Below are 230,686 nucleotides of genomic sequence, written 5' to 3'. Positions count from 1 at the left end.
GATGTCGATGAGGGTGACCGGCAGGCCCGCATGGATGAACGCCAGGGCAATGCCCTCGCCCATCCGGCCGGCGCCGACCACGCTGACATGGGGCAGCGCAGCGTTCATCAGTTGCAGCCCTCGGTCAGCAGTTCGGTCATCTGTGCCCGACTCAGCTTGGCCAGCCCGAGGTTTTCCAGGGTGCGGCCCTCGGCGTAGAGATCACGCTCGGCCACCACCGAGGCAATGCTCAGCAAGCCCTGCGCCACCGGGGTTGGCACTCCGGCCCAGCGGCCGACGGAAACCAGCAAGGACAGGCCCAGACGGGTGTCTTCGAGCATGTAGCGATGCGTCTGCAGGTCGATGTCCTCGCGCCAGTCGCCGCTGTCGGTCAGCTTGCCATGGGCACCGCGACCGTACATCCACTCGTCGCCTGCGGTGGTGTTGTAGTGATCGGCCAAGGGAAAGTGCGGCGCGCCGTAGGTCAGTGCTTCGCGCACGGCCATACGCTCGGCATCGAGCTGGTTGGTCACACGGCGAATCGACGGCTGGGTGCCTTCGTTGTGAATGTCCCAGGCCTCGAAATGCTCCAGGGGACCTGCGTTCATCATGATCAACGGCGGATGGATGATGGGACCTGCGTTCATCAACGCACCGCTCAGGGCGTCCTCAATCGGTTCGACGCTCGGATAGGCCTCGCGCAATACCGCAAAGGCGTGCCCGGACAGTTTGCTGGGGAACACGCCGGTCGGCAGGCGGGTGGCGTAGCCGCTGATCACCAGGTCACTGGCGCCATGCTTGCGGACCAGGTACGGCAGCGTACCGGTTTCGGCAAAGGCGACCTTGCTCTGGTTGCCCGCATCGGCCATGGCCTTGGCGAACACGTAGCTGCCGAACGTGCCCGGCGGCAGGAACACCACCTGACCGTCGTGCAAGTGCGGCGCGACGTGCTTGGCCAACTCTTCGTGGGACGTCGACGGCAACGGGATGATGACCAGTTGCGCATCACCGAGGGCTTCGGCCAGGTCGTCGGTCAACGACAGCTTGTCGCCCTGCCGGCCGACGGACAACTGACGAGTGCCCCGGTAGTCCCTGATGGTCAGGCTACCGATGGCCAGCAGCTCCTTGAGCGCTGCCGAATCACGACGCCACAAGCGCGTCGAATGCCCCTTTTCCGCCATTTCGACAGCCGCCGCGTAACAGCCGTGTCCACCACCCAGCACCGTAATATTCATCGAGTTGCTCCTCTTGTAAGAGACTCGATGCTATCGGGCCGTACCGCCACGGACTTATCCGATTGCGCAGCCGACTGACGGATTACGCAGGCGTCTCAATGTCTGTGTCGGCGCAGAGTGTCCGACGGCAGGCAACCATAGCGTTGCCGATAAGCACTGGAAAAATGCCCGAAGCTGTTGATGCCGTGACGCAACAGGATATCGGTGACGGTTTCACCGTCCCTGCCCTGCTTCAGCGAGTCGTGGATCACCGCCAGGCGACGGTCACGGATGTACTCGACCGGTGCCTGCTGGAGAAACTGCTTGAAGCCGTTCTGCAAGGTGCGCACAGAAACGCCACAGAGCTCGCTCAGGGTCGCGAGGCTGATCGGTTCGTCGAGGTGCGCCTCGATGTAGTCACGCGCCTTCTTCACGTGGTGCGGCAGCGGCGCGCGCGAATCGACCCGGAGGTCGGCGGAGTAGTTGTGCGGCAACTGCGTCAGCAGCAGCTGCATCAAATATTCGGACAGGCCGCTGGCGATGTGCGTACCGTCGACGCCACTGCCGTAAAGCCGGCAGATGTAATCCAGGGTGTGATAGAGGCTGACGACGCCGGCGCCCAGATGATCGACGCTGACATCAAAGATCACCGACTGCCGCAGGCTGCGTCCGAGCAGGCGTTGCAGTTGAGTCTCCAGGGCATCGCGGTCGACGCGCAGGATCAGATTGCGGCATTCGCCATCGGTGACAATGCGGCTTTGCGCGAACGGCGAAGACACGCTCAGATAACCCGACTGCATCACCGCGCGGCGCCGCCCGTGGGCCACTTCGCAGTGCCCCTGCAAGGTAATGCGAAACAGGTACTGATCGGCAATGTCGCCGATGGTGATCTCTACCGGCGCGCCATAGCGCAAGTCGAGCAGCGCCGAATCGCCGAAAAATACGCCGTTGAGCCGGGTGTATATCGGCTCGTCACGCAGCACATTGAAGGTGTGCGGGCACAGGTAATGGCTGACCTTGTCCTTGATCTCACGGTAATCGGTGGAGCTGAGCAGGCTGTGCCGTTCCAGCAGATGTACATCATTCAACATCAACGGTTCTCCGGACTGAAGCGTCTTGGCCCCACTCCCTGTAAAAGGAGCGAGGCCGAGACGCCGATCATGGACGATGACCCATCATGCCCGGGTCGGGTATTCCCGAGCATAGCTTTCGCGAAAACGCCGGCAACCACGCCACAGCAACAGCACGGTCAATGCCGACGCACCGGCAATCACCAGCGACATCGACGAGCCGACCGCCGCGGGCGATCCGAAGTAGCGGTCGGTCAACAGCGCCACCAGCGTGGTTCCCAGGCCCAACCCCAGCAGATTGCTGATCAGTAGAAACACCGCCGAGACCTGTGCGCGCACCTGATTGGGCGCGAGGATCTGCATCGCCGCCGTGGACGCGGGCATCGGGAACGAGGCGAAGAACATCGCCGGCACCAACAGGGTCACCGACAGCCACAGTTGATCGGCTTGCGGGAACAACACGGCCGGCACCGCCATGCCGAGGGCACCGATGACGCCGGTGCGCATGGCGGCGTCCTGATGACCTTTTTTCGCCAGATAGTCGGTGAGCCAGCCACCGCACAGCACCCCGGCAGTGTTGGCCAGCAACAGCACGGTGCCGAGCATGTAGCCCGCCTCCATCGGCGACAGGCCGAACTTGCGGATGTACAGCGCCGGGCTCCAGCTCATCATGCAGAACAGGGCCATGGCGTAGAACGAAAAGCCCAGGTAATGGCAGGTGAACGTGCCACGGTGACGCCCGAGGAAGCGCAGGCCATCGGTCAGCGCCACCTTCTTCGCCCGGCCCTGCGCATCGACCTGCAGGCCTTTGCGCGCCGGGTCGCGCACGGTGAGCCAGATCAGCAGGCCGACCAGGATGCCCGGCAGCCCGACAATGAAGAACGCCAGCTGCCAGGCCTTCATCGCCCCGAGAAAGGCGACCTCGATGGTGTTCATGTCCTTGAGCATCGCGATCACATAACCGCCCACCAGGAAGGCCAGCCCGCCGCCCACGAACGAGCCTATCGAGTACACGCCCACCGCGCGGCCGAGTTTCTCCTTGGGGAACATGTCGCTGAACATCGAGTACGCCGAGGGCGACAGGGCCGCTTCGCCGACACCGACGCCAATGCGCGCGAGGAACATGTGCAGGAAGCTCTTGCTCATGCCGCACGCGGCAGTCGCCAGGCTCCAGAACACGATGCCGACGGCGATGATCTTCGGCCGGGAGAAACGGTCGGCCAGGTAGGCGATGGGCATGCCCATGAAGGCGTAGAACAACGAAAACGCCAGCCCGTGCAGCAAGCTGAATTGGGTATCGCTGATCTGCAAGTCGGCTTTGATCGGCTCGATCATCAGCGCCAGGATCTGCCGATCGACGAATGAAAAGATGTAGGCGATCATGCACAGGCCCACCACGTACCACTCGTAGACGTAGGTCTTGTTCTTCTGCAGGACCGCGTTATCGACCTGAATATTCACTAGTGTTTGCTCCTTTTGGAATCCGCTCATGCGCGCAGCGCGCCGGGTGACGGTGCACAAGACACCGACTGGGAAGTTGCGGGGCAGATGTAAAGGACGATGGGTTCGAACATGGTCAGACCTCTTATTGTTATGGGGGGAAACTCACCTACCAGAACTTCCAGGTGTAGGTGGTGGCGACACGGAATTCGTTGTAGTCGTAGCCGTACTTCTGCTTCACATCGATGTTGCGCAGGTCCAGCCCCAAGCCTTGCAGCGCCCCGCTCTGCACCACGTAGTTGAGCCCCAGATAGCGTTCGCTTTCCTGGTTGTCGCTCAGGTTGGCGCCACGGTCCCATTGGGTACCCTTGGTGTAGCGGGTGTAGAACTTCAGCCCCGGCATTCCCATCCCGGCAAAGTCATAGCCGTAGCGCGCCGACCAGGACCTTTCACCCGGGCGGACAAACCCCAGGGACGACCAGTGCACCAGGTAAGGTTGCGGGATATAGCCGTTCATTGTGGGGAACACACTGTCACCGAGCATGCGCTGGTAACTGACGCCAACCATGTGCGCGCCCTTGAGCAAGGTGAACAAGGCACCGTAGGCACGGTTGTCGATCTCACCGTTCAACGCGTTGCCATCTTCATTGTTATTGAAGTAGCGCAAGTCGGTTTTGAGTTTGTAGCCGTTGCCCAAATCAGCCATGTGCATCAGGCCAACGTAATGCTGCTGATAAATATCGTGCAGCACGCCATAGAAGTAGCTGGCTTGCAGGTTTTTGCTGATGTCGTACGTGGCGCCGCCGAAGTCCAGGCCGTCACTGTCGATATTATCGGTGGAGCCATACTTGTACAGCTTCTCGTGATTGGAAGACTCGCGTGTCACGGCAGACCAGAAACGCCCACCGGTCAGCGTCAACCCATCGATCTCTTTGGACTCAACCACGGCTCCCTGATAGATAGTGTCCAACTGCCGACTGGGGTCATCGAATGCCACCGGCAACTGTGGGCGAAGATCACCGACCTTCAACTCGGTCTTGCTGTAGCGCATCTTGAACGTTGCACCGGCGCGACTGTAGTCATCGGCGGTTTGCCCATCGCGGACGCTGTACGGCAGCGAACCGTCATTGCCCGCCGAGTCCAGGCGCACGGCGTATTGCGCATCCACATCAAGGCCGATGGCCAAGGCGGTGTCGGTGTAACCGGAGGTGAACTGCGCATCGAAACCCTGCGACCAACTGTGCACTTCAGAGTCCGGCGCCTGGGTGTTGGTGTAGTTACGGTGCAAGTAGAAGTTACGCGTATCCACTTTGAAGTGACTGTCATCAATCACATCGGCATGGGCCGCCACTGGCGAACAGATCATCCCCAACACGCTGGCCATACCGAGCCCACGGCAAGATTGCTTTACCTGATACATCCAACATCTCCACATCTGTCAGTGCCGGGCACTGTATTTATAGGAGCAGCATCACCACTGAAAACCGCCAGGGTGCTCGTCAGAGCAACCGTTCACGCGCGCGACGCGCCGGTCGACGGTTCACAAGTTGACGGCTGGGAAGTTGCGGGGCAGATGCGAAGGACAAAGGGTTCGAGCATGGTCAGGCCTCTTATTGTTATGGGGTAAAACGCCACGCAGACTCAATGGAACAGTCCGCCACGGCGACACGCCTCTTGTCTGCTCAAGGTAAGCCAGTAGACGCTGCGCCGGTATCAAGACGAACAGCATCTGAAAGGGGGAAATCTCCAACGCGACTAAAGGTTTCCCTTAGTCGCGTTTATCCCGATCTGATCGTTTTCAAGAAAGTGGATAAGGTCCAGCACGCTTCTGACGCGCAGCTTTTGGGCAGGCCGTTCGCGCCCCTGTAGCAGCTGGCGAAGCCTGCGTCCGGCTGCTACAGGGATCGTGTGTTGGTTTAACTGATGGGTGTCTGCACAATCATTCGGCGATCTTGATGACCACTTTCCCGAACGCGCCCTTGGCGAGATATTCGTAGGCTTCACGGGCTTTTTCGAACGGGTAGACCGCGCGGAGCGACGGCGCCGTGAGTGCGGTAATGGGCAATGTGGTGTGGCAGGCTTCGGCATCATTCAAGCGCCGGGTATTGCCGTCGCCCGATACCTGAGCAGCGGCGCCCTAGGTGCCCTCTTACTTGATCCGATAATGGAACGTATTGCGCACGGCCGGCACTGCAACGGCTTGGCCGTCGACGATTCGCGGTTGGTAACGGAAGGTGTTGGCGGCGGCCAGCGATGGACGAATAAACAGCGGGTGGCAGCCTTCGAGCACTCTCGGGTTTTCGACGTTGCCTTGTGGGTTGACGGTGTATTCCACAGAGCAATCACCCTCAATGTTTTTGTCCAGCGCTCGCTGCGGATAGTCCGGCGCTTCCTTGCTCAGGGGCAAGTACTGACGACTGTCGGCAGCGGTCTGGGCGGCCAGTTGGCGCGCGCGTTCTGCCGCCAGCCTGGCCTGCTCGGCGCGTTGCGCTTGCTGTGCTTGTTGCTGGGCGAGTTGCTGTTGCTCGGCCTCTCGGTTGAGTCGTTGCGTCTCCAGTCGCTCGGCTTGCTGCTCGCGTTTTTTATCCTCGACCCGTTTGCGCGCCAAGGCGGCCTGTTCGAGTTTCTTTTGTACCTGAAGCTGCGGATCGACCGCCGGTTTGATCGACTCGACGGGGGCGGCAGCAACGGGCTCGGGAGGTGCTGGCGGCGCTGATGCCGGTGCGGGTTCGGGGGCCTGCGGCTGAGCGGCGGGTGGCAGCATCACCAACTGGGTTCTCAACACCGTCGGTTGCGTGGCTGGCGTTGTTTGCGGCGACCAGCCATTTACCAAGAGGGCCAGGACGATGACATGCAGCGCCACGGCCAGGCCCGCCGCCAGACTGTTGTGCCAGAACCCGCTGCGAACACTGCGCTGCAACGTCAGGGTCGGAGTGTGCATGATCATCGCCGTCATTGCGGGGCCTCGGTCACCAGCCCGAGGTTGCTGACCCCGCCCTGCTGCAACGCCGCCATCGCCGCGACCACGCGGCCATAACCGGCGTCGTTGTCGGCGCGGATGAAGACTTGCGTGTCATGCCGCTCACTCACAATCTGCGTGACCTTCGCCCGCATGTCGTCGAGCGTCACCGCGCTGTCAGTCTGGTGCCGGGTGTCGAGTTCACCGCCGAGGTTCCAGTAGTAACCGCCCTCGGCCTTCACCGACAGGGTCAGGATTTGCTGGCGCGTGTCCGTGGCCAGGGCTTCACTGGCCACCTTGGGCAGGTCGATCTTCACCCCCTGAGTCAGCATCGGTGCGGTAACCATGAAGATCACCAGCAGCACCAACATCACGTCGATGTACGGCACCACGTTCATTTCGGCCTTGGGCCCGTGCTTGCGTTGCGGTCTGACCAGCATCTTCACTCTCCTCTCAGGCTGCGGCGGCCAGGTTCAACGGCTTGCCGTGCAACGTGCGATGCAGGCGCACTTGCAGCTCATTGCCGAAGGCGTAGTAACGGGTGAGCAAGGTCTGGCTGCGCGAGGAAAAACGGTTGTAGGCAATCACCGCGGGTATCGCCGCAAACAGGCCGATGGCCGTGGCGATCAGCGCTTCGGCGATGCCCGGCGCCACGGTCGACAGCGTGGCCTGCTGCACCTGAGACAGGCCGAGAAACGAATTCATGATCCCCCAAACGGTGCCGAACAGGCCGATGTAAGGGCTGACCGAACCGACGGTCGCGAGGAACTGCAAGCCTTTCTCCAACTGCACTTCCTGCTCGCTGATGGCGACGTACAACGCGCGCTCCACCCCTTCGAGCACCACGTCGGCGGCATTGCCGGTGTGCTGATGCAGATGATTGAACTCGTGAAGCCCGGCGTGAAAGATCGGTTCGACGCCGCTCTCGCTGTCAGTTGTTTCCCGGTACAGCGGCAGCAGGTCCGAGGCGCTGCGAAAACGTTGCACAAACCCGTTCATCTGCCGTTCGCGCTGTTGCAATACGCGACTGCGCTGGATGATCAGGTACCAACTGAGCAACGAGGCCAGCAACAGGGTGAGCATGACCGCTTTGACCAACAGGCTGGCGTCGCTGATCAGCCCCCAGATCGTCATGTGTTCGAGCGTGGCCTGCATGGTGAAACTCCTTGTCTGATGCCCTCTGACCGCCGATGCGCGACGGCCGTTGAGCTATTCGATGGAAAACGGATGACGCGTTGATGACAGTTCGGGTCAAGGCAACTTCAGGGCCTGGGTGACGTCGGCCCACGGCACAAATTTGAAGTTCTGCGTCTGCTCGGGCATGCGTTTGCGGCCGTCCTGCACCACCAGCAGGCCTTGGCTCCAGGGCCCGCCGAGGTTCACCGAGGTGACTTCCAGGCCGTCGGTTTCTGACGCGCCGTCGATACCAAGTTCGGCGTTCAGGCCAACGCGAAAGGCGCCGCGCGCAGCGAACGGTGGCTCGGCATCCAGCACCAGGTAGCTGTCGTTGCCTTGGCTGGAAATCACCAGGTAGTCGTGAGCCGCGCTTTGATAGAGCGCCAGCCCTTCCACGTCAGCCTGCAGGTGCGGTCCGACCTTGATCACGCTGCTCAACGTCGCCGGTTGATCGGCGCGGGCATCCACCGCCCAGACGCCGACGTCTTCTTCACCGAGAAACAGCCGTTGGCGCTGGTCGTCGGCCACGCACCCTTCGGGTTGGCTATCGACCTTGAACTGGCGCACCAACTCACCGTGCACCGCGCCGTTCGGCGCGCTCAGGCGGTATTGCAGGAAGGTGCCGTCCTTGTCGTTGGCAATGGCGTAGAGCTCGCCACTCGCCGGCTGAAACAGGCAGATGCCGTAGATGTCCTTGAGCGGCGTGGGAATCTCGCCGGCTTCGCGCAGCTCGCCGCTGCTACGGTCGATGCTGAACAGGCTGAGGCTGTTGCGATCGCGATTGCTCGCGACGGCGAGGTCGACCGTCTGCTGGCCGAGTTTGAAATTCGCTCGCACGTCGACGTTGTTCAGGCGCCCGACCGGCAGGTCCTGCAGCAACTTGCCCTGCAGGTCGTACGCCAGCAGCCCCTGTTTTTTATTGGTGCCCAGTACGCGGCTCAGCGACGGTTGCTGCGGGTGAATCCAGATCGCCGGATCGTCCGCCGCATCGCCCTGACGCCCGACCGGATCACTCTGGCTCAGCGCCTTTACGTTTGGCAGCACGGGCGCCAACGGCACCGGCGTGGGCTGCCAGTCGAGTTCGCCTTGATACAGTCGGCCGTCGTCATCGTCACGCAGGAGTATTTGCAGGCCTTTATCGGTTGGACGCAGGGCGAGGTTTTCCGGCTCCTTCAAGCCTGACAGCGCCAGGGTTGCCTGAGCGGACCAGCGTTCGTCTTGCTGCTGATAGAGGTGCAATTGCGCGGCTTTCGGGTCGAGCGCGACGACGCCACCCGGCACCAACGCCAGGGCGCCGGCGGTTTTTTTGATCTCGCCGAACGGTTCACGCAGGGCCACCGGGCTGCGCGTGACATCGGCTTCCGGGTGCGCCGGGTAAGCCCACCAACCGACGTTTTCCTCGTTGACCACCAACTGATTGGCACCATCGTCGACCTGACAATCCGTGGCCGAAGGCGGCAGCGGCAGACCGCGCACACGTTGCGGCTGCGGGTTGAGCGTCGCGCCATTGCCCACCAGCCATTGCTCGCCCTTGCCCTCCTCGCCCACCAGGAACAGGAACAGGTTGCGGGCTTCGTCGCGGTACAGGCACAGACCGTTGACCGGGTAATCCCGCGTCGGCAGGTACACCGGCTGACCCCACGTGCGCTTGCCTGGATCGAGGCTGACCAGCAGCGCTTGCTGACGACTGTTGTCGAGGCTCGCGACCACCACCTGTTGGCCGGCGGCGCGGCTGTCCACACCATTGAACGAGCCCTTCAAGCGCGCCAGTTCCTTGCCTTGCGCATCCAGCAAGAGCAAGCCATCACGCTCGCTGGCGGCCAGGCGGTCGCCGTCGGCGCTGGCGGGCAGAAACGCCACGGCATCGACCGACAGGTTCGCGGCCCAGGGCTTGAGAGACAGGGTCGGCACGGCCGCCAACACCTGGCCGGCGGTCAGGCAAATCAGTGCAGCCAACACGTGGCGCGTGGGTAGAAACGAAATACTCATGAACAGGCAAAGTCCTTGTCGTGGGGCAGCGGCATCGGGGCTTAGAAGTGGGTGAAGGTCAGGCCGACTTTGTAGGTCGGGCCGTATTCTTCGTACTGGCCGTTGTAGGAACGGTGGCCGGTGTAGACGAAATACGGCTCGTCGGTGAGGTTCTGCGCCTCGAAGCTGACCTGCAGGTTTTTGCTCAGCGAGTAACGCGCGCTGAAGTCGACAAAGGTCTGGGCGTCGACGTGCAGGTCGTGGGCCTTGTCGTCGATCGAGGCCAACTCAAAGAGGTAGTCCGACTTGTAGTTGGCCGACAGGCGCAGGCTCAGCTTGTCGTCTTCCCAACCGAGCATCAGGTTGCCGACCGTGTCGGACTGATTGGGCAAATCGATGCTGCGCTTGCGGTTGGTGCCACTGGCAGCGTCGAAGCCTTTGATCTCGGCATCCGAGCGGCTGAAGGTCGTGTTGGCGCCAATCAGCAGGCCATTCCAGGGCGCGGGCAGCCAGTCGAATTTCTGCGAGTACGCCAGTTCCAGGCCATACAGCTTGGCGCTGTCGCCGTTGGCGAACGTGTGGGCTTCGGTGAAATCGACCCAGGCGCCGGTGCCGGCGAGGTCCGTGTTGTAGACGAAATTCTTGATGTCTTTATAGAACACGAACGCCGAGACAGTGCCGGCATGGCCCATGTAGTGCTCGATGCCGAGGTCGAGGTTGCTCGATTCCAGCGGCTTGAGGTCCGGGTTGCCGAACGTCGCTTCGTCATCGTCGATGACAAACCCCGGCGCCAGTTGGCCGAAGGTCGGACGCACCACGGACTTGGTCCAGGCCGCGCGAACCTGTGTGTTCTTGTCCAGCTGATAGCGCGCATGCAGCCCCGGCAACCAGTGGTGATAACGGCGTTTGGTCTCGGTGGACTGGAACTCGCCATCGGTGACGCCGGTGCCCTTGGCTTCGAACTCGGTGCCCTCGTAGCGCAGGCCGGCGATGAAGCGCCAGTCGTCAATATCCAGGGTGTTCATCAGGTAGCCGGCGTTGATGTCCTCGCTGATCTTGAAGTCGTTGACCCGCGATTCGGTTTCGTCAAAGAAGTCCGCTTGATTGAGGCCGCCGATCAACTGCTTGACCGCACTGCCACTGATACCCGGCCCGAACTGGCCGAGACGGTAGTCGACGTTGCCCTTCTTGAACTGCGTCAGATTGAGTTGCTCATCACTGAACCCCAGGTCGTCGAAGTCTTCATAGACCCAGGCGTCGAGGTTGTTGTCCTTGTTGCGCCGGCTGACCTTGCCGCCAAACTTGACCTGTGACGCGTAGCCTTTGAAGTCGTAATCGCGAGCGAGGTCCAGGCGCAGGTTTTTCTCGGTGTCGGTGGTTTTCTGTTGTTCCCAGTCGACTTTGTCGAGGCTGAAATTGCTCGGGTCGTAAAAGCCCTGGCCAACGATCGGGCGTGGCTTGTCGTTGTCGTAGAAACCGCTGTCGGCGAAGTCATCAATACCGGCGAATTCGGCATTGGCGATGTGGCCCGGACTGTCTTCGCTGGAGCGGCTGTAACCGGCCTGGCCGCTGAGGGTCCAGAGGCCGAACATACGCTCGCCGCCGAGAACGTAGGACTGGATTTCCTGGGTCTCTTCGCGTTGCTTGAGTTTGCGCGAACCTTCGGCATCGCCCAGTTCGCCCGCAGCCTGCGGATCGGCGAATTCAAAGCTAGTGGAATTGCGCGTTTCGCTGTCCTTGTAGCGGCTGTAGAGCGTGCGCAGGTAATAGCTGCTGAGGTCATCGGGCTTGTAATCGAAGTTCAGGCCACCGCCGGCGCGTTCGCGGCTGATGTCGTAGTCCCGTTGCTCGAACTCCTCGAGTTTGGCGCCCTGCTGGAAATCCCAGGCACCGCCGGTTTCGACGTTGTCCGAACCGAAGTCGCGCTTCTGCCAGCTCAGCGCGGCGGCGACACCGAAGTTGTCGATGCCGTCGCCGAGGCTGAAACGGTCACTGACCGCGCCGGAAAACTTCGGGCTGGTCTGGTGGGTGTTCTGGTCATAGCTGGCCTCGCTGCTGCCGGTGTAGAACAGCCCCGTGTGATCGAAGGCCGAGAGGCTTTGCACATCCACGGTGCCGCCCAGCGAGTTGGCGTCCATGTCCGGGGTCAGGGTCTTGATTACCGACAAGGATTGCACCAGTTCCGCCGGCAACACATCGAGGGCCACGGCGCGGCGTTCGCTTTCCGGCGACGGCACCAGCGTGCCATTGATGGTCACGCTGTTGAGGTCCGGCCCCAGGCCGCGCACGCTGACAAACCGCCCTTCGCCCTGGTCACGCTCGACGCCGACGCCCGGTAACCGCTGCACCGCTTCGGCGACGTTTTCGTCCGGCAGTTGAGCCACGCCGTCGGCATGCACCACGCTCTTGATGCTGTCGGAGTTGCGCTGTTCCTTCAGCGCCAGATCGATGCTCGCCGCCTGCCCGACCACTTCGACGTGTTCAGTGTTCGGTGCGGTCTCGGCGGCGCTCAGGCGTTCGCTGGCCATCGCCATGGCCAAGGCGGTGAGCGTAAAGCTGACGATCCCGGCGGTACTGCTGCGCTGGTACATGGTGGTCCTCCCCAGAGTCCGATAACGCCAGGCAAGTGGCCCGGCAACTGGGAGGGCACGCTAGGGTCGGGGGATGACAGTCCTGTGACACCGGTGGGCAGGGAGCGCTTTAAACCGGGGTTTTGCCGGGATTACAACGCAAACTGAGCTGATTTGACCCATCACCAGCCATTACGCCTTCCCTGTAGCAGCTGCCGAAGGCTGCGTTCGGCAGTTGCTACCAGGGTGCGGAGCGGTTTTCGGGATGTTGGTGGATAAAAAGCTGCGCAGAGCCGTGAGCTGATTCGACCTCACAGCCCAGTCACCCCGCTGTCACAAACATCTGCTGTGCTGACTCGCAATACCTCTTCGCCAAAGGATCACGGCCATGTTCTCAGTGCTAAAACCCCATCGTTGGAAACTCGCTTTGCTGCTGTTGGCGGCGAACATGGGGTTGCTGTTGCACCTGGCCTGCGGTGAGCTGAAAAGCATCAGCGAATGGGTCTGGCTGGACATCGTCGGTGAAGGCGGTTCTGCGCTACTCGCGCTGGTCTGGCTGGGGCTGGTGCTCAAGAGTCGTCCGGCCGGACGCGTTACCAATTACCTGGCGCTGGGCTTGAGCTGCATCTTTTTCTCCTGGTGGATCGACAGCCTCGACGAGTTCATCCGCCTGCCCGACAGCATCACCTGGGACCACTGGCTGGAGTCCGGGCCGATGCCGGTGGGCATGATTCTGCTGACCCTCGGCATCTATCACTGGCACCGCGAACAACTGGCGATCAGCGCGCAAATGGAGAAACGCGAAAAGCTTTTTCGCGAACATCGGCTGTTCGACAAACTCACGCCATTAGGCGGCGCCGATTACCTCAAGCGCCAGTTGATCACCAGCCTCGAAGACAGCCAAGGCCAGGCGCAACCCTTGTCATTGCTGGTGCTGGATGTCGATAACTTCGCGGCGATCAATCAGGCCTTCGGGCATGCCGAAGGCGATGCCGTGTTGCAGGCGCTCAGTCATTTGCTGCTGCTCAACCTGCGCCGTCAGGACCTGCTCTGCCGACTGGCCGGCGACCGATTCGTGGTGTTGCTGCCCAACACCGGCGAGAGCCAGGCACGCTTGCTGGCGCTGGAACTGCAACAGGCCGTTCAGGGCCTGGCCCACAAAACCCGACAACACGGCGAGCGCATTCACCTGTCCGCCGCCACTGCGGTGGTCATGGCCGTGGATGAGGCGCCGGATGCCCTGCTCAAACGCCTCAACCTGGCACTGGCCCGGGCCAAACAGCCCTTGGCAAAAACGGCCTGAGGCCCGCTCATGACCCTGAAAAACACCTGGTTCGAAACCGACAGCCGTTTCATTCCCGGGCATTACCAACCCGCGACCCTGATTGATCTGGCGCTGTCCCGAGACATTGACAGCCATCGCCTGCTGCGCGGGACCGGACTGTTTCATGAGGACATCCTGGCCGGCCAGACGCGTCTGAGTCCGCAGCAGTTTCTCGGGTTGATCGGCAACAGCCGGCGTTTGCTGGATGCCGACGACAGCAGTTTTTTGTTCGGCCAACGCCTGCTGCCGGGGCATTACGGCCCCGCCAGCCACGCCCTGCGCCACGCGCAAAACCTGCACCAGGCCCTCGACACCCTGGTGCAACAACAGGCGCTGCTCAGCCCGCTGGCCACGCCGCGCCTGGTGCTGGATGAAAAACACGCCTACTTCTACTGGCTGGACAGCTGCGGCGCGGGCGAGCAATGGCGTTTTTTGCTGGAGGCCAGCATGACTTCGATTGTGGCCATGAGCCGCTCACAGAGCGGCCAGCGCCTGCCGTGGGAATGCAGCTTCAGCCATGCCGAACCGCGTTATGTCGAGCAGTACTGGGTGCATCTGGGCGAGCACACACAGTTCAAACGCCCGCTCGACCTGATGCGCATCCCCCGGGAATTTCTCGCTCAATCCTGGCCCGACGCCTCGGCCACCGCGGGCCAGGTCGCCCGTCAGGAAGCTCACCGACAAATCGAACAACTGGGTTTTGCCTCAAGCTTCATCGATTGCGTTTATCGCTACCTGCAAACCCATGTGCGCCAAGCCCCCAACCTCGAACAGGCCGCCCAGGCCTTCGCCATGAGCCCGGCCACGCTCAAGCGCAAACTGCAAAAACACGACACAGGCTTTCAACAACAGGTGGATCTGGTGCGCAAACACGTGGCGCTTTACCTGTATCAGATCAAGGGATTCAGTAACGAAGAAGTGGCGGACTACCTGCGATTCAACGATGCGGCCAACTTCCGGCGCTCCTTCAAGCGCTGGACCGGCAGCACGCCCAACCTGATCCGCGAGCTGTTCAATACCGGTTGAAGTCGGATTTTTGTGTGGGCGATAACTCAGGAACCGATGGAAGATCTCGACTCAAGGAATCCGCCAAACATCGCTCTTCTGATCGCAGTCACTGCCGGGAATAGACTGCGACATCCATTGATTGAAAAGAGAAAACTGTATAGCAAGCTTAGCTTTTTAACCAAATGTACTCGATATCCAGACAGTGTTCCTTGAGCTTGTCGATATCGACTACTTCAAGGCCTCTCCGGCAGAGGCGTTGGACCGTTTAATGCCCGATGAACCGTTGCAACGTCCATCATAAGAGCGGGGATAGTGCCCTGCTCCATTGCCCACCTCCAGGCCGTAAGTTATAGCGTTGTAATGTCAGGATGCCAGACTCCTTAACAAGCCCCACTAATGGGGATTGGTCTCAGGATTATCTCACCGGAGCACGACTATAAATATTTTAAAAAGTTTTAACCGTTCGCCGGAAAAATAATAGCGAGAAAAAACAATTAGTTAGAGTACGAGGTATTCACTATTGGATAAAAGGCATGCTTTTTGACAGGGAACGTTTGACAGGCCGCCAAGAGTGGTCGATAACTAAACCGGTCTATCTGAACAGGCAACGAGTGCACATTGCTCGTTGAGCGCTGTTCTTCAGACAACTTGTGAACAACTTGTTTTTTTAACGGCCTTTGGTACGGACCGTGCGGTAGCTTTGCCTAAAGCAAAGTGATCGATGGTTATACCCGACACGCTGTCAGATATAACGGAATTCATTGTTCCATGTTTCACCCACTTAACACCTGATTCAACTATGAAACACATTGACGCAACCGCTTTAAAACAATAATGCGCTTGGCTTTATCACTTTCTGGATCCAATTAATCCTCTGCCTGCTTAAACTTTCGAAACTTACGGAGTTTACCAGCATGCCAGCAATCAGCACCGACCGATGCAGTTGGTACCTTCTGCAATGCAAGCCTCACCAGGATGAACGTGCTCACGTCAACCTGGTGCAACAGAACTATGTCGTGTTTCACCCTCAATTCGTGAATGAGCGCGTGATTCGCGGCAAAGCACACAGGGTGCGAGAATCTCTGTTTCCAGGGTATCTGTTCATCCATCTTGGCGGTAACGACAACTGGGCGCCCATTCGGTCCACGCGTGGCGTCAGTCGTATTGTCGAATTCAATCATGGTCCTGCGACGGTGTCCGAGAACATCATCGAGCATCTGCGTGCGCGCTGTATCGAGTCATCGGAATCGCCCATCGATGAGCCCCTCAAGCCCGGTGAACACTTGCGCATCATTGGAGGGCCCTTGTCGACACTGGAGGGTATTTTCGTCTCTGCGCAAGGGACTGAGCGCGTCATGATCCTGCTACAGTTTCTGAATCGCGAACACGCTGTCTGTGTGCCATTGAGCAATCTCGAACGTCAGCAATCTTCATTGCAAACCAATATCTAATCATCTGACTGATGCTTTTGCCCCGGGAGCTATAGATATGGCCTTGATGTCACGCTGCCCTATTGCACTGATCATGGCCTCTTTATACCCGGGGGTGGCCTGGAGCATTGACCCCCAGCCTATCGATGTTTATGGGTTCGATTTCGTGCCGACTTTCATGCTGACGGAAAGCCATGACGATAACTTCCGGGAACTGGAGCACAACGTTCAGTCCTCGATGATCACCAAACTGGCGCCCTCCTTCGCACTCAAGGCCGAAGATCGCAACAGCGCCACCCGACTGATCTGGCAGCCCACCCGCTACATCTATCACAGCGAGTCGGATGCCTCGTACACATCGCAACGCGTGCTGGCGGACAGCATCATGGAGTTCACCGACCGACATCGTCTGGAGCTCGACGCTGAATACCGCAAGTACGAGCGTACGGAATCGACAGCGGTCGAAGGCGTCAATGACAAGATCAACAATAAACGGGTGGGCGGCCTCTACACCTATGGCGCCAAAAGCGCTGACAACCAACTGGCTTTCGGTGCCAATTACGCGCAACTGCGCTACGACAACGCCGACGGCATCAACGACGACAAAGAACGTAATACCACCGGCATGACCTCCACCTGGTATCACCGTGTCGGCAGCAACACGCGCAGCCTGCTGGAGTACGACCACACGATTTTTGACTACAAGCAATCCGACAGTTTGCGCAGTAGTAAATCTGATGCGGTGCTCGCCGGTGCCGTGTGGGATGTCACCGCACGTACGACCGGTAAAGTGCGCATCGGTTATGAACGAAAGAACTTCGATAACAGCGAATCCAAAGACCTCAACAACCCCACCTGGCAGGTGGATCTGCAGTGGAAACCACGAACTTACTCCACGTTTACCTTCCTGGCCCGCCAAGCCCTGGCCGAGGGCGACGATGGCGCCGATGCCGTGAAGTCGACCTTCACTCAGGTCGGTTGGCGCCATGGCTGGACCGAACGCATCACCACGGTGGCAAAGGCCGGGCTCGGTCGTTATGTCTACGAAGGCCAGAGCCGCACGGACAACTTCCAGGATTACAACCTGGCGGTGATCTACGCGATGCGTCGGTGGCTGGATATCGAGCTCGGCTATCGCTACCGCGACAACGACTCCGATGCCGACAATGAAAGTTTCACCCGCAACGTTTTCCAGATCAGCTTCAACGTAAGCCTTTAGCAAGAGGGTTTCGATATGAACGCACACACTCTTGGCTTGTTGTTCACACTGGCGTTTATACCCGATACGTATGCAGCAGACCCCGGCACCCAATACAAACTGGCCGCTGGCGATGTCTTGCGCATCATCGTGTTTGGTGAGCCGGAGCTGAGCATGAAAAAGATCCGCCTCAGCGATGCCGGCACCTTTTCCTACCCGTTTCTGGGAGAGATTTCCGCCAAGGGACTCACCCCCAACCAGGTCGAAAAGATCATCGTCGACGGACTTAAACAAGGCTACCTGATCGACCCCAAAGTCAGCCTGAGCCAGATCGAATACCGTTCGTTCTACATCAATGGCGAAGTGCAAAAACCCGGCAGCTATCCCTTCGTGCCCGGCCTGACACTGGAGAAAGCCATCGCCTTGGGCGGTGGCCTGACCGAGCGAGCCTCGATCAAACGCGTGACCATCGTTCGCGGCGATGGCGGCCCGACCCTGACCGATACCGTCACACGAACCACCACGATTGCCCCCGGCGACACCATTTCCATTGCACAAGGGTTTTTCTGATCATGGACAACAGCCCTAGCACCTACGTCGAACGTCCTCTGCAAACGCATGTGCATCAGCCGTACAGCGAAGACAAGGACACCATTGACCTGCTTAAACTCTGGAGGGTGATCTGGCGCGCGAAATGGAACATCGGGTGGATGGTCCTGCTGTGCTGCGTACTGGCGGCCGTTGCCGTTTCGGCCATAACGCCGCAATACATCGGCAGCACCACGTTGCTGTTCAACGATAAGACACCGCCGCTGATGTCTTTCCAGCAAGTCAAGGATTCGGGCAGCAACGCCACCGAATACTTGCAGACACAACAAGCACTCCTGCAATCGCGGGACCTTGCCGAACGCGCAGTGACCAAACTGGGTCTGACGACTAACCCGATCACCGACCCGCGCCAGCAACCGGCGCCCTGGTTCACGCCGCGCAAGTGGCTGGCAGACCTTGACGATTACCTTGGCCTTGACCTTGATCAATGGCTCCCGGGTCTGCCGCTGTTGTCGCCGGTGAAAGAGGCGCCGACTGAAGAAGACGTCTTCAATCAGGTCACGCAGAACCTGATGCTGCACACCAGCGTCAAGTTTGTCGGCAAGAGCCAATTGCTCGAAATCGAGGTGGAGCTTCCGGACCCGGCGCTGGCGGCAGCGGCGGCCAACGCCTTGGCCCAGGGCTTTACCGACAGCCAACTGGACACCAGCGAAAAGTCCTCGCAGAACACCACCGCGTGGATGAACACACGACTGATCAAACTGCGCGACAACCTGCGCGTGGCCGAGAAAAAACTACAGGGCTACCGGGAAGAGCAAGGCCTGGTCGACGTTGGAGGCGTCGCCACCATCAGCGCCAACGAACTGGAAATGACCGGCAATCGCATGGTCGACGCCCGTCGTAACCGCGCTGAAGCCGAGAGCCAGTACCGGCAGGCGAAGTCCCTGAGCAATGGCGATCTGAGCCGGCTTTCCAGCGTGCCTGCGGTCTTGAGTAACCCATTGGTCCAACAATTTCAGGCGGACCTGGCCAAGGCCCAGGCCAAGGTTGATGAACTGGCGGGGCGCTATGGTCCCAAACATCCCAGCCTGATTTCCGCGCAGTCCGAATTGCGCGCAGCCACCACCAGCCTGCAACTGCAGGTGCAGCAAGTGGTGGCCGGTATTGAAAGGCAATACCAACTCGCCTCGGCCAGTGAAGCCTCGTTGCGCCAATCGTTCAACAACAACAAGGCGCAGATCCAGGACATTGCGCGCAAAGAGTTCCAGTTGCGCGAGTTCCAGCGTGAGGTCGACAGCACTCGCGCGCTGTATGAAACCTTCGTCACCCGCTTGAAAGAAACGGCGGCGACCGCCGACATGGACTCGACCAAAGTGCGCATCGTCGACCCCGCCATTGTCCCGACTGAAGCAAGCAAGCCGCGTAAAACATTGATTGTGGCGATCGTCGGGTTGATCGCTGCGGTCATCGGCGTAGCGTTGGCATTGCTCTTCGACAGCCTGAGCAACACCTTCAAAACCGACGAGACGATCGAAAGCGCGCTGAATATTCCTCTGCTCAGCGTCGTACCGTTAGTGAGGAAGAAAAGCCGGCGGCAATTGGCGCGCTTGTTCGAAGACAACGACAACCCGCATTTTTCCGAGACCATTCGCAATCTGCGCACCTGGCTGATGTTGCAAAGCAGTGATATGCCGTCGCAGGTGGTCCTGGTGACGTCGACCGTTGCCGGAGAGGGCAAAAGCACCATTGCCAACAACCTGGCCAGTTCGCTCTCGTCGCTGGAACGTGTGCTGCTGATCGACGCCGACATGCGCCAGCCAACCCTTTCGCTGAACTTCGATTTTCCGCCTGACAGCCCGGGACTTGCCAATGTCATTGCCGGCACTGCCAGACTCGAAGACTGCATCGTGTCGGTGGGCAATCTGGACATGATACCGGCCGGGAAGGTCACGCCTCCTTCACTGGATCTGTTCGACGCGCCGCGCTTGCCTTCCCCTGCCGACCCGCTTAACCCGGCCCGTCAGCCTCCGCCGCAGGATCTGCTGAGTTCACCGCGCATGGCGCGCATGCTTGACGCGCTCAAGTCGCGTTACCGCCACATCATTATCGATTCACCACCCGCCGAAATGATCAGCGACGCGCTGTTGCTGGCTCAGCATTCGGATGCAGTGATCTACGTGGTCAAGGCCGACAGCACGCCGATCAGCCAAGTGCAAAGGGGCATTGCCATGTTGCAGCAGAGCCATGTATCGGTGTTTGGTACCGTGCTCAACCAGGTCGACCTGCGCAAGGCACGCAAGTACGGCTATCACCACTCCAAGACGCTTTATAACTACGACTTCGCGCCTCGGTAACGCCCCGCGCACCTGACTGTCGCTACACCTCTTTCTGCCATCACACCCTCACAACACGCTGCTTCACCTCTGCCGAGCCAGGGAAAAGCCTGCGGGAGCCACGCCGTGCCTGCCCGTTAGCGCTAATTCATAACGTCTGCCTTGAGGTCAAGCCCATGACACCGATCTATACCGCTCAGATGGCACACCGCCGAGGCCTGACGTTCTGGGGACAATGGCTGTGTGCGCTGACGCTGGTCACTTCGCTGCTGATGTTGCTCGTCTATTGGCGTGTCGGCACTCTGACCAGCGATTACCGCATCTTGATCATTCTGACTGTGCTCGGCTCCGTGCCGATTTACAGCGTGATGCAGGTCTATCACAAGCGCCATGGCCTGTTGGTCGGGCTCGCCAGGTTGCTGGCCGGTTGGTTGATTTTGCTGGCCGTGCTGGCGGCTATTGCCTTTATCACCCAGACCAGTGCGATTTACTCGCGCCAGGTGATGATGATCTGGGCAGTGCTGGGCTACGTGGTCCAAGCCATCAGTTTTCTGCCCCTGCATTACTTCGCCCGCCTGCACTCACGGATGGTCTGCAACGAGCGTCGCTCGGTGATCATCGGCACCTGCCCGACCGCCCATGAGCTGGCGAAAAAACTCTGCAGACCGAACCGTGCGCTGGTGCTGGGTTTTATTGCCGAAGCGGACAACAGTGGACCGGCCCCCAGCATCTTGCCGCTGCTCGGCCACCTCGACTCGATCCGCGAAATCATCACCCGCCTGGAAGTGCGCCGCGTCTACATCGTCCTGCCCATGGCGCATGCCTCAGTCATCGAAGCGTTGTACATCGATCTGCTGGACATGAACGTGGACGTGGTGTGGATCCCGGATTTCGGCAGCATGGTGCTGCTCAACCATTCGATCTCGGAAATCGAGCGCATGCCGGCCATTTACCTCAATGAAAGCCTGCTCAGCTCTCATCCCGCCAGCCTGTTTTGCAAAGACCTGCTGGAACGCAGCCTGGCCGCTATGGCGATCATTCTGCTCAGCCCGTTGCTGCTGGTGGTGGCGGCTGCCGTCAAGCTCAGTTCCTCCGGCCCGGTGCTGTTCAAGCAAAATCGACACGGTTGCAACGGTGAAGTGATCAACGTCTGGAAGTTTCGGTCGATGCGCCTCCACGACGACAGTGAAGTGCGCCAGGCCACGCGAGAAGACGATCGCGTCACACCGCTTGGGCGTTTCCTGCGCCGCAGTTCCATCGACGAGTTGCCACAGCTGTTCAACGTCCTGTTCGGCCAAATGGCCCTGGTCGGCCCGCGCCCGCATGCCGTCACCCACAACATTTACTACACCGGAAAAGTGCACGCCTACATGGCTCGCCATCGCCTCAAACCGGGCATTACCGGTTTGGCCCAGATCACCGGGCATCGCGGCGAAACCGAGACGGTAGAAAAGATGCAGTTGCGCGTCGCTCAGGACCTCCACTACATCAACCATTGGTCGCTGTGGCTCGACATCAAAATCCTGATCAAGACCCCCTTCACGTTGTTCTCGAAAAACATCTACTGACACCCCGCCCCATCGCTGATCACTGTCACGACGACCCGAGGGTTGACCATGAATGTGAGCGTATTCGGTATTGGTTATGTCGGCCTTGTCCAAGGCGCCGCACTGGCCGAGGTCGGCCACACTGTGCTGTGTGTCGATGTCGACGCTGCCAAGGTCGAGGCATTGAAGGAAGGCACGTTGCCCCTCTACGAGCCCGGCCTGAAAAGCCTCGTCCGCGATAATTACCAGAGTGGACGCCTGCGGTTCGACACGGACCTGGCCAGCGCGGTCCGCCACGGCGATGTGCTGTTGATTGCCGTCGGTACGCCGCCTGACGAAGACGGTTCGGCGGACCTCACCTACGTGTTGAGCGTGGCGCAAACCATCGCGCTGAACATGGACCGTCACCACGTCATCGTCGACAAATCCACCGTGCCGGTCGGCACCGGTGACTTGGTGCGGGCGCGCATCGAGCAGGTCCTGGCCGACAACGATCGCCGCGATCTCACGTTCGACGTGGTCTCCAATCCGGAATTTCTCAAGGAAGGCTGCGCAGTGGAAGACTGCATGCGCCCGGACCGGATCATCATCGGCACCGACAACCCGCGCGCCGAAGCGGTCATGCGCGAGCTGTACGAACCGTTCAATCGCAACCGCGAAAAAATCATCGTCATGGACGTTCGCAGCGCCGAGCTGACCAAGTACGCGGCTAACTGCATGCTGGCGACCAAGATCAGCTTCATGAACGAAATGGCCTGCCTCGCCGAAAAGCTGGGCGCCGATATCGAGAAGGTACGTCTTGGCATCGGCTCGGATCCGCGCATCGGTTATCAATTTATCTACCCGGGACTGGGCTACGGCGGTTCGTGCTTTCCCAAAGACGTGAGGGCGCTGATACAGGCCGCCAACCACGTCGATATCGATGCCCGGGTACTCAAGGCCGTCGAGTCACGTAACCACGAACAGAAAGCCAGCCTGTTCAACAAGATTTTCCAGCACTTCGACGGTGCCCTTCGCGGCAAGACCTTTGCCTTGTGGGGTTTGAGTTTCAAACCGAACACCGACGACATGCGCGAAGCCCCCAGCCGGGTCTTGATGGAAGCCTTGTGGCACGCCGGCGCCAGCGTCCAGGCGTTCGACCCGAAAGCCATGGAAGAGGCCCAGCGCCTTTATGGCTCGCGCGATGACCTGACCCTGGCGGGCACCAAGGAAGCGGCGCTGAAAAATGCCGACGCACTGGTCATCGTCACCGAGTGGCAATCCTTTCGCGCGCCGGACTTTGACCTGCTCAGGCGGCAGCTCAGGCAACCGCTGATTTTTGATGGACGCAATCTGTTCGATCCGCAGCGTATGAGCCAACGCGGCTTTACCTACCTCTCCGTGGGCCGGCGGACCCACTCGGTCCTCTGAAAGGTGTCGCGCCATGATCAGGCTGGAAATAGTCAGGCATTACTCACCGAAACTGCTGGATGCCAACCAGGCTTATTCCTTCATTAACTTCGCGTCCATCGGCAGTTTTTTCGAGCAGACGCCCAGCACCGTCGCCTATTTTTGCGACGGCATGCTGATGTCGGCGTTCATGTCTCGCGTGACGGGCCGAACGATCGGCCGGGTCAGCTTTGACTTCACGTCGATTGCTGACCTGGTACTCAGCGGCGCCGAGCAACAGGGCAAGCGCGTGTATTTCGTCGGCGCCCGGCAGGTTGAACTGGAGCAGTTCCTCAGCAAGATCAAGGCACGCTATCCGCGACTGAGCATCGCCGGCTCGCACAACGGCTACTTCGATGCGTCGCAGGCCGAGGGCATTCGGGCCGACATCTGCCGCAGCAAGGCGGACATCCTGATCGTGGGCCTGGGCGCCGGGCGACAAGAGCAGTTCGAGCAGGACACATTGCGCGCCGGGTTCGGCGGTGTCGCCTTCACGTGTGGCGGGTTCATTCGCCAGGAAGCCACGGCCACGCGAAATTACTACCCGGCATTGATCAATCGCCTGCATTTGCGCGCGTTTTATCGAATGTATCGCGAGCCCCATACGATCAAACGCTACCTCATCGACTACCCGAGCAACTTTCTGCACCTGTTAGCCATGCTCGCCCGGCACAAAGTCGCCATCAGCGTGGGGGAATGAAATGCACATCCTGTTTATCCTCAAGGATTTCAAGCCGGGCGGCGGTGTCGAGCGCGTCCAGCAACGGTTGTCCGAGCAATTTCTCAAGGACGGCCGGCGTGTGAGCTTCTTCGTCATGAATGGCGACAGGCCCGACACCGACGGTGTGCAACACCTCAACGGCGGCGGCAGCGGCATCGTCGGCCTGCTCAAGTCCATCGTTCTGTTGCGCCGGATCATTCGCCGTGAGGGCGTCACCCACCTCATCTCGGCCAAGGAGCAGGCCAATCTCTGCACCTGGTTCGCCACCTTGGGCAGCGCCTGCAAAGTCATCTATAGCCGCCACGCGACACTTGATTGCACTGAACAGAACACCGGCCCCTCCAGCCTGCGCCTGCTCTACTCCTTGTACCTCTGCGGCAATGGCAAGGTCGTGACGGTCTCCACGGCCCTGCGCCAGGCCTTGGTCGATTTAATGCCGTGGGGCCAGCGGCGCATCCGTTATTGCCCCAATGCCGTCGTCACCGACCAACTGCTGCAAGCCTCACAGGCGCCGCTGCTCGACGGATTGCCCAACGACTACTGGTTGAGCCTGGGCCGCTTGGTGGAACCCAAGGGTTTTCATCTGTTGCTCGATGCCTATGCCTTGGCGCTGCGCAGCGCAGCGTTGCCCGATCTGGTGATCGTCGGCGACGGCCCTTTGCTCGGCGCGCTGACCGCTCAGGCACAGCGCCTGGGCGTCGCGCATCGGGTGCATTTCACCGGTTTCCTGAGTAATCCCTATCCACTGCTCAGGCAGGCAAAGCTGTTCATTCTGAGTTCGGTGCAGGAAGGCATGCCGACCGTGCTGATCGAGGCACTGGCGCTGGGCACGCCCATATTGGCGTGCGACTGCGAGACCGGGCCCAGGGAATTGCTGGACAACGGTCGACTGGGCCAACTGGTCGCCGTCAACGACGTACCCGCGTTGGCGAGTGGAATGCTGCAAAGCCTGACGTCACAGGGTTACGCGGCGCCCAGCGGAAAAATGCTCACCGAGGCCATCCACCCGTATACCAGCCAGTACGCCGCGCAAGCGTACTACCAGGTATGGAACCAATGAAAAAGCTGCTGATTATCCTGCATGACCTCGGCGCGGGCGGGGCTGAAAAGATGATGGCGCGCCTCGCCGGCGCCCTGGTGGACGCCGGCAATGACGTGACATTGCTGATGCTCACCGGCGGCGGCATCAACGCGGCGCACCTCGACCCGCGCGTAAAGAAGGTTGAACTGCAAAGCCCGCGCAGCTCACGCGCGGTGCCGGCACTCGCACGATTTTTGCGGGCCAATCGCTTCGACGCCCAACTGGCTGCGCTCACTCACGTCAACGTGGTGGCGATCGCCGCCGCCGCGCTGTCCGGGACACTGGCGCGGCTGCACGTCAGCGAGCGCAACGCGTTTTCCCACGACAAGTACGTCAACCCCGACTTCAGGGTGCGGGTGGCGTACCGGGTGGCGCCGCTGCTGTATCGGCTGATTCCCAATCCGGTGATCTGCGTCTCGCGAGGCGTCGCCCAAGACCTGGTCGACACCACCATTGCGCGACATCGGGATGTGACCATTGCCGACAATCCGGTCCTCGACAACGACTTTCGCGACAAGACGCCCGGGCGGCCAAGTCACCGCTGGCTGCTGGAAAAGTCTTGCCCGGTGATTGTCGCCGTGGGTCGCCTGGCGCCGCAAAAAGGCTTCGACACCTTGCTCACCGCGTTCGCCGCGTTACCGGATCGCAGCGCCCGCTTGATCATCTTTGGCGAAGGCCCGCTCAGGGCTCGATTGCTTGACCAGGCACACAAGTTGGGCGTGGCTGAGCGGTTCGATCTGCCGGGCTATACCCGTGATCCCAGGGCAGAGGTCGCCGCGGCCAGTTGCTACGTGTTGTCGTCGCGTTTCGAGGGCAGTCCCAACGCGTTGGTGGAAGCCTTGTCCACCGGCACGCCGGTGGTGTCGACCCGATGCCCCCATGGCCCGCAAGACATCCTCATGGACGGCCTCGTCGCACCGCTGGTGGCCGTCGACGACCCGATCGCGCTGGCGCAGGCAATCGCCCTGCAACTGTCCACACCACGGGATTTACACCGCCAGGCCCGAATCGATGCCGCCGCCCGTTTCATCAATGCCAGCGCGGTGCAGACCTACCTCGCCGCGTTGCTCGGGAGTCCATCGCCATGAACACGCTGGAGATCAGGTATTCCACGTTACGCGACGCCTTCACCTTGTTCGGCGTGCTGTTCTACATCCAGGTGATTACGTTTTTCCTGGGGCTGGGCGGAACGGCGAATTTTGACGACATTGATAAGGACCTCGAAGGCAACGTGGCCAACCAGATATGCGGCCTGATTACCCTGCTGGTGCCGTTGTTTTTCTTCATCCGCAACAAGGTGTTCCTCAGCAAGAGCTTTTACCGGAACAACTTCTTTCTGCTGGTGTTCTTGTTCTGCGTGTTAGCGTCGATCGGCTGGTCGCACGACCCGATGTTAAGCCTCAAACGGTTTGTCGCGATGATCAGTGTGGTGTTTTTCGCCGGCTTCATCGCCTATAACTACAGCCTCGAAAAAATCACCTTCATGCTCGGCTGTGCCATCGGCGCGGCCGCACTCATCGGCTTGATACTCGCCGTGGTCATGCCCAACGTCGCCTTCATTGCCGGTGGCATTCGCGACGGCGCATTCAAGGGGATTTTCAGCGAGAAAAACGCCGGCGCACGGCTCAACGCAATCGCCATCCTGCTGTTGCTGCCGATGATTCGCCAGCGCAATCGCTGGGCCCTCTTCTGCTCGTTTTTTTCGCTGATCGCCGTTTTTCTCGCCCAGTCGGCGACCGGCGTGGCCTTGATCGTTTCCGGCACGGTGAGCTACTGGTATTTCCTGACCCTGATCCGCTTGCGCATGAACCGTTCGCAGTGGCTGTTCTTCGGTTGCACGCTGGTGTTCCTGCTGGTGTGCCTATTGGTCTACAACCACGTTGCGTTGCTGCTGGAGATGGCCGGGCGCGATCCGTCGCTGACGGACCGCACGATGATCTGGGAGTTGCTCGCACCCTTTGTCGACCAACAATGGCTCAAGGGGTACGGCTTCGGCGCCTTCTGGGCCAGTCCCGACGCCGATGTGTTCATCAGGCGTTGGGGTTACATCGGCAACGCCCACAGCGGCTACATGGAAACCCTGCTCAACGGCGGCATCGTCCAGTTGATTGCGCTGGCCTTGCTGATGGGCGAAGCGCTGTTCAAGCAATACCGCGCCGTGACGGCGAACCAGGCGGCACAGTTTCGCGCCAGCGCGCTGGTGATCATCGGCATGTTCGTTGTGACCAATTATGTGGCCTACGTGATCCCCAACTACCGCTCCGCCGAGTTTCTGGTGTTCTGCACCCTGGCCCTGTCCTTCCGGCATCACCACGTGACATTCCCTGAGTTGTCCCCTGCCCCGCAGCGTCAGCGTCCGTCTGGCAGGGCAACACCGCGCGACTCTGCCCAGGCGTAACAAAAGGAGAAATACCCGTGTCAGATCAAGCCCCCTCTCTACCGCATACCGTGTGCGTCGTGATCCCGATGTACAACGGCGCCGACAGCATCGAGCAAACACTGGCGTCGCTGGCCGAGCAAACCCGGCAGCCCGATCACGTCATCGTCATCGACGATGGTTCCACCGATGACGGACCACAACGGGTCAGAGACTTCGTCGCGCCATTTCGCCTGACGCTGTTGCACCAGGCCAACGAAGGCCAGGCCAGCGCCCGCAACCACGGCATGCGGCACTCTGAAGAAACGTTTGTGGCGATGCTCGATGCCGATGACCAATGGCGTCCGCGAAAGCTGGAGCTGCAACTGGCGCTATACGACGAACTCACTCGTCAGGGACGGCCGGTGGGGCTGATCGACTGCTATACGCAAGTCAATTACAGCGACGGCAGGCAGCAACTGGACAACCATCGCAAGAGCGGCCGGCATTTCTACGATTTCATTCACGCCAACGTCGTCAATGGCGTATCCACCGCGCTGGTCAAGCGCGACGTGATCATGCAACTCGGCGGCTTCGATGCCAGCCTGCGGTATTCCGAAGACCGCTACATGTGGACCCGGATCGCCGAACACTGGGAGGTCCATACGGTGCCGGAGGTGCTGCTGGAGCGCACGGTCAACGCCGGCAACATGACCGCAAACCCGAAAAAGTACTACCCGAACAAACTCAGGTTCATCGACGTGTACCTGGCCCGCTATGGCGAGCAGCTGAGCAAGCAGCAACGGATCGATTTCGTGCTGGGCAACCACACCGACTTTCTCAATGCGTTTTCCCGCAAAGGCGAGCATGCCGAGGTGATCGGCGTGTACCGCCGAATGCTCGATTGTTCCTGGCAAGCGCTGATCTTCGACAACGGCAAACCGACCTTGCGCTATCTCTATGCGTGCGCCCAGACATGGCGCAAGGCCGCTGCGTCCACCACCGCTCATTGAACCGGTATCCACCATGGCCAATCACCGTCTGGTGACATTGATCTGGATCTTCACCGAGAAATTCGGCCTGATTTTCCTGTCGATGATTACCTTTGTCGCGTATGCCCGGCTGCTGTCGCCCGCAGAGTTGGGCGTGGGCACGGTGATCATTGCGATCATCGAGTTGATCGGCCTGGTTTACTCATCGGTGCTGGAGGACCCGCTGGTACGACTTGAGCGGCTGGAGGACAAACACATCTCCACGGCCTTCTGGGCGGCGGTACTCGTCAGCCTGGCGTCCATCGTGGTCATCTCGGGCGCGGCGGTGCTGTACACGTCCGACCCGGTGCTGCAATGGATGACGGCGGTGGCCTCGGTGAAAATCCTGTTCACCATGATGGCGCGGGTCTATGTGGCAGAAATGCGCCGCAGCGGCAACTTCAGGGCCCTGGCGTCGCGCACGTTACTGGGCAAGGTGTGTGGTGGCGTCGGCGGTATCGCTGTCGCGCTGTGGGGCTTGGGGGCCTGGGCGGTCATCGCTCAGGCAGTGATCATGGAACTCGTCTCCATCATCGTGTTGATGCGCGCCGACCCGCGACGCATTGCTTTTCAGATTGACGGGCCGTTCTTGCGCGAACTGTTGAAAGCCGGCGCACCGGTGGCCATCAACGCGCTGAGCTCGCAAACGCTACAGCGCGGGGTCAACGTGGTCCTGGGTATGACGGCCGGCACCAACGCGGTGGGCATGTTCAACATGGCGATGCGCATCATCGACCTGCCGCGTACGGCGATCTATCACGGCCTGATCAGCTATGCGCTGCCGGCGTTCGCCCGGCGCAGCGCCGATCAATCACGGTTGCTCGCGATCATCAGCGATTCGACCGCCGTCAGTGGCTTCCTGCTGACGCCTCTGTTCATCGGCATCGCACTCACCGCGCACGACGTGATCCTGTTGATCTTCGGCGCCAAATGGGCCGAGGCCATTCCCCTGCTGCAAGTGCTTGCGTGCACGGCGGCCATCGGCAACACGGCCATGTACGCCACCACCGCCCTGGTCGCGGTCAATCGCAGCCACCTGACCATCAAGGCCGAAGTGGCAACCACGGTGCTGGCGCTGGCGCTGGTCTATAGCTTCGGCAGCCTTTATGGCGGCATGGCCGCGGCCCTCGCCCTGCTGGCGCGGATGCTGCTCATCACCCCGCTGCAAATCCGCGGACTCAACACGGCCATCGGTTACGGATGGCGGCGGTTTTTCGAATCCAATTATCGCAGCGTCGTCGCCTCGCTCGTGATGGCGGCGACCGTCATCGTGGCTTCCGGACAACTGGGCCTTCAAGGCTATCTGCACCTGATCTGCAACATCGGCATTGGCGCAATGACCTATGCCGTGGCCTACAGCGTATTGCACCCGCGCTGGCCGCAAGAATTCAAAACGGTTTTCACTGCTCGCTGAATCCAGTCCTGAGACAGGAATACCTACCATGCGCAAAACGACGTTGATTACGGGCGGGGCCGGCTACATCGGCTCCCATACTTCCCTGGCGCTCATCGACGCCGGCCACAACGTGCTGGTGCTCGACAACCTGTGCAACAGTTGTCGAGAGTGCATCGCGCGCCTTGAGTACCTGGCCCATACGCGGATCGATTTCATCAATGGCGATATTTGCGACTCGAGCTTGCTCGCCGACATTTTCAGCCGTTATGACATCGATACCGTGGTGCATTTTGCGAGTCTGAAATCCGTTGAGGAAAGCACGCGCAAGCCACTGGATTATTACACCAACAACGTCGGCGGGACGTTGAACCTGTGCCGGGCGATGGCGCATCACGGGGTGTTCAAACTGGTGTTCAGCTCCTCGGCGACGGTGTACGGCGACCCCGTGCAGACCCCGATCCTGGAAGACTTCGGCACCGGCAAACCGGCCAATCCCTACGGCCGCACCAAGCTCATGATCGAGGAGTTGCTCACCGACCTGTGCAACGCCGATCCCCGCTGGAGCATCGCGTTGTTGCGTTACTTCAACCCGATTGGTGCCCATGAAAGCGGGCTGATCGGAGAAGATCCCCACGGTCGCCCCAACAACCTGTTGCCGTGCCTGACGCAGGTCGCGATTGGGCGGCTTCCCGAACTCACGGTGTACGGCTGCGACTATCCCACCGTGGATGGGACTTGCGTACGCGACTACATTCACGTGGTCGACCTGGCCAACGGACACCTCAAGGCGTTGGAGGTGTTGCAGCACCACAACGGCATCCACTACTGGAACCTCGGCACCGGCATCGGCTACAGCGTGCTGCAGATCATCCACAGTTTCGAGGACATTACCGGCATCACCGTGCCCTACCGCTTTGCCCCGCGCCGGCTCGGTGACATTGCCAAATGCTGGGCCGACCCGAGCAAGGCCGGACGCGAGCTGGGGTGGAGCGCGCAACGCGGCCTGGAACAGATGATCATCGATACCTGGCGGTGGCAGTCGTGTAATCCGCTGGGGTATCAGTCTTCCTTCGAGACACCGGCGCTGATTGAAGTGAAATGATGCGGATGTTTAAAGAATGCCTGCTGGTAGTGCTGCTGTCGGTTTCGCTGGTTGGCAACGCCGCGCAAGCGCCCTCCCCCGTACCCACCAGCGGGCTGGTGCTGTGGCTGGACGCGGCCGATGCGTCAACCATGACCCTGGATGCGCAGGACCGTCTCCAGCGCTGGAGCGACAAATCCGCCAAGGCCAATGACGCCACGGTAGACGGTGCCGCCTCGCCGCCACAGCGGATAGCCAACGCCCTGAACGGTCATTCGGTCGTGCGTTTCAGTGGCGTTTCGGGGTTTCTCGGCAACACCCTCCGCACGGCCAAAGGCCCTGTGACGGTACTGATCGTGTCCCGTCGCTTGCCCGAACATGCGCCGGTCGATCCCTGGCAACGGTTGTTCAGTTCACGCCCGCAGACCGCCGACAACGATAACGTGTTGCCGAATTTCGCCATCAGCCTGCAACAGTCCGACGCCTACGCGCCGACCGTGTCCGTCCTTGAACTTCAAGACGTGCCGATTGGCCCCTATGCGGTCGGGCGCAACGTGGTTGGCAATGCCGAAAACTTCAAAGGCGATATCGCGGAGATACTGGTGTACGACCGCCCGTTTGCCTCCCTTGCGCAGCAACAAGCGGCGTATCAATACCTGGCGAACAAGTGGTCGGTGACCGTTCCCCGGCAAGCGGATACCTGGACCCGGGTCGGACCGCTGGGCAAGCTGCCGAAACCCGGCGACGCTGGCTTGCCCCTGTCCGATCAGGCCAATGCCGGCAATTGGGTATTCGACAGCAAACTGTCCGATGACTTCAATGGCGACGTTCTCGACTCTGTGCGCTGGCACGTCAACAATGCCCAGGGGAATGAATCCCTGGGCCGCAAACCGGCGCTGTTCAGGCCGGCCAATGCCTTCCTGGCCGATGGCAACCTGAACATTGTCTTTCGCAAGGAAACCTTGGAGCAGAAGTACGTCAAACTCGGTTTCAAGGACTACACCTCTGCCATGGTCCGTACCATTGATCGCAGCTTTTACGGGTATTACGAAGCACGTGCCAAACCCATGAACTCCGCAGGTTCCAGCGCATTCTGGCTCGCCTGGACGGGCATGGCGGACAACGCCACCGAAATCGACATCTTCGAAATCGGTGGCAAGACCAAAGACGGCGTCCATGACCGCAAATACAACATGAACGCCCACCTCTGGGCCACGCCGCAAAGCACCGAACATATTGCCAACGGCAGCGTGTGGATCAGCCCCTGGCGCCTGGCAGACGACTTTCATGTCTACGGCTTCGACTGGCAACCTGACACCCTGCGCTGGTACGTCGATGGCGTACTGGTCAGAGAATCGAAGAACACGCACTTCTTCTTCCCGATGCAGATCATCTTTGACAGTGAAGCCATGTGGAATTGGTTCGGCGTTGTCGACGACGCTGACCTGCCTTCCACCTTCAGCATCGACTACGTCAAGGTGTGGCAACGTAGTCAGTAGCCCTCACACCAAGCCTGGGTTGCTTCGCAGTTGCAGTAACGTCGGTCAGCCACTGCCGACAACCTATCTGACGCCATCGCTTCGCGGGCCTGCCTGGCCATCGAGCTGATACGACCTGTTATCCCGAAAGCGTGATTGCCGACGCAAAAGAAGGTATTGCACCTTCAATTGAAGTTCATGGGGCGCTACTGCTGCGATAGCGTTCGCCCCAGGCCAACTTTCATCGGCAGGGTGGTCAGTTTTAATCAGCGCAAGAATCTGGAGCGCATATGCATGATCAAGCGCCGGCTGAAAGAGTTGGATTTGCTGCGCTTTCTCGCTGCAATCGCGGTAGTGATTTTTCACTACGCGTTTCGCGGGTATGCACGGGGCGACATGTCCACAATGCCCTACCCCCTATTGGCCGAGCCTGCTAAATACGGGTACTTGGGGGTTGAGCTGTTTTTCATGATCAGCGGATTCGTCATTCTGATGACCGCGTCGAACAATAATCTCAAAGCGTTTTTCATATCCCGCGTCGTGCGCATCTGCCCGGCTTTCTGGGTGTGCTGCACCCTCACTTTTGTTATCACTCTGGCCATCGGCCAACCCAGGTACACGGCTGACTTTTATCAATACGTGATGAACATGATGTTCCTTAGCGACGTGCTGGGTGTGCTGCCGATAGACGGCGTTTACTGGTCTCTGTTTGCAGAAATTAAATTCTACCTAATGATCTCCATTCTGTTGGGCTTCAAACAAATAGAAAAAATAGAGACCTACCTCGTGGCCTGGCTGCTGATTTCTGCAGTATCAGAAGTCTTCGTTTTTGAAAAATTGCGCTGGGTATTAGTGACCGATTACGCGGCCTATTTCATAGCGGGTGCGACGTACTACGTGATATGGACCAAGGGATTCACTATCACGCGAGTGCTCCTGTTGTTGGGTGCATTGGTGTTAGCCGGCTACACCGCCATTGTCTGGGCCGAAGCGCTCGAAACCAAATATTCAACCGACTACAACAACCTGATCATCTGCAGCATGATCATCCTGTTCTTCATGATATTTCTTTTGATCGCAACGAATAAAACCGCAGCCATAGGCGCCTTGAACTGGACGGCATTAGGCGCGCTGACGTATCCACTTTATCTGTTACATCAAATGATCGGCTTCATGATCTTTAACATTGTTTATCCGGCGGTTAATCCGCACCTACTGCTATGGGGCACGGTCATCCTGATGATCGGTGGCTCTTATCTCATTCATAAAACAATAGAAGTCCCCATTGCCAGATCCATGAAAAAATTCCTGTCATTTTCCTTGATCCATGTCAGAGGCTGATGAGCCCTGGCAGAACGTCTCCTGCACGACAGCGCGTCACTGCGGTCAATCACGAGCGGCACGAACCTTTCCGCTGAAGAACAATTTGTCCGGACGACGGATCAAACACTTTGATCATCAGCGATCCGTCGGGATTCGCAGTGCAGGTACAGGACAAAGGCGAAACCCACACTCAATGATGTGGCGGAGCTCAAGTAGAGAAATCATGACTTACGTCCTCAAAGTCAGACTGATTTGATTTCTGCCTTTTAATAATAGCCAACCCACTGGATTTTGAAGGCCGCTCGCCCCTCGGATAGCGGCTTTTTTAGGGTTCAGTGCCCGCAACCGCAGGCTTGCCAGCCGCACGCGGGCCCGATTTGAAGCCATGCGCCCGGGCGCCCCAGACAATCGCAAATCCCACCCCCACCAACACCACCATTGCCCACGGAAAAGAGGCGACGCCGAAGCTGTCCAGCAACACGCCACCTAGCACTCCACTCCCCGCAATCGCACTGTTCCAGGCCACCACATTCAACGATAACGCCACATCCACGCCGTCCCCCGCCGCATCCGCCAGCGCCGTTTGCAGCAACGTCGCCGCCCCGCCAAAACTCAACCCCCAAACCGCCACGCCGATGAAGATCACCTCAGGCACACTGCCCAAAAAACCAAACGCCAGGCAAACCGCGGCAAATGTCGCCAGGCTCACCAACACAGTCTTGCGCAACAATGGCTCAACCCATTTGGCGGTCAGCCAAATCCCTACCAACGCTGCACTTCCAAATACCAGCAACACCAGGTCGACCCGATCCCCTAACCCAGCCGGGGCCACGAACGGTGCGATGTAGGTGTAGAGAATGTTGTGCGCCAGCATCCAGCTGATCACCACCGCCAACACAGGTCGCACGCCCGGCGTGGTCAGCACTGTGCGCAGCGCCATGCGCCGGTTTGCGGCCTGCGGAGGGTAGTCAGGGACTTTCACCAGCACCCAGGCAATCAGCACCAGTGTCAGGGCCGACATGATGCCAAAGGTGGTGCGCCACCCCACGAGACCGCCCAGCCACGTGCCGAGAGGTACGCCCAGAGACAAGGCAATTGGCGTGCCGACCATGGCCAGCGCCAGCGCCTTGCCTTGTTGATGGGGCGCAACCATTCGCCGGGCATAGCCGGCGAGCAGGCTCCAGGCCAATCCCGCCGCGACACCGGCGAAGAAGCGCGCCACCAGGGTCACGCCGTAGTGGGAGGACAGCGCGGTGATGGAGTTGAACAGCAAAAACCCGACGATCGTCAGCAGCAGCACATTACGGCGGCGCCAGCCGCGGGTGGCGATGGTCATGGGGATGACCGCCAGTACCGAACCCAACGCGTAGGCGGTGACCATCTGGCCGGCCATGGACGGGGAAATTGCCAGGCCGTCGCTGATCAGCGGCAACAGGCCCGCGGGCAATGTTTCGGTGACGATGCAGATGAAGCCGGTCATGGCGAGCGCGAGCAACGCGCCAATGGGCAGGCGGTCGGCGGCTGCCGATAAGGTGATTGAGGGTGTCACGGGCGACTCCTTGCGTGAGGATTTCAGACTTAAATACTGATCGATATAAATGTTGAGGGTCGACAGCGCTCGTTGTCAATGACTTATGTATCGACTAGTATTTATCTCGTCATCCAGAGGAGCCTTGAAATGGCGCAAATGGGCCGCCCCCGCACCTTCGACCGCGACCACGCCGTGGAACAGGCCTTGCACCTGTTTTGGCAACACGGCTATGACGCGACGTCTCTCGCTCAGTTGAAAGCCGGACTGGGTGGCGGAATCTCCGCGCCGAGTTTTTACGCGGCGTTCGGTTCCAAGGAAGCGTTGTTTGATGAGTGTGTGCAGCGTTACCTGGCCACCTTCGCCCAGGTCACCGAATGCCTGTGGGACGAGCGCCTGCCGCCACGCCAGGCCATCGAGACCGCGCTGCGCCAGTCTGCGCGCATGCAGTGTGAAGACGGTCATCCCAAGGGCTGCATGGTGGCCCTCGGCGTGATGAGCGCGCCGAGCCTGGAGAATGCGCGGGTGGTCGATGCCCTGACCCACTCTCGCGCCCGCACTCGCGCGGGGATACTGGCGTGTGTTGAACGGGGTGTCAGCGCCGGTCAGTTGCCGGGCGACATTCACGCGGCCGCGATGGCGACGGTGTTTGACAGTTTCCTGCAGGGTATTTCCATCCTCGCTCGGGATAACACGCCGCATGAGGTCATCGATGCGGCTATCACCCAGATACTGCTGACGTGGGACATAGCGGCCTCTACCGCGCCACGCGGCTCGGAGGGACAGTCACGGCCAACGTCTGGCGCATAATAGAGCACAGAAACCAAGCCTCAAATCACTGGCGTAAAGGACATGGCTATGACCGACCGCGCACGTTTGAATTACTTGAACGACACCCTTCTGGGCCCTATCGCTAAATCTATTGATTGCGACGTCATCATCACACCCATTACACCCGGAGCGTTCCAGGTGCAGGTGCGATCGCCGGTACCTGATGATCTGCACAAAGCTCATTCCCTGACCCTCTTCCTTGCGAACGGTGAGCGCTTGATCGGCACGGTAGCGAACGCTCGCAAGGCCGCTAACGGTGATCTGGAGTTTCAGATTGATGTATGACCCTTTCCGTCATATCGATTGAACGGTGAATGCCGCTTTCTGCAAACGTGGCACTAACGCGGGTTGGCCCACGCCCCCGAGACCAAAAGGGTCTAAAGCATCTGAGAGCACGGGTATACACTCGTTTGCGAGCCCCTAGCCAATGCATTAGGTCAAGCCCTATCAAGCGCGTACCTTCGCGACGCTTCCTCATTACTCTCTAGACAAAAGTCATTTGGCTGGCTCCCGTCGAGACAAGCCTCATGCTATCGACTTTAGAAATCCGCCATTTAGTGGAGCAGAGTTTCCTGCCCCTTCGTTGTGAATGCACCATCGATCCGGGAGACGCTATGACGGTACGGTTCTTCCAGGACGTTTCAAATCAAGAAGTGCTTGTTGTCACCGGTATCTCGGTGGCTCAACTGTGTAACGGGCGTGCCATCGAAAGCCTTGTCGCCGGGTTACGACAGGATCTTGAACTCGCCTCGACGACACCTGGTTACACGGTGAGTTACCCCGATTCGAGTTTGTCGCGTCGCAGATCGCTCAGGGATTGAAGGCCCAATCACACCCCTGTCATCGAACGGTCGGTCGGACTGAATTGACTTTATAGACAGAAATACAATCGCCGTAAGTTCTCGACGACCTCGATGGCCGGCATGGCGGTGTTCAGCGAGTTTGAAATGCCGTCGAGGTGGTTAAGCGCTTAACCACCTCGAAACCTCCCACGCAGCCCTAGATCAACGGCGAGCTGCTGACCACCCGTAGCGCCAACCCCTCAAACGCATCCAGCGTGATGGTGAACTCGCCTTCCGGCGTGAGATCACCTTCGACCCGCTCATTGATGATGTCGACCACCGGGCCCGGCGCGATATTGGGCAAGTGCAGCGTTTCGGTGATGGGTGTCGAGCCGAAGTTCAGCGCTGTGATTTGCGTGCCTTTGCCGGCCGGCAACTCATGCACCATGATCAGCAGCCCCGGATTCTGCACATCCGGCACCAGAATCTGGCGGCTGGCAGCGATGTCGTAGGAACGGCGCGCGGCAAGGATTTTCTTCAGCTGCGAGGCAAACGAGTCAGGGTCTTTCAACTGGCTGGTCAGGCTGCCGTACAAGGTTTTCGGGCGCGGCATCTGCCCCTCGGAAAGCTCCGCCTCGGGGTTGAGGTCCACCAGATCATAGGCGCCGCGATGAATCCAGCGCGTATCGCCGTCGAGCATCAAATGCGCGACCTGCTCTGCCGGCAACGGCAGTGCGCCCACCAGGTCCCAACCCGATAACGCGAACACGCCCGGCTGCATCGCGTTGTACATCACCAACAGCAAATGGACCTGGCGTATCTGCTGGATATCCGCCGGGGTAATCGCCTCAAGATCACGAATCCCCAGCGCAGCCGTAATGATGCTGGCGGTGGTACAGGACACGCCGTTGGTGACAAATTTAAGGTTGTAAGGCGCGTGCTCGCCGGCGAGGCGTTCATACATTTGTTCGCGAATGTGCTCGCGCAAGATGTTCCCTGGGAACGTCTGCCCCTGATAGAGGAACGTGTCATGGGCGTGCAGCGTCCAGAAATGCACCAGTTCCAGGGTCAGTTCGTCATGGTTCTGCAAGGCGTGGATCAGCGAACCCGGATCAATGCCGAGGTTATGCATCTGGCGCAGCATCAGCCGCAGGAATTCGGTATCGCCCATCAACAAGGCATGCTGGTAAGCGGGACGGGTGATGAAGTCATACGAGAGATCGGCCCCGCCGTGGGACATGGCGGCGATGTCATCAACGGTCAGGTTCAGTTCCTGAAAACTGAAACCGCCGGCCTTGCGAATCGCGCCGGCCAGCAACTGGTTACCGGTGATCGATAACGGATGGCTTTCCGACCAGGCGGTGCCGTCGAGCTTGCGCTCGACGCCGAGGAAGCCGTTGGCGTCCAGGCGCAGGATTTTTGCGCCCATGACGTCGATGGCGTGCAAGGCATCGCCGATGATCATCTGCTGCGCGGCGAAGGTCGGGTCCAGCCAGTTCAGCGAGGGCTGCCCTTCCTTGAAGTAATGCAGGTACACCCAGCGTCGCGGCTTGCCATCGACCCCCACGACAATCGGCGTGGCACTCCAGTCGGTTTCCTTGACCCCGGGCTCGAAGAAAATCACCCGTTGCAACTGGCCGACGATGTAATGCTTGTCGCGCAGAACGTCTACCTGCTGCGGGCTGAGGTTCTGCGCATCGCGCCCCTGGGCAATGTCGGGCAGCAGCGGCCAGTCCTCCTCGCGGATTTCCACCATGTGGTAGAGCCCCGGATAGTCTTCATACGCCATTTCGGCCAGGCGAAAGTCGGCGCCTTTGCCAGTGTGCGACGGGATCACATCATCGATGATCACCGCATTGTGCGCGGCGGCCATACGAGTCAGCGCCTGAAGCTGTGCCTCGGTGCCCAACTGTGGATCGATGTCGAAACTGATGCGGTCAAAGTTGCCGTCAATCGTGGGCGTGTGCCGGGTGCCTGAAAGACCGCCAGACCGTTTCAGCGGACCGTTGTGAATCCCCTGGATACCAATTCTGGACAGCGCGTGCCATAAGGTTTCGTCCCCCAAGGCCTCCAGCACCGTGCCATTTTCGCGGGTAACAATGGACGCCGGATAGGCGGTGAACCACACCGACGCCAGGGCCGACGCGTCACGAGGTCGGGTATGGGCGTAAGGCTGTTGCCACAATCGACCTTGCCCCGAGTAGAGCTTGGCCCGTTGTCTTGCAGCATGAAGCATCGATTGCTCGACCAGCCAGTCCACATGGTTTTTCTCAGCCGCCGTCATGAAAACAGTCACCTCCGGTCATGAAATAATCGATCACGGCAATCGCATCTGTAGCGTCACCAACAGCACCGCTCGTTTTCATATGAGGCCCGCAAGTGACATTCGTTGCATCGAATCCGCCAGGATCTCGGCGGTCTTGCTCGATGCGGCCTTGGCCGGAATGAACGCCGCTACTAAGGGTAAGCTCGCAAACACTCCAACACCACCTCCAGCGGATGACGCAGCTGCCTGTCGGCCAAGCGTTTCACCTGACTGCGGCAGGAATACCCCGTGGCGAGCGCCTCCCCCTTTTTATCCAGCGCGCCGGACCATGACTGCTCGAAAATGGTCCGCGAGGTGGCCTGGTTTCGCGATTCGTGGCCGTAGGTTCCAGACATGCCGCAGCAGCCGGTTGCCTCCGTCACCAGCGTGAGCCCTAGCCGGGCGAACACGGTTTGCCAGTGTGCCGAACTGGCCGGAACATTGGTTTTCTCGGTGCAGTGTGCCAACAAACGGAAGGTCTCGGTCGCGGTGTGCAGTTTTTCGGGCAACGCGTCGACGAGCCATTCCTGAGGCAGCAAGACCTTCGGGCAACCGTCGAGCCCCGGTACTTTCTGATATTCCTGGCGGTAGACCAGCGTCATCGCCGGGTCCAGCCCTACCAGCGCCACGCCGCAATCGGCGAGCGCCTTGAGCTGAGTGGCGTTGCGAATCGCTGCCTTGGCGAAGGCGCCCAGGAAACCCTGCACGTGCAACGGCTTGCCGTTGGCGCTGTAAGGCGCCAAAAACACCCGAAAGCCCAACTGATGCGCCAGCTCGATAAAGCTCGCCAGCAACGGGGTTTCGAAGTAACGGGTGAAGGCGTCCTGCACCAACACCACGCTGCGCTCACGTTGGGCCGCGGTCAGTTCGCGCAGGGTTGGCACGCTGGCGACCGCGACCTTGCAGCGGGTCAACGTGGCCTGCAAGTCATGGCGATGGATCAGCGGACTGTCGAGCATGCCGACCTGTCGCTCAAGCAGGCGGCTCACCCATTTCGAGCCCATCACCGCGTTGTACAAACCCGGCGCGCGGGCCATATAAGGAATGGTGAACTCCAGCGAGCCGATCAGGTAGTCACGTAGCGGGCGCTGATAGCGACCGTGGTACAGCTCGAGAAAACGCGAGCGGAACTCCGGGACATTGACCTTGACCGGGCATTGCCCCGCACAGGATTTACAGGCCAGGCAGCCGGCCATCGCGTCGTAGACTTCATGGGAAAAATCCGCCTCGCCACGTGAGCGCGCCAGGTTATTGCGCAAGCGTTCCGGCAACCCGCTCAGCCACGCCAACTTGCCCCGCGCTGCTTGCAATACATCGATATTGGCCGCGCCTTGCAGGCGCAACCATTCGCGTATCAACGACGCCCTGCCCTTCGGCGAATGCTGGCGTTCACGGGTGGCTTTCCACGACGGGCACATTGCATCGTTGGGGTCGTAATTGTAGCAAGCGCCGTTACCGTTGCAGTGCATCGCGGTGCCGAAGCTTTGCCAGACGCGCTCGTCGATTTGCCGATCCAGATCACCGCGCAGCGTGACTTCGTTGACCTTGAGCAAGCCTTGGACGGCCTCCGGCGGGGTGCAGATTTTGCCGGGGTTGAGCTGATTGTGCGGGTCGAACGCGCCCTTGAGCGACTGCAACGCCGGGTACAGCGCGCCAAAAAAATCGGGCACGTATTCCGAGCGCAAGCCCTTGCCGTGCTCGCCCCACAGCAGCCCGCCATAACGCCGGGTCAACTCGGCCACGGCATCGGAAATCGGCTTGACCAGCGCGGCCTGGGCCGGGTCTTTCATGTCCAGCGCCGGACGCACGTGCAACACGCCGGCATCGACGTGGCCGAACATGCCGTACGCCAGGTTATAGCTGTCCAGCAACGCACGGAACTCGGCGATGTAGTCGGCCAGTTTTTCCGGCGGCACGGCGGTGTCTTCAACAAAAGGCTGCGGGCGAATCTCGCCGTCGACGTTGCCCAGCAGCCCGACCGAACGCTTGCGCATGGTGTAGACACGGCTCACGGCTTCAGCCCCTTCGGCCAGCGTGTGACCGAGGCGCTGGATGGTTATGTCGGCCTGCTGATGCGCCACAAACGCCGCCACGCGCAGGCTCACTTCAGCCACGTCGTCGCCGCTGAACTCCACCAGATTGATCCCCAGCGTCGGGCGCCCGGCATCGCTCGGGAAATACTCGGCAACGCTGTGCCAGACGATGTCTTTCATCGCCAGCAGCAACACCTTGGAGTCCACGGTTTCGATGGACAACGGCTTGTGCGCCAATAACGCATTGGCGTCGCGCAGTGCATCCATGAAGCTGCCGTAACGCACGTTCACCAGTACCGAATACTTCGGGATTGGCAGCACGTTGAGTTTGGCTTCAACGAGGTAGCCCAACGAACCTTCCGCGCCGCACAGCACGCTGTTGAGGTTGAACCGGCCGTGCTGGTCGCGCAGGTGCGCCAGGTCGTAGCCGGTCAGGCAGCGATTGAGTTTAGGGAACACCGCTTCGATCAGCTCAGCCTGGGTTTCCTGAATGTGCCGCGCCACCCGGTACACCTCGCCGATCCGGCCGGGTTGCGCGCACGCGACGTCCAGTTCCGCGTCGAACAGCGGCTGGCTGTGCAGGCGCTCACCGCCGAGCAGTACGCTGTGCAATTCGAGAACGTGATCGCGGGTCTTGCCGTAGGTGCAGCTGCCCTGGCCACTGGCGTCGGTGTTGATCATGCCGCCGACGGTGGCGCGATTGGACGTCGACAACTCCGGGGCAAAAAACAACCCATGAGGCTTGAGCGCGGCATTGAGCTGGTCCTTCACCACGCCCGCCTGCACCCGCACCCAGCGCTCGGCGACGTTGATTTCGAGGATGTTGTTCATGTGCCGCGACAGGTCGACCACGATGCCGTCGGTCAATGACTGGCCGTTGGTGCCGGTGCCACCACCGCGCGGGGTCAGTTTGATCGGGCGAAAGCGCGGTTCGGCCATCACGGTTGCAATGCGCGCGACGTCGTCCGCGTCCAGCGGGAATACCGCCGCTTGCGGCAGACGCTGGTAAATCGAGTTGTCGGTCGCCAGCACGGTGCGGGTGGCGTAGTCGGCGCTGAGCTGGCCGCGAAAGCCGCTGGCACGCAGGGCTTGAAGGAATTCGGGGTAGTCTGCCGCGAGTGCAACGGTGGGCAACTGGGCGATCATCGCAGGCTGTTCTCTTGTCGGTCTAATCACGGGAAAATCAAAACACTTGTCGCCTGAGCATTAATAGGTCAGCCTCAGGTCGTCGGCTATGCCAATGATCCTGCAGGTTCTGGCGTGGGACAAACGGATAATCCTGCCGCTATCGATGACTTTTACGAATGAATTACCGCCACCTCACCCCTTCGATGTCGTTGCTGCTGGCCTTTGAAGCAGCCGCCCGACATGAGAGCTACACCCGCGCCGCGATGGAACTGTCGCTGACCCAAAGCGCCGTGAGCCGGCAGGTCCAGGCACTGGAGCAGCAACTCGGCCTGACGCTGTTTCGCCGTGAAGGCCGGCAAGTGCAATTGACCGATGTCGGTCGTCTGTATCAGCGGGAAATGAGTGAAGCGCTCGGACGCATCCGCAGCGCCACCTTGCAGGCGATGGCCTATCAGTCCGGCAGCGGCACCTTGCGCCTGGCCACCTTGCCGACTTTCGGCTCGAAGTGGTTATTACCGCGCCTGCATGACTTCTACAAAACCCATCCCGGCATGCTGGTGCACATCAACTCGCGGATCGACGCCATCGACTTCGAAACCAGCGGCATCGATGCCGCCATCGTCGTGGGCAGCGCCGACGTGCCGGGGTTGATCAGCCATCGCCTGCACACCGAAGAACTGATGGTGATCATTTCTCCAGAAGCCGCCCAGGCCCATGACGCATGGACTCCGGAACGCATCGGTGGCCAGACGCTGCTCAACGTCGCGAGCAACGCCAACGTCTGGGGCGAGTGGTTCAGCCACCACCGCCTGCCGCATAGAATGATGCGGCTGGGGCCGAGTTTCGAACTCACCTCGCATTTGATCCAGGCCGTCAGGGCCGGTATCGGCATCGGCCTGGTGCCGCGAATCCTGGTGGCCGACGAGCTGGCCAACGCCGAGCTGATCAGCCTCGATCAGCCCTTCGCCAGCCAGCGCAGTTACTACCTGACCTATCCGCCGCGCAACGAAATGCTGCCGTCGCTCGTCGCGTTCCGCACCTGGTTGCTGCAACAGATCTAACGATCAGCGCCCGAGGAATGCGTAACCAAAACCGACAATCTTGGCGTCTTCGCCGTAGCCGCCGAGGAACGAAACACCGACTGGCAGGTTGCCCTTGATGGTGCCGGCCGGAACGGTGATCTCGGGGAATCCGGTCGCGGAGGCAATGTACGACGAGGCGTAGGTATCGCCGGAGGAGCACACGTAACTGTCATCGGTCACGCCATGCACCACCGACGCCGGGCAGTTGATCGTCGCGAAGAACAGGCTGTCGACGTTGTTCTGCTTCATGATGCCCATCAGCTGCTGGCGCAACTGCGGGATCTTCCGCGAGAGGATCGAGATGTACTGCGGCGAATCGGTACTGGTGGCATTCGCTACCGTTTCCAGTCCGGCCAGGCGCGCCGGGTTCATGCCATGCGAGCCGTTTTGCGCCTGATTTTTCTTGGCCATCGCTCCACAGGGTTTCAAAGGCTTTTGGCAGTTCGATGGAAACGACATGCGCACCGCGTGCGTCGAGGGTGTCTTGCGCGGCTTTAAAGACCGCGTCCACCTCCGGGTTGGCGCCTTTGAAGTTAGTGATCACCCCAATGGTTTTGCCTTGCAGCGAGGTACGGCTCAGGGCGGTTTCGAACTGTATTTTGTCCGCGGCAATATCCAGGGTCGCCGGATCGGGGGTCCATCGCGCGCCAGCTCGCTCCCACATCGGGCGTTAAGCGCTGCAAGAATGCATAACATGCTGCACTATCACAGCACGGGTTAGCGTTCAGGCCCTTGAACCTCAATGTTTACCAGCCGATGAGTTGGCATGCGATATGCCGCCTGCTTCAAAAGCCTGAATGTTTTTAATCAGGTGCCCATAAGCCAAATCGAGCCGATCAATCGATGGATACCCTGAATTTACTGGTCAACAAAATCCAGCCCCTTTCAAGCACCGTGAACGCTGACGGGCAACTCGTCAGCCTGTCCGCCAGCCTGAGCGATCAATTGGGTTATGCGCCAGAAGAACTGCTCAATCAGCCGATTGAACGTATCTACAGTGTCGAGTCGGTGCGGGCCTTGCAGTTGCTGTTCGCCAATCCTCCTGCGGATGAGCAGATCCACAGCCTGGAGCTGACGCTGATTCGCCATAACGGCGGTCTGCTGCCCGTCGTCGCCAGCGGCCTGCTGGAATGGCGCTCGGTGCAACCGGCGCGCCTGCACTTGCTGAAAATTGCGCTGGGATCGCTGGGCCATCGGCTGCGGGAAATGCACAACGCCAATGAAGTCATGAGCCAGATGCTGCAGAGCGCCAAGGTGGCCTACTGGTGCATAGAGTTCGCCGAGGCGGTGGACATCAACACGTCGCCCGATGAAATCGTCCGCCAGGTCTTCGAAAACGACTCGCACTGGCGGCTGTGCAATCGGGCCATGGCCGACGTCTATGAGATGCCGTCGGATGTCGATTTCAACCAGCAACCGGTTCGTCTGTACTGGCCTCGCAGCCCGGCCAACGAGGAGTTTGTGCGGCGCCTGATCGAAGCCGGTTTCAGCGTCGACTGCGCGCTCTCAGTGGACCGTCGTCACGATGGCTCTCCGGCCTACGTCGAGAACGATGTCCGCGCGACCATCGTCAACGGCCATCTGTTGCGCATGTGGGGCAGCATTCGCGACGTCAGCCAGGAATTGCGCATGCAGCACGACGCCGAGCAGCGCATCGATGCCTTGCGCCGGGTCTTCGATGCGGTGCCGGACGCGGTGCTGGTGATCGACGAACACCTGCAACCCCAATGGCGCAACGCAGCCTTCGAAGAGACGTTTGGCATTACCCATGGCGCCGGCATCGCTCGATTGCTGCTGGATAACGCCCTGCCCGAGCGCACTTGGCACAGCTTGCCGTTGCCTGATCTGAGCGGGCGAGACTTGAACTTCAATGTGCATTGTTCGCGCATCCTGATTCGCGAAGGCGTGGCCTGGCGAGTCGCGGTGTTTCGTGAAAGCCAGGGCGTACGCCGTGCGCAAGAGTTGCACCCATGAACGAAAAGAACCTGCCACCCACGCTGCAGATGGGTATGCGTTCATCGGTCAATGTCAGCAGCGAGGTGCTCGGCGCCTTGCTGGAAACACCTTCACTGCACGCCTTGCTCGACAGCTTCAGCGAAGCACTGATCGTGACCGACGGTGAAGGCCGGGTGCGCTTTCTCAATCTGGCCGCCGAGCGCGTTAATCGACTGTCCAAACAGCAAGCCGTCGGCCTGTCCGACCAAGAGTTTTACCAACGCTCGGCATTGAATTACGACGACTTGATCACGGCGTTGAACCGAGGCGGCAACAGCGCCTTGACCCGCTCACGGGAAGGTCGGGTTCTACTCAGCAGCACCCACGCCATCCCCACGGGCGCCTACGAAAAACCGTTCAGGATGCTGACCCAGAAAGACTTCGACGGCAGTCAGCCGCAGCGTCGAGCGTCGCTAGGCAACCGGCCCGTGGAGCCGCAAGGCCTGCGCGATCCACAGGACAGCGCCCTGCATCTGTCACCTCAACTCTCGAGCATCGCCGACACCGGCGTGCGCGCCTTTCGACGTCGCGCGCGGTTGTTGTTGCTGGGCGAGCCGGGCGTCGGCAAGACCGCCATTGCACGGCATATCCACCGTGCAGCCGGCTGGGGTGATCGGCCTTTTATTCACGTTAACTGCGGGAGCATTCCGGAGAGCCTGTTCGAGTCCGAGATGTTCGGCTATGAACGCGGCGCCTTTACCGGTGCATTGCAGGGCGGCAAGCAAGGCTACATTGAGGCCGCTTCGGGCGGGACCTTGTTCCTCGATGAGATCGGCGAAATCCCCCTGCATGTCCAGGCCAAACTGCTGAAATTCCTTGAGGACAGTACGATCCAGTCGGTCGGTTCGCCGCTGAGTAAAACGGTTCAGGTACAAGTGATTGCGGCCACCAACAAGGACCTGCGTCACCTGGTGAGCCTGGGTGAGTTTCGCGCCGACCTCTACTACCGCCTGGCCGTCCTGCCGGTAGAAATTCCGCCGTTGCGCCAGCACCGGGATGACTTGCCGTTTCTGATCGACATTCTGTTGAGCCGCATCAACGGTGATCGCGAGCCCTCCCTGAGTCTGTCTGCCGGTTGCCGGCAGCGGCTGATGAGCTATAGCTATCCGGGCAATATCCGCGAGCTGGTGAACATCTTTGAACGGCTGGCGGTACTCGCCGACGATGAAGCGCAGGAACACCATCTACCGGCTGAATTGCTCGAGCCGGTGCGCCCTCAGGAACGTTTGAAAACCAAGGTTGCGGACGAAGAACCGGAGGACGATCCAGAGCGCAATCTCAAGCTTCAAGTCCAGCACTTCGAACGCCAGGTCATCCTCCGGGCCGTGCACCTGTGCGGCAGCAAACGCAAGGCAGCGCAGCACCTGGGTATCGACATCGGTACGCTGATCCGCAAACTGCAACGCGACTGAATCTCCCCCGACACAGGGATGTGTCCAACGCCCCTTCTTTTTCGCCCAAGGCGCTGCAAAAACGCATACAGCCGTGGCCATTCCTGCCTGCGCCTCACTCCCACAAAACCATAAAAACCTTTAGATTCAATGGCTTAATAATCTGGCACGACCTGTGCTCCTGCTATCTGCACCCCACCATCATTGGGCTTTGCATCAGGGCCGGCTTCCATCAGCCGAGCCGGTAGCCAGGAGGAATAATAAAAATGTTGATCACCGGGATCAAAAGCCGACCGGTCTATGACCAGTTGCAACCGCTACCAGGAGGCCTTCGGCACATCATTGCCGGGCAAGGCAGCGGCGGTCGCGCCATGCTGCGCTTGTTGGGCGATATGGCAGGGCTGGATCGACCGATCACCTTGCTGTACTCCCAAGAGTCGTTTTCCGGCCAGGACTACTTGGCCCAATTGCAGCAGCACCGCGAACACTCACTGCATGTGCATGCGTCCAACCAGGCGCTGATCGACGAACTCAAGACGCTGCTCGGTGAAGCGCGTATGGGCACTCGTCTTTACCTCGCCGGTTCTGAAAGTTTCCTGGGCAGTGCCATGCAAGTGGCCACGCATTTCGACCTGAATCGCGACGAAGTGCTGCGCGAACACTCCGGGACGTTGGTCCGCCGAGTCTGGTGCGTGCATTGCGACACCTACACCGAAAATGTCACCCAACGCGTTTACGACTGCCCCGGTTGCGGTTTGACGCTGGTGGTGCGCGATCACTACTCCCGGCGACTGGCGGCTTTTCAGGCAGTCAAGGCCGATGCCGAAGTCCCGGGTGAATTGCCCGAAGCCGAGGAGCTCGACACATGAGCCAGAACAATGGGACGTTGAATCTGCGCGTGGCCCGAATCGAATCGGTCACCCCGGAAATCAAACGCTTCACCCTGGTGTCGCCGACCGGCGCACATTTGCCGGCGTTCTCCGGTGGCAGCCACGTCGTGGTGCTGATCGGCAATCAACACAACACCTTGCGCAACCCTTACTCGCTGTTGAGTTCACCCTACGACACCAGCAGCTATCAGATCGCCGTGCGCCGGGTTGAAAGCGGTCGCGGCGGTTCCGTGTCGCTGCACGACAACGTCGTAGAAGGCGATCTGATCGAGGTCACGCCACCGGTCAATCTGTTCCCGCTGATCAAACAGGCACGCCTGCACTTGTTCATCGCCGGCGGCGTCGGCATCACGCCGGTGATTTCCCAACTGGAAGAACTGCGGCTGAGCAAGGTGCCCTTTGAACTGCATTACGCGGTTCGCGGCGAAGCGCACGCGCAGCTTGGCAAAGAGTTGCAAGCCACCTACGGCGAGCAGGTCCACCTGTACCGCAAAGGCATCGAGTCGCGCATGGACATAGGCCGGATCCTCGCGGACCGCCCGCTGGGCAGCCACGTGTATGCGTGCGGTCCGGACAGCATGATCGACGCCACCCTGGCCTGTGCCCGCGATCTTGGCTGGACCGACAGCCATGTGCACTTCGAGCGTTTCCTTGAACAAAGCAGCGGCGGCGAAGCCTTCAGTTTCACCCTCGGCCGCAGTGGCGCAACCATCGAAGTCTCGCCCGACCAGACCATGCTCGAAGCGGTGGAAGCCGCCGGGTACAGCATGCCTTACCTGTGTCGTGGCGGCGCCTGTGGTCACTGCGAAACCGAGGTATTGGAACTCGACGGCGAGCTGCTGCACACCGATGACTGGCTGTCCGATGAAGACAAAACCAGCCGCAAGAAAATCATGCCCTGCGTATCCCGCGCCAAATGCAATCGCCTGGTCATCGACCTCTGATCGACGGAGACATAACAATGAATATCCAATTCAATCCCGACGAAACCTACCGCGACGACTACACCTTCGCCAACCGTCCGGAAACCATCGCGCGGGCGCCCTTCCCGTTCCCTGATGACGACTACATGTATTCGATGAACCTCGAGCCGCATGTCTCAGTCGGCGACGGTGCGTTTCGTGCCGCCTTTGATATCGATGAGCACTACATCAGCGAGTGCCGGGACCGTGCGATCACCCTGGAAAAAGATCCCGGCATGCACTACGTCTCGGCCCCGCACATGATGGAGGCGCAATGGGATTTGCTTGAGTTGATCATGGAGTCCTACGCCCGGGATTATCCGCAGTACTTCAGCCTGGCGCGTGAAGGTCGGCAGTGGCATTGGACCAACCGTCTGCTGGACATCGACGACCACTTTACCTTCGGCGATCCGACCACCCTGCCCTATGAGCCCATGGAGTATGTGACCCGTCAGGCGCAGGGCGATTGGGTGCTGCAAGAAGAACGTGACGGCACGCTGTACTGGGGGGCAGGGATCGCAACCCAGCGCGCCGATTATTCCTTGCGTTTCAACCTCGGCATGAGCTGGGAAGAGTTCCACGGGCCGGTGCCGTTGGTGAAGGAAATCGGCATGCTCGACCGCGCCCTGAAGTTTCTGCTGCGCCTGCGCACAGGCCATCCGGTGCGTCGTCTGAACTGGTCGTTGACCGTCAACCCGCGCCTCGAAGTGTCGGCCGAAAGCCTGCCGGAATGGGCACCGGACCGCACCATCGTGACCGCGGAAAACGCCGGCAAACTGGTCTACCTGCGTATCGAGTTGCAGCCGTTGCATCGCTTGCCGCGCAGTAACGCCATCGTCTTCCCGATTCGCACTTACTTGCTCAGCCTCGAAGACATCGCCACCAACCCGGCGTGGGCCCGACGCATGCATCGGGTCCTGCGGGATCTGAACCAGCAACTGGTCGACTACAAGGGCTTCAGCCGCTACCGCGATGCGGCCGTCGAGTGGCTCTCCCAATACGACGACGGGCGTGACGCCGAGACCAAAAAACAGGCTTGAAAATGCGGGCCCACTGCGCCACAGGACGTAGCAGCTGGCGAAGCCTGCGTTCGGCCGCGAAGCGATCGTGAAATCAGACGATGCGGTGTTTCATGAGCACCCTGCACCCAGGTTTTACGACCGCTTCGCGGCCGAACGCAGCCTTCGGCAGCGGCTACAGGTGCGAGGCCTGAACAAAACAACAAGCTCAAACGAGCAATGGCGGGACAACCCGCCAGTACTGCAAATCAACTGCCATTGATAATGAGGAAATAAAATGAGTGGCTTACCCAACGCGCGTGCAAGCGTCGCCGATCAGGACGCGGAACAACTCCGCGCCCTCGGCTACAGTTCGGATTTCAATCGCAGCATGAGTCTGTGGGAGAACTTTTCCCTGGGCTTCACTTACCTGTCGCCGGTCGTCGGTGTCTACACCCTGTTTGGTTTGTGCCTGGCCGCCGGCGGCCCGCCAATGTTCTGGTCGTACCTGCTGATCGGTGCCGGCCAACTGCTGGTGTGCCTGATCTTCGGTGAAATCGTTTCGCAATTCCCGATTTCCGGCGGTGTCTATCCGTGGGCTCGCCGTTTGGTCGGCAAGCGCTGGGCGTGGATGGTCGGCTGGGTCTATGCGTGGGCCTTGTGTGCAACCATCGCTGGCGTAGCCGTCGGTGCCGGGCCCTATCTGGCGATTATGCTGGGCTTCAATCCGGGTCCCGAGGCCAATATCTATATTGCCCTGTCGATCATCCTGCTCTCGACCTGCCTGAATCTGGTGGGCACCAAGCTGCTGGCACGCGTCGCCATGTTCGGCTTTCTCTGCGAGTTGGTCGGGGCGATTCTCGTCGGTGGCTACTTGCTGATTTTCGAGCGTCATCAGCCGTTCAGCGTGCTGTTCGACACCTTCAACCTTGAAGTCAATGGCTCGTACTTGCCGGCGTTCCTCGCGGCGTCCCTGGCAGGTCTGTTCCAGTACTACGGCTTTGAGGCTTGCGGCGATGTCGCCGAAGAAACCCCGAACCCAGGCAAGCGCATTCCCAAAGCCATGCGCATGACGATCTACATCGGCGGTGCCGCGGCGATGTTCGCTTGCCTGGCGCTGATTCTTTCGGTGCCGGACATGGCCAAGGTATTGGCCGGTGAAGACACCGATCCGGTGGCCACTATCCTGGCCAACGCCTTTGGCCCGGTCGGTTCGCGGCTGGTCATGGCGGTGGTAATGGTGTCGTTTATCTCTTGCGTCTTGAGTCTGCAGGCAGCGGCCAGCCGTCTGTTGTTCGCTTATGCCCGTGACGAAATGATCGTTGGCAGTTCGCTGCTCAAGCGCCTCTCGGGCAACCATGTGCCGTCGTTCGCCTTGCTGATCAGCGGGCTGGTGCCCGCAGCGATTGTCTGCCTGGGCATGTTCATGGCCGATGCCGTGGCGACCATCGTCGGCTTCGCGGCGATTGGTATCTACGTCGCGTTCCAGTTGATCGTCGTCGCGGCCTTGATCGCTCGCGCCAAGGGCTGGCGCCCGAATGGTCAATTCACCCTCGGCGCCTGGGGCCTTTGGGTAAACCTGGCAGCCTTGGTGTATGGCGTGTGCGCCATCGTCAACATGGTCTGGCCGCGTTCGCCGGACGCGCCGTGGTACATCAATTATTCGATGATCCTGACCACGCTGGTAGTGATGGGCGCCGGCCTGGTGTACATGCTGCTCGGCAAGCCTTACGACAAAGGCACGGCGCCGGCCGGTGATGCCTGGAAGTTCTCCAAACCGCTTGCCAAACCCGCTGGTGTTTCCGGCGCATCGGCCAGCCGAACCTCGATCTGATAACAACCATCCCTGTAGGAGCGAGGCTTGCCCGCGATGGGGGCGTCACATTTAACGATGATGTTGACTGATCCACCGCTATCGCGGGCAAGCCCGCTCCCACAGGTTTTTCGGTTCCGACAGAAAAATAAAAGCTGCAATGAGGACAATGCCATGCAAACCAAACTCTTGATCAACGGCCAACTGATCGACGGCGACGGCCCCGCCCAACCGGTGTTCAACCCGGCCCTCGGCCGCGTGTTGATCGAAATCAACGAAGCCAGTGAAGCCCAGGTCGATGCCGCCGTGCGGGCTGCCGATGCGGCGTTCGACAGCTGGTCGCAAACCCCACCGAAAGAGCGCTCGCTGTTGCTGCTCAAACTCGCCGACGCCATCGAAGCCCACGGTGAAGAGCTGGCCAAACTGGAATCGGACAACTGCGGCAAACCCTTCAGCGCCGCACTCAATGACGAAATCCCGGCGATTGCCGACGTGTTCCGCTTCTTCGCCGGTGCCAGCCGGTGCATGAGCGGTTCGGCCGGCGGTGAATACCTGGCCGGCCACACCTCGATGATCCGCCGCGACCCGGTCGGCGTGATCGCCTCCATCGCGCCGTGGAACTACCCGCTGATGATGGTCGCCTGGAAAATTGCCCCGGCCCTCGCCGCCGGGAATACCGTGGTGCTCAAGCCGTCGGAACAAACCCCGCTGACCGCCCTGCGCCTGGCCGAACTGGCGTCGGAGATTTTCCCGGCCGGCGTGCTCAACCTGGTGTTCGGCCGTGGTCCTACGGTCGGCAGCCCGCTGGTCACGCACCCGAAAGTGCGCATGGTGTCGCTGACCGGCTCGATCGCCACCGGCTCGAACATCATTTCCAGCACCGCCGACAGCGTCAAACGCATGCACATGGAACTGGGTGGCAAGGCCCCGGTGATCATCTTCGACGACGCCGACATCGAGGCGGCCGTGGAAGGCATTCGCACCTTCGGTTTCTACAACGCCGGCCAGGACTGCACGGCTGCTTGCCGCATCTACGCCCAGGCCGGCATCTACGAAAAATTCGTCGAAAAGCTCGGCGAAGCGGTCAGCAGCATCAAGTACGGTTTGCAGGATGATCCATCGACCGAACTGGGGCCGTTGATCACCGCACAACATCGCGACCGCGTCGCCGGGTTCGTCGAACGTGCCGTGGCGCAGCCGCATATCCGTTTGATCACCGGTGGCAAGACGGTCGAGGGCAATGGCTTCTTCTTCGAGCCGACGGTGTTGGCCGACGCGCAACAGGACGACGAAATCGTCCGTCGCGAAGTGTTCGGGCCGGTGGTGTCGGTGACTCAATTCACCGATGAAGCCCAGGTACTGGGCTGGGCCAACGATTCGGACTATGGGCTGGCGTCATCGGTCTGGACCGCGGACGTCGGTCGCGCGCATCGCCTTTCAGCGCGGTTGCAGTACGGCTGCACGTGGGTGAATACCCACTTCATGCTGGTCAGCGAAATGCCCCATGGCGGTCAGAAATTGTCCGGTTATGGCAAGGACATGTCCATGTATGGGTTGGAGGACTACACCGTCGTACGGCATGTGATGTTCAAGCATTAAAAGCTTCGCGGGCAAGCCTTGCGCCTACAGACCGTGAGCCGTGTCGCCTTCCGCGCGGCTCTTGACTGAACCACCTGCGACCGCTTTTGCCGTCAGGATCGAAGCGCGTGTTGTACGGCTGATACCTTGCCATCGCGCAGTTCAAGAATCTGGTCTGCAATGCGGATCATGGCCGGGCGATGGGACACCGCGATGATGGTGATTTCAGGGGTCAGGCTTTTCAGCGCCTGGCATATGGCAGCCTCCGACTCCGGATCAAGCGCGCTGGTGGCTTCGTCGAGGATCAGCAGCCTTGGACGATGAGCCAGGGCACGGGCGATGACGATACGCTGCCTTTGCCCACCGGACAGCTTGGCACCGCGTTCACCGACGATGGCGTGCAACCCGTCGGGACTCTCTTGCACGAACTGCCAGGCCCCGGCTTGACGCAGCGCGCGCTCCGCATCGACGGCCGTCAGGGCCTTGTCTCCCAAGGTCACGTTGGCCAGGATGCTGTCGTGCAGCAGTAAGGTTTCCTGGGTGACATAACCGATCAAGCGTCGCCACTTTCGCCTGTCCAGGTCCTGGAGTTCGATGTCATCTACCCAGATGCGTCCGGACTGCGGGATGAGCAGCGAACAAAGAAGGTCGAGGACGGTGGTCTTGCCTGAGCCCGAAGGGCCGATCAGGCTGGTAAAAGAACCGACCGGAAAGCGCATCGATACGTTTTTCAAAACCTGCCGGTCGCCGTAACCAAACTGGATATTGTCGAAAACGATCTGCCGCTTCAAGGTGGGTGCGCCGGTCCCGCCGATGGGCTCGGCATCGGCAATGGCACAGTCGATCGACTCGTTGATGGCCCAGTAGGCGCTCTCTTGCGCGGCCATCCGGTGATAGCGTTGCTGGGCCTTGTGCAGCAATCCCAGCATGCGCACGACCACGAAGATCAACACCATCACCGAAGACAGCGGCAGTCCGCCCAGCACATACCCCATGTATAAACCCGCTGCTGCCAGGACCGCCAGCATGGGTTCCTGCAACGCCCTCAACGTTTCCCGGCTCATGACTTCGCGTTCCATTGCCGTGTTGAGCTCGCCGGCGTGATGGCGCAGCAATGAATCGGCGATGTCTTCACGGGCCATGGCTTTCAGCGGTTTCACCGAGCCTAGCGTATCGGTCAGTTGGACCAGCAGCTCGCGCATCAGCCTGGTCTGGCTTTTGCCGGCACGCCGCGATGCCTTTACCAGGCCTCGCAAGACCGAGAGCAGCGCAAAGCCGACCAGCAGCGAAATGATCGCAGCCTGCCAGGAGACGACGAGCGCGATGGCGGCATAAGCGGCGGCCTGAATGCCCAACGCGAGCATATTGGCGGCGTGCTCGTAGGCCGTGGAAGCACGATAGGCTTCGGTGGCGACGGCGTTGGCCAGCGCCCCGGCGGGTTGGCGCAGGTAATACTCCCAGCGGCTCCCCAGCAACGCTTTGATCAGGTCGACGCGCAGGTCGGTTGCCACGTGCGCCACGGTATAGCCGACCTGCCGATTGCCCAGCAATATCAACAGGTTGCTGAGTGTCAGGCCCACGACAATGACCACCAGCATGGTTGCAATGGTTGGCTGCAGGCCTATCGAGACCATAATCTCGAAGACATGGGTTGCCAGCCGCGAATGGGGCTGGTCTTCAAGCATCACCGATATCAGCGGAAGCATGGTGGTCAAGCTGACACTCTCAACCAGCCCCGCCAACAGAAGACTCAGCAGCATCAAAACAGTACGGCCCGGATAGGAGCGGCCAAAGGCAAAAATAATCCCCATGAATGTCGTTCGCTATGCAATGGGTAAAGAGTCGCTCCCCGTCATCCTGAGACAACGATCAAGTGCCTGCTGCAGCGATGCCCATCGGCCCGCGCAATGAAGCGAAGGCCTCGATGATATGGTCTATCTGTTCATGGCTATGGGCGGCGCTGACGCTGCAACGCACCAGCGTGACTGCGCCGGGCGTCGCTGGCGGAAGTACAAGATTGACGTAGACGCCCTTGCCGATCAGCGCTTGCCACATTGCCATGCCTTCCTGAGGCGACTGCAGCATCACCGGAATAATCGGGCTGGCTTGTGGCCCGACCCGGTAGCCAGCGCCTGCCAACCCCTGATAAAGCCGTCGCGCGTTCGACCACAACTGACGCCGCAATTCGGGGCGCGCCCGGATGGCCGCCAGCGCCGACCTTACCGAAGCAATCGCCGAGGGAGACGGCGAGGCGGTGAAAATATACGGCCGGCTGGCGTAGCGAAGCAGGTCCATTTGCGGGTCGTGACAGGCGGCGAATCCTCCCAATGCGCCCAGGCTCTTGCTGAACGTGCCCAACAGAATGTCCACTTCCGGCTCCACGCCCAACGCTTCGGCAAGCCCCCGGCCATTAGCCCCCAGGACGCCAAAGGAATGCGCTTCGTCAACCAGCAGATAGCCGCCGAGCCGGCGCTTGATGTCGACGATTTCCCTGAGCGGCGCCTGGTCGCCCATCATGCTGTAGATGCCTTCCACCAGGATGATGGCTTCTCGAGCGCGTTCGCCGAGCCGCAGCATGCGTCGTTCAAGGTCAGCGGCATCGTTATGGCGAAAGCGGATCACTTCTGCGCCGCCCAGCTTGCAGGCGTCGTAAATGCTCGCGTGACAGTCGGCGTCAAGCAGCACCACTTCACGCGGCCCGGCCAGCGTGCCGATGACGCCCAGGTTGGCGACATAGCCCGTCGAGAACACAATCACCGAAGGTCGGCCGAGAAAGTCGGCCAGTTCCGCCTCCAGCGCGACGTGCCCGGCGTAGCTGCCGTTGGCCATGCGCGAGCCGGTGGTACCGGTTCCTTCGAACTCCAGAGAGCGCTGCGCCGCCTTGATACTCGTGGGGTCGAAGGTGAGCCCAAGGTAATTGTTGGTGCCGGCAAGAATCACTTTCCTGCCCTGAATGCAGCCCTCGGTCGGCGAATACATCTCATCGATACGCGTACCGAAAGGCAAGAGTGGCGAGTCCCCGAGACTGGCGCGCTCGGCTGCCAACTTACCGAACTTGTCAAACAGTCCCATCTTCGTGCTCCATCAGGCCAACAATCGCCTGGGCCAACTGCGCAGAGGTCCGTACATCCATCAGGATATTGAGAGGGATCGAAATGTCGAACTCGTCTTCCAGTTCCATCACGAGGTCCATCATCTTCATCGACTCCAACCCGAGGTCCAGGACAAGGTCAGTATTGGGACCGATTGGCGTCTCGGAAGGCACCAGTTGCCCGATGAACTGCATCACCCTCTCGAGTATCACCTCTTGCGAGATCATTACGGAGTCTCCTTGAGTTCGGCGGCTTGTCGCCGGTTTAGAACAGATGATCCTGCAAGGCCTGGCGCAACAAAATCCGCGGTTCCCAGCCTAGCGCCGCACTGATGCGGGCATTGCTGCAGGTCCAGTCGCGATGCAGCAGTTCGTTGACTTTGCCGGGGGTCAGCATGGGCGCGCGCCGAGTGAAATGAGACAGCGCCAGGTTCGCCCGTGCGAGCCCCTTCAATAATGTGGCCGGAACGGGAGCTTGCCGTACCGGTCCGTGGCGTACTTCTGAAGCGATGCTGGCCAGGCTTGCCCAGCTGTAGCCCTGCGCCCGACCGTCGCACAACTCAAAGGTCTGCGCGTGCATGACAGGGGCATCCAGCCACTGCATGACGGCCTCGACCAGATCGTACACATGGAGAAAGCTGAGCAATGCATGGCCTGGTCCGAGGGTGACCAGCCACCCGCGCAGTAGCCAATCGAACAACGGACGCAACTCTCGGTCGCCCGGCCCATACACGGCGGTAGGCCGGAAAATACTGACGGCGATCGCTCCCGCCGCGGCGGTGACTTGCCGTTCGCCTTCGAATTTTGAGGCGGCGTACCAGGACAACGTCGGATGTCGCGCGGCCAGTGAAGACATCAGCAGAAAACGCTCGCAACTGCCGCTGCGCCGTGCCGCGTCCATCAAGCGCTTGCTCCCCTGCACGTTGACCGAGTCAAAGTCTCGGGCGTCCCGGCCCCTGACCCTTCCCGCGCAATGGATGACCACGTGCGCGCCCTGGGTAAGCTTGACGAGGGCCTGCTCATCTTCAAGTGTGCCCCTGATCCATTGGGTGCCATCCGCGCCCGTTCCGCTCTTGTCGCGACCCAAGGCACGCAGTTCCACCCCGCAGGTGGCAAGCTGTTGACGCAAGACGCTGCCGATGAAGCCGGTCGCGCCGGTGAGCGAAACAACGCGTGCGCTCACGCCCCCCCCAGGGCCAGATAAGAAGAATCGGCCTTGTCCTGGGCCACGAATCGCTCAAGGGCTTCGGCACGGGAAGGCTTGCCCGATGAAGTGCGTGGCAGAGAGTGAGGCGGTACAAGGTGCACGTTGGCAGTGAGCCCGAACTCGCTGGTGATCTTCGCCACCAGGGTATGGATCAGGTGTTCGCGATGCTCCAACTCACGGAGGCGGCATTGAACCTGGACCACGACCTGCGGCTCGTCATCGCTCGGAACGACAAACACGATGGCATCACCCGGCCTCAATTCCGGCTCGGACTCCACCAGGAATTCAATATCCTGCGGCCAGATATTCCGACCGCGAACAATCAGCAAATCCTTGCGCCGGCCCGTGATATGGATGTCACCTTGGGACAGATAGCCCAGGTCACCGGTGTCCAGCCAGTCGCCGTGCAACGCCAGCGGCGTGCTCACCGGGTCCTTGAAATAACCCGACATCAGGCTGGGACCCTGCACGAATATCCGCCCTATTTCACGTTCGGCAACGACTAGCCCGGCCGCATTGCGGACCTCTACGCGATGGCCTGGCAGAGGGGCGCCACAGTTAGTAAAGACGCAGCTGCCCGGATCTTCCGCGCTGCAGGCCACGGCCATGGATTGATACTCCAGCATCTGGCGATCGACATGGTCCACCAGGACCCCCGACCCGCGGCGGGCGAAACTGACGGCCAGTGTGCTTTCCGCCAGGCCGTAGCAGGGCATGAAAGCGAGCGGGTCGAATCCGCAGTCGAGGAAACGATCCGCGAAACGGCTCAAGACCGACGCCCGAATCGGTTCCGCCCCGATCCCTGCGACACGCCAACTGGACAGATCCAGTGCAGCCTTTTCCGGGTCCCGGACGCGCCGGGTACAGAGGTCATAGCCAAACGGCGGAGCCACCGAAACAGTCGCCCGGTTCTGGCTGATCAGTTTGAGCCATTGTCCAGGCCGGGTGGCGAAATCCTGGGTGCGCAGGTAGTCGACAGACAGTTGCGCCGCCATGGGTGCCAGGACAAAACCCACCAGCCCCATGTCGTGATAAAACGGCAGCCAGGAAACGCACCGGTCGCCCGCGCGAACGCCGATACCGTCCACGACGATGCCGCGCAGGTTGGCCATCACCGCACGCTGGGTGATGATCACGCCCCGAGGAAAACGGGTACTCCCGGAGGTGTATTGCAGGTAGGCGACATCGTCCGGAAAAACGCTGGGAAGCGCCTGCTCCGCCGGCAAGGTACTCAGTTGCTCAAGGGTCCCGACGAACATTTTCGCGGTACTGCCCAGCGCCTCGCGGACAAAGGGAAGCCAGTCCTCCAGCCCGAGGACGGCGGCCGGCGCGCAGTTGGCGAGCAGCCCGCGCAATTTTTCCACATACGAACGATGGCTCCCCAGATTGGAAGGCACCAGAAGAGGCACCGCGATCAGGCCGGCGTATTCACAGGCAAAAAACGCCTCGACGAAGCTGGGGTCCGTATCGGCGATGAGCGCGACCCGGTCGCCTTTCTTCAACTTGAGACCCAGCAACCGTTTGGCTGTTGCGACAGCGTTACGCCGGAGCTCCCCGTACTGAACCGCCGCACTCAAGTGGCAATGCCGGTCGTAATAATTCATGCCGGTCTGGCCCAAGGCGGCATAATCGAGTGCTTCCACCAGCGTGGAAAAGTCAGCCAAACGATGATTTAGTTCATGTTTTGCGAGGGTCGAAGACATATAAAGATTAGCCATATTTTTAAGTCCAGATCAGGACCAGCCAAAGAGCGCTCAGTACAGCTGCGCCAACTTAATACGTACGGCCTCATTGCCTCCTATGTCTTCTCCGTCCATCGATGATTCTATGATTTGCGGGTCCTCAGACCGTTTGCTTTATCTCACCCCAGTAAATTCAAGGCCTAACGCAATACTAATCGGCATCCGGGTGTTCGCAAATTTTTTCCAAGGTGAGCGACGACTGGCTAGCTCACGACAGCCAAAGCAACTCATTCTCAACTGTGGCCCTTGTCGCGAAGTTCAGCGGGAATAACGACTTACGCCGCAAACGTGCGCCAACACCTGCGCAGCCCACGCCTTGGCCAATACTTCAGCTAGACTTTCGAAGCACTGTTCAAGCGGGACGAGTTCAACTTCCAGCGACTTGTGTGGCCAAACGATGAAGACTAACCAGCTGCCGATTATTACGCGCCCCGTCACCAACAGTTTGGATCTAAAAACCTTTATCAGCTTTCCCGGCACCCTTTATCGTAACGACCCTTGCTGGGTCGAACCCATTCATTCCGAACGCCTCGAACTTCTTTCGCCAAAGAATCCGGCGGCGGCTCATCTGACATGGCAGGCGTGGCTGGCGTGGTCGGGTACTGAAGTTGTGGGGCGTATAACGGCACAGATCGACACGCTTCATCGGCAATTGCACGGCAGTGATTCGGGGCACTTCGGGATGCTTGAAGCCGTGGACGACCCTGCCGTATTCGACAGCCTGTTCGCGGCGGCAGAGGCCTGGTTGCGGCAGCGAGGGGCTACCCGCATCACAGGTCCGTTCAACCTGACCATCAATCAGGAAAGCGGGCTGCTCGTGGAGGGGTTCGATACGCCCCCCAGCGCCATGATGGGACACGGCCAACCTTTTTATGATCACCGGCTCAAGGCACTCGGCTACGGGCAAGCCAAGGACCTGCTCGCCTACTGGATGCGCACCGACCAATTGCACTTTCCCCCGGTGTTGTCGGCCATGATGGCGCGTGAGCAAAAGCGTGTGGTGATCAGGCCCCTGGACCCTCGTCAGTTCCGGCGGGACATGGGTTTTCTGCGAGAAATCTTTAATGACGCCTGGCGCCACAACTGGGGCTTCGTGCCCTTTACCGAGAGCGAGTTTTTCAAGCTGGGCACTCATTTGAGGCTGCTGGTCCCCAAAGACCTGTTGTACATCGCAGAAGTCGAAGGCGATCCCTGTGCGTTTATCGTGGCCATGCCTAACATCAACGAGGCCATCGCCCCGCTCAAGGGGCGCTTGCTGCCCTTTGGCTGGCTGCGGCTGCTGTGGCGGCTACGCGTCAAAGGTACCCGCACGGCGCGGGTGCCGCTGATGGGCGTCAAGCAGAATTATCAGTTCAGTCGATTAGGCCCGACGCTCGCTCTACTCTTGATCGAAGCGCTCAAACCGCCCTTCATCAAGCGCGGCATCGAAGCCTTGGAAATGTCCTGGATCCTTGAATCGAATGCGGTCATGCGCAAGATTCTGGAGCGCATCGGTGCCCTGCCCTACAAGCGCTACCGGATCTATGAAAAGCACATTTGAGGGACCACGGTTCACTGCGCTGGTCCTGGCTGCGGACAGGGGCCCGGCCGATCCGGTGGCCGCGATGACCGGAGCGAGCTGCAAGGCACTGGTGCCGGTGGCAGGGGTTCCCATGGTCCGCCGCGTGGTCGAGGTGCTGGCGTCCAGCGACCGCATCGGCCAAATCGTACTGCTGGGGCCCGCGAGGCATTTGCTGGAGCGTGATGCTTCGGTAGCACATTTGCTCGACACGCCCGGCGTCAGTTGGCTGGAACCCGCCGGCTCTCCAAGCGCCAGCGCGGCGATGGGCCTGGCGCGCCAGCCCGCAGGCCAGCCCGTGCTGGTGACCACAGCGGATCACGCGCTGCTCAGCCGGGAAATGATCGACTATTTTCTTCAGCAGGCGACCGCAAGCGGCTGTGACATGGTCGTCGCAGTGACACCGCTTGATACGGTGCTGGCGCGTTTTCCGGGGACCCGCCGCACGGGGATTCGGCTCCGTGGCGGTCCGTACTGCGGCAGCAACCTGTTCGCTTTCATGACAGAAGATGCTCGACGCCTCGCCCGTTTCTGGCAGCGGGTCGAACAGGATCGCAAGCATCCCCGACGGGTCATCGCCGGTGCTCTGGGTCTTGCAGGAATACTGCGTTACGTGTCAGGTCGACTGACCCTGGAACAGGCGCTGCAACGAATGTCCGCCAAGTTGGGCATGAACATCGGCGCGGTGATCATGCCCTTCGCGGAGGCCGCTATCGATGTCGATTCGCCGCAGGATCATCAAACAGTGGAGAAGCTCCATGCCCAGAGAACCCAATCAATACCGCGCGACGCTTGATGGCTTGGGACGGCAAAGGTGCACCGGCGCTGGAGCGCATGGCGGTCGCTGCGAAAGATCAAGGCGCGTGGCATGTTCCTGATCGAACGTTATGTCATCGCCGAGACCGGGCGGCCGGTTCTGGTGATGGTCAGCATTTTGGTGTTCATCTTTGCCAGCTATTCGGCGGAGCGCTATCTCGCTGAAGCGGCCATGGGCACGCTCGGTTTGCCGGCGGTGCTGGACATGGTGTTTTACAAGGTCCTGATTGCCCTCGAAGTGCTGGTGCCCGTTGCGTTGTATGCCTCGGTGGCCATTGCGGTCGGACGCCTGTGTCATGATTCCGAAATCACCGCGATAGCGGCTTCGGGCGCCAGTCCACTGCGGATTTACCGGGCTATCCTGCTGCTGGCAGTGCCGGTCTCGCTGGCCGTGGCCATGCTTTCGCTCTACGGGCGGCCCTGGGCCTATACGCAGGCCTACGCCCTTGAACAGCAATCCAAAACCGACCTGGACGTCAATCATCTGCTGCCGCAACGGTTCAATCTGAACGACGATAACGGCAGGATGATCCTGGCCGAGCGGATCGACCGAAGCGACGGCAGGCTACACGATGTGCTGATCTATGACCCGGGTGCAAAAACCCGCGTATTCCGCGCGGATGAAGCCCGCATCCTCAACCCCGATCCAAACGATCCGATCGTTGAGCTCAAGCAAGGTCACTCCTATTGGCTCCAGCACAATGCAGCACGCGATATTTCAGAAACGTTTGCCACCCTGCGCCTTCATCTGCAACCCATTGAGCAGAGCGCGGAAGTCAAGCGCAAGGCTTCGTCCAGCAAAACGCTCAAGGCCTCCGACGCCCTCCAGGACCAGGCCGAATTACAATGGCGCGAGACCCGAGGCCTGAGCGCGACGGTGCTTGCACTGCTTGCCATCCCGTTGAGCCGCACCCGCCCCAGGCAAGGGCGATTCTCCACCCTGCTGCCGGTGACCGCCGTCTTCGCCCTGGTCTTCTATGCCGGGGACATCTGCAAGACAATGGTGGGTAACAACACACTGCCCTTGTTCCCGGGGATGTGGACAGTGCCGCTGCTGATGAGCGTGGTCCTGCTGGTGTTTATCGCTCGCGATCTAACCAGTTTCCGGTTCGGCTACCGATGAAAATCGTCGATCGCTACATTACCCGTCATGTGTTCTTCGGCTTCGCGGCAGCGGCGGCGCTGCTGCTGCCGCTGTTCACCACCCTCGATCTGGTGGGTGAACTGGACGACGTGACACCGGGCGGGTACCGGTTGGACCAGGCCATCGAAGTGGTATTGATGACGCTGCCACGCCGTGCGGTCGAACTGGGCCCGTTCATTGCGCTGCTTGGCGGCATTGCCGCGCTCGGTCAATTGTCGGCCACCCAGGAGCTGACCGTGCTGCGCGCCACCGGGCTGTCGATTGCGCGGATCGGCTGCACCGCGATGCTGGCCGGTCTCGTGCTGGCGTTGGCCTGGGGGGCGCTGGATGAATGGGTGGCCTCGCCACTGCAGCAAAATGGCCTGGAACTGCGGTCTGAAGCCATAGCGGCGGGCGCGAAGGCCAGCAACGATCAAGGCAGTCTATGGGCTCGACAGGACGATCAGGTTGTCCGCATCGGCAAGCTCGAGCACAAGCGCTTGCCCACGGACATTGAAATTTTCAGGTTCGCCAAAGACCGCTCCCTGTCTTCCTACACCTTTGCGCAAACGGCAGACATTCAGGACGCCGGCATGTGGCGCCTGAACAACGTCCAGGTGAAACGCTGGGACCAGGGCACTGAAACGGCGGAACAACTCGATCATCTTCCTTGGCATTCGATATTTGGCGGGTCACGATTGGGCGACATCACGCTGCCGACCGACAGCCTTTCCGCGCGCCAGCTGTACCGTTACGTCGAGTACCTCAAAGCCTCGGGCCAGCCTTGGGCGCAGTACGAAATGGCCATGTGGCAGAAGCTCGGGCGACCGATCCTGACCCTGGCGATGATACTGCTGGCGATCCCGTTTGCCGTATCACAACCCCGCTCGCCCGGCCTGGGTGCCCGGCTTGCCGTGGGTGCGCTGATCGGACTGCTGGTGTATGTCAGCAATCAAATCATTGTGAACCTTGGATTGCTGCTGAAGCTCAACACGTTAATCACCACCTTGGGCCCCGCGGTGGTCTTGCTGGGAGTGGCAATTGTCATCGTGGGTTACCTGGACCGGGGCCGTCGCTGAAACCGCACAGGCTTGTTCTACGGATGAGACGCTGCGGCCCTCCCTTTCAACCATCGGATTCGACGCAGGCATAACAATGAAAACACCTGTCTATCTGCTCCACAGTTGCCCGGTGCGGTTATGGAACCTGACGTCCAGGGAGCGCCTGGGCCGAATGCTGGCGAAGATACCCAACGCCCGCCTCTGCGACGCAGACGAACCATTGCCGGCGCAAGGTGAAGTCGTCTTGCTGCGCGAGGATTACCTTTACGATGACCGCGTGCTCCGGGGCCTGATGGACATGCACGAGGTCGCGTTAAAGGATCCCCGGACCGACACCCTCGTCGCCGTCCATGCCAGCGTCGATCGACTGGCGCACCAGGCCAGCCTGGACAGTGCGGCGGTCGCCGACTTGCGCACAGTGGTCCCCGACAGCGTGGCCACCTCGATACAGATTCAATTGCGCAAGTTCGATCCTCCGTGGGTCGCCCGCATAACGCCTGCCAACCAGGCGTACCTGAGCAAGTCATTGTTCAACGGCTCCTACAAAGGTGTGACCGACTTCATCACCCGGGGTATCTGGCCCATACCCGCCCACTGGGCCACGGTCTGGTGCGTGCGGTGGGGACTGAGCCCCAATCAGGTCACTGCGGCCAGCTATGTGCTGGCCATCGCGGCAGGCTTTCTGTTCTGGCATGGGCTGTTCGGTGCGGGACTGTTGGCCGGCTGGTTGATGACGTTTCTGGACACGGTCGATGGCAAACTGGCGCGCGTCACCGTGACGTCGACCCGCTTCGGCAACATTTTCGACCACGGCCTGGACCTGATTCACCCGCCGCTCTGGTATTTCGCGTGGGGGATCGGGCTTGAAGCGACCTGGCAGCTGGATGTTTCACTCAACCTTGTGCTCTGGTTGATGTTCGTGGGCTATGTCTCAGGTCGGCTGTGCGAAGGCGCCTTCAAGTTCGTCGCCCCCTTCTCACTGTTTCTCTGGCGCCCCTTCGATTCGATCAACAGGCTCGTCACGGCGCGGCGTAATCCCAACCTGCTGATTCTGACCTGGTCATGGGCGGTTGACGCCGATGACATGGGACTGGTTCTCGTGGCCGTGTGGACGTGCGTCTCGACGCTGATTCTGGGTGTGCGCACGGTTTCGGCCCTGCTGTTGAAGCGCCGCGGACACCCGGTGCAGCCCTGGCTTAGCCGGATCGACATGGCCACCGAGCGCGACCGTCTGATCGTCCGGCTGTTCGCGCCCCGCTCGGGTCTCAACGATGCATAGCGCCCCAGGTCGCTCGACAGGTCGCGAAGTGCCTGTGGCCCTGCTTGAACACATCAGGGCGCAGTGCTCGCTGCCGGTGCCCGATTCTCTGGATAGCCTCGTCCAGGTGTTGCGCACACGCCTGGGCGGTGCATTGGCGGCGCTGCTGTTCCACGGCTCATGCTTGCGCGATGGTGACCTCGGCGATGGCATGATCGACATGTATGTACTGGTCGACAGCTACGCTCACGCTCATCGAAAGCGCTCGGCACAGCTGTCCAATGCATGGCTGCCCCCCACCGTGTTCCTCGTCAGGGCCGAGGCGCCCGATGGACGAATATTGCAGGCCAAATGCGCCATCGTGTCGTTGCGGGATTTCGAGGCGGGTACGGATTCATGGTTCCAAAGCTATCTTTGGGCCCGTTTCGCCCAGCCGTCACGGCTGGTGTATTTCAAGGACCCCGCTACGCAGAACCGTATTTGTCTCGCATTGGCGCGCGCCGTGATCACGCTGATCAGCCGCTGTATCGCCATGCTCCCGGATCAATTCGACAGCTTTACCCTGTGGGAAAGGGCCCTGACGCTGGCGTATGGCGCTGAGTTGCGTCCCGAGTCGGTTGATCGCCCCGGGCAGTTGGTCCGGCATGACAGGACCTATTATTCGCGCATCACCCGCGCCGCCGCCCCTGCCGTGAAGCACCTTGCCTGTACGGGCGAAGAGGATCGCTATCGCAACCTGTGCCCGGCGCCTGTGCGCCGGCGCAATGCGCTGCTGTGGAAATTCAGGCGAGTACAGGGCAGGACCTTGAACGTGGCGCGGCTGGTCAAATCCTTCTACACCTTCGAAAACGGTGTCGACTACCTGATCTGGAAGCTGGAACGCCATCTGGATGAGCCCATCGTCGTGACCCAGCGGCTGCGCCGTTACCCGCTGGTGTTCGGCTGGCCGTTGCTCTGGCGACTGCTGAGAAGCCGTCGTCTACGCTGATGAAGTTGCACCTGAAATCGCCTCGTATAAAGGACACCTTGTGACCATGACTCAACTTCTGCATATCTCCGATACGCATTTCGGTACCGAGCAGACGCCGGTCATGCAAGCCTTGGAAGCGCACGTCATCGAGCATGGCGCCGACCTGGTCATACTGTCCGGTGATATCACACAACGGGCGAGAAATGCCCAGTACGCCGCAGCCCAGGCGTTCATCAACCGCCTCAAAAACCATGGTATTCCTCAGGTATTGGCGATACCCGGCAACCACGATATCCCCATGTTCAATCTGTTCGCGCGACTGTTTTCACCCTACGGGTACTACCGCAGGTACATCGACAGCAACCTCGCGCCGATTTTCGAGAACGACGATGCACTGATCATCGGGTTGAATACAACGCACCCCAAACGGCGAAAAGACGGCAAGGTCACTGAACGACAGATCGAGGAAGTGGCTGAGCGGTTGCAGAATTGCGACCCGAAAAAGCTGCGCATTGTCGTGGCTCACCAGCCGTTCGGCTCCATCGTCGCCTCGGACCTGCGCAACCTGCAGATTGGCGCAAGGGCCGCACTGGAGCGTTGGGCAGCCTCAGGCCTGGATCTGGTGATGGGCGGGCATATCCATCTCCCCTATGTGCTGCCACTCAGCACTCAATATGCCGGCCTGCCCAAGGAAATCTGGCTGGTGCAAGCGGGCACTACGCTCTCGTCACGGTTACGCGGCAGCATCCCCAACTCCTTCAACCGCCTCCATCTGGATCAACAGACAAGGCAGGTCACTGTCGAGCGCTGGGACTATGCGGCGTCCCACGCAACCTTTGTGCGCCACGCCAATTTTCATTGTGACTGTTCACGGCTTGCCATCGCGAAGCCGATTGGTTGAGCGGTTGTGGGTCGCAGGACTAGGTTTGTACATCTTTGCCCTGAACGAAGAAGGCTTCTGCCCCCTGCATTCGGTCTGCCCAAGGCCTGACCAACGCCCTCGCTGCCTCGAGGTCGGCCGGAAAGTCCAACTCACTCCAGCCCAATCCCTGGACTGACTGGGCGAATACCTGGCCGGTGGTGCCCGCCAGGTAATCGATGATGCTGAGATACCACTGCTGCAGGGCTTGCGGGCGATGCATGCTTTCTTCAAGCGCACGCCGAAAAAGTGCCCCGCCTCCGGTTTGAAAATGCATCATGCCGATAGATTCCCCATCGACACAATCCAGCGGAATCTGCTTGCTGACGGCGCAGATACGATCACCGTCGAGGCGGATTTTCATATCGTCGCCGTCATAGATCGGCTTTTTGTCGACCGCCAGGGTAATCGCCCTTGGCGGAGCCTCCAGCAGCCGCTCCAGCACCGGCAAGTCGAACAAGGTATCGCCATTGAGCAGGATGAAATCGTCACCCATGACGTGCCGCGCCATCCAGCAACTGGCCAGGTTATCGGCAACTTCAAAGAACGGATTGAAAATGGTCGAAATAACGCCCGGGCCATAATGGTCGTTCAACACCCGCTCGACCTGGTCGGCCCCATAGCCGACCACCGCGGTGATGCGCGTGATCCCGGCAGCCAACAAGGCATCGATCTGCCATTCAATGACCCGTTGCCCACCGACCTCGATCAGGCATTTGGGAGAATTCTTCGTATACGGAAGGAGTCGCCGCCCCTGGCCGGCACTCAAGATGATGGCGCCTGTCAGTGTGCGTCGTTCGAATTGACCCATCTCTCCCAGGCTCCTCAGGTTAAGGATTGGACTGCCAGGAACCCCACGATCATTCAAGGGCTTGCTTGCAAGACTAGATCAATACATGAACTTGGCCTGCCCTTTAGACACCCGGCCATCGCCTGGACTCGACAGTGCACCGAGAGGCCATTTCGTTCTCGCCGTCTGCCAATTACCCTCTATGCTTCTGAACAGTACTTTTTTCGAGGAACTGCCAATGCGCCGCGGGATCCGGTCGTGGCTGAAAAGTTCGTTGCCGTCATCCTCCAGCCTCGATACCCGCAACCCGGTTGTCGGGTGCGGCACTGAGACGCCGGTCGCGATTCCCCGTATCGAGCCAATCGTACTGGCGGCCCGCGCCGGCGCGCCGCAGGCACCGGCAGTGCGGATATTCCTGGGCACCGAACCTGCGCAATACCGAGCCGAGCGCATTTTTGTCTATGCGCTGGCACAGGTGCGAAACCCGGACCGCCGTTATGAGATTTACCGGATGACCGGCCTGCCCGGCTTCGTCCAGACGGATTGGCGTACAGGCTTCACCAATTACCGCTTCGCTATCCCGGACCTCGCGGGGCGCCATGGTCGCGCGCTCTACAACGACGTCGATCAAATCTACACCGCCGACCCGGCCCCCCTGTTCGACCAACCGATGGGCGAGCATGGCTACCTGGCGCTGTCTCCCAAGGAGACCGCGGTCATGCTCATCGACTGCGAGCGGATGCACCGATGCTGGAACATGGAAGGTGCATCCACCAAACGCAAAAAAACCCTGCATGCCCTGGCGGCCGCGATACCCGGCTGCTGGGGAACACTGGATGCTGTCTGGCACGCCCGGGACATGGAATATAAACACGGAGAATCCCGGCTCTTGCATTACACCACGCTGCATCTACAGCCCTGGCGACCACTGCCCGCCCAGTACAGCTACCTGATCCATCCTTACGCCGAATATTTTCTCAGCCTTGAACAAGCGGCCGATGCTACCGGGTATGAGCTCTACACGGCCGCGCAACCCAGCCCCGCGTTTGCCCCGTCCTGTCGATCATTCATCACGCAGACGGCGCTGATCCCGGAGGACGTCAAGCGGCTGAACCACACGCTGCGCACTACCACGACGGGGTTGATCGGACCGTGGAAACAGACGGAGGCACTCGGCCAGGAGATCAGGCACTACGAGGTTGCCCAGCTGCGCCAGACAGATTTGCCCGGCCAGGATTTCATCGCGGCCCATGGCCTTGATACGCTGCCGGCGGAAGATCTGCCCTGGGTAGTGGATCGGTTGTTCAGCCTGGCCACCCGCTTTCTGTATATCCAGGCCAAAGTGAGTCGCGACGGTTCGATGATCAGCTCTGTCCCTGGCTGGCGCAGACTCCTGCACCGCGTGGCGCAGCGCTATCCGGATCGTTGCTGGAGGCTTGATTGCGAAGATGAAACAGGACACACCCATCGCTTCGTCGCCGACTTTGCGTTGCAGGCTCAGACGGCCGACAGTCCGAGAATCTGGGTACTGTTGAGTCAACATGCCGGCGATAACGCGCAGCTACTGGCCATGGCCGACGCGCTGCCTTGGCCTTACGAATGCAAGCGTATCGCCGTCAAACCTCATCCTTACCTGCTGGACGCTTTGTTCGGGCCCCTGTCGCCCCGAAGCCCGATACCAGGCCTGAACGAGCCCTGGCCTGACATGGTCTTGAGTTCGGGGCGGCGTTGCGCACAGGTTGCCCAATGGATCAAACATCGCTCCGCAGGGAGGACACGACTCGTCCATGTCGGGCGCGCCCAAGCCCCGTTGTGGCGCTTCGACCTCGTCCTGTCGACGCCGCAATACGGCCTTGCGCTGAACGACAACGTGGTGGATCTGCCTGCCCCTTACATGAACCCCAGATCCCTGAACCCGCCGCAAATGGAGCGTTGGCGACAGCAATTCGCCGACTTGCCTCGACCCTGGGTAGCCGTTCTCGTGGGCGCCAGCAGCACACCCTATTGCCTGGACCCGAGTGCGGGCGCTCGGCTCGGCGCTGAAGCCGCTGCGGCAGTCAAGGCGTTGGGGGGGTCGATTTTGTTGTCGAGCAGCCCGCGCTCCTCCGCGAAGACCCTCGATGCGGTACGGTCGGCCATCGACATCCCATGCTTTTGTTACCGATTCGATGGCGCGCAAGACAATCCTTATCCGGCGTTTCTTGCGCTGGCGGATCGCTTTATCGTCACCGGCGATAGCCTTTCAATGCTGACCGAGGCGTGCATGACTGGGCGTCCTGTCGCGGTATTTCCGTTGCCGATCCAACGCAAGGGCAAAGCCCGGCTCCGTCACGCACTAGAGCAGCGACTGGGGGTGATAGAGCGAACCCTGAGTGCGCGCGGGACGCCCAGACAGCAGGATCGCTTGGCAAGGCTCTATTTCAAACTGGTGTCGGCCGGAGTGATACGACGGGAACGGCAGTTCGAACAGGCCCATATCGCGCTCGGCGTCAGGCCGCTGCCACATGGCCTCGACCAGCCGCCGACGCTCTCTGCGCAATTACTGGAAAACGCCCGCGAACGTGCCATCAGCGCCATTCGCGGCTTGATGACCGGTGAACGTTCTTGCGGCGCTCACCGACAGTAAAAGCAGGACTGCCGCCTAGTTCGGGTCCAGCAACCCTCCGCTCCAGTTCCGCGACGGGCGTGTACCCGTGAACTTCGCCACCCCCATGCCCTGGGAAATGAAACGATCCCGACAGCAAGTCACCAGGCGCCCGGTTTGTTCGGCGAACAGCACCACTTCGGAGTCCGGGTCACCCGGGCGACGCAGGATGCGCGCAAAACGCTGTCCTTCTTCGACGACATCACCCAGTTCTTTTTCAAAGATCAGCACCCCCGGTTGCGGTGCAAGAAGGGTCTCCATGTGTCCCATCTCCACGGCTTCGACGGGCCAGTCCGCCGGGGATACCGCATCGTCGATGACCCCGATTGCACAAAGCCAGGCATACAGCCCCTCGGCGTCCTGCTCGGCGAATCGATCGCTGACGTCGCCCTGCCCGCGCAGCTCCAGGGTCGCGGCCATGTGCTGATCGGTGGTGCCGTCACGCAGCCACGGCGCAATGATGGTCTCTTCGAAAGAGCCATCGTCACCGTCGTCCCAGATGATCGCCACGTCCATCTTCATCGCCGCCGCCAATTCACGGCCACGGGGCCAGAAACTGCGGTGTACATACAGGTAGGGCAGCGCTGCGTCGTCGGTGTGCAGGTCGAGCATCAGGTCCGACTGCGCCGCCAGTTGCACCAGTTTTTTTTGCCACTGCTGAACGTTGGTCGAAGGTCGTTCCATCGCCGCCGACCGGTCGAATCCGCGATTGAAGTTCTGGCCGGTCGCATGGTGATATCGCCCGAGGATCCGCCCCTGGGAAAACTGCCCGATGCCGAGCGGATTGGCCTGTGGCACCACGGTCACACTGCCCTTGAGCCGGCCCTGTGCGTGCGCCACGTGAAGACGCTGCATCAACACATGCAAGACCAGCATCCCGGCGATTTCGTCGGCATGCACCCCGGCCTGTAAATGGACCGTCGGCCCGTGGCCGTCGCCGACGAAACGCCAGGCACTGACCTGCACCGCGTCGCCGTTATTGTTGGGGATGTTGAACGAAACGTCCTGCACCATGTGTTTGCCCTCCGGTGATGACTGTTAAACATCGTCGCTGCCGAAACTGGAGATTGAACGTCTGTTCAACTAAGCTCGCCAACGTGGAATTACACCCAGGAATTCTTTGTGACCACCGTTGCCCCGAAAAACCGCCGTGCCGAACCCGACGAACGCCGCGAACTGCTGATTGCCGCGACCTTGCGCTGTCTGGTTCGCGATGGCCACGCCGGGATTTCCGTGCGGCGCATCGCGACCGAGGCCGGTGTGTCCGTCGGCCTGCTCAATCACCATTTCGGCAGCATCGATGCGCTGATCGCCGACACCTACCAAAAGCTCGCCAGCGAACTCACCACCGCCCTGCTCCACGAAATCCACCAGGCCGGAACACCCGCGCAAAAGATGGACGCCTTCCTGGTCGGTTCTTTTTCACCGCGGGTCATGGACCCGAAACTGCTGGGTGCCTGGGTGGTGTTCTGGAGCCTGATCCGCCACTCCGAGCACGTCAGCAAGTCCCACGAAAAAAGCTACGGTGCATACCTCGATTTGCTGCGCCAGTTACTCGATGACCTGGCGGCCAGCGAAGGTTTCACGATCCACGACACGCGCCTTGCCGCCATCGGTTTATCGGCGATGCTCGACGGCCTCTGGATCGAGTGGTGCCTGAACCCCGAGACCTTCAGCCCCGCCAACGGCCTCCACATCTGCCGTTGCTGGATAAAGGGGCTGCGACACGGAGCATTCGGAGCCGACGACGTCCTGTGACGGGTGCCGACCGAAGATCATCGCCAGGGTGCCGCTGACCGCGATCAGACCGGCGCCGATCATCAGCGACACATCCATCAGCGTGCCCCAGATCAGGCTCGACAGCAGGAACGCCCAGATCAGCCCGGTGTACTCGAATGGCGCCAGCACGGTCGCGGTGGCGCGCTGGAAGCTAGCGAACAACAGAAACTGCCCGATACCGCCCAAAAGCCCTGCGCCGAGCATGCCCAACCAGGCAGGCGTCGGTGTCGGGGTGTAGGTCCAGGGCAACGCCACCGTCATGCAGATGACGAACACCACATTGGTGATCAGCATCTGTTCCAGCACCGAGGTCTGGTCATCCACCTGGCGTAACTGGATGTAGGTAATCGCCCAGCACATCGCCGCCAACAACGTCAGAACAATCGGCAACGGAGCCGTCAGGTTATTGGGGCGACAGGCAATCACCACGCCGACGAATCCGATCATCAGGGAGAACCACTGCCAACCGGTGACGCGCTCCTTGAGAATCACCGTCGCCAGCACCGTCACCATGATCGGTGCCGAAAAATACAGGGTGGTCATTTCCGCCAGCGTCAGGTCCCGGGCCGCGGTGTAATACATCAGCCAGGCGGCGATCGACAGCAAGCCGCGCACCACCAGCAACCGCCGGCTGGACGAGCGCCACGCTCGCTGAACCAACGCCAGGCGGCCCACCAGCAAACAAGCCACCGCGACCACCACCGCGCGCCAGAACAGGATCGTGAACACCGAATAATCGTCCACCAGCCACTTGATGCCCGCGTCCTGTAAGGAAAGAAATGCGTAGCCCAACGTGCAAAGGCCAATGCCTTGCAGCGAGCGGTCCACCACGGGCTTATTCATCATGCGGACCTGCGCACTGGCGTTCCCCGCCGTTCGGCAAACGCAAACAACGCCTCGATCAGGAACGTCAGGCAGACGTACACACCGGCCACCAGCAGCAACGGTTCATACACCTGCAGCGTCTGCGCCCGCACCACGTTGGCCGCGCCCAGCAAGTCGATCACGGCGATGGTCGACGCCAGTGCCGTGGATTTGAGCAGCATCACGGTCTCCCCGGCCAGGGTCGGCAACAGCAAGCGCAGCGCCCGGGGCAAACGCACCCGTAGCAGCGCCTGGCGCGCCGTCATGCCAAACGCCGAAGCGGCTTCCATTTCGCCTTTGGGCACCGCCAGCAAGCCACCGCGAATCACTTCGCCCACGTACGCGCCCACCGAGATCACCAGGGCGAACACGATGTACCAGTAACCGTCGCGCAGATAAGGCCAGAAAAAGCTGCCGCGTATCAGCGGAAACTGCGCAAACAGGCTGCCCAGGCCGTAGTAGAAAATGTAGATCTGGATCAGCAACGGCGTCCCGCGCGTCACGCTGGTGTAGAACAGACTGAGCTTGGCAATCAGCCTGTTCTTCGAGATGCGCGCCAGTGCCACCAACACCGCAAGCACAAAACCGAAGACACTGGAAATCAACAGAATGGCAATGGTCGTCTGCAGTCCGCGGATCAGCAACGACGCGTATTCAACTATCCACGCTGGAATCATTTCTCTCACTCAGCCAAAGGCATCCAGCGACGAATGCGTCGCTCTAGCCGGCCCGACAGATAGTTGGACACCAACGTCACCGCGTAATACAGCGCGGCAGCCGTGAGGTAAAACAACAGGTAGTGACGCGTCGAACCCGCGCCTTGCTTGGCGGTGTACAACAACTCGTTGGTGCCGACCACGCTGATCAGGGCACTGTCCTTGATCAGGTTGATCCACAGGTTGGCCATCCCCGCCATCGCATATGGCGCCATGATCGGCAGCGTGACGCGCCGGAACAGCCCGAAGCCGTGCAGGCCGAATGCCTTGGCCGCTTCGATCTGGCCGTAGGGAATGGCCTGGATCGCCGCGCGAAAAATCTCCGAGGCGTAGGCGCCCTGCACCAGGCCCAGTACCAGGATCGCCGCCAGCGGACCGCTGACGTTCACCGCGTCGTAGCCGAGCGATGCCATCAAGGAATTGAGCAGCATGGAACCGACGTAGTACAGCAGCAGGATCAGCAACAACTCCGGCACTGCCCGGAACAATGTGGTGTAACCGCGCGCCAGGGCCGCGATCGGTTTTGGCGCGCCCAGTTTCAGGCATGCGACCGCCAAGCCGATGGCCAACCCGACCAGAAAGGCCCCGGCCGATATCTGCAGGGTCATCCAGAGCCCCTTCAACAGCGCCCCGCCCCATCCCTGTTCGGTGAAATTGATCAAATCGAACATTGCTGGCATTTCACTCTCCCGTAAAACGATCGTGAACCCACCGCAACCCTTTGTGGGAGCTGGCCTGCCAGCGATGGCGGCGTGTCTGGCAAACCGCGTCGTATCAATCGCCAGCAAGCCGGCTCCTACAGGGGATGAGGTCAGAACGCCGGTTTTACGCTGGTACCGAAGTAGTGTTGGGACAGGTCGTCATAGTCCTTGCTCGCCAGCAAGGTCTTGATCGCCTTGTCGAGTTTGGCCTTGAGTTCGGCGTCGTCCTTGCGCAGGCCGGCCCCCACGCCCTTGCCGAAAATCGGGTCGTACGGGACGGCGCCGAGGTAGGCCAGGTCTTTGGCGTCCGCCGTCTTGACGAAGGCTGACATGGCCGTGCCGTCGGCCATCATCAGGTCGATTCGACCGGCAATCATGTCGGCGTTGGCCGAGTCCTGGGTGTCGTAATACTTAACGTCGGCGATTTTTTCGTAATACGTCTTCAGGTAACTGGCGCTCACCGTCGAGTTCTGCACGCCGATGGTCTTGCCCTTGAGATCATCCGGATACTTTTTCACCGACGCATCCTTCGGCCCGACAATGGCAATCACCGAGTCGTAGTAGGCGTCGCTGAAGGCGATCTGTTTTTCACGCTCTTCAGTCACCGACATCGAGGAGAAAATCACGTCGATCTTCTTTGCCAGCAGCGACGGAATGATCCCGTCCCACGCCACTTCCTTGATCTCGCACTCGGCTTTCATTTCACTGCACAGCTTGTGGATCAGGTCGACCTCAAAGCCCTTCCACTCACCGTTGGCCTGCTTCTCGGTGTACGGCGGATAAGGTTCGGCCGCCACCGCGAACCTGATCGGCTGAGCCTGTGCCGCGCTCATGCCGGCCAGCAATACGCAGGCCACGCCGGTAAACCAGTTTGCAAAACGTCGATGCCCCATGATTTTTTCCCCGTCTTTTTATGATGTATTAGCGAGTCTGATGAGCGTTGACGAACTGTCGGCAACGTTCGCTGCGTGGGTGTACGAACACTTCATCCGGCGAACCGGTTTCCTCGATCAGCCCTTGATGTAGAAAGGCAACTTTGGAAGAGACATCGCGTGCGAAGGCCATTTCATGGGTCACCAGGATCATGGTCCGGCCTTCTTCCGCGAGAGAGCGGATCACCCGCAGCACTTCGCCGACCAGTTCCGGGTCGAGTGCCGAGGTGGGTTCATCGAACAGCATCACCTTGGGCCGCATGGCCAGGGCTCGGGCGATGGCCACCCGTTGTTGCTGTCCCCCGGAAAGAAACGCCGGGTACTCGTTACGCTTGGCGGCAAGCCCGACACGTTCGAGCAAGGCTTCGGCCCGTTCAGTGGCTTCCGCACGGCTTTCACGCAGGACCTGGGTCGGCGCTTCGATGAGGTTTTCCAGCACCGTGCGATGGGGCCAGAGGTTGAAGTTCTGGAACACCATGCCCAGGCTCGAACGGATACGAACCAGTTGCTTGGCGTCCGACACCAGCGGTGCGCCGGGGCGGGAATGGTTCAGGTGAATGCTTTCGCCGTCGACCAGAATGCGCCCTTGGTCCGGCACTTCAAGCATGTTGATGCAGCGCAGCAAAGTACTTTTGCCCGAACCGCTGGCGCCGATCAGCGAGATCACCTCGCCTTCGCAGGCGGTCAGGGACACGCCCTTGAGCACCTCGATATTGCCAAAGCGTTTGTGCAGTCGGTCGACCTCGATCATGGTCCGGGCCGCAACGGGCGCCGCCACGGCTTCACGGGCCACGCGAGCAATGACGGGCCGCGGCGCTTCGCCGTTGAGCACCAGGACGAAATCGCGGATACGCTGACAAGCCTCGGCCAGCCGCTCTTCACCCAGGGTGAACGACAGGCGCACAAAACCTTGTGCGGGTTCACCGAACGCGGCGGCGTCCAGCGCCGAGACGCGTGCCTCGCGCAACAGCCGCCAGGCGAACTCCAGCGAAGTCAGGCCGGTGCCGCGTACATCCACCAGCACAAACATGCCGGCATCGGGTTTGAGCACCGAAATCCCCGGGCAATCCGCCAGACCTGCCACCACCAGATCACGGCGACGACGATAGATATCGCGCATGCCGTGAGTCACTTCTTCATGGGCCTGCACGGCCTTGAGTGCGGCCTCCATGGCAAACCCCGGCAAACCGTACAACATGCTCAACACCAGGGTTTCGACATGCGCGACCAATGCCTGATCGGCAACGATCCAGCCAATTCGCCAACCGGTCATGGCGTGGGATTTCGACAGACTGCCAATCACCACGCACCGCTCGGCCATGCCGGGCCACGCCGCCAGGCTCAGGTGGTCGCGCTCGAACGTCAGGCTTTCATAGACTTCGTCGACCACCACCCACAGGTCATGGGCGATGGCCAGGTCGGCGATCGCTTGCAGCTCTTCGCGGTTCATCACCACGCCAGTGGGATTGTTCGGGTTGGAGAAGAAAATCGCCCGGGTCTTCGGGGTGATGGCCTTGGCCAGCACGGCGGCATCAAGACGGAAATCATCGTCCGCCGAGCAGGCCACCCGCACCAGCGTGGCGCCGGAGGCCTTGAGCGTCGCTTCGTAGGTCACGTACATCGGATCGAAGGCGATGACTTCGTCGCCGGCACTGAGCAGGCACATCGACGCGGCAAACAGTGCGTTTTGCGCTCCGGCCACGGTGATGACGTTTGAGGCGTGCAACTCGCGATCGAACAGCTTGCCGTAGCGCGCCGCGATGGCTTCGCGCAAGGCCAGGCGACCGGCGATTTCGGTGTAGTGGGTGTCACCTTCGCGCAAGGCCTGGATGGCGGCATCGGTGATGAAGTCGGGCGTGGGGAAGTCCGGATCACCGACACTCAGAATGATGACATCCTCGCCACGGCCTCGTGCTTCAAACGCGGCGTAATGGATATCCCAGGCAGCAACGCCTTGCCCTGAGATCCGCTCAACAAAGGGTGAAAACCGCATGCCAGTGCCTCGTTCGAAGTGAAGAGCGCAAGCCCGCAACCAACCGGGAGAGAGAATGTGAAAAGGAACATAGACCAAGCTGAACACTCGTTCAACAGAAAACTGATGAAGGTTCGCGTTCAGCGTAAACAGGTCGTTTTTACGACAGTGGTGGCGTTTTTGCGTAGTGTCATTCAACCATCCACGGCAACGGGAGGGCTCAGCGGGTAGAGCTTTTCATCGAACTGCGACAGCTTCGGAAACACCAAGGGTTGCTCGTCGTTCAGATGCGTCAGGCGCTTGGCATAGTCCACCAGGAAGTCTTTGCGCGCCTCGTCGCTGATATACGGCACATGCCACGCCACAAACGGTTCCAGCACATCAAACCCGACATACGCCAGGGTGCCGCGCAGGATCGGACGCAGCATGTCCTCCAGCGGACCATGAATCGCGCCATCGCCGAACATGTGGTCGCGACCTCCCAGGGTCACGGTCACCAGCGCTTTTTTGCCGGCGAGCCCACCCTGATCGTAGAAGCGCTTGCCGCCGTAGCAGATGCCCGATACCAGCACCCGGTCGATCCAGCCCTTGAGGATGGCCGGGGTGGAGAACCAGAAGATTGGGAAGTTGAGGATCAACTGGTCAGCCCACAGCAGCTTGTCCAGTTCAGCCTGGATGTCAGTCGCCAGCGACTGGCTTTTCACACCCAAACGCTGCTCAAGCGCATACACCAAGTATTCGGGATTTTCCCGCGACGAGAAGTCGTCGGCGCTGGCCACCGGGTTCCAGTTCATCTTGTACAGGTCACTGACCTGCACCTCGTGACCCTGGGCTTCAAGGGTGGTGACAGCCTGATCACGCAGGGCGGAGGTGAAGGATTTTGGCTCGGGATGAGCGTGGACGATCAGTACTTTCATGGTAATTCCTTAGACTTTTTCCAGCGTAGGATTTGAATTCGTGGCGGCGCGACTGGCCAGCAAGCGGTCGAGCCAGTCGGGGTCCATTTGCGGTTCCGATGAGAACAGCAGCCCGGTGTAGTCGTGGTGCGGCGGGGTGAAGATCGCGCTGCGCGAACCGTGGTCCACCACCCTGCCCCGTTGCATCACCAGCACCTCGTCGGCAATCGCGCGCACGGTGGCGACGTCATGGGTGATGAACAGGTAGGCGACGCCGAGTTGTTGTTGAATGCGGTTGAGCAGCTTGAGCACGCCTTCGGCCACCAGTTGATCCAGTGCCGAGGTGACTTCGTCGCAGATGATCAGTTGCGGATCGGCCGCCAGTGCCCGGGCGATGCAAACGCGCTGTTTCTGCCCGCCGGACAGTTCACGGGGTTGGCGCTCCATGAACGTCGCCGGGTCCAGTTCGATCATCTCCAGCAACTCGGCGACTCGCGCGCGCATGGCCTTGCCCTTGAGCCCGAGGTAGAACGTCAGCGGCCGGCCGATGATGTCGACGATGCGCTGGCGCGGATTGAGCGCGGTGTCCGGGATCTGGTAGATCATCTGGATGCGGCGCAATTGTTCCTTGCTGCGTTGGCGAAAGTCCGCCGGCAGCGGCGCGCCGTCGTACAGCACCTCGCCATCAGTCGGCGGCAGCAAACCGGTGATCAGCCGCGCCGTCGAGCTTTTGCCGCTGCCGGACTCGCCGATCACCGCCAGGGTCTGGCCGCGATAAAGCTTGAGCGACACATCGTGCAGCACCGGTTGATGGCCGTAACTGGCGCAGCTCTTGCGCAATTCCAGCAGCGGCTGTTCCTGCTGCGGCAAGGCCTTGGGCTCGGTGCGGAAACTGCGCACGGCCCACAACGACTTGGTGTAGTCCTCCTGCGGGTCGCCGAGCATCTGGCGGGTCTCGGCCTCTTCCACCAGTTTGCCGTGGCGCAACACCATGATCCGGTCGGCCATCTGCGCCACCACCGCCAGGTCGTGGCTGATGTAGATCGCGGCGCTGCCGAAAGTCGCCACCGCATCGCGAATCGCCGCCAGCACTTCGATCTGGGTGGTGACGTCCAGCGCGGTGGTCGGTTCGTCGAAGATGATCAAGTCCGGATGGCAGGCCATGGCCATCGCGGTCATGACACGCTGCAACTGCCCGCCGGAGACCTGATGCGGATAACGTTGGCCAATGGTTTCAGGATTGGGCAGCCGCAGCACGCGATACAGTTCCACCGCTTCGGCCATGGCCTGGGCGCGGCTCATGCCGCCGTTTTTCACCGCGGTTTCCACATGCTGGTCGATCAAGCGATGGGCCGGGTTGAAAGAAGCCGCCGCACTCTGCGCGACGTAGGCGATGCGCAAGCCACGCAGTTTACGCAGGGCTTCGGGTTTGGCCTTGAGCAGGTCGATGCCGTCGAAATGCACCGAGCCGCCGGTGATCCGGCAGCCGTCGCGGGTGTAGCCCATGGCCGACAGGCCGAGGGTCGACTTGCCCGCCCCCGACTCGCCGATCAGCCCCAGCACTTCGCCGCGCTGCAGGGTCAGGTCGATGCCCTTGATCAGCGGGTGCCAGGCGTCTTCGTAGTGACCTTCGATGTGCAGGTCGCGGATTTCCAACAACGTTTTGGAGGTCGTCATGTTCAGCATTCCTTGAGGCCGCTGGATTTATGCAGCATCCAGTCGACGACGAAGTTGACGCTGACCGTGATCAACGCCACGGCCAGGGCGGGCAGCAACGGGCTGATGTCGCCAAAGGTGATCAGTACGGCGTTGTCGCGCACCATGCTGCCCCAGTCGGCGGTCGGCGGCTGGATGCCCAGGCCGAGGAACGACAGCGCACTGATGAACAGGAACACGAAGCAGAACCGCAGACCGAATTCGGCAATCAGCGGTGCCGCCGCGTTCGGCAGCACTTCGCGGGTCACCAGCCACCACAGGCCTTCACCGCGCAGGCGTGCGGCTTCGACGAAGTCCTGCACCACCACGTTCATCGCCACCGCCCTTGAGAGGCGAAACACCCGGGTCGCATCCAGCAGCGCGATGACCAGCACCAGCGACGTCGCCGTGGTGCCGACCACACTGAGGATCAGCAAGGCGAAGATCAATTGCGGAATCGCCATCAGGATGTCCACCACCCGCGACAGGCCCTGATCGATCGCACCGCCCTTGATCGCCGCAACCAGACCACTCAGGCCGCCGAGCAGGAACGCCAGCACGGTGGTCAGGAAGGCTATGCCCAGGGTGTTGCGCGCGCCATAGACCAGACGGCTGAACATGTCGCGCCCCAGGTTATCGGTGCCCAACAGGAACTGGCCACCCCACGGCGCGAAGCCCTCGCCCACTACCTGGGTTTCGCCGAACGGCGCCAGCAGCGGGGCAAACAGCGCGACGAGGATGTACAGCACGATCACCAGCAGTCCGAACTTCGCGCTCAGCGGCGCCCGCAATAATTGTTTGAACAGGCTCATGGTCTACCCCTTCGGATGCATCAGGCGTGGGTTGCTGGCGATCGACAGCACATCGGCGCTGGTGTTGAGCAGGATGTAAGTCGCGGCGAAGATCAGGCTGCAGGCCTGCACCACCGGGATATCGCGCTTCGCTACCGAGTCCACCAGCAACTGGCCGAGCCCCGGATAGACGAACACCACTTCAACCACCACCACGCCGACCACCAGATAGGCCAGGTTCAGCGCGACCACGTTGACAATCGGCGCCAGCGCGTTGGGCAAGGCGTGGCGGAAGATGATCCGCGACTGGCTGATGCCTTTGAGCCGGGCCATTTCGATGTACGGGCTGGCCAGCAGGTTGATCAACGAGGCGCGGGTCATGCGCATCATCTGCGCGATCACCACCAGGCTCAGGGTCGCCACCGGCAGCACCGAACGCTCCAGGACCGTGCCGAGGGACGCGTCCGGCGCCAGGTTGGAAATGCTCGGGAACCAGTTGAGTTTGACCGAGAACACCAGGATCAGGATGTAGGCGACAAAGAACTCGGGGAACGACACCGCACTCAACGCCGACGTATTGAGCAAACGGTCGAACCAGCTGTTGCGGTACAACGCGGCGAGCATCCCCAGCAGCAAGGCCAGCGGCACCGACACCAGCGCCGCCAGCAGCGCCAGGCTGAAGGTGTTGCCCAGGCGCGTGGCCACCAGATCGGCGATGGGTCGCTGGTTGGCCAGCGACACGCCGAGGTCACCGTGCAGCAACTGCCAGATCCAGTGCCCGAAGCGGGTCAGCGGCGGCAAGTCCAGCCCCAGTTGCGCACGAAACGCCGCCACGGTCTCCGGCGTGGCGGACTGGCCGAGCATGGCCTGGGCGATATCGCCCGGGAGCATGCCGACCGCGAGAAAAATGATCACTGACACCGCGAAGAGCGATAACAGCCCCAAGGCCAAACGCTGCAGGAGCAACTTGAAAATACTATTCACCGCACAGTTCCTCGAAATGGGCACGCTTGAACACACCACGTATCTCTACTGTGGGAACACAAACCCTGTGGGAGCGAGCCTGCTCGCGATAGCGGTGTGTCAGTCAGCATAAATATCTGCTGACAAGGCCTCATCGCGAGCAGGCTCGCTCCCACAGTTGATCTCCACAGGTTTCAAGATCCGGTTTTACGCCTGCCACCAACGCTCGATCACCCGCAGGCCATCCAACTCGCCATACGGCGCGGTTTGGCCACCGTGCGCAACGCGGTTGGAACGGGCCGCCACGGAGCTGGCGAACAGCGGCACGATCGCCCCGCCATCGTCGCGGCACAGCGACTGCATTTCGTTGTACATCTCGCGGCGCAACGGGTCGTTCATCTCGCCACGGGCGGCGTTGAGCAATTGGTTGAAGCGCGGGTTGTCCCAGTGGGTTTCGTTCCACGCCGCACCCTTGGCGTAGCCGATGCTGAACATGCGGTCGGCGGTCAGGCTGCTGTACCAGAACGAGGTGGTGAAGGGTTGTTTCATCCAGACATTGGAGAAGAACCCGTCGGCCGGTTCGCGCACCACGTCGATGTCGATCCCGGCCGCACGCGCCTGCTCCTTGAACAGCACCGAGGCGTCGACCGCGCCGGTGTACGCCGCGTCAGAAGCTTGCAGTCGCACCTTGAGCGAATCCAGGCCGGCTTTTTTCAGGTAGAAGCGCGACTTGTCCGGATCGTAGCTGCGTTGTTCCAGGGCAGTGTTGATGAAGCGGCTGCCGGGCTGGATCGGGTGATCGTTGCCGACCAGGCCATAGCCATACAGCACCGAAGCCAACAGCGTTTCGCGATTGATCGCGTGCTTCATTGCCATGCGCACGTCGTTGTTCTGGAACACCGGGCTGTCAGTGAGCATCGGGAAGGTGTAGTGCTGCGCGCCCTTGGTTTCTTCGATGACCAGGTTCGGGTTGCGCTTGAGCAGCGCCACGGTTTTCAGGTCGACCTTGTTGATCACATCGACCTGGCCGGTGACCAGCGCGTTCACTCGCGCCGCACCATCGGCGATAGCGATCAGCTCGGCGCTGGCGAAATGCGCGCGGCCCGGCTTCCAGTAATCCGGGCTGCGTTCCAGGGTCATGCGCACGCCCGGTTCGAAGTCCTTGAGGCGATAACCGCCGGTGCCAACACCCGCCTTCCAGTCCGCCACCCCGTCCTTGCTCGGCATGATCACCAAGTGATAGTCGGCGACCACGTAAGAGAAATCGGCGTTGCCCGAATGCAGCTCGAACACCACGTTGTCACTGCCATTGGCGCTGACCTTGGCCACATCGCCCAGCACGGTCTTGGCCGCCGACGTTGATTTTTCGCCGAGGTGGTGCTGGATCGACGCCACCACGTCATCGGCGGTCAGGGTCTTGCCGTTGTGGAAGGTCACGCCCTGGCGCAGTTTGAAGGTCCAGATGCGCGCATCCGGGGTCGAGGTCCAGCTTTCGGCCAGTTCGGGAATCGCCGTGCCGTCGACGGCAATTTCGCTCAGGGTGTTATAGACCGCCGAGAAGCCGACGAAGGTGAAGGTGTCGCTCCATGAGCCCGGATCGCGGGAGTCGGTGGTGCTGCCACCGGCCAGGCCCAGGCGCAACACACCGCCCGGTTTTGGCGTGGCGTCCGCGGCGAAGGCGCCAAATGGCAGGCCCATGGAGAACGCGCCGGCCATCGCGGCAGCGGCCGCGCTGTACTTGAGAAAGTCTCTGCGCGGGAAGCTGAATTCGTGGTTCGCTTGAGTAATCTTGTTTTTGTTATCGCTCATGTGAATTTGCCCCTGATCAAAAGCTAATGAAATGCCGGTTCAACACCACGCAAGACACCGGGCCATGGCCCGGTGCGAACATCCCTTGAATCGTTGCCTGTCACACCTGGATCGCCTTCACTTCGACGAATTCGTTAAGGCCCTCTTCTCCCCATTCACGCCCGTTGCCGGATTGTTTGTAGCCGCCGAACGGCGCCTGATAGTTGAACGCCGCGCCGTTGAGGAAGCACTGGCCCGCGCGTAGTTGGCGACCCAGTTGCAAGGCACGCTCGGTGCTGCCGGCCCACACGCCGCTGGACAGACCGAATGGCGAGTCGTTGGCGATCTCGATGGCCTGCGCCTCGTCGGCATAAGGAATCAGGCACAGCACCGGGCCGAAGATTTCTTCCTGGGCGATGCGCATGCGGTTATCGACGTCGGCGAACAGCGTCGGGCTGACGTAGTAACCACGCTCCAGGCCCGGCGCCGCATCGCCGCCGCACAACAGGCGTGCGTCCTCCTGGCCGAGCTTGATGTAGTCGAGCACGGTGCGTCGTTGCCCTGCAGAGCACATCGGGCCCAGGAAGCTTTGCGGATCGAGCGGATCGCCCATGCGCAGGCTTAGGGTTTCCTCCAGGGCAATGTCCAGCGCTTCGGCGTAGCGGCTGGCGGGCAGCAGCATGCGCGTCAGTGCGGTGCAGGTCTGGCCGGAGTTGATCATCACGTCCTGTACGCCGTAGCGCACCGCCGCCTCCAGGTCGGCATCCTCGGCGATCAGCAGCGCCGACTTGCCGCCCAGTTCCAGGCACACCCGCTTCACCGAGGGCGCCGCTGCTTGCGCAACCCGCACGCCGGCGCCTGTGGAACCGGTGAACGACACCATGTCCACGTCCGGGTGGCTGGCCAGCGCTTCGCCGACCTTCGAACCCGGTCCGCTGACCAGGTTGAACACCCCGGCCGGCAGGCCGATGTCCTCGATCATCTGCGCCAGCAGAAATGCGTGCAGCGGGGTTTCCTGACTCGGCTTGACCACCACCGTGCAACCGGCGGCCAGTGCCGGTGCGAGCTTGCCGATCAACTGGTGCAGCGGGTAATTCCACGGGTTGATGAACGCGCAAACGCCCACCGCCTCGCGGATCACCCGCGAGTTGCCGACCTCGCGCACTTCATCCATCACACCGGCGAGTTCGACGTACTGCTCCAGGCCCACGATCGGACCGTCGACTTGCACCGAACGGCACCACTGCACCGGCATGCCCAGTTCAGTGGTGATCACCGCGGCCATTTCGTCGGCGCGGGCCCGCAGTTGATCGGCCAGCGCGCGGATGTACCCGGCGCGCACGCTGGATGGCGTACGCGACCACGCTGCAAAAGCCTTGCGCGCCGCCGCCACAGCGTTGTCGACATCGCGCTCATCGCCCAGCGGCACGCTGCCGGCGACTTCTTCGGTGGCCGGGTTGATCACCTCGGCGATGCCCTGCCCCGACGGGATTTGCCAGCGTCCATCAATAAACAGCGCCTTGTGATTAAGCATCAACCTGAGCCTCCATCAGTTCTTGAGCACAACGGGCAATGCGCTGGCAGGCATCGCGCAACGGCGCGGCGTCCACCACCAACCCGAGGCGAATATGACCGGCAGCGCTCGGGCCGAAGGCTTCACCGGCCAACACCGAAACGCCGTGCCGATCGAGCAAGCGATTGGCGAACGCCTGGGCGCTGAGCCCGGTTTCGCGAATGTCGACCATCACGAACATGCCGCCATCGGGCTTCAACGCACGCACGCCGGGGCAATCGGCCAGGCTGTCGCAGACCAGGTCTCGGCGTTGGCGATAGGCTTCGCGCATCGCCTCGAGTTCCGGTAGCTGACTTTCCAGCGCCACCACGGCGGCGTCCTGAATGAAGTCCGGTGAGCCGTAAAGCATGCACAGCGCCAGGTTTTCCAGGTGCGCGGACAGCGAAGGCGGCGCCACCACCCAACCCACGCGCCAACCGGTCATGGCGTGGGACTTCGACAGGCTGTTGAGCGTCGCGGTGCGCTCGGCCATGCCCGGCAAGCTGGCCGGACTGACGTGTTCGCCTTCAAACAGCAATTCGCTGTAGACCTCATCGGAAATCAGCCACAGATCGTGGGCGATGCACAGTTCGGCCAAGGCTTCCCACGTACGCCGTGGCAGGCTTGCACCCGACGGGTTGTGCGGGCTGTTGAGTGCCAGCGCACGGGTGCGCGGGGTGATGCGCGCGGTGACGTCTTCCGGCAACACCCGGAAGCCGTTTTCCGAACGCACCGGCACCGGCACCACCACCGCGCCGCAGGCACCGAACACCGCTTCGTAGGTGACGTACATCGGTTCGGCGACGATCACTTCATCGCCCGGATTGAGGACGCATTGAGCCACGCTGAACAGCGCGCATTGCGCGCCGGCCAGCACCGTGACCTCCGCCGCCGACACGGGTTGGCCGCTGCGTTGCCGGTGCCGTTTGGCGATGGCCTCACGCAAGGCGCGCTTGCCGCGCACCTCGGCGTAATGGGTGTTGCCGGCCAACAGGCTGTCGATGGCGCCCTGCACGATGGGCAGCGGCGTGTCGAAATCCGGATCGCCCACCGACAGCAACAGGATGTCTTTGCCCTGCTCGCGCAGTGCCAGAGCACGGTAGTGAATGTCCCACGCGGCGGCGCCGTCGCCGGCGATGCGTTGAGTCAGATCGGAAAAGCGCATGGCTTCATCCCCTTGAAATACAGATCAGTGCGCGCAGGCATGCTTGAGTTCGATCAGGGTCACGCCGTTGCGCTTGAAGCCGTGGCGCAAGTCGGTCTGCAACTCGGCCAGGCTTTGCGGCTGAGTCACGGTGCAGCCGAACGCGCGGCCAAGGGCTGCGAAGTCAGGGTTGCGCGGCAGCACGCCGATCGGCTCAATGTCCAGGCCGATCATGTCGTCGCGAATCTGCCCCAGGGCGTCGTTGTTCCACAGCAATACCACCAGCGGGCTGTCCAGTTCTTCGACCGCTGTCGCCAGTTCCTGCGCGGTGTAGAGGAAGCCGCCATCACCGACCAGCACCAGGCCCGGCCGTTGCGGCGCGCCGAACTTGGCGCCAATGCCGGCCGGCAAGCCGTAACCCAATGTGCCGTAGCCGGTCGGGTGCAACCAGCTGCGTGGCGCCAGGGAGTTGAAGGCGTAGTTGCCGGTGTAGGCCAGCTGCGTCATATCGGTGCTGATGAAGGCGTCGGCCGGCAGTTCGGCGGCAATGCGCTGCAGAATCGCCTGATGGATCGACTGCAACGGTCCATGGCCGGCCTGAATCGCTTCACGCAGTGCGGCCACTTTGGCGATGGCGGCGCTGGCGTCACGGATATCCGGCGACAGGCGTTCCAGTAAGGCACTGAGGGTCTGTTGCGCATCACCGTGCAACGCCACTGCGCAGGGATAGAAGTCGTTGAACTTGCGTGGATCGATGTCCACTCGCAGCAGTTCCGCGTTGAGTGGCAGGCGCTCGCGCCAGAAATCGGTGTCGGCCATTTCCGTGCCGACCGCCAGTACCACGTCGGCCTCGGCGATCAGGTTCCAGCCCGGTTCCACGCACAGCGACGATCCGGCATTCAGCGGTGCATCCGGCGGCAGCAAGCCTTTGCCGGCGACGCTGGTGAACAGGGGCGCGGCCAGGCGAGTGCTGATTGCTTGCAACTCTGTCACTGCATTCAGCGCCCCGCCGCCGGCGATGATCATCGGCCGTTTGGCGCCTTGCAATTTGGCCACGGCTTCATCCAGCGCAGTGGCCGCTGGCGTGCCACGACCCGGACGACGCACCACATCGTTGCTCCAGTCGCGGGCCACCGGTGCCGACAACACGTCCAGCGGCACCGAGATGTGCACCGGGCGCGGACGCTCGCTGTCGAACACCGCGTAGGCGCGAGCGATCAGTTCCGGCAGGTCTTCAGCGGTCAGGGCCACGGCGGAGAACGCGGTGATCGGCGCGGTCATCGCGCGTTGATCCTGACACTCGTGCAGGCTGCCCCAGCCCTTGCCGAGGCTGGCGCTGTGGTTGACGCTGGAAATCACCAGCATCGGAATCGAGTCGGCGTAGGCCTGGCCGATGCCAGTGGCGGCGTTGGTCACGCCGGGGCCGGTGATGATGAAGCATACGCCGGGTTTGCCACTGACCCGCGCATAGCCGTCAGCCATGAAACTGGCGCCCTGCTCATGCCGGGTCAGCACGTGGCGAATCCCGCTGCCGGGCAAGCCGCGATACAGTTCAAGGGTGTGCACGCCGGGAATGCCGAATACGGTGTCGACGCCGTAGTTGGCCAGCAGACGCACCAGCGCCTGGCCACCGGTCAAGGTTTTGCTTTGCATGTTCAGCTCCTCACGCATGGCCAAGGCGAATCAACGCATCGACCGCAGTCGTGCCATCGGCGCCGACCAACAATGGGTTCACATCGAGTTCGAGCAGTTGCGCGACGTTTTCGCAGGCGTAATCGGCCACGGCACGGATCGCCGCCACCAACGCGTCCAGGTCCGCCGCTTCGCGACCGCGAAAACCTTGCAGCAACGGCGCGCTGCGCAGGCTCAGCAAAGCCTGGCGAATCGCGCCGTCGGTGGTCGGCAGCAACAGGCTGCGACTGTCCTTGAGCAACTCCACCAGAATGCCGCCGGCGCCCATCACCAGGGCCAGGCCGAAATCGTTTTCACGCTTGATGCCGACGATCAGCTCGGCCAACGGCGGCTTGGCCATCGGCTCCAGCAGCAGTTGCTCGAAGGCCACGTCCGGCGCGTAGGCGGCGATGCTCGCGCGCATTTTTTCCAGCGCTGCGCTCAGGGCCGCATCGTCCTTGAGGTTGAGCGCCACGGCGCCGGCCTCGGTCTTGTGCGGCAGTTTCGCACTGACGGCTTTGAGCACCAGCGGATAGCCCAGCGCTTGTGCGTCTTTCAATGCGTTTTCTGGCGTACTCAAGACGCCGTTGGGCGTTGGCAGGCCAAACACGCGCAGGGCCTGTTTGGACTCCCATTCGTTGAGCAACCGGCCTTCACCTTCCAGCGCTTGCGGGCACAACGGCACCAGCGCCGATTCACCCAAGGCCAGCAAGTCCTGGCGATTGCGCTGATAACCGGCGATGCGACCCCAGGCGGCCAAACCGTCTTCGACCCCTTGCAAGGCCGCGACACCTTGTTGATGCAAACGCTCGCGAGCATGCGCCGGCAGCAGCTCGGGAAATGCCGATGTGACAAAACCGGTCTTGCCATGGAGCGCCAGCGCGTTGCAATACAGGTCCAGCAGCAGGTCGCATTCCTTGCGCTCGCCGGTGAATTCCGAGGGGTAATCGAGTACCAACATTGCCGCATCGGCTTCGGTGCGCAGGGCGCTGTCGAGCATGCGGATCAGCGCTTCGCCATCGCCCCAGATCGCCGTGGTGAAATCCAGCGGGTTGACCAGATTGGCGTAGGTTGGCAACACCTGCGCCAGCTCATCGACCTGGCCAGCGTCGAGCGTCGGCAACGCCAGTTCATTGCGTTCGGCGTAGTCAGCGATCAACCCGGCATCACCGCCGGAACAGGCCAGCGCAATCAGACTGTTGCCCGCCGGCAGGACGCCGCACGCCGCGGCTTTCAGGGTTTCGACAAAACTCACCGGACCGCTGACGCGGATCACTCCGAGTCGGGCAAACAAGGCGTCGTACAGCGCATCGGAACCGGACAGTGAACTGGTGTGACTCAGGGCCAATTCGGCACCGATCTGCGACACGCCGGTTTTCAGGGCAATGATCGGAATGCCCTTCTCCAGTGCCTTGTGCGCGGCGCGGGCGAAACCCGGCACGTTGTTCAAGCCTTCGAGGTGCAGGCCGATGGCGGTGACCCGCGGTTCATCGAGCAGGACGTCGAGCAATTCGGCCACGCCCAACTGCGCCTGATTGCCGACCGAGGCCATGTAGGCGATCGGCAGCGAGCGGTCGCTCATCGACAGGTTGTAGGCAAAGTTGCCGCTCTGGGTCAGCACCGCCACGCCCTTCTCCACCGCTTTGCCGCCATGGGCCACCGGCCACAGCGCGCAGCTGTGCAGGTAGTCGAGCAGTCCGTAGCAGTTGGGGCCGAGCAACGCCATGTCGCCGGCGGCTTCGAGCAGTTGCCGTTGCAGGGCCTGGCCTTCGGCGCCGGTTTCGGCAAAACCGGAGGCGTAGCAAATCGCGCCGCCGGTGCCGATGGCGGCCAGTTCGGCGACGGCGGTCAGGGTCAGGTCGCGGTTGGTCGCGATGAACACCGCGTCCGGCCCGCACGGCAGTTCGGCAATGCTGCGCACACACGGCACGCCTTCGAGGCTGTCGTGCTGCGGATTGATCAGCCACATGTGCCCGGGGTAGCCGCCCTCGGCGCAGCGCTTGAGGGCGCGGGCCATGCTGCGGCCACCGACGAACGCGACGTGCCGGGGTGCGAGCATGCGTTTAAGGTTGTCACGAAGGGTCTGGGACATAGCAATTCTCCGCGCCGATCAGCGCAGCAGTGGCCGCAGCAGTTCGCGGGAAATGATGTGGCGCTGGATTTCCGACGTGCCTTCCCAGATCCGTTCGATTCGCGCGTTGCGCCAGATGCGTTCCACCGGACCTTCGTCCATCAGGCCCATACCACCAAAAATCTGCACCGCTTCGTCGGCCGCGCGGCCCAGCACTTCGCTGGCAAACAGCTTGGCCATGCCGGCCTCGCCATCGGTCATGGTGCCCTGGTCCATCTTCCAGGCGGTGTGCAGGGTCAGCAGTTCGGCGGCGCGAATTTGCGTGGCCATGTCCGCCAACTTGAACGACACCCCTTGGTAACTACCGATCGGCTGGCCGAACTGTTTGCGGTCCGCCGCCCATTGCAGCGACAGGTCGAGTGCCCGTTGCGCCTGACCGACGCAGTTGGCCGCGACCATCACGCGCCCGGCGGTCAGCCAGGCGTTGGCCACGTCCCAGCCCTTGCCGACTTCGCCGAGCACTTTGGACGCCGGCACGCGGCAATCGTCGAAGAACATCTCGAAGGTGTGGTAACCCCGGTTGCTCACGCACTTGGGCCCCCGGCGGATGGTCATGCCCGGGGTGTTGCGGTCGACCAGGAATGAGGTCACGGCGTTGCGTTTTTTGCCGTTGTGCTCGTAGGTGTCAGTCACCGCAAAGACGATGGCGAAATCGGCGTGGCCGGCGTGGCTGATGAAGTGCTTGCTGCCGTTGAGGACAAAGTCGTCACCGTCACGCACCGCGCGTGTCTTGATCGCGTTGGCATCGGACCCGGCGCCCGGCTCGGTCAGCGCGAAGCAGTCGATCTTTTCGCCCTGGATGCACGGCAACAGGTAGTCGTCGATCTGGTCGCCGGTGCAGGCCATGAGGATTTTCGACGGCCGCGCGACAAATACGTGCAGCGCCCAGGAGACCTTGGACAGCTCACGCTCGATCAGCGCCTGTGACAGGTAATCCAGGCCACCACCACCGACCTCTTCCGGCATGTTGAAGGCGTAGAAACCGGCGGCAATCGCCTTGCCGCGAATCTGTGCCGCCAGTTCCGGCGAGACTTCGTCGGCGCGATCGACTCCATCTTCATAGGGCAGCAGTTCCTTCTCGACGAAGCTGCGTACCGAGTCCACCAACATTTCTTGTTCTTGGGTCAGTTGGAAATTCATGCTGCTACCTGTTGTTCGTGTGCTGATAGAAGGTGCGAAGACTTAGCGACCGATGAAGCGTGCCGGGCGTTTTTCCATGGCCGCGCGCAGGGCTTCGTTGCCGTCTTCGCTGCGACCGCACAACAGGCCGGCGGCGAGTTCCGCTTGCAGTTGTTCGGGCAGGCTGCGGTTGGCGCCTTCGCGCATGAGCTTTTTGGTCTGGGCAAAGGCCAATGTCGGCCCGCTGGCCAGGCGTGCGGCGAGCTCACTGGCGACACTTTGCAGTTGATCGTCGGCGCAAACGTCACTGATCAGGCCCGCGGTCAGCGCACGGTCGGCGCCCCACAATTCGTCGAGGAACAACAGGCGCTTGGCTTGCTCGACGCCGATCAGGCGTGGCAGATGCCAACTGGCGCCGGCATCCGGCGAGTAGGCCATGCTGGTGTAGCCGGCCTTGAACCGCGCCGATTGCCCGGCGATGCGCAGGTCGCAACACAGGGTCAGGTCCATCCCCGCGCCGACGGCGGTGCCGTTGATGGCGGCGATGGTGGGTTTTTCCAGGCTGTACAAACGGCTCATCAGGGCGTGGGCGGTTTCGGTCCAGCCGTAGCTTTCCAGCGCGCCACGGGCTTCGGCGGCGGCCCATTCGTCGAGGTCGGCGCCGGCACAGAAGCTGCGGCCGCTGCCGGTCAGGACCACAACGCGGACCGCAGGATCGGCGTTGAAACCGTCGAGCAAGGCGTGGAGATTTTTCAGCGTCGGGATGTCCAGCGCGTTGCGTTGGGCGGTGCGATTAAGGGTGATCCAGGCAACGCCTGCTTCGACCTGACTGAGCAGAGAATCATGAGTAGTCATGCGAGTCCTCGAATTATTGTGTTTGGCGTGAGGTGTTGCGACTTGAGGCCATACTAAACGAGTGTTCAGTAAGGCGGCAATCGGCGATGGAATGCGCTGTAACAGACTTTAAATCTTATTAAGTTGTTGTTTTATATTGATTATTTGTCGGGAGGCGATCGTGGGGCGGTGGCGCTGTTACAACTTCGAACAACTGGCTACACCGCTGCAATCTCAGGGACACCGCTTCCACAGAGCCTTCGCCATGAAATCAATGTGGGAGCGAGCCTGCTCGCGATAGCGGTATCACATTCAACATGTCTGCTGACTGATCCACCGCCATCGCGAGCAGGCTCGCTCCCACAGTTTTTTTACCGCTTGAACTTAAGACAGGCTCGGTGCCAGCACCGCCTCGCGCTTGCGATGGAACACAAAGTACGCGCCATAGCACAACGCGATGAACCCGAAGCCCCAATACAGTGACGGCCGCTGGGTTTCATCCAGCGCCAGGAACACGAACAACGAGCAGCACAGCGTGATGCACATCAGCGGCAACACCGGGAACCAGGGGGCGCGGTATTTCAGGTCGCTGAGTTTGCCGCCGTCGCGCAGGTAGGCCTTGCGAAACTTGTACTGCGCCAGCGCGATGACGATCCAGGTCACGGTGCCGGACATCCCGCTCACCGCCATCAGCACCATGAACAAGGTGTCGGCCGCGACGAAACTGGTCATCAGCGACACCAGCGCAAAGCACAAGGTGATGCTCAGGGCGCGTAACGGCACGCCGCGCTTGCTCAGGGGCGAGAGGCTTTTCGGTGCCATGCCGGTTTTCGACATCGCCCACAGGATGCGGGTCGAGGCGTACAAACCGGAGTTGCCCACCGACAGAATGGCCGTGAGGATCACGAAGTTCATCAGATCAGCGGCGAACGGAATGCCGACCATGTCGAACACCTGCACGAACGGGCTTTCCATCAGTCCCGCCTGCTGCCACGGCACGATGGCCGACAGCACAATGATCGCCAGCACGTAGAAAATCAGCACGCGGAACACCACGTTGCGCACGGCACGCGGGATGCTTTTTTCCGGTTGATCGGTTTCGCCGGCAGCCACGCCCATAATCTCGCAGCCCTGGAAGGCGTAGACCACGGTCATCATCACCGCGAACACCGCCGACAGGCCGTTGGGGAACAAAGAGTCGCCGATCAGGTTGGTCGCCATCGGCGCGGGCGCGCCACTGGTCAGCGGGATCGCGCCGAAGATCACCAGCACACCGACGACGATGAAGCCGAGGATCGCCGCGACCTTGATCCCGGAAAACCAGTATTCCGCCTCGCCGAACGCGCGAGTTGCCAAGGCATTGATGCCGAACAGCACCACCACGAACAGCGCCGACCAGTACCAGATCGGTATCGCCGGGAACCAGCGGGTCATCAGCATGCCGGCGGCGGTGAACTCCAGGCCCACGGTGGTGGCCCAGCTCATCCAGTACACCCAGCCGATCATGAAGCCGGTGGCCGGTCCGATGAATTGGGTGGCGTGAGTCTGGAACGAACCGGACACCGGCATCTGCACCGACAGTTCGCCGAGGCAAACCATCACCAGGTACATCAGGAAACCAGCGACGAGGTACGCCAGAATCGCTCCCACCGGCCCGCCCTGGTTGATGGTCACGCCGGAGCCCATAAAGAGACCGGTGCCGATTACGCCGCCCAGCGACAGCATGAAAATGTGCCGGCTCTTCAGGGCGCGGGTCAGTTGGATGCCTTTGCGGTCGATGTTATCGCTCATGTCGGCACCTCAGCAGTCAGTGAGGTGCGCAGCGCATGGCGCAGGGAAGGATCAGCTTTACGGCCATTCATTATTATTATCTCCAATAAGCTTCGAAGACCGCGCTGCGGCGGTTGCGTCGATTATTGGAAAGCCATGTAAGGTCACGTTGTACGTAAAGATCAAAGATGTAAAAAGTCGTAACAAACTTGTGCGTCAGGGCTGTATCAAGACATCCAACGCCGCTTGCGAGCGCTGCAATTGCTCATCCACCGACGCTGCCAGAGTGCGTATCGCCGCCTCGTCACTGGCCAGCGCGGCGGCTTCGAGCCGTCGCAAAACGTTGGCCAAGGCCCTGAACCCCAGGGAATCGCCGCTGCCCGCCAGGCGATGGGCCAAGTGGGCGACCTCGGTGCAATCGTCCGCCGCGATGGCTTCGCTCAACGCCTCACGATGTTGCAGGATCGAATCGCGCAGCACCGCGAGCAGGCCCTGAACTTTCTGTTCACCAAGCAAGGTGCGATGGGTGTGCAGCAACGGCCAGTCCATCTCGTCATCCATCGCCGGCTCGGGGATCGGCGCTTGCCCCGCCAGTGCCTGACGCAAATGATCCAGCTTCAGTGGCTTGCCCAGAACGCCGTCCATGCCGGCCTCCAGATAACGACGCACCAGCGCCGGCTGCACGCTGGCGGTGAGGGCGAAGATGCGGGTCTGGCGGTTCGGCCCCGGATGGTTGCGGATCAACCTGCACAGCTCGTCGCCACTCAGGCCCGGCAGATGAACGTCCAGCAGAATCAGATCGAACGCCTGCCCGGCACACTGTGCCAACGCCTGTTGCGCCTCCTCGGCCAACCACACCTGGTGGCCGTCCCGTTGCAGCAGGCCCTCGACCACTTCGCGGTTCAGCGCAACATCCTCGACCACCAGCACCTTCAACGCGGGCCCCATCACCGCAACGGGTGCGACGGCCGTCACACCGGTCGCGGGCCGCAACGTCAGCTCGAACCAGAAGCAACTGCCGCGTCCGACTTCACTGCTGACGCCGATGCAGCCGCCCATGTGCTCGACCAGATGTTTACAGATCGCCAACCCCAACCCGGTGCCGCCAAAACGCTGCGCCACTTCTTCACTGGCCTGGGTAAAACGCTCGAAAATCTTCGCCTGCATCAGCGGCGCGATGCCGATGCCGTTGTCAGTCACACTGATCCGCAGGTGTTGCCCGCTCTGCCCTCCGGGCTGTGCGAGGCACGTCACCTCGACACTGACCTCCCCGCCCTCGGTGAACTTGATCGCATTGGCCAGCAGGTTGCTCAACACCTGTCGCAGGAATTGTTCGGCGCCATGGTGAAGTTCGGCTACCCGTTGATCGACCCGACAATGCAGGAGCGTGTCGTTGGCCAGGGCCTTCGGTTCCAGCAAGGTCAGCACTTCGTCCAGCAGGTGGCGAATAGCAAAATCCACCGGTTCGGGCAGGCTTGCGCCCTCTTCCAGTTTGGCGAAATACAGCACTTCATTGAGGATGGTCAGCAAGCCCTCGCCCGCCTTGTGCAGCGCATCCAGACGTTTGCCGTCGCGCTCGTCGAGGCTGGCGCCACGCAGCAATTCCGCCATGCCGAGAATGCCGTTGAGCGGCGTGCGCAATTCGTGGCTCATGGTCGCCAGGAATCGTGACTTGGCCTGGTTGGCCGCCTCGGCTTCATCCTTGGCGCGCATCAGGCTGGCCGTGCGGCGCTCGACCATGCGCAGCAGTTCATCGCGATTGTCCTGCAACGCCAGGCGATCGGTTTCACGCCGATCAATGTCGCTGAGGATCGCCCGGCGCATGTCGTCGAGGGCGTGAGCCACGGTGTCGATTTCATCAGCTTGCGCGCTGCGCCGCTTGTCCAGGCGCAAGGGCTCGTGCCATTCACCGGCGGCGATACGCCGGGCAAATTCAGCCATGATTTGCAGATGACGCGTGACCAAGCGGTAAAACAGTCCGGACAACGCCACCGCCAGCCCACACAGGAACACCCCCATCCACAACAGACTGGTCAAGCCGCTGGCAATCAGGCGCTGATACACCGCGCCCAGATCGGTACTGACCTCCAGCTCACCGAGGTGTCGCAACGGGCCGGACGGCGGCTGATAAGCCAGGGCAAAACGCTCGACCCGCAACGGCCCGACCGGGTCCGGATTGCCTTGCACCAGGTCGTAGTCCGGCCCCGTCAAGTGCACCCGCGCCACGTCGGAGAAATCCACCAGACCGCGCAATTGCACGTTCAACTGTTCCTGGTTCAGGTCCCACAGGCTGCGCTCCAGGCTGGCCAGATAGCCGGCGCGGATCAGTTCCATGCGCGAGTCGATGTCACGCATTTCCCGGCGGTATTCGATGTACAACTGCACGGTGCTGGCGAGCACGGTGAAACACAGGCTGAACAGCAGAATGAACAGCAGCAGACGCCGCAACAGCCCACCGGGACGGGCGCGGATCATTGCTCGTTCGCCGGCAGGTTGATCATGTCGCGGTAGGTGACTTCGCTTTCATTGAGCAGGCGCTCGATATCGCCGGCATCGACCATGCGCTGCAATTGCGCATTGATCTGCGCCATGCTGCTGGCCAACGGCGAGCGGCGCGACACCGCGACCCGCAAATAGTCGACGCTCAGGGCGGTGGGCAGGGCCACGATGTCTTGCGCTCCGGCCAGGTTCTCGATGTACAACTGGCCGGTGCGGCGTTCCTGAGTGATGAAATCAATGCGTCCGCGAATCAGCTTGCCGAAGTTCTGGCGGCTGTCGGAGACCCATTCAATGTTGTTGTTTTGCGCGACCATGCGATCGAATTCCACACCGTAACTCTCGCCGAACAGCAATCCGCCATGGTAACGGGCCAGGTCTTGCAGGCGTTCGAACTGCACTGGATGTTGGCGATTGATAAACAATGCAACCTCTTCGCGCAGCACCGGCACCGTGGAAAACAGCATGCTCTGCTCCCGTTGCACGGTGCTGTACGCGAGCACCACATCGACCCGGCCTTCAGCGGCGTCGAGCAGGCAACGCTTCCAGTTGCCCAGCACCACGATGTCGACCTCGTAGCCCAGTTCGCCGAACAGTTTATTCACCACGCTCGGTGCGAGGCCACGCACCTGTTTGCCGTCGCTCCAGGAAATCGGCGGGTACACCGGGTAATCGCAATAGCGCACCTTGTCGGCGGCCATCGTCTGCCCCGTGATCAGCACGAGCAGCAGCCACAACAGTCGCCGCATCACGCCGCGAGGCTGGCCGTGAACAGGTAACCGGCGCCGTGAATGGTGATGATCAACTGCGGTTCGGCGGGATCGTCGTGCAACTTGCGGCGCAAGCGGCCCACCAGCACATCGATGGAGCGATCGTTGGGCACCCATTCGCGGTTGCGAATCTGGTCCATCAATTGGTCGCGGCTCAGGGTGTGGCCGCTGTTGCGCAGGAACACGCTGAGCAACTGGTATTCGCCGTGGGTCAGCAGGGTTTCACTGCCGGCCGGATCGATCAGGCGTCGGCGGTCGGTGTCCAGCGCCCAATCAGCGAACTGTTTGACCGGCCGGGAAACGGCGGCCACCGGTTGCGGCGTCTGTGCGTGGCGCACCCGGCGAATCAGGTTTTTCGCCCGCGAGACCAGTTCGCGGGGATTGAGCGGTTTGATCACATAGTCATCGGCGCCGCATTCGAGACCGACGATGCGATCGATTTCATCGTTGCGCCCGGTGATCAGGATGATCCCGACTTCCGAACGCACCCGCAGTTCGCGGGTCAGGGTCAGGCCGTCCTTGCCCGGCAAACGGATATCGAGCATGACCAGGTCCACGGCCTGGCTGGCCAGAAAGGTTTCGGCCAGTTCCGCCGTGGCGGCGCAATGCACCTCATAGCCTTCCTGGGACAGGTAGGCGTGCAACAGTTCGCGAATCAGCGGATCGTCATCGACGATCAGTACCCGAGGAGTCATTGCTGGGTGTCCTGCACGGGCCCGAAGGCTTGTTTCTTATTAGAGTGTTTTGCTGCGTCAGCGGCAGAGAGTAGCCACTGTTGAACAGGCGATCAACAGCTGCTCGTCTGCACGCAAAAGCGCTGGCGACCGCCGGCCTGCAAACCGTCGACCCAGGCCTCGCAAATCTGCATGCCCTGTTCCGGGGTGAAGGTGCCGGGGTTCAGGCCCAACTCCAGCCACAAACCGTCAAGCAAAGCGCTCAGGCTGATGGCGGCGAGATCGGCGTCGAAGTGTTCCCAGCCCTCCTCCTGCGCCAGTTCCGTCAGCACTTTGCGCAAGATGCCGCGGTACTCGCCGTAGGAATGGTCGTGCGCCTGGTTGATCGCCTCGGCGGTCTTCACCGCGCCCCAGAACGCCAGCCAGGCGTCAATCAGCTGCGGATCGAGCAATTCGGCGGAGAATGAACCACGAAAAAACGCCGACAAACGCTCGCGGGCATTGGGCGCCGCTTGCTCCATGGCGTCGCGCAGCAAGGTCATGACCCGCCCGGTGATCGCCATGTAAGCTTCGGCCACCAGTTCATCCTTGCCGGAATAGTGGTGGCTGATCAGCCCCACGGAAACCCCGGCCTCGGCGGAAATCTTGCGAATAGACGCCCCTTGAAAGCCGTGACGCTTGAGGCACACCAGCGTCGCCTCGATCAGATTGGCCTTGCGCAACTCCGGTTCCATGCGGGAAAAACGGGCTTCCTGATTCATCGGCGACACGCTCCTGGATTCAACATAGGGGCTCGCGTTTTGCGGGCGAGCTGAACGACTGTACAGCAAGAGGGTTGCCGATCTCCAGTCTTGCAAGGCCGAAGAACAGAGGTGCCTGCATCGCGAGCAGGCTCGCTCCCACTTTTGATCCCGGCTCCCTGTGGGAACGGGCTTGCCCGCGATGACGTCCGTTCATTCAGCACCTGACGCAGCTCAGTTCCGATACCCCGGCGCCACCCGTTCCAGCAACCGCAGCAAGGCCGCCCAAGCCAGTTGCATCGCATCCGGATCACTCAGCTCACCCTCATCCAGCGGCCGCCCAGGATCATTGAACTGCCGTTCGGTGTGCTCGCAGATCTCGGCCGGCGGTAGCACCACCTCCCCGGCGGCCTGTGCCGCCAACTGGATTTCGCACGCTTTCTCAAGGTAATACATGCGCAAAAACGCCTGGCTCACGGTTTCACCCACCGTCAGCAGACCATGATTGCGCAGCATCAACACCGGTTTGTCGCCGAGGTCGTGCACCAATCGCTGCTGCTCGCTCATGTCCAGCGCTACGCCTTCGTAATCGTGGTAAGCCACACGACCGTAGAACTCCATGGAAATCTGGTTCACCGGCAACAATCCGCACTTCAACGCGGCGACCGCACAACCGGATTTGGTATGAGTGTGCAGCACGCAATGCGCATCTTCACGGGCCCCGTGAATCGCGCTGTGAATCACGAACCCCGCCGGGTTCACCGGGAACGGTGACGGCTCGACCGCGTGGCCATTGAGGTCGATCTTCACCAGGTTGGACGCAGTGATTTCATCGAACATCAGCCCGTAAGGATTGATCAGGAAGTGATGCTCCGGCCCCGGCAGACGCACCGAGATGTGGGTGAAGATCAAGTCGGTCATGCGAAAGTGCGCAACCAGGCGATAACACGCCGCCAGTTCCTCACGCAGCCTTTGTTCGTTGGCGCTGCGCGTGTCAGGCAGGTGGGTGGCGATCTCATTCATTGTTGTGGCTCTCCAGGCTGATCGGCTGGAGCAGACAGTACGACTGGACACGCACGGTCGTCCAGCCACTCAGTGATAATCCGCTCCTGCCACCGCACGCAAATAGGCATGATCTGCCTTGACGCGAAGGTCTCGCCACTCCTCCCAATCCACGATCCTCTGCCGATCCATTTCATCCGCCTGCCGGATCAGTTCCTCGTGATAGGCATCCGGGCAATCCATACGCAGGGAGACGTTTTCGAGCGCACGGTGCCACAGATCCAGAGCACGAAGTCTTCGCTCTTGAGCCAGCGTCAGGACGTTCTTGAATGAGTTCATGGCCGTACGGAATCCTGAAGGCATTTCTAGATGGATCAGGCAGCTTCGTGACAGGTTCATGAGTACCGACAGGAGGGCGTTACCCTCGCCGATACCGGATAAGGTGTTTGTCGAGGGTTCTAAAAGGGTAACGACGCAGTTACTCGAACGTGCCAAGGAATCGCCCTCACATAAGGTGCATGCCCAGGGCGCGGGAGCGCGACATTAGCAACTTCATGTCGGCTCCCTCGCGGTTCATGGTTTGACCACCACTTGGGGGCCGTAGCCGTCGCCAGTGCGGAAGGTTGGCAGCGCGGCGGAGTTCACGTAGCGCACACCATCCCAACTCGGCAGCGGTGTCGGCATCAGTTGGAATTGCCCGGGTTTTTCAACGTCCCAACGCAGCAGCATGGAGTTGTCCTCATGCTGAGTGTTGTGACAGTGCTCCATGTATGTCCCGGCGAACTCGCGGAAGTGAATCGCGATCTCGACGCTGTCCAGGCCATCCTTTTCCGGGCCAATGCGGTACACGTCCTTGCGGGCCCATTTTTCCCATTCCGGTGGCAGCTTGCCGCCGCGGCTGAGGATGATCCCCTCCTCGAAATGCACATGCACCGGGTGGCTCCAGCCCTCGCCGCCGAGCTTGATGTTCCACACTTCCAGGGTGCCGAAACCGGCGACACCGGCATCGGTGGGGCCACTGGCCAATTTGGTCGCAGTGTTCAAACGCCGTGGGTCCATGCTGAAGCCGAACCCGCCATCGGTCTTGACCGTCCACGGTGCTTCATCGGTGCCATCGGAACGGCCGAAGGTGAACGTGCGGTGACGGGCTTTGGCCAGCAGCGCCTTGTCGGCGGTGTTGTCGCGATGAATCTTCAACGGGAGCATCACCAGGCCTTCAGCCTTGCCCGGTTTGGCCGGTTCATAAGCCGCCGGGTCCATGGCCAGGTCCTGACCGGTGTAGGCCTTGACGTTGAATTGCAAGACCTTGCCTACCGCCGGATCACCGTTTTCCCACTTCGGCCCCTTGCTGGTTTGCTTGAGAATCGCCTTGTATTTCTCGGACAGCACGTCAGCCAGGGAGGCGGGTTCTTCCGGACCCTTGCCGTCTTCGTGCACCAGCAGGTTGACGAAGAACAGCTTGTCGCCTGGCTTGATCCCGTTTTTCGAGAAGTTGACGATGATGTCGAAACGCTCGGCGATGCCCAGGGTTGGCAGGATCGCGTTGTGGTTCTGTTTATCGCCGTCGGCATCCAGGTCCATGCTGCCGTCGAACGGCACGCTGTGCTCCATGATGTTGCCGTCATTGGCAATCATGTGAAACGGCACGCGAGCAAACGACACGCCCGACCCGGCAGGCCCTTGGAACTCGCCGCTGGTGCCCTTGATCTCCCGCACCAGCGCCAGTTTGAAGTAGCGCGACACTGAGCCATTGAGCATGCGGAAGCGATAGCTGCGGGCGCGCACGTCCAGAGTCGGTTTCCACTTCCAGTTGACCAGCACCTGGTCACCGAGGAAGCCGTCAGTGTTGAAGGGGTTGAACCACAGTTGACCGTTTTTATCCCACGCCTTGTCGGCAAACATCAGGTTGACGTCGTAGTCGCGGTTACCCCAGGGCAAGGCGCTGCCACTGGGCAGGCGCAGGTTGACGCCGTCATTCACCGATTCATTGCCGCGGTCCAGGGCGCTGTAGTAGTTCATCATTGCCGCGTTGCCCTTGTAGACGTTCTGCGCGGTGAAATCGAGCATGTGGTCGTGAAACCAGTGGGTGCTCATGGTTTCGCGCCAGTCGCCGCGGATCTTGATCATGCCGTTGTCACAGGTCTTGCGGCTGGGGGTGAGGTCGTTGGTCCAAAGGGTTTCGCCCGGCGAGCACGGAAAAGCTGCACGTGGGTCCTCAGCCTTGGTGTTGATGCTGTCGTAGCCGGCCAACTGGATCGGCCAGCGATAGTCGTAAAATTGCCCCGGGAAGAAAAACGCATTGGCATAACCGTCGCTTTCCGCCGGTACGTGACCGTTGTGTTCATGGGTACTGATGGTGTGCAGACCAAACCCCATGTTCGCCGACGGGTCGATCGGCAAGCCGTTGTAATGACGCATCAACACGGGTTGCCCGTAACGCACCATGAGCAATTTGGGCGGCAAGGTGCCGTCGAAGGTCCACACCGAGTTGTGATTCTGCACCGGCATTTTCGGGTGGAAACGTGGATCGACGCCCTTGGCGGTGCCATTCGTGACCGGGACACCGGCCACGTTGTGATAGAGACCGCCGGGGCCGAACTCACCCACTGCATAGCGATGCATCTGACGACTGTCACGCCAACCACTGTTGAGCCTGGCCCCGGTTTGCACGGTTTTGTAGGCCACTTGCGGGTAGAACTCGTTCCAGCGCTGGTGCGACCAGCCCTTTCCTGGCGGACGGCCTTCCGCCGACGAGCCGATACGGCGATTGAGGAAAAATTCGATCTGCTTCTGCCAAGGGTTGCGGTCGACCACGTTGGAGTACTGACTCGGGAACGGGGTCAAGCCCGGTTGGCGCAAGAATGCATCGAGTGCGGTGCTGGATGGCGCGCTGCGGGCCGCACTGGTGGGATCTTGTTGTGGCATCGGGCCAATGGCGGCCGGTGGAAACGGCAAGAGTGCCGCCGGGGTGGCGGGGTCGAGTTTTTCCGGACCGAATTCTTCGAACAGCACCAGTTGCTGAGTGAACGGCAGCGCACCGTACAGTGGGCTGGGTTTCCCGTTAGTAGGGTAATTGAAACTGGTCTGCACCGCCGGCGGCAGGATGTTTTCCTGGCGCGTGGTGTCTTTGCTGCCTTTGACGCCAGCCGGCAGGTCGAAGGAATCCAGGTTAGCCGGAGGCATGGTCAAAATGGCGTTCAAGGCGCCTGCTTTGTCAGCCGGTTCATCGTAGTAAGCCGAGGGGTCGGAAGGTTCTGGCTGTCGCTCGTCATCGATAGGGCTGGCACGCAGCGGGGCGTTGCCCAGCGTCATTGTCAGAAGAACGCTCAGCGGCGTCAGGAGGCCGAACCATTTGAAGGGGTACCGCGTTTTTCTGTCCATTACCAGCCGCCTCGAAGTAGTGAAGGGGGTAATGGGGCTGGTGCAAGGACCTCGCCAAACTTGTCACTTTTTTTACGAAAGTACGGATACTGAATAAACAATGGCGCATCAGCATTACTGTGCCGCGACCGGGGAAAACGGCTGGGGAATGACACCCGCTAACGGGGAAAGTTCACACCCGTTTCAGGGCCCCCAACTGCACGACAGACGCACACTCTCGGTCTCTGCTTGACGGCAAACCGCTGTGCTTTTTTCATGCCTTCGTCACCCACATTTGGGGGTAATGGTTGGGACGCCGCGATGCAGCACTTCAATTAAACAACCCGCGAAGCAGATCACTGTCCCGTAAACGGCCCTGTCAAACTTTGGAAAAAGTAGAGCGATTGGAGTACTTCAACTTTAAGGTCCAACCGGAAGAACCAGCCTCCACTTCCCACCTGAAGTTATCGGTAATATCGCTCTACCCTCGCGCCGATAAATCCCCCCATAAACGGGTTGTATTACCCGCATTCTATTGCAACTTTTTTGATGAAGAACGGGCCACAGAATCAGGCTGCCCCGCCGGCGGGGGTTTATAAGCTGTTGAATTTTTTGGCATAGAGAATGCTCTGTGTTCACTAGCGCATTCGTTGAGAGTTTGAAGCTGTTGCCGCCTGGAAAAACACCTTTCCCGGGGCACTCTCAGGCGTGTAATGCTTGCCCTTCCGAGGAGCCACTCTCATGCGCATCAAACCGCTAATCTTCTCGCTGGCACTCACGCTTTACATTTTCACGATAGGGGCAGCCTGGAGTCTTATCGGCTTGTTCAGCAACTAAGAGCCGGTGGGAAACATTCATCAAAATGTTCAAGGTTGAGCTCCCCTTTCTCCACTCCCCAGTCAAATGTTGATCACGCGTTTCCTTCTGTCCGACCTACCGATCTGCCAGGAGGGTGCATCCATTCTCAGCGTAACAAACGGCCAGTTTCTTAGAAAAAAAAGAGGGAGGGCATCCCTGCCCTCCCCTCCGCTTTTCACGCGTCTGTAACCGTACTGATCAGGACCTCAAGTGGCGAGAATGAAGTCTGCGGCAGTGACGGTTGTTGCATCGGCCACACCGACCAGGCGGATGGAGTCAGCTATTCCTGCAGAGCTGATCAAGGTATCCGCACCGACATCGGTGATGATGACGATGCCGGCAAAGGTCGCCGCTGTGACGCCGAACGAGGAAATGTCGAGCCGGTCCTGGCCTCCCACCGCGTCGGCGTCGAAGCCGATGATCTGATCGACCCCGAAGCCCGCTGCGAACATGAAGATATCGTTGCCACTGCTGGCAACCATCGTGTCGTTGCCGGCACCACCCGTGACCGTATTGTTGCCGGTCCCTCCATCGATAACGTCATTGCCGATCCCTCCCAGCAATGTGTCGTTGGCGTCACCACCGAGCAGCGTGTCGTTGCCTGCGCCACCATTCAAGACATCCGCCCCATCACCGCCGTCGAGGCTGTCATCGCCCGTGCCGCCGTTCAGGGTATCCGTGCCAATGCCACCGAACAGTTGGTCGTTACCGGCGTCGCCATTCAGTGTGTCGTTGCCACCGTTGCCGGTGAGGATGTCGTTGCCGTCGCCACCATTGAAGGTGTCATTACCCACCCCGCCGGTGATGGCGTTGTTCAACACGTTGCCGTTGCCGACGAAGTTGCCGACGCCGGTGTAGGTCAGATTTTCGACATTAGCGCCCAGCGTATAGCTGGCCAGCGACGTCTGCACGGTGTCCGTACCGCCACCCGCTGCCTCGACCACCACGTCTGCGGCGACATCGACAACGTAGGTATCGTTGCCCGCCCCCCCCACCAACCGGTCAGCACCTGCACCGCCATTGAGGACGTCGTTACCCACCCCGCCGGTGATGGTGTTGGCTAGCGCGTTACCGGTACCGGTGAAGTTACCGGTGCCCGTATAGGTCAGGTTCTCGACGTTGGTACCGAGCTGGTAGGTCGTCAGACTGGCTTGCACCAGATCAGTACCACCCCCCAGAGCCTCGGTGACAAGGTCACCGACGTTGTCGACCACAAAGGTGTCGTTGCCGGCACCGCCGCTCATGACATCCGCGCCAAGCCCACCGTTGAGGGTGTCATCGCCGTCCTCGCCATTGAGGACGTCGTTGCCGTCTCCGCCGTTGAGGATGTCGTTGCCCGTACCGCCAAACAACTGGTCGATACCGGCGAGGCCATTCAGCGTATCGTTCCCGCCCAGGCCAAGCAGCACATCGTTACCCGCGGTGCCGGTGAGGGTGTTTGCCAACGCATTGCCCTGCAGTGTCACGCCCTGTACTACAATCGCCGTCGCCGCTGTCGCTGCAGAGGTCACCGACTCCAGCGTGCCGAAGCCATCGGTGTAGCGCACGATCACTCGCAGTTGCAGATTGACCTGCGCCGCACCTGGGGTGAAGGTCGCCGCCGTCGCGCCGTTGATGTTAGTGAAGGTCGCGCCAGTACCTTGCTGCCACTGGAAGCTGAAGGTACCCAGTCCATCCGCATCGGCAATCCCACCCGTCAGCGCGGTCAGCACCTGCCCTTGATCCGGTGTCGTATCGCTGATCAGCAACAGGCCTGTCGGTGCATCGTTGACGTTGGCCACCGGCCCCAGGACGTTGGACGAAACGCTTTCGGCCGCACCGAAATCATCCACGTAACTGACCACCACGCGCACTGCCTGGCCGACCTGAGCCTGCCCAAGCGCAAACGTGCTACCGGTAGCGCCGGCGATGTTGACGAAGCCAGGCCCGTTGTTCGCCTGCCATTGGTAGGTGAACTGCGGATTGCTGAGGCCATCAACGTCGATGATGCTCGCCGGGTTAGCCGTCAATACCTGGTTCTGCGCGGCAAGCCCGGTGACGGTCGGCCCAGCAGTCGGTGCATCGTTGACGTTGTCCACCGGCCCCAGGATGTTGGACGAAACGCTTTCGGCCACACCGAAGGCATCCACGTAACCGATCACCACGCGCACTTCCTGGTCGACCTGAGCCTGGCCAAGCGCGAATGTGCTGCCGGTAGCGCCGTTGATGTTGACGAAGCCAAGCCCGTCGTTCGCCTGCCACTGGTAGGTGAACTGCGGATTGCTCAGGCCATCGAGGTCGACGATGCTCGACGGGTCAGCGGTCAACACCTGGTTCTGCACGGCCAGCCCGGTAACGGTCGGCCCTTCGGTCGGTGTACTGTTCCCGGACGAATCGACGATCTCCAGCGTGCCCTTGCCATCCTGGTACACCGCCCGGACGCGGATGTTCAGGCCCGCCACATCGTCCGCCACCCGATAGGTGGTGCCGATCGCCCGCGTGGCCTCACCCGCGGCGACAGTGGTGATGTCTTCAAAGATGCCCGACCCGGGAATGGTTTCAACCTGCCAGTAGTAAGCCACCGCACCCGTCACCGCACCGGTCGGATTGGTTACGCTTTGGCTGTCGGCGTCGTGTACTCCCCTGTCACTGACTCGCAGCAACTGGCCAGCGACAGGCGTTTCGTCACGCACACCGGTGGCCGCATCGAGGATGGCCAGATGACCCGATGGGTCGTTGTTTTGCGCGGTCCCCACTCCGGACGCCAGCGCAACGTCAGCGAACTGCAGACGCTCGACGCCCGTCAGGCGATCGACGCCATCACGCCCTGCCACCGAGTCGGTCACGATGACCGTGTCGCCATCGACCTCGATACCGTATTCGCCCAAATTACCGGAGAACAACGCCGTGTCGAAGCTGTTATCGCCGGCCAGAATCTCCCGCACGATGACCAACTGGCCCGGGTTGTAAGTACCGTTCAGCATGAACGGCACCAGTGGCTCCATGCTGTCGAACGTGGCAATTTCAGCGCCAGTGCCGTCAACGTTTTCCCGTACGCTGATGCGTACGTTCAGCCACTTGTCGCCATCGATGATGTCGTCACCCCCGCGACCTTCGATCAGGTCGCTACCGCTACCACCGAGGATGATGTTGCCGCCATCGAAGAACGTCGCTCCGTCTGGCAGCAATTCAGCCAGGCCGTTGATCAGGTTGATGTGGGTCAGCACACTGCCGGTTGCACCCGAAGTCGGCAGCGAGGTGGCATCTTCGTTATCACCGCGCAGGAAGTCACCGTGCGATGAACCCGACAGACCTTCCATGATGTCGAAACGCACCAGCGCTGAAGCACCCGAACCCGGCATCGGCGGCACATCGAAAAAGCGGTCGGTGAAATCGATGGTCACGCCCTGGGCGAGCCCCTTGAAGGTTGCCCAGTCATAGCCGGAGCCACCGATATATCGGTCACCCAGGCCGAGACTGCCGACCATGATGTCGTCGCCGCCTTCGCCGTTGAACTTATCGTTCTCGTTACCGCCGATGAACACATCGTGGCCGATCACCGGGTCATTGCCCGCCGGGTCGAAGTTGTCGCCAGGTGCACCGTCCGACGTGCCCTTCTCGATCCAGTCGTCGCCTTCGTTCCCCATGTCCTGTTCGTTGGCTTTGCTGCCCAGGATGAAGTCGTTGCCCTGGCCCCCAATGGCCTCGGAAGCGTCCTCACCGGTCACGATGAAGTCATTGCCGAACCCGCCAATGATCAGGTTGACGCCGTTGCCACCGTGCAGCACGTCGTTGCCGTCGCCACCCTGGATGTTATCGTCGCCACCGCGGTCGGTGATGATGTCGTCGCCGGCACCACCGCGCAGTTGGTCGTTGCCGTCACCCCCTTCGATGCGATCGTTGCCGCCGTCGCCCCAGACCGTGTCATCGCCTTCACTGGCGATGAGGATGTCTGCATTGTTGGTGCCGCCCAACACGATGTGCTCTTCACCCGAGTACCGGATGTAGTTGCTGTCCGGCCCTGCGGTCAGCGGGTTGTCGCGGAACACCACCTGCTCGCCGTTCTCGCCCAGCGGATCGGCGTTGCCCAGGCCATCGTTGTACTGCTTGCTCTGGTCCCTTTCCAGATACAACCCTGGGTCCGAGAACACCAGGCCCGGCAAGTGCGTCGCCGAGGTGTTGGCCATGATCAGCTTGGCGAACGAGTTGCTTTCCAGTTCGGCGTTCATTGACAGGCCAGCGGTACGCTCCAGGTAGTAGAAGCGGTCACCGTCCTGCAGTTTTTCCAGCTGGTTCTCGAACACGAAGTTGAAGGTCGAGCCGAGCATGCCGCCGAACGGCGTTTTCTCTTCGGCCAGGCCGCCGATCCACAGGTCGATGGCATCGACGCCCGTGATCGTCACACCCTTCAGGTCGTCAGCCGTACCGAGCAGCCCATCTTTGCCTGCACGGGTTACGTTGGCCCAGGCACCCGTGCCGTTGAGGAAGTCCAGGCGATCAGCCGGCGCATCCTCACCCCCTAATACCAGCGCCAGGGCTGCCGCGCGTTTACCTTCCAGCGTGGTCGCCGCGGTGATCGTGTCATGGGTGCCATACGCCGCGATGAAGTTGATCAACGACTCAGGATGTTTGAGGTGCTGCACCAGGTCGACCCAGCTGATGTAAGGCGTGAGTTGGGTATCACCGGTCTGGCTGTAGATCTCGCGGCGAACCGCATTGAGCGAAGGAATCCCCACGTCGCGGCCACGGGCGATGTTCAGCGCCGGCAGGTCGAGTGGCAGGCCGAGCAGGTTGTTGCGCAGCGCCTCGGTGACGAACTCGTCGATTTCGTTACCCGCTTGCCGCGTCATCCCACGCACGATCGCACTGGTCGCATCCTCGGGTGTCACGCCACTGGCGGCGTACGCCAGCGGGTTGAGGAACGCCGCGATCAGGCCCATTTGCTGATCAGGATCAGCACTGTTCGGATCGCCAATCACATTGAAATCGACGTCGAAGCGATCGACGGTCTCGGTCAGCATCGAGTGGCCAAACCGGTACACGGTGTGGGCGAACTCGGCGACGATCGAGGCATCGAGGTCAACGTCATAGACCTGGGTCGGTGCGAAGAACAGATCGACCCGGGGCTGGATGGTCCGGGCAAACTCCTCGAACACCAGGTGCTGATACTGCATCTCGGTGCCGAACTTGGCAGCCTGGAACAGGCGCTCGCCATTCCACACCAGCGCATCGATCTCAGCCTGGTTGACTGGCAACGCGCTCACCGGGTTGAGCAGCCACTCGTTGAGGAAGGCCACGTCACCCGAATCGAGTACGGTGTCCTGGGTCTGCGCGACCAGCCGATTGTGCTCGGCGTGAAAGATCGCATGCACCGCGGTCAGGCCGATGTTCTCGTTGACCCGGCCGTCGCCAGCGATGTAATGCGCATCGAGCAACTCGTTGTCGTAGGCCAGGTTGGCCCCGGTTTGCGGATTGAACGGCACTGCGTTACCGATGTTGCTATCCGCATCAGGCACGAGCACACCACCGCTGAACACCGGCGCGGCATTGTGAGCGATGTCGGCGAGGAACTGGTGACCGGTGCGCACAGCATTGGTCAGGCTAATGGGGGAAAGCGGATTGCCTTCGACAAGGACGTCATCCGCCGTGCCACCCAGACCGTCAGCCCCCTTCATCACGACCATCGGGAAGCCGTTCGGCCCCTTGATGAAATTGCCATAGGCGTCCGTCGCCAACAGCGGGGAATTTTCGACGTCGGCATCGGTAAGGCGGATCCCCAGAATGTCGTTGGCCTGTGCCTTGACCACCTTCCAGGTCGCCATACCACCGATTTCAGTGTCGTCTGCGGTACCAAATTTGCCATCCGCCCCCAGGTCACGGTTAGTGATCAGCCTGCCGGTCGCGACGGGGCCGTTGTCGGTCAGCTCATAACCGCGCAGGAAAACCTGGTGCGACGGGTGGGAGCTGTAGGTCTGGTTCTGGTCCACGAACGGCGTCGTGGTGTTGGTGTGCTCACGGATGTCGTCGGCCGTGCCGAGAATGCCATCCGCCCCTGGCTGGTTGGTCGCGCGGGTCAGCACCATGAAGTTAGTGTTGCCACCGGGCACATACAGCGGATCATCCGGTTGCAGCGGGATGAAGATGGTGCCCGAACCGCCTTTGGTCACCAGGTCCAGACCGTGATCGAAGAACTGCCCGAAAAAGGTCATCCAGGCGTTGAACGGCGCGGACAACCCCGCATCCGCAGTGGTGTTCTCGAACAGGTACACATCGTGGTCGTCGTCAGTACCGAACTGACCATCCATGCCGGGACTGGCGACTATGCGTACGCCATCCTTGAGCACGTCGTCGTTATCCACCGTGCCGAAGTTGAGCACACCGTCCGCGCCCGCGTCGTAAGCCGTGGCATAGGCCGCCGGGTTGTTCGACGTCTGGTCGACGATCAGATTACTGATGGTGCGCGGTTGCGAGTCAAACACTGAGCCGCTGGTCTGCTGGTACGACGAGCCCGGAATGGCCGGCGAGCCGGGGCCAAAGAACCCGGCGGGAGCACCTTCCGCCGGATTGAAGACCGGATCGGTCAAACGCGGGAAGGTGTTGTCCGCGGCACCAAATTCGGTGTTGTTGATGCCGTTGAGGTTCATCAGGTTGTTGTTCGAGCCATCGACCGCGCGCAGGCCCAACGGCGCGCGAATATTCGGGATCAGCGAGAGAATGTCCTGACCGGCCGCGTCTGCCTCGGCAATCTTGATCTGATCAAGAATGAAGTTGAGGTCGGAGCGGACCATGTGAAGGCCCTCGCCACCCGCCGTGGCATCGACGACAGGTGCCTGCGCCGTCGGCACCACCGGTGCGCCGGGAACCACCACGGACGTCGGCTGCGAGAACACCACTTCAGTCGTGCCATGACCATCCTGGTAGATCGCCTTGACCCGCAGTGCCAGCCCGGCAAGATCCGGGGAGACCTTGAACGTGGTGCCGTCGGCACTTTGGAACCCCAGGTCACCCGCCGGTAGCAGGATGATGTCTTCGAACACGCCGGTGCCGGGGTCGGCTTCGAACTGCCAGTAGTAGGACACCGAAGCGTTGTTGACGAAACCCTGCAGGTTGCCCACCGCGATGTTGTTGCCATCGCGCACACCGGCCATGCTCACGGTCAGTGTGTCGCCCACGGTGATTTCGCCGCCGTTGCCGTCCGTGACGGTCGGCCTGCCCGTCGGTTGTGCGTTCAGCCCCGGCACCAGCACTTGCTGGGTATCGGCGAATTGCAGGCGTTCGATGTGCAGCAAGGTATCGGTGCCGTCGCGACCCACTTCGGTGTCGGTCACCGTCCAGACATCGTCCGCCACATTGGCCGTGCCGCGGGTATCACGCGTCACCACATACTCGGACTGGAGCCCGGAGAAAATGGCGGTGTCGAAAGCCGCCCCGCCTGTCGAAGTGCCGGGCATGATTTCCCGCACAGCCTTGAGCTGACCCGGGTTAAAGGTGCCGTCCAGCATGAACGGGATCATATCGACCATGCTGTCGAAGGTGGCGATCTCGGGGCCGGTATGATTGACGTCACCGACGTCATACACCGCAATCCTGACGTTGAGCCATTTGTCGCCATCGATCAAATCATCGCCACCGCGACCCTCGATCAGGTCACTGCCATTGCCACCGAGGATGATGTTGCCCGTGGCAAAGCCGGTGGTCGGCAAACCGGCATCGGCCAGAAACTGCTCCAGTCCGCGGATCAACGCCACATTGGTCAGCGCACTGCCCGTGGTACCACCGTGGTTGATGATAGTGTCCGCATCAACATTATCGCCCATGAGCACATCGCCGAATTGCGAACCGGACAAGCCTTCAACCTCGGCAAAACGGTCGAGAATCGAGGCCGGCGAGGCGCCGACCGGATTGAACACCCCGTTGTTCTGGTTTGGCGCGTTGCCGTGTGGCTGCGCCAGTTCGGCCATGGTCAGGTCAACGGTCACACCGACCCTGTCATTTTTATGGGTTACCCAGTCGAAACCGGACATGCCGTCCATATTGTCCTGGGCATCGCTGCCGACAAAGATGTCATCGCCACCCTCGCCGATCATTTCGTCGAAGCCACCACCACCGACAAAGATATCGTTTCCGATCGTATCGTCATTGAGCAACGGCGAGGCGTTATCGCCAGGCGCACCGTCCTGGGTGCCCTTTTCGATCCAGTCATCGCCTTCGTTGCCGGTAGCGGGCAGGTTGGTCTTGGCGCCGAGGATGAAATCGTCACCCTGGCCGCCGAAGGTGGTGCTGATGTCTTCAGTAGTGATGATGAAGTCCTGGCCATCGCCCCCAAGGATCAGGTTGCCTCCAGCCAGCATGCTACCGGCGATGATCACATCGTTACCGGCATTGCCTTCCAGACGGTTGTCGCCAAACGAGTCGGTGATGATGTCATCGCCCGCGCCGCCCAGTACCGCATCGTTCCCGGCGCCGCCTTCGAGGCGATCGTTGCCGCCGTCGCCATAAAGGGTGTCATCGCCATCGCCGGAGACGATGATGTCATTACCGGCGGTGCCTCCCAGGACGACATGGTCTTCACCGGTGTATTGCAGATAATTATTGTCCGCACCCGCAGTGTTGGGGTTATCGCGGATCACCAGCGGCACGATTTCCACGCCGTTGATCAACAGACCGCCCGTCGGATCGGCGTTGCCGCCCGCGCCAAGGTTAGTGAACTGATTGGCCTGATTCACTTCGAGGGTGAACGTCGGCGTCAGGAACACGGTGTTCGACAGGTGGGTGACATCGGTGTTGAGCATCATCAGCTTGGCAAAGGAGTTGTTCTCCAACTCGGTGCCGAAGTTCAGGCCCGCGGTACGCGACAGGTAGTAGAAGCGATCGCCGTCCTGCAACGCCTCCATCTGGGTTTCAAACACGAAGTTGAACGTCGAGCCGAGCATGCCGCCGAACGGCATTTTCTGCTCGGCGAGGCCACCCACCCAGAAGTCGATGTCGTCGAGACCCGTGATCGTCACACCCGTCACGTCGTCGGCAGTGCCCACCAGGCCATCCTTGCCGGCCAGCGTTACGTTGGCATAGGCACCGGCGCTGTTGAGGAAGTCCAGGCGATCAGCCGGTGAACCCGCACCGCCGAACACCAGCGCCAAGGCTGCGGCGCGTTTGTCTGCCAGGGTGGTTGCCGCCGTAATCGTGTCATGCGTGCCATAGGCCGCGATGAAGTTGACCAACGACTCGGGATGCTTGAGGTGGTCCGCGAAGTCAGCCCAACTGATGTAAGGCGTGAGTTGGCTGTCGCCGGTTGATGCGTACATCTCACGCCGCGCTTCATTCAACGTGGGGATGCCGGTGTCGCGACCACGCGCCAGGTTCAGGGCCGGCAAATCGAGCGGTAGCCCCAGCAGATTGTTGCGCAACGCTTCGGTGACGAACTCGTCGATCTCGTTGCCGAGTTGGCGGGTCACACCGCGAATGATCGCCCCTGCCGCTTCGTCCGCAGTCGCCCCGCTGCCGGCAAACGCCAGCGGGTTGAGGAAGGCCGCGATCAGCCCCATCTGCGAGTCCGGGTTGTTCGGGTCAGTGAGGAGCGGATTGAATTCGGGGTCGAAGCGATCGACGGTCTCGGTCAACATCGAGTGACCGAAGCGGTACACCACGTGGGCGAACTCGGCGAGGATGGCCGGGTTGATCGAGGTGTCATACCCGTTGGGTGCAAGGAATGCGTCGACCTGCGGCTGAATGGTCCGCGCGAACTCCTCGAACACCAGGTGCTGGTACTGCATCTCGGTGCCGAACTTGGCGGCCTGGAACAGGCGCTCGCCGTCCCACACCAACGCCGCGATCTCGGCGGGTGTCGTCGGTATCGCGGCCACGTCGTCCACCAGCCACTCATTGAGGAAGGCCAGATCGCCGGCGGCAAGGAGGGTGTCCTTGCTTTGTTGGACCAGGCGGTTGTGTTCGGAGTGGAACACATGGTGCACGGAGGTCAGGCCGATGTTCTCGTTCACCCGACCGTCGCCGGCAATGTAGTGAGCATCCAGCAGTTCGTTGTCGTAGGTCAGGTTGTTGCCGCCCGCCCCAGCTGGCTGCGCATTACCGACATCGGTGTCAGCGTCCGCTTGCAGAACCCCGCCGACGACTACCGGCGCGGCATTGTGGGCGATGTCGTCGAGGAAGCCATGTCCGGCGCTCACGGCGCTGGCCAGGCTGATCGGAGCATCGCGGTTGCCTTCGACCAGTTGCGTGACGTCATCAGCCGTCCCGGCGATCCCGTCAGCCCCGTTGCTGACGCGCATCACCACCTGCGGCATGCCGCTCGGTCCCCGGAGGAAATTGCCATACGCATCGGTTGCCAGCAGCGGCACGCTGTGCACATCGGCGTCGGTCAGGTTGATACCGAGAATGTCACGGGCCTGGGCCTTGACCACTGCCCAGGTCGCCATGCCACCATTTTCGCCGTCGCCATCATCGGCAGTGCCAAACTTGCCGTCGGCACCGAGATCGCGGTTGGTAATCAAGCGCCCCGTTGCAACCGGGTCACCTGCCGCGTTGAGGACATACTCGCGCAGGAACACCTGATGCGAGGGGTGCGAGCTGTACGTCTGGCTTTGGTCCACGAACGGCGAGGTGGTGTTGGGCTGGCTATCATCGGCAGTGCCGAGAATTCCGTCCGCGCCGGGGGTGTGCACGGCACGTGACAGCACCATGAAGTTGGTCGGGCTGCCCGGCACGAACAACGGATCGTCCGGCTGCAGCGGCACAAACACGAAGTCGGTACTGCTCTTGGTAACCAGGTCGAGGCCGTGGTCGAAGAACTGGCCAAAGAAGGTCATCCACGAGTTGAAGCCGGCGGTCAGACCCGCGTCCGGCGACTGGTTAGGGATGAAAAAAACTTCCTTGTCGTCGGCCGTGCCGAACACGCCATCCAGACCGGGGCTGATCACCGGGTCGGCACCGCCGTTCGCCGCTACGGCGGCCGGGTTGTTGGCGGTCTGGTCGACGATCAGGTTACTGATAGTCCGAGGCTGCGAGTCGAACACCGTCCCTGACGCGGCATAGGCCGCTCGATACTGGGCATCAAGCAGGCGCAGGAAGGAATTGTCCGCGGCGCCAAACTCGCTTTGCCCGGCGACCAGGTTGTTGTCGCTGCCATCGACGGTGCGCAGGCCGTATGGCACCTGACTGTTGGGTAGTAAATCACTGAGGCTGGCGCCGTCGGCATGCGCTTCTGCGATGAAGATTTGCTTGAGGATGAATTCCAGGTCCGACTTGTTGAAATTGGCCATTTTGATTGCCCTCGATCTCTTTGGGGAGGGGCACGGGACGATAAGAATCCTCCCGCGCTCAGTCCGGTGCTGGCTTGCGCAGTGTGTTGGTTCTTTTTTTTTGGGCGAGCGCTGGCACGGGAAGGCAGAGCCGTTACATGGCCCCTCCGGGATGCGCGCCTGGAATTCGCGAAGACGGGCTCGCAGAGCGATTAGGCAGAGCGAGTCCGAGCCTTGGGCGGGCCATGGACACTTGAAGAAAAGGCGAACGTCTTGAACATCCCCTTCACTCTGCGGAAGAACGAAATCATCGACATGTGCGCTCCATCGGGAAAATCATCACGCCTGGCGTTGCCAAAAAGTTGACAAGCTTGAGGCGCGCGTCTCCCTCAATGATTGAGACTAAAGTCGCAGAGTGAAAAATTGTCAATTTTACGGCACGCAAAACAGACAATTGGTAATAGATCTCACAACTAGATGTTTTTAAACGACTTATAGATAGTTCGTTGCGATATTAGAGCGAAATGTTATTTCAGATTGTTTCGCCCCCACCTACGCTGCTGGCTATGGAAGCAACGCAGCGATTGGCAGGTGATGCGCCCCTAGAGCGACCAACCTGCACATCAACGAGCGGCCTGCGGTACTGCTTTTTTTAGTTGTTGCGCCGCAAGGGCACACGGCTTTTCGAAGAGGGGGGTCACCCAATGCACAAACAATCGAGTACCCGATCCGAACTGGCCGACGCGCTTTTTCGACTCCGCCAAAGTTTTTACTCGCTCGCCGGGTTCAGTGGCGTCATCAACGTCATGATGTTGACGCCAGCCATTTATATGCTGCAGGTCTATGATCGGGCCCTGGTCAGTCGTAACGTCACAACATTGACGATGCTGACCATCCTGGTGATAGGCCTGTTCCTGCTGATGGCCACACTGGAGATGTTCCGCACCCGCGTGCTGATCCGGGTCGGCAACTGCCTCGACATGGACCTCAATCGACGCGTTTTCACCGCAGCATTCGAGCGCAACCTGAGCCGCGCCGGGGGTAATCCGGCCCAGGCCCTCCAGGATCTTGCACAGGTGCGCCAGTTCCTCACCGGCAATGGCCTGTTCGCTTTCTTTGATGCGCCATGGACGCCGATCTACCTGCTGGTCGCCTATCTGATCCATCCGCTGCTCGGATTGATCACGCTGATCGGCTCGCTGATTCTGGTAGGCCTGGCTTATCTCACCGAGAAGGCCACACAAAAGCCACTGGCCGAAGCCAACCAGGCCGCCCTCTCCTCCGCCAGCTACGCCAACAACAACCTGCGCAACGCCGAGGTCATCGAGGCCATGGGTATGCTGCCCTCGATCGGCAAGCGCTGGTACCAAAGCCATTTGCGCATCCTGGAAATGCAGACCCTGGCCTCCGACCGTGCCGCCCTGATCAGCAGCACCGGGCGCTTCGTGCGTATCACTTTGCAGTCGCTGATCCTCGGCGCCGGCGCGCTGCTGGCGATCGAAGGCAAGATCACCCCCGGGATGATGATTGCTTGCTCGATCCTCACCGGCCGCGCGCTGGGCCCGGTGGAACAAGTCATTGCGTCGTGGAAGCAGCTGCTTGGCTGCCGTTCGGCCTGGGGCCGGTTGAACGAGATGCTCAACGACTATCCGCGCCGGCCGCCGAGCATGTCGCTGCAGCGGCCGCTGGGCATGTTGGCGGTGGAGAATGTGTATGCCGGGTCCCCTGGCACCGGCAACACGATTCTGCGTGGGGTGAGCCTCAACCTTTCCCCCGGGGAAAGCCTTGGCATTATCGGTCCATCCGCCTCGGGCAAATCCACCCTCGCCCGCCTGTTGGTCGGCGTCTGGCCGGCACAGGCCGGCAAGGTGCGCCTGGACGGCGCGGACATATTCACCTGGGACAAGGGCGAGCTGGGTCCTTGGCTCGGTTACCTGCCGCAGGATGTGGAGCTGTTCGAGGGCACCATCGCCGACAACATTGCGCGCTTTGGTGAAGTGGACAGTGACGCGGTCATCCGTGCCGCCAGGGCGACGGGCGTGCACGAGATGATCCTGCGTTTGGCACAGGGTTACGAGACCCGTCTGGGCACCGATGGCAGCCCGCTTTCCGGAGGCCAGAAGCAACGCATCGCCTTGGCCCGCGCGCTGTATGGAGAACCCAACCTGATTGTGCTGGATGAGCCGAACGCCAACCTCGACGACGTCGGCGAAAAGGCCTTGGTCGATGCGTTGGCCCAACTCAAAAACCGCGGCGCCACCGTGATTCTGATTTCCCACCGTCCCAATGTGCTCTGCGCCGTCGACAAGGTGCTGATGCTGCGTGACGGCGGCGTGCAGATGCTCGGCACTCGCGACGAAGTATTCGCAGCGCTGCGCAAGGCCAGTGTGATGCCTGCAGGCGCGTCAACTCCGCTGACCTCCGTCAAAGCACGGGAGTAACCGATCATGCAAATGAGCCAACACACCGACATGATGCTCACCGATGCCAGGAACGTGGTGGATCTGGACGTTGGTAAGCCCGTGCGCTGGGGCATGTTGCTGATGCTCGCCGGCTTCGGCGGCTTCCTCTTGTGGTCCTGGCTGGCGCCACTGGATGCCGGCGTGGTAGCGACAGGCACGGTGAAAGTCACCAGCAATCGCAAAGCCGTGCAGCATCTGAGCGGCGGCACCGTGGAAGCCATTCTTGTTCGCGAAGGCGATGCCGTGAAAAAAGGCCAGGAGGTGGTCCGCCTCGACTCGTTGCGTGCCGCTGCTGAACAGGGTGCGGTCAGCGCCCAGTACATCGTCAGCAAGACGGTGGAAAACCGCCTGGAAGCGGAACGTGACGGCCGCGCTGTGGTGAACTTCGACCCCGAATTGCTCAAGCGCTTCGGGAATGACTACCGCCTGGTGGCCGCCATGGATCTGCAACAACGCCTGCTGGACACCCGGCGTGCCGGTCTCGCGGGCGAGATCAGCATCCTGCAGGAAAACCTCGCGGCGTCGGCGGTGCAGCTCAATGGACTGCAGCAGGTCTATGGCGCCCGCGCCTCGCAGATCAACTTCCTCAACCAGGAACTGAAAGGCACCCGCGTGCTGGCGGCCGAAGGCTACGTGCCGCGCAACCGTCTGCTTGAGCTGGAACGCAGCAATGCCGACCTCTCCGCCGGCCAGGCCGAGAACCTCAACAACATCGCTCGCGTGCGTAGCCAGACCACCGAAATCAAGCTGCGCATCTTGCAACGCCAGCACGATTACTTGAAGGAAGTCGAATCGCAGCTCACCGACACCGCCAAGGAAAACACCACCCTGGCCGACCGTTTGCGTGCGCTGGACTATGAAGTGACCCACACGGTGATTCGGTCGCCGATCGATGGCATGGTCCAGTCCCTGAGCATTGCGACCATCGGCGGGATCATTCAGCCCGGCTTCAAGATCATGGAAATCGTTCCGGACAACGAACCGTTGCAGGTCGACGCAATGATTCCCGTGCAGGCCATCGACAAGATGGTTCCCGGCCTGGCCGTGGACATCGCCTTCCCGGCCTTCAACCATGCCCAGACGCCGAACATTCCCGGGCGCGTGAAGACCGTCTCCGCCGACCGCTTGCTCGACGAGGAAAGCAAGCAACCGTTCTATCTGGCTCAGGTAGAAGTCACGCCCGATGGCATGAGCCTGCTTGGCAGCAATCACATACGTCCCGGCATGCCCGCCAGCGTCACCATCAAGACGGGTGAGCGCAACCTGCTGAGCTACCTGCTCAAACCCATGCTTGAGCGTGTTGACAGCGCCTTCAAGGAACAATGAAATGGACCGTCATTGCCTGTTCTTCAGCCTGCTGGCGCTGTCCCTCCCGGCCAGCGCCATGGACCTCAAACAAGCCTGGGATCTGTTGCAGTACCAAGGCCCCGTCTATCGCGCCGCCGTGCATGAAAAGGAGGCCGGTGCGCAAAACCGCGACATCGGCATGGCCGGCCTGCTACCGCAAATCAATGCCTCGGCCTACGACAACAAGGTCAATGGCACCCAACGCCAGAGCGGCGTCGACAGAGATCTCGACTACACCTCCAAGGGCGCTAACGTGCGCCTGCGCCAGCCGCTGTTCAACAAACAGAAGATGGCCGAATACCGCCAAGGCCAGCAACGTGCCGACTACAGCGTCGCGGTGTTCGATGCCAAGAGTCAGGACGCCGCGGTGCGTCTGGCTGAAAGCTATTTCGACGTGCTCCTGGCCAGCGAAACCATCGTCCTCGCCAAGTCCAAACTGAACGCCTTCGACGAGCAGCTCGCTTCGGCGAAACGGCGCATGGAGTTGGGGGACGGCACCGTCACCGACATCGACGAGTCGGCCGCTCGTCGCGACCTTGCCGCGGTTGAGCTGATCGAAGCGCAGGACAGCCTGGTCAATGCTCGCCGCAAGCTTGAGGAATTTATCGGTGAAACCCCCGAATCGCTGACCACCTTGCGTCCGAGCTTCGATACGCCACCGCTGCTGCCGAGCAACTTGCAGGACTGGCTGGTCAAAGCCCAGAGCGACAGCCCGCTGATCCATGCGCGCCGTCATAGCAGCGACCTCGCCGAAGAAGAAGTGAAGCGCGCCAAGGCCGGCCACTGGCCAACGCTGGATTTCGTCGCCGGCTACACCGCGGGTCAGAGCCAATCCATCTCCGAGCTCAATCAACGTAACCGCTACGGCTCAATCGGGCTGGAAGTGAACTTTCCGTTGTACAGCGGTGGCGGCACCACCGCATTGACACGCCAGGCGAGTGCCAACAGCTACAAGGCGCTGGACGAACTCGACGCCACGCGCCAGGAAGTGATCACCGGCACCACCCGTGAGTACCGTGGCGTAGAGAGCGGCGCCACGCGTATTCACGCGCTGGAGAAGGCCGTGGAGTCCAGCGAACGCTCGCTGACTTCGACACGCAAGGGCTTCAAAGAAGGAGGCACCAGCACCAACCTGGACGTTCTCAATGCCGAAGAGCTGCTCTTCGTTGCGCGCCACGATCTGTTCGAGGCCAAGCTGCGCTACTTGATGTCACGCCTGCGCCTGGCCTCTTCGGTGGGCAGCCTGGGCGACGACGATATCGACCACATCAACGACTACCTCGGCCCGGAACTGCTGGTCACCAATTGAGGTTCACCGGCACGGCACTTTGGAAAAAAGCCGTGCACCGGATTGATGTACTGGAAAATGTGCCCATTAGGGCTGGATATGAGTGTTTTCAGGAGGGGAGCGGCAAAAGTCTAAGAAAGACTTTTCTCTGGACGAAAAAAAATGGACCTCTTTTCAGAGATCCATTTTTTAATGCTTGGAGCGGGAAACGAGACTCGAACTCGCGACCCCGACCTTGGCAAGGTCGTGCTCTACCAACTGAGCTATTCCCGCGTCTTGGTGAGGCGCATTCTATAGAATCCAGATGCCCCGTCAACCCCTTGATTCAAAAAAGTTTTATTTCTTTTCCACATCGGTCTTCAGATGCGGCCAGGCAGCCCGTAAGTATTGGACCATCGACCACAATGTCAGGCCTGCGGACACCATCAGCAAGGCGTAGCCCACCAGGACCCAGAACGTGAAGTCCGACGGGTTGGCCAGCAGGATCACCAGCGCGAGCATTTGCGCGGCGGTTTTCCACTTGCCCAGGTTCGACACGGCGACGTGAGCTCGGGCGCCGAGTTCGGCCATCCACTCGCGCAGTGCCGAAACGACAATCTCGCGACCGATGATGACCGCGGCCGGCAGCGTCAGCCACAGGTTGCCGTGTTCTTGCACCAGCAACACCAGCGCAACGGCGACCATCAGCTTGTCAGCCACCGGATCGAGAAAAGCCCCGAACGGCGTGCTTTGCTCAAGACGGCGGGCCAGGTACCCATCCAGCCAGTCTGTGGCGGCAGCAAATGCGAAGACCGAGGCGGACGCCAGGTAGCTCCATTGGTACGGCAGGTAGAACAGTAAAATGAAGATCGGAATGAGCAGGACGCGTAGAACGGTAATCAGATTAGGGATATTCATCGGCACAACTGGCTACGAGGTGAGGGGGCATTCTACTCGCTGTGCAGATTTGCATAAATCAACTCTGCGAGCTTTTTACTGATCCCGGGTGCTTTGGCGATCTCTTCGATGCTGGCACGAGACAGCTCCTGCAATCCACCAAAATGTTTCAACAAATCGCGTCGACGGGTCGGTCCGACGCCAGCCACGCCCTCCAGTGTAGACGTGCGGCGTGTTTTGCCACGACGCGCGCGGTGCCCGGTAATCGCGAAACGGTGGGCTTCGTCGCGTATCTGCTGGATCAAATGCAGCGCGGGAGAATCGCCGCGCAAGGTGAATTCGTGGGCAGCATCATTCAGATACAAGGTTTCAAAACCGGCCTTGCGCGTCGCGCCTTTGGCCACACCCAACAGAATCAGGTCGGGCACCGCCAGTTCATTGAGCACGTCGCGGGCCATGGACAACTGACCTTTACCACCGTCCACCAGCAAAATATCCGGTAGCTTGCCCTCCCCGTCCTTCAGTTTGCTGAAGCGTCGGGTCAGGGCCTGGTGCATCGCGGCGTAGTCATCGCCCGGGGTAACGCCTTCAATGTTGTAGCGACGGTAGTCGGACTTGATCGGGCCTTCGGGGCCGAACACCACGCAGGACGCCACGGTGGCTTCGCCGCTGGAGTGACTGATGTCGTAGCACTCCAGACGTTGTGGTGGCTCGTCCAGGTTCAGCACTTCGGCCAAGGCATCGAAACGTGCCGCAACATGTTGACGGTTGGCCAGGCGCGCACCGAGCGCCTGCTCGGCATTGGTGACGGCCAATTGCTGCCAGCGCGCCCGTGTGCCGCGCACCCGATGGCTGATGGTCAGTTCGCGACCTCGCAGTTCATCGATGGCCGCAATCAGGGTCGGGAAGTCTTCGTGAACCACGTTGACGATCAACTCGCTCGGCAAGTCGCGTTCGGGACTGCTGATGAAGTACTGGCCAAGAAACGCGGCCATTACTTCGGATACGTCTTCTTCAATACCCACCTGCGGGAAGAAATTCTTGCTCCCCAGCACTCGGCCGCCGCGCACGCTGATCAAGTGCACGCAGGCGCCGCCCGGATTGACGAACGCCGCGATCACGTCGACATCGCCCGTCCCGCCTTCCATGCTCTGCTGATCCTGGACCCGGCGCAGCAACGAGATCTGGTCGCGCAACTCAGCCGCACGCTCGAACTCAAGGTTGATCGCCGCCTCTTCCATGCCAGCGGACAACTCGTCCGTCAGCGCATTGCTGCGGCCCTCAAGAAACATTACCGAGTGCCGCACGTCTTCGGCATACACCTCGGGCTCCACCAGGCCAACACACGGCGCCTTGCAGCGTTTGATCTGGTATTGCAGACACGGCCGCGTGCGGTTCTTGTAATAGCTGTCTTCGCACTGACGCACAAAAAAGGTCTTTTGCAGCAGGCTCAGGCTTTCGCGAATCGCACCGGCGCTTGGATAGGGCCCGAAATATTTGCCCTTGGCCTTTTTCGCACCGCGATGGATGCTCAAGCGTGGAAACTGGCCATCCGAGAGAAAGACATATGGGTAGGATTTATCGTCGCGCAGCAAGATGTTGTAGGGCGGACGCCATTCCTTGATCAGCGTCTGCTCAAGCAACAAGGCTTCGGTTTCATTGGCCGTGATCGTCGTCTCGACCTGAGCGATACGAGCGACCAGCGCCGCCGTCTTGGGTGCAAGGCCGGATTTGCGGAAGTAGCTGGACAGGCGATTCTTGAGGTTCTTGGCCTTGCCGACGTAGAGCAGGCGTGCCTCGCTGTCGAACATGCGATACACACCGGGGCGCCCGCTGACCGTCGACAGAAAGGCGCTTGGATCGAAGGTGTCAGTCATTTTCAGAGGCTGGCATCGACCATGCCGTGACGAACCGCCAACAGCGTCAGCTCGACATCACTGCTGATCGAAAGCTTTTCGAAAATGCGGTAACGGTAAGTGTTCACGGTTTTTGGCGACAGGCAAAGCTTGTCGGAAATGATCTGGACTTTCTGGCAGCCGACAATCATCAGCGCGATCTGGATCTCCCGCTCGGACAGCGCATCGAACGGCGAATCGTTGGTCGGCTGGAAGGACTTGATCGCCAGCTGCTGCGCAATCTGCGGGCTGATGTAGCGTTGCCCGGCAAATACCAGGCGAATGGCCTGGACCATTTCCGGAAGTCCAGCCCCCTTGGTCAGATAACCGGCGGCCCCCGCCTGCAACAGTCGTGTAGGGAACGGATCTTCTTCGCACACAGTGACCGCGACGACTTTAATGTCCGGATGGCTGCGCAATAATTTGCGCGTGGCTTCAAGACCGCCGATGCCGGGCATCTTGACGTCCATCAGTACCACATCGGGTTTCAATTCACGCGCCTTGAGCAGGGACTCTTCACCTGACTCGGCCTGGCCGACTACTTGCAGGCCATCGATGTCAGCCAGCATTCGTGTAATGCCTGTACGAACGAGATCATGGTCATCGACCACTAGCACCCTAATCAAGCAGACACCTCGCGATATGGTCATATTCAGTTGCCCGACACCTTAGCAAAAAGCGACTGGCAGACCTAGCGGCAAGCGTCATATAAAAAGTTTCAAAGTTCTTGAAAGGCTTGGCGTATGCGTGTTTCAGGGATGCTGGTCACCGACATCGCGCTGCATTCTCAGGAAACACTCGTCCGTGCCGACCACCTTCAGTCCCTTTCGCTCATACAACGCTCGCGCCGGGTTGTTTTCAAAAACCGTCAAACGCATTGCCGGACGCCTTTCCCTGCACGTCATGGCCAATACCTGATCGATCGCCCAGGAACCCGCGCCCTGGCCTCTAAACGCTTCGAGGACGTGCAGTTCGCGGATGTACAGGGCTTTGGCGTCACGACTCAGACTGAAAAAGCCCAGCACGGTACTGCCACTCACAATCAGCCAGTTCTCGCGCCCGGCCCAGCCGACATCGAACCCTTCGTCCTGCCACAGCAGATCGTGTTGTATGTAATAGCGCAGCATGTTGCTGCGCGTCAGCTCACGGGCGAAGTCGAGGTCCCGGGATGTCGCCGGGCGTAAATCAAAGACCATCACCCCTGCGAAACCTCCACTATTTGCCCCTTCCAGCCGTCAGCGTTGCGTCGAGCGACGACCATCACGTTACCGGTACCCGGTGCGGCGGCAATCAATGAACCGTCCGACGCCCAGATTGCACTGCGCCCTGCTGACTCCCAGCCACCCGTTGCACCGCCATGGTTGGCCATCAGGACCGCCATTGAGTGAGAATGGGCATAGCCTTGCAACAACGCCGTATCCGCAGCGTAGCCGTTTTCCGTGATCAGTACGCCTGCGGCATAAAGGTCAGCGCCTTGCTGCGCCGCCGCAGCCGCATGACTGGCGTGAGAGAAATCCGCACACACCGCCAAAGCGACCGTGTCGGCGCCGATTGTCAGCGTCGAACCGCCGGTGCCCGGTGCAAACGCAACCTCCTCGCCTGGGTGCAAATGTTGTTTGCTGTAAATCCCCAGCGAACCGTCGGCGCCCAACACCAGTGCGCCAATCAATACCGGTGAATCGTCCGACAGGCGAATCGGCATCCCGACAACAGCGGTCACGCCGACTTCCCGCGCAACATCGCGCAGCGGTTGCAGCACGGATGCGTCCGGCGCAATGGCCAACAGGGCCGCAAGCCCGCGCTCGTAGCCGGTCAACGACAGCTCCGGGAACACCAGCAAATGCACGCCTTGCTCAGCGGCCACCTGGATGAAGTGTTGATGCCAGGCGATGTTGGCGGCAAGGTCACCGGCGATGGAGATCGATTGAGCGGCGGCTATGGTCAGTGGCGTCATGATTCGTCCTTGTGACGGTGTACATAAGCGAAAAACCAAGTGTGTCACAACCGGCGACGCACTCAAGCGATAGAAAACACCGTCGATGATCGATAGCATTTTCTGATTGAATCCGTGTACCCGCCTCTAGTAAGCTCGGCGCATCCATCGGAGACAGACCATGTTCAACGCCCTCTCACAGCTTCGTACCGCCAGCGTCCTGCGCTCGGTTGCGGCTGCCCGGGTGAATGACGTTTGTGCTCCGGTCAGCTTTTATTTTGGGTATTGGTTTAGCCACTGGCGCGCCTGATACCCACACGGCGCCCACATAAAACGGGTCGCCACCAGAGAATTCTCAACCCCCGGTCGGCCTCCCGACCGGGGGTTTTGTTTTTTCAGCGCCCTGGATTTACCCGCATACATTTTCAGCAACAACCAGACAATTTGAGGATTCACCCCATGAACTACGCCACTTATTACCGTCACGACAGTTTTACCGCCTGGCGATTTACCAGCCTCCGCTCGGGACAGCCTGCCGCCTCCGATCGGTCACCCACAGGTGGCAAGCACACACACGCAGCCAATCCGGCCAATTGTCGAACACCCCAGTAGGGCCGAGCGCGCGGGAACGAACCCGCCGCCAGCCCAGGAAGCCCGAATATGAACTCGTCCGTCTCTGCTCTGCCGCTGTCCACCCTGAGCCCTGCCAATGAAGCGCTGACCCTGCGTCTGCCCAGCTCATTGCAACTCAAGCAGCAACTGCCACTCAGCAACGCCCTCAACCAGCAAGTCGCCGCCCACCGCCAAGCGGTTCGCGCGATCCTCAACGGTGAAGACGCCCGTCTGCTGGTCATCGTCGGCCCGTGCTCGATTCACGATCCGCAATCTGCCCTTGAATACGCCGGCAACCTTGCCCGCCTGGCCGCCGAAGTCAGCGATGAAATGCTCCTGGTCATGCGCGCCTACGTCGAAAAGCCCCGTACCACCGTCGGCTGGAAAGGCCTGGCCTACGATCCGCACCTGGATGGCAGCGACGACATGGCCGGCGGCCTGACCTTGTCCCGTGAGCTGATGCGCGAAATGCTCCGACTCGGGCTACCGATTGCCACCGAGCTGCTGCAACCGATGGCGGCCGGCTACTTCGACGATCTGCTGAGCTGGGTAGCCATTGGCGCCCGCACCACCGAATCGCAAATCCACCGGGAAATGGCCAGCGGCCTGAGCATGCCGGTCGGTTTCAAGAACGGCACCGATGGCGGCGTCGGCGTTGCCAGTGACGCCATGCGCTCGGCGGCCCATCCCCATCGTCACTTCGGTGTCGATAGCCAGGGTCATCCCGCGATCATTCAAACGCCAGGCAATGCCGACACTCACCTGGTACTGCGCGGCGGCCATCGCGGGCCGAACTACGACCGCGACAGCGTCGCCCAAGTGCACAGCGACCTGACCAAACTGAAAATCCCGGCCCGAATCATGGTCGACTGCAGCCACGCCAACAGCGGCAAAGACCCGTCGCGTCAACCAGCAGTATTCAACGACGTGCTTGAACAGCGCCTGCAAGGCGATCGATCGCTGATCGGCATGATGATCGAAAGTCATCTGTTCGAAGGTTGCCAACCGCTGAGCCCATCGCTGCGTTACGGCGTGTCGGTCACCGATGGCTGCCTTGGCTGGACCGGGACGGAAGAATTGTTGCGCCAGGCGGCGGAACGGCTGCGCGCACAAAACAGCGTTCAACAGCCAGCATGACCAACACCCACCCGACCTCAATCGAGGACGGGTGGGTGACGACCACTGGTTAAGACTGCACCTGCACCAACGTCACTTCGGAATTCTGACTGACATCGTCCAGCCGCTCCACCGAGTAGGCGACCCGGACGGTCAAGTCTCGATGCTCGCGCCAAAATCTGTAGGGCACGATAAACACCAGCGGCTGCCCGGCCATTTCCCGGGTGATGTCGCGATCATCGCGGTGACTGAAATAGTCGCAGTCGCATTTCAGGTAGACCAGTTCCCCTTCTTCCGCCTGGGCGTCATTGATGACAACGGTTACACCATCCATTGCGTCTTGCAGATCCAGCCTGCCTTCTTCGGCCTCAAGCACTTCGGGCGCCAACAAGGGGCCGCGCTGCAAAGGCCCGATCAACAATCGCGCGGGCTCCGAGTAACGGGGGGCTTGTCCGTCCTGTACCACGCAATAGCTGACGGTGGCAGTGGACCCAAGGTTCGGCGCAATGCAGTCCGGGCTTATCCAGAACGACAGGTCCCCGCCTATCGCAAAGGACTCGACGATTAACGCGTCATCGAGGCTCGCCTCGGGTGTAACACCCGCCCAAGACAACAAAACCTTGTCGCCAATCGCCATACGGGCGTAGGGCTTGAGGGTGACAAGCGCGCCTTCCACTACCCTCTCGGGATCGAGCGTGCCGCCTACGGCATCGTTAACGATTGCAGGCAGCAAGTCGGGCCTGGCATCGCCAACGTCAAGTTGCAAACGTCGGGACTGCACAGGTTCAGGCAGCCGCGCACTCTGGAGCGTGTAAAAAACCTCCAGCGAACCACCGTCGAGGGCGCCGATGTGCACGGCGGGCACGCTGAAGACGATCTCCTGGGCCACCTGCCCCTCACTGACAAAACGCGACACTTCATGCTGGTAAGCAATGCCGTCAACGTCCAGCCCCGCCCAGGACAAGCGCAATTTGTCTCCGCAGGCCATGCCCGGATAAGGCTTGACCTTGATAATGGCTTTTCTTTCAGAGGGGTCCAGCATCCCGTTTTGCGCCTGATCCAGCACGGGCATGGATTGGCTTACAACGGTTTGGGTCTCTGCTTCATGGGTAGTCATTCAAACGCTCCAGTCCTTGGAATAAACGCCACCTCGAAAGGCCGCATCGAATGAAGCCTATTGAACCCCATGGGCATGATCTGCGATGTCAGGTGAGTGCTTCGGGGCGCACGGACAAATGCCATTCGCCAGGTAGGCCATTGCTCGAAAGGGCCTGGAACTCGACGAAAAGATGTCGGGACATTCCGACCAAGACCTCATCCAGTTCCGACTTTTCATACGCTTTCTATTCCGCTTTCATCAAGTTACAGCGGATTCTTCAGACATCGCCTCAACGCCGGAGTGTTTTAGAGTGAGCCCCTGGCACACACTTCGAACTCCTGAGAAAAGGTATAAACATGCAACGGAATGCAAGCACTCACTCCCCAATCCTGTTGGTTCACGGGCTCTTCGGCTTCGATCGCATCGGCCACATCGAGCTGTTCCAGGACGTCAAACAAGCCCTGAGATGTGCCGGTGCCAGGGTGTTCGTTCCCCACCTGTCGGCTACCCATAGCAACGAAGTTCGCGGTGACCAACTGCTGGCGCAGATCGAACGGGTACTGGAAGGGACCGGTGCAAAAAAAGTCAACCTGATCGGTCACAGTCAAGGCGCACTCGCTGCGCGTTATGCGGCAGCGGTTGCGCCAGACATCGTCGCTTCGGTGACGTCGGTCAGCGGACCGAACCACGGCTCGGAACTGGCCGACTTCCTGCGCAAGGCCCTGATACCCGGACGCCTGCCGGAACATGTCGCCGAGACGGTTGCCACCTTGTTCGCCGACTTTCTGTCGTTGCTCAGCGGCAATCGAGATCTGCCGCAAAACGCCATTGCGGCGCTGAACAGCCTGACGACTGAAGGTGTAGGCGCGTTCAATGACAAATACCCCCAGGCGCTGCCAAAAAGCTGGGGTGGCAAGGGGCGTGAGCTGGTCAACGGTGTGCGCTACTACTCCTGGAGCGGCACCTTGCAGGGGAACAGCCTCGACGACGGACTCAATGCACTCGATCCGCTGCACGCTTTGTCCCGAGCCTTTTCCCGATATTTCACCACCGAAGCCGAACAGAATGACGGCATGGTCGGCCGCTACAGCTCCCACCTGGGCAAAGTGATTCGCTCCGACTATCCGATGGATCATCTGGACAGCCTCGGCCAGACAACCGGCCGGGAGCGAAAAGGTGTCGACCCGATTGAGCTGTACGTGCAACACGCCGAACGCTTGAAAAAGGCCGGTTTATAAGCAACGCCATCCTGACCACGCGATGTGGACGGAACTTTGAGGAGAAATAGACCACTGAATCCGGTAGGCTCAGCACTTTAACGAACATTGAAAGGAGTATTTTTCCATGGCTAAAGCCACTGCCCGTCACATCCTGGTTGCCAGCGAAGCCAAGTGCAACGAATTGAAGGCCCAAATCGAAGGCGGCGCCGATTTCGCCGAAGTCGCCAAAGCCAACTCTACGTGCCCTTCGAGCCGCCAGGGCGGTGATCTGGGTTCGTTCGGTCCGGGTCAGATGGTCAAGGAGTTCGACACCGTGGTCTTCAGCGCACCGCTCAACGTGGTGCAAGGCCCGGTCAAGACCCAGTTCGGTTACCACCTGCTGGAAGTGACCAGCCGTCAGGACTGATCAACGCCTGCACTTTGCATAACGGCCCGCCTTTTGGTGGGCCGTTGTGTTTCTGTTACGTATACGGCTGGCGAGGGACGCGCCGCTAGCGTACAAATTGTGGTTAACGACCACCCGGCTCTAAGGCTGACAATGCGACTGGCTTTCCCTACTTTATTGTTCACTGCCGTAGCGCTGTTATTGGGCGCCGCTGGTGTGAATGCTGCTGCACCGCAACACGCGATGACCGTGTACGGCGAACCGGCGAAGTACCCTGCCGGCTTCAGTCACTTTGCCTACACCAATCCGCAAGCCCCCAAGGGCGGCACGATGCGGCGCTCGGCGATCGAGATCGGGCACTTCGACCATATGCTGCCGTACATCGACAAGGGCATTGGCGTCACGCAGATCGACGGCCTGCTCTACTCGCCCCTGGCCCAGCGTTCGCTGGACGAGCCTTACACGGTGTATGGTCTGGTGGCGCAGCAGATGGAGCGCTCCGAGGACGGTCTGTCCCTGCGTTTCTACCTCAACCCCAAGGCCCGTTTTGCCGACGGCAAGCCGATCACCGCCGAAGACGTGCGCTACACCTTCGACTTGCTGATGACCCAGGGCAGCCTGCGTTATCGCACCCAGTTCGCCGACGTCAAAGGCGTCGAAGTGGAGTCGCCACGGACCATTCGTTTCGATTTCAAGAACAACGAAAACCGCACCCTGCCGCTGGACATCGCAACCTTGCCGGTGTTTCCCGAGCATTGGTGGAAGACCCGCGACTTCGCCGGTGGCGGCGGTTACGAACCGCCACTGGGTAGCGGCCCGTACAAAGTGGGCAAGGTCGACTCCGGGCGCAGCATCACCTTCGAACGCAACGCCGACTGGTGGGGCAAGGATTTGCCGGTGAGCCGCGGCCTCTACAATTTCGATCGTTTCAGCATTGAGTACTTCGGCGACACCGACGTGGCGCGCCAGGTGCTGCGCGGCGGTGCCTACGACTACAACCGCGAGTTTTCCGCCACCGGTTACTCCATCGGCTACGACAGTCCGGCGTTGAGCGACGGCCGCCTGCAAAAGTCCCACTTGGCAAAAGAGGCGCCACAACCGGCCCAGGGTTTTGTCTTCAACTTGCAAAACCCGATGTTCCAGGACCGCCGGGTCCGCCAGGCGCTGGTGATGCTCTGGGATTTCGAGTGGAGCAACCGGCAGATGATGCGCGACATGTACATCCGCCAGCAGAGCTTCTTTTCCAACACCGACCTCGCCGCCCGACAATTGCCGGACGCCGCCGAGCTGGCGATTCTCGACCCTTTGCGCGGGCAAATTCCCGATGAAGTCTTTACCAAGGTCTTCGAAGCCCCGAAAACCGATGGCAGCGGCCTGATTCGCGACAAACAGTTGCAGGCCCTCGACCTGCTCGAACAGGCGGGCTGGAAACCCAAAGGTGATCAACTGGTCAACGCCGAAGGCAAACCGCTGAGCTTCACGTTCCTGGTCAGCCAGAACGGCATGGACCGGTTACTGCTGCCTTATAAGCGCACCCTCAAGCAGATCGGCATCGACCTGAACATCCGCCGCATCGATTCGTCGCAGTACGTCAATCGCCTGATGAGCCGCGACTACGACATGATCGTCACCGGCTACCCGGTCACCACCTCGCCCGGCAGCGAACTACTCAATTACTTCGGCTCGGTCTCGGCCACCGATCCCGGTGCCAACAACTACATGGTGCTGAAAAACCCGGCCGTGGACACCTTGATCGCCGGGCTGATCCGCGCGACCACCCAGGCCGACATGCTGCGCTATGCCCACGCGCTGGACCGGGTGCTGCAATGGAACTACTACTGGATTCCCAACTATTACCCGCCGGGTACCTCCACCGTGTGGTGGAATCGCTTCGGCATACCGAACGTGCAGGCGAGCAATGACGAAGCCATCGAGAGCTGGTGGGAAATGAGCACCACGCCATTGACCAACCAACAGATGACCGCCGAGAAAATCCGCCGTGGCAAACCCGGAGGGCCGCACTGATGTGGGCGTATATACTGCGGCGTTTGCTGCTGATCATTCCGACGCTGGTGATCATTCTGCTGGTCAACTTCATCATCGTTCAGGCCGCGCCGGGCGGACCGGTGGAACAGGCCATCGCGCACCTGCAAGGCATTGGCGGCGCCAGTGTCGGTGGCGGTTCCAGCGAGACCATGTCCGGCACCTCACGGGCCAGTCGCGGCCTCGATCCGCAACTGATCAAGGAGATCGAAAAACAGTACGGCTTCGACAAACCGGCACCCGAACGCCTGTGGCTGATGCTCAAGAGTTACGCGCGCCTGGACTTCGGCAAGAGTTTCTTCCGTGGCGCCACCGTCACTGACCTGATTCTCGAAAAAATGCCGGTGACCATTTCCCTCGGGCTCTGGGCGACGCTGATCACTTATCTGGTGTCGATTCCCTTGGGCATCCGCAAAGCCGTGCACCACGGCAGCCACTTCGATATCTGGAGCAGCACCGCGATCATCATCGGCTACGCCATGCCGGCGTTCCTGTTTGCGATGTTCCTGATCGTGGTATTCGCCGGCGGCACTTCGCTGAACTGGTTCCCGGTGCGCGGGTTGGTCTCGGACAACTTCGACTCGCTGTCGACCGTGGGCAAAATCGCCGATTACTTCTGGCACCTGGTCCTGCCGGTGACGGCGCTGGTGATCGGTGGTTTCGCCACGCTGACTATCCTGACCAAAAACTCGTTCCTCAATGAAATCACCCGCCAGTACGTGGTCACCGCCCGTGCCAAGGGCTTGAGCGAGCGTCGAGTGTTGTACGGCCATGTGTTTCGCAATGCCATGCTGCTGGTGGTGTCGGGCATTCCCCAGGCGTTCATCAGCGTGTTTTTCGCCGGTTCGTTGCTGATCGAAGTGATTTTCTCCCTCGACGGCCTGGGTCGCATGAGTTACGAAGCGGCGGTTTCGCGGGACTATCCGGTGGTGTTCGGCTCGCTGTTCATCTTCACGCTGTTCGGCCTCCTGATAAAACTGGTTGGCGACCTGTGCTACACCCTGGTCGACCCGCGTATCGACTTCGCCGCGAGGAACGCCTGATGTTCAAGCTCTCGCCGTTAGGCCGTCGGCGTTTCGAACGCTTCAAGAAAAACCGTCGTGGCTGGTGGTCGCTGTGGTTGTTTGTCGGCCTGTTCGTGTTGTCCCTCGGCGGCGAACTGATCGCCAACGACAAGCCGCTGATCGTCAGCTACCAGGGCTCGCTGTACTTCCCGGCCCTCAAGCGCTACACCGAACAGGAGTTCGGCGGGCAGCTGCCGTTCCAGGCCGACTACCGCAGTGACTATGTGCAGAAGCTGATCAAAAAAGATGGCGGCTGGTTGCTGTTCCCGCCGATTCCTTTCAGCGACGACACACCCAACTATGACCTGAACAAACCGGCACCGAGCCCACCCTCGAAGGTGAATTGGCTGGGCACGGACGACCAGGCTCGCGACGTGTTGGCCCGGGTGATCTTCGGCGCACGGGTATCGATCCTGTTTGCCTTGATGCTGACCTTTGTCAGCGCGCTGATCGGTATCGCTGCCGGTGCGCTGCAAGGCTATTACGGCGGTTGGGTTGACCTGATCGGCCAGCGCTTGCTGGAAGTCTGGTCGGGGCTGCCGGTGCTGTACCTGCTGATCATCCTGTCGGGGTTTGTCGAGCCGAATTTCTGGTGGTTGCTGGGGATCATGGCGCTGTTTTCCTGGCTGGCCCTGGTGGACGTGGTGCGTGCCGAGTTTCTGCGCGGGCGCAACCTGGAATACGTCAAAGCGGCGCGGGCATTGGGCCTGAGCGACCGCAAAGTCATCGTGCGGCATATCCTGCCCAACGCGATGAACGCGACCCTGAGTTATCTGCCGTTCATTCTGACCGGCGCCATTTCCACGCTGACTGCACTAGACTTCCTCGGTTTCGGCATGCCCGCCGGCAGTGCCTCGCTGGGTGAGTTGATCGGTCAGGGCAAGCAAAACCTGCAAGCGCCATGGCTGGGGCTGACGGCGTTTTTCACCCTGGCGCTGATTCTTTCTTTACTGGTGTTTATCGGCGAGGCGTTGCGTGATGCCTTTGACCCACGATCATGACGCGGACTGTTGATATGACTAACCTGATCGAAATCCGTGACCTCAGCGTGGCCTTCAACGGCCAGGCCGTGGTGCGCAAGCTGTGCCTGGACATCCGCCCGGGCGAATGCCTGGCGCTGGTGGGCGAGTCGGGTTCCGGCAAATCGGTGACCGCCCACTCGATCCTGCAACTGCTGCCCGAGACCGGCACCGAAACCACCGGCAGCATTCGCTATCGCGGCAAGGAACTGGTGGGTGCCGAGGCCAAGGTGCTGCGCGAGTTGCGCGGCAACCGGATCGCGATGATCTTTCAGGAGCCGATGACCTCCCTCAATCCGCTGCACAGCATCGAAAAGCAGATCGGCGAAACGCTGCTGCTGCACAAGGGCCTGGCCGGTAAAGCGGCGCAGGCGCGAATTCTCGAATTACTGCACCTGGTGGGCATTCAGAAACCCAAGGAACGCCTCAAGGCCTATCCCCATCAATTGTCCGGTGGTCAGCGCCAACGGGTGATGATCGCCATGGCCCTGGCCTGCGAGCCGGAGTTGCTGATCGCCGACGAACCGACCACGGCGCTGGACGTGACGGTGCAGCGCAAGATCCTGCTGTTGCTCAAATCCCTGCAGCAGCGGCTCGGCATGTCGCTGCTGCTGATCAGTCACGACCTCAATCTGGTGCGCAGCATCGCCCAACGGGTGTGCGTGATGAAGGCCGGGGAAATCGTCGAGCAGGCGCCTTGCGAGGTACTGTTTACGGAGCCGAAACACCCTTACAGCTGCGTGCTGCTGAACGCCGAGCCAGAAGGTGAAGCCCTGCCCCGGGACGAACGCGAAAACGTGCTGGAAGTGGACAATTTGCGGGTGCAGTTCGCCCTCGGTGGCGGGTTGTTCCAGCGCAAGACCTACCTGACGGCCGTGGACGGTATCAGCCTGAACATCCAGCGCGGCAAAACGTTGGGCATCGTCGGCGAATCCGGTTCCGGCAAGTCGACGCTGGGTCAGGCGATCCTGCGTTTGCTCGATTCCGAAGGCCGCATTCGTTTTCAGGGTGCGGCGCTGGACGGCTTGACGCAAAAGCAGTTGCGGCCGTGGCGCAAGAAGATGCAGGTGGTGTTCCAGGACCCGTTCGGCAGCCTCAGCCCACGAATGTCCGTGGCACAGATCATCAGTGAAGGCCTTGAGGTGCATAGCCAGTTAACCGCTGACGAGTGCAAGGCTGAAGTGATTCGGGCACTCGAAGAAGTCGGCCTCGACCCGCAAAGCCGCCATCGTTACCCTCACGAGTTCTCTGGCGGCCAGCGCCAACGCATCGCCATCGCTCGGGCGCTGGTGTTGAAACCGGCGCTGATCCTGCTCGACGAACCGACCTCGGCGCTGGATCGCACGGTGCAAAAACAAGTGGTCGCCCTGCTCCGCCAGCTTCAGGAAAAACACGGCCTCACGTACCTGTTTATCAGTCACGATCTGGCGGTGGTGCGCGCCCTGGCTCACGACATGATCGTGATCAAGGACGGCAAAGTGGTGGAACGCGGCGCCAGTCACGACGTATTCGATTCGCCGCAGCATCCGTACACCAAAGAGCTGTTGGCGGCGGCGCATCCAGCGTAGGCCATTGAACCGAGTCGCGGCCTTCGCGGGCAAGCCTCGCTCCTACAAATCACCTCGACCCGTAGGAGCGAGGCTTGCCCGCGAAGGCGCCCGCACCAGCAACAAACAATCAGGATCAGCCTCCATGAACACCACCGAAAGCCTCAAGGACTACCAGCGCGTTCGCCTGCTGGCGATCCGTTCGTTGTTCGAGATCATTGAGCAGTCGAGTGAAGGCACGGTGATTGTCGATCGTGATGCCAATATCGTCTGGATGAACGAACGCTATGCCCGGCGCTTCGGCCTGGAGTCGGCCGAAGTGGCGATCGGCAAGGCTTGCGAAAGCGTGATCCCCGGCAGTCTGTTGCGTGAGGTGGTGCGCACCGGCCGGCCCATTTTGCTCGACATGCAGGACACCTCCAAAGAACCGCTGGTGGTCATGCGCCTGCCGATTCACGACGATGCCGGCGTGGTGATCGGCGCCATCGGTTTTGCGCTGTTCGACGAATTGCGCAGCCTGTCGCCGATGCTCAAGCGCTACATGAGCATGCAGGAAGAACTGGCGTCCACCCGCTCGCTGCTGCGCTCGCGGCAGACCAAATACAACTTCGCCCACTTCATTGGCACCAGCGCCGCCAGCCTGGAAGTCAAACGCCGCGCCCGACGCAGTGCCAGCGCCGAATCGCCGGTGTTGCTGCTCGGTGAAACCGGCACCGGCAAGGAACTGTTGGCCCAGGCGATCCACGGCGCTTCGCCACGCGCGCACAAAGCCTTTGTCAGCATCAACAGCGCGGCGATTCCCGAGTCGCTGCTGGAAGCGGAATTCTTCGGCACGGCCCCGGGCGCGTTTACCGGCGCGGACCGCAAGGGCCGGGTGGGCAAGTTGCAGATTGCCCAGGGCGGTACGTTGTTCCTCGATGAAATCGGCGACATGCCGCTGCCCTTGCAAAGCAAACTGCTGCGGGTTTTGCAGGAAAAGGAATTCGAGCCGGTGGGCTCCAATGAAGTGATTCAGAGCGACGTGCGCGTGATTGCCGCAACCTCTACTGATCTGGAGGCGGCGATCAAACGCGGCGAATTTCGCGCCGACTTGTATTACCGCCTCAACGTGTTGCCGATCCAGGTACCGCCGCTGCGCGATCGCCTCGACGACCTGCCAGCACTCAGTGAAGCGATTCTTGAGGAACTGCGCAGCCAGCATGAACTGAACCGCGAAGCCCTGGACCTGCTGGGCCAACACGCCTGGCCGGGGAATATTCGTGAATTGCGAAATGTGCTGGAGCGGGCGGCGTTGCTCAGTGATGACCTGATGTTGAACGCGGGGGATATTCGTGCGGCGATTGGTACGTTTACCCCGGTGGAGCGTGTGGCGCCCCTGAATGTCGAGCCGGTTGCGCATGAAACGTTCAGTGAGGCGCGGGAGCGGTTTGATCGGCAGCTGATTGAATCGGCCTTGGCGCAATGCGGGGGGAAGGTGATTGAAGCGGCGGCGCGGTTGGGGCTGGGGCGGTCGACGTTGTACAAGAAGATGGTGGCGTTGGGGATTGCCGAGTCTCCGTAAAGAGACATTAATCTCCATTGGCAGACAGGCCATTCGCGAGCAAGCCCGCTCCCACATTTCTACCGAGTCGTGCAGAAGAATGCGGTCAAATGTGGGAGCGGTCTTGCTCGCGAAGAGGCGATCCCTATCCATGCAAGTCTCACAACAGAGACAAATTTCCTAAAATCAACCTGAATAAATAAAAATATCCTTATATTTCAACATGTTGCATGCATGGCACGAATCTCGCTAAAGCCCCCACCCACAACAGATCCACCCTACAAAAATAACAATCCAGGAGACACACCATGAGTGTGATCATTGCCTTGGCAGCACTCACGCTGCTAATGCTCGCGGCTTACCGTGGCTACAGCGTTATCCTTTTTGCCCCGATTGCCGCCCTCGGCGCCGTGCTGCTCACCGACCCTTCCGCCGTCGCCCCTGCGTTTACCGGGGTGTTCATGGAGAAAATGGTCGGCTTCATCAAACTGTATTTCCCGGTGTTCCTGCTCGGTGCGGTGTTCGGCAAGCTGATTGAGCTGTCCGGTTTCTCGCGCTCGATTGTCGCGGCGGCGATTCGCCTGCTCGGCACCCGTCAGGCGATGCTAGTGATCGTGCTGGTCTGCGCCCTGCTCACCTACGGCGGCGTGTCGTTGTTTGTGGTGGTGTTCGCGGTCTACCCGTTTGCCGCGGAAATGTTCCGCCAGAGCAACATCCCCAAACGCCTGATCCCGGCGACCATTGCCCTCGGCGCGTTCTCGTTCACCATGGACGCCCTGCCCGGCACCCCGCAAATCCAGAACATCATCCCCAGCACCTTCTTCAACACCACCGCTTGGGCGGCGCCGTGGCTGGGCTTGATCGGGGCGATTTTCGTGTTCTGCGCCGGCATGCTGTTTCTCCAGCGTCAGCGCAACAAGGCTCAGCGCGCCGGCGAAGGGTATGGCACCGAACTGCGCAACGAGCCGGAAACCGCTGCGGATATCAAGCTGCCGAACCCGTGGATTGCAGTGTCGCCACTGCTGGCCGTCGGCATCATGAACCTGCTGTTCACCCAGTGGATTCCTCAGTGGTACGGCAAGACCCACAGCCTCGCGCTGCCGGGCATGGCCGCGCCGGTGACCACCGAAATCGCCAAACTCACGGCGATCTGGGCCGTTCAAGCCGCGTTGCTGGTCGGCATTCTCATGGTGCTGGCGTTCGGCTTCAAGGCGATTCGCGGCAAGCTCGCCGAAGGCAGCAGAAGTGCGGTCAGCGGCGCGTTGCTGGCGGCGATGAACACCGCGTCGGAATACGGCTTTGGTGCGGTGATCGCTTCCCTGCCGGGCTTCCTGGTACTGGCCGACTGGCTCAAGAGCATTCCCAATCCGCTGGTCAACGAAGCGATTACCGTGACCCTGCTGGCCGGCATCACCGGTTCTGCCTCGGGCGGCATGAGCATCGCCCTGGCGGCCATGGCCAATGACTTCATCGCCGCAGCGCATGCCGCCAACATCCCGCTTGAAGTGCTGCACCGGGTTGCCTCGATGGCCAGTGGCGGCATGGACACCCTGCCGCACAACGGCGCGGTGATTACCTTGCTGGCGGTCACCGGCCTGACCCATCGCGAGGCCTACAAAGACATTTTCTGTATTACGCTGATCAAGACCCTGGCGGTCTTTGTGGTGATCGGTACTTTCTACGCCACTGGCATTGTGTGAGGTATACATGACGACTCTTTCGGGCAAGACCGCACTGGTCACCGGTTCTACCAGCGGCATCGGCCTGGGCATCGCCCTCAGCCTGGCCAAGGCCGGGGCCAATTTGATCCTCAACGGCTTCGGCGACGCGTCCAAGGTGATTGCCGAGGTCGAGCAGTTCGGCGGCAAGGTCGGCCATCATCCCGCCGACGTCAGCAACCCTGAACAGATCGCCGAGATGATCGCCTACGCCGAACGCGAATTCGGCGGCGTAGACATTCTGGTGAACAACGCCGGCATCCAGCATGTGGCGCCGGTGGACGAGTTCCCGATCGAGCGCTGGGACTCGATCATTGCGATCAACCTGTCGTCGGTGTTCCACAGCACCCGTTTGAGTCTGCCGGGCATGCGTGCCAAGGGTTGGGGTCGGATCATCAACATCGCGTCGGTTCATGGCCTGGTGGGTTCAACGGGTAAGGCTGCGTATGTCGCGGCCAAGCATGGCGTGATCGGCTTGACCAAGGTGGTCGGGCTGGAAACCGCCGCGACCAACGTTACCTGCAACGCCATTTGTCCAGGTTGGGTGTTGACGCCGCTGGTGCAGAAGCAGATTGATGATCGCATTGCCAAGGGCACCGATCCGCAGCAGGCGCAGCATGATTTGCTGGCCGAGAAGCAGCCGTCCCTGGAATTCGTGACGCCGCCGCAGCTGGGCGAGTTGGTGCTGTTTTTGTGCAGTGAAGCCGGTAGCCAGGTGCGGGGCGCGGCGTGGAATATTGATGGTGGGTGGTTGGCGCAGTAATCAGCCGTCAGACCGCGTTATCGTTCTTCGCGGGCAAGCCTCGCTCCTACAGGTTTTGTGTCGCCCGCCTGTGGGAGCGTGGCTTGCCCGCGAATGGATCTGAAGAGAGAACAAGAGGCAAGCCATGTCCGACATCCTCTGGCAACCCAGCGCCCAGCGCATCGGCAAGACCCGCATGGAGGCCTTTCGGCGCTTCATCAATCAGCGGCACCATCTGCACGTCGACGACTACCCTGCCCTGCATCAATGGTCCATCGATCAGCGAGAAGCCTTTTGGCAGGCGATCGTCGATTTCTTCGACATCCGCTTTCACGACCAACCCGACGCGGTGCTGGTGGAAGGCGCGCAAATGCCCAGTGCCGAGTGGTTCCCCGGCGCCACCCTGAACTTCGCCGAACACCTGCTGCGCCGCCGCGACGATGCCGTGGCCGTGGTGGCCATCGGTGAGAACGGCCAGCGCGAACATTTGACCTGGGCCGAACTGGCCGAGCACGTCGCCGGTTTTCAAAACAGCCTGATCGCCGCCGGGGTCGGCATTGGCGACCGTGTCGCCGCCTGCATGCCGAACACCTGGCAAACCCTTGTGGCAATGCTCGGCACCACCAGTCTGGGCGCGATCTGGTCGTGTTCTTCGCCGGACTTCGGCACTCAAGGGGTGATCGACCGTTTCGGCCAGATCGAACCGAAGGTGCTGATCACCTGCGCCGGTTATCGTTATGCCGGCAAGGAGATCGATCAGACCGCCAAGGTCAACGAAATCCTCGAACGGCTGCCGTCCTTGCAGCAGTTGATCGTCGTGCCTTATGCCCGCCCCCACGCGCACATCACAGATTTCCACACCGTGGCCAACGTGACGCTCTGGGATGATTTTTACGAACCGGGCGGCGAGCCGGAATTCGTTGCAGTACCGTTCGCCCACCCGCTGTACATCCTCTATTCCAGCGGCACCACTGGCGTGCCGAAATGCATCATCCACAGCACCGGCGGCGTGCTGTTGCAACACGTCAAGGAACACGGCCTGCATTCCGGTCTCGGCCCCGGCGACCGTTTGTTCTACTACACCACTTGCGGCTGGATGATGTGGAACTGGCTGGTCTCGGCCCTGGCGGTGGGCAGCGCCGTGGTGCTGTATGACGGCTCACCGTTTCATCCGGGGCCCGAGCGCTTGATCGACTTGATCGACGACGAACGCATCAGCGTCTTCGGCACCAGCCCCAAATACCTCGCGACCCTGGAAAGCAATGGCGTGAAGCCTCGCGACAGCCATGACCTGGACAGCCTTAACGTCCTGCTGTGCACCGGTTCCGCGCTGTCGCCGCAGAGCTACGATTACGTCTACCGCGACGTCAAGAGCGACCTGTGCCTGGCGTCGATGTCCGGCGGTACCGACATCGTCTCGTGCTTCGTGAACGGCAATCCGTTGCAAGCGGTTCGCCGAGGAGAAATCCAGGGCAAGAGCCTGGGCATGGCCGTCGAGGTGTGGAATGACGATGGCCGGCCGGTCATCGGCGAAAAGGGCGAACTGGTTTGCACCCGGCACTTCCCGGCAATGCCCATCGGCCTGTGGAACGACTCCACCGGAGAAAAACTGCGCGCGTCTTACTTCAGCCAGTTTCCCGGGGTCTGGGCCCAGGGGGATTACGCTGAGCAACTGCCCCACGGCGGGATGATGATCCACGGCCGCTCGGACGCCGTGCTCAACCCCGGCGGCGTACGCATCGGCACGGCGGAAATCTACCGTCAGGTGGAAAAAGTCGCGCAGGTGATCGACAGCGTGGCCATCGGTCAGCAATGGCAGGATGACGTGCGCGTGGTGTTGTTTGTGCGTTTGCGCGACGGCGTCGAACTGGACGAGGCGCTGCAAACGCAGATTCGCCAGGTGATTCGCGCCAACACCACGCCACGGCACGTGCCGGCGAAGATTGTCGCGGTGACGGACATTCCCCGGACGATCAGCGGCAAGGTGGTTGAGTTGGCCGTAAGGAATGTGGTGCATGGGCAGACAGTGAAAAACACCGATGCACTGGCCAATCCCGAAGCGCTGGAGCAATTTCGCAACCGCCCCGAACTAAACGACTGAACGCCGCAGCTCTACTGTGGGAGCGAGCCTGCTCGCGAAAGCGGTATGTCAGTCGACATCAATGTTGACTGACACGGCGCCTTCGCGAGCAGGCTCGCTCCTACATTTTTGATCAGCGTCGTATCCGTCAGTCCATCAAGCCCCATTCGCCCGGTGGTGCGTGGGGGCCGGGTGACGCTTCGGCGTGCAACTTCAGGCGTAGCCGCAGGTTGTTCACCGAGTCTGCGTGTTTCAGCGCTTCGTCCTCATCAATCGCCCCTTCGACCACCAGTGCGTAAAGCGCGCAATCGAACGTCTGCATCCCCAGCTCCAGCGACTTCTCCATGATCCCCTTCAGTTCAGAAAGCTCATTGCGCCGGATCAGATCGCCGATGGTCGGCGTGCCCAGCATCACTTCCACCGCCGCCCGTCGCTGGCCGTCGCGGGTGCGCACCAGGCGTTGCGAGACGAAGGCCTTGAGGTTGTTGCCCAAGTCATGCAGCAGTTGCGTGTGGCGCTCTTCGGGGAAGAAGTTGATGATGCGGTCCAGCGCCTGGTTGGCGTTGTGTGCATGCAGGGTGGAAATCACCAGATGACCGGTATCGGCGAATGCCAGCGCGTGCTCCATGGTTTCGCGGTCGCGAATTTCACCGATCAGCACCACGTCCGGTGCCTGGCGCAGGGTGTTTTTCAAGGCGGCATGAAAACTTCGGGTATCGACGCCGACCTCGCGCTGGTTGATGATCGACTTCTTGTGCCGATGGATGTACTCGACCGGGTCTTCGATGGTGATGATGTGGCCGCAGCTATGACGGTTGCGGTAGTCGATCAAGGCCGCCAGCGAGGTAGACTTGCCCGAGCCGGTGGCGCCGACGAACAGCATCAGGCCTTGCTTGAGCATGACCGTTTCGAGCAGTACCGAGGGTAAGTTGAGGTCTTCAAAGCGTGGAATGTCGAGTTTGATGTTGCGCGCCACAATCGACACATCGTTGCGCTGCTTGAAGATATTGACCCGAAAGCGCCCGACACCCGGCAACGAGATCGCCAGGTTCATCTCCAGTTCCCGATCGAACTCAAGTCGCTGCTCGGCGTCCATGATGGAGTCGGCAATGGCCGCGATTTCCCCCGGTTTGAACGGCTGATCGTCCAGGGGTTTGAGGACGCCGTCGAACCGCGCGCTGGGTGGCGCGCCGGTGGAAAGGTAAAGATCAGAGCCATTCTGGCTGGCCAGCAGTCTTAACAGTGCATCGATATCCATGGCAAAAAGCACCCGCGAAGCATTCAATGAAAAAATATGACCCGAACGGGTCATCCAGCGTCGACCGCTTGCAAGGATAGTAGACGTCGCCACACCGACTTTAGTGCAGGACATTTTTGATGAACGCATCACCGACCGGCAGCGATACCCAGGCCTTGATTGCCAGGCTCGACTGGACACGCAACCCGCTGGGCGCTGCCAGTACCTGGCCACAGAGCCTGCGAACCGCCGTAGATATCGTGATTCATTCGCCGATGCCGATGCTGTTGCTGTGGGGGCCGCAGCTGACGCAGATCTACAACGATGGCTTCGCCCTGCTGGCCGGTAGCAAGCATCCACACGCTTTCGGACAGCCTACTCACCAAACCTGGCCAGAACTCAAAGACTTTACCGACCCGATTTACAGCGCCGTCCTACAAGGACAAGTGCGGAGCTACAGCGAACAGCGCTTCACTCTACAGCGTGACGGCGTTGATTCCGACTTCTGGCTGGACCTGACCTACAGCCCCATCCGCGATGAAAGCGCCGAGGTCGCCGGGATTCTGGTCACTGCCATCGAAACCAACGAGCGCCGACGCATCGCCCTCGAACTCGAACAGCGCTCGGCCGCCAGCCTCAAGGCCCAGCACGAAACCGAGGAACGACTGCAACTGGCCCTCGCCGCCACAGACGCGGTTGGCACCTGGGATTGGGACATCAGCGACGACCGTTTCATCGCCGACACCCACTTTGCCCAATTACATGGCATCGACCCGCTGTTGGCCAGTCAGTTGCCTATCAGCGCCTACCTCCACGGGGTCCACCCGGAAGACCGCGGCATGGTCACCCGCGCCATCAAGCACTGCATCACCCACGGCACCGAATACGCCGAGGAATATCGCCTGCTGCAAGCCGATGGCCAGTTGCGCTGGGTGTTTGCCCGTGGTCGTTGCTACAAGGACCACCATGGCCGGCCGATCCGTTTCCTTGGCGCGGCCCTGGACCTGACCGAACGCAAACTCACCGAGCAAGCGCTGCGCCAGAGTCAGACCGAGCTGCAGCTGATCATCAACGCCATGCCGATCCTGATCAGCTACGTGGACAGCGAAGAGCGCTTTCGCCTGAATAACGCCGCCTATCTCGACTGGTACGGCCTGACACCCCAGGAACTCTTCGGCCGCACCGTTCGTGAAGTCCTCGGCGAAGAAGCCTATGCCTTGCGCGCCGAGCACATCGCCGAAGCACTGTCCGGCAAGCCCTGCTGTTTCAGCATCAGCACCCCGCACCGTGACGGCAGTATTCGCCATGCCCTGATGAATTACTTGCCGCGCCACGGTTCCGATGGCGCGGTGAATGGTTTCTACATCTTTGTGATCGACGAAACCGAGCGCAAGCAAACCGAAGAAGCCTTGCGCAATCTCAACGAAACCCTTGAGGAACGGGTCGCCGCCCGCACCCGACAATTGGCCGAGGCCAATGAAAAGCTGCTCAGCGAGATGTTCGAACGCGAGCGCGCCGAAGAGGCGTTGCGCCATGCGCAGAAAATGGAAGCGGTCGGCCAGCTCACGGGCGGCATCGCCCACGACTTCAACAACATGCTCACCGGGATCATCGGCAGCCTCGACCTCATGCAGCGTTACATTGCCGACGGGCGCGCTGCCGAGATTGGTCGTTTCACCGAAGCGGCGGTGTCGTCGGCCAACCGCGCCGCCGCCCTGACCCATCGCCTGCTGGCGTTCTCGCGCCGTCAGTCGCTGGATCGCAAGCCGCTGAACGCCAACGAACTGGTCCATTCCCTGGAAGACTTGCTCAGCCGGACCAAGGGCGACCACATCGAGCTAAAATTGCAGCTGGCCGATGAAGTGTGGCCGGTCAGCACGGACGTCAGCCAACTGGAAAACGCCTTGCTCAACCTGGTGATCAACGCCCGGGACGCGATGCCCGATGGCGGCGAGTTGCTGATCGAAACCGCCAATGTGTACCTCGACGGCAGTGACATCACCACCCTGGAACCGGTCAAGGCCGGGGATTACGTGATGATCGCCGTCAGCGACAACGGCACCGGCATGACGCCGTCGGTGCTGGCCAAGGCCTTCGACCCGTTCTTCACCACCAAACCGATCGGCCAGGGCACCGGGCTTGGGCTGTCGATGATTTATGGTTTCGCCCAGCAGTCGGGCGGACACGTGAGCCTGCACAGCGTGCCCGATCAAGGCACCAGCGTTCGCCTGTACCTGCCACGGTTGTTCGTCGCGGTGCCGGAAAATACCTTGTTGCCGGTTACGGGCGACACGCCGGCGGCGATTGCCGGCGAAACCGTGGTGCTGGTGGAAGACGATCCGGCGGTGCGCATGCTGGTGCTCGACCTGCTCAACGAGCTGGGCTATCACGCCCATGAAGCAGAAGACGCGAAGACCGCCCTGCCCCTGCTGGAATCGGACCTGAGGGTCGATCTGCTGGTGACCGATGTCGGGCTGCCAGGGATGAATGGCCGACAACTGGCGGAAATCGCGCGCCAGCACCGTCCCGACCTCAAGGTGCTGTTCATGACCGGTTATGCGGAAAAAGCCGCCGAGCGCCAGGGCTTCCTGGAAGAAGGCATGGACATGGTGGCCAAACCTTTTTCCATCGACCTGCTGGCCAACAAGATTCGCACGATGATCGGCCAATCCGAGTGAGTTAAGGCATAATCCCGCACCCCACGCGGGCACCAACATAGCCACGACCGTTGCAAGGTACTGCCAATGAAAGCTCAAGCCCGCCATATTCTGGTGAAAACCTCGGAAGAAGCCGAGCAGCTCAAACAACGCATCGCCAAGGGCGAAGCTTTTGATGTGCTGGCCAAGAAGTACTCCACCTGCCCGTCCGGCAAGCGCGGAGGTGATTTGGGTGAAGTGCGGCCGGGGCAGATGGTGGGGGTGATTGATGCGGTGATCTTCAAAAAGCCGCTGCGGGTGGTGCATGGGCCGATCAAGAGCAAGTTTGGGTATCACCTGGTGCAGGTGTTTTACCGGGATTGATCGGTTGGCTTTAGGGCCTCATCGCGGGCAAGCCCGCTCCCACAGGGATTTGTGAGTTGCCATGGATTGCAGCCACCCCCAAAAAACTGTGGGAGCGGGCTTGCCCGCGAACCGATGGCGCAGCCAGCGGCCATTCATCCTTTACTTCGGAATGAGTGCCCCCGGCACCTGAATCACCCGACTCGCCAACCGATGCCCCGCCTCAGCCGCCTCAATCGGGCTGCCACCTTTCAGCCGACTGGCCAAATACGCCGCACTGAACGAATCCCCCGCCGCCGTGGTATCCACCACTCGCTCAACCACCTGAGCCGGCACTTCAAACAACTCGCCATCACAGCGAATCAGACACGCCTCGGCACCCCGCTTGAGCACCACTTCAGGCGTGCCAATCTGCTCGTAAGCGGCGAACACCGCCTCGACATCGGAAAAATGAAACAGCGCCTGCTCGTCATCGACCGTCAGCAACGCCAGGTCGACGTAGGGTAAAACGTTGCGATACGCCGCCCGTGCTTCCTCAATCGAGGCCCACAAACGTGGACGGTAGTTGTTGTCGAAAACGATCCGCGCATCCCGCTGCCGGGCCTCGATCAGGGTTTCCAGCAACTTTCCCCGACCTTGCCCGCCAAGCACTGCCAGGGTGATGCCACTGAAGTACAGCACGTCGTAATCCGGCAACGCCGCCAGGATCGGTGCGGCGGCCGGGGTGGTGAAGCAATCGCGCACGGCCGCCTCGTTGCGCCAGTAGAGAAAACGCCGTTCGCCGGCGGCGTCAGTCTGGATGCAATACAAGCCCGGCAGTCGGCCCGGCAAGCGCTGGACCATGTCGAGGCCGATGTTTTCGGCGGCCCAGCTTTGGCACATGGCATCGCTGAAACTGTCATCGCCCAGTGCGGTGACGTAGTCGACCGTGCCGCCCTCGGCCAATTCCCGGGACAGGTAGACCGCCGTGTTCAGGGTGTCGCCGCCGAAGCTTTGTCGCAGGCTGCCGTCGGCGCGCTGTTGCAGCTCGATCATGCATTCGCCGATCAGGGCGATGCGCGGGGTGTTGGGGCCGAGGGTGTTGATGGTGTTCATTGTTGTGCAATCTCTGGTGTTTCTGTGTTGTTTGGTCGGGCCCTATCGCGAGCAGGCTCGCTCCCACAGGGGAATGCATTCCATTGTGGGAGCGAGCCTGCTCGCGAAGGCCGCACCTCGGTCTCAAACCTTAGAAACAGGTTTCCATGGTTTCGATAACGTTCAGGTGCTCATCCACCAGGCAGCCGATCCGCCACTTGTCGAACGTCAGGCACGGGTGCGATGTGCCGAACGAAATGATGTCGCCCACGCGCAATTCAACACCCGGCGCCACGGTCATGAACGCATGTTGGTCCATCACCGCGGTCACCTTGCAGGCACTCACGTCGTCGCCCGTCGCCGGCACCACGCCAGCCTTGTAACGCAACAACGGCACCGGCAAACCGGCGTCGTAAGCCACGTCGCGTTTACCCAGGGCGATCACCGCAAACCCAGGCTCCGGCAACGATTGCACGTGCGCCCAGACTTCCAGCGCCGGGCGCAGGCCTTCGTGCAGGTCGCTGCGGCGGTCGAGCACGCAGCATTGCGCCTCTTTGTAGATGCCATGGTCGTGCGCCACGTAACTGCCGGGACGCAGCACGCTGAGGAAACGCCCAGCGGCGTTCTGCGCTTCAAAGGATTCGGCGATCAAGTCGTACCAGGCCGAACCCGACGCGGTGATGATCGGCTTGTCAATCGCAAATGCGCCGCTGTCCTGCAACTGCACCGCCAGACGCACCAAGGACGCGGCGAATTCGCGGATGCCGCTCACGGCATGATCACCGTGGATCACGCCTTCGTAGCCTTCGATACCGGTCAGCGCCAGCGCCGGCTGTGCCGAAATGGCCTTGGCCAGTGCGACGACTTCCTCTTCGCTACGGCAACCGCAACGACCGCCGACCACGCCGTACTCGATCATCACGTTCAAGCGCACGCCACGCGAGGCGAAGTACGCGCCGAGGTCAGCGACGTTGTCCGGGTGATCGACCATGCAATGGAACTCGAACGCCGGGTCCGCCAGCAGATCGGCGATCAGCGCCATGTTCGGCGTGCCGACCAGCTGGTTGGCCATCAGCACCCGATGCACGCCATGAGCATAAGCCGCGCGGGTCTGGGTGGCGCTGGCCAGGGTGATGCCCCAGGCGCCGGCGTCGAGCTGGCGGCGGAACAGCGCCGGGGTCATGCTGGTTTTGCCGTGGGGCGCCAGTTCCGCACCGCTGTTGCTGGCGAAGGTCTGCATCCAGCGAATGTTGTGTTCCAGCGCTTCGCGATGCAGCACCAGCGCTGGCAGGCTGACGTCGCGCACCAGGTTGGCACCAGTGTGGGCAAAGCCCTTTTCCACGGCGGCAGTATTTTTGGCAGAAGACATGGTCGAACTCCTCACATTCGCGGCCGCAGGCAGCCGCTGTTATTCGTTGATGCGACGGGCCAGGCTGTTGGCGCTGTCGATCAGCACCCGGCGATAGTCGTTGTAGTTTTTCTTCGCATCGGCCCGGGGGGCGACGATGCAGAGGGTCGCAATGGCCACGCCGCCGGGGTCTTTGACCGGGGCGGCGAAGCAATGAGTAAAGGTGTCGGCGACGCTATCGAAAGAGAAGAATCCGTCGAGACCGGCCTGCCGGATTTCCCCGAGAAACTGTTCCAGCGGCAAGCGTTCGCCACCCGGCAGGATGAAGTCGTCGTGGTCGATCAGGTCGATGATTTCCTGGTCGCTCAGGTGCGTCAGCAGCAAGCGTCCGGACGCGGTCCAGGGGATCGGCGCGTTCTCGCCGATGTCCGAGGAAATGCGGAAATGCCGCTCGCCCTCTTTCATCAACGCCACGGTGTACTTGCGCCCGTTGAGCAGGCACATCTGCGCGGTTTCGTGGGTCTGGCTGACGATCTCCTGCAAGGCGTGATCGGCCTCGCGGGTCAGGTCGAAATGGCGCAAATGCGCCTGCCCGAGGAAGTACAGTTGACGGCCGAGGTAGACGTGACCGTCCTTGCCCACGGGTTCGAGAATCCGCCGCTCCAGCAGCGAAGCCACCAGTTCGTAGACCGTGGATTTCGGGCTGCCGATGCCGCTGGCGATTTCGTTCGGGCGCAGGGGTTGGCCGATTTCCTTGAGGAAATCGAGGATATCGAACGCCCGGTCCAGACCGCGAGCCCGGCGCTTGATGGTGTCTTCGGTCATGTCAGTGGTTCCCCTTCAAAATGCCGGGAGTTTACCTAGAGTGCGGCGACGACCGTTAGGCCGCCATCGCTAGCAGGCTAGCCTCCCACATTTGGAATGCGTTTCCCTGTGGGAGCTAGCCTGCTAGCGATGAAACCACCTCGGTCAGGTCTTTTTCTTGTACGCGATGCAGTCGATCTCGACCTTGCAGTCGACCATCATGTTCGCCTGCACACAGGCGCGGGCCGGTGCGTGTTCGCTTTTGAAGTACTCGGAAAACACCTTGTTGAAACTGGTGAAATCCCGCGGATCCTCCAGCCACACACCAGCACGCACCACATCTTCCAGGCCATAACCGGCCTCTTCCAGAATCGCGATCAGGTTCTTCATGGTCTGATGGGTCTGTTCGACAATCCCGCCAGTAATAATCTCGCCGTCCACCGCCGGCACCTGCCCGGAAACGTGCAGCCAGCCATCGGCTTCAACGGCGCGGGCGAAAGGACGAGGCGTGCCGCCTGCAGCGGAGCTGCCGGTGCCGTAACGAGTAATGCTCATGAGTGTTTCTCCTGATTTGAAAGTGAATGGTTAAAAGCGCGTGTTCTTGAGGAATTCCGTCAGACGCGGCGATTGCGGGCGTTCGAACAGTTCCTTGGGTGGCCCCTGCTCCTCGATGCGCCCCTGATTCATGAAAACAATCTTGTCCGAGACCTCGAAGGCGAAACGCATTTCGTGGGTCACCAGCAGCATGGTCATGCCGTCTTCGGCCAGGCCTTTGATCACGTTCAGCACTTCGCCGACCAGTTCCGGATCGAGGGCCGAGGTGACTTCGTCGAACAGCATCAGGCTCGGGTTCATCGCAATGGCCCGGGCAATCGCCACGCGCTGCTGCTGACCGCCGGACAACTGGCCGGGATAGTGATCGCGACGCTCCAGCAAACCGACGCGCTCCAGCCATTTCTCCGCCAGTGCGACGGCCTCGTCCTTGTGCAGTTTCTTGACCTTGAGCAGACCGAGCGTGACGTTCTGCAACGCGGTGAGGTGCGGAAACAGGTTGAACTGCTGGAACGCCATGCCGGTCATGGCGCGATGACGGGCGATTACTTTTTCCGCGTGACGCACGCGTTTGCCGTTGATTTCGTCATAACCGATAGACTCGCCATCGAGCATGATCTGCCCGCCCTGAAACTCTTCGAGCATGTTCACGCAACGCAGCAGCGTGGTCTTGCCCGAGCCACTGGAGCCAATCAGCGTGACCACGTTGCCCCGCTGCATGGTCAGGTCGACGCCCTTGAGCACTTCGAGCTGGCCGTACTTTTTGTGCAACCCGCGAATGTCCAGCAGGGGTTGGCCGTTTTGCGTTTTTGCTGCTTGAGTCTGAGTCATGGCAAGGCCACCCGCTTTTCAATGTGCCGGCCGAGTAATTCGATGGCGTAGTTGATGACGAAAAACAGAAATCCGGCGAACAGGTAAAACTCCAGGGTCATGAAGGTGCGGGCGATGATCTGCTGCGTACTGAGCAGCAGTTCGGCCACGCCGATCACCGAGAGCAAGGTCGAGGCCTTGACGATTTCGGTGGATGAGTTGACCCACGTCGGCAAGATCTGCCGCAACGCCTGAGGCAACAGCACGTAGCTCAAGGACTGAAAGAACGTCAGGCCGATGGCCTTGCTCGCCTCCATCTGGCCGCTGGGCAACGCTTGCAACGCACCGCGCACGATCTCGGCGACGTGGGAGCCGCAAAACAGCGTCAACCCCAACGCACCGGCCTGAAACGCACTGATCTGCCAGCCCAGCGCCGGCGCCATATAGAAGCAGGCCAGGACCAATACAAACACCGGCGTACCGCGAATCAGGTCGACGTAAAAGCGAAACGGCGCGCGCATCCAGAACTTGCCGTAGGTCAGCACCAGACCGGCGACGATGCCGACCATCGTGCCCAGCAGAATGGCCAACGCGGAGACCTGCACGCTGGTCAAAAAGCCCTGCCACAGCACTTCCCGGGCGACCCATAACTCATGCAACCAACTGGGGGATTCGTACATGGGGGGCTCCTATCGGCGAATCGCCAGACGCTGCTCGAGGTAACGCAGCAGCATGGCAATGAGGTAACAGGCCGCAACATAGAGCGCCGTGGTGACCAGCCAGGTTTCAATCACCCGGTAGCTCTCGACATTGATCTTGCGCGCGTAATAGGTCAGCTCCGGCACGGCAATCGCCGCCGCCAGCGAGGTGTCCTTGAACAGCGAAATGAAGTTGTTCGACAGCGCCGGCAGCACATTGCGCAGCATCACCGGCACGGTGACGTAGGCCTTTACCTGCCATTCACCGAGCCCGATGGCCAACCCGGCTTCGCGCTGGCCCTTGGGAATGCTCAACAGTCCGCCACGGAACACTTCGGTCAGGTACGCCCCGGCATACAACGACAGGGTGATGATGAACGACGGGATCTTGTCCAGACGAATCCCCAGGCTCGGTAACGCAAAGTAGATCAACAGAATCAACACCAGAATCGGCGTATTACGGATCACCGTCACATACACCGACGCCAGCACCCGCAACGCGCGGTGCTTCGAGAGCAAAGCAAACGCCATCAGCAGGCCGATCACGCAGCCGATGGCGATCGACACCAAGGCCAGTTCGAGGCCCAGACCGAGCCCCGCCAGCAAGGTGTCGAAATCGCGCCACACGGCGGCAAAATTCAACTGATAGTTCATGGTCAGCAGTACCTTGAGCGGGGCGATTTAAAACCGCCCCACTCTCACGGGATCATTTGAATTCGACGGGGAAACCGATGGCTGGAGTCGGCAGATCGACACCGAACCATTGCTTGAAGGAGGCCGCGTACGTCGGGAACTCAACGCCGGTCATGGCTTCATGCAAGGCGGTGTTGACGAAGTTCAGCCAGTCCTGATCGCCGCGTTTAACGGCGCAGGCGTAAGTCTGCGGGCTCCAGGCGTAGGCCGGGCTGCGGTAGCGGCCCTGGTTCTGCACCATCAGGTATTTCACCGAAGACTGGTCAGTGGCGGCGGCATCGGCACGACCAGAGTTCACCGCCTGATACATCAGGTCGACGCTGTCGTATTGATCGACCTTGGCTTTAGGCAATGCCTGATGCACCAGTTCTTCGGCGTAGACGTTTTGCAGCACCGCCACGGTGACGCTGTCGCCAGCGGCCTTGAGGTCTTCGATTTCCTTGTACTTGCTGTTGGCCGGCAACAACAGGCCGACGCCTTCGCGGTAGTACGGCAGTGTGAACGCGACCTGCTGCGCACGGCTGGCGGTCACGGTAATGAACTGACAACTCATGTCGACCTTGTCGGTCAGCAGGTTGGGAATCCGCGCATCGGACGACTGCACCACGAACTCGACCTTGCTCGGGTCGTTGAACAGCCCTTTGGCCACCATGCGCGCGATATCGATATCAAACCCCTGCAACTTGCCGTCCGCTCCCTGGAAGTGCCACGGCGCATTGGTACTGCCCGTGCCCACAATCAATTTGCCACGGGCCAACACGCTATCGAGCTTACTGTCCGCGGCCTGGGCAACACCCATGGCAGCAGCCGAAGCCGCGAAAACAAAAACACACGCTTTAAACAAGGAAGGTCGGCGATGCATGGCAAGCACTCCAGGGTGATGTGTATTCCGCTATACCGGAAGTTGGTGTGTAACAACGGAATAGACAGCAGAAAGTGTGCCACAGGATGCGGAGGGAATGTAGAGGAGATTGAAAAGTGTTTTGAATCAGAGGGATGCGCAGAACGGCGCAAACGGTGTTACGAAAGGCACAGGTGAAGAAGCGCTACTGTTGGCTACGGAGGGCGGGTATCAGGTTCACAAGTGGTGCGGTGATGGCTGAAATGGAGCAGATCAGTAGCGAGGCATTTAAGGCACTAGTCGACATCTGATCGGCGATATCAGTCAGGTTTGAGTCGTCTAGCAGATTGCTTTCGCGAGCAAGTCGAATCGTCGCACCGCCGCTCCCACATTAGTCCGCGTTGTAACAAACAATGGAGATCAAATGTGGGAGTGAGCCTGCTCGCGAAGGGTCCTTCAGATTCAGCGCAAAATTACCCGCCAACGCGGGCTAGAAACACCCGCTTCACCCGCCGCTCTTCCACCGACATCACGGTCAGTCGCCAGCCTTCCCACTCATGGCTGTCGCCGATCATCGGCAAACGATCCAGCAGGCTCACCACCAACCCGGCCAGGGTTTGATAGTCCTCGGTCGGTTCCGCAGCAAACCCGGTGCGCTGGCGTACCCGTGCCAGGTTCAACGCGCCGCTGACCACAAATCCGCCCTTCTCTTCAACCACATCCGGGCCTTCGATTTCGCTGGCGTCAGGCAGCTCACCGGCAATCGATTCGAGGATGTCGGTCATGGTCAGCACGCCGACGAAGTCGCCGAACTCGTTGACCACAAAGGCAATATGGGTCGACGCCTTGCGCATTTGTTCCAGCGCATTGAGGATCGAGTAGCTGTCCAGCAGGTTGACGGTCTGGCGCGCCAGGTGCGCAAGATCAGGCTGGTTGCCGGCCAGGTATTCCTTGAGCAATTCCTTCTTGTGCACGAAGCCCAGCGGTTCATACACTGCTCCGCCGCGAATCAGCGGCAGGCGCGAGTAGGACGAATGCATCAGCCGCGTACGAATCGCCTCGGCGTCCTCGGCCAGGTCGATGTGATCGACGTCGGCGCGCACAGTCATCAAGCTGCGGATCGGCCGCTCGGCCAGTTGCAACACACCGCTGATCATCACGCGCTCGCGACGATCAAACAGCACTTCGCTCGACGCTTCACCGCTGTCCAGCATGTCGGCAATTTCCTCACCGACTTCTTCCACCGCCAGCTTGCGACCGCCAAGCAAACGCATCACCGCATGGGCCGTGCGCTCACGCATCGGACGCACTCCTTGCATGGATTTTTTGCGCCGAGCCCGGGCGATCTGGTTGAACACTTCGATCAGGATCGAGAAACCGATGGCCGCGTACAGGTAGCCCTTCGGAATGTGGAAGCCCAGGCCTTCAGCGGTCAGCGCGAAGCCGATCATCATCAGGAAACCCAGACAGAGCATGATCACCGTCGGGTGTTCGTTGACGAAACGCGTCAGCGGTTTGCTGGCGACAATCATCAGGCCGATGGAAATGATCACCGCGATCATCATCACCGCCAGTTCATCGACCATGCCCACGGCGGTAATCACCGCATCGAGCGAGAACACCGCATCGAGCACCACGATCTGCGCGACGATCGGCCAGAACATTGCGTAAGCCGCATTGGACGAACGCTGGCCGACATGGCCCTCAAGCCGTTCGTGCAACTCCATGGTTGCCTTGAACAACAGGAACACACCGCCGAACAGCATGATCAGGTCACGACCGGAGAAGCTTTTGTCGAACACCTCGAACAGCGGCTGAGTCAGCGTGACCAGCCAGGAAATACTCGCCAGCAGGCCCAGGCGCATCAGCAACGCCAGGGATAAACCGATGATTCGCGCACGGTCGCGCTGCTCGGGCGGCAATTTGTCCGCAAGGATCGCGATGAACACCAGGTTGTCGATGCCGAGCACCAGCTCCAGCACGATCAACGTCAACAGGCCCAGCCACGCGGTGGGGTCAGCTATCCATTCCATAAAAACGTCTCGATCTCGTCAGTGAATTCAGAATGCCGGGCACGGCAAGGCGCGGCGCAGAGGCCGTGGAGCTGCAATGTCAAAGGCGTTCGCAAGTCGAAAGACGGGATGTTTCGCGCGCATCAAGGCCGCGTGGTGGCGCGAGGAGAAAGGATAACCGGGAGGCTCCAAAAGGGTGTTCATGCAAGTCCTGAAAGGAAAAAGGACTTGGATCGTACAGGTGAACGCGACAATTCCTACAGTCGGAAATCATTACAAAATCTGTAATTGCTTGGATTATCGTTGTTCTGACGGCCTTCTTCGACTTGCTCGCGAAGCTTTTGCTCTTAAAGGTTTCTGACCCTCTCAATGTACCTGACCACCGCCGCTGACTTCTCAAACCGCCGATAGATCAACGACAACCACGAGCTCGCTTCACAGCCCTTGATCGACCGGTACAACACACCGGGCAAACCGACATGCCCGACCACCGACTCCGGCACCACTGCCACGCCCTGCCCCAACGAAACCAGCGCGATCACCGCCACCAGGCCGCCCGGTTGCGCTCCCAGTTTCGGCGCAAAGCCGCCCTCGGCAGCGACTTGCAACGTGCCGCTGATTTGCTCCGGCAGGATGAATGTCTCGTTCTGCAGGTGCTCCGGATTGATCTCGGGCAAACGACACAGCCAGGACTCGCTCGACAGCGCCAGGACAAAGCCTTCCGCGTCCAGGCGAATCGCCTCCAAGCCTTCGGGCAAGGTCATCGGTGAGCGCACGTAACCAATGTCGAATCGTCCCTCGGCCACCATCGCCGGCAATGAGGCCATGGGGCTTTCCCGCACATTCAGGCTGACGTCCGGGCATTCGCGACTGAAGGCCTGCACCTGCTTTTGCAGCAGGCCCGAGTACACCGCCGAGGCCACGTAACCCAGTTCGATATGACCAATATCCCCGCGCCCGGCGCGCTGGGCATTGTGCTGGGCGTATTCGAATTGGCGCACGGTCGCCTCGGCCTCAATCAGCAACGCGGCGCCGGCTTCGGTCAGGCTGACTTCACGTGTCTGGCGCACGAACAAGCGGGTGCCGAGTTCGTTCTCCATGTCCTGGATCTGCCGGGTCAACGTTGGCGGCGCGATACCCAGTTGCTCGGCGGCGCGGGTGAAGTTGCCTTGCCGGGCAACGGCCAGAAAGTAGCGGAAATGCCGTATGTCCATGGGTGTATTAGCTCAAAGGTAATGAAGTCCCGATGCCTGGCTAACGAAGGCCTTGATGGGTCACGATAAACTCACTGGCAATCACAGTAGAGAGCCAGCGCCATGTACGTCAAACCCCAAATTACCGTTGCGATCGATGACCTTGCCCAAAAGGCAATCAGACCATGAGCCGGGTCAACCCGCGGCTGACGCTGCTGACGGCTTCTGGCGTCTGTTCTCTGATCGTCCTTGACACCAATATAGTCGCGGTCACCTTGCCGACGATCGCCCGGGACCTGGGCGCGAACTTCGCGGATATCGAATGGGTGGTCAGCGCCTACATGCTGGCTTTCGCCGCCCTGCTGTTGCCGGCCGGGAGCATCGCCGACCGCTTCGGCCGACAGAAAACCCTGTTCTGGGGCCTGGGCATTTTCATCCTTGCGTCCATCGGTTGCGGCGCGGCGCCCAACGCGTTGTTCCTCGACATCGCCCGTGCCGTTAAAGGCGTCGGCGCCGCATTGCTGCTGACCTCGGCACTGGCCTCCATCGGCCACACCTTTCACGACGAAGTCGAACGGGCCAAGGCCTGGGCGTTCTGGGGCGCGTGCATGGGGGTGGCGATGACCGCCGCACCGACGGTCGGTGGGCTGATCACCGAATACATGGGCTGGCGCTGGATTTTCTACCTCAACTTGCCGGTCGGATTGTTCCTGATGGCGATGGCCTGGCGCGCGGTGCCGGAGTCCCGAGACCCACAATCGGCACGCCTCGATCCATGGGGCAGCCTGGCGTTCAGTGCGAGTTTGCTGTGTTTGATCTGGGGCCTGATCGAGGCCAACCGGATCGGCTGGAGCAACCCGCTGACCTACGCTCGTCTCATCGGCGGCGCCCTATTGCTCGGGCTGTTCGTGGTGATTGAACGGATGCAGCAGCGGCCGATGGTCGATCTGCAATTGTTCAGACACCCGCGTTTCATCGGCGCGCTGTTGGGCATGTTTGCCTACGCCGGTTGCGCCCAGGTGATGATGACCCTGTTGCCGTTCTACCTGCAAAACGGCCTGGGTTTCTCGGCCATCGCCTCGGGCCTGGGGATGTTGCCATTTGCCCTGACCATGCTGATTTGCCCACGGATTGGCGTGCGCCTGGCCAGTCGATTTGCCCCGGCAACGATCATGGCCACCGGTCTGACCCTGGTCGGCAGCGGCAACCTGCTCAGCGCCTGGGCGGTCAGCAGCGGCGGTTACCTGCCCTTCGCCCTGGCGATTGCCGTGACCGGTGCAGGTGCCGGGCTGCTCAATGGCGATACGCAAAAAAACATCATGGCGTGCGTACCACGGGAGCGTACCGGGATGGCGTCGGGCATGAGCACCACCATGCGTTTCAGTGCGATTGTGCTGGCCATCGGTGTGTTCGGCGCGTTGCTGTCCAGCCACACCGAACTGTTGTTGCGCACCAGCCTGTCCGCACACGGCGCGCAATGGCTCGGCCAAACCCAGGGCATCGCCTCGCGGGTGGTGGCCGGTGACATGACGGCAGCGATGAGCCTGTTACCCGAAGCCGCTCGCCCGGTGATCGAGCCACTGGCGCGCCAGGCCTTTGTTGGCGGTTTCAGTCTGCTGCTGTGGGTCGCGGGTTTGCTGGCGTTACTCGGGGCGTTGGTGGTGGGTACGCTGATGCGTAATCCGATACCGACCGCGATGAGCGGGCCAGTGAAGACTGCGAAAGTCACTCATGCTTGAGTGACGCCAGTACCCGCTCGGCAGGCGATGCAGATTAGTCGTGATTATCCGGCACCGAGCTGATGCCTTCGCGAGCAAGCCCGCTCCCACATTTGATCTCCATTTTTTGATCGACCGCGGACTAATGTGGGAGCGGGCTTGCTCGCGAAGAGGCCGGCAGAGACAACACAAGACTCAGCCTGAAATCAGCTCGTCGATATGTCGATAATCGGCTTGTAGCTCCAATGCCAACTGCTTCGCCCGGCCAAGACGAATCGGCCCGCGCTCGATGTCAATCAGCAGCCCCGGACAGTCGAGCGCCGGCAACGATGGCCATTCCTTCAACCGCCCATCCGTCACCAACAACAACCGCTGCCGCTCCGCCGGAAAGCGCTTCTGCCGTGCCGCAAGCCACTGCCCCGCCTCGCCCAGCGCCGCCAGCAACGGCGTGCCGCCACCGGCACCCAGGCCATCGAGCCAATGACGCAAACCCGTTGAAGCCTTCAGCCCTTGTACCTGCCATTTCGGCGCGGCACCGCTGGCCGTGAGCAAAGCCAGGCGTGCGCGCTGGCGATAGGCATCGTCGAACAGTTGCGCAAGCAACCCCTTGGCATCGCTCAATGCCTGATGGCGGCGAGTCGAAGCCGAAGCGTCGACGATCACCAGCCACAGTTCATGGGGCGAACGGGTGCGCAGGTGAAACAGCACGTCAGCGCGCAGACGCGGTCGGCCGTTGAGCAAGGTGCCAGGCCAGTTGATCGAGCCGCTGCGGGCGGCGTGACGTTTGCCCTGCTTGCCGTTGTCCAGCCGTCCGGCGCGGGGTCTGGCATTCGCCCCCGCGTCAGATCGAGGGCGAATGCCTAAGGCTTTTTTGGCCAGCTCGGCACTTCACGACGGGCGCCCACCGGCAGCGCTTGCGCGGGCATTTCACCCCACTGGCCCTGGCCTTCGCTCGGGCTGGAAGGCTGGGCCGAAGGGGCTTGGGATTGTTGCGGCGCCGGTGGCGACTGTTCGCGGCGCCGATGGCGCAAGGCGAACTCCGCAACGGCGTCGATATCTTCCTCGGTGATTGCGCTCGCCCCTCGCCATGCGGCGTGGGCTCGGGCCGCGCGCAGCCAGACCAGGTCGGCGCGCAAGCCATCGACACCGGCGGCAAAGCAGCGCTCGGTAATCTGTGCCAGCGCTTGATCGTCGAGAGGGATGCTCGCCAATGCGCTGCGCGCCTTCTGGCAACGCTCGCGCAACGACTGCTGCTGGCTTTCCCATTCGGCGCAGAAGCCTTGCGGGTCGCTGTCGAAATCCAGGCGCCGACGGATGATCTGGCCACGCTCGGCCGGCTGGGTGTGACCACTGAGGGCGACGTTCAGGCCGAAGCGGTCGAGCAGTTGCGGGCGCAATTCGCCCTCTTCCGGGTTCATGGTGCCGATCAGCACGAACTTAGCGGAATGCCGATGGGAAATGCCGTCGCGCTCGATCAGGTTGGTGCCACTGGCGGCCACGTCGAGTAACAGGTCGACGAGGTGATCGGGCAACAGGTTCACTTCATCGACGTAGAGCACGCCACCGTCGGCCTTGGCCAGCACGCCGGGGGAAAATTGCGCGCGACCTTCGCTCAGGGCTGCGTCGAGGTCGAGGGTGCCGACCAAACGTTCTTCGGTGGCGCCCAAGGGCAAGGTGACGAATTGGCCGCTGGCCAGCAGGTCCGCGAGGCCGCGTGCGAGGGTCGACTTGGCCATGCCGCGCGGACCTTCGATCAGCACACCGCCGATTTTCGGGTCGATGGCGGTCAGGTACAGGGCGAGCTTCAAGTCGTCGGCGCCGACCACGGCGGAGAGGGGGAAATGCGGGGTGTCGGTCATATCAGGTTCTCATTTGTGGTCGGTGGTGTTCATCAGTACGTCTTCGCGGGCAAGCCTCGCTCCTATAGGTAGGCGCGATCTGTAGAAGCGAGGCTTGCCCGCGATCGAGGACGAAGTCCTCGCCACAGGGTCGGTAGCGCTAGCTGTCTTCTTCTATGTCGAGCAACAGATTCTCAAGCGCCTCGCGGTATTCACCTGGCTCCTTCCACATCCCGCGCTGCTGCGCTTCGAGCATCCGCTCGGTCATGTCGCGCAACGCATGGGGGTTGTGTTCACGGACGAAATCACGGGTCGCCGGGTCCAGCAAATACGCATCCGCCAGCAACGCGTACTGGTGATCGTCGATCAATTGCGTGGTCGCATCAAAGGCAAACAGGTTATCGACCGTGGCCGCCAGTTCGAACGCGCCTTTGTAGCCATGCCGCTTCACGCCGTCGATCCACTTCGGATTGGCGGCCCGGGAACGGATCACCCGGTTCAACTCTTCCTTCAACGTGCGGATCTTCGGCAGATCCGGCTGACTGTGATCGCCATGATAACTGGCCGCCGTTTCGCCACTGAGGCTTTCCACGGCGGCGAGCATGCCGCCCTGGAACTGGTAGTAATCGTTGGAATCGAGCAAATCGTGCTCGCGGTTGTCCTGGTTTTGCAGCACCGCTTGCACCTGGCTCAGGCGCTGGGCGAACTGTTCGCGGGCAGCGGTGCCTTCGTCGGAACCGCCATACGCGTAGCCGCCCCAGTTCAGGTAAACCTCGGCCAGGTCCTCGCGGCTCTGCCACAGACGACCATCGATGGCGCCCTGCACACCCGCGCCGTACGCACCGGGTTTGGCGCCGAAGATGCGCCAACCGGCCTGACGTCGGGCCGCGTCCTCATCCAGGCCGCTTGCCAATAAAGCCTCACGCTCGGCGCGGACCTTGGCGGCCAACGGGTTGAGATCGTCCGGCTCATCCAGCGCGGCAACCGCTTGTACCGCGGCATCAAACAAACGAATCAGGTTGGCAAACGCATCGCGAAAGAATCCCGAGACGCGCAAGGTCACGTCCACCCGTGGGCGGTCGAGCAAACTCAGCGGCAGGATTTCGAAATCGTCGACCCGCTGACTGCCCGTCGCCCACACCGGGCGCACGCCCATCAGCGCCATGGCCTGGGCGATGTCGTCGCCACCGGTGCGCATGGTCGCGGTGCCCCAGACCGACAGGCCGAGTTGGCGCAGGTGGTCGCCGTGGTCCTGCAAATGCCGCTCAAGAATCAGGGTTGCCGACTGGAAACCGATGCGCCACGCGGTGGTGGTCGGCAGGTTGCGCACGTCCACCGAATAGAAGTTGCGCCCGGTCGGCAGCACGTCCAGACGACCGCGACTCGGCGCACCGCTCGGGCCGGCGGGGACGAAACGGCCGCTGAGGGCGTCGAGCAGACCGCGCATTTCCGCTGGGCCGCAGGCGTCCAGGCGTGGGGCGACGACTTCGCGCAAATTGTCGAGAATGGCATCCACTTCCGACCAGCCGGGTTCCTGTGGGAGCGGGCTTGCTCGCGAAAGCGGAGTGTCAGTCGATAGTGATTTGGCTGACACGCCATCGCGAGCAAGCTCGCTCCTACAGGGGTCGTTCACCGTTTGGGAAATCAGCTGGGCGGCGAACAATTCCAGGCGTTCGCGGGTGTCGCCTGCGGTGCGCCAGAGTTCATCGTTAAGATTTTGCAATTCAATCGGACGTGGCCCGGTCCAAGGATCTGCCAGCGCACAATCCAGCGGATCGAAGCCCAACGCGAACGCCTTGGCCAACGCCCGCAGCAAACTCGACTGCGCCCCGCGCCCGTCGCCACGAGGAATCCGCAGCAGCGCCAGCAACGTATCAATGCGCAAGCGCCCGGTCGGCGATTCGCCAAAAATGTGCAGGCCATCGCGGATCTGCGACTCTTTCAAGTCGCACAAGTACGTGTCCAGACGCGGCAGCCAGATCGCCGCGTCGACGTCGCTGTCGAGTTTTTCGTCCAGTTGCAATTCACGGTCGATGTGCGTGTCGCGCACCAGTTGCAGGATGTCGCGCTGCAACTCCCGGGCGCGGCGCGGATCGAGCAATTGCGCTTCGTAATATTCGTCGGCCAGCAGCTCAAGGTTACGCAACGGCCCGTAGGTTTCGGCGCGGGTCAGCGGTGGCATCAGGTGATCGATGATCACAGCCTGAGTGCGGCGCTTGGCCTGGGCGCCCTCGCCCGGATCGTTGACGATGAACGGGTAGATATTCGGCAACGGCCCGAGCAACGCGTCCGGCCAGCAGTTTTCCGAAAGCCCGACGCCCTTGCCCGGCAGCCATTCAAGGTTGCCGTGCTTGCCGACGTGGATCACGCCGTGGGCGCCGTAGGTGTTGCGCAACCAGAAATAGAACGCCAGGTAGCCGTGCGGCGGCACCAGGTCCGGGTCGTGATACACCGCGCTCGGGTCGACTTGATAACCCCGCGCCGGCTGAATACCGACGAAGGTCAGGCCGAAGCGCAGCCCGGCGATCATCATGCGCCCGCCACGGCACATCGGGTCGCTTTCAGGTGAACCCCATCGTTCCAGCACAGCTTCGCGGTTGGCGTCAGGCAGCGCGTTGAACATCAGCAGGTAGTCGTCCATCGCAAGGCTTTGCTGGCACGGACGCTGGTCGAGGGTCTCGAGGTCATTGCTGACGCCACCGAGCAACTGCTGGATCAACGCGGTGCCGCTGTCCGGCAATTCGGCGGGCAGCGGATAACCTTCTTGATGCAGCGCACGCAGGATGTTCAGCGCAGCGGCCGGCGTGTCGAGGCCGACGCCATTGCCGATGCGACCATCGCGCGTCGGGTAGTTGGCGAGGATCAGGGCGATGCGTTTTTCTGCGTTCGGCACCCGTGCCAGATCGATCCAGCGCCGCGCCAGTTCGGCGACGAAATCCATGCGTTCCGGTTGCGGCCGATAACACACCACATCGGACTGACTGCGCTCACTGCGCCACGCCAAATCCTTGAAGCTGATCGGGCGGCTGATGATCCGCCCGTCCAGTTCCGGCAGCGCAATGTGCATCGCCAAATCACGCGGGCCGAGGCCTTGCTCGCTGGCGCGCCAACCAGGTTCGTTGTCCTGGGCGCAAATTGCCTGGATCACCGGGATGTTGCGGCGAAACGGTCGCAGGTGCGGCGCTTCAGGGCTGGACTGGGCGAAACCGGTGGTGTTGAGAATCACCGCCGCTTCAGTCTCGTCCAGCAGGTCCTCGACCACCGTCAGGCAGCCGGGCTCCTTCAAACTGGCCACGGCAATCGGCAGCGGATTGAGCCCCGCCGCTTGCAGACGCTGGCAAAAAACATCGATGAAACCGGTGTTCGCCGCCTGCAAATGCGAGCGGTAGAACAGCACCGCCGCCACCGGTTGATCAGCCTGCCAGTCGGCTTGCCAATCGCGTAGGTCGGCGGGGTTTTTTTGTGGATGGTAGATCGCGGTGCGCGGCAGGGTTTGCGGCTCGGTCCAGGCGTAGTCGCGGTCCAGCCAACGGTTGGCCAGGCAGCGGAAAAAGTCCAGGGCATTGCCCATGCCGCCCTGACGCAAAAACTGCCAGAGGCGGTCGCGGTCTTCGGCGGGCACGGTGCTCAGATCACTGAGCTCCGGGTCCGGGCGATCATCACCCGGCACCAGAATCAGTTGCACTCCACGCTCCGAGAGCTGCACCAGTTGCTCGACGCCGTAACGCCAATAGGCGATGCCGCCGTGCAGTGAAATCAGAATCACCTTGGCATGGCGCAGCACTTCGTCGACATACAGGTCGACCGAGGCGTGATTCTGCACCTGCATCGGGTTGGCCAGGCGCACGCTCGGGTAATCGTCGGGCAACTGCTGCGCCGCTTCGGCGAGCAGCGCCAGGCTGGAGTCGCCGCTGCACAGGATCACCAGCTCGGCGGGGGTTTGTCCAAGGTCGGCAATGTTGTCATCCGAGACGAAACCGCCGGGCTGGGTCCTGAGCAGGTGCATGGCTTAAACGCTAAGCGCAGCGCGCAATTGCGCTTCGAGCAGAGCGGCGTCCAGTTCCTGGCCGATCAACACCAGGCGCGTGGTGCGCGCTTCTTCGGCGCCCCACTGGCGGTCGAAATGCTTGTCGAAGCGCGTGCCCACGCCCTGGATCAGCAGACGCATCGGCTTGTTCGGGATCGCGGCGAAACCTTTGACGCGCAGGATGCCGTGTTGCACAACCAACTGCGTCAGTGCGTCCATCAGCAGGCTTTCGTCGGCTTGCGGCAATTCGATGGAGATCGAATCAAAAGCATCGTGGTCATGATCGTCTTCACCTTCGTGGTGGTGATCGTGATGGCTGTGACGGCTGTCGATGTGTTCTTCGGAACCGGCGCCCAAGCCAATCAGTACGTCCAATGGAACGCGGCCGCTGCTGGCTTCGATGACTTTGACCGCTGGCGGCAGTTCTTCGGCGACTTCCAGGCGTACACGGGCGAGGTCTTCCGCGCTGATCAGGTCGGCCTTGTTGAGGATCACCAGGTCGGCGCTGGCCAGTTGGTCGGCGAACAGTTCGTGCAGCGGTGATTCGTGATCGAGGTTCGGGTCGAGTTTGCGCTGGGCGTCGACCTGATCCGGGAATGCGGCGAAGGTGCCGGCGGCCACGGCCGGGCTGTCGACCACGGTGATCACCGCATCGACGGTGCAGGCGCTGCGGATTTCCGGCCACTGGAAGGCTTGAACCAACGGTTTTGGCAGGGCCAGGCCCGAGGTTTCGATCAGGATGTGGTCGAGGTCGCCGCGACGGGCCACCAGTTCGCGCATCACCGGGAAGAATTCTTCCTGGACGGTGCAGCACAGGCAGCCGTTGGCCAGTTCGTAGACGCGGCCGTTGGCTTCTTCTTCGGTGCAGCCGATGGCGCACTGCTTGAGGATTTCGCCGTCGATGCCCAGCTCGCCGAACTCGTTGACGATCACCGCGATACGGCGGCCCTGAGCGTTGTCGAGCATGTGTCGAAGCAAGGTGGTTTTGCCCGAGCCGAGGAAGCCGGTAACGATGGTGACGGGGAGTTTGGCCAGTGTTTTCATCGGATGCCCTTTGGCAAGGTGGCGGGCATACGGGACGACAATCGCTGCGACGTGCGCGCGCGGAAGAGTTCGCCACCGGATCACCCCGCCCGGTTGTAGTGAGAATCTGTGTCGAGGCAGGTCTCCTGGCTGACGGTGTGCCAATCGTTGGACTGGCGTTGGCTGCGCCTTCCCGCGAACCCGTTGGACGGCGTTTGCAGTGGCGTGGCAGCGAACATCACCGTTCACAGTTGCGGGGGCAGCCGCGGCATCGACCGCGTTCCCTTCTTAGCTTCGGCAAAACGCCGAAGAACCTCGAAAGCGCAAGGCTACGCATCGTGTGGGGGCGGGTCAATGTTCTAGCGAAGTTCGCGGTGGTTGAAATGACGCCTTCGCGGGCAAGCCTCGCTCCTACAGGACCGCGGTGCTTTTTGTAGGAGCGAGGCTTGCCCGCGAAGGGAGCGACTCGGTATCAACTGAGAACCCCTGCCAATTGACGCCCAACCCCCGCCCATGCTCTCCTACTCACCTTGTTACGGGTGCCCTTCACAGGGTGAAACGGGAAACCGGTGAATCATGTGCTTTACTCAAGGCCATGTCAGTCCGGTGCTGCCCCCGCAACGGTAAGCGAGCGAAGCGTCAGATCCACTGTGCCAGCAGTTCGGCATGGGAAGGTGATGCTTGCAGGTCAAGGCGCAAGCCTAGCCCCTCGTGAGCCCGGAGACCGGCCCGCAACACACAGTGACCATTACGTTCACTGAATAACAAACCCGCGGTGGGCGGGCGCTGTTTGAACCTCTGCGCGCCCGACTCGCAGAGATCTTCCATGCGCTCTATTCACCCACTGACAGACCAGAGGGAAGCGCCATGTCGATTATCAGCAGCACCGGCAGCAACACCGATAAGACCGCCAGCACCACCACGACCCTGACTCAACGCCTGACCGCTGCCGTTTGCGCATCGATCCTTGGCGCTAGCCTGGTGTATTTCGCCGGTTTCTCGCACATCGAAGCAGTGCACAACGCCGCGCACGACACCCGTCACAGCTCCGCTTTCCCGTGCCATTGAGACCTGCCGACATGATCAAGCGTATTGCGCAAACCGCAGGTTTCACCGGACTGCTGGCCGCCCTGCTGCTGACCCTGCTGCAAAGCTTCTGGGTGGCTCCGTTGATTTTACAGGCAGAAACCTACGAAAAATCCGAACCAGCCGCTGTTGTAGTCCACGAACACGACGCCGGTGCTGTCACCGCTCACACCCACGACGCCGAAGCCTGGGAACCTGAAGACGGCTGGCAGCGCGTGCTGTCGACCACTGGCGGTAATCTGGTGGTCGCTGTCGGTTTCGCCCTGATGCTCGCTGGTCTCTACACCTTGCGTGCACCGACCAAAACCTCGCAGGGCTTGCTCTGGGGCCTGGCCGGTTATGCGACCTTCGTGCTCGCGCCGACCCTCGGCCTGCCGCCTGAGTTGCCCGGCACCGCTGCGGCCGATCTGGCACAACGGCAGTTCTGGTGGATTGGCGCGGCGGCCTCCACCGCCGTCGGCATCGCGCTGATCGTGTTTAGCCGCCACTGGCTGATGAAAGTCCTTGGCGCGGCGATCCTGGCCGTTCCTCATTTGATCGGCGCTCCGCAACCGGAAGTGCATTCGATGCTCGCGCCGCAAGCGCTGGAAACCCAGTTCAAAATCGCTTCGCAGCTGACCAACATGGGATTCTGGCTGGCCCTGGGCCTGATCAGTGCCTGGTTGTTCCGCCGCAAAAGCGCGGGTCAATACCACGCATGACAGATGCCAGCGCAGCGCCGACCCTGGCAGTCGGTCTGGGCTGCCAGCGCGGCTGCCCTGTCAGCACGCTGCGGGCATTGCTCGATCAGGCGTTACAGGCGCATCAAATCGGACTTCATCAGATCAGGGCCCTGGCCAGTATCGACATGAAGCGCGATGAGCCTGGCCTGATCGAACTGGCCGAACAATTGTCGCTGCCGCTGATCTATTTCAGCAGTGAGCAACTGGTCGGTTACCAAACGCAACTCAGCCATCAGTCAGACATCGCGTTCGAACGCACCGGCTGCTACGGCGTGGCGGAAAGTGCCGCCCTCGCCCTCGCCGAACACCTGTCCCAGGCGCCGGTAAAACTGCTGATTTCGCGACAAAAGTATGCCCAGGCCACCCTCGCATTGGCCTGCGCTGTATAAAATCCCCGATAATCCCCGTCTTCGATCATGAGCAATCTTCATCTGAAGCCTTGCCCAAGCCCCTTTTTCTCACAGGAACCGACGATGACCGTCTATTTCATTGGCGCAGGTCCGGGCGACCCGGAACTGATCACCGTCAAAGGCCAACGGCTGATTCGCAGCTGCCCGGTCATCCTCTACGCCGGCTCCCTGGTGCCCACCGCCGTGTTGGAAGGTCATCAGGCTGAACAAGTGGTCAACAGCGCCGAATTGCACCTGGAACAGATTATCGACCTGATCAAGACTGCCCATGCCAACGGCCAGGATGTGGCTCGCGTGCATTCCGGCGATCCGAGCCTGTACGGCGCCATTGGCGAGCAGATTCGTTACCTGCGCGAATTCGACATCCCGTTTGAAATCATTCCCGGCGTGACAGCGACGGCGGCCTGCGCGGCGTTGCTCGGTGCGGAACTGACGCTGCCGGACGTGTCACAGAGCGTGATTCTGACCCGCTACGCCGACAAAACCGCGATGCCGGCGGGCGAAGAACTGGGCAGCCTGGCGCAGCACGGGGCGACCATGGCGATTCATCTGGGGGTCAATCATCTGGAGAAGATCCTGGCTGAATTGCTGCCGCATTACGGCGCGGATTGTCCGATTGCGGTGATTCACCGGGCGAGCTGGCCGGATCAGGATTGGGTAGTGGGAACGCTTGAGGATATTGCCGAGAAGGTGGCGGCGAAGGGATTTCGGCGTACGGCGTTGATTCTGGTGGGTCGGGTGTTGGGCAGCGATCACTTTAGTGAGTCGTCGCTGTACCGTGCCGGGCATGCGCATTTGTATCGCCCATAAAAAAACGGCGCTCACGGGGCGCCGTTTTTTATGTTTGCAGCGAACACCTTACTCAGTAGTAGGCGTTTTCTTTCTGCGTGTGGTCGGTCACGTCGCGAACGCCCTTGAGCTCGGGAATGCGCTCGAGCAAGGTGCGCTCGATGCCTTCACGCAAGGTCACGTCTGCCTGGCCGCAGCCCTGGCAACCGCCGCCGAACTTGAGCACGGCGATGCCGTCCTCGACCACATCGATCAGGCTGACCTGACCGCCGTGGCTCGCGAGCCCCGGGTTGATCTCGGTTTGCAGGTAGTAGTTGATGCGCTCGTTCACCGGGCTGTCGGCGTTGACCATCGGCACTTTGGCGTTTGGCGCCTTGATGGTCAGCTGGCCGCCCATGCGGTCGGTGGCGTAGTCGACTACCGCATCGTCCAGGAACGCTTCGCTGAACGAGTCGATGTAAGCAGTGAAGCTTTTCAGCCCCAGCGCCGTGTCTTCAGGTTTTTCTTCGCCCGGCTTGCAATAAGCAATGCAGGTTTCGGCGTACTGGGTGCCAGGCTGGGTGATAAAGACGCGGATGCCGATGCCTGGGGTGTTCTGCTTGGAGAGCAGATCAGCCAGATAATCGTGGGCGGCGTCGGTAATGGTAATAGCGGTCATGGAAACTCCTCGCAGGCTTGGGCGCAGTTTACGCCAATCATCGCGCCGGACAAAGTCCTAGTATTTTTGTCGGGAAAGAGCCGGGACCGTCTCGACCGCCGGTTCACCGTCAATCCAGTCTTTAAGCCACCGATAGCTGCATTTTTCCACCCATTCGTAGCTTGCCCACGAACCCAGGCCAATCGTCGCCGCGCAAACAGCGAACATCACGTAGGGGTTTATGCCGTAGCGCTGAGCGACAAAACCACCCGCAGACAGCACCAGCACGTGCATCAGGTACACCGAGTAGGAACAATCACCGAGCAACTTGAACAGCCGATTGTTCGCGAAAAAGCGTTCCAGCGACATGCACGCCATGACCAGCACCGCACTCGGCACGCCCCAGGTCAGGAATCGTGGTTGCGGCGCCAGGTGATAAATAGCCGTCAACGCCCCGGCAATGCCCAGCAATGGCAGGTACAAACCCGGCTTGATCCAGCCACGGCGGTAGATCATGCCGATGGCGATCCCCAGCAGGAACTCATAAACGATACCCGAGCGATAGAACTCGCTGACCCAGCCATAACCGGTCCACGCCTGGCACACCGCGAACAGCAGCGCCGCAACGACCAGCAACCGGACCTGCAAGCGAAACAGCAGCGCCCAGGCGAACAGCAGGTAAAACAGCATTTCGTAGTTAAGGGTCCAGCCAACGTTAAGCGTCGGATAAATCCCGTAGCCGCCGGGGTTCTCGGTAGGAATGAACAGCAGCGACAGCAGGAAATGCGACCAGTCGACCGTCTGATCCGGCAGCAAGGGTTTGGCGAACACCACCAGCAACGCCATCAGCACCGTATACAGCCAGTACGCCGGGACGATGCGAAAGAGGCGATACAGCAGAAAGCGCCCCGGCGGCAGCGACTTGCCCTCGGTGGAGAGGAAAATCACCAGGCCACTGATGACAAAAAACACGTCGACGCCCACCGCGCCCTTGTCGATGAACATCTGCCCCACCGGCCCATGGGCCTTGAAGTCGAAGAAAATCTGCATGAAATGGTGGCAAACCACTGCCCAGGCGGCGATGGCGCGCAGTGCCTGCACTGAAATCAACATTGACGGCCCTCCGGATACCAAATCTACGCACCACCAAAATCCCTTGTGGGAGCGGGCTTGCCCGCGATGGGACCATCACATTCAACCTGATGGCGAATGATCCACCGCTATCGCGGGCAAGCCCGCTCCCACAGGGGTTCTACGGTGCCTTCAGATTGGGACATCAGGCGTCTGTCAAAGGTCGATCAAAGATTCTCGTAGCGGTTCATGTCCAGGACGCCCTCTTCCACCGGGTCGGTCTCGTGGACATACCGGCTCATATCATGGAAGTAGAACCAGAATTGCGGATGGCTACGGCGAATCCCCCAGCGTTCGACGATTTTCTCGAAGCGATGGGCGTCCTTGGCGTTTTCCATCGCGTCGACGAACTCGGGCACCTGCCCGGCCGGAATGTTGAACATGAAGTTCGGATAGCTGCTGAGCATGCCGGGGAAAATAGTCAGCGTGTCGAGCCCCGGTTGATAGCGCAGCGACTCACCGAGCAGGAACGCCACGTTGCTGTGCGCGCGGTTGCGCAGCAGGCTATAGACCTCACGCTTGCCGCTGGTGGTTTGAATGCGCAGCATCGTTGCTTCCGGCAACTGATCGATAACTTTCAACCCCGCCGCCGGCCGCGACGTCAGGCGACTCAAGGCCTGCTCGGCACTCTGCAATTGCAGATCGATATTCGGTCGCGAGCAATAAGCGCCGTCACAGCGATTGATTGGATCGGGCTTGGCATCGAGGTCGCCGTAGCGGGCCAGCAACTGCAGGGCGAAATCACGCTTGGGGTCTTTTTCGTTCAGGACGAGCGCCGTCTCCTTGTCGTTATCAATGGCCTCGTAATCCAGCCACATCTTGATCTTGCCGCTGTTCTGGTACCAATCGTCGAGGTATGCGTCCCGCGAATCCGCCGGCATCAGGCGCAGGAAGTTCTGCTCGGCGCCGTTGCGGATCAGGTCGAAATACAGCCGCGTCTGCGCCTGATGGGAGACGTTGCCGAACACGTCGAAGTTGACCGCCAGCTGATAGTAGGTGCGCTCCAGCAGCGGGAAGTCGAACAGCCACATCGTTTGCGGCACGTCACCGATCAGGCCCTTGTTCACTGAAGCGCTGTCAAAGTGGCGGAAGATGGTCAGCAAAGCGTTATCGTTGCCGGCCCACAAGGTCGACCAGCTCGGTGCCGGCGCATCGGCGTAACTGTCGCGGCGCAGCGCCTCGTATTCGTTACGCTTGTCGAGATAGTCGTGCCACAGGCTCAGGACGCTGCCGACGTCGTCGTTCTGCCCCGGCATCGCCAGCAACGGCGTGGCCTGGCCCCGGTAATTCGGGTCAATGATGTAGAGGTCGTGTTCCGGCGCCTGGAACAGCGCCCAGAAGTTATCGCGGATCACGTCAGTGGCAATCTCACCGCGACAGACAGGGCCGCGAATGAAGGTGCGCACGAAGTATTCGGCATTATCGAGCATGAACTGATAGCGCGCCTGTGCCAGAATCGCCTCGAAGGTAGTGAACGGATTGGCCCGGCGCTCCGGCCCGTAACCCGGCAAGGCGTTGACTTGCCAGTTGCCGTTATAAAAGAGGGTTTTGATCCGCGCCATCTTCGCCGCGCTCAGCGGATAGGTAATGTGGGTCTTCTGCACAATCACCCCTTGCACCGGCCACAAGCGGTAATACACCTGAGTGCCGGGGTCATCGTTCGGACGGCGGGTGTTGATCAAATCGATCGGCTGGCCGGTCGGCGTGCGCGAACGCACCCACTGGAAGAAGTGCCCCGGCTCGCCGTCCTTGAAGTAAATGTGAGCGAGAAACCAATGCTCGAACAACCAGCGCCCGACCAGGCTTTGTCGCGCGCCCGGCGCGTTGAGCAGGTTTTCCCATTGCACCACCTGCAACGCTTCCTTCGCCGAAGGCACCAAGCCTTGCTCATCGATGGGCGCGCCGGAGGCCAGCCAGCGTTGCAGCGTCTGGTATTGCTGATCGGTGAGGCCGGTGACCGCCAGCGGCATGCCCTCCTTCGGATGCGTGCTGGCGTAGCCGGCAAACTCGGCCGGCATGGCGCAGGTGTTTTCCCGGTTCAGGCCCAGGACAATGTCTTCAGGCAGCTTCGCGTTGGGCTGCAACGGCGTGGTGTGTCCCAACTCCAGCATCCGCGCCATCAGAGCAGCCTGACTGCCCTGGGCGTCGAGTACCGAATAGAAGCCCTTTTGCTGCCACGTGCGTTTGCCAAAGGCGTCGTAAAACAGCCGGGTCGGTGCAGCGGCCCGGCTGCGCTCGCCGTCGTACACCACAATCTTGGTCGCGCCCCGCGCCGCCCCTTCACCACTGCCCAGATTGAGCTGACAAGCGGCGTCGTAGCAGGCATGGCAGGCCACGCACTTTTCGGTGAAGATCGGTTGGATGTCGCGGCTGTAGGAAATGCCAGCGGAAATGGCCGGTTCTTGCGCGGCCGCGCCCCAGCTTAAAAACAGCAACACCATGCTGATGACGCGAAAAGACATGTCCCTGGTCCCAATCATGAAAAAACGCCGCGATTCTAACGCTCGGACACCCGTACCAACATGAGCGATATTCATGCAAAAACCGGACATGCTCTAGGAGCGCGCAGGTTTGCTATTATCCCGCCCCTTCGTCATGGCCTTACCGAGTAGTCCAAATGTCCGATCGCAGCGTTCGCCTTCAAGCTCTCAAGCACGCCCTCAAAGAGCGCATCCTGATTCTCGATGGCGGCATGGGCACGATGATCCAGAGCTACAAGCTCGAAGAGCAGGATTACCGTGGCAAACGCTTCGCTGACTGGCCGAGCGATGTCAAAGGCAACAATGACCTGTTGATACTGACGCGCCCGGACGTGATTGGCGGCATCGAGAAAGCCTACCTGGACGCCGGCGCCGACATTCTGGAAACCAACACCTTCAACGCCACCCGGATTTCCATGGCCGATTACGGCATGGAAGAACTGGCCTACGAACTGAACGTAGAAGGCGCTCGCCTGGCGCGCAAGATCGCCGACGCGAAAACCCTCGAGAACCCGGACAAGCCGCGCTTCGTCGCCGGCGTGCTCGGCCCGACCAGCCGCACCTGCTCGCTGTCGCCGGACGTGAACAACCCCGGCTACCGCAACGTGACCTTCGATGAACTGGTGGAGAACTACACCGAGGCCACCAAAGGCCTGATCGAAGGCGGCGCCGACCTGATCCTGATCGAAACCATTTTCGACACCCTCAACGCCAAAGCCGCAATCTTCGCCGTGCAAGGGGTTTACGAAGAACTCGGCGTCGAACTGCCGATCATGATCTCCGGCACCATCACCGACGCCTCCGGCCGTACCTTGTCGGGCCAGACCACCGAAGCGTTCTGGAACTCCGTGGCCCACGCCAAGCCGATCTCGGTCGGCCTGAACTGCGCCCTCGGCGCCAGCGAGCTGCGCCCGTACCTGGAAGAGCTGTCGAACAAGGCCGGCACCCACGTTTCCGCGCACCCGAACGCCGGTCTGCCGAACGAATTCGGTGAGTACGACGAACTGCCGGCGGAAACCGCCAAGGTCATCGAAGAATTCGCCCAGAGCGGCTTCCTCAACATTGTCGGCGGCTGCTGCGGCACCACGCCGGGCCACATCGAAGCCATCGCCAAAGCGGTGGCCGGTTATGCGCCGCGCCAGATTCCGGAAATTCCGAAAGCCTGCCGCCTCTCGGGCCTGGAACCGTTCACCATCGACCGCAACTCGTTGTTTATCAACGTCGGCGAGCGTACCAACATCACCGGTTCCGCCAAATTCGCCCGGCTGATCCGTGAAGACAACTACACCGAAGCCCTGGAAGTCGCCCTGCAGCAGGTCGAAGCCGGCGCCCAGGTGATCGACATCAACATGGACGAAGGGATGCTCGATTCGAAGAAGGCCATGGTGACCTTCCTCAATCTGATTGCCGGTGAACCGGACATCTCCCGCGTACCGATCATGATCGACTCCTCGAAGTGGGAAGTGATCGAAGCCGGCCTCAAGTGCATCCAGGGCAAGGGCATCGTCAACTCGATCAGCATGAAAGAAGGCGTCGAGCAGTTCATTCATCACGCCAAACTGTGCAAGCGCTACGGCGCTGCCGTGGTGGTGATGGCGTTCGATGAGGCCGGTCAGGCCGACACCGAAGCGCGCAAGAAAGAAATCTGCAAACGCTCCTACGACATTCTGGTCAACGATGTCGGCTTCCCACCGGAAGACATCATCTTCGACCCGAACATCTTCGCCATCGCCACCGGCATCGAAGAACACAACAACTACGCTGTGGACTTCATCAACGCCTGTGCCTACATCCGTGACGAACTGCCGTATGCCCTGACGTCGGGCGGCGTGTCCAACGTGTCGTTCTCGTTCCGAGGCAACAACCCGGTGCGTGAAGCGATCCATTCGGTGTTCCTGCTGTATGCGATCCGCAACGGCCTGACCATGGGCATCGTCAACGCCGGTCAGCTGGAGATCTACGACCAGATCCCGGCCGAACTGCGCGACGCCGTCGAAGATGTAGTGCTCAACCGCACCCCGAACGGCACCGACGCCCTCCTCGCCATTGCCGACAAATACAAGGGCGATGGCAGCGTCAAGGAAGCCGAGACGGAAGAGTGGCGCAACTGGGACGTCAACAAGCGTCTGGAGCATGCGCTGGTCAAAGGCATCACCACGCACATCGTGGAAGATACCGAAGAATCGCGTCAGTCGTTTGCTCGCCCGATCGAAGTGATCGAAGGCCCGCTGATGTCGGGCATGAACATCGTCGGCGACCTGTTCGGTGCCGGCAAAATGTTCCTGCCGCAGGTGGTGAAATCCGCCCGCGTGATGAAGCAGGCCGTGGCCCACTTGATCCCGTTCATCGAACTGGAAAAAGGCGACAAACCGGAAGCCAAGGGCAAGATCCTCATGGCCACGGTCAAGGGCGACGTGCACGATATCGGCAAGAACATCGTGGGCGTGGTACTTGGCTGTAACGGCTACGACATCGTCGACCTCGGCGTGATGGTGCCGGCGGAGAAGATCCTGCAAGTGGCCAAGGAGCAGAAATGCGACATCATCGGCCTCTCCGGCCTGATCACGCCTTCGCTGGATGAAATGGTCCACGTCGCTCGCGAGATGCAGCGTCAGGATTTCCACTTGCCGCTGATGATCGGTGGCGCGACCACCTCCAAGGCGCACACGGCGGTGAAGATCGAGCCGAAGTACAGCAACGACGCGGTGATCTACGTCACCGACGCCTCCCGCGCCGTGGGCGTGGCGACGCAATTGCTGTCCAAGGAACTGAAACCGGCGTTCGTCGAAAAGACCCGCCTGGAATACATCGACGTCCGCGAGCGCACGGCCAATCGCAGCGCGCGCACCGAGCGCCTGAGCTACCCGGCGGCGATTGCCAAGAAGCCGCAGTTCGACTGGAGCACCTACGAGCCGGTCAAACCGACGTTCACCGGCGCCAAGGTACTGGACAATATCGACCTGAAGGTTCTGGCCGAGTACATCGACTGGACGCCGTTCTTTATCTCCTGGGATCTGGCCGGCAAGTACCCGCGCATCCTCACCGACGAAGTGGTCGGTGAAGCCGCCACCGCGCTGTTTGCCGATGCCCAGGAAATGCTCGCCAAGCTGATCGACGAGAAACTCATCAGCGCCCGTGCGGTGTTCGGTTTCTGGCCGGCCAATCAGGTGCGTGACGACGACATCGAAGTCTATGGCGATGACGGCAAGCCATTGGCCAAGCTGCATCACTTGCGCCAGCAGATCATCAAAACCGACGGCAAGCCGAACTTCTCCCTGGCCGACTTCGTTGCACCGAAGGACAGCGAAGTGACCGACTACGTGGGTGGTTTCATCACCACCGCCGGCATCGGCGCCGAAGAAGTGGCGAAGGCTTATCAGGATGCTGGCGACGATTACAACTCGATCATGGTCAAGGCCCTGGCCGACCGCCTGGCCGAGGCCTGCGCCGAGTGGCTGCACCAGCAAGTGCGTAAAGAGCACTGGGGTTACGCCAAGGATGAAACCCTGGACAACGAGGCACTCATCAAAGAGCAATACACCGGCATCCGCCCTGCCCCGGGCTACCCGGCGTGCCCGGATCACACCGAGAAATCGACGTTGTTTGCCTTGCTCGATCCAGAAGCCAGCGAAATGAAAGCGGGCCGCAGCGGCGTGTTCCTCACCGAGCATTACGCGATGTTCCCGGCGGCAGCGGTCAGCGGCTGGTACTTCGCGCATCCGCAGGCGCAATACTTCGCCGTGGGCAAGATCGACAAGGACCAGGTGCAGAGCTACACCTCGCGTAAAGGTCAGGAATTGAGCGTGACCGAACGCTGGTTGGCACCGAACCTCGGGTACGACAACTAAGTCACCACTGGATTTCCTGTAGTAGCAAGGCTTGCCCGCGATGGCGCACTTGAAATCGCCTTCGCGGGCAAGCCCGCTCCCACAGGGACGTGGGTGGGTACAAAATGGGTGAACGACCGCAACTACTGTGGGAGCGGGCTTGCCCGCGATGGCGGCATTACAGTCAATATCGCTGGCGACAGATGCATTGCCATCGCGAGCAAGCTCGCTCCTACAGAAAGCGGTCAGGTGCTTGGGGTGTTCGGGGCGTCGACCTCTTTGCGTGACAGTTCGATCATCTTGCTGTTGCGCGCCGCTGCCAGGTCAAAAAGCTTGATCATCAACGTTGCGTCGTCCACATCCACCGCCTCCTCGGACGTCTCTGCCTCATCGAGTGTGCGGAATTCTTCAGGGTATTTTTCCTTGAGGTAGTCGACCCAGTAATCACGCTGGATCAAGTCTTCAAAGAAGCGGTCGGACTGTTCCGCGTTGCTCACTTCGATCCGGGCTTCTGCCAATTGTCGGGGCGTTACGCCCGAGGCATAGGTCATGTGTTTCGGTTGCCCAGGCAATTCCAGACCGTCGCTCCAGCCCTCCGTCAGCCCGATTCGATAACCCAGGCGCACTTCCGCTTCATCACGACCGTTGCGCGCAGCGGCTTTCGTCGCCAGATCGTCGACCTTGTCCAGGCGGAAAAGCTGCCGAGACAGTTTCAACAGTGCCTCACCCCTTACGGCCAGTCGCCCCGCGGGTATTTCGAGCAAGGCGTTGTGGGTGAAGACTTTACTTTCCAGCCCGCTGAAGGTGAGGATTCGACCGTCAACGCAGGTGCCATGCGTGTTGGCGCTGGCGAACAGAATTTCCCTGAGTTCGCTATTGCTGGCGGCGGCATCCATCACCGTCCACACCCGACGCGTCAGGTCGGCATTTGCCACCCGGAACTCCTGCGTATCCTGCAATCGCGAAAGCAAATGAAAGAACGCCGCGTTGTCCGGCTCGGCCGCCAGTTGCCTCCAGGTCTGCGTTTTGCCCGCCAGTTCCTCGGGAGCCGCGTTGGCTAACCAAGGTGCACTTTGCTGGAAATCAGGCGGCACCTCAGGCAGGGTTTCATCGGATTCAACGCTTTCACTTTCGCCGTCACCCTCGCCGCTGGCATCGGCAAGCATTTCGTCCAGATCAGTGCGCGACAGTCCCATCACGGTTTCGCGTGAACCTGCCTCGCGGTAATCCCTGAGCTGCTCAAGACTCTCAAGCTCCAGACTGTAGTTTTCGCTCAGGTCTGTACCGGCAACCAGCACCTCGTGGCTGCCATCCAGAATCTCGGAAGGCATTGCGGTGAGGTAGTTACCGCTCAGGTTCAGTGTGCCGAGATGATGGGCGTCCAGCACGCCTTGCGGCCAATCGGTCAAATTGTTGTTGCGCAGATCGAGCGTCTCCAGTCGCACAAACACCTCGACATCAAATTCGTCCAGCCCGTTGTAGCCCAGATCCAGCCATTTCAGGTGCTCCAGTCGGTTCAACGAGGCGTACAGGTGCTCGGTATCATTCAATCGGTTGGCGGAGAGTTCAAGCCGTTCGAGGTTGACCATGGACTGGATGTGCTCCGGTAGCGCTCGCAGCTCATTGCCGTTGAGCTTCAACGATTTCACGTGGGTGAAGGCCTTGAGAAAACCGTCGGAACCTTGCGCGGTGAGCCTTACCCCGGTCAGGTCCAGCGTGTCCACGTGAGCGAACACGGCCGGCAGCTCGGGGAGATCGCCCAATTGCAGACCGTTGAGATTCAACACCTCACCCATCGCACCTGCCGCGCCCGTCACACTTTCGCGCCAGCAATCGAGGATTCGTATCGCACCCAGTCGACGACTCTCCGACGACACTGCCCAACCTGCGCCATGGGTTTCCCGGGTAAACAGCCAACCATTCAATCGGCGCGTCAGGTCTTCAAAAGTCTGGTCCCATTCCCTTAGCCGCTCGATGATTTGAACCTCCGTTGCACCCCGGTTGCGCATCTGCTCGATGGCCTGAAGTGCTTCATCATCGGCAAGTGCCGGATTCAGTCGTTGCAGGCGCGTGGCAAAATGCGCATTGCCCTCGCCCACAGGCACTGGCGGCAACGGCAGCAATTGCCGGGCGATGGAAAGGCCACTTTCTGTCGGCGGGAAGGTGGCCGGCACCTCCTCCAGATCGAACCTTTCCAGCGTGCCCGCCGGCAGGACTTTGGCAATTTCGATGCGCTGCCGAGCCATTTTCAGCGCCTGCAGGGCTTTCGCGGTCAACGGTGTATAAGTCAGCTGGCTCTTGAGCAGCACGTCATCCACAAGGTCGGCCGGTAGCGAGGATATCTGGCTGCCACGCACATCCAGCCAGGCCAGATGCGGCAGATCTTGCGTTCCCGTCGGCCATTCATGCAGATTCGTGCCCCGCACATTCAAGACCTTCAGGCGAGTCATCCGGCTGATGTCCAGCGTGCTCAGCGGGTTGTCGCTCAAGTCCAGGGATTCAACCGCGCGCAGGCCATCGAGTGCTTGCTGCACCTCGGGATCGACGACTAGCCGGTTGCCAGAGAGATCGAGACGGGTCAACTTCGCAAGATCGCCCGGCGCAATCGGGACTTCGGTCAAACCATTAGCGCTCAGGTCGAGGGTGTGCAGCTCGCTAAACCCTCGAACAAAACCTCGGAACTGTTCGGCCGGCGCTTGCACCCCCCTCAAGTACAGGGTTTGTACATGATCGAAGGCACCGGCAGGCAGTTGGGGGAACTCAGTGAATTGCACTTTCGGCAGATCAAGCGCAGAGGCATCGACCGTCGCGCCGTAGCGCTTGAATACACCGTTACGCCAACACGTCCTGATAAAAGCCGCCGCCCAGGACCGTCCCATCACTTCCTTCAAATCCATTTTCTGTTGCATCGCACGACCGGCCCAGTCGTTCAGTTGCCAGTCCAGTACGCGGAACTGCTCGCTCAAGGCATCGACAGCATCGAACCGCGCCTGCGCCCCCTGCCATTGCTCGAGAAAATGGTTTAACAGGCCCAAGGAAGGCTCATCCATGCCATCAGCCAGACGTTTCAGCTCACTTTTGCAGTAGTCCCTGACCATCTCTTCCCGGTCGATAAGGTGTTGCGGGTGATTCTTGACGTACTCATAGGCCGGTTTGAATTTTTCACGGCTGAATTTCGACCAGTCCAGCGACAATCCGGACCACAATTTTTCATGCCCCTCGAACAGGCCGTCCGGCACCGTACTGATCCCGGTGCTTTTCAGATCCAGGCGTTGAAGGTGCGGCAGTTCAAGCACTCCGGTGGGCCATTGATCCAGCGAGGGTGCAAGGACCTTGAGTGCGCGCAAGTTGCGCATGCCGCTGACATCCAGTGCCAGCGGTGCATAACCCGAGGAATACACACTGAGTTCTTCAAGCGTGGTCAGCGCACTCAGCCTCGTCGGCATATCCACGGCGTAGGGCACGGCCGAAGACAGGCTCAGGCCGGTGAGGTCCGGCATTGCGCTCAACGCCGCCGGCACGTTACTGAACTCATCGCTGGTTGAATTGATCCGCAGGCTTTTCAGCTTGGGAAAGGCGCCCAGCAGCGCATCGATGCTGGCGTCCGTGACACACCGCCCCCAGAGCAGCAAATCATTCACGTGTGAAAAATCCGCCGACAGAGGCGGAATCGGGTCGTCACACACCACTTCAAGTGACCGAAGAGGCGCCTGCTCCTCGGCCAGCGGTGCGTTGCGCCAGGCTTGCTTGATGTTTCGCGCCGAGGCCGCCTTGCCCCCCAACATGGACTGCAAGGTAGTCTCCGAAACCGAGTCGCCCACCCATTGATCGAGCGTGGACTCAAGCTGCTGCCATTCACGCAGGCGCCTCTGCAAATGGCTGAAAATCTGTGCGTCGGTCTTTCCCTCTCGCAATTGCTTGAGGATGAAACCGTTGGCCTGCTGATCGGTGAGCAGCGGATAGACATCCCGTACGCGACTCACCAACGATGGATTGACCCCTTGGCCGCGTCCGCTGGCGTAGTAGCCCACGGTGCGCTCTGTCACCCGTACGGGCGGCTTGAACGACCTGTTCCTGCCCGAGCGATCCTCCAGTCGTTGCGCCAATTCGGCTCGATGCTTGATGGCCGAGTCGACAATGACCCGCTGTAAATCAGCGCTTTGGCTGACGTGGGGAACACCCAGTGCCTGGCGCGCCTCATCAGGCAAGGCCTGCATAATCGAGGCGAAAAAGTTGTCGCCCATCGAGGGCACGCTATTGAGTGCCTCGCCATGTTCATCAAACGCCTGGTAAGCCGGCCCCTTTTTGACTACATACTTGCGACTCGCAGCGGCCTCGCGGCCGATGCCATCGATCAGCGGCCCGTTGGTGTGGCCGTCGCGAATTTCCAGGCGCACCTCGCCAGACCAGCCCGGCAGTTTTTCCAGTGCGTGCAAGGCAAGCCATTGGCTGTCAGCCGAAACCATGCGTCCAAGGTGCAGACCGGCAAAGGCCTGACCCACACGCCCCTGCTGCGCGTACCAGCGGGCTTCTTCCAGCAGGTTCAACGGGACTCGACGCGTTGCTTTCAGGCGCGTGAGCTCCTCAGCACTGGCATCCAGCAGAATCCGTTGCGCAGCGGATTCGCCCAGGCCCGGACATGCTCGCTGCAGCAGGGTGATGAATGGGTCACTGGCTTCAGCCTTGCCGACATCAAGCGCAAACAGCCGCAAGGCGTCAGCCAACTCCGGTGGCGGCGGCAGATGATCCAGGTGCATTTTACGCAAGGCATTGTCATCGACACCCACGGCGTCGGCGACCTTGAGCAGTTGCTCGTCGCTCAACGCCTCGGTCACAGGCCCCATGCGCCGCAGCAGCGTCAAGCGGTCCCACTGGAGCGGGCGCTCAAGCGTATGGCGCCAGGCGCCATGCCCGTTGTGTTCGAGAATCGGCTGATAGGCATTAGCGTCAGTCGGATGCTTGATGCGCCATTTTTTCAGCGGTTCATCGTAGGTGACTTCATAAACCTTGCCGCTCTGCCGGAGGTACGTCTTGCGGTTTACCTGGTGCAGTCCCCAGGCGTCGGGGACGGCGTTGTGACCCAGCGCAAGATCACTTTCATACGCCGCCAGGTCCGGTTTCCACAAACGGGTTTTCCCATCAGGTCGGGTAACTTGATCGAGCTTCTCGATCACGGGTTCGGGTTTCAGCGTTGCCAGTTTGCCCAGCACTTTGCCCCCGCCGGCCATCACGCCGATCAGCGCCAGGTTCTGCGCGACGTCGACCAGATGCGCCTTGGCGGCTTGGCGATCGCCCTCACTCCACTCGATCGCCCCCTCGAAGGATTCGTACAGCAACTGCCCGGCCATCACCGTGATCATGAGCTCGCCCAGCACCGGGACGAACATCGACACCATGTTCAACCCCAGCATGCCGATTTCCAGCAGGTGATTGAGCTTTTCCGCGCGCACTTTCGCATCGACGTCAGCGGTGGGAACCGCATGGCTGCGCGTGTCGGCGATGACCTTGGTGCGGTGCTGTTCGTAGAGATAGTTCCAGAGATCGCTGTTGGCGGACCAGATGCCATCAGCCCCTTTGCGAGTGACACCGAACGGATTGAGATAAGGGTCTGCGACCGGCTCGCGCTTGGCCTGTGGCTCGGGCGGCACCTCTTTGATGCGGGCGATGGTCGAAATCGGCGGCACCAGCTGGGCGACTTTTACCCAAATGGATCGCCATGGATCAGAGGGCGAGTCCGCTGAAGGTCGGGTGAACTGGCTGAAGTAATACGGACGGTCGGCGTAGGCCACGAACTGGCTGAAAAAACGCTGATGAGCTGTCGGGCGACCCTGATCGGACGGCGATGCATCACGGGCGGTGAACTGGCGTTTGAACTCATCTCGCCACTGCGAAGGGGTGTAGCGCTTGAGCGGGTGCTCCGGGTCGTGGGGTATGTAAACGATGAAATCATCGGTATAGCGGTATTGTTCGCAGATGCTGAACACGACGCAGCCGGTCATTCTTCGTTTCATCAAACTCAAGTCGCGAAACCACACCGGCCTGTTACCCAGAACGGGGTGGATTTCACCGCCGACCACCGACAGGATCATGGTGTAGTCTTCGGGCTCGATATCCTTTTTCAGCAGGGCCAATTCGGCAGCGGCGCTCAGCGCTGTTTTCTGACTGGTGATGAATTGCTGGCGAAGCGTCGCCTCCCTCTGCGCATCCGCAGGCTGGAAGAACCCCTTCACGTAGGTTTGATAGTGGGCGCCGATATTCAGCGTGCGACAGAGTGACAAGAACTGCCTGACCGTCATGGCGACAGTGGCGACTTCGAACGTGCCGGGGGTGGAGGTTTCTACAACGAACCCGGATTGATGATGGAAGGCGCCCTCCTCACACTCGGACGCTTCGAAGTTATGCAGCGCAGCCTGCAACAACGAGAGTTTCAGCACCTCGAACGAGGTGATTTCGATTTCAAAGACGCCCACTTCCAGCGGTCGCCTCAGGCACAACAGGGTTTTATTGACGTCCAGGTCGATCCCGAACTGCTCCTTCAAGGCTTTGCCGAGCAACGGGGCGGCGAATGTGTCGATGTCCTGGAGCGCTGACATCGTCTTGTCCAGCGCTGTCTGGGCGGTAAAACTGGCGTTGAACCTGTTGCTCAACGCCTGCCGTTGCTCGATGGACGCGTCTTGATACCAGCCCGGCAGGTGCGCACGGGAATCTTTTATCGCCGCGCGTCTGGCCGGCGTGGCGTCAATCAGCCAGTCGGGGCTGATCTGTTCAAGGAAGTCGCTATGGAGGCTGGTTTTTTCTCGGGGAATGCGTGGCATGGTGTCGCTCCTGACAAGTGGAACGACAGGACACCATTTGAAGAACGCGCCTCTGCGGTAGATAGTTATGGCGCCATTGCCGGTTTGTTACCAACGGCTTCGGCGGCACGAATGGCCGGATTGGCTATGCTCTTGGGACATTCTTTCAGGCGAGGCATTTATGGACGACCCAGTCGACAACAAACCGCCGACGTTCTGGCAGATGCTGCACAGCGTGATGGCGGCGGCCTTCGGGGTGCAAAGCGGGAAAAACCGCGCGCGGGACTTCACGCACGGCAAGCCGAGTCATTTCGTGATTCTGGGGATTCTGTTCACGGCAGTGTTCGCCCTGGCACTGTTTGGCATCGTGAAACTGGTGCTGCTCGTGGCGGGCGTTTGAATCCGGCTCAGTGCATCAACGTTTGCAGGCTGAACGGGTAGCGGTACGTCGTGGGCTTGCCCTTGGCCGAGAGCTTGTGAAAATCCACGCCGAAATTCTGCGCCGCGCCCATCGCCAGCAATTGCCTGGCTTGCGCCCGATTAATCAATTGCAATAACGGGATCTGCCGGTCGCGACCACCATACTGGCTGACATCCACGCCCTGATCGTAATCGTGCAACTGCACCAGCGCCCAGCCGCCGAGACTGAAGTGCCCGCCCAGCAACACGCTCAATCGATTGTCCAGCAACGCCTGCAACGCCGCCGGCGAGTTATTGATGGCGCCGAACAACGCGTCCTTCCCGGGTTTGCCACCGGTTTCGGCATACGCCTGCATGGCGCCGAAGGCCATTTCGTCATTCGCCGACCAGACCAGCGCTGTCTGCGGGTAGCGCTTGAACAGCAATTTTGCCTGCTCATAGGCCCGCTGATGGGTCCAGCCGCCATACACCAACTGGCGCAACCGCACTTCAGGATGTTCGGCCAGGGCGCGCATCATGCCCTTCTCGCGCAACTGCGCGGCGGGGGTGATCTTCAAACCGGAAAAGGCCAGCAAGTCGATGAACTGACCGCGACCTACCGCGCCGTGCAGGCGAATCAGCTCCTTGAGCATCAGGTAGCCGCCCTCCTCATCGTTGGGCACCAGGCTACCCAGCCAATCGGGGTATTTGTCCGGCTGCGAACCTAGCAGGCTCATCTGGCTCGCGGTCAGGGCGTTGTTGACCATGAACAGTTTCACCCCGCTGCCTCGGGACAGGCGCAGAATTTCGGGGGCGATGTACTGCTCGTTGACGAACACCAGATAGTCCGGACGAACCGGCCCTTGCAGGGCTTCGCGCGCCTGCCTGAGGGTGATTTCGGCCACCCGGTCGGAATACTGGATGCGCAAATCCATGCCCAGGTCGGTGGCGGCGGCCTGCATGAATTGCGAGTAGCTGACCCAAAAAGCTTCCTTGGTGGTTCCCGGATTCAGGAACAACACCGACGCCGCTTGAGCGCACGATCCAACGACCGTACTCAGCGTCAGCAGTACACCACACAGAAACTTCAACATTGATCGTCCGAGCCCCGAAAATTCGCCGCGCATTATAGCCAGCGAACTCCCGTCAAACGGCGTTTATTCCGGTTTTTGTCCGACAATCGTCAGGACAGGACCCGGACGGGGTCGATTACTGATGACTGACCCAGAATACGGCTGTGCCCACGACCAGGATGATCAGGAACAGAATCGCCCAGGCATCGACGGTGCTATCGGGTTTTGAAGCTTTGGTAGGGTTGCTCATTGCATCGCCTCTTGTCGGTTTTATCGGTGATTGCATAAAGACTCGACCACAGTAAAGACGACGATTGCCCGCACCACAAATGTGGGTTTTGTCCCATTGCATCTCATTAGTCGTTTTGGTTCTTTGCATATACTCAAACATCACTTTTGCGCATAACTGCAAACTGGTATCTTGCCCCGGCTCCGTTGGGAGTGCGCGGCCGTGCGCGCAGAATTGCCGAGGCAGTATCGAGACTTCAGCAAGCCAAAAACGCAGCTGGATCCGACCGGCCCAAGCCTGAGAACAGGACTTATATGTACGTATACGACGAGTACGATCAGCGGATCATCGAGGACCGCGTCAAGCAGTTCCGTGATCAGACCCGACGCTATCTGGCAGGCGAGCTGAGCGAAGAAGAATTCCGCCCCCTGCGCTTGCAAAACGGGCTTTATATCCAGCGTTTCGCGCCGATGTTGCGTGTGGCGGTGCCTTACGGCCAACTGACTTCGCGCCAGACGCGAATGATGGCCAAGATTGCCCGCGACTACGACAAGGGCTATGCCCACATCAGTACCCGGCAGAACGTGCAGTTCAACTGGCCGGCCCTGGAAGACATTCCGGACATCCTGGCTGAACTGGCCACCGTGCAGATGCACGCGATCCAGACCAGCGGCAACTGCCTGCGCAACGTCACCACCGACCAGTTCGCCGGTGTCGCTTTCGACGAGTTGATCGACCCGCGTCCGTGGTGCGAGATCGTCCGTCAGTGGACGACATTCCACCCGGAATTCGCCTACCTGCCGCGTAAATTCAAGATTGCCATCAACGGTTCGACCTCCGACCGTGCCGCTATCGAAGTCCATGACATCGGCCTTGAGCCGGTACACAACGCCGCTGGCGAACTGGGTTTCCGTGTGCTGGTCGGTGGCGGCCTCGGTCGTACGCCGGTGGTGGGGGCATTCATCAATGAATTCCTGCCCTGGAAAGACCTGTTGAGCTACCTCGACGCCATCCTGCGGGTTTACAACCGCTACGGCCGTCGTGACAACAAGTACAAGGCGCGGATCAAGATCCTCGTCAAAGCCTTGACCCCTGAAGTCTTCGCACAAAAAGTCGACGCGGAAATGGAGCACCTTCGCGGTGGCCAGACCACGCTGACCGACGCCGAAGTGCATCGCGTCGCCAAACACTTCGTCGACCCGGACTACAAGGTCCTGGACAACCAGGCTGCCGAACTGGCCGAGCTCGACAAGCAGCATCCGGGCTTCGCCCGCTGGCGCACCCGCAATACCCTGGCGCACAAGAAGCCGGGTTATGTCGCGGTGACGCTGTCCCTGAAGCCGACCGGTGTTGCACCGGGCGACATCACCGACAAGCAGCTCGATGCCGTTGCCGACCTGGCCGATCGTTACAGCTTCGGTCAGCTGCGCACCTCCCACGAGCAGAACATCATTCTGGCCGATGTTGAACAGAGCCAGTTGTTTGCGATGTGGAGCGAGTTGCGCGAGCAAGGTTTCGCCACGCCGAACATTGGTCTGCTGACCGACATCATCTGCTGCCCGGGCGGCGACTTCTGCTCCCTGGCCAACGCCAAGTCGATCCCGATCGCCGAATCGATCCAGCGTCGTTTCGACGATCTGGACTACCTGTTCGACATCGGTGAACTGGACCTGAACATCTCCGGTTGCATGAACGCCTGTGGTCACCACCACGTCGGCCACATCGGCATTCTCGGCGTGGACAAGAAAGGCGAAGAGTTCTACCAGGTTTCCCTCGGTGGCAGCGGCAGCCGCGACGCCAGCCTGGGTAAAATCCTCGGCCCGTCCTTTGCCCAGGACGCCATGCCTGACGTGATCGAAAAGCTGATCGACGTGTACCTTGAACAACGTACCGAAGACGAGCGTTTCATCGACACCTACCAGCGTATTGGTATCGACCTCTTCAAGGAGCGCGTCTATGCAGCGAATAATTAAGAACAACGAAGTCGTCGACGAAACCTGGCACCTGTTGCCCAAGGACTTCAACATCGACGAGATCAGCAACTGCGACGATCTGATCGTCCCGCTGCAGCTGTGGCGCGAGCACAGTCGTATGCTCAAGGCCCGCGATGGCGGTTTGGGCGTATGGCTGGATGCCGATGAAGAAGCCGAAGAAATCGGTGAAGACGTGGAGAGTTTCCAGGTCATCGCCTTGAACTTCCCGGCCTTCACCGATGGCCGCAACTACTCCAACGCCCGTCTGCTGCGAGACCGTTATGGTTTCAAAGGCGAATTGCGGGCGATTGGCGATGTCCTGCGCGACCAGTTGTTCTACCTGCACCGCTGCGGTTTTGACGCGTTTGCAATCCGCGCCGATAAAGACCCGTACGAAGCCCTGGAAGGTCTCAAGGACTTCTCGGTGACCTATCAGGCCGCCACCGACGAACCGCTGCCGCTGTTCCGTCGCCGTTGATCGTGAGGCCTTGAACCTCTCTGCGGGGGTTCAAGGCCATCCACCTCTACCGCGTTTGCGATTGTTCTTCAGGAATCGGGCGCCTGATTTCGTACCAATGCCTGGGACGTAAGCTGTTTGATCAGCTCGCGACGTTCGTTTTTGAAGTTTTGAAAGACGCCATTCATACGCTCAGTAGCGACCGCCTGCGAGAGTTCCTGCCCCTCCAACTGCGCAAACGACCGTGCTGCCCGATCAGAGACCGCCTCAAACCGTTCACGATGGGACGCCTCAAGGTATTCGACCCAAAACCCTTGCGTGATGATCCATTCCGGCCATGCGCTGGTGCGTTCCTTTGTCAGCACATCCTGATACATCCGGTCCAGGGTCGTCGGGTGAATCTCGACATTCCATCGGGTCGTGATGCCCCTTGGCTGGGACGGCAAGTCCAATCGCTCGGCCAGCCTCACGCGATAAGCCAGACTGACCTCAAGGGCGTGCTCGTAGATTGTCGGTTCAGCGACGCTGCGTGTGTTGATATCTGCCAACGCCAATCCTTCGACCTCTTGCAAGCGGAACAAGCCCCTTAGCAGGTTGATGAGTTGCTGCTCCAGAGCCGCCGCACCGGTCGTGGCCGCTGCCATTGCGCGGAAGCACAACACCTGCACTTCAAATTCACTGAAAAGCGCCGCGTATCCGTCGGCGCTGACCCGCCCCACGCGGGCCATGCTAAACAATGACCGTCGCAGACGATCATCTTCGGCGACCGCCTCCAGGACGTTCCAGACCCGCTGGCTGAAGTGTGCGTAAATTCGCTTGAAATCGGCCGTCTCACTCAGGCGTGAAAGCACATTGAAAAAATCACCCGAACCGGGCGTTACCTGCAACGAGTCCCACAGCGTCCGTCTGGGCAAAGATTCGGCAATGGAATTGCCCGCCAGCCATAAAGCACTTTGATCTGCCTGGGGCCCGGTTGCCCCGAGTTGCCGACGGTAATCCGAGGCGGTCACCCCAAGATTGACACCCCTTTTTTGCTGATACGTGACTATCTGTTTGAACGTGTCAGGCGATAACGGGTTGCCATACACATTGATTCCCTGGTTTATCGCCAAAGCCCCCTCGAAGACCTCTTTGGGCAACTGTTCTATCTGGTTGTCGCGCATATCGAGCAGGCGCAGGCTGGAAAGACCTGAGGCGCCCGGGGGCCACTGATCGATACCGGTGCCACGCAGGCTCAGCTGCTCCAGGTGCTGCAATTTGCTGACATCAGGCACTCGCGAAAGGGATGGATTGCGGGCCAGGTTTAGCGTCTGCAGGCCCGTCATATTCGCAAGCTGAGTGACTGACTCGGCCGTCAGTTGAATCCGGTTGTCGCTCAGGTCCAGATGCGCCAGCGTCGGCATGCGTTCCACGGCCAAGGGCAAACGCGTCAGGTGATTGCCGCGCAGGGACAGGCTGCGCAGATTGCTGAAGTTATGCAGAAAGGTATTCAAACCGGCGCCCGCCCCCACGCCTTCCAGCACCAGGCTACCGACATGGCTGAAATTGCCGATAATCACCGGTAACTCACCCAAAGGTTCTGCGACCAATATCAGCGTGCTCAATGGCCCTTCAATCGGCTGAGCAATGCCGGATTCGTTACGCCAACTGCGAGTGATTGCTTGCGCGGCGCGGAGCTTGCTCAGCCTGGAGACCTGCAACCGTGGGCCGTCGGGCGTCTGATGCCAGGTTTGCCGGTTTACCCAGCGGCTCAACGTTTCCCTGATTGCAACAAACTCCAGCCTCTGCGCTTCCAGCTTCCTCAGAACCAGAATCTCGTTCGTACCGAGGGCAGTCAACAATGTGTGGATTTGCGCGGGGGAATGCATCGGATAAAGCTCTTGCGCCCGGCGCACCTTAACGTCGGTGCTGGCGACGGCAGCGCTACCGGACTGTGCGACAGACCTGTCAGCCAACCCCATGGGCGAGGTGTAGCCTGGGCGGCGAGGCTGGGCGCCTATGACCTGCGCGATGGCTGAGCGCCGCTGCAAGGCGAGCCGCGTAATTTTCTCCCGCAACGCCGTCCCCGCGTCATCAGCCTGAACGCCCAGTGCCTCCTTAAGTTGCGCCGGGAGCCCATGCCATAGCGCCTGGAAATAATGGTCACGGGTGCGTCCGGTGAATGTGGTCAGGGGCCCGTCGCGCCCTTCAAAGACGCTGTATCGGTCAGCAAGCGCGTTGATCAGCAGTTTCTCCGATGCTTGCTCCGCTCCAATACTGGCCACCACCCCTTCGCTGATGGTCCACTCCAGGATCTGGACGCGCAGGTCAGCGGACCAGCCTGGCAAGTGCGCAAGGGTATCGAGCACCAGACAATGGGTGTAGTAGCCCCCAGCACCATTGAGATACAAGCCCTCGTATGCCCGACTGACACGCACAACCTGTTCATAACGCCGCGCTTCTTCCGCCAGCCGCAACGGCACTTTGGCAGCATCCAGTTCGGCCCACTCCTCGATAGTGGCGTTGTTCACCAGTTCCTCGGCCACACTGGCCGGCAAATCGGCAAAGGCGCCGAGTAAGGCAGACACCCGGACATTGCTCGGCGCTTGCGTGCGTTGATAGACCCGACTGAACAGTGCCAGTCTTTTGCTTTCGGCCGGCTCCGCGATGATCTGCATCAGTTGCGTCACCTGAGCATCCGAACCCTCGGCCGCCTCCCCCAGAAGACTCTCACGCTGAGCACTATCGAGGGCTGACAACAACACGCTGTGCCACTGCCCTTTATCCAATGTGTCCTGTTTAAGCCGGACGGTCTTCGCTGCCGTGGGCGAGCCATACAATCCCGTTTGCTCCCCCGCGGTATTAACGACACTGATGGCGCTATCGCTTGGCCAGGTCCTCAGGGCTGTCAGCAAATGCAATTGCAGGTCGGAGTCTGCCGACGCAGCTGACGACGCTGCCTGCACCTGTTCGATAAAGTCAGTGACCGTGGCATCGGCACGAAACCGCCGAACCGTATCGATCAATAATGCCGGTGGGCTGCTACGGTCAGTGTGAGCCTGACGCAGAACACCGTCTTCGATCCCGCTGACGGCAAGGATCTTCCTCGCAGTGACGTCCGGCAGGTCAACGCGTGAATAGCCAAAGCGGCGAAACAGTGTCAGCTGATCCCATGTTTGCGTCAGTTCCGAGTCATGACGCCAGGCCCCCTCGCCGTTCGTTTCGAGTAATGGGATATACCCGTCTGCGCCGCCATTGGGTTGCAGCACTTCCCACAAATCCGTCGAGGGCTGGGGGCGCACCGCATACAGGTGTGTATCGATGGAAAGATAAGCCTGACCTTCTATCCAGCGCAGTCCCCGATCATCCGGGGCCAGCGCCCTGGGCACGGACCGACGCTGGTGATAGGCCGTCAGGTCGGGCTTCCACAAGCGGGTCCGGGCCTGCGTCAAGTTGACCGTTCTCAGGCATTCGATAAAACCCGAAGTCCTGACGGCTTTAAAGGTCACTCCAGCGGCCGCCGTACCCGCCGTAAACGCCGCCATCAGAATCAGGTTCTCGATCACATCGAACAGATAATCCGTGGCCTGTTCTTTCTCGCCCCTGGACCAGCTCGCGATGCCTTCATACACCTGCGCCAGCAGTTGCACAGCGGTCAGTGCCAACAAAATCTCGCCCACTACGGGCAGAAACGACGCGGCGACCAACAGCAGATCGAGCCCGATTGTCTTGTAGGTTTCCAGTCTGGCGAGCCGGGTCTTCTCGTCTTCATCGTCTGTAGGAACCACCATAAGCCGCGCATCCGCTATGGATTGCGCGACGCGCTGGCGATACATCTGTGTAAAAAGGTCGCCTTCGAAGTCAACACCGGTAAATGACACGTAATCAGCCAGCTGTGGAAGTGGTGAATTGCTGCGTGGAAACAAACGGCTATCGAGCTCAGTCAAAAAATTCAAGCGATCGCCGATACTGATGTAGCGCATGAAAAATTTGCGAAATTCGGCGCCTTTCAATCGCCGGCTCAATTCCATCTCGAAATCGCGGAACGAGGCATACTCCTTCAATGGGTGCAGCGGATCATCCGGCAGATAGACGACACAACGGTAATCACCATCATCATGTTCACTGACCGGACCAATGAACATCGCCCCATTAATCATCACCTCAAGCAGTTTCAATCCCTGATAACCCAGTGTGTTGTTGCCGAGTCTGAGGGGTTGCGTATTATTTTTCACTGACTTCAACATCTGATGAACTTCGGGACTGATGTGTTTTTTCATCAGCGCGACATGCCTGTCCACTTCGAAACAATCCTGCGAATGGGTAATGCATTTATTGCGCAGTTCACTGACCGGCGCACCAGGCTCAAATACTGTCTGAAGATGAGTCTGATATTGCTTACCTAAATCCAGTGTCCGGCACAGTGCGGCAAACTCATCGGGTTTTATCGATAGTATCTTGGCTGCTCGCCCGGTAATCTTTTCCGGAATATAGATCAATGAGGTGTCGTGATAGTTTGCCGGCAGCGTCTCGCTGAGTTCAAAGTTTTCGCAGGCTGCCGTCAACAGATCCCGATCGATCGGCAGGACCAGTTTCTTGCGTAGCCCCAACAGGCTCGAGGTCGACCGCACGTGTTGAAAAACCACACCTGACACTTCCAGCGGCATACCCAGTTTGTCGGACATGGCCTTGGCCAATAACGGCGCGCAAAAACTTTCGGGAGATTCGAGCTTTTCCAGAAGTGTGTCGGCTTCACTTTTTGAGCGATGACTGGCCATCAAACTGACATAAAGTTCACGTCGTAACTCATCCGACGCCGCCAACAACCAAGAAGGTGTATTACGTTTGACAACATCAAAAAAAACGCCTTGTTGCTCAGGCGTTAAAACAGGAACCACAGGCGGGACAGATAAAGAAGACATATTGAGTATCTCGACAACTGATTTAGAGCCTTCAGCTTACCGAGCATCATTTTTAATAAAAGCGCGAATAGCCGATCAGAAAACCGGGATTCGAATCAACAATACAAACCTGAAAACTACATATATACCACCATAAAAAACGGGCCCTTCATGGCGAGACAATGAAAGGGCCCGTGTTGTTTTGTTTTACCAGAAACGTTGCTGGGTCAACCGGCTCCACCAGCTCAGCAATACTCGATCGACCGAACCGCTGGCCGCCATGCCGATGCGTTCCTGCAGGCTTTTGCGTTCGGCATAGTGCAGATGATAGAGCTCGGACTGCTTGGCGCGTTCGGCCAAGTATTCGTCGCTGGTCTTGAGTTCGTCCACCAGTTGCTTGTCCAGCGCCGCGATGCCGAGCCAGATTTCACCGGTGGCCACTTCGTCGATGGCCAGTTGCGGGCGATAACGGGACACAAAGTTCTTGAACAGTTGATGGGTGATGTCCAGGTCTTCCTGGAACTTCTCCCGGCCCTTCTCGGTGTTTTCGCCAAACACCGTCAGGGTGCGTTTGTATTCGCCGGCGGTCAGGACTTCGAAGTCGATGTCGTGCTTTTTCAGCAGGCGATTGACGTTGGGCAACTGCGCCACCACGCCGATCGAACCGAGAATCGCGAACGGTGCGCTGATGATCTTCTCGCCGATGCACGCCATCATGTAGCCGCCGCTGGCCGCGACCTTGTCGATGCACACAGTCAATGGCACGCCCGCCTCACGGATACGCGCCAGTTGCGAGGACGCCAGGCCGTAGCTGTGAACCATGCCGCCGCCGCTTTCCAGGCGCAGCACCACTTCATCCTTGGGCGTGGCGAGGGTCAGCAGCGCGGTGATTTCATGGCGCAGACTTTCAGTGGCCGAGGCCTTGATGTCGCCGTCGAAATCGAGCACGAACACCCGCGGTTTTGCCTCGGGTTTTTTCTTCTGTTTTTTCTCGGTTTTAACCTGGGACTTGCGCAGGGCCTTGAGCTGGTCCTTGTCGAGCAGGGTTTGCTCAAGGCGCTCACGCAGCCCTTTGTAGAAATCATTGAGTTTGCTGACTTGCAACTGGCCGGCCGTCTTGCGTCGGCCTTTGCTGCGCAAGGCCGCAAAACTGGCCAGGACCACCAGAATGGCGATCACCAGTGTTACGGTCTTGGCCAGAAAAACGGCATATTCGGCAAAAAACTCCACAGGGACTCCTTCAATACGATGCGCTGCATTAACGCGCGCGGGATTAGCACCAGCATACCCATGCGTCGGCCCGGCGGCCAGCCGTGAAACCTCTGGCAACAGGCCTGTAACGGGCATTTCAAACAAGCGTATGTTTTTTCATTGACAGCTCACCGCCATCCTCATAACCTCGCCGAACCTTCAACGTACCGGGATGACGCGGACGTGGGCAGTATCTATTTGATTCGACATGGCCAGGCCTCCTTTGGTGCAGACGACTATGACGTCCTGTCGCCGACCGGTATTCGCCAGGCAGAAGTACTCGGCCAACACCTGGCCGGGCTCGGCATCAGCTTCGATCGCTGCCTCTCGGGCGACCTGCGCCGGCAGCAGCATACGGCCAACAGCGCGCTGGAACAGTTCGCGACCGTGGGCCTGCCGGTTCCGGCACTGGAAATCGATTCCGCCTTCAACGAGTTCGACGCCGACGCGGTGATCCGCGCGCTGCTGCCGGCCATGTTGGCGGACGAGCCCGAGGCGCTGGACATCCTGCGCAACGCCGCGCAAAACCGCGCTGAGTTCCAGCGCATCTTCGCCCTGATCATCGAACGCTGGCTCGCCGGCACCTTTGACACACCGGGCCTGGAAAGCTGGCTGGGGTTTGTCGAGCGCGTGCAGGCCGGTCTGCAGCGAATCCTCGAACAGGCCGACAATACCCAGAAAATCGCCGTGTTCACTTCCGGTGGCACCATCACTGCCCTGCTCCACCTCATAACGCAAATGCCGGCCCGACAGGCATTTGAACTGAACTGGCAAATCGTCAACACCTCGCTCAACCAACTGAAGTTCCGTGGTCGCGAGGTGGCGCTGGCTTCCTTCAACAGTCATGTGCATCTGCAACTGTTGAAGGCCCCGGAACTCATCACGTTTCGCTGAGTCCGGACTATTGTGACCCTGGCTGTAATCACCCAGCTCTAATTACCCAAGAAAGGATCGAACCATGACCTCCGTAGCTGATGCCGTACAAGCAATGAAAGCCAAGTTCAACCCAGCCGCTGCTGCCGGTCTGGACCTGGTCTTCGGTTTCCGCATCGACGACACCAAGAACTTCTCGCTGATCGTCAAGGACAGCACCTGCGAGCTGCAAGAAGGCGAAAACCCGGACGCCCAGGTGACCCTGGTGATGGACGGCGAAACCCTGCAAGGCATCGTTGACGGTTCGACCGACGGCATGCAAGCGTTCATGGGCGGCAAACTGCGCGCCGAAGGCGACATGATGCTGGCGATGAAACTGTCCGAGCTGTTCCCAAGCTAAGACGGCGGCTCCCTGCTTGGGGAGCCTCTCTGGCTGCACACGAATCCCGCCCCTTGTGGCGGGATTTGTCGTTTTTCACCCCTGTAAAACGGCCTCCCACGGATTTGCCGTCTATATTCTTTCTGGCCGCCTGCGTCAGACACCGGCCGTTTGTCCTCGCTTTTTCATGAAGAGCCTTTGCGCGGAGCACTGCCATGAGCCCACCTGACGACCACGACGGTTTCAATCGCCGACGTGTACTGCAAGGCCTTACGGCAGGTGCCGTCGGCGCCTGGATCAGCCCGCTACTAGCAGGGAGTAAAACCATGCCCGATGCCCCGGCCGACCTCATTCTGTACAACGGACGCCTGCACACCGTCGATCGCAAGAAGCCCCAGGCCAGTGCTGTCGCGATCAAGGACGGACGCTTCGTGGTGGTCGGCAGCGATGCCCAGGCCATGGCCCTGCAAGGGCCGGGCACGAAAATCGTCGACCTGCACGGACGCACGGTGATTCCTGGGCTCAATGACTCGCACCTGCACCTGATCCGTGGTGGCCTGAACTACAACCTCGAACTGCGCTGGGAAGGCGTGCCGTCACTGGTCGATGCCTTGCGGATGCTCAAGGATCAAGCGGATCGCACCCCCACACCGCAATGGGTGCGGGTGGTCGGCGGCTGGAACGAGTTCCAGTTCGCCGAGAAACGCCTGCCCACGCTTGATGAACTGAACAAGGCTGCGCCGGACACTCCGGTGTTCGTCCTGCACCTCTACGACCGCGCCCTGCTCAACCGCGCCGCGCTGAAAGTGGTCGGTTATACCCGCGACACACCGAACCCGCCGGGCGGTGAAATCCAGCGCGATGCCAATGGCGACCCGACCGGCATGCTGATCGCCCGACCCAACGCGATGATCCTCTACTCGACCCTGGCCAAAGGGCCGAAACTGCCACTGGAATATCAGGTCAACTCGACGCGCCAGTTCATGCGCGAACTCAATCGCCTGGGAGTCACCAGCGCCATCGATGCCGGCGGCGGATACCAGAATTACCCGGACGACTATCAGGTCATCCAGCAACTGGCCAAAGACCAACAGCTCACGGTGCGCATCGCCTACAACCTGTTCACCCAGAAACCCAAGGAAGAGCTGACCGACTTCAAAAACTGGACCAGCACCTCCCGCTACGGTCAGGGCGACGACTTCCTGCGACACAACGGTGCCGGGGAAATGCTGGTGTTCTCGGCAGCAGACTTTGAAGACTTCCTCGAACCACGCCCCGACCTGCCGCAAACCATGGAGCAGGAACTGGAGCCCGTGGTGCGGCACCTGGTGGAACAACGCTGGCCGTTCCGCTTGCACGCGACGTACAACGAATCCATCAGCCGCATGCTTGACGTGTTCGAGAAGGTCAATCGCGACATTCCGTTCGACGGCTTGCCGTGGTTTTTCGACCATGCCGAAACCATCACTCCGCAGAACATCGAACGGGTCAAAGCCCTCGGTGGCGGCATTGCGATTCAGGATCGCATGGCGTTCCAGGGTGAATACTTCGTCGACCGTTACGGCGCCAAGGCCGCCGAGCACACACCACCGATTGCCCGGATGTTGGCCGAAGGAATCCCCGTTGGCGCCGGCACCGATGCCACGCGGGTCTCCAGTTACAACCCGTGGACGTCGATGTACTGGCTGGTCAGCGGCCGCACCGTGGGCGGCCTGGAGCTGTACCCGCAAGGCTTGAGCCGCGACACCGCGCTGGAATTGTTCACCCATGGCAGCGCCTGGTTTTCCTCGGAGCAAGGCAAGAAAGGCCAGATCAAAGTCGGGCAACTGGCGGATTTGATTGCGCTGTCGGCGGACTATTTCCACATCGAGGACGAAGCGGTCAAATGGATCGAATCGGTGCTGACCATTGTTGATGGCAAGATCGTCTACGGCGCCGTCGAGTTCGAAAAACTCGGGCCGCCTCCGATTCCCGTGGTGCCGGAATGGTCGCCGGTCACCACCGTACCGGGGCACTGGAAACCCTTGGCGCCGATAACGGCGCAGGTGCATCAGTGCGTCGGGGCGTGTGCGGTACATGCGCACAGTCACGAACGGGCGAGATTATCCTCGGCACCGGTCAGCGATTTCGCCGGTTTCTGGGGGGCGTTTGGTTGTTCGTGTTTCGCGTTTTGAACAGTGGGAGCAGTCGCTCCCACACTGAACTGCACATCCGACATTACCGCGACTCATAGCAGCTTTCGCCAGCTGCATGAGCCGGTCCTAGCGTATCCGTTTACAATGCCCGCACCTCCCGCACCTCCCGCACCGGCCTCTCCATGGACATCGAACTCGCCCGCACCTTTCTGGAAATCGTTCGTCACGGCAGCCTCGCCGCTGCCGCCGAAAAACTCCATGTCACCCAGACGGCGATCACCGCGCGCGTGCAGAAGCTCGAGAGCCAATTGGGCAGTACGCTGTTCGTGCGCAACCGCGCCGGTGCCCGCCTGACCCCGAACGGTGAAGCCTTTGTGGTCTACGCCAATCAACTGGTGCAGACCTGGGAAGCCGCGCGCCGGGACTTGCCGCTCCCCGAGGGTTACCACGACGTGCTGCACATCGGGGGCGAGGTCAGTTTGTGCAACCCGCTGATGCTCAGTTGGGCCGGGGCGCTGCGCGAGAAAATCACCAGCCACGCCCTGCGGATGGAAATCCGTGACGGCGAAAACCTCCTGCGCCAACTGGAACTGGGGGTGCTGGATGCGGCGCTGGTCTATCAGCCCGAATACTGGCCAGGCCTGCAAGTCGAACAGGTACTGGAAGAAAAACTCGTCCTCGTCCGCCTGGCCGGACGGCCCGATCCTTACGTGTACATCGATTGGGGCCCGGACTTCCGCCGCCAGCACGATGCCGCGTTGCCGGAAAAAGCCAAAGCCGCGTTGAGCTTCAACCTCGGCCCACTGGGCTTGCAGTACATTCTGGAAAACGGTGGCAGCGGCTACTTCCGCACCCGGGTGGTCCAGAGTTATCTTCAAAACGGCCTGCTGGAACAAGTGCCCAAGGCCCCGGAATTCAGTTACCCCACCTACCTGGTTTACTCCCGCGACCGCGACTCGGCGACCTTGCAGCAGGCCTTCGACCTGCTGCGCGAAGTCATCCGCTCCGACGATGACTGGTCGCAGCGCTGGAACCCGCTGACCTGAGTCCGGTTTGCACCGGAGCATGGCGTTTGTGGCCTTGAGGTTCGCCCAGCCAAAACGACGGGATCGGCTACTCTGCTGGTTATAACAATAATCACAGGTGACCGCAGTGAGGCAGACCACCGAATCATTTCGCAGCCGCTACCGCGCCGACATTCATCCGCTCTACAACCCCTGGCTGCACGGCGCCTTTGTGCTGCTGTTCGGGGTGCTGGCCATCGGCGGATTCTGGAGCACCGTGCATCAGGTCACGCCGCAAGAGTGGCTGGCCGTGCCGCTGACCTTGCTGGTTTTCAACTTCGGCGTGTACAGCGTGCACCGACACCTGGGGCACCACAAAAAAAGCTTCGCGCGGATGTTTTATGCCCGGCATGCCGGCGACCATCACAGTTTTTTCGCCCCCGGTCACATGACCTATGACAGCGCCCGCGACTGGCGGGTGATTCTGTTTCCAGCCTGGCTGATTGTGTTGCACACGGTGGTCATCACCCTGCCCCTCTGGTGGCTGCTCAAGCAGTTCGACGCCAATGTCGCCGGCCTGTTCGGTGGGTGCCTGGTCCTCGGCTACCTGGCTTATGAGGTGTTCCATGCGTGCGAACACTTGCCCCCCAGTAACCCGGTCACGCGCCTGCCGTGGATCCGCCAGATGCGTCGCCTGCACGAACTGCATCACCGCCGCGAGCTGATGCAGGAACGCAACTTCAACATCGTGTTTCCGCTGATGGACTATCTGTTCGGCACCCTCTACTGGGAGCCGGAACACTTCTCCCCGAACTCGACGAGTACGCCCATGACCCGCATGCAGCATCAGATCGACATTGCCGCCAACCCGATCGACGTGCTCGCCTACGCCAGCACCGTGACCCGTTGGCCGGAGTGGCATCCGTCGTCCCTCAAGGTCGAGGGCCAGCGGGGCCCACTGCATGCCGGGGTTCGGTTCGAAGAGGACATTCGGGCAGGCGGGCGCGAGGGGCACTTGAGCTGGATCGTCGACGAGTATTTGCCAGGACGGCGCTGGTGCGCTCGGGCCCGGGGCGATCATGGCCTGTCGCTGGTGGTGACTTACGAGTGCGAGGCTGACGGTGACGGCACACGGTTTGTCCGCACCCTGGAGTACCAATTCGGCGGCCTGGCGATGCGCATCGCCAATCGCCTGCTGCTCAAGCGGCGCATCGCGAATGAGTCGGCAGCCTCAATGCGAGCCCTGCGCGAGATGGCGCTTAAACACCTGGCCTCCACTGGAGCCACGGCGTGAGCCGAACCGTCAATTTTCGCCATGTCGTGCTGCTGGTGATCGTGGCCATCGGCGCCTACGTGTTGCTGATGCCGACCCAGGTGCAACCGGTGGCCTGGACGCCGCCACCGGCGCCCTCCCTCACCAGCGGACTCTACGCCGATAATCAGCGCCTCAAGGGTGTCGAACGCGTCGGGATTGCCGGTATTGAGGGGCCGGAGGCGTTGCTGCTGGAAGACAGCGCCCTGATCACCGGCCTGCATGACGGTCGGCTGATTCGTACCAGTCTCGATGGCAAAGTGACCAAGATCCTGGCCGATACCGGCGGCAGGCCGTTGGGCCTGGCCCGCCATCCCAATGGGTTGCTGGTGATCGCCGACGCGGTCAAAGGCTTGCTGTCGCTGGATGCCCAGGGCCGGTTGATTCCACTGACCACCGCCGCCAGCGGCGTGCCCTTCGGTTTCACCGACGACGTGGCCATCGACAAGTCCGGGCACTATGCCTATTTCAGCGATGCCTCCAGCCGATTCGGCTACGGCAAGGACGGCGAAGCGATCATCGAGCACGGTGGCGACGGCCGGTTGCTGCGCTACGACTTCCAGACCGGCAAAACAGCGGTGCTGCTGGATAAGCTGGAATTCGCCAACGGCGTGACCCTGGGACCGGACGACAGTTTTGTGCTGGTCAACGAAACCGGTGCCTACCGCATCAGCCGGTACTGGTTGAGCGGTCCGAAAGCCGGCACCCACGATCTGTTCATCGACAACTTGCCGGGACTGCCGGACAACCTGGCATTCAACGGCCGGGATCGCTTCTGGGTGGCGCTTTATGCCCCGCGCAACGCACTGCTCGATGCCACGGCGCCGCATCCCTTCGTGCGCAAGATGATTGCGCGGGCCATGAAAGTGCTGCCCAAACCGGTGGAGAAACGCGCGTTTGTCTTGGGGCTGGACCTTGAGGGCAAGGTCATTGCCAATTTGCAGGATGGGAGTAGCGACAATTATTCGCCGATTACCACGGTGCGCGAATACGGGGACTGGTTGTATTTCGGCTCGTTGAAGGCCGATCACATGGCGCGGTTGCCGCTAAGTACCGCGTTGCAATAACACCGCAGAACTCTGTAGGAGCAGAGCTTGCTCGCGAAAAGACCGTGTCAGCCGACAGAGATGTCGACTGAATGACCGCTTTCGCGAGCAAGCTCTGCTCCTACAGGGGTTTGCGTGAGGCTAACTCAGCGTGGGTCCAACTCGTTATCGCCTACCGCGTTATCCGTTTCTTCCCGCACGCGCTCCGGGTCCATCGCGGTGTCATCGTCGTCCAGCGGGATGGCACCTTCGTTATCCGGCAGTTCGTCGATGCCCGGTTCATCTTCGGGATTGGTCGTGGTACGGCCCGGACTCAAAGGTTCGGGGTGCGTGGGAATCGGGTCGTAACCGCCCTGTTCTTCGCTGGGGTATTTTTGTTTTCCGGGAATGATTGGATCAGACATGGGGCACCTCGCATGGAGCCGTCAATTCGGACTCTGATCATTCGAGGTGCCGGTATTTATCGCCGTTCCAATTATTGCGTCACCGACTGTCGGTGGCTGGACACGGCACGTCAGGACGACGCCTGGAGTTGCTGGACGATCTTGTCCTTAACCTGCACGCGCTTCTCTTTCAGCTTCCTCAGGGCGTCATCGCTGGGCGCATCCGATTGGGCGGTTTCAGCTTTTATTACCTCGGCGTCCGCTTGCGAATACTTGTTGATCAGTGAATCCAATAACGGATCCTTGGTGCGTTTTTGCTGGATTTCTTCCTTTGACAGTTTCAAGTCCTGATAAAGATCGTGTGGCACCGGCATGGAACACCTCCGTTTGTTGATCGGAGGCAAACGCGATCGATTGCGTTCACCAACTATCAGAATGGCCTTGGTTAGCCGGTTCTGTCGACCGCCTATCAGACCAGCGGTGTCCGTTCGTCGTCCTGCCATAACTGCGATTAAACCTTTGCCCGTCCGTCGGCATCCACAGGTTAACGATCACTTGATCGCCCATGAAAACCTGTGTGGAGAATAACCAATGGACGGATTTACCCTGCGCCACCTGACACTGGCCATCGCCTTGAGCACCAGCATGGGCATGGCCTGCGCGGCCACTTCCAATGACTTCGTCGATAAAGCGGCGGCAGGCGGCATCGCTGAAATTGAAACCAGCCGGCTCGCCCTGGAAAAAAGCAAATCGGCGGATATCAAGGAATTCGCCAACATGATGATCACTGACCACTCCAAGGCGAATGATGAGCTGGCGGCGATCGCGAAAAAGAATGACATCGAGGTGCCGGACAGCACCACGCTGGTCAAGCAGGCGAAAGAGAAAATCCTCGACATGCGCGATGAGTCCTTCGATGCGGCCTACGCCAATAACCAGGTGAAGGCTCACGAAGACACCATCGAGCTGTTCAAGAAAGAAGCCAATACCGTGACGGACGACAAGGTCAAAGGCGCCACGGAGCTCAAGGGGTTCGCGCAAAAAATGTTGCCGGGGCTGGAGAAGCACCTGGATATGGCGAAAAAACTCCAGGCGGCTCATCCGAGTAAGTAACGGCCACAAAAAAGGCCGCATTGATGGATGCTTTTAAAAATGTTGGGATCGGGGCATATCCGTTTCTGCGGTAATGGCGGAACCGTTAGTGGCCGTTACCGCAGAAATGGATATACACACCAATGGATGCTGCCTGTGTGCCCCTCAACCTAGCCACCATCGGTATCGATATCGGCATCCGTCTCATCACCAGGTTTCGGCCGATCCGGATGCGGCTTGAAACCCGGGCTGAACTCGTTGTCGTTATCGCTGTGGACGTTCTTTTGGTCGACCGCATTATCCGCGCTTTCCGGTTCGGCGGTTTTCGCGTCCTCCAGACTCCTTTCGTCTTTCATACGTACCTCGTTCGTCAGTGCAATGGCGCGGCTGAAGCAGTCGAGCCTTGTAGATTCGAAGCCATCGCGCAGGCAGGAGTTCCATTTGCAGAGCGTAAAAGATCAAGGTCGAAAGGTCGCAGCCTCCGGCAGCGCCTACTAGAGTCCATAGGCACCGGATGAAATAAAACTGGCCCAACAACCAACTATTTCATACGGCAAATGTCACTGATCTTACGTCGATCGAATTCTGGGGAATCGGCAAACACTTCCAAGGAGTCACGGCACATGGCGGCACTGCAAACCACTACACTCGATGCGATGAAAAAAAACCAGGCGCAACTGCTCGCCGAATGGACGACCAGCCTGGCAGCCAGCGGTGCTTCGCGTAACCTCAAGGAACAGGATCTGCAGCAACAGACGTCGGAATTTTTGCAACTGATCGTTTCCGGGCTGGAACGAGGCAACAGCCCGAACGTCGCGGCGCCCGGTTGGGATGAGATTCGCCAATTCCTCGAAAAGCTCTCCCACACCCGCGCCCTGCTCGGCCAGGACTCGCATCAAACCGCCAGCTTCATCTTCGCCCTGAAAGGCCCGCTGTTTTCCCTGCTGCAAAACCATTACCAGGACAATCCCGCGCTGCTCGCTGAACAACTCTGGGAAGTCTCCGAACTGCTCGACGCCCTGGGCATGCACACCATCCGCACCTTCCAGAAATCCCGCGAGGCGGTGATCAAGCGTCAGCAGGAAGAATTGCTGGAACTGTCGACCCCGGTGGTCAAGCTTTGGGATGGCGTACTGGCGTTGCCGATGATTGGCACCCTCGACTCACAACGCACCCAGGTGGTGATGGAATCGCTGTTGCAGCGGATCGTCGACACCGGTTCGGAAATCGCCATCATCGACATCACCGGCGTACCGACCGTCGACACCCTGGTGGCACAGCACCTGCTCAAAACCGTGACCGCAATTCGCCTGATGGGCGCCGATTGCATCATCAGCGGCGTGCGACCGCAGATCGCCCAGACCATCGTGCACCTGGGCCTGGACCTGCAAGGCGTGGTGACCAAGGCCAATCTGGCCGATGCCCTGAAACTGGCCCTGACCCGGCTGGGATTGTCCGTCAGCAAGGCGGACTGAGCCGATGGAGCGCATTCCGATTTTGCAAATGGGCGACTTCCTGCTGGTGACCATTCAGGTCGACATGCATGACCAGTTGGCCCTGACCCTGCAGGACGATTTGTCCGAGCGCATCAGCCGGACCTCGGCCCATGGAGTGCTGATCGACATCTCCGCCCTCGACATGGTCGATTCGTTCATTGGACGGATGATCGGCACCATTTCCGGCCTGTCGAAAATCATGGACGCCCAGACCGTGCTAGTGGGCATGCAGCCCGCCGTGGCCATCACGCTGGTGGAACTCGGCCTGACCCTGCCCGGCGTCAGCACCGCACTGAACGTCGAGCGCGGGATGAAACTGTTGCAGGCCCGAGTACGCGAACAATGACCGTGCGCAGCAGCGGCACTCACCCGATTCACATCGAGCAGGACGTGGTGCTGGCCCGGCAGCTGGCGCGCAAGCTCGCCCAGGAGTGCGGCATGCGCCTGATCGACCTGACCAAACTGGTGACCGCCGTCAGTGAACTGGCGCGCAACACCATGGTGTATGGCGGTGGTGGCGACATGGATTGGCAGATCCTCGACGAGAACGCGCGCACCGGCTTGCGCCTGATCTTTCGCGACGAAGGCCCCGGCATTCCCGACATCAAACTGGCAATGACCGATGGCTGGACCTCCGGCAGTGGCCTGGGGCTCGGCCTGACCGGCGCCAAGCGGCTGGTCGAAGAGTTCGAACTCGACACCGCGCCCGGCAAAGGCACTCGCATAACGATCACCCGATGGACGTGAACATTGGCGGTTCCGTCACGCAGGTGCTGCCGATCGAAGACACCAGCCAGATCGGCCATGCACGGCGCATTGCGCAAAAGCTCGCGGAACAACACGGCTTTGACGCCACCGATGCCGGACGTGTGGCGCTGGTGGCTACCGAACTGGCCAGCAACATTCTCAAGCATGCCACCAGCGGCGAATTGCACCTGAGAGTCTTGCCGCGCCCGTCGGGTTTCGGCATCGAAATGCTCGCCGTCGATCGCGCCAACGGCTTTGATTTGCAGGCGTGCCTGACCGATGGTTTTTCCACCGGCGGCACCCAGGGCATTGGCCTCGGGGCGGTGTCGCGCCAGACCGAAGTGTTCGATGTATACGCCGACTCGCGGGGCGCGGTGCTGCTGACAAGGTTGTATCCGCGCAGTGACAAGGCAGCGGATCGACGGATCGGTGTCAGCCAGCATTCGTTGCACAACGACCCGGCCTGCGGCGATGTCTGGCACCTGGCGTTTGACGGCCCGCGCATCAGCGCCTTGGTGATCGACGGCCTGGGCCATGGCGAAGAAGCCGAGCGTGCCGCCCGCGTCGGTGAAAAAACCTTTGCCCTGTCGCCATTCGACTCGCCATTGCTGTTGCTGGAGGACATTCATCAAGCGATGACCGGCACCCGCGGCGGTGCCCTGGCCATCGCGCAGTTCGACGGCGACCGCGATGCACTGCGATTCGTCGGTATCGGCAACATTGGCGCCTGCCTGATCGCCCCGGACAAATCCCGCGGCCTGGCCTCGCACCCCGGCATCGTCGGCGGACAATATAGAAAGGCACAACCCTTTGACTATGCTCAAGTGAACGGACAGCTATTGATCATGTACAGCGACGGCCTGCAGTCCCGTTGGAACCTGCACGATTACCCCGGCCTGGTGCACCGCCATCCCGCTGTGATTGCCGCCATACTGCACCGCGACTTCTGCCGTGGACGGGACGATGTCACGGTGTTGGTCATTGCTCTGGAGGCCCACCCATGAGTCAGGTGGACGAACAAGCCGCACTGATCGCGCAATTGCAGGGCGAAGCCAATGCCCTGCGCGAAGAGCTGGATGAAACCAATCAGGGCGTCCTGGCGTTGTACGCGGAGCTCGACACCCAGGCCGAACAGTTGCGCCAGGCCTCGGACCTGAAAAGCCGTTTCCTGTCGTACATGAGCCATGAGTTCCGCACGCCGCTGGGCTCGATCTTGAGCATCACCGGACTGCTGACCGATGAACTCGACGGCCCCTTGAGCCCCGAGCAGCACAAGCAAGTGGCCTTCGTCAGCGGTGCCGCGCGCGAGTTGAGCGACATGGTCGACGACCTGCTGGACCTGGCGAAGATCGAAGCCGGGCGCATCACCATTTCGCCGGCCTGGTTCGACATGCTCGATCTGTTCTCCGCCCTGCGCGGCATGTTTCGCCCGATTGTCGATGGCAGCGCCGTGGACCTGATTTTCGAAGAGCCGGCGGGCCTGCCAAGGCTCTACACCGACGACAAGAAACTCGCGCAGATCCTGCGCAACTTCATTTCCAACTCACTGAAGTTCACCACCCGTGGCGAAGTCCGCGTGTCGGCGCAGCTGGAAAACAGCACCCACGTGCGCTTCGCCGTCAGCGACACCGGAATAGGTATCGCCCCGGAGCTACATGGCGCATTGTTCGAGGACTTCTCTCAGGTCGACTCGCCGCTGCAAAAACGCCTGCGCGGCACCGGACTCGGGCTGTCCCTGTGCAAACGCTTCGCCGAATTGCTGGGCGGCGAAGTCGGGGTCCAGAGTACGCCGGGTTCCGGCTCGACCTTCTTCGTGATCATCCCGCTGGCCATTGCCATGGAACCCGCCGATGAAACGTGACATCCGTTTGCTGATCGTCGACGACAACGTTGCCACGCGCTACGCCTTGCGCCGACGCCTGGAACGCCATGGCTATGAAGTGCTCGAAGCCGGCACCGGCACCGAGGGCCTGGAGCTGATCGACAGCGTCAGCATCGATGCGCTGATCCTCGACGTCAACCTGCCGGACATGAGCGGTTTCGACATCGTGCGCAAACTGCGCTCCGAAAGTGCCACCGCCCTGCTGCCGGTGATTCACGTGTCGGCGGCCTCGATCCAGACCGGCGACATCATCACCGGGCTGGACGCTGGTGCCGATGCGTATCTGATTCACCCGGTCGACCCGGATGTGCTGCTGGCCACCCTGCGCACCTTGCTGCGGGTACGCGAAACCGAAAACGCCCTGCGTGAAAGCGAGGCGCGCTTCCGGGAGATTTTCGTCAACGTGTCGGCGCCGATCGCGGTGCTGGATGCCGACCTGAAGGTCCACGAATGCAACCATGCCTTCGCGCAGTTGATCCAGGACAATCGCGACCCGGACGCCCTGCGCGAGTGCTTTGCCGAAGATCAGGGTTCAATCATCGACGAATTGCGCCTGCGCCTGGCTTACGGCGAGCGCTGGAAAGGCACCCTGAGCATGAAGGTCCAGGGTGAGACTCGTGAAACCGAATGGCAGCTGTCGCCCTACCGCACCCCGGAATTGAGCCTGGTGTTCGTCGAGGACGTCACCGAACACCGTCACCGCGAACGCTCGCACCTGGCGCGGCTGGACGATGCCACCACGCAGTTGGCCAAGGAAGTCGCCGAACGCGTACGCACCGAGGCGCAGCTGTTGCAAGTGCAGAAGATGGATGCGCTGGGCAAGCTCACCGGCGGCATCGCCCATGATTTCAATAATTTGCTGACCGGCATCATCACCAGCCTTGAACTGATCCAGAAACGCATCGCCAATTCACGCACCGACAAGGTTCAGTTTTACGCCGAAGCGGCCTTGAACTCGGCGATGAGCGCCGCGTCCCTGACCCATCGCCTGCTGGCTTTCGCCCGTCAACAGCCGCTCGACACCCGGCCCGTGGACATCAACGAGCACGTGCGTTCCCTCGAGGAATTGCTGGTGCGCACCATTGGCGAACGCATTGCCTTGAAACTGGAATTGACCTCCAAGGCCGCGATCGCCCTGGTCGACCCGATCCAGCTCGAAAGTGCCGTGCTCAACCTGGTGATCAACGCGCGTGATGCTTTGCCCCACGGCGGCAACATCTGGGTCAGCACCTACGCCGCCTATTCCCACGGCGACCCCAATCTGGCCGATGGCGCGTATGTGGCGTTGTCGGTACGCGATGACGGCACCGGCATCGACCACAGCGTGATCGACAAGGTGTTCGACCCGTTCTTCACCACCAAACCCTTGGGGCAAGGCACGGGGTTGGGGTTGTCGACCATCTACGGCTTCGCCCGGCAATCGGGGGGTGATGCGCACATCCGCAGCATTGCCCGGCGTGGCACTGAAGTGACGATCATGTTGCCGGCCAGTTCCGACCTCACGGCCAGTGACGTCGAACCCGCCACCGTGGATTCCCAAGGGGCCGGCGAGCATGTGCTGATCGTCGAGGACATGCCGTCGGTGCGCATGTTCGTCGCTGAGGTGTTGGTGGATGCCGGTTACCGTTGCACGCAGGTGGGCGATATCGAAACGGCCCTTGAGCGTTTGCAGAATGATGAGTCCATTGATCTGTTGCTGACGGACGTCGGACTGCCCCGTATGAGTGGCCGCGAGTTGGCTGACGTGGCGCGGGGCTGGCGCGATAAGTTGCCGATTCTGTTCATGACCGGCTACACCGAAACCGCGATCAACCGCCAGGTGTTTCTGGGTGATGGGATGGAGATGCTGATCAAGCCGTTTCAGATCAGTGAACTGCTGGACAAGGTTCGACGCACGCTCGACGGCACCTGACCCATCGCCATCGCGGGCAAGCCCGCTCCCACAGGATCTGCGGTGTTCACACATCCTGTGGGAGCGGGCTTGCCCGCGATGAGGTCCGAAGAACACCCTGCATTCAAACCGAACCAAGCACCCTCGCCAAAAACGCTGCCGTGCGGCTCTTTTTGTTTTTCGCGACTTTCTGCGGCGTTCCACTCACGACAATCCTGCCGCCCTGATCCCCCGCCCCCGGTCCGATATCGATCACCCAGTCACTCTGCGCGACCACGCGCATTTCATGCTCGACGACGATCACCGTGTGCCCCGCCGTTACCAGCGTATTCAACTGTTCGAGCAAGCGGTCGACATCCCGTGGATGCAATCCGGTCGTCGGTTCGTCCAACACGTAAAGCGTCGCGCCACGCTGGTTGCGTTGCAGTTCGGTGGCCAATTTGATCCGCTGGGCTTCGCCGCCCGACAGCTCGGTCGCCGGCTGGCCGAGGCGCAAGTAGCCCAGGCCGATGTCGCGCAGCACCTCCAGCGAGCGGCGTATTCCCGCTTGCTCGCCGAACACCTCGACCGCTTCATCCACCGTCAGTTGCAACACCTGGGCGATGTTCAAACCTTGCCAGGTGATCGCCAGTGTCTCGGGGTTGTAGCGGGCGCCGTGGCAGGTCGGGCATGGCGCATAGACGCTGGGCATGAACAGCAACTCGACGCTGACAAAGCCCTCGCCTTCGCACGTCGGGCAACGGCCCTTGGCGACGTTGAAGGAGAACTGCCCGGCGTCATAACCCTCGGCCTGCGCCTGGGGTGTGGCGGCGTAGAGTTTGCGCACGTTATCGAACAGCCCGGTATAGGTCGCGAGGTTCGAGCGCGGTGTGCGGCCGATGGGTTTCTGATCGACTTGCACCAGGCGTTTGATCGACGCCAGCCCCGCCGTGACCTGGCCGCCACTGACTTGCGGCGCATCGTCTTCAAGGCTCAATTCTTCAGCCTCGCTGTCACTCGCCGAGCGCCCCAGATGCGCGCCCACCAGCTCCAGCAACGCCTGACTGACCAGGCTCGATTTACCCGAACCCGAAACTCCCGTCACCGCAGTAAAACACCCCAGCGGAAACTGGACGCTGAGGTTGTTCAGGTTATTGCGGGTGATGCCTTCCAGCCGCAACCAGTCCGACGCCTTGCGGCTGGCGCGGGGCTGGATGACCTGCTCGGCGAACAGATAGGCACGCGTCTGCGAATCGCTGACCTGCGCCAAACCTGACGGAGGTCCGCTGTAGAGGATCCGCCCGCCATGTTCGCCTGCCGCCGGCCCGACGTCGATCAGCCAATCGGCGCGGCGCATGGTTTCCAGGTCATGCTCGACCACGAACAGCGTGTTGCCAGCCGCCTTCAGCCGTTGCAGTGCTTCGAACAACGCTTCGCCGTCCGCCGGGTGCAGGCCGGCCGAGGGTTCATCCAGCACGTAGATCACGCCGAACAGTTGCGAACCTAATTGCGTCGCCAGGCGCAGACGCTGCAACTCGCCGGACGATAGCGTCGGTGTGCTGCGTTCCAGCGCCAGGTAACCGAGGCCCAGATCAGTCAGGGTGCTGACCCGCTCCAGCAAGTCCTGGGCGACGCGTTGCGCGGCCAGGCGTTTTTCCACCGACAGGTTCGGCGTGTGGCGCACATCCGGCGCGTTGGCGTGGCCACTGGCGCCGTGGGCCACGCGCTGTTCGCGGGCTTCGCGGGTCTGGGTGTGCGTCAACACCTCGCCGGCCTCATCGGCCTGTTCGAGGTAACTGTGGGCCGCCACCGGTTTCAGCACCTGCGCCACTTGCAGCAAGGGCATCTGCGACAGTTCGCCGATGTCGTAGCCGGCAAAGGTCACCGACAACGCTTCGCGTTTCAACCGTTTGCCATCGCACAACGGGCACGGGCTGCCGAGCATGAACTGCGAAACCCGCTTCTTCATCAGCGCGCTTTGCGAGTGCGTAAACGTGTGCAGGATGTAGCGCCGGGCGCCGGTGAAGGTGCCCTGGTAACTCGGTTCCATTTTGCGCTTGAGCGCGACTTTGGTTTCTTCAGGCGTGAGCCCGGCATACACCGGGACGGTCGGGGTTTCTTCGGTGAAGAGAATCCAGTCACGCTGCTTTTTCGGCAGATCGCGCCAGGGTTTATCGACGTCGTAACCCAGGGTCACCAGAATGTCGCGCAGGTTCTGTCCCTGCCACGCCGTGGGCCAGGAAGCGACGGCACGCTGGCGGATGGTCAGGCTCGGGTCCGGGACCATCAATGCTTCGGTGACTTCGTAGACCCGACCCAAGCCATGGCAGTCGGGGCACGCGCCCTGGGGCGTGTTGGGCGAGAAGTCTTCGGCGTACAGCATCGGCTGCCCCGGCGGGTAACTGCCGGCCCGGGAGTAGAGCATGCGGATCAGGCTCGACAACGTCGTCACGCTGCCCACCGAAGACCGCGTGCTCGGCGTGCCCCGCTGTTGCTGCAAGGCCACGGCGGGTGGCAAGCCTTCGATGGAGTCGACATCCGGCACGCCGACCTGATCGATCAGGCGCCGCGCATACGGCGCCACGGATTCGAAATAGCGACGTTGCGCCTCGGCGTAGAGGGTCGAGAACGCCAGCGACGACTTCCCCGAACCCGACACGCCAGTGAACACCACCAGAGCATCCCGGGGAATGTCGACATCGATGTTCTTGAGGTTGTGTTCCCGGGCGCCGCGCACCCTGACCATGCCGGAGGGAGGGTTGGAAGTCATGGGCCATGCCTTAATGAGTTGGCGGAAAGAACAATCATGGTGCAGGCACCCCGCTCCCACAGTTGATCGGGTCAGCCATTGAGCACTGTGCGGACCATTTGGGTGAGCGCCTCGGGGCCATAGGGTTTGCTCAGCAAATGAGTGTCAGGGCTGAGCTGGTGGTTGCGCGAGATAATGTCACGGGTGTGGCCCGAGGTGAACAGCACGGCCACCGGCGGCGTCTGCACCTTGGCCCAGGCCGCCAGGTCCGAACTCTTGATCAGTCCGGGCATAACCACGTCGGTGAAAATCAGGTCCACCGCCACCCCGTCCAGCAACATCTGCATCGCCACATCAGCGTTGCCGGCGGTCAGAATCTGATAACCCTCTTCACTGAGTAACTCCATCGCCGACACCCGCACCGCCTCGTTGTCCTCGACCACCAGAATGGTTTCGTGTCCGCCCCGCTGCTGCGGTTCCATATGGGGCGTTTCGCTCGGCATCGCTCGCAGGCTCCGGGGGAAATACAGCTGCACCCGCGTGCCTTCCCCGACGACGCTGGACATCTCGATATGCCCGCCGCTTTGCTTGACGAAACCGAACACCATGCTCAAGCCCAGCCCAGTGCCCTGGCCGTCGACCTTGGTGGTGAAGAACGGTTCGAACGCCTGGGCCAGCACCTGCGGTGACATGCCGACACCCGTGTCGGTCACCGATACGCGAATATAGTCGCCCGCCGTAATGCCCTTGCCTGCACAAAACTTGCGATCCAGGGCAATGTTCTCGGCGCTGAGGCCAATGGTCCCCTCGCCTTGCATGGCGTCGCGGGCATTGATCGCAAGGTTGAGGATGGCGTTTTCCAGTTGATTGCGGTCCACGAAAATGCGCCAAGGCTCATCCGGCGCACTGACGTTGATCTGGATCGTTTCGCCCAGCGCCCGTTGCAGCAATTCTCCCAGGCCGTCGAAGATCTGCCGGGGGTCGCACACTGCTGGCGAGAGTGGCTGGCGGCGGGCGAACGCGAGCAATTGCGACGAGAGCTTCGCGCCGCGCTCGACCGCGGCAATCGACGCGCTGACCCGGCGCTGCACATTGGCGTTGTCCGGCTCATGCCGCGCCAGTAAATGCAGGTTGCCGGCGATGACCTGCAGCAGGTTGTTGAAGTCATGGGCGACGCCACCGGTGAGGCCGCCGATGGCTTCGAGTTTCTGTGATTGACGCAGTTGCCCTTCCGCTGCCAGCCGTGCTTCGACTTCGTCGGCAACGCGCTGCTCCAGGTTACGGGTGAACTTGAGCAAGGATTCTTCGGCGGTCTTGCGTTCGTGGATGTCAATCAATACGCCGGGGAAACGGAATGGCTCGCCCTGTTCGTTGAACTCGCAGCAGCCGCTCGCCTGCACCCACAGGTAACTGCCATCAGGGCGCTGGACCCGGTATTCGGCGTTGAACGGTTCGCCGGTTTCCACGGATTTATTGACCTGCTCTTGAACCCAACTGCGGTCGTCGGGATGGATCTGCGCTTCGGCGATGTCCGTCGGCAGGTCGGCCAGGTTTTGTTCGGGCGGATAGGAAAAGGTCCGGGCGAAGCGTTCGTCGCCAGAGAGCACATTGCCCTTGATGTCCCAGACGAACGAGCCGAGCAAGGCACCGGCGTTCAGTGCCAGGCGGACTCGCTCGTTGTCGGCGCGATAGGCGTCTTCGGCTTCCTGGCGGCGGCGTTCGGAAATCACGTGTTCAGTGGTTTCAACCACCATCGCCATGACCCCGGCCGGCTTCCCTTCATCATTCGCCACAGGGCTGTAATAGAGGTCCATCCAGACGTCTTCGGGGATCCCGTCCCGCAACAGCACAAGCTCTTTATTGCGATAGGACAATGTGCCGCCCGCCAGGCAGGTATCGACCACATGCCGATTGAACTCGGCGACTTCCGGCCAGCCCATTTCCACCGGAGAACCCAGCAGATACGGGTGGCGGCCACCGGCGAATACCGAGTAAGCGTCGTTGTAAATCATGTAGCCGAGCCGCCCCCAGAGCATCACAATCGGCAGTGGCGACGCGAGCATCAATTGCACCGCGCTGCACAAGCTTCTGGGCCAGGTGTCGAGGGTTCCCAACTCGGTCCGGCTCCAGTCGAACGCGCGGATGCGCCCGGCCATTTCACCGTTCCAGCCGGCACACCCGTGGCTATCGTCTAGAAACTGCATCGACTGGCTCTGTGCCCCTGTAAATGACATGGCTTAAGGGATCGCCTCGGCATGACCAACGAGCGCGCCCGTTTGTTTCGAGCATCGCCGTCGCCAATGGTTTCATAGAGGTTAGCTGATTCCGGTATTCCCCTGTAGGAGCGAGCTTGCTCGCGATTGACGTTAACGAAAAACGGGGCGGCCTGGAGTAACGCGGTGTTCTGACGTTCTTCGCGAGCAAGCTCGCTCCTACATCATTCAGCGCAGCGCGGGAAATCATAACGGACCACCCTTGCAGCAGCTGCCGATCGTTAGACCTCAATCAGGTGTTTGAGCGGATGGTAGCCGGTTTTGAGGGTGGCGGCGACGTCGAGGATGGCTTTCTCGATGCCGTTCAAATGCATGCAGGTCAGTTCGATCGCGGCGCTCTGGTTGCCGGCTTCGATGTACTCGATCAGCCGCAGGTGTTCGTTGTCGCGACAGGCTTCATGGCTGTCGTCATCCAGCGCGGCGGCGTACAGCGAGGCGCGGGAGATCAGTTTGCGGAACCAGTCCAGCAACACTGGATTGTTCAGGCTTTGCGCGAGTTTGATGTGGAACTCGCCGAGCAAATGAATCAGCCGTTCATGGTCGCCGCTCTTCGCCGCTTCATCCTCCAGCAACAGGTGATCGCGCAGGTCCTGGGTCACCGCCGTATCGCGGCGACGACAGAGTTCGCTGACGATGCCGATCTCGATCAGGCGCCGGGTTTCGAACAGCGAGCGGATCTCCTCGTCACTCGGCAGCGACACCGACGCTCCTTTGTTGGGCTCGGTGGTGACCAGGCCATCAGCCTCCAATTGCTTGAGCGCGGCACGAACCGACGTTCGGCTGACATTAAAAAGCTCGGCCAACGACGCTTCGCCGAGCTTCATCCCCGGCCGCAACGTGTGTTTGCTGATCGCTTCGTAAACCCCTTGGTAGACGCGGTCGACCGTGGTTTCCAGTTTCTTTTCCGCCATTCGAACACTCCTTTCGCGCTAGGCAACCAACCCCTGGCGGGTGAACAGCCATTGAAAAAGGGGGTTGCACAAGCAGATTAATCCGGTTATTTCTAGATTGCATCCAGATATTGCATACAATAATTAGAGGAATGCACCATTATGGGTCATCCAGTAGCGATTGAAGTGCGTAACGTCTCCAAGCGGTATTCCGACGATCCGGGGCTGGCTCCAGCCCTCGACAACGTTTCAGTCGACATTGCCGACAACGAATTCTTCACCCTGCTCGGCCCTTCCGGCTGCGGCAAAACCACTTTACTGCGGACCATCGCCGGCTTCGAGCATGTCAGCGAGGGCGAGATCCGTCTCGCCGGCGAAGCGGTGAACCACCTGCCGCCGTTCAAGCGTCGGGTCAACACGGTGTTCCAGAGCTACGCGCTGTTTCCGCACATGAGTGTCGCGCAGAATATCGCCTTCGGCCTCGAGATGCAGGGTCTTGATCGCGAGCAGATTGCGCAGCGTGTCGATGAGATGCTGGCGCTGGTGCAAATGCAACACCTGGCCCAGCGCAAACCCGCCGAGTTGTCCGGCGGCCAACAGCAGCGCGTGGCCCTGGCACGGGCCCTGGCGCCGAAACCCAAAGTCTTGCTGCTGGATGAACCGCTGTCGGCGCTCGACCTCAAGCTGCGCAAGGAAATGCAGGTCGAACTCAAGCGCGTGCAGAAGGAGGCCGGGATCACCTTCATTTTCGTCACCCACGATCAGGAAGAAGCGCTGACCCTGTCCGATCGTATCGCCGTGATGTCTGCTGGCAAGATCCTGCAGATCGGCACGCCCAACGAGATCTACGAACGGCCCAAGCATCAGTTTGTCGCGCAGTTCATCGGCGACATCAACTTCCTCCCCGGCCACCTCAAGCGCGGCCAGCAGAACGAAAAGCTCTTCGTGCCGAGCGGCATGCCGGTGGAAATCCCCTGCCCGGCCCAGGGCTTCGACGGTGCCAACGTGCAGCTGGCATTCCGCCCGGAGCGTTCGCAACTGGTCGACCCGGCGCAACCGCATCACCTGCGCGGTGTGATCGAAGCGGTGTTGTACGTCGGCACCGCGACCCTTTATCAATGCCGCTTGAACAACGACATCAAAGTCATGCTGCGCGAAAACAATGAAGGCCTGAACCGTGGCCGGGTGGTCGGTGATCGCGTTGCGGTCAATCTGCCTCCCCACGCCTGCCTGTTGATGGAGGCCTGAGATGAGCGTCAGCAGCACTTCTCCCGCCCTCAGCCGCGCGCTGTTGCTCAGCCCGGTGGTTCTGACCCTGCTGGCCCTGATCGCCATTCCGTTGGGCATCATGGGTTACATCAGCCTGTTGCCGCGCAACGTCTATGGCGGTGTCGACTGGCAGGCCAACTGGCAATTGCAAAGCTACGTGCAGTTGTTTTTCCAGGAAGGTTTCGACGGTGAACTGGAGCTGAACTGGGTCTACGCCCAGGCGCTGTTGCGCTCGGTGTTCCAGGCCGGTGGCACCACGGTGTTGTGTTTCCTGTTCGGCTTCCCGGTGGCGTTGTGGATGTCGAGCCTGACGCCACGGCGGCGCAACCTCATGGTGTTGCTGATCACTATTCCGTTCTGGACCAACCTGCTGATCCGCAACTACGCCTGGCTGATCATCCTCCGTGAGCACGGTTGGGTCGCCCAGAGCCTCAATGCGTTGCTCCCTCAGGCCGGTGGCATCACCCTGCTCTACAACGACTTCGCGGTCAGCGTCGGGCTGGTCTACAGCTTCCTGCCGTTCATGATTCTGCCGATCTATTCGACCCTGGAAAAACTCGACTGGCGTCTGGTGGAAGCCGCCTACGACCTGGGCGCCAATCGCTGGCATGCGTTGCGGCGGATCATCCTGCCGCTGTCGATGCCGGGGGTGATTGCCGGTGCGTTGCTGGTGTTCGTGCCGAGCCTCGGCGCGTTCATCACGCCGGCAATTCTCGGCGGCGGCAAGACGTTGATGATCGGCAACCTGATCCAGCAACAGTTCGGCACCGCGCGCAACTGGCCGCTGGGCAGTTCGTTGTCGTTTCTGCTGCTGGGGATTCTGCTGCTGTCCCTGGTGCTTTACGCCCTCTATAGCCGCAATGCTGTCAAAACTCTTCGCCGGGGAGCCACCGCATGATCGCCCTGCACCTGAAAAAACTGCCGATGACCCGGGAAGTCAGCCTGCTGATCCTGGCCTATCTGTACCTGCCGATTTTCGTGCTGATTGCTTATAGCTTCAACGCCAACCGCTCGGCGACGGTGTGGACCGAGTTCTCATTCGCCTGGTACGGGCGGATTCTGGCCAACCCGTCGATCCAGACGGCCGCGCTGAACTCGATCATCGTCGCCAGCATCGCCACGGTCTGCGCCACGGCCATCGCGTTGCTCGCGGCGCTGGCAACGTACCGGCCGTTCTACGGACAGAAAATGGTCGAGGGCGGGATCAACCTGCCGTTGATTCTGCCGGAGATCGTCACCGCCGTGGCCACGCTGCTGCTGTTCATGGCGCTGGGGATCAAGCTCGGGTTGCTGACGGTAATCGTCGCGCACATCGGCTTCTGCATTCCCTTCGCTTACTTGCCGATCCGTGCGCGGCTCAATGATCTGGACAAGAGCTTGCTGGAGGCGGCCAACGATCTGTACGCGAATCCGTGGCAAGTGTTTCGCCGGGTGACGTTGCCGCTGTTGTGGCCGGCGGTGTTGTCCGGGTCGGTGCTGGCGTTCGTGGTCAGCCTCGACGATTTCATCATGACCTTCTTCGTTGCCGGCCCCGGTTCGACGACGTTGCCGGTGTACATCTTCTCGGCGATCAAGGCCGGCGTGACGCCGGAGATCAATGCGATCTCGACCCTGATGCTGGTGATTTCCATCGTGCTGGTGGTGCTGGCCTTCTGGCTGGGACAGCGCGGCAAAAACCAATGAACCTGGAGCGCTCTATGAACAATAAAAACATGCGTTACGGCATCGCCGGTCTGGCCCTCAGTTGCTTCGCTGTTTTCACCGCGCAGGCCGCCGAGCCCAAGGAGCTGTTCTTCTACAACTGGACCGATTACTACCCGGTCGACCTGCTGGCCAAGTTCGAGAAGGAGACCGGGATCAAGGTCACCATGGACGGCTACGACAGCAACGAAACCCTGCTGGCCAAATTGCAGGCCGGTGGCGCGGCGTATGACGTGATCGTGCCGTCGCAGTCGATCATGCGCACCTTGATCAACCAGAATCTGCTGCTGCAAATCGACGCGTCGACCCTGCCCAACTTTCAGTACGTCAAACCGGCGTTCCGCGACCCGAGCTTCGACCCCGGCCGCAAGTTCTCCGCACCGTATCTGTGGGGCAGCACCGGGTTTTCCTATGACAGCGCGCGAGTGCCGGGCGGCAAGCTCGATGACTCGTGGAAAGAGTTCTTCGAACCGCGCAAGGAACTGCAAGGCCAGCTCGCCGCCCTCGACACCTCCAGCAGCGTGATCAATGCCGCCAGCCATTACCTGAACGTCGACGAATGCAGCGAAAACCCGCAGGACGCCAAGCGCATTCTGGAGCTGCTGCAAAAACAGAAACCCTTCCTGAAGATGTACAGCTCGGACAACACCGTCGACCGCATGGCCTCCGGTGAAGTGATCATGATGCAGAACTGGAACGGCTCAACCGCGCGGGCCACGTTGCAGAAGAGCACGATCAAATACGTGTACCCGAAAGAAGGCCTGGCGATGTTCCAGGACAACTTCGCCGTCCCGAAAAGCGCACCGCATCCCGGTAACGCGAAGATCTTCATCGACTGGATGATGAAGCCGGAAAACGCCGCGGCCGTGTCCAACGCCATCGCCTACGCCAACGGCATCCAGAGCGACACGTTGATCGACGCCAAATGGCGGGTGATGGATGCGATCAACATGCCCGACGAATTCGCCTCACGCCTGCGCCCGGAAAAAGAATGCAGCAACAAGGCGCGGGAACTGCAGGACCGGATTTGGGCGAAGCTCAAGGGTTGATTGCCTGGCTTGAGACCGAGGCGCGTCCTTCGCGGGCAAGCCCGGCTCCCACAGGATTAGGGCTTGTCCACATATTCCATGATCGACACAAATCCTGTGGGAGCGGGCTTGCCCGCGATGAGGCCCTCCCACACAACACAGAATTTGAGGTTCCTGATGACCCAAACCCGCTGGCTGCGCAATGTGCGGCCCTACGGTTCAGCCGCCGAAGACTTCCTGATCGAAAACGGCCTGTTCAAACAACGCCGTCCTGCCTCATCGGCGGACTTGGCCGCCACCGACATCGACGGCCAACACCAGCTCCTCACCCCAGCCCTGGTGGAAAGCCACGTCCACCTCGACAAAACCCTCTGGGGTCAACCCTGGCGCCCGAACAGCGCGGGCCCGACGCTCAAGGATTACATCGCCAACGAACGCCGCGTGTTGCGTGAAGTCGACACACCGATCGCCCAACGCGCCGGCGCGCTGCTGGAAAACTGCATCGCCCGTGGCTCGTTGACCCTGCGCTGTCACGTCGACATCGACCCGGACTTCGGCCTGTGCCATGTCGAAGCCATGCAACAGCTGCGCGAACACTACCGCGACTTGATTGACCTGCAACTGGTGGTGTTCCCGCAAACCGGCCTGATCAGCCGCCCCGGCACCGCCGAATTGATGCGCGAAGCCATGGCCTTGGGCGTGGAAAACGTCGGTGGCCTCGACCCGTGCGGTATCGACAACGACCCCATCGCCCAGCTCGATGTCGTGTTCAAACTGGCCAGCGAATTCGACCGTGGCGTGGACATTCACCTGCACGACAAGGGTGAATTGGGCCTGTGGCAGATCGCGCTGATCGCCGACTACACCGAGCGTTTCGGGCGTCACGGCCGGGTGATGATCAGCCACGCGTATTGCCTGGGGATGTTGCCGTGGAGCCAGGTCAAACCGGTGGCCGAACGTCTTGCGGCGCTGGGCATTTCGCTGATGAGTTCGGCACCGGCCGATTGCGCGGTGCCGCCGTTCCTGGCGCTGCGCGAGGCCGGGGTCAATGTCTGCCTCGGTTCGGACGGCATTCGCGATGCCTGGTCGCCCATGGGCAACGGCGACATGCTGGAACGGGCGATGCTGCTGGCGTTACGGTTTGACTTGAACAAGGACGACGAGCTGGCGGCGGCGTTTGAGGCGGCGACGGTCAATGGCGCCCGGGCGTTGGGCTGTGAGGATTATGGTCTGGAGATCGGCCGGCCAGCGGATTTCCTGCTGATGCCGGTGCAGACCTTGGGTGAGGCCATCGTCTCGCGGCCGGTGCGACAGGTTTATCGCCGTGGTGAGTTGATCGCCGCCGATGGCCGACTGTTGGAAAGCCGTTTGTGAAGCGCATCGGCCTGAAAAGCAGCTGCGTGGTCGGCTTCGACGGCACGCAACATGTGCTGTGGCGTGACGGCGAAGTGGTGTTCGAAGGCTCGCGCATCGTATTTGTCGGGCGTGGTTTTTCGGGGCAGGTGGATCAGTGGGTCGACTACGGCAATGCGCTGATCGGCCCGGGCTTCATCGATCTGGATGCGCTCGGCGATCTTGATTCCACGGTGCTGACGCTGGACAACGGCGATGAACGCGACATGGGCCGGATGTGGTCCGAGGACTATCTGGCGCGTGGTCCGCGGGAGAGTTTCAGTCCCGATGAAGAAGTCTTCAAATACCGCTACGCCTTCACGCAGCTGATCCGCAATGGCATCACCACGGCGATGCCGATCACCTCGATGTACTACCGCGAGTGGGCCGAGACTTACGACGAATTTGCGGCGGTGGCCGGTGTGGCAGGCGAGTTGGGGCTGCGCACTTACCTCGGCCCTTGCTACATGAGCGGCATGAGTTACTGGCGCGCCGATGGTCGCCTCGGGCATCACTGGGATGAAGCGCGGGGCATGGCCGGGCTCGATGCAGCTGAACGGTTTTTTCAGGATTTCGACGGTTCGCAGGGCGGGCTGGTTCGCGGCGCGCTGCTGCCGGACCGCATCCAGACCTGCACCCCGGCGCTGTTGCAACGCACCGCCGCGCTGAGTCGCGAGCTCAACGCACCGATGCGTTTGCACTGCTGCCAGGGGCTGGGCGAGGTGGCGATGGTTGAACAACTTCGCGGATGTTCGCCGCTGGGCTGGTTGGAGGAATTGGACCTGCTGACCCCGCGCAGCCTGCTGCCCCACGGCATCTACACCCACGGTGATAACGACCTGCAACGCGTGGTGGATGGCGGCGCCAGTCTGGTGCATTGCCCGGTGGTGTTTGCCCGGGATGGCGAGGCACTGAATTCGTTTGGTCGCTACCGCGCCAAGGGCATCAACTTCGCCCTGGGCACCGACACCTGGCCGGCCGACTTGCTCGAGAACATGCGTCAGGGTCTGAACATCGCTCGCCTGATGGAGGGCGGCAGTTCTTTGACCACCACGCTGGACTTTTACAACGCCGCCACCCTCGGCGGTGCCAAGGCCTTGGGCCGTGACGACATCGGCCGTTTGGCGCCGGGAGCCAAGGCCGACATTACGGTGTTCAGCCTTCGAGGCCTGCACCTGGGGCCCTTGTTCGATCCGCTGAAAAACCTGGTGCTGGCCGGGCGCGGTGACGATTGCATCGCCAGCTACATCGATGGCCGCTGCGTGATGCAGGACGGTCAGGTTCAAGGCGTCGATTACCCCGATTTACAACGCCAGGCCCAACGACAATTCGAAAAACTGATGCGCAGCCACGGCGACCGGGCCTTCGGTCAACCGGACTGGAAAGGCCTGTTCAAACCGGCCATCCCGTTCGCCGACGACGACAGCGCACACGCGCCGCTGAGCGCGATTGATCCACTTCTTTAGAGATGCCTGCCCATGCAAAGCTTTGACTTCAGCCAACTGAGCCCACGAGACAAGTACAAGATTCTGATCGGCAGCGTGGTGCCTCGGCCGATTGCCCTGGTCACCACCATCGACGGCGAAGGCCGGATCAACGCGGCGCCGTTCAGCTTTTTCAATGCGCTGTCGGCTGATCCGCCGATCCTCGCGCTGGGCGTGGAAAACTACGGCGACCAGAGCCCCAAGGACACCACGCGCAACATCCAGCTCAATCAGGAATTCACCGTGAACATCGTCAGCGATGCGCTGGTGGAAGCGATGAACGTCTGCGCCGTGCCCTTCGCCCCCGGCTTCGACGAGCTGACCGCCGCCGGCCTCACCGCCATCCCCGGCACCACGGTCAAATGCCCACGGATCGGCGAAGCACCGGTGGCCCTGGAATGCCGGCGAATGATGGCGCTGTCCATCGGGCAATCGCGGGAGATTATCTTTGGCGAAGTGCTGATGGCCCATGTGCGGGATGAACTGATCGACCCGAAAACCCTGTACATCGATCAACTGGGGCTCGATGCGATCGGGCGGATGGGTGGACATGGGTATGCCCGTACGCGGGACTATTTCGACTTGCCGACACGGTCGTTGCAGGCATGGACGGATGCGCCGGGGGGTGGAGAGCGGTTTTGGCCTTTGGGTAAATGATCGTTCCCTCACTCTGCGTGGGAACGCAGCCACGGACGCTCCGCGTCCGATGTGACGCGGAGCGTCACGGGAGGCATTACCACGCGGAGCGTGGGAACGATCAGCACAGGAGAAATGCGGATTTCAGCGGAAATCCCGGCTGCGTACGCTGATGCCATCCAGCAACGGGCTCAGGTCGCTCAAGCGGCCGGCGATCAGGTGTCGCACTTCGCCTTCTTTTTCCCAGCGCCCGTCGACCTTGAGTAATTGCGAGCCGACCAGGACCTGACGCTGTCGGTCGGCCAGGTCGCGCCAGACGATGACGTTGACGTTGCCGAACTCGTCTTCCAGGGTGACGAAGGTCACGCCACTGGCGGTGCCCGGGCGTTGTCGGCCGGTCACCAGCCCGGCGACGCTGACGGGACGGCCATGCTCGACGTCGAGCAATTCCTTCGAGCTGCGGCAACGCCGCGCTTTCAATTCACCCCGCAGCAAGGCCAGCGGATGCGGACCGAGGGTGGTGCCGACGCTGTTGTAGTCGGCCAGCAAGTCCTCGCCCACGGTGGGTTTGGGTAACGCCACCGCGCCCTCCTCCTGACTCGGCAACCCCGCGAACAACCCCAGCTGCTTCTGCACGCCCGCCACTTCCCAGCGCGCCCGATGACGGTGACCGGCCAACCCGCGCAGCGCTCCGGCATCGGCCAGTTGCTCCTGGGCACGGGCATCGAGTCGCGCCCGTTCGCCGAGGTCGGCCACGTCGACAAACGCCCCCTTCGCCCGCGCCGCCTCAATGCGCCGGGCATCGTCCTCGCGAAAACCCTTGATCATCCGCAACCCCATGCGAATCGCCGGTTGCGCGCCGGTGATCGGTTCGAGGCTGCAATCCCAGTCGCTGGCCCGCACGTCCACCGGGCGAATCTGCAAGTGATGGCGACGCGCGTCCTGCAGAATCTGGTCCGGGCTGTAGAAACCCATGGGCCAGCTGTTGATCAGCGCACAGGCAAACGCCGCCGGCTCGTGGCATTTCAGCCAGCAACTGGCGTAGGTCAGCAAGGCAAAACTGGCGGCGTGGGACTCGGGAAAGCCGTAACTGCCAAAACCTTTGATCTGCTCGAAAATCTGCGCGGCGAACTCGGCCGTGTAGCCGTTTTTCTTCATCCCGGCAGCCAGGCGATCCTTGTGCGGCTCAAGCCCGCCGTGGCGTTTCCACGCGGCCATGGAGCGGCGCAACTGATCGGCCTCGCCGGGGCTGTAGTCGGCGGCGACGATGGCGATCTGCATCACCTGTTCCTGAAACAGCGGCACGCCCAGGGTGCGCTTGAGCACGGCTTCCAGTGCCGGAGACGGATAGACCTCGGGTTCTTCCTTGTTTCGCCGCCGCAGGTACGGATGCACCATGCCGCCCTGAATCGGTCCCGGACGGACGATCGCCACCTCGATCACCAGGTCATAGAAGGTTCGCGGCTTGAGCCTCGGCAGCATCGACATCTGCGCCCGGGACTCGATCTGAAACACGCCGATGGTGTCGGCTCGGCCAATCATGTCGTAGGTGAGCGCGTCTTCGGACGGGATCGTCGCCAGGCTCAGGTCAAGGTCGCGATGCCGACGTAGCAGGTCGAAACAGCGGCGGATGGCGCTGAGCATGCCCAACGCCAGAATATCCACCTTGAGCAGCCCCACCGCGTCCAGATCGTCCTTGTCCCACTGGATGATGGTGCGCTCGGCCATCGCGGCGTTTTCCACCGGCACCAGACTGTCCAGGGGCTGCTCGGAAATCACGAAGCCGCCAGGGTGCTGGGACAGGTGTCGGGGGAAACCGATCAGTTGCCCGGTCAGGCTCAGCACCCGGCGCAGCACCGGGCTCTCGGGATCAAAACCGCCTTCAAGCAGGCGCTCCACGGGCGGCGTCGCATCACTCCAGTGACCGCAGCAATCGGCCAGGGCATTGATCTGATCCGGCGGCAACCCCAAGGCCTTGGCCACGTCCCGCACCGCGCCGGCCGCGTGATAGGTGCTGACCACCGCCGTCAGCGCGGCGCGGGTTCGCCCGTAACGCTGGAACACATACTGCAAGACTTCTTCACGCCGCTCGTGCTCGAAATCGACGTCGATGTCCGGCGGTTCATTACGTTCTTTGGAGAGAAAGCGTTCAAACAGCAGCGTGGTGCGATCCGGATCGATCTCCGTGATCCCCAAGGCAAAGCACACCGCCGAGTTGGCGGCCGAACCACGGCCCTGACAGAGAATGTGCTGCTCACGGGCGAATCGCACAATGTCGTGGACTGTCAGGAAGTAGCTTTCGTAGCCCAACTCGGCAATCAGCTCCAGCTCCTTGTCGATCTGCTTCAGCACCTTGGCTTGCGGCCCTTTTGGCCAGCGCCACTGGATGCCCTTTTCAGTCAGCACCCGCAGCCATGAGGTGGCCGTGTGACCGTCCGGCACCAGCTCGCGCGGGTATTGATAACGCAACTGGCCGAGGTCGAACGTGCAACGCCGGGCAATGTTCAGCGTCTCGTCGAGCAAGGCCTTGGGATAAAGGCCCAACACCATGTCGAGGCTGCGCAAATGCCGTTCGCCATTGGGGTGCAGGCGCAACCCGGCATCGGCCACCGGCAGGTGATGACGGATCGCGGTCATGGTGTCCTGCAAGGCGCGCCGACCACGGGCGTGCATGTGCACATCGCCGCTGGCCACCGCCGGGATTCGCAGCTCACCCGCCAGAGTCAACAGCGCGGCCAGTCGCCGGGTATCGTCCTGGCCGCGATGCAACTGGACCGCCAGCCACAAACGCTCGGCGAAGACCTGCTTCAGCCAGTGGCCCTGCTCAAAGGCATCGACAGCGTCCGGTACCCACAGCGCCAACAGCCCCGGCAACGGTTCGCTGAAGTCTTCCCGCAGCACTTGGTACTGGCCTTTCTGCGTTCGGCGGCGGGCTCGGGTAATCAGTCGGCAGAGGTTTTGGTAGCCCTCGAGGTTTTCCACCAACAGCACCAGTTTCGGGCCGTTCTCGATGCGTATTTCGCTGCCGATGATCAGCGGCAGCTCCACGGATTTGGCCGCTTGCCAGGCACGGACAATGCCGGCCAACGTGCATTCGTCGGTGATCGCCAGGGCTTGATAGCCCTGCTTTTTCGCCCGCTGAAAAAGCTCAAGCGCACTGGAAGCACCGCGCTGGAAACTGAAGTTCGACAGGCAGTGCAACTCGGCATATTCGACACTCATGCGAACCAGCCTTGCAGCCACAACGGGCCGTCCTCGCCCACCGCACGATAGGCCCAGCCCTGCTGGCCGGAACGGGTTTCGATCAAGTAGTAATCGCGGCGCACGTCGGCGCCGTCCCACCAGCCGGACTCGATGCGCTCCGGGCCCATGAGAATGCGCGTCGAACCTTCGTGTACCGCCAACGGTTCAGTCAGCAGCCAGCCCGGCCGTTGCACGCCCGCTAGCCCGCTACATACCTGATTGTCGACGCTGGCCTGCCACGCGCACTCGGGGCGGTGATCGGCCAGGAACCGCAAGCCATGCACTGCGTCATCCCCCAGCCGTGCGCGCAGGCGTTCGCGCAATTGTTCCCAAGGCAAGGACTGTTGCGGGCGGTCGTCGAACAGTTCCTGATACTGGGGAACGAAGGCTGGCAAGTCTTCGGCGCGCAAACGAAAACCGCGCACCGGGGCCGCAACCTGGACCTGTTCCAGCCGCCCCCGGGCCAGTTCGAAGAGCATCGCCGGATCACGCTCGGCGCTGAGCAGGCCGACCTTGATCACCGTGTCTGGCAACCCGGCGTGTTCCAGGTGCAGGTCAAAGCGCTGCACGCCGCTGTCGCGACCGCAGAGAAAGGCCGACAGATCGCCGGTCAGCCGGCGCAATGGAAACAGCAGCGCCTGATGGGACTGCACGTCGAAGTTGAGTTCGATGCGCACATCGAAGCGGTCCGGCGGCAGGTAGAACGCCAGCGCCAGCCGCCGCGTGCCGAGCAAGGTGTCGAGGTGCTTGAGCACTTGCGCTTCGAACCGTCGGGCGAGGCTATGCCGGGGCAGCGCTTGCACCTGGCTCAGGGTGCGCAAGCCCATTCGCGACAACGCCGTGGCCACGCTGGCCTCCAGCCCGATCCGGTCGATGGGCAACTGCCCGAGGTGATGCTGCAAGGCCTGATCGTCGGGCACCACCAGGCCGTCATAGGCATTGGCCAGTACCCGCGCCGCCACCGGGTTGGGGGCGGCAACGATCCGATGACGAAACCCCAGTTCGCCAAGCTCCGCCCGCAACCGCGCTTCGAACTGTGGCCAGGCGCCGAACAAGCCCAGGCTGGATTCGATTTCAAACACCACCGCCCGCGGGTAATGGACGCTGACCTGAGCACTGAACCGATAGGCCCAAGCGGCCAGGAACTGCTGCCAGTGTTCGATCTCGGCGGCGTCGTATTCCGCCGTGACAAAGCCTTTGCTCAGGGCTTGGGCAGCGGTCATCGACTGGCCGGGCCGCAAGCCCAGCGCCCGCGCCGGCGCATTGACCGCCTGCAACACCCGACGCTGGGCCGGCCCGGTCAGCAGCGCCAGCGCCGTATCGGGGTCGGAGCGCTGACGCAGTACCGCGTCCAGCGCCAATTGCGGGAAAAGAATGCAGACCCAGCGCATGGCAACCTCAATGCCCCATGGCAAAGGCAATTGGCGCCGAACGCGCCAACCCGCCTCGACACTTGAGCACGCGCAATTGCGCAGGTTTGGCATCGATGGCAATGCGCAACGCCGCTGGCGAGGGGTTGACCGCTTCATTGAGCGAGCGATAGGCAAACGCCAGGGTCGAGCCTGTTTCCGCCGCCACCTGCAAACGCCGCAACGCACGGTCATCGGCCTTATGCGGCCAGCACAACACCGCGCCGCAACTGCCCGAACGCAGGCATTGTTCCGCCGCCCACAACGCATCGCGCTCGCTGGCCTGGATGATCGACAACTGGCGCAGATCGACCCCGGCGTTTTGCCATGCCTGGGGATACGGCACGTAAGGCGGCGCCACCAGCACGATGCGCTCGCCCGCCGCCGACAACCGCGCCAGCGCCGGCCACACCAGTTGCAACTCGCCCACGCCCTGCCCGGCCAGGAGGATTTCGGTCAGCGCCGCTTCCGGCCAGCCACCGGTCGGCAACGCCGCATCCAGCGCGGCATGCCCGGTGGGTTGCGGGCTGACAGCCGGTGGCGCAGGCCGGCCCTTCCAGACCTGGCCGCCATTGAACAGCGTATCCAGCGCAACGACGGCGCCCATCACCCTTGCCTCACCAGGCCGCAGAACACCCCTTCGATGGCCAGGTCCTGATCGGCGCGAACAATGATCGGCTTATAGGCCGGGTTGCGTGGCAACAGGCGGACAGCGTCGCCGACCCGCTCGAAGCGCTTGATGGTGACTTCACCGTCGAGGCGCGCCACGACGATCTGACCGTTGACCGCCTCGGGGTTGCGGTGCACGCCCACCAGGTCGCCGTCGAGAATGCCGTCCTCGATCATCGAGTCGCCCTGGACCCGCAGCATGTAGTCCGGCACCCGGGAGAAGATCGCCGGATCGAGCATCAAGCGGCTGTGGACCTCGGCATCGGCCCCGATCGGCGCACCGGCCGCCACTCGACCCAGCACGGGAATGTCCAGCAGTTCGGGGCGCGCCGGTTGCCCCAGCAAACGAATGCCCCGGGCCTGATTAGGGTTGACCTCGATGAAACCGGCTTCGGTCAGCGCCAGCACATGCTTGCGTGCCACGCTGCGGGAGGCGAAACCGAACGCCTCGCTGATTTCAGCGAGGCTCGGAGACTGACCGTGCTCGGCGATGCGATCGCGGATAAAGGTCAGGATGGCGGTACGGCGGGGAGTCAGAGTCGTCATGGAGTACATTTGTACTCTTTTGGCGTTTTCCTGGCAAGAACCGCCAGTCAGCCCAAACCTCAGACCTTGTGGTGTCCCCTTGTGGGAGCGGGCTTGCCCGCGATAGCGATTTCTCATTCAACATAGATGTCGCCTGACACGACGCTATCGCGGGCAAGCCCGCTCCCACAGGGGATTAGTCATTTTCGGGGGTGAGTTGTGCCAGGTAGGGCCAGGGATAGATGCCGCGTTCGTGGCCGTCGCTGAAGATCAGTTGCAGGCCATAGCCTTGGGAATTGAGTTCAACGACACGAATGCGCTCATCGACTTTCACCCTCAACCCCTGCAACCGAAACGCCCGGCATTGCGAGCACGGGCATTGGCGGCGCAACTCAGCGTGATCCAGCCATTGCTCGCGACCATCGGGCCAGTTCAGCCGCAGTTGCTGTTTGCTCTGGGAATTGCCGATCGCCAGCGGGTTCATTGCAGCTGGCTCAAGGCAATGCGCACGGCTTTGCGCACTTCCGGGTCGCCGTCATCCTGCGCGGCCTGCAACGGCGCGATGGCGCCTTTATCGTTCAATTCGCCGAGGGCCAGGGCCGCTTCCTTGCGCAAGTTGCTGATGCGGTGGCCGAGGGTGTCGATCAGCGCGTCGAGAGCCGGCACGTAATGCAAACGACCGAGGCTGCGGGTAGCGCGCAGGCGCACTTGCCAGTAATCGTCGCTCAAGGCTTCGACCAGGGCCGGGCCTGCATCGCTGTGGCCGACCTTTCCCAGAGTCGTCGCGGCTTCTTCGCGCACTTGCCAGGCGTGGTCCTGCAGCGCCTGGCGCAATGCCGGCAGCACTTGATCGTCCGACGCCAGGCCGAGGGCACCGGTGGCGGCGCGGCGGACTTCGGTGTCCGGGTCGTCACTGGCCAAGCGCGCCAAGGCCGGCAAGGCATCGAGTTGCTTGAGCCAGCCGAGTACGCCGACCGCCTCACGGCGAACACCGGCGTCTGCATCGGTCAACGCCACGATTGCCACCTCGGCAGCATCGGGAAAGCGCAGCTCGCGCAAGGCCCGGAACGCAGCGATGCGCACGCTGATGTCGGCATGCCCGGTCCACGGCAGAATCACCCGGCCCGCCGCCTCACTCTTGAGCAGGCTCAGGCTCTGCGCGGCGGCGCCTTGCACGGCCGACGATGGATCGGTCAGCGCCTGGCACAGCGCTGCCACCACCGGTTCATCCTCCCAGGCTTCCAGCAGGCGCGCGGCTTCGGCACGCACGTCTTCGGTCGGGTCCCGGGCCAGTCGGTCGACCAGCCAAAGCAGGCCGTCCGGCTCTTCGAGGTCGGCCAGTTCGATCAGCGCGATGCGGCGCACGCCGGGGTCTTCGTCGGTCAGGCGTGGTTGCAGGGCCAGAATGTCGTCGTTATCGGTTACATCGAATAGAGAGGTCATAGGGCAAATCGCGGCAGTTTGTTTTCAGGGGGAAGTCCGAGAGGGTTCAGGCGGGGTAACTGCCGACCGTCTTCGTGACGCAGCAGCTCGAGGCAGTGACGCTTCAAGCAGGAGAACTCGTGGCGGGTGACCAGTTCGGTGGTGCGTGGCCGGGGGAAATCGAGGCGCAGGTCTTCGATGATGCGGCCGGGGCGTGTGCTCATGACCAGCAGGCGATCGGCGAGGAACAGCGCCTCGTCGATGTCATGGGTGACGAACACCACGGTGGTGCGAATCCGCGTCCAGATGTCCAGCAGCAGTTCCTGCATGTTCAGTCGCGTCAGGGCATCAAGGGCACCGAAGGGTTCGTCCATCAGCAACAGGCGCGGACGGTTGATCAGCACCCGGGCGATTTCTACCCGTTGCTGCATGCCGCCGGACAGCTGATCGGGCCAGCGATCGGCAAAGCCTTCGAGGCCTACCAGAGCGAGGATTTCGTCGGCAGCTTGATGCCGCTCGGATTTGCCGATGCCACGCATTTTCAGGCCGAACGCGACGTTGTCGCGCACCGTGCGCCAAGGGAACAGCGTGTGCTGCTGGAATACCATGCCGCGCTGGGGCGATGGACCGGAGACCTGCGCGCCATCGACTTTCAGGCTGCCGGTGCTGGCTTGCAGGTGTCCGGCCAGCGCGCCGAGCAAGGTGGATTTACCGCAACCGGACGGCCCGAGAATGCACACGAATTGCCCCGGTTCGATCTGGCAGTCCAGGCCCTGGACGGCCTCGAACGCCTGCGGGCCTTCACCGAGGACGATGGACAATTGGCGGATGTCGATCCGCCCTTCAGGGGTTTGCATCACGCTCATCAGGCTTTTCCTCGTGGTCGATGCCAAGGCGTGAACAGCCCGCCGAGGCGTTTGATCAGCAGGCTGCTGCCCATCCCGAGGACGCCGATCAGCAACATGCCGACCACGATGTCGGCGTAGTTCTGAATGGTGTAGGACTCCCAGGTGTAATAGCCGATGCCGTACTGGCCGGAGATCATTTCGGCGGTCACCAGGCAGAACCATGAGGTGCCCATGCCGATGGCCAGCCCGGTGATGATGCTCGGCGCGGCGCCCGGCAAAATCACCTCCAGCAGAATCGCCCGGCGCCCTGCCCCAAGGCTTTTCGCCGAGGCGATCAGCCGTGGGTCGACGCCTTCGACGCCGTGCACGGTGTTGAGCAGGATCGGGAACAGCGCACCGGTGAAGGTGATGAAAACCATCGACAGTTCTGACGAAGGGAACATCAAGATAGCCAAGGGAATCCAGGCCACTGCGGGGATCGGGCGCAGGACTTCCAGGGGTGGCAGCAATAAGTCTTCGGCCCATTTCGAGCGACCGATCGCCAGGCCCAACGCGATCCCGATCACCAGCGCCGCGAGGTAACCGGCGAAGACTCGGCTGAGGCTGCTGCTCAGGTGTTGGGCGAGCTTGCCCGAGTCGCCGAGGCCGAGCGCCGCTTCGATGACTGCCAGCGGCGTCGGAACGTTGGCGAAGGTGACCAGGCCAAGGTTCCAGTGGTGGCTGGCGGCGAGTTGCCAGAACAGGAGGCAGAACAGCAACGATACGGTTCTTGGAATCCAGCGTGGATATGATCGGTACACAAATCCTCCTCTCAACTCAAAACCTGTGGGAGCGGGCTTGCCCGCGATAGCGGTGGGTCAGGCGACATTGATGTCGACTGGTCTGGCCTCATCGCGGGCAAGCCCGCTCCCACAGGGAATTTCAGTGGCCCAAGGGTTAGCGAGCGGCGACGGCCTGGGTGGTGGCGTCGGTGAAGTCGAAGACTTTTCCGCCCTGGGCCGTTGCGAACTGCTGGGCCTGGCCTTTGAGCAAGAACGCGCTGAGGCGGCCTTTCGCATCGCTGGCAAACCACGCTTGATCGGCCAGCAACTTGATCCCGCTGTCAGACGCCTGGGCATACACCGCGCGGATGTTTTTGCCTTCCTGCTTCAGGCTGGCCAACGCGCTGAACGCCGATTCCGCCGAGGCGTATTGACGAACTTTCGGCTCGCCCCGCACCCAGATCTCGGCCACATGGCTGACGTCGGTGATGGCCTTGCCGCTGACCGCATCCACCGCTGTGAGCGGCGTCTGTGCGTAGTTGGCCAGTTGCGCGGTGTAGTCCAGGTTCGAGGCCTTGAACGCGGCGCGGATGTATTGGTCGTCGATGAAGGTGTTGAGGTCGAGACCGCGATCAGCCTTCTTCAGCAGCTTGAGCGTGTCGATGGCCGTGCCGACGGCCTGACGGTATTCCGGCTTCCAGCTCAGGTCGCGGGTCTGCACACCGAGCGGACCGTGGAACAGGTAATTGACCTCGGCGTCGACACCGGTGACCTTGGCGATCAACTCGCTGTACTTCTCCGGTTCAGCCGCCAGCAACTGGTTGGCTTCGATACTGGCGCGCAGGTAAGCGACGACTATTTCCGGGTACTTTTTCGCGTAGCTCTGATCCACCAGCGCGCCATGGAACGTCGGCGCACCGGCCTGGGAACCGTCATAAATCTTGCGCGCGAAACCACGGCTCGGGAACAGTTCGGCAAACGGCACGAAGTCGGCGTGGGCATCGATCTTCCCGGCCTGCAACGCCGAGCCGGCGACTTCCGGTGGCTGGGCGATGATGTTCACGTCTTTGAGCGGGTCCCAGCCTTGGGACGCCACCGCCCGCAACAACATGCCATGGGCCGTGGAGGCGAACGGCACGGAAATGGTCTTGCCCTTCAATTCCGCCAGAGACTGCACGCCCGAAGCACTCGGCACGACGATGCCGTTGCCACTGCCCTTGATGCTGCCCGAGAGCACGCTGATGAACAGGCTGTGCTTGCCGGCGGTTTCGAACGCCACGCCGTTGAACGAACCGGGGAAATCAGCCATGGCGCCGAAGTCGAGTTTGCCGGCGACCATCTCGTTGGTCAGGGGCGCGCCACTGGTGAAGTTCTTCCACTCCACCTCGTATTTCGCGTCTTTGTATTGGCCATCGTGTGGCAGGTATTTGTCGAGCAAACCGAGCTCACGAATCAACAGACCGCCCGCAGCGCAGTTGATCGTGGTGTCCTGGGTGCCGATGGCAATGCGGATGGTTTCGGCCGAGGCCGACAAGGTGAATGAGGCCAGTACCAGACCGGCAAATGCTGCACGCAATAACATGGGTATTCCCCTCGAATCATTTATTGGATGTTCGTCTCCGCCACGATCAGGGCGTGGTGGGAAACGAGGGGTGTTTGAATCAGGCGTCCGGTGTTGCCGGATAGCTTTGGGTTGTCTGGGTGGGCCTCATCGCTGGCCTGCCAGCGATGGCGTCCTTTCAGTCACCGCAGTAAATAAGGGATTTCGACGTTCACCGCCCCGGTCGGGCAGTCCTTTTCACACGGCATGCAGTACCAGCATTCGTCGAAGGCCATGTAGGCCTTTTGTGTTGCCGGGTTGATCGCCAGCAAATCCATCGGGCAGACGTCGACGCACACGGTGCAGCCCTTGTGAGCGATGCACAGGTCCTCGTCGACCGTGACGGGGGCGTTGGAACGGAAGAAGATTTCCTGGGGTTGATAGGCCATTTCGCGGTCTCTCTCTGGTGTGTTGCTCAGGCCGCAAAGGCACCGACCCGCAGCCGGTCGTAGGCCTGCATTTCATCGGCATCCAGCGGGATGATGTAAGGCTCGACGGCTTTCTTGAAGCTGCTCATCTGGCCGTTTTCGTCCTTCTTCAGATGGCAATGGCAGAACCAGTCGCTGTCGTTGCGTTGCGGGTGATCGACCCGATAGTGGTAAAGCCCCCAGCGACTTTCGGCGCGGAACAGCGAAGCGCGGGCGGCCATTTCGGCGCAGTCGCGGATCATGCTGACTTCCATGGCGCGCATCAGTTCGTGGGCGTTGTGGGCCTTGATCTGATCGAGATCACGCTGGATATCGCTGAAGCGTTGCAGGCCTATTTGCATCTTCTTGGTCACTTTCGGCGGTTGCAGGTAGTCGTTCACGAAGCGCCGCAGCTTGTACTCGACCTGGGCCGGTGGCAGACCGTGTTCCCGATCCAGTGGCGCGTAGACCCTTTGTTTTTCCGTTTCGATCTGCTCGGCATCGACGCTTGAAAACTCGCGTCTGGCGACAAAATCCGCCGCATTGGTGCCGGCAAACCAGCC

The 230,686-nt window shown here is 60.9% G+C and carries 173 protein-coding genes, 1 tRNA gene, 3 pseudogenes and 2 riboswitches (2 of these 179 running past the window's edge); of the genes and pseudogenes, 83 read left to right on the top strand and 94 right to left on the bottom strand.

The features are described 5' to 3' along the window. The 6 genes and pseudogenes from ACA057_RS13320 to ACA057_RS13295 all read right to left on the bottom strand — a co-directional run. Positions 1 to 108: the 5' end (the start) of a 3-hydroxybutyryl-CoA dehydrogenase gene (locus ACA057_RS13320; protein ID WP_497349014.1), read on the bottom strand. Its footprint begins 891 nt before the window's first position; the window shows 108 of its 999 coding nt (coding positions 1-108); the start codon lies at positions 106 to 108; its stop codon lies off the left edge, out of view. Further along, on the bottom strand, positions 108 to 1,214 hold the full coding sequence (locus ACA057_RS13315) for an NAD/NADP octopine/nopaline dehydrogenase family protein (protein WP_497349012.1): 1,107 nt from the start codon (positions 1,212 to 1,214) through the stop codon (positions 108 to 110). The genes ACA057_RS13320 and ACA057_RS13315 overlap by 1 nt, the downstream gene beginning before the upstream one ends. A 95-nt stretch (positions 1,215 to 1,309) precedes the next feature. Next, entirely contained in the window at positions 1,310 to 2,284 is a 975-nt protein-coding gene (locus ACA057_RS13310; RefSeq protein WP_497349010.1) for an AraC-like ligand-binding domain-containing protein, read from the bottom strand. 84 nt (positions 2,285 to 2,368) lie between these two features. Then, on the bottom strand, positions 2,369 to 3,724 hold the full coding sequence (locus ACA057_RS13305) for a spinster family MFS transporter (protein WP_497349008.1): 1,356 nt from the start codon (positions 3,722 to 3,724) through the stop codon (positions 2,369 to 2,371). A gap of 148 nt (positions 3,725 to 3,872) precedes the next feature. Further along, positions 3,873 to 5,123, bottom strand: a complete 1,251-nt coding sequence (locus ACA057_RS13300) for an OprD family outer membrane porin (RefSeq protein WP_497349006.1) — start codon at positions 5,121 to 5,123, stop codon at positions 3,873 to 3,875. 519 nt (positions 5,124 to 5,642) lie between these two features. After that, positions 5,643 to 5,744: pseudogene (locus tag ACA057_RS13295) on the bottom strand (NAD(P)-dependent alcohol dehydrogenase); the annotation flags it as partial. Between the two features lie 21 nt (positions 5,745 to 5,765). Here ACA057_RS13295 and ACA057_RS13290 point away from each other — a divergent pair. Beyond that, a pseudogene (locus ACA057_RS13290) lies at positions 5,766 to 5,855 on the top strand (LysR family transcriptional regulator); the annotation flags it as partial. On the opposite strand, the gene ACA057_RS13285 reads toward ACA057_RS13290, so the two are convergent. From ACA057_RS13285 to ACA057_RS13265, 5 genes are all read right to left on the bottom strand, one after another. After that, on the bottom strand, positions 5,853 to 6,659 hold the full coding sequence (locus ACA057_RS13285; RefSeq protein WP_497349004.1) for an energy transducer TonB: 807 nt from the start codon (positions 6,657 to 6,659) through the stop codon (positions 5,853 to 5,855). The pseudogene ACA057_RS13290 and the gene ACA057_RS13285 sit on opposite strands and share 3 nt — an antisense overlap. After that, positions 6,656 to 7,102 carry a protein TolR gene (gene tolR / locus ACA057_RS13280; RefSeq protein ID WP_497349002.1) on the bottom strand — a complete coding sequence of 149 codons (447 nt, stop codon included), beginning with the start codon at positions 7,100 to 7,102 and terminating at the stop codon, positions 6,656 to 6,658. The genes ACA057_RS13285 and tolR overlap by 4 nt, the downstream gene beginning before the upstream one ends. A 13-nt stretch (positions 7,103 to 7,115) precedes the next feature. Beyond that, on the bottom strand, positions 7,116 to 7,817 hold the full coding sequence (tolQ, locus tag ACA057_RS13275; protein ID WP_497349000.1) for a protein TolQ: 702 nt from the start codon (positions 7,815 to 7,817) through the stop codon (positions 7,116 to 7,118). Positions 7,818 to 7,913: 96 nt separating this feature from the next. Continuing rightward, positions 7,914 to 9,827 (bottom strand): phytase, encoded by a 1,914-nt coding sequence (locus ACA057_RS13270; RefSeq protein WP_497348998.1) that lies wholly within the window; start codon positions 9,825 to 9,827, stop codon positions 7,914 to 7,916. 41 nt (positions 9,828 to 9,868) lie between these two features. Continuing rightward, entirely contained in the window at positions 9,869 to 12,397 is a 2,529-nt protein-coding gene (locus ACA057_RS13265; protein ID WP_497348996.1) for a TonB-dependent receptor, read from the bottom strand. A 367-nt stretch (positions 12,398 to 12,764) separates the two neighbouring features. Here ACA057_RS13265 and ACA057_RS13260 point away from each other — a divergent pair, with 367 nt between their 5' ends. From ACA057_RS13260 to ACA057_RS13180, 17 genes are all read left to right on the top strand, one after another. After that, on the top strand, positions 12,765 to 13,679 hold the full coding sequence (locus ACA057_RS13260) for a GGDEF domain-containing protein (RefSeq protein WP_497348994.1): 915 nt from the start codon (positions 12,765 to 12,767) through the stop codon (positions 13,677 to 13,679). A 9-nt stretch (positions 13,680 to 13,688) separates the two neighbouring features. Further along, positions 13,689 to 14,726: an AraC family transcriptional regulator ligand-binding domain-containing protein gene (locus ACA057_RS13255; RefSeq protein ID WP_497348992.1), complete on the top strand. Its 1,038-nt coding sequence runs from the start codon at positions 13,689 to 13,691 to the stop codon at positions 14,724 to 14,726. 896 nt (positions 14,727 to 15,622) lie between these two features. Next, positions 15,623 to 16,159: a transcription/translation regulatory transformer protein RfaH gene (gene rfaH, locus ACA057_RS13250; RefSeq protein ID WP_497348990.1), complete on the top strand. Its 537-nt coding sequence runs from the start codon at positions 15,623 to 15,625 to the stop codon at positions 16,157 to 16,159. A gap of 73 nt (positions 16,160 to 16,232) precedes the next feature. After that, positions 16,233 to 17,357 (top strand): outer membrane beta-barrel protein, encoded by a 1,125-nt coding sequence (locus ACA057_RS13245; RefSeq protein ID WP_497348988.1) that lies wholly within the window; start codon positions 16,233 to 16,235, stop codon positions 17,355 to 17,357. A gap of 15 nt (positions 17,358 to 17,372) precedes the next feature. Beyond that, positions 17,373 to 17,906, top strand: coding sequence for a polysaccharide biosynthesis/export family protein (locus ACA057_RS13240; RefSeq protein WP_497348986.1), 534 nt, complete (start codon positions 17,373 to 17,375; stop codon positions 17,904 to 17,906). Between the two features lie 2 nt (positions 17,907 to 17,908). Then, a complete protein-coding gene (locus tag ACA057_RS13235; RefSeq protein ID WP_497348984.1) occupies positions 17,909 to 20,239 on the top strand; it encodes a GumC family protein in 2,331 nt (776 codons plus the stop codon). Between the two features lie 155 nt (positions 20,240 to 20,394). Further along, positions 20,395 to 21,786 carry an undecaprenyl-phosphate glucose phosphotransferase gene (locus tag ACA057_RS13230; RefSeq protein WP_497348982.1) on the top strand — a complete coding sequence of 464 codons (1,392 nt, stop codon included), beginning with the start codon at positions 20,395 to 20,397 and terminating at the stop codon, positions 21,784 to 21,786. 48 nt (positions 21,787 to 21,834) lie between these two features. After that, positions 21,835 to 23,175, top strand: a complete 1,341-nt coding sequence (locus ACA057_RS13225; RefSeq protein ID WP_497348980.1) for a UDP-glucose dehydrogenase family protein — start codon at positions 21,835 to 21,837, stop codon at positions 23,173 to 23,175. A 13-nt stretch (positions 23,176 to 23,188) separates the two neighbouring features. Beyond that, positions 23,189 to 23,893, top strand: a complete 705-nt coding sequence (locus tag ACA057_RS13220; RefSeq protein ID WP_497348978.1) for a WecB/TagA/CpsF family glycosyltransferase — start codon at positions 23,189 to 23,191, stop codon at positions 23,891 to 23,893. Position 23,894: 1 nt separating this feature from the next. Beyond that, positions 23,895 to 24,974, top strand: a complete 1,080-nt coding sequence (locus ACA057_RS13215) for a glycosyltransferase (RefSeq protein WP_497348976.1) — start codon at positions 23,895 to 23,897, stop codon at positions 24,972 to 24,974. Then, positions 24,971 to 26,083: a glycosyltransferase gene (locus ACA057_RS13210; RefSeq protein ID WP_497348974.1), complete on the top strand. Its 1,113-nt coding sequence runs from the start codon at positions 24,971 to 24,973 to the stop codon at positions 26,081 to 26,083. The genes ACA057_RS13215 and ACA057_RS13210 overlap by 4 nt, the downstream gene beginning before the upstream one ends. Then, a complete protein-coding gene (locus ACA057_RS13205) occupies positions 26,080 to 27,393 on the top strand; it encodes an O-antigen ligase family protein (RefSeq protein WP_497348972.1) in 1,314 nt (437 codons plus the stop codon). Before ACA057_RS13210 ends, ACA057_RS13205 begins: the two co-directional genes overlap by 4 nt. Before the next feature lie 17 nt (positions 27,394 to 27,410). Continuing rightward, positions 27,411 to 28,364, top strand: coding sequence for a glycosyltransferase family 2 protein (locus tag ACA057_RS13200; RefSeq protein ID WP_497348970.1), 954 nt, complete (start codon positions 27,411 to 27,413; stop codon positions 28,362 to 28,364). Positions 28,365 to 28,377: 13 nt separating this feature from the next. Beyond that, entirely contained in the window at positions 28,378 to 29,796 is a 1,419-nt protein-coding gene (locus tag ACA057_RS13195) for an oligosaccharide flippase family protein (RefSeq protein WP_497348968.1), read from the top strand. Positions 29,797 to 29,824: 28 nt separating this feature from the next. Next, complete coding sequence (gene galE / locus ACA057_RS13190) at positions 29,825 to 30,880, top strand: UDP-glucose 4-epimerase GalE (RefSeq protein ID WP_497348966.1); 1,056 nt, start codon at positions 29,825 to 29,827, stop codon at positions 30,878 to 30,880. Then, on the top strand, positions 30,877 to 32,358 hold the full coding sequence (locus ACA057_RS13185; RefSeq protein WP_497348964.1) for a family 16 glycosylhydrolase: 1,482 nt from the start codon (positions 30,877 to 30,879) through the stop codon (positions 32,356 to 32,358). Before galE ends, ACA057_RS13185 begins: the two co-directional genes overlap by 4 nt. A 135-nt stretch (positions 32,359 to 32,493) precedes the next feature. Next, positions 32,494 to 33,678, top strand: a complete 1,185-nt coding sequence (locus tag ACA057_RS13180; RefSeq protein ID WP_497348962.1) for an acyltransferase family protein — start codon at positions 32,494 to 32,496, stop codon at positions 33,676 to 33,678. A 49-nt stretch (positions 33,679 to 33,727) separates the two neighbouring features. Here the strand turns inward: ACA057_RS13180 and ACA057_RS13175 are convergent, their stop codons facing one another. Together ACA057_RS13175 and ACA057_RS13170 are read right to left on the bottom strand one after the other, a co-directional pair. After that, a complete protein-coding gene (locus tag ACA057_RS13175; RefSeq protein ID WP_497348960.1) occupies positions 33,728 to 33,850 on the bottom strand; it encodes a DUF1652 domain-containing protein in 123 nt (40 codons plus the stop codon). A 135-nt stretch (positions 33,851 to 33,985) separates the two neighbouring features. Further along, positions 33,986 to 35,209 carry an MFS transporter gene (locus ACA057_RS13170; protein WP_497348958.1) on the bottom strand — a complete coding sequence of 408 codons (1,224 nt, stop codon included), beginning with the start codon at positions 35,207 to 35,209 and terminating at the stop codon, positions 33,986 to 33,988. Positions 35,210 to 35,338: 129 nt separating this feature from the next. On the opposite strand from ACA057_RS13170, the gene ACA057_RS13165 reads away from it, so the two are divergent. The 3 genes from ACA057_RS13165 (at position 35,339) to ACA057_RS13155 (ending at position 36,840) form a co-directional block, all read left to right on the top strand. After that, positions 35,339 to 35,998, top strand: coding sequence for a TetR/AcrR family transcriptional regulator (locus ACA057_RS13165; RefSeq protein WP_497348956.1), 660 nt, complete (start codon positions 35,339 to 35,341; stop codon positions 35,996 to 35,998). Between the two features lie 48 nt (positions 35,999 to 36,046). Continuing rightward, complete coding sequence (locus tag ACA057_RS13160) at positions 36,047 to 36,304, top strand: hypothetical protein (protein ID WP_497348954.1); 258 nt, start codon at positions 36,047 to 36,049, stop codon at positions 36,302 to 36,304. Positions 36,305 to 36,546: 242 nt separating this feature from the next. After that, entirely contained in the window at positions 36,547 to 36,840 is a 294-nt protein-coding gene (locus ACA057_RS13155) for a DUF1652 domain-containing protein (protein ID WP_497348952.1), read from the top strand. A gap of 178 nt (positions 36,841 to 37,018) precedes the next feature. Here the strand turns inward: ACA057_RS13155 and treS are convergent, their stop codons facing one another. Further along, on the bottom strand, positions 37,019 to 39,085 hold the full coding sequence (gene treS, locus ACA057_RS13150; protein ID WP_497348950.1) for a maltose alpha-D-glucosyltransferase: 2,067 nt from the start codon (positions 39,083 to 39,085) through the stop codon (positions 37,019 to 37,021). A 173-nt stretch (positions 39,086 to 39,258) separates the two neighbouring features. Next, positions 39,259 to 42,285 (bottom strand): D-2-hydroxyglutarate dehydrogenase YdiJ, encoded by a 3,027-nt coding sequence (ydiJ, locus tag ACA057_RS13145; RefSeq protein WP_497348948.1) that lies wholly within the window; start codon positions 42,283 to 42,285, stop codon positions 39,259 to 39,261. Between the two features lie 158 nt (positions 42,286 to 42,443). Here ydiJ and ACA057_RS13140 point away from each other — a divergent pair, with 158 nt between their 5' ends. Beyond that, positions 42,444 to 43,328, top strand: coding sequence for a LysR substrate-binding domain-containing protein (locus ACA057_RS13140; RefSeq protein WP_401358472.1), 885 nt, complete (start codon positions 42,444 to 42,446; stop codon positions 43,326 to 43,328). A 3-nt stretch (positions 43,329 to 43,331) separates the two neighbouring features. Here ACA057_RS13140 and ACA057_RS13135 read toward each other — a convergent pair whose 3' ends face one another. Further along, the gene (locus ACA057_RS13135) at positions 43,332 to 43,760 is read right to left on the bottom strand and encodes an amidase family protein (protein ID WP_497348946.1); all 429 of its coding nucleotides are present in this window, start codon (positions 43,758 to 43,760) and stop codon (positions 43,332 to 43,334) included. Between the two features lie 432 nt (positions 43,761 to 44,192). Between ACA057_RS13135 and ACA057_RS13130 the strand changes: the two genes are divergently transcribed. The 7 genes from ACA057_RS13130 to ACA057_RS13100 all read left to right on the top strand — a co-directional run bounded on the left by ACA057_RS13130 (position 44,193) and on the right by ACA057_RS13100 (position 52,997). Continuing rightward, entirely contained in the window at positions 44,193 to 45,323 is a 1,131-nt protein-coding gene (locus ACA057_RS13130; protein ID WP_497348944.1) for a PAS domain-containing protein, read from the top strand. Beyond that, positions 45,320 to 46,756 carry a sigma-54 interaction domain-containing protein gene (locus tag ACA057_RS13125; RefSeq protein ID WP_497348942.1) on the top strand — a complete coding sequence of 479 codons (1,437 nt, stop codon included), beginning with the start codon at positions 45,320 to 45,322 and terminating at the stop codon, positions 46,754 to 46,756. The genes ACA057_RS13130 and ACA057_RS13125 overlap by 4 nt, the downstream gene beginning before the upstream one ends. A gap of 245 nt (positions 46,757 to 47,001) precedes the next feature. Next, positions 47,002 to 47,604, top strand: a complete 603-nt coding sequence (locus ACA057_RS13120; RefSeq protein ID WP_401358458.1) for a dimethylamine monooxygenase subunit DmmA family protein — start codon at positions 47,002 to 47,004, stop codon at positions 47,602 to 47,604. Further along, complete coding sequence (locus ACA057_RS13115; protein ID WP_497348939.1) at positions 47,601 to 48,569, top strand: PDR/VanB family oxidoreductase; 969 nt, start codon at positions 47,601 to 47,603, stop codon at positions 48,567 to 48,569. Before ACA057_RS13120 ends, ACA057_RS13115 begins: the two co-directional genes overlap by 4 nt. 17 nt (positions 48,570 to 48,586) lie before the next feature. Continuing rightward, positions 48,587 to 49,627, top strand: coding sequence for a heme-dependent oxidative N-demethylase family protein (locus ACA057_RS13110; RefSeq protein WP_497348937.1), 1,041 nt, complete (start codon positions 48,587 to 48,589; stop codon positions 49,625 to 49,627). A 256-nt stretch (positions 49,628 to 49,883) separates the two neighbouring features. Beyond that, the gene (locus tag ACA057_RS13105; RefSeq protein ID WP_497348935.1) at positions 49,884 to 51,419 is read left to right on the top strand and encodes an APC family permease; all 1,536 of its coding nucleotides are present in this window, start codon (positions 49,884 to 49,886) and stop codon (positions 51,417 to 51,419) included. Between the two features lie 153 nt (positions 51,420 to 51,572). Next, positions 51,573 to 52,997 (top strand): gamma-aminobutyraldehyde dehydrogenase, encoded by a 1,425-nt coding sequence (locus ACA057_RS13100; RefSeq protein WP_497348933.1) that lies wholly within the window; start codon positions 51,573 to 51,575, stop codon positions 52,995 to 52,997. Positions 52,998 to 53,089: 92 nt separating this feature from the next. On the opposite strand, the gene ACA057_RS13095 is transcribed toward ACA057_RS13100, so the two are convergent. From ACA057_RS13095 to ACA057_RS13075, 5 genes are read right to left on the bottom strand one after another with little or no spacing between them, the layout of a single operon-like run. After that, a complete protein-coding gene (locus ACA057_RS13095) occupies positions 53,090 to 54,787 on the bottom strand; it encodes an ABC transporter ATP-binding protein (protein ID WP_497348931.1) in 1,698 nt (565 codons plus the stop codon). Between the two features lie 58 nt (positions 54,788 to 54,845). Continuing rightward, complete coding sequence (spt, locus tag ACA057_RS13090; protein WP_497348929.1) at positions 54,846 to 56,048, bottom strand: serine palmitoyltransferase; 1,203 nt, start codon at positions 56,046 to 56,048, stop codon at positions 54,846 to 54,848. Beyond that, positions 56,035 to 56,295, bottom strand: coding sequence for an acyl carrier protein (locus ACA057_RS13085; protein ID WP_497348927.1), 261 nt, complete (start codon positions 56,293 to 56,295; stop codon positions 56,035 to 56,037). The genes spt and ACA057_RS13085 overlap by 14 nt, the downstream gene beginning before the upstream one ends. 37 nt (positions 56,296 to 56,332) lie before the next feature. Beyond that, positions 56,333 to 57,250 carry an NAD-dependent epimerase/dehydratase family protein gene (locus ACA057_RS13080; protein WP_497348925.1) on the bottom strand — a complete coding sequence of 306 codons (918 nt, stop codon included), beginning with the start codon at positions 57,248 to 57,250 and terminating at the stop codon, positions 56,333 to 56,335. After that, positions 57,247 to 58,992 carry a fatty acyl-AMP ligase gene (locus ACA057_RS13075; protein ID WP_497348923.1) on the bottom strand — a complete coding sequence of 582 codons (1,746 nt, stop codon included), beginning with the start codon at positions 58,990 to 58,992 and terminating at the stop codon, positions 57,247 to 57,249. Before ACA057_RS13075 ends, ACA057_RS13080 begins: the two co-directional genes overlap by 4 nt. 421 nt (positions 58,993 to 59,413) lie before the next feature. Between ACA057_RS13075 and ACA057_RS13070 the strand changes: the two genes are divergently transcribed. The 7 genes from ACA057_RS13070 (at position 59,414) to ACA057_RS13040 (ending at position 66,703) form a co-directional block, all read left to right on the top strand. Further along, the gene (locus ACA057_RS13070; RefSeq protein WP_497348921.1) at positions 59,414 to 60,556 is read left to right on the top strand and encodes an N-acetyltransferase; all 1,143 of its coding nucleotides are present in this window, start codon (positions 59,414 to 59,416) and stop codon (positions 60,554 to 60,556) included. Further along, a complete protein-coding gene (locus tag ACA057_RS13065; RefSeq protein ID WP_497348919.1) occupies positions 60,540 to 61,370 on the top strand; it encodes a nucleotidyltransferase family protein in 831 nt (276 codons plus the stop codon). The genes ACA057_RS13070 and ACA057_RS13065 overlap by 17 nt, the downstream gene beginning before the upstream one ends. Positions 61,371 to 61,442: 72 nt before the next feature. Then, entirely contained in the window at positions 61,443 to 62,513 is a 1,071-nt protein-coding gene (gene lptF, locus ACA057_RS13060; RefSeq protein ID WP_497348917.1) for an LPS export ABC transporter permease LptF, read from the top strand. Next, entirely contained in the window at positions 62,510 to 63,592 is a 1,083-nt protein-coding gene (gene lptG, locus ACA057_RS13055) for an LPS export ABC transporter permease LptG (protein WP_497348915.1), read from the top strand. Before lptF ends, lptG begins: the two co-directional genes overlap by 4 nt. 76 nt (positions 63,593 to 63,668) lie before the next feature. After that, positions 63,669 to 64,853 (top strand): CDP-alcohol phosphatidyltransferase family protein, encoded by a 1,185-nt coding sequence (locus ACA057_RS13050; protein WP_497348913.1) that lies wholly within the window; start codon positions 63,669 to 63,671, stop codon positions 64,851 to 64,853. A gap of 34 nt (positions 64,854 to 64,887) precedes the next feature. Beyond that, positions 64,888 to 65,820 carry a hypothetical protein gene (locus ACA057_RS13045; protein WP_497348911.1) on the top strand — a complete coding sequence of 311 codons (933 nt, stop codon included), beginning with the start codon at positions 64,888 to 64,890 and terminating at the stop codon, positions 65,818 to 65,820. Between the two features lie 46 nt (positions 65,821 to 65,866). After that, positions 65,867 to 66,703 (top strand): metallophosphoesterase family protein, encoded by an 837-nt coding sequence (locus ACA057_RS13040; protein ID WP_497348909.1) that lies wholly within the window; start codon positions 65,867 to 65,869, stop codon positions 66,701 to 66,703. A 19-nt stretch (positions 66,704 to 66,722) separates the two neighbouring features. Here the strand turns inward: ACA057_RS13040 and ACA057_RS13035 are convergent, their stop codons facing one another. Next, entirely contained in the window at positions 66,723 to 67,532 is an 810-nt protein-coding gene (locus ACA057_RS13035; protein ID WP_497348907.1) for a phosphocholine cytidylyltransferase family protein, read from the bottom strand. A 217-nt stretch (positions 67,533 to 67,749) separates the two neighbouring features. Here ACA057_RS13035 and ACA057_RS13030 point away from each other — a divergent pair, with 217 nt between their 5' ends. Further along, positions 67,750 to 70,137, top strand: a complete 2,388-nt coding sequence (locus ACA057_RS13030; RefSeq protein ID WP_497348905.1) for an ELM1/GtrOC1 family putative glycosyltransferase — start codon at positions 67,750 to 67,752, stop codon at positions 70,135 to 70,137. 15 nt (positions 70,138 to 70,152) lie between these two features. On the opposite strand, the gene ACA057_RS13025 is transcribed toward ACA057_RS13030, so the two are convergent. Then, the gene (locus ACA057_RS13025; RefSeq protein ID WP_497348903.1) at positions 70,153 to 71,169 is read right to left on the bottom strand and encodes a M14 family metallopeptidase; all 1,017 of its coding nucleotides are present in this window, start codon (positions 71,167 to 71,169) and stop codon (positions 70,153 to 70,155) included. A gap of 108 nt (positions 71,170 to 71,277) precedes the next feature. Here ACA057_RS13025 and ACA057_RS13020 point away from each other — a divergent pair. Further along, a pseudogene (locus ACA057_RS13020) lies at positions 71,278 to 71,817 on the top strand (TetR/AcrR family transcriptional regulator); the annotation flags it as partial. Here ACA057_RS13020 and ACA057_RS13015 read toward each other — a convergent pair. The 25 genes from ACA057_RS13015 to ACA057_RS12895 all read right to left on the bottom strand — a co-directional run bounded on the left by ACA057_RS13015 (position 71,773) and on the right by ACA057_RS12895 (position 114,628). After that, on the bottom strand, positions 71,773 to 72,777 hold the full coding sequence (locus ACA057_RS13015; protein WP_497348901.1) for a DMT family transporter: 1,005 nt from the start codon (positions 72,775 to 72,777) through the stop codon (positions 71,773 to 71,775). The pseudogene ACA057_RS13020 and the gene ACA057_RS13015 sit on opposite strands and share 45 nt — an antisense overlap. Then, on the bottom strand, positions 72,777 to 73,475 hold the full coding sequence (locus ACA057_RS13010; RefSeq protein ID WP_497348899.1) for an ABC transporter permease: 699 nt from the start codon (positions 73,473 to 73,475) through the stop codon (positions 72,777 to 72,779). The genes ACA057_RS13015 and ACA057_RS13010 overlap by 1 nt, the downstream gene beginning before the upstream one ends. Before the next feature lie 5 nt (positions 73,476 to 73,480). Beyond that, on the bottom strand, positions 73,481 to 74,194 hold the full coding sequence (locus ACA057_RS13005) for an ABC transporter permease (protein WP_497348897.1): 714 nt from the start codon (positions 74,192 to 74,194) through the stop codon (positions 73,481 to 73,483). A 131-nt stretch (positions 74,195 to 74,325) separates the two neighbouring features. Next, on the bottom strand, positions 74,326 to 75,108 hold the full coding sequence (locus ACA057_RS13000; protein WP_497348895.1) for a transporter substrate-binding domain-containing protein: 783 nt from the start codon (positions 75,106 to 75,108) through the stop codon (positions 74,326 to 74,328). Positions 75,109 to 75,136: 28 nt separating this feature from the next. Next, positions 75,137 to 77,140, bottom strand: a complete 2,004-nt coding sequence (locus tag ACA057_RS12995; protein WP_497348893.1) for an aminotransferase class I/II-fold pyridoxal phosphate-dependent enzyme — start codon at positions 77,138 to 77,140, stop codon at positions 75,137 to 75,139. A gap of 173 nt (positions 77,141 to 77,313) precedes the next feature. Then, positions 77,314 to 78,036 (bottom strand): NAD(P)H-dependent oxidoreductase, encoded by a 723-nt coding sequence (locus tag ACA057_RS12990; RefSeq protein ID WP_497348891.1) that lies wholly within the window; start codon positions 78,034 to 78,036, stop codon positions 77,314 to 77,316. Positions 78,037 to 78,045: 9 nt separating this feature from the next. Beyond that, positions 78,046 to 79,692, bottom strand: a complete 1,647-nt coding sequence (locus ACA057_RS12985; protein ID WP_497348889.1) for an ABC transporter ATP-binding protein — start codon at positions 79,690 to 79,692, stop codon at positions 78,046 to 78,048. A 2-nt stretch (positions 79,693 to 79,694) separates the two neighbouring features. Beyond that, positions 79,695 to 80,522: an ABC transporter permease gene (locus ACA057_RS12980; RefSeq protein ID WP_497348887.1), complete on the bottom strand. Its 828-nt coding sequence runs from the start codon at positions 80,520 to 80,522 to the stop codon at positions 79,695 to 79,697. A gap of 3 nt (positions 80,523 to 80,525) precedes the next feature. Continuing rightward, entirely contained in the window at positions 80,526 to 81,485 is a 960-nt protein-coding gene (locus ACA057_RS12975; protein ID WP_401362803.1) for an ABC transporter permease, read from the bottom strand. A 186-nt stretch (positions 81,486 to 81,671) separates the two neighbouring features. After that, positions 81,672 to 83,273 carry an ABC transporter substrate-binding protein gene (locus ACA057_RS12970; protein ID WP_497348884.1) on the bottom strand — a complete coding sequence of 534 codons (1,602 nt, stop codon included), beginning with the start codon at positions 83,271 to 83,273 and terminating at the stop codon, positions 81,672 to 81,674. A gap of 100 nt (positions 83,274 to 83,373) precedes the next feature. After that, entirely contained in the window at positions 83,374 to 84,786 is a 1,413-nt protein-coding gene (locus ACA057_RS12965) for an aldehyde dehydrogenase family protein (RefSeq protein WP_497348882.1), read from the bottom strand. Continuing rightward, complete coding sequence (locus tag ACA057_RS12960) at positions 84,779 to 85,969, bottom strand: pyridoxal phosphate-dependent aminotransferase (RefSeq protein WP_497348880.1); 1,191 nt, start codon at positions 85,967 to 85,969, stop codon at positions 84,779 to 84,781. Before ACA057_RS12960 ends, ACA057_RS12965 begins: the two co-directional genes overlap by 8 nt. Positions 85,970 to 85,993: 24 nt before the next feature. Next, positions 85,994 to 87,601 carry a 5-guanidino-2-oxopentanoate decarboxylase gene (locus ACA057_RS12955; RefSeq protein WP_497348878.1) on the bottom strand — a complete coding sequence of 536 codons (1,608 nt, stop codon included), beginning with the start codon at positions 87,599 to 87,601 and terminating at the stop codon, positions 85,994 to 85,996. 10 nt (positions 87,602 to 87,611) lie between these two features. Continuing rightward, positions 87,612 to 89,711 carry an acetate--CoA ligase family protein gene (locus tag ACA057_RS12950; protein ID WP_497348876.1) on the bottom strand — a complete coding sequence of 700 codons (2,100 nt, stop codon included), beginning with the start codon at positions 89,709 to 89,711 and terminating at the stop codon, positions 87,612 to 87,614. An 18-nt stretch (positions 89,712 to 89,729) separates the two neighbouring features. Next, positions 89,730 to 90,890, bottom strand: coding sequence for an acyl-CoA dehydrogenase family protein (locus tag ACA057_RS12945; protein ID WP_497348874.1), 1,161 nt, complete (start codon positions 90,888 to 90,890; stop codon positions 89,730 to 89,732). Between the two features lie 42 nt (positions 90,891 to 90,932). Further along, on the bottom strand, positions 90,933 to 91,724 hold the full coding sequence (locus ACA057_RS12940; RefSeq protein ID WP_497348872.1) for an enoyl-CoA hydratase/isomerase family protein: 792 nt from the start codon (positions 91,722 to 91,724) through the stop codon (positions 90,933 to 90,935). Between the two features lie 363 nt (positions 91,725 to 92,087). Beyond that, entirely contained in the window at positions 92,088 to 93,494 is a 1,407-nt protein-coding gene (locus tag ACA057_RS12935) for an amino acid permease (protein WP_497348870.1), read from the bottom strand. A 195-nt stretch (positions 93,495 to 93,689) separates the two neighbouring features. Further along, positions 93,690 to 95,948 (bottom strand): ATP-binding protein, encoded by a 2,259-nt coding sequence (locus ACA057_RS12930; protein ID WP_497348868.1) that lies wholly within the window; start codon positions 95,946 to 95,948, stop codon positions 93,690 to 93,692. Then, positions 95,945 to 96,718: a substrate-binding periplasmic protein gene (locus tag ACA057_RS12925; RefSeq protein WP_497348866.1), complete on the bottom strand. Its 774-nt coding sequence runs from the start codon at positions 96,716 to 96,718 to the stop codon at positions 95,945 to 95,947. Before ACA057_RS12925 ends, ACA057_RS12930 begins: the two co-directional genes overlap by 4 nt. Continuing rightward, the gene (locus tag ACA057_RS12920; protein ID WP_497348864.1) at positions 96,718 to 97,434 is read right to left on the bottom strand and encodes a response regulator; all 717 of its coding nucleotides are present in this window, start codon (positions 97,432 to 97,434) and stop codon (positions 96,718 to 96,720) included. The genes ACA057_RS12925 and ACA057_RS12920 overlap by 1 nt, the downstream gene beginning before the upstream one ends. Before the next feature lie 92 nt (positions 97,435 to 97,526). Continuing rightward, positions 97,527 to 98,174 carry a TetR family transcriptional regulator C-terminal domain-containing protein gene (locus ACA057_RS12915; RefSeq protein ID WP_497348862.1) on the bottom strand — a complete coding sequence of 216 codons (648 nt, stop codon included), beginning with the start codon at positions 98,172 to 98,174 and terminating at the stop codon, positions 97,527 to 97,529. 213 nt (positions 98,175 to 98,387) lie between these two features. After that, the gene (locus tag ACA057_RS12910; protein ID WP_497348860.1) at positions 98,388 to 99,176 is read right to left on the bottom strand and encodes a class II aldolase/adducin family protein; all 789 of its coding nucleotides are present in this window, start codon (positions 99,174 to 99,176) and stop codon (positions 98,388 to 98,390) included. 69 nt (positions 99,177 to 99,245) lie between these two features. Then, entirely contained in the window at positions 99,246 to 99,494 is a 249-nt protein-coding gene (locus tag ACA057_RS12905; RefSeq protein ID WP_497348858.1) for a hypothetical protein, read from the bottom strand. 234 nt (positions 99,495 to 99,728) lie between these two features. Then, a complete protein-coding gene (locus ACA057_RS12900) occupies positions 99,729 to 102,536 on the bottom strand; it encodes a multicopper oxidase domain-containing protein (protein ID WP_497348856.1) in 2,808 nt (935 codons plus the stop codon). Between the two features lie 1,043 nt (positions 102,537 to 103,579). Next, positions 103,580 to 114,628, bottom strand: a complete 11,049-nt coding sequence (locus ACA057_RS12895; protein ID WP_497348854.1) for a peroxidase family protein — start codon at positions 114,626 to 114,628, stop codon at positions 103,580 to 103,582. Positions 114,629 to 115,311: 683 nt separating this feature from the next. Between ACA057_RS12895 and ACA057_RS12890 the strand changes: the two genes are divergently transcribed. Genes ACA057_RS12890 through ACA057_RS12880 form a run of 3 tightly spaced genes read left to right on the top strand, consistent with a single transcriptional unit; the run spans position 115,312 to position 119,725 of the window. Continuing rightward, positions 115,312 to 117,048: a type I secretion system permease/ATPase gene (locus tag ACA057_RS12890; protein ID WP_497348852.1), complete on the top strand. Its 1,737-nt coding sequence runs from the start codon at positions 115,312 to 115,314 to the stop codon at positions 117,046 to 117,048. Positions 117,049 to 117,054: 6 nt separating this feature from the next. Then, positions 117,055 to 118,395, top strand: coding sequence for an HlyD family type I secretion periplasmic adaptor subunit (locus tag ACA057_RS12885; RefSeq protein WP_497348850.1), 1,341 nt, complete (start codon positions 117,055 to 117,057; stop codon positions 118,393 to 118,395). A gap of 1 nt (position 118,396) precedes the next feature. Further along, positions 118,397 to 119,725 carry a TolC family outer membrane protein gene (locus ACA057_RS12880; RefSeq protein WP_497348848.1) on the top strand — a complete coding sequence of 443 codons (1,329 nt, stop codon included), beginning with the start codon at positions 118,397 to 118,399 and terminating at the stop codon, positions 119,723 to 119,725. A gap of 176 nt (positions 119,726 to 119,901) precedes the next feature. On the opposite strand, the gene ACA057_RS12875 is transcribed toward ACA057_RS12880, so the two are convergent. From ACA057_RS12875 to ACA057_RS12850, 6 genes are all read right to left on the bottom strand, one after another. After that, positions 119,902 to 119,977, bottom strand: a tRNA-Gly gene (locus tag ACA057_RS12875). A 63-nt stretch (positions 119,978 to 120,040) separates the two neighbouring features. Continuing rightward, positions 120,041 to 120,601, bottom strand: a complete 561-nt coding sequence (gene pgsA / locus ACA057_RS12870) for a CDP-diacylglycerol--glycerol-3-phosphate 3-phosphatidyltransferase (RefSeq protein WP_401362748.1) — start codon at positions 120,599 to 120,601, stop codon at positions 120,041 to 120,043. Between the two features lie 32 nt (positions 120,602 to 120,633). Continuing rightward, positions 120,634 to 122,457, bottom strand: a complete 1,824-nt coding sequence (gene uvrC / locus ACA057_RS12865) for an excinuclease ABC subunit UvrC (protein WP_497348845.1) — start codon at positions 122,455 to 122,457, stop codon at positions 120,634 to 120,636. A gap of 2 nt (positions 122,458 to 122,459) precedes the next feature. Further along, entirely contained in the window at positions 122,460 to 123,101 is a 642-nt protein-coding gene (gacA, locus tag ACA057_RS12860) for a response regulator transcription factor GacA (protein ID WP_008015884.1), read from the bottom strand. 126 nt (positions 123,102 to 123,227) lie between these two features. Further along, a complete protein-coding gene (locus ACA057_RS12855; protein ID WP_497348843.1) occupies positions 123,228 to 123,671 on the bottom strand; it encodes a GNAT family N-acetyltransferase in 444 nt (147 codons plus the stop codon). Continuing rightward, the gene (locus tag ACA057_RS12850; RefSeq protein WP_497348841.1) at positions 123,671 to 124,429 is read right to left on the bottom strand and encodes a carbon-nitrogen hydrolase family protein; all 759 of its coding nucleotides are present in this window, start codon (positions 124,427 to 124,429) and stop codon (positions 123,671 to 123,673) included. Before ACA057_RS12850 ends, ACA057_RS12855 begins: the two co-directional genes overlap by 1 nt. A gap of 639 nt (positions 124,430 to 125,068) precedes the next feature. Between ACA057_RS12850 and ACA057_RS12845 the strand changes: the two genes are divergently transcribed. Further along, positions 125,069 to 126,157 (top strand): 3-deoxy-7-phosphoheptulonate synthase, encoded by a 1,089-nt coding sequence (locus tag ACA057_RS12845; RefSeq protein WP_497348839.1) that lies wholly within the window; start codon positions 125,069 to 125,071, stop codon positions 126,155 to 126,157. Between the two features lie 49 nt (positions 126,158 to 126,206). On the opposite strand, the gene ACA057_RS12840 is transcribed toward ACA057_RS12845, so the two are convergent. Then, on the bottom strand, positions 126,207 to 127,253 hold the full coding sequence (locus ACA057_RS12840; RefSeq protein ID WP_497348837.1) for a hypothetical protein: 1,047 nt from the start codon (positions 127,251 to 127,253) through the stop codon (positions 126,207 to 126,209). A 338-nt stretch (positions 127,254 to 127,591) separates the two neighbouring features. Between ACA057_RS12840 and ACA057_RS12835 the strand changes: the two genes are divergently transcribed. The 10 genes from ACA057_RS12835 (at position 127,592) to ACA057_RS12790 (ending at position 140,614) form a co-directional block, all read left to right on the top strand. Beyond that, on the top strand, positions 127,592 to 128,473 hold the full coding sequence (locus ACA057_RS12835) for an esterase/lipase family protein (protein WP_497348835.1): 882 nt from the start codon (positions 127,592 to 127,594) through the stop codon (positions 128,471 to 128,473). A gap of 106 nt (positions 128,474 to 128,579) precedes the next feature. After that, positions 128,580 to 128,861, top strand: a complete 282-nt coding sequence (locus ACA057_RS12830) for a peptidylprolyl isomerase (RefSeq protein WP_059405911.1) — start codon at positions 128,580 to 128,582, stop codon at positions 128,859 to 128,861. Between the two features lie 132 nt (positions 128,862 to 128,993). Further along, positions 128,994 to 130,865 carry an extracellular solute-binding protein gene (locus ACA057_RS12825; protein WP_497348832.1) on the top strand — a complete coding sequence of 624 codons (1,872 nt, stop codon included), beginning with the start codon at positions 128,994 to 128,996 and terminating at the stop codon, positions 130,863 to 130,865. Continuing rightward, the gene (locus ACA057_RS12820) at positions 130,865 to 131,926 is read left to right on the top strand and encodes a microcin C ABC transporter permease YejB (protein WP_401362722.1); all 1,062 of its coding nucleotides are present in this window, start codon (positions 130,865 to 130,867) and stop codon (positions 131,924 to 131,926) included. The genes ACA057_RS12825 and ACA057_RS12820 overlap by 1 nt, the downstream gene beginning before the upstream one ends. Continuing rightward, positions 131,926 to 132,948 carry an ABC transporter permease gene (locus ACA057_RS12815; protein WP_497348830.1) on the top strand — a complete coding sequence of 341 codons (1,023 nt, stop codon included), beginning with the start codon at positions 131,926 to 131,928 and terminating at the stop codon, positions 132,946 to 132,948. The genes ACA057_RS12820 and ACA057_RS12815 overlap by 1 nt, the downstream gene beginning before the upstream one ends. 14 nt (positions 132,949 to 132,962) lie before the next feature. Beyond that, complete coding sequence (locus ACA057_RS12810) at positions 132,963 to 134,534, top strand: ABC transporter ATP-binding protein (RefSeq protein WP_497348828.1); 1,572 nt, start codon at positions 132,963 to 132,965, stop codon at positions 134,532 to 134,534. A 124-nt stretch (positions 134,535 to 134,658) separates the two neighbouring features. Continuing rightward, positions 134,659 to 136,074, top strand: a complete 1,416-nt coding sequence (locus ACA057_RS12805; RefSeq protein ID WP_497348826.1) for a sigma-54 interaction domain-containing protein — start codon at positions 134,659 to 134,661, stop codon at positions 136,072 to 136,074. A 287-nt stretch (positions 136,075 to 136,361) separates the two neighbouring features. Further along, on the top strand, positions 136,362 to 137,753 hold the full coding sequence (locus ACA057_RS12800) for a GntP family permease (protein WP_497348824.1): 1,392 nt from the start codon (positions 136,362 to 136,364) through the stop codon (positions 137,751 to 137,753). Positions 137,754 to 137,760: 7 nt separating this feature from the next. Continuing rightward, positions 137,761 to 138,534, top strand: a complete 774-nt coding sequence (gene hbdH, locus ACA057_RS12795; RefSeq protein ID WP_497348822.1) for a 3-hydroxybutyrate dehydrogenase — start codon at positions 137,761 to 137,763, stop codon at positions 138,532 to 138,534. Positions 138,535 to 138,658: 124 nt separating this feature from the next. After that, a complete protein-coding gene (locus ACA057_RS12790) occupies positions 138,659 to 140,614 on the top strand; it encodes an acetoacetate--CoA ligase (RefSeq protein WP_497348820.1) in 1,956 nt (651 codons plus the stop codon). 127 nt (positions 140,615 to 140,741) lie between these two features. On the opposite strand, the gene ACA057_RS12785 is transcribed toward ACA057_RS12790, so the two are convergent. Next, positions 140,742 to 141,851: a PilT/PilU family type 4a pilus ATPase gene (locus ACA057_RS12785; RefSeq protein ID WP_497348818.1), complete on the bottom strand. Its 1,110-nt coding sequence runs from the start codon at positions 141,849 to 141,851 to the stop codon at positions 140,742 to 140,744. A gap of 119 nt (positions 141,852 to 141,970) precedes the next feature. Between ACA057_RS12785 and ACA057_RS12780 the strand changes: the two genes are divergently transcribed. Together ACA057_RS12780 and ACA057_RS12775 are read left to right on the top strand one after the other, a co-directional pair. Further along, complete coding sequence (locus ACA057_RS12780) at positions 141,971 to 144,508, top strand: hybrid sensor histidine kinase/response regulator (protein ID WP_497348816.1); 2,538 nt, start codon at positions 141,971 to 141,973, stop codon at positions 144,506 to 144,508. Between the two features lie 66 nt (positions 144,509 to 144,574). Further along, positions 144,575 to 144,850: a peptidylprolyl isomerase gene (locus tag ACA057_RS12775; RefSeq protein WP_007898282.1), complete on the top strand. Its 276-nt coding sequence runs from the start codon at positions 144,575 to 144,577 to the stop codon at positions 144,848 to 144,850. Positions 144,851 to 144,991: 141 nt separating this feature from the next. Here the strand turns inward: ACA057_RS12775 and ACA057_RS12770 are convergent, their stop codons facing one another. The 10 genes from ACA057_RS12770 to ACA057_RS12725 all read right to left on the bottom strand — a co-directional run bounded on the left by ACA057_RS12770 (position 144,992) and on the right by ACA057_RS12725 (position 154,875). Continuing rightward, the gene (locus ACA057_RS12770) at positions 144,992 to 145,924 is read right to left on the bottom strand and encodes a sugar kinase (protein ID WP_497348814.1); all 933 of its coding nucleotides are present in this window, start codon (positions 145,922 to 145,924) and stop codon (positions 144,992 to 144,994) included. Positions 145,925 to 146,054: 130 nt separating this feature from the next. Then, positions 146,055 to 147,272: an amino acid deaminase gene (locus ACA057_RS12765; protein WP_497348812.1), complete on the bottom strand. Its 1,218-nt coding sequence runs from the start codon at positions 147,270 to 147,272 to the stop codon at positions 146,055 to 146,057. A 39-nt stretch (positions 147,273 to 147,311) separates the two neighbouring features. Continuing rightward, positions 147,312 to 148,076, bottom strand: coding sequence for an IclR family transcriptional regulator (locus ACA057_RS12760; protein WP_401360845.1), 765 nt, complete (start codon positions 148,074 to 148,076; stop codon positions 147,312 to 147,314). A 144-nt stretch (positions 148,077 to 148,220) separates the two neighbouring features. After that, positions 148,221 to 148,610, bottom strand: a complete 390-nt coding sequence (locus tag ACA057_RS12755; RefSeq protein ID WP_497348809.1) for a RidA family protein — start codon at positions 148,608 to 148,610, stop codon at positions 148,221 to 148,223. 30 nt (positions 148,611 to 148,640) lie between these two features. Next, the gene (locus tag ACA057_RS12750) at positions 148,641 to 149,438 is read right to left on the bottom strand and encodes an amino acid ABC transporter ATP-binding protein (RefSeq protein ID WP_497348807.1); all 798 of its coding nucleotides are present in this window, start codon (positions 149,436 to 149,438) and stop codon (positions 148,641 to 148,643) included. Continuing rightward, positions 149,435 to 150,097, bottom strand: a complete 663-nt coding sequence (locus ACA057_RS12745; protein WP_123368163.1) for an amino acid ABC transporter permease — start codon at positions 150,095 to 150,097, stop codon at positions 149,435 to 149,437. The genes ACA057_RS12750 and ACA057_RS12745 overlap by 4 nt, the downstream gene beginning before the upstream one ends. A gap of 9 nt (positions 150,098 to 150,106) precedes the next feature. Further along, complete coding sequence (locus ACA057_RS12740) at positions 150,107 to 150,769, bottom strand: amino acid ABC transporter permease (protein WP_059405928.1); 663 nt, start codon at positions 150,767 to 150,769, stop codon at positions 150,107 to 150,109. Positions 150,770 to 150,821: 52 nt separating this feature from the next. Next, positions 150,822 to 151,670 (bottom strand): transporter substrate-binding protein, encoded by an 849-nt coding sequence (locus ACA057_RS12735; protein WP_497348804.1) that lies wholly within the window; start codon positions 151,668 to 151,670, stop codon positions 150,822 to 150,824. 452 nt (positions 151,671 to 152,122) lie between these two features. Beyond that, positions 152,123 to 153,682: a TerC family protein gene (locus tag ACA057_RS12730; protein ID WP_497348802.1), complete on the bottom strand. Its 1,560-nt coding sequence runs from the start codon at positions 153,680 to 153,682 to the stop codon at positions 152,123 to 152,125. A gap of 326 nt (positions 153,683 to 154,008) precedes the next feature. Next, positions 154,009 to 154,875 (bottom strand): LysR family transcriptional regulator, encoded by an 867-nt coding sequence (locus ACA057_RS12725; RefSeq protein WP_497348800.1) that lies wholly within the window; start codon positions 154,873 to 154,875, stop codon positions 154,009 to 154,011. A 164-nt stretch (positions 154,876 to 155,039) separates the two neighbouring features. Between ACA057_RS12725 and ACA057_RS12720 the strand changes: the two genes are divergently transcribed. Then, on the top strand, positions 155,040 to 156,593 hold the full coding sequence (locus ACA057_RS12720; protein WP_497348798.1) for an MFS transporter: 1,554 nt from the start codon (positions 155,040 to 155,042) through the stop codon (positions 156,591 to 156,593). A gap of 174 nt (positions 156,594 to 156,767) precedes the next feature. Here ACA057_RS12720 and ACA057_RS12715 read toward each other — a convergent pair whose 3' ends face one another. From ACA057_RS12715 to cobW, 4 genes are all read right to left on the bottom strand, one after another. Next, the gene (locus ACA057_RS12715) at positions 156,768 to 157,430 is read right to left on the bottom strand and encodes a vWA domain-containing protein (RefSeq protein ID WP_497349886.1); all 663 of its coding nucleotides are present in this window, start codon (positions 157,428 to 157,430) and stop codon (positions 156,768 to 156,770) included. Between the two features lie 2 nt (positions 157,431 to 157,432). Continuing rightward, a complete protein-coding gene (locus tag ACA057_RS12710; protein WP_497348796.1) occupies positions 157,433 to 158,431 on the bottom strand; it encodes a magnesium chelatase ATPase subunit I in 999 nt (332 codons plus the stop codon). 139 nt (positions 158,432 to 158,570) lie between these two features. Beyond that, positions 158,571 to 162,416 (bottom strand): cobaltochelatase subunit CobN, encoded by a 3,846-nt coding sequence (cobN, locus tag ACA057_RS12705; RefSeq protein ID WP_497348794.1) that lies wholly within the window; start codon positions 162,414 to 162,416, stop codon positions 158,571 to 158,573. A 3-nt stretch (positions 162,417 to 162,419) separates the two neighbouring features. Continuing rightward, positions 162,420 to 163,481: a cobalamin biosynthesis protein CobW gene (cobW, locus tag ACA057_RS12700; protein WP_497348792.1), complete on the bottom strand. Its 1,062-nt coding sequence runs from the start codon at positions 163,479 to 163,481 to the stop codon at positions 162,420 to 162,422. A 98-nt stretch (positions 163,482 to 163,579) separates the two neighbouring features. Then, positions 163,580 to 163,793, bottom strand: a riboswitch (cobalamin riboswitch). Positions 163,794 to 163,980: 187 nt separating this feature from the next. Next, a riboswitch (cobalamin riboswitch) is annotated at positions 163,981 to 164,207 on the top strand. Between the two features lie 120 nt (positions 164,208 to 164,327). Here cobW and ACA057_RS12695 point away from each other — a divergent pair. From ACA057_RS12695 to cobM, 4 genes are all read left to right on the top strand, one after another. Next, positions 164,328 to 164,528, top strand: coding sequence for a CbtB domain-containing protein (locus ACA057_RS12695; protein ID WP_497348790.1), 201 nt, complete (start codon positions 164,328 to 164,330; stop codon positions 164,526 to 164,528). An 11-nt stretch (positions 164,529 to 164,539) separates the two neighbouring features. After that, a complete protein-coding gene (locus ACA057_RS12690; protein ID WP_497348788.1) occupies positions 164,540 to 165,247 on the top strand; it encodes a CbtA family protein in 708 nt (235 codons plus the stop codon). Further along, entirely contained in the window at positions 165,244 to 165,657 is a 414-nt protein-coding gene (locus ACA057_RS12685; protein WP_497348786.1) for a cobalamin biosynthesis protein, read from the top strand. Before ACA057_RS12690 ends, ACA057_RS12685 begins: the two co-directional genes overlap by 4 nt. Before the next feature lie 84 nt (positions 165,658 to 165,741). Further along, a complete protein-coding gene (cobM, locus tag ACA057_RS12680) occupies positions 165,742 to 166,488 on the top strand; it encodes a precorrin-4 C(11)-methyltransferase (protein ID WP_497348784.1) in 747 nt (248 codons plus the stop codon). Between the two features lie 52 nt (positions 166,489 to 166,540). Here cobM and nfuA read toward each other — a convergent pair whose 3' ends face one another. From nfuA to ACA057_RS12665, 3 genes are all read right to left on the bottom strand, one after another. Continuing rightward, entirely contained in the window at positions 166,541 to 167,125 is a 585-nt protein-coding gene (gene nfuA, locus ACA057_RS12675; RefSeq protein ID WP_007898222.1) for a Fe-S biogenesis protein NfuA, read from the bottom strand. A 57-nt stretch (positions 167,126 to 167,182) separates the two neighbouring features. After that, positions 167,183 to 168,217 (bottom strand): acyltransferase family protein, encoded by a 1,035-nt coding sequence (locus tag ACA057_RS12670; protein ID WP_497348782.1) that lies wholly within the window; start codon positions 168,215 to 168,217, stop codon positions 167,183 to 167,185. A gap of 185 nt (positions 168,218 to 168,402) precedes the next feature. Next, positions 168,403 to 170,697, bottom strand: a complete 2,295-nt coding sequence (locus ACA057_RS12665; protein WP_497348780.1) for a fatty acid cis/trans isomerase — start codon at positions 170,695 to 170,697, stop codon at positions 168,403 to 168,405. Positions 170,698 to 170,852: 155 nt separating this feature from the next. Here ACA057_RS12665 and metH point away from each other — a divergent pair, with 155 nt between their 5' ends. Further along, positions 170,853 to 174,563: a methionine synthase gene (gene metH / locus ACA057_RS12660; protein ID WP_497348778.1), complete on the top strand. Its 3,711-nt coding sequence runs from the start codon at positions 170,853 to 170,855 to the stop codon at positions 174,561 to 174,563. A 224-nt stretch (positions 174,564 to 174,787) separates the two neighbouring features. Here metH and ACA057_RS12655 read toward each other — a convergent pair whose 3' ends face one another. Further along, positions 174,788 to 181,357 carry an NEL-type E3 ubiquitin ligase domain-containing protein gene (locus ACA057_RS12655; protein ID WP_497348776.1) on the bottom strand — a complete coding sequence of 2,190 codons (6,570 nt, stop codon included), beginning with the start codon at positions 181,355 to 181,357 and terminating at the stop codon, positions 174,788 to 174,790. 160 nt (positions 181,358 to 181,517) lie between these two features. Here ACA057_RS12655 and ACA057_RS12650 point away from each other — a divergent pair, with 160 nt between their 5' ends. After that, complete coding sequence (locus tag ACA057_RS12650) at positions 181,518 to 181,736, top strand: DUF2970 domain-containing protein (RefSeq protein ID WP_497348774.1); 219 nt, start codon at positions 181,518 to 181,520, stop codon at positions 181,734 to 181,736. 7 nt (positions 181,737 to 181,743) lie between these two features. Here the strand turns inward: ACA057_RS12650 and ACA057_RS12645 are convergent, their stop codons facing one another. After that, positions 181,744 to 182,829 carry an ABC transporter substrate-binding protein gene (locus tag ACA057_RS12645; protein ID WP_497348772.1) on the bottom strand — a complete coding sequence of 362 codons (1,086 nt, stop codon included), beginning with the start codon at positions 182,827 to 182,829 and terminating at the stop codon, positions 181,744 to 181,746. A gap of 522 nt (positions 182,830 to 183,351) precedes the next feature. On the opposite strand from ACA057_RS12645, the gene ACA057_RS12640 reads away from it, so the two are divergent. Next, positions 183,352 to 185,010, top strand: coding sequence for a nitrite/sulfite reductase (locus ACA057_RS12640; protein WP_497348770.1), 1,659 nt, complete (start codon positions 183,352 to 183,354; stop codon positions 185,008 to 185,010). Beyond that, a complete protein-coding gene (locus ACA057_RS12635) occupies positions 184,994 to 185,488 on the top strand; it encodes a DUF934 domain-containing protein (protein ID WP_497348768.1) in 495 nt (164 codons plus the stop codon). The genes ACA057_RS12640 and ACA057_RS12635 overlap by 17 nt, the downstream gene beginning before the upstream one ends. A 68-nt stretch (positions 185,489 to 185,556) precedes the next feature. Here the strand turns inward: ACA057_RS12635 and ACA057_RS12630 are convergent, their stop codons facing one another. Both ACA057_RS12630 and sohB read right to left on the bottom strand, forming a co-directional pair. After that, positions 185,557 to 190,368 carry an NEL-type E3 ubiquitin ligase domain-containing protein gene (locus ACA057_RS12630; RefSeq protein WP_497348766.1) on the bottom strand — a complete coding sequence of 1,604 codons (4,812 nt, stop codon included), beginning with the start codon at positions 190,366 to 190,368 and terminating at the stop codon, positions 185,557 to 185,559. Positions 190,369 to 190,554: 186 nt separating this feature from the next. Beyond that, entirely contained in the window at positions 190,555 to 191,577 is a 1,023-nt protein-coding gene (sohB, locus tag ACA057_RS12625; RefSeq protein WP_497348764.1) for a protease SohB, read from the bottom strand. A gap of 204 nt (positions 191,578 to 191,781) precedes the next feature. Here sohB and ACA057_RS12620 point away from each other — a divergent pair, with 204 nt between their 5' ends. From ACA057_RS12620 to ACA057_RS12595, 6 genes are all read left to right on the top strand, one after another. Then, positions 191,782 to 192,492 carry a histidine phosphatase family protein gene (locus tag ACA057_RS12620; protein WP_497348762.1) on the top strand — a complete coding sequence of 237 codons (711 nt, stop codon included), beginning with the start codon at positions 191,782 to 191,784 and terminating at the stop codon, positions 192,490 to 192,492. Between the two features lie 64 nt (positions 192,493 to 192,556). After that, the gene (locus ACA057_RS12615) at positions 192,557 to 192,871 is read left to right on the top strand and encodes an SCP2 sterol-binding domain-containing protein (protein WP_007946492.1); all 315 of its coding nucleotides are present in this window, start codon (positions 192,557 to 192,559) and stop codon (positions 192,869 to 192,871) included. 305 nt (positions 192,872 to 193,176) lie between these two features. Next, positions 193,177 to 195,024 carry an amidohydrolase gene (locus tag ACA057_RS12610; protein ID WP_497349884.1) on the top strand — a complete coding sequence of 616 codons (1,848 nt, stop codon included), beginning with the start codon at positions 193,177 to 193,179 and terminating at the stop codon, positions 195,022 to 195,024. Positions 195,025 to 195,167: 143 nt separating this feature from the next. Further along, positions 195,168 to 196,031, top strand: coding sequence for a LysR family transcriptional regulator (locus tag ACA057_RS12605; RefSeq protein WP_497348760.1), 864 nt, complete (start codon positions 195,168 to 195,170; stop codon positions 196,029 to 196,031). 106 nt (positions 196,032 to 196,137) lie between these two features. Next, positions 196,138 to 197,283, top strand: a complete 1,146-nt coding sequence (locus ACA057_RS12600; RefSeq protein WP_497348758.1) for a sterol desaturase/SRPBCC family protein — start codon at positions 196,138 to 196,140, stop codon at positions 197,281 to 197,283. After that, positions 197,280 to 198,368, top strand: coding sequence for an SMP-30/gluconolactonase/LRE family protein (locus tag ACA057_RS12595; RefSeq protein ID WP_497348756.1), 1,089 nt, complete (start codon positions 197,280 to 197,282; stop codon positions 198,366 to 198,368). The genes ACA057_RS12600 and ACA057_RS12595 overlap by 4 nt, the downstream gene beginning before the upstream one ends. Before the next feature lie 125 nt (positions 198,369 to 198,493). Here ACA057_RS12595 and ACA057_RS12590 read toward each other — a convergent pair whose 3' ends face one another. Together ACA057_RS12590 and ACA057_RS12585 are read right to left on the bottom strand one after the other, a co-directional pair. Further along, positions 198,494 to 198,751: a hypothetical protein gene (locus ACA057_RS12590; RefSeq protein WP_497348754.1), complete on the bottom strand. Its 258-nt coding sequence runs from the start codon at positions 198,749 to 198,751 to the stop codon at positions 198,494 to 198,496. A gap of 110 nt (positions 198,752 to 198,861) precedes the next feature. Further along, positions 198,862 to 199,104: a DUF465 domain-containing protein gene (locus ACA057_RS12585; protein WP_497348752.1), complete on the bottom strand. Its 243-nt coding sequence runs from the start codon at positions 199,102 to 199,104 to the stop codon at positions 198,862 to 198,864. Between the two features lie 217 nt (positions 199,105 to 199,321). On the opposite strand from ACA057_RS12585, the gene ACA057_RS12580 reads away from it, so the two are divergent. Next, on the top strand, positions 199,322 to 199,843 hold the full coding sequence (locus ACA057_RS12580; RefSeq protein WP_497348750.1) for a DUF4142 domain-containing protein: 522 nt from the start codon (positions 199,322 to 199,324) through the stop codon (positions 199,841 to 199,843). Positions 199,844 to 199,992: 149 nt separating this feature from the next. Here the strand turns inward: ACA057_RS12580 and ACA057_RS12575 are convergent, their stop codons facing one another. Next, the gene (locus ACA057_RS12575) at positions 199,993 to 200,178 is read right to left on the bottom strand and encodes a hypothetical protein (RefSeq protein WP_497350068.1); all 186 of its coding nucleotides are present in this window, start codon (positions 200,176 to 200,178) and stop codon (positions 199,993 to 199,995) included. 267 nt (positions 200,179 to 200,445) lie between these two features. On the opposite strand from ACA057_RS12575, the gene ACA057_RS12570 reads away from it, so the two are divergent. From ACA057_RS12570 to ACA057_RS12545, 6 genes are read left to right on the top strand one after another with little or no spacing between them, the layout of a single operon-like run. Then, positions 200,446 to 201,297: an STAS domain-containing protein gene (locus ACA057_RS12570; protein WP_497348748.1), complete on the top strand. Its 852-nt coding sequence runs from the start codon at positions 200,446 to 200,448 to the stop codon at positions 201,295 to 201,297. A gap of 4 nt (positions 201,298 to 201,301) precedes the next feature. Further along, the gene (locus tag ACA057_RS12565; protein ID WP_401360912.1) at positions 201,302 to 201,664 is read left to right on the top strand and encodes an STAS domain-containing protein; all 363 of its coding nucleotides are present in this window, start codon (positions 201,302 to 201,304) and stop codon (positions 201,662 to 201,664) included. Next, positions 201,661 to 202,065, top strand: a complete 405-nt coding sequence (locus ACA057_RS12560) for an anti-sigma regulatory factor (protein WP_059405964.1) — start codon at positions 201,661 to 201,663, stop codon at positions 202,063 to 202,065. The genes ACA057_RS12565 and ACA057_RS12560 overlap by 4 nt, the downstream gene beginning before the upstream one ends. Continuing rightward, positions 202,062 to 203,069 carry an ATP-binding protein gene (locus ACA057_RS12555; protein ID WP_497349882.1) on the top strand — a complete coding sequence of 336 codons (1,008 nt, stop codon included), beginning with the start codon at positions 202,062 to 202,064 and terminating at the stop codon, positions 203,067 to 203,069. The genes ACA057_RS12560 and ACA057_RS12555 overlap by 4 nt, the downstream gene beginning before the upstream one ends. Beyond that, positions 203,066 to 203,926 carry a sensor histidine kinase gene (locus tag ACA057_RS12550; RefSeq protein ID WP_497348745.1) on the top strand — a complete coding sequence of 287 codons (861 nt, stop codon included), beginning with the start codon at positions 203,066 to 203,068 and terminating at the stop codon, positions 203,924 to 203,926. The genes ACA057_RS12555 and ACA057_RS12550 overlap by 4 nt, the downstream gene beginning before the upstream one ends. Beyond that, a complete protein-coding gene (locus ACA057_RS12545) occupies positions 203,916 to 205,859 on the top strand; it encodes a PAS domain-containing hybrid sensor histidine kinase/response regulator (RefSeq protein WP_497348743.1) in 1,944 nt (647 codons plus the stop codon). The genes ACA057_RS12550 and ACA057_RS12545 overlap by 11 nt, the downstream gene beginning before the upstream one ends. A gap of 103 nt (positions 205,860 to 205,962) precedes the next feature. On the opposite strand, the gene uvrA is transcribed toward ACA057_RS12545, so the two are convergent. The 3 genes from uvrA to ACA057_RS12530 all read right to left on the bottom strand — a co-directional run bounded on the left by uvrA (position 205,963) and on the right by ACA057_RS12530 (position 211,750). Beyond that, positions 205,963 to 208,587: an excinuclease ABC subunit UvrA gene (gene uvrA / locus ACA057_RS12540; protein WP_497348741.1), complete on the bottom strand. Its 2,625-nt coding sequence runs from the start codon at positions 208,585 to 208,587 to the stop codon at positions 205,963 to 205,965. Between the two features lie 71 nt (positions 208,588 to 208,658). Beyond that, positions 208,659 to 210,770, bottom strand: coding sequence for a hybrid sensor histidine kinase/response regulator (locus tag ACA057_RS12535; RefSeq protein WP_497348739.1), 2,112 nt, complete (start codon positions 210,768 to 210,770; stop codon positions 208,659 to 208,661). A 290-nt stretch (positions 210,771 to 211,060) separates the two neighbouring features. Beyond that, on the bottom strand, positions 211,061 to 211,750 hold the full coding sequence (locus tag ACA057_RS12530; RefSeq protein ID WP_059405969.1) for a GntR family transcriptional regulator: 690 nt from the start codon (positions 211,748 to 211,750) through the stop codon (positions 211,061 to 211,063). A gap of 141 nt (positions 211,751 to 211,891) precedes the next feature. Here ACA057_RS12530 and ACA057_RS12525 point away from each other — a divergent pair, with 141 nt between their 5' ends. From ACA057_RS12525 to ACA057_RS12495, 7 genes are all read left to right on the top strand, one after another. Further along, positions 211,892 to 212,977, top strand: a complete 1,086-nt coding sequence (locus tag ACA057_RS12525; RefSeq protein WP_497348737.1) for an ABC transporter ATP-binding protein — start codon at positions 211,892 to 211,894, stop codon at positions 212,975 to 212,977. Between the two features lies 1 nt (position 212,978). Continuing rightward, positions 212,979 to 213,896: an ABC transporter permease gene (locus ACA057_RS12520; protein ID WP_497348735.1), complete on the top strand. Its 918-nt coding sequence runs from the start codon at positions 212,979 to 212,981 to the stop codon at positions 213,894 to 213,896. After that, positions 213,893 to 214,681: an ABC transporter permease gene (locus ACA057_RS12515; RefSeq protein WP_128605025.1), complete on the top strand. Its 789-nt coding sequence runs from the start codon at positions 213,893 to 213,895 to the stop codon at positions 214,679 to 214,681. The genes ACA057_RS12520 and ACA057_RS12515 overlap by 4 nt, the downstream gene beginning before the upstream one ends. 14 nt (positions 214,682 to 214,695) lie before the next feature. Beyond that, positions 214,696 to 215,748, top strand: coding sequence for an extracellular solute-binding protein (locus ACA057_RS12510; RefSeq protein ID WP_497348732.1), 1,053 nt, complete (start codon positions 214,696 to 214,698; stop codon positions 215,746 to 215,748). Positions 215,749 to 215,904: 156 nt separating this feature from the next. Beyond that, positions 215,905 to 217,101 carry an amidohydrolase family protein gene (locus ACA057_RS12505; protein WP_497348730.1) on the top strand — a complete coding sequence of 399 codons (1,197 nt, stop codon included), beginning with the start codon at positions 215,905 to 215,907 and terminating at the stop codon, positions 217,099 to 217,101. Beyond that, positions 217,098 to 218,585 (top strand): amidohydrolase family protein, encoded by a 1,488-nt coding sequence (locus tag ACA057_RS12500; protein ID WP_497348728.1) that lies wholly within the window; start codon positions 217,098 to 217,100, stop codon positions 218,583 to 218,585. Before ACA057_RS12505 ends, ACA057_RS12500 begins: the two co-directional genes overlap by 4 nt. 12 nt (positions 218,586 to 218,597) lie before the next feature. Then, on the top strand, positions 218,598 to 219,260 hold the full coding sequence (locus ACA057_RS12495) for a flavin reductase family protein (protein ID WP_282375993.1): 663 nt from the start codon (positions 218,598 to 218,600) through the stop codon (positions 219,258 to 219,260). Between the two features lie 123 nt (positions 219,261 to 219,383). On the opposite strand, the gene ACA057_RS12490 is transcribed toward ACA057_RS12495, so the two are convergent. The 11 genes from ACA057_RS12490 to ACA057_RS12440 form a co-directional block, all read right to left on the bottom strand. After that, positions 219,384 to 222,482, bottom strand: coding sequence for an error-prone DNA polymerase (locus tag ACA057_RS12490; protein WP_497348726.1), 3,099 nt, complete (start codon positions 222,480 to 222,482; stop codon positions 219,384 to 219,386). Continuing rightward, a complete protein-coding gene (locus ACA057_RS12485) occupies positions 222,458 to 223,873 on the bottom strand; it encodes a Y-family DNA polymerase (RefSeq protein WP_497348724.1) in 1,416 nt (471 codons plus the stop codon). The genes ACA057_RS12490 and ACA057_RS12485 overlap by 25 nt, the downstream gene beginning before the upstream one ends. A gap of 7 nt (positions 223,874 to 223,880) precedes the next feature. Continuing rightward, positions 223,881 to 224,498, bottom strand: coding sequence for a translesion DNA synthesis-associated protein ImuA (gene imuA / locus ACA057_RS12480; protein WP_497348722.1), 618 nt, complete (start codon positions 224,496 to 224,498; stop codon positions 223,881 to 223,883). Further along, entirely contained in the window at positions 224,498 to 225,115 is a 618-nt protein-coding gene (lexA, locus tag ACA057_RS12475) for a transcriptional repressor LexA (RefSeq protein ID WP_497348720.1), read from the bottom strand. Before lexA ends, imuA begins: the two co-directional genes overlap by 1 nt. Before the next feature lie 166 nt (positions 225,116 to 225,281). Next, positions 225,282 to 225,569 (bottom strand): DUF971 domain-containing protein, encoded by a 288-nt coding sequence (locus ACA057_RS12470; protein WP_497348718.1) that lies wholly within the window; start codon positions 225,567 to 225,569, stop codon positions 225,282 to 225,284. Continuing rightward, positions 225,566 to 226,528, bottom strand: a complete 963-nt coding sequence (locus tag ACA057_RS12465; protein ID WP_497348716.1) for a HEAT repeat domain-containing protein — start codon at positions 226,526 to 226,528, stop codon at positions 225,566 to 225,568. Before ACA057_RS12465 ends, ACA057_RS12470 begins: the two co-directional genes overlap by 4 nt. Then, entirely contained in the window at positions 226,525 to 227,373 is an 849-nt protein-coding gene (locus ACA057_RS12460; protein ID WP_497348714.1) for an ABC transporter ATP-binding protein, read from the bottom strand. Before ACA057_RS12460 ends, ACA057_RS12465 begins: the two co-directional genes overlap by 4 nt. After that, the gene (locus ACA057_RS12455) at positions 227,373 to 228,155 is read right to left on the bottom strand and encodes an ABC transporter permease (RefSeq protein WP_497348712.1); all 783 of its coding nucleotides are present in this window, start codon (positions 228,153 to 228,155) and stop codon (positions 227,373 to 227,375) included. Before ACA057_RS12455 ends, ACA057_RS12460 begins: the two co-directional genes overlap by 1 nt. A gap of 136 nt (positions 228,156 to 228,291) precedes the next feature. Beyond that, positions 228,292 to 229,698 carry an ABC transporter substrate-binding protein gene (locus ACA057_RS12450; RefSeq protein WP_497348710.1) on the bottom strand — a complete coding sequence of 469 codons (1,407 nt, stop codon included), beginning with the start codon at positions 229,696 to 229,698 and terminating at the stop codon, positions 228,292 to 228,294. Positions 229,699 to 229,859: 161 nt separating this feature from the next. After that, the gene (locus ACA057_RS12445; protein WP_497348708.1) at positions 229,860 to 230,105 is read right to left on the bottom strand and encodes a 4Fe-4S dicluster domain-containing protein; all 246 of its coding nucleotides are present in this window, start codon (positions 230,103 to 230,105) and stop codon (positions 229,860 to 229,862) included. Between the two features lie 26 nt (positions 230,106 to 230,131). After that, positions 230,132 to 230,686: the end of a fumarate reductase/succinate dehydrogenase flavoprotein subunit gene (locus ACA057_RS12440; protein WP_497348706.1), read on the bottom strand. Its footprint extends 1,176 nt past the window's final position; 555 of the gene's 1,731 nt are visible here — the last part of the coding sequence; the start codon falls outside the window, past its right edge; its stop codon occupies positions 230,132 to 230,134.

The organism is Pseudomonas sp. LBUM1661, from assembly GCF_059695925.1.
This window is presented reverse-complemented; position numbering and strand designations above follow the sequence as displayed.

Coding starts and splice junctions, on each gene's coding strand:
- lptF (WP_497348917.1), top strand. CDS start 61,443: ATGTTCCTGATCGAACGTTATGTCATCGCCGAGACCGGGCGGCCGGTT.
- ACA057_RS12670 (WP_497348782.1), bottom strand. CDS start 168,217: ATGTTGATTTCAGTGCAGGCACTGCGCGCCATCGCCGCCTGGGCAGTG.
- ACA057_RS12690 (WP_497348788.1), top strand. CDS start 164,540: ATGATCAAGCGTATTGCGCAAACCGCAGGTTTCACCGGACTGCTGGCC.
- ACA057_RS12590 (WP_497348754.1), bottom strand. CDS start 198,751: ATGTCTGATCCAATCATTCCCGGAAAACAAAAATACCCCAGCGAAGAA.
- ACA057_RS12990 (WP_497348891.1), bottom strand. CDS start 78,036: ATGAAAGTACTGATCGTCCACGCTCATCCCGAGCCAAAATCCTTCACC.
- tolR (WP_497349002.1), bottom strand. CDS start 7,102: ATGCTGGTCAGACCGCAACGCAAGCACGGGCCCAAGGCCGAAATGAAC.
- ACA057_RS12575 (WP_497350068.1), bottom strand. CDS start 200,178: ATGAAAGACGAAAGGAGTCTGGAGGACGCGAAAACCGCCGAACCGGAA.
- ACA057_RS12845 (WP_497348839.1), top strand. CDS start 125,069: ATGAACTCGTCCGTCTCTGCTCTGCCGCTGTCCACCCTGAGCCCTGCC.
- ACA057_RS12980 (WP_497348887.1), bottom strand. CDS start 80,522: ATGAGCCTGTTCAAACAATTATTGCGGGCGCCGCTGAGCGCGAAGTTC.
- ACA057_RS12770 (WP_497348814.1), bottom strand. CDS start 145,924: ATGAACACCATCAACACCCTCGGCCCCAACACCCCGCGCATCGCCCTG.
- ACA057_RS13160 (WP_497348954.1), top strand. CDS start 36,047: ATGACCGACCGCGCACGTTTGAATTACTTGAACGACACCCTTCTGGGC.
- ACA057_RS13285 (WP_497349004.1), bottom strand. CDS start 6,659: ATGACGGCGATGATCATGCACACTCCGACCCTGACGTTGCAGCGCAGT.
- ACA057_RS12725 (WP_497348800.1), bottom strand. CDS start 154,875: ATGGACATACGGCATTTCCGCTACTTTCTGGCCGTTGCCCGGCAAGGC.
- ACA057_RS13005 (WP_497348897.1), bottom strand. CDS start 74,194: ATGCCAGCAATGTTCGATTTGATCAATTTCACCGAACAGGGATGGGGC.
- ACA057_RS13265 (WP_497348996.1), bottom strand. CDS start 12,397: ATGTACCAGCGCAGCAGTACCGCCGGGATCGTCAGCTTTACGCTCACC.
- spt (WP_497348929.1), bottom strand. CDS start 56,048: ATGGGACTGTTTGACAAGTTCGGTAAGTTGGCAGCCGAGCGCGCCAGT.
- ACA057_RS12880 (WP_497348848.1), top strand. CDS start 118,397: ATGGACCGTCATTGCCTGTTCTTCAGCCTGCTGGCGCTGTCCCTCCCG.
- ACA057_RS13115 (WP_497348939.1), top strand. CDS start 47,601: ATGAGCCAGAACAATGGGACGTTGAATCTGCGCGTGGCCCGAATCGAA.
- ACA057_RS12530 (WP_059405969.1), bottom strand. CDS start 211,750: ATGGCGGAAAAGAAACTGGAAACCACGGTCGACCGCGTCTACCAAGGG.
- ACA057_RS12460 (WP_497348714.1), bottom strand. CDS start 227,373: ATGAGCGTGATGCAAACCCCTGAAGGGCGGATCGACATCCGCCAATTG.
- uvrC (WP_497348845.1), bottom strand. CDS start 122,457: ATGACTGACACCTTCGATCCAAGCGCCTTTCTGTCGACGGTCAGCGGG.
- ACA057_RS13310 (WP_497349010.1), bottom strand. CDS start 2,284: ATGTTGAATGATGTACATCTGCTGGAACGGCACAGCCTGCTCAGCTCC.
- ACA057_RS12650 (WP_497348774.1), top strand. CDS start 181,518: ATGGACGACCCAGTCGACAACAAACCGCCGACGTTCTGGCAGATGCTG.
- ACA057_RS12545 (WP_497348743.1), top strand. CDS start 203,916: ATGAAACGTGACATCCGTTTGCTGATCGTCGACGACAACGTTGCCACG.
- ACA057_RS12740 (WP_059405928.1), bottom strand. CDS start 150,769: ATGAACTATCAGTTGAATTTTGCCGCCGTGTGGCGCGATTTCGACACC.
- ACA057_RS13085 (WP_497348927.1), bottom strand. CDS start 56,295: ATGATCTCGCAAGAGGTGATACTCGAGAGGGTGATGCAGTTCATCGGG.
- ACA057_RS13245 (WP_497348988.1), top strand. CDS start 16,233: ATGGCCTCTTTATACCCGGGGGTGGCCTGGAGCATTGACCCCCAGCCT.
- ACA057_RS12910 (WP_497348860.1), bottom strand. CDS start 99,176: ATGAATGAGATCGCCACCCACCTGCCTGACACGCGCAGCGCCAACGAA.
- ACA057_RS13050 (WP_497348913.1), top strand. CDS start 63,669: ATGAAAACACCTGTCTATCTGCTCCACAGTTGCCCGGTGCGGTTATGG.
- ACA057_RS13120 (WP_401358458.1), top strand. CDS start 47,002: ATGTTGATCACCGGGATCAAAAGCCGACCGGTCTATGACCAGTTGCAA.
- ACA057_RS13230 (WP_497348982.1), top strand. CDS start 20,395: ATGACACCGATCTATACCGCTCAGATGGCACACCGCCGAGGCCTGACG.
- ACA057_RS13165 (WP_497348956.1), top strand. CDS start 35,339: ATGGCGCAAATGGGCCGCCCCCGCACCTTCGACCGCGACCACGCCGTG.
- uvrA (WP_497348741.1), bottom strand. CDS start 208,587: ATGACTTCCAACCCTCCCTCCGGCATGGTCAGGGTGCGCGGCGCCCGG.
- galE (WP_497348966.1), top strand. CDS start 29,825: ATGCGCAAAACGACGTTGATTACGGGCGGGGCCGGCTACATCGGCTCC.
- ACA057_RS13015 (WP_497348901.1), bottom strand. CDS start 72,777: ATGAATAAGCCCGTGGTGGACCGCTCGCTGCAAGGCATTGGCCTTTGC.
- ACA057_RS12515 (WP_128605025.1), top strand. CDS start 213,893: ATGATCGCCCTGCACCTGAAAAAACTGCCGATGACCCGGGAAGTCAGC.
- ACA057_RS13240 (WP_497348986.1), top strand. CDS start 17,373: ATGAACGCACACACTCTTGGCTTGTTGTTCACACTGGCGTTTATACCC.
- ACA057_RS12970 (WP_497348884.1), bottom strand. CDS start 83,273: ATGAGCGATAACAAAAACAAGATTACTCAAGCGAACCACGAATTCAGC.
- ACA057_RS12565 (WP_401360912.1), top strand. CDS start 201,302: ATGGAGCGCATTCCGATTTTGCAAATGGGCGACTTCCTGCTGGTGACC.
- rfaH (WP_497348990.1), top strand. CDS start 15,623: ATGCCAGCAATCAGCACCGACCGATGCAGTTGGTACCTTCTGCAATGC.
- ACA057_RS13220 (WP_497348978.1), top strand. CDS start 23,189: ATGATCAGGCTGGAAATAGTCAGGCATTACTCACCGAAACTGCTGGAT.
- ACA057_RS13000 (WP_497348895.1), bottom strand. CDS start 75,108: ATGGGGCATCGACGTTTTGCAAACTGGTTTACCGGCGTGGCCTGCGTA.
- ACA057_RS12810 (WP_497348828.1), top strand. CDS start 132,963: ATGACTAACCTGATCGAAATCCGTGACCTCAGCGTGGCCTTCAACGGC.
- ACA057_RS12695 (WP_497348790.1), top strand. CDS start 164,328: ATGTCGATTATCAGCAGCACCGGCAGCAACACCGATAAGACCGCCAGC.
- ACA057_RS12485 (WP_497348724.1), bottom strand. CDS start 223,873: ATGCGCTGGGTCTGCATTCTTTTCCCGCAATTGGCGCTGGACGCGGTA.
- ACA057_RS13100 (WP_497348933.1), top strand. CDS start 51,573: ATGCAAACCAAACTCTTGATCAACGGCCAACTGATCGACGGCGACGGC.
- ACA057_RS12730 (WP_497348802.1), bottom strand. CDS start 153,682: ATGGAATGGATAGCTGACCCCACCGCGTGGCTGGGCCTGTTGACGTTG.
- ACA057_RS12905 (WP_497348858.1), bottom strand. CDS start 99,494: ATGAACTCATTCAAGAACGTCCTGACGCTGGCTCAAGAGCGAAGACTT.
- ACA057_RS13135 (WP_497348946.1), bottom strand. CDS start 43,760: ATGGCCAAGAAAAATCAGGCGCAAAACGGCTCGCATGGCATGAACCCG.
- ACA057_RS12710 (WP_497348796.1), bottom strand. CDS start 158,431: ATGACCGACACCCCGCATTTCCCCCTCTCCGCCGTGGTCGGCGCCGAC.
- ACA057_RS13035 (WP_497348907.1), bottom strand. CDS start 67,532: ATGGGTCAATTCGAACGACGCACACTGACAGGCGCCATCATCTTGAGT.
- ACA057_RS12495 (WP_282375993.1), top strand. CDS start 218,598: ATGCAAAGCTTTGACTTCAGCCAACTGAGCCCACGAGACAAGTACAAG.
- ACA057_RS13125 (WP_497348942.1), top strand. CDS start 45,320: ATGAACGAAAAGAACCTGCCACCCACGCTGCAGATGGGTATGCGTTCA.
- ACA057_RS13210 (WP_497348974.1), top strand. CDS start 24,971: ATGAAAAAGCTGCTGATTATCCTGCATGACCTCGGCGCGGGCGGGGCT.
- nfuA (WP_007898222.1), bottom strand. CDS start 167,125: ATGACCGCTATTACCATTACCGACGCCGCCCACGATTATCTGGCTGAT.
- ACA057_RS12805 (WP_497348826.1), top strand. CDS start 134,659: ATGAACACCACCGAAAGCCTCAAGGACTACCAGCGCGTTCGCCTGCTG.
- ACA057_RS12785 (WP_497348818.1), bottom strand. CDS start 141,851: ATGGATATCGATGCACTGTTAAGACTGCTGGCCAGCCAGAATGGCTCT.
- ACA057_RS12925 (WP_497348866.1), bottom strand. CDS start 96,718: ATGCGGCGACTGTTGTGGCTGCTGCTCGTGCTGATCACGGGGCAGACG.
- ACA057_RS13235 (WP_497348984.1), top strand. CDS start 17,909: ATGGACAACAGCCCTAGCACCTACGTCGAACGTCCTCTGCAAACGCAT.
- ACA057_RS13185 (WP_497348964.1), top strand. CDS start 30,877: ATGATGCGGATGTTTAAAGAATGCCTGCTGGTAGTGCTGCTGTCGGTT.
- ACA057_RS13260 (WP_497348994.1), top strand. CDS start 12,765: ATGTTCTCAGTGCTAAAACCCCATCGTTGGAAACTCGCTTTGCTGCTG.
- lptG (WP_497348915.1), top strand. CDS start 62,510: ATGAAAATCGTCGATCGCTACATTACCCGTCATGTGTTCTTCGGCTTC.
- ACA057_RS12835 (WP_497348835.1), top strand. CDS start 127,592: ATGCAACGGAATGCAAGCACTCACTCCCCAATCCTGTTGGTTCACGGG.
- ACA057_RS12915 (WP_497348862.1), bottom strand. CDS start 98,174: ATGAATCAGGAAGCCCGTTTTTCCCGCATGGAACCGGAGTTGCGCAAG.
- cobW (WP_497348792.1), bottom strand. CDS start 163,481: ATGAAAACACTGGCCAAACTCCCCGTCACCATCGTTACCGGCTTCCTC.
- ACA057_RS13140 (WP_401358472.1), top strand. CDS start 42,444: ATGAATTACCGCCACCTCACCCCTTCGATGTCGTTGCTGCTGGCCTTT.
- ACA057_RS13315 (WP_497349012.1), bottom strand. CDS start 1,214: ATGAATATTACGGTGCTGGGTGGTGGACACGGCTGTTACGCGGCGGCT.
- metH (WP_497348778.1), top strand. CDS start 170,853: ATGTCCGATCGCAGCGTTCGCCTTCAAGCTCTCAAGCACGCCCTCAAA.
- ACA057_RS13130 (WP_497348944.1), top strand. CDS start 44,193: ATGGATACCCTGAATTTACTGGTCAACAAAATCCAGCCCCTTTCAAGC.
- ACA057_RS12820 (WP_401362722.1), top strand. CDS start 130,865: ATGTGGGCGTATATACTGCGGCGTTTGCTGCTGATCATTCCGACGCTG.
- ydiJ (WP_497348948.1), bottom strand. CDS start 42,285: ATGATCGCCCAGTTGCCCACCGTTGCACTCGCGGCAGACTACCCCGAA.
- ACA057_RS12735 (WP_497348804.1), bottom strand. CDS start 151,670: ATGCATCGCCGACCTTCCTTGTTTAAAGCGTGTGTTTTTGTTTTCGCG.
- tolQ (WP_497349000.1), bottom strand. CDS start 7,817: ATGCAGGCCACGCTCGAACACATGACGATCTGGGGGCTGATCAGCGAC.
- ACA057_RS12685 (WP_497348786.1), top strand. CDS start 165,244: ATGACAGATGCCAGCGCAGCGCCGACCCTGGCAGTCGGTCTGGGCTGC.
- ACA057_RS12655 (WP_497348776.1), bottom strand. CDS start 181,357: ATGCCACGCATTCCCCGAGAAAAAACCAGCCTCCATAGCGACTTCCTT.
- ACA057_RS12560 (WP_059405964.1), top strand. CDS start 201,661: ATGACCGTGCGCAGCAGCGGCACTCACCCGATTCACATCGAGCAGGAC.
- ACA057_RS12750 (WP_497348807.1), bottom strand. CDS start 149,438: ATGACTCAGACTCAAGCAGCAAAAACGCAAAACGGCCAACCCCTGCTG.
- ACA057_RS12985 (WP_497348889.1), bottom strand. CDS start 79,692: ATGACGACCTCCAAAACGTTGTTGGAAATCCGCGACCTGCACATCGAA.
- ACA057_RS12720 (WP_497348798.1), top strand. CDS start 155,040: ATGAGCCGGGTCAACCCGCGGCTGACGCTGCTGACGGCTTCTGGCGTC.
- pgsA (WP_401362748.1), bottom strand. CDS start 120,601: ATGAATATCCCTAATCTGATTACCGTTCTACGCGTCCTGCTCATTCCG.
- ACA057_RS13010 (WP_497348899.1), bottom strand. CDS start 73,475: ATGATTCCAGCGTGGATAGTTGAATACGCGTCGTTGCTGATCCGCGGA.
- ACA057_RS12815 (WP_497348830.1), top strand. CDS start 131,926: ATGTTCAAGCTCTCGCCGTTAGGCCGTCGGCGTTTCGAACGCTTCAAG.
- ACA057_RS13025 (WP_497348903.1), bottom strand. CDS start 71,169: ATGGTGCAGGACGTTTCGTTCAACATCCCCAACAATAACGGCGACGCG.
- ACA057_RS12765 (WP_497348812.1), bottom strand. CDS start 147,272: ATGTCTTCTGCCAAAAATACTGCCGCCGTGGAAAAGGGCTTTGCCCAC.
- ACA057_RS12610 (WP_497349884.1), top strand. CDS start 193,177: ATGCCCGATGCCCCGGCCGACCTCATTCTGTACAACGGACGCCTGCAC.
- ACA057_RS12450 (WP_497348710.1), bottom strand. CDS start 229,698: ATGTTATTGCGTGCAGCATTTGCCGGTCTGGTACTGGCCTCATTCACC.
- imuA (WP_497348722.1), bottom strand. CDS start 224,498: ATGGGCGCCGTCGTTGCGCTGGATACGCTGTTCAATGGCGGCCAGGTC.
- ACA057_RS12470 (WP_497348718.1), bottom strand. CDS start 225,569: ATGAACCCGCTGGCGATCGGCAATTCCCAGAGCAAACAGCAACTGCGG.
- ACA057_RS13270 (WP_497348998.1), bottom strand. CDS start 9,827: ATGAGTATTTCGTTTCTACCCACGCGCCACGTGTTGGCTGCACTGATT.
- ACA057_RS12585 (WP_497348752.1), bottom strand. CDS start 199,104: ATGCCGGTGCCACACGATCTTTATCAGGACTTGAAACTGTCAAAGGAA.
- ACA057_RS12945 (WP_497348874.1), bottom strand. CDS start 90,890: ATGAATTTCCAACTGACCCAAGAACAAGAAATGTTGGTGGACTCGGTA.
- ACA057_RS12890 (WP_497348852.1), top strand. CDS start 115,312: ATGCACAAACAATCGAGTACCCGATCCGAACTGGCCGACGCGCTTTTT.
- ACA057_RS12840 (WP_497348837.1), bottom strand. CDS start 127,253: ATGACTACCCATGAAGCAGAGACCCAAACCGTTGTAAGCCAATCCATG.
- ACA057_RS12895 (WP_497348854.1), bottom strand. CDS start 114,628: ATGGCCAATTTCAACAAGTCGGACCTGGAATTCATCCTCAAGCAAATC.
- ACA057_RS12525 (WP_497348737.1), top strand. CDS start 211,892: ATGGGTCATCCAGTAGCGATTGAAGTGCGTAACGTCTCCAAGCGGTAT.
- ACA057_RS13225 (WP_497348980.1), top strand. CDS start 21,835: ATGAATGTGAGCGTATTCGGTATTGGTTATGTCGGCCTTGTCCAAGGC.
- ACA057_RS12940 (WP_497348872.1), bottom strand. CDS start 91,724: ATGACTACTCATGATTCTCTGCTCAGTCAGGTCGAAGCAGGCGTTGCC.
- ACA057_RS12965 (WP_497348882.1), bottom strand. CDS start 84,786: ATGCTTAATCACAAGGCGCTGTTTATTGATGGACGCTGGCAAATCCCG.
- ACA057_RS12535 (WP_497348739.1), bottom strand. CDS start 210,770: ATGCAGTTTCTAGACGATAGCCACGGGTGTGCCGGCTGGAACGGTGAA.
- ACA057_RS12505 (WP_497348730.1), top strand. CDS start 215,905: ATGACCCAAACCCGCTGGCTGCGCAATGTGCGGCCCTACGGTTCAGCC.
- ACA057_RS13195 (WP_497348968.1), top strand. CDS start 28,378: ATGGCCAATCACCGTCTGGTGACATTGATCTGGATCTTCACCGAGAAA.
- ACA057_RS12760 (WP_401360845.1), bottom strand. CDS start 148,076: ATGACCGAAGACACCATCAAGCGCCGGGCTCGCGGTCTGGACCGGGCG.
- ACA057_RS12780 (WP_497348816.1), top strand. CDS start 141,971: ATGAACGCATCACCGACCGGCAGCGATACCCAGGCCTTGATTGCCAGG.
- ACA057_RS12665 (WP_497348780.1), bottom strand. CDS start 170,697: ATGTCTTTTCGCGTCATCAGCATGGTGTTGCTGTTTTTAAGCTGGGGC.
- ACA057_RS13300 (WP_497349006.1), bottom strand. CDS start 5,123: ATGTATCAGGTAAAGCAATCTTGCCGTGGGCTCGGTATGGCCAGCGTG.
- ACA057_RS12465 (WP_497348716.1), bottom strand. CDS start 226,528: ATGACCTCTCTATTCGATGTAACCGATAACGACGACATTCTGGCCCTG.
- ACA057_RS12640 (WP_497348770.1), top strand. CDS start 183,352: ATGTACGTATACGACGAGTACGATCAGCGGATCATCGAGGACCGCGTC.
- cobM (WP_497348784.1), top strand. CDS start 165,742: ATGACCGTCTATTTCATTGGCGCAGGTCCGGGCGACCCGGAACTGATC.
- ACA057_RS12825 (WP_497348832.1), top strand. CDS start 128,994: ATGCGACTGGCTTTCCCTACTTTATTGTTCACTGCCGTAGCGCTGTTA.
- ACA057_RS12790 (WP_497348820.1), top strand. CDS start 138,659: ATGTCCGACATCCTCTGGCAACCCAGCGCCCAGCGCATCGGCAAGACC.
- treS (WP_497348950.1), bottom strand. CDS start 39,085: ATGACGGCGGCTGAGAAAAACCATGTGGACTGGCTGGTCGAGCAATCG.
- ACA057_RS12645 (WP_497348772.1), bottom strand. CDS start 182,829: ATGTTGAAGTTTCTGTGTGGTGTACTGCTGACGCTGAGTACGGTCGTT.
- ACA057_RS13065 (WP_497348919.1), top strand. CDS start 60,540: ATGAAAAGCACATTTGAGGGACCACGGTTCACTGCGCTGGTCCTGGCT.
- ACA057_RS12550 (WP_497348745.1), top strand. CDS start 203,066: ATGAGTCAGGTGGACGAACAAGCCGCACTGATCGCGCAATTGCAGGGC.
- ACA057_RS12920 (WP_497348864.1), bottom strand. CDS start 97,434: ATGACTCCTCGGGTACTGATCGTCGATGACGATCCGCTGATTCGCGAA.
- ACA057_RS12950 (WP_497348876.1), bottom strand. CDS start 89,711: ATGTCCCAGACCCTTCGTGACAACCTTAAACGCATGCTCGCACCCCGG.
- ACA057_RS12630 (WP_497348766.1), bottom strand. CDS start 190,368: ATGTCTTCTTTATCTGTCCCGCCTGTGGTTCCTGTTTTAACGCCTGAG.
- ACA057_RS13215 (WP_497348976.1), top strand. CDS start 23,895: ATGCACATCCTGTTTATCCTCAAGGATTTCAAGCCGGGCGGCGGTGTC.
- ACA057_RS12830 (WP_059405911.1), top strand. CDS start 128,580: ATGGCTAAAGCCACTGCCCGTCACATCCTGGTTGCCAGCGAAGCCAAG.
- ACA057_RS12935 (WP_497348870.1), bottom strand. CDS start 93,494: ATGAGCGATAACATCGACCGCAAAGGCATCCAACTGACCCGCGCCCTG.
- ACA057_RS12580 (WP_497348750.1), top strand. CDS start 199,322: ATGGACGGATTTACCCTGCGCCACCTGACACTGGCCATCGCCTTGAGC.
- ACA057_RS13110 (WP_497348937.1), top strand. CDS start 48,587: ATGAATATCCAATTCAATCCCGACGAAACCTACCGCGACGACTACACC.
- ACA057_RS12520 (WP_497348735.1), top strand. CDS start 212,979: ATGAGCGTCAGCAGCACTTCTCCCGCCCTCAGCCGCGCGCTGTTGCTC.
- ACA057_RS12635 (WP_497348768.1), top strand. CDS start 184,994: ATGCAGCGAATAATTAAGAACAACGAAGTCGTCGACGAAACCTGGCAC.
- ACA057_RS13095 (WP_497348931.1), bottom strand. CDS start 54,787: ATGGGGATTATTTTTGCCTTTGGCCGCTCCTATCCGGGCCGTACTGTT.
- ACA057_RS12755 (WP_497348809.1), bottom strand. CDS start 148,610: ATGAGCATTACTCGTTACGGCACCGGCAGCTCCGCTGCAGGCGGCACG.
- ACA057_RS13105 (WP_497348935.1), top strand. CDS start 49,884: ATGAGTGGCTTACCCAACGCGCGTGCAAGCGTCGCCGATCAGGACGCG.
- ACA057_RS12995 (WP_497348893.1), bottom strand. CDS start 77,140: ATGCGGTTTTCACCCTTTGTTGAGCGGATCTCAGGGCAAGGCGTTGCT.
- ACA057_RS12775 (WP_007898282.1), top strand. CDS start 144,575: ATGAAAGCTCAAGCCCGCCATATTCTGGTGAAAACCTCGGAAGAAGCC.
- ACA057_RS13155 (WP_497348952.1), top strand. CDS start 36,547: ATGCTATCGACTTTAGAAATCCGCCATTTAGTGGAGCAGAGTTTCCTG.
- ACA057_RS13030 (WP_497348905.1), top strand. CDS start 67,750: ATGCGCCGCGGGATCCGGTCGTGGCTGAAAAGTTCGTTGCCGTCATCC.
- ACA057_RS12605 (WP_497348760.1), top strand. CDS start 195,168: ATGGACATCGAACTCGCCCGCACCTTTCTGGAAATCGTTCGTCACGGC.
- ACA057_RS12850 (WP_497348841.1), bottom strand. CDS start 124,429: ATGACGCCACTGACCATAGCCGCCGCTCAATCGATCTCCATCGCCGGT.
- ACA057_RS12615 (WP_007946492.1), top strand. CDS start 192,557: ATGACCTCCGTAGCTGATGCCGTACAAGCAATGAAAGCCAAGTTCAAC.
- ACA057_RS13040 (WP_497348909.1), top strand. CDS start 65,867: ATGACTCAACTTCTGCATATCTCCGATACGCATTTCGGTACCGAGCAG.
- ACA057_RS12855 (WP_497348843.1), bottom strand. CDS start 123,671: ATGGTCTTTGATTTACGCCCGGCGACATCCCGGGACCTCGACTTCGCC.
- cobN (WP_497348794.1), bottom strand. CDS start 162,416: ATGCACCTGCTCAGGACCCAGCCCGGCGGTTTCGTCTCGGATGACAAC.
- ACA057_RS13255 (WP_497348992.1), top strand. CDS start 13,689: ATGACCCTGAAAAACACCTGGTTCGAAACCGACAGCCGTTTCATTCCC.
- ACA057_RS13075 (WP_497348923.1), bottom strand. CDS start 58,992: ATGGCTAATCTTTATATGTCTTCGACCCTCGCAAAACATGAACTAAAT.
- lexA (WP_497348720.1), bottom strand. CDS start 225,115: ATGTACTCCATGACGACTCTGACTCCCCGCCGTACCGCCATCCTGACC.
- ACA057_RS12960 (WP_497348880.1), bottom strand. CDS start 85,969: ATGCGCTTTTCCGATCTGACTCAACGCATCGCCGGCGACGGCGCCGCC.
- hbdH (WP_497348822.1), top strand. CDS start 137,761: ATGACGACTCTTTCGGGCAAGACCGCACTGGTCACCGGTTCTACCAGC.
- ACA057_RS12570 (WP_497348748.1), top strand. CDS start 200,446: ATGGCGGCACTGCAAACCACTACACTCGATGCGATGAAAAAAAACCAG.
- ACA057_RS12885 (WP_497348850.1), top strand. CDS start 117,055: ATGCAAATGAGCCAACACACCGACATGATGCTCACCGATGCCAGGAAC.
- ACA057_RS12510 (WP_497348732.1), top strand. CDS start 214,696: ATGAACAATAAAAACATGCGTTACGGCATCGCCGGTCTGGCCCTCAGT.
- ACA057_RS12445 (WP_497348708.1), bottom strand. CDS start 230,105: ATGGCCTATCAACCCCAGGAAATCTTCTTCCGTTCCAACGCCCCCGTC.
- ACA057_RS13070 (WP_497348921.1), top strand. CDS start 59,414: ATGAAGACTAACCAGCTGCCGATTATTACGCGCCCCGTCACCAACAGT.
- ACA057_RS13205 (WP_497348972.1), top strand. CDS start 26,080: ATGAACACGCTGGAGATCAGGTATTCCACGTTACGCGACGCCTTCACC.
- ACA057_RS12955 (WP_497348878.1), bottom strand. CDS start 87,601: ATGCAAAGCAAAACCTTGACCGGTGGCCAGGCGCTGGTGCGTCTGCTG.
- ACA057_RS12800 (WP_497348824.1), top strand. CDS start 136,362: ATGAGTGTGATCATTGCCTTGGCAGCACTCACGCTGCTAATGCTCGCG.
- ACA057_RS12745 (WP_123368163.1), bottom strand. CDS start 150,097: ATGTACGAATCCCCCAGTTGGTTGCATGAGTTATGGGTCGCCCGGGAA.
- ACA057_RS12930 (WP_497348868.1), bottom strand. CDS start 95,948: ATGATCCGCGCCCGTCCCGGTGGGCTGTTGCGGCGTCTGCTGCTGTTC.
- ACA057_RS12900 (WP_497348856.1), bottom strand. CDS start 102,536: ATGGACAGAAAAACGCGGTACCCCTTCAAATGGTTCGGCCTCCTGACG.